Genomic DNA, 230,686 nt, shown 5'->3' with positions numbered 1-230,686 from the left:
TTTAAGCAACGGACCTACGATAAGCTGTGCTTTTTGCGCCAAAGCTTGGTCATAGGCGGCTTGGATAGAGGGTTCTTTCGTTGTATCGATGACGATAATTTGCGGTTTATTTTGATTTGCTTGCGCAGCGGCCAGAAAACCTTGTTTAACCGCTTGGCCAACGCCGCTTAATGGGCCTTGTAATGGAACTAATAAAGAAATAATTTGCGGCGTGCCTAATTGAGTATTACCGTTGGAGATACTCTCTGACAGTGTGCTGCTAGCAACAGGCGAAGGCGCATTGACAGAGTTTTGACCACATCCTATTAAATAGGAACACGTGAATAACAACGTAATTAAAAAGAATATTCGTGAGAATAAGGAAGGCATCTTCGTATCGCTCGTCAAATTTTAACCAATACTACTGATAATAGTAGTTTATTCAGATAGGGTAACGCAATGTTATAGCATTGCATCTTTAGACTTTTTTATAAACCGAGTAAATTTGTGTCGCGCTATTTTCCACCAGATGACGATGATCTCGTTTTTTTTCGCAATGCGATGAAAGACGTTAAGCGTATAAAACAATCGCCAACTTTAAAAAAAACGGCTGCAAAAAAAAAATCGGGTTTAAGTGCCCCTAGTAAGTTTGTCTCTAAAAACGAAAAAGTACATAAAATTGATAAGGATTTACTTCAATCGCTTTCTGATCCTATAGAGCAAAGTATAGCGGCTGAAGATAAGTTATTTTTTAAACGACAAGGTCCGCAAAGTAAAGTGATCAAGCAGTTAATTCGCGGCGAAATAATTCGATCAGCGTGTTTAGATCTACATGGAATGACAATAGAACAAGCACGTTTAGCGGTTATTCATTTCCTGAGCAAATGCCGCGAAGCAAATTTTCGGTGTGTACAAGTTATTCATGGGAAAGGGCAATTAAGCCAAACCGGACCAAAATTAAAAAACCATATTAATTATTGGTTGCCACAAATCCCTTGGGTATTAGCCTTTTCATCGGCACAAGCTAAGGACGGAGGACGAGGTGCTATCTATGTATTACTGGCAAAATCGTCATCTTTTATTTGATTTCAATGCTTAAACGTCTCTCAAATAGACAATATAAATTTAAGTGATACTATAGGCCAACTTTTAACCAAAGGGGCTAATATGTCGCCTGAACTCATCTCAATTATGATTTTAGCGTTTGCTATTCTCGTGCTAGTGTCCCAGAGTTTTTTTACAGTAAGTCAACAATCCGTAGCGGTTATTGAGCGATTTGGGAAATATGCCCGCTGTTCGTATGCAGGCTTAAATTTCAAAATTCCCTTTATTGAACGTAGTGCGGGTGAAATTTCTCTGCGAATCTACCCGCTCGACGTTACTTTAGATACTAAAACTAAAGACAACGTGATTGTTAAAGTTCAAGTTTCTGTTCAATATCGGATTAAAGAAGACCGCGTTTATGATGCTTTTTACAAATTAGAAAATGCAAGAGAGCAGATTACTGCCTATATTTTAGATTTAGTACGTGCCGAAGTACCGACCATGAGATTGGATGATGTCTTTGAAAAGAAAGACAGTATCGCTAATGCCGTTAAAAATGAGTTAACTGGCACCATGCAAGAATTCGGTTACGAGATTGTAAAGGCGCTTGTTACTAACATTGATCCTGATGAGAAGGTCAAGAGCGCGATGAATGAAATTAATGAGCAACAGCGCCTACAGGTAGCCGCACAAGCAAAGGGTGAAGCTGAAAAAATCCTGAAAGTAAAACAAGCTGAAGCCGAAGCCGAAAGCAAGCGCTTGCAAGGTGAGGGTATTGCCAATCAACGAAAAGCTATCATTGCGGGATTACAAGAGTCCGTCAATGAATTTCAACGGGCAATTCCAGGCGTAACCGCCGCCGATACAATGAGTTTGGCGTTGATTACTCAATATTTTGATACACTTAAAGAAATTGGTGCGCATAGCAAAAGTAATACTATCTTGTTACCGCATTCTCCTGGTGGTCTAAAAGATATCGCCGCACAACTTCGAGATAATATTATTACTGGAAATTTAGCGACGAGTTCTGAATAGCTAAAAATCAATAGCAAGTATTTGTGTAAGCTGAGCCTTTTTAACCACGAACGGCCAGCTTAGCAAAGCTGGCGACTAGCCATTTTGTGCCTACTTTATTAAATTTAACCTGTAATCGTGTATGTCCGCCGTGACCGTCAGCGTCAATAATAACACCTTCACCAAAGGTGGGATGCGTTACCTCTTGTCCTAAGCGTAACCCTGTATCGCCAATCGTTGCTTGGCTTTTTTGGCGCGTAGTTTTTATAGAGTGTAATTGAGTAGGTCGTATTATTTGTGTTTTTAGTCGCACTTCATCTAAGAGTTCTTTTGGAATTTCAGAAATAAATCGAGACGGTCGATGCTGACTTTCAGTACCGTGTAAGCGACGTACTTCTGCGTAAGTCAGATAAAGTTTTGACATGGCGCGCGTTATTCCTACATAACATAAGCGACGTTCTTCTTCTAAGCGGCCTGGCTCGTCATGAGACATATGGTGTGGAAACAAACCTTCTTCCATGCCGCACAAAAATACTTGTGGGAACTCAAGCCCTTTAGCTGAATGCAAGGTCATTAGCTGTACACTATTTTCTGCATTATTCGCTTGATGTTCACCGGACTCCAATGCGACGTGTGCTAAAAAGGCGGATAGTATAGAAAGGCTATCATCTTCCGGGGTAAATTGACGCGTGGCGCTCACAAGTTCTTCAAGGTTTTCAATCCGTGCCTGGCCACGTTCACCTTTTTCTTTTTTGTAATGCGCAAACAAACCACTACTGTAAAGGACTTGCGCGGTTTGCTCGGAAAGCGATAATGTTTTTGATTCTTCGTCTATTTGATCAATCAAGTGTAAAAACGCAGTCAACGCATTGGCTGCGCGAGCTGATAGCGTGTTATTAGATAATAATTGCTGCGAAGATTCCCATAAGGAAATACTTTGACTTCGTGCCTCTGTGCGTAGCGTTTGTATGGTTTGATCGCCAATGCCTCGCGTGGGCGTGTTAACGACACGTTCAAATGCTTGATCATCGTTTCGATTAGCAATCAAACGTAGATAAGCCAATGCATCTTTAATTTCAGCACGTTCAAAAAAGCGTAGCCCACCGTAGATGCGATAAGGAATTTGTGCGCGGATTAAGGCTTCTTCTAATACGCGAGACTGTGCATTGGAACGATATAAAATAGCATTCTCATTGTGCTGAAATCCTTTTTTTATGCCTTGCTTGATTTGATCGACGATAAAGCGCGCTTCGTCTAGATCATTAAATGCACCATAAAGGGAGATTAATTCGCCTTGGTCTCCGCTGCTCCATAGTTTTTTACCGAGACGGCCATCGTTATGTGAGATTAACGCATTCGATGCCGCTAAAATGACGCCGGTGGAACGATAGTTTTGTTCGAGCTTAATGACCTGGTTGTTAGGGAAATCTTTTTTGAAGCGATGGATATTCTCTACCTTTGCGCCGCGCCAGCCGTAGATAGATTGATCATCATCGCCCACTATCATTAAATAATTTTTATCACCACAAAGTAATTTTAACCATGCATATTGAACGGTATTCGTATCTTGAAACTCGTCGACTAAAATGTGACGAAATCGTTCTTGATAGTGCGCTAAGATATCAGGATTTTTAGTAAAAAGTTCATAACTTCTTAAAAGAATTTCTGCAAAGTCGATGCCGCCATTACGGGCGCAGATGTCTTCATAGGCTTGATAAATACGGATTAAGGTTTTGTTATAGGGATCATTCGCATTGGCTACTTGATTAGGTCGAATGCCTTCATCTTTTTGTTGGTTAATAAACCATTGGATTTTTTTAGGTACCCAGTGTGCTTCATCTAGATTGAGACTAGCGATAATTCGTTTAATGATGCGGTGTTGATCATCACTGTCTAGAATGTGAAAGCTTTCTGGTAACCCCGCGGCTTGCCAGTGTTGGCGTAGTAGGCGGTGTGCAAGTCCATGGAAAGTACCTACCCACATCATTTTTATCGGCAGGTCGACTAAGGTTTCCAAACGATGGCGCATTTCCCCCGCAGCTTTATTCGTAAAGGTGACGGCAAGGATATTATAGGGAGAAACATTTTCAATATCGATCAGCCAGGCAATGCGATGGACTAATACGCGAGTTTTTCCACTGCCAGCGCCTGCCAGCACGAGCAAATGACCTTCGGGAGCCGATACCACTTTCTGTTGCGCTTCATTCAGAGAAGCTAGTAAACTTTCTTGATTATTCATAGGGTAGAGATTGTAACGGACTTTGATAGAATATTTAAGGGATATGATAGAAAAGCATATTTTTTGTTTTAAGAACGATGAAATGTTACGGTCAAATCTTGGTTGCTTGTATGGCTAACTGATGGGACATCGTTTGGCATACTTGTGTCTGGTGGGGATGATTTCGTTTTAAAAAAAACGGGTGAGCAAGGAAAGCATGTAAATTTTAATGGGGTTTCATCTTCTTTTGCTTTGAGTAATTGAACCTCTTGTTCAATATAAGATAGGTAGAATCCGTTTTCCTCAGCGGGGATTACCGTATATTTTTTTTACGAGCGACCTCTAGATTGTTTTTGGAATCATCAATTAAGATAACCTGCGAATTTTTTCCATGAAAATTCATTATTTTTTTAGCCTGGCGTAAATGTTGGTTTTTATTGGCTGTTTTAGGGTGCTTTGGTAGCCAGGAGACTACTTTTATTTTCTCAACTTCTTCATGAGATAGACCCACTTTTTCTTCAAGAAATCTCGGAATTGTATGCCCATAATTGTTGAATGAGACGATGCAAACGGCATGACCCTCTTTAATCAAAGTCTCAAAAATATGCTTCCATTCATTTTGCTCGCCAATGACTTGAAAGTTTTTTATTTGATCGCATTGACGATCTTTATCGGTCTCTTTGCTAAGCATAATCTTCATGTGTGTTTGCCCATTTACAATAGTGTGATCAAAATCAATGGCAATTAATAACATAAATAATTCCTGTTTTATTTTAGTGGTTGAATTTGTATAGCATAATCCTGAATAGGCATTTTTCTTGAAATGACTTTCTTTTCATAAAGAAAGTCGGAAAAAGATTGATAATTTTCTTGATTAAGTTGCGCAGGATGACGTGCCAAATAAGGCAAAGTGGTTTGCCAAATCTGTTGGTTTAACGCATTATTTAAAACGGGATTATTTTTAGCAAATAATTGCCAGCTTTTTTCAGGGTTTTTTAGCAAATAATCACTCGCTTGTTGAAGCGCGATTAAGAATTTTTTTAAACGTGGATCGGCTATTTCACGGCGATTAGTCACAATAATTAATTCATCATAAGAAGGCATCACTGCTTCGACGGGAAATATATTGACTCGCTGGCCAGCAAACTGCAATTGTAATGGTTCCACATTACGCATTACATTAACAATAGCATCTAAGCGTTTTGAGAGTAGTGCTTGTGTTAAATTATATTGGATGTTGATAGCCTCTACATCCTTGAGCGTTAATGCTGCTTTTTTTAGAAAAGCTTCTAACGCTAAAGTACCTTCTACATTCGAGGTATAACCGATTTTTTTTCCTTTTAGATCAGCAATACTATCAATTCCACTGTCTTTTCTTACGACTAAACAATTTAAAGGTCTATCGATGAGTGTGGCTATACGTACCAGAGGTAAACCTTGTGTTGCTTGTACCACTAATTGTGGTTGATAGGTAATAGCGAGATCAGCACGACCGGCCGCAACGAGTTTAGCACCATCATCCGGATCGGCAGGAACAATAATATTAACGTTGATACCTTGTTGTTGGAAGAATCCTTGTTCTTGTGCAATAAAAATGGCGGCATGATTGGGGTTAATTAACCAATCTAAGATCAATGTTAATGGTTTTGCATTAACATAACGGGGCATTAAGAATAGTAATATAAAAATAAAATAGATTATACTCTTTGCACTAGAATTTTCGGCGGCGTTCCCGCTCAACTCGCCATCCTCATGTAGTGTCTATACACTCCGGTGGCTTCATTTTCGCGGCGCCTTGCCGAAAATCCCATTGCTGTGAGTATACTTTTTTTCATGAATTTTAAGTGCTACTTTGTGGGCTGTATTGTTGTATGACTAACCAAGGCATAGAAAAATATAAAAGTTTATCAACTAAAAAGTAAATAGAAAGGGTTAATAAAATAAGAATCCATAATGTGGCAAACATCAAATCGATTTGCATTTGAGCATTACTGCTGAGTAATAAAAATCCCAATCCTTGATTCGATCCCACCCATTCACCGATGACAGCGCCTAAGGGCGCCATGGCTGTGGCTAATCGTATCCCCGAAGCGAGCTGTGGTAGTGCGGCGGGAATACGGATGTGGTAAAGCATTCGCCAACGGTTAGCACCCATCAATTCTGCGTTATCCAAATAGTGTTGCGATGTTTTTTTTAAACCATCTAAGAAATTATTAGCAATCGGGAAGAATAGCATTAATGTGGTCGTGGCTATCTTTGCAGTAACGCCATAACCAAACCAAATAACGAGTAAGGGGGCAATTGCAAATATCGGTAATGCTTGGCTAATTAATAAAATAGGTAATAGAAGTGAATGAACCGGACGGAATAAGCTCATGCTGAGTGCTAGACTAATGCCAAATAAAATACCAAAGAATAACCCCAGCAGGGTTTCTGTCAGTGTAGGTAGTAGATTTGTCATAATCAGTGCACGGTGTGTGCTTAAACTACTTAGAACTTGTAAAGGTATGGGTAATAGATAGCTCGGCAGTTGTAAAACAACCACAGTACATTGCCAAATTAATAGTAGGGTGACAGTGATTAATATTCCTCTCATCAATAAGCGCATTAATACGTTTCCTTTAAACGATCTAACAATTTGCTTTGCCATTGTAATAATTTAGGATTGCTCAGTGAACGTGGCGGAGGATCTTCTAATAATGCTAGGGTTAGATATTCAATTTGTGCGGGCTGACCTGACATAATTGCGATATGGTGGCCTAAACGCAGTGCTTCTAAAGGATCGTGTGTGATTAATAATACCGTACGACACGTGAATGATTGTGCAGACAGCGTTTGTAGCTGGTAGCGGGTAATGGTATCTAATGAAGAAAAAGGCTCATCCATTAAAATAACCGGTTTGTTTTCTAATAATACTCTTGCTAATGCAACGCGTTGTTGCATGCCGCCAGATAATTGGGCAGGATATTTTTTTAAAACATGAGTGAGTCCGAATTGTTGCAATAGCATTTTTGCTTTTTCAGTTTCAGTCGCATGGTTTTTACCACGTAATCGATAACCGAGTAACGCATTGTTTTCAACACTAAGCCAAGGTAACAGTGCATTTGACTGCGGCATATAGGCGATACGCGATTCTAAGTTTTGTTGGTCGCTGGCAGTGATATCTGCGCGAGCAGATGTGTTTAGTTTGGCAATAAGTTGTAGAAGACTTGTTTTTCCAATGCCACTGGGTCCAAGTAAGCACGTTGTTTGACCAGCCGGTATATGAAAATTGAGTTGGTCAAATAAAATTTGATTTTGATATTGTAAACAAGCATTACTTATTGTAATAGCAGGCGAGCTTTTCATGTGCTTTTCCTACGCAGGCATTACCCCGATCAGGTTATAAAGGGTATTTCTCAGCGAATCCTTAATGATGGATAGGCACCCCTAAGTGAGGCCGATATTAACAAGCTTGTGATGAAAATAAAAGCAGAAACCACGTGATTTTGTATTAACTTTACGCATTTTTTTTGCCTTGGACTTGAGTTATTACAAAAGTTAACGTTTAATCAGTTTAATGACTTGGTTTTTTTGGGGAGTATTATGTCCAGAGCTTTTAAATCGCTTATTTTGGCAGGCATGCTAGCTTTATTTTCTACCGCCGCATTTTCTTCTATTATAGAAAAACCTATTAATTTTTCAGATTATAAAGGCAAGTGGGTTGTTATCAGCTATTGGGCAACCTGGTGTAGTATTTGTATGGGGGAAATACCCGAGTTAAACGCTTTTTATAAAGCACATACTAATGACGTGGTTATGTTCGGGTTTAACTATGATGATGACGGTAATTTAGCTAAACATATTCAACAGAGTGGTGTTGCTTTTCCTACCTTAAGACATGATCCAAAAGGGCATTTTAAACTGGGTAGAATTCGTGGGTTACCCTACATGCTTATAATAGGACCTGATGGTAATTTAAAGCGCGAATTAACAGGCGAACAAAGTAAACAAGACATAGAGAATGCACTGCGATAGACGGCTGACTCAAAGATTAAAATAATGGTTCGCTGCTTGTGTTGTCTTGTATATTAGCGGGTTCTGATTCAGTGCCCGTTTGATTGTCCGTGTTGTCGGGTGATGGGAAGTTTGATAAATCTTCCTCGCTGGGTGTTTTTGGTAAATTATCTTTACGGAAATATTCTAAAATAGAGCCGGGTGTACCTTCTGGAAGTAAATAACCCGTCATCGGATCGATGCTGGCAGTAATGATATCCGGTGGTTGAGGCATTGTTCTTTCAGGTTTGCCGTGTAGTGCGGCGCGCATAAAGTCTATCCACATCGGTAAGGCGGTTTTTGCGCCATACTCAAGCACAGAAGTAGGTTGATCAAAGCCGATCCAAACAGTAGCAACCAAATCACTATTAAAACCAGAAAACCAGGTGTCCACATAATCACTGGTTGTTCCTGTTTTTCCGGCAATATCACTACGACCTAAGCTTCTTGCTTGATAGCCGGTACCGTAGCGAACAACATCTTTTAAAGCGGAGGTTGTTAAAAAAGCAATATCCGCAGGGATAGCTTGTGGTGCATAAGGATTATCTTTGGCATCGGGTGCAGGTGCTTCAATTTTACCGGTCAAACAATCTTCACACGCTATCTTAGGTTCAGCTTGATAAATAACATCCCCTTGTTCATTCGTAATATGATCAATCAAATAAGGCGTAATACGATAACCACCATTAGCAAACACCGCATAAGCACGTGCTAACTCTATAGGCGTCACTTCTCCAGTACCTAATGCGAGCGAAAGATTACGTGGTAATTTTTTTGGATTGAATCCAAAGCGTTTTGCATACGATAAGACATAAGGCACATCAATGGCTTGCAATAAGCGCACTGAAACCAGATTAATAGATTTAGCTAAGGCAACACGTAAACGAGTAGGGCCGCTAAAAATATGATTATCATTTTGTGGGCGCCAAGGCTCATCGCGCCCAGGTATATCAAATACCAAAGGCGCATCGTTAAATACATTAGCGAGCGTATAACCTTTAGCTAAGGCAGCGGCATAAATAAAAGGTTTAAATCCAGAGCCGGGTTGTCGCTCGGCTTGAATGACTCGGTTAAACTTACTTACATTATAATCAAATCCACCTACTAATGCGCTGATGGCGCCATTTTGAGGATTTAAAGCAACCAGTGCGCCTTGTACTTTAGGTATTTGCGCAAGTTGCCAGATATTGTTTTGATTTTGCACACGTATGATATCGCCAATATGGACTTTATCTTTTAAAGCTTCAGGAGGCGAAGTGAGTTGCGTGCTGTCCAATTGAGGTATTGTCCAAGCCAGGCCTGCCCAAGGAATAAGAATAGACTGATGATTCGCTAATAAAGCCATAACGCCTTCATCTGTTATGAGCGTAATAGTGGCCGCTTGTAAGTCATTAACAGTAGGGATGCGATGCAATGTATTTAATGCTAGTGCTAGTTTTTTAGGATCTAAAGGGCCTATATTTTTTTCAGGGCCTCTATAACCATGTCGACGATCATAGGCTAATAACGCATCAGATAAGGCTCTGTTAGCCGCTATTTGTTGAGTGGTATTGAGTGTTGTATAAACATTATATCCTTTCGTATAAATGTTATCGCCAAAACTTTTATACATCATATCGCGAACCATTTCGGCGACATACGGTGCTTTTAACATACCGCTGGTTTCAGTATCAGGGCGTGTTTGCATAGGTGTTTGAATAGCGTTTTCATAAACAGGTTTTGATATGTAACCAAGTTCAAACATGCGAGCTAAGACGTGATCACGACGTTGTCTTGCGGCAATAGGGTTAACAATAGGATTAATCGCCGAGGGTGCTTTAGGTAGACCTGCAATCGTTGCCATTTCAGGCAATGTGAGTTGATTAAGCGCTTTATCAAAATACACTTGTGCAGCAGCAGCAATCCCGTAAGCCCGATTACCTAAGTAAATTTTATTAAGATAAAGTTCTAAGATTTGATCTTTGGTAAATTCACGTTCTATTTTGAGTGATAAAAGAATTTCAGTAAATTTACGTAAAAATGTTTTTTCGCGAGACAGGTAAAAATTACGTGCTACTTGCATGGTGATCGTACTACCACCTTGCACTTTCGTACCCGTTATTAATAATTCGCTAGCGGCACGTAATAGGCCATAAAAATCTACACCATGGTGTTCTAAAAAGCGTTGATCTTCCGTCGCTAAAAAAGCTTTAACCATTAATGTAGGCACTTCATTCAATCTGACCAAGTTTCGATGTAGTTCCCCGAATTCGGCAATTGGTTGACCATCACTGCTGTAAATCCGCATAGGAATAGGTAACTGTACAGATTTTAATTCATCGACATCCGGTAGTTGTTTATCTAGATATAAGTAAACCAAGCTGGCCACTACGATAAACGTAATGAAGAGGCTTATTAGCATCAACAGTAAATTGCGGAGAACAGAAGGGCGTTTTTTCATAGTGAGGGGCATTAATTAGCTTATGTCATGATATCGCATCTTTTTATTAATGTCCTAATTGCGTCAAATATAAGGGCATATAAGTTTAGATTAACAATTGATAGTTCAATGATTTAATTATGTTTTGGTTGATTGACATCAATTTATTTGGATGCATAATAAAGGATAGCGTTTATTTCCATTGCCGAATAATAGACTAAACAATGCGCTTTATTAGGGATAGGTTAAACATAGAAAGGTCAAGAAATGACATCATAGGGTTAGACATAGGGTATTCATCCATTAAATGTGTTGTTTTACGATGGATTGGCGGTACAAGTTTTCCCTATGAGTTAAAAAATTATAGTGTAAAAGCGATTCCGTCCGGTGCTATCGGGAATAACGAGGTTAAGTCCCAAGCGTTATTAACGACATTTATTAAAGAACTGTTAGAAAAAGCGGCTATTTATTCCAGCTATTGTGTAGCAGCGCTCCCCGATACTTTAGTTAATAGTAAGTGGATTCGTCTTGATTGCTCTGCGGCTGAAAATATTGAAGTTGCCATTAATTTAGTCGTAGAAGAACATATTCCTTATCCTTTAGATGCTGTTTATTTTGATTATCAAATTTTTGATAATCAGCAAGAAGACGTTAGTTATCTTAATGTATTATTAGTTGCTTGTCGTAAAGCGCATTTAGATGCTCGTTTAGATATTCTTCATCAAGCCAATTTAACGCCCCTCTTTATTGAAGTAAATTCGCATGCGGTGGAGCGTGCGTATTTGCATTTTTATTCTTCAAGTATGAAAGAATATTTCGTGCTTATTGATGTTGGGATGGCTCAATTAACCCTTCTGTTTTTAGATCAGACTAAGTAATTACGGAGCTATAGTGAAAGGATGCTATTTTCTAATAACGAAACGGTACTACAGCAAACACAACGGTTTATTAATGCAATTTTTTTACGTCATCCTTATGATCAATGGGATAAGATTTTTTTTATAGGTTCTAATCTCCCGCTATTAAAATTTTTAGTAAAAAAAATGAATGGGTTTTTTGGTCTAAAAACGGTAACGGTAGCCTATGAAACATCATTGTTCTCTTTGAATGGTTTAAACACAAAAGAATTTAAAAAACTATTTCCGAGCTTATTTTTAAGTTTTGGTTTAGCTTTGAGAGCTATCTAGTTTAGGAAGTATTCTAATTTTCTAAGTAGTTTGCAATGAAGGAAGTCAATTTATCGCCTTGGAAAGGACCGCCATATAAACAGAAAAAATTTGAATTAAATTTTTTTCTATCTGGGTTTGTATTGCTACTTTTTTTATCGGCCATGCTGTTAGATTTTTTTTAGCCTACCAAATTAAGCAATTAAAGATTAATAAGAATAGATTAAATCATCAGCTTAATTCACTTTCGGGTGCCATTGAAAAATTAAAAAAGGAGAAACAACAGCTTGAACAGCTGCAAATGAATGGAGTGAAGAATAAAAATGCTCAATTTATGGATAAAAATTCTTTAAAAAGCTATTCAATTACACAACTTAAAATGGTTGGTTTTTTGCGCGGAGGTTTTTTTAAAAAAAATGGGCATTGCTAAAATTACCAAATCAATACTTTTATAAAGTTGAAGTTAATGATGAAATTGGGATAGAACGGGCCCATGTTGTTTTTCTTGATGAAAAAAGAATAATTGTTAATGGAATAGATAATAAAAAAATAGAATTAAACCTAAATAACTAGGAAGTTTTAATGTGTGTTATTTCTCTTTTCTGAGCAAACGTATAATAGCTTGTTTGTTTCTTTTTGTATCCTGCCAGGCATTAGCCGCCAACCCAGTTTCAATTCCAGTAGATTCCCAAGTAAATAAGAACATGATAGGGACACACCTATCATTCGATGAGACAGGAAAGCATTGTGAAAGCAATGCGAAGTCGAAGAGCCCGCGATAGGCGTGCGTTGACGGGCGAAGCAGGAAACGCATCACGCCGTAAAGTCATTTGTGGGAGGCACGGGCATGAACTCCGAAGGAGTGAGTGCGTGCCGGACGCAGGACGTATCGCGGCCTAATTTCAGTCGCGTCATGCGAACGAATTTCGGGGACACGATGGCCGAAATTCTTCGGGAGCATAGCGACTCACTTGAAACTTTCAAGATATTAAAATACGTGCTGCGTTACAGTTATTAGCAGAGTTTGGGGAGTTTAACTTAATTGTAGATGATAAGGTGCAAGGTAATTTAAGTTTACATTTAAATGATATTCCTTGGGAGCAGGCATTAGATATTATTTTGAAAGCTAAAGATTTAGTTAAGTATCCTATCAAAAATAGCTGGGTTATAACGCCGCAAAGTGAAATTTTACAGCGTGATAAAGAAAAATTAAAAATAAATATTGAGCGACAAGCATTAAGCCCTATGCTTGGCAAGTTAATACAAATTCGGTATAGCAAAGCAACCATACTAGCAGATTTATTAAAGGATAAAACTAATAATATTTTATCCTCAATGGGTAGCGTTAATGTGGATAAACGGGGAAATAGTTTATGGGTTAAAGATTCACAAGTGAGTCGCTATGCTCCCGAAGAATTTCGGCCATGGTGTCCCCGAAATTCGTTCGCATGACGCGACTGAAATTAGGCCGCGATACGTCCTGCGTCCGGCACGCACTCACTCCTTCGGAGTTCATGCCCGTGCCTCCCACAAATGACTTTACGGCGTGATGCGTTTCCTGCTTCGCCCGTCAACGCACGCCTATCGCGGGCTCTTCGACTTCGCATTGCTTTCACAATGCTTTCCTGTCTCATCGAAGGAAAGACTTATTCAAATAGAAAAGATCATTAGGCAATTTGATAGGCCCATTAAACAAATAGCGATAGAGGCGCGAATTGTAAATGTAGGTAAAATAAAAGCCAGTGAGTTGGGTGCTAAATTTGGGTTTAGGATATTGTCTTCATCAGATATTTCCTCATCTAATTCTAAGTCTTCTTTAAGGAGTTCTACTCCAGACCTAAATATGGATTTGCCTTTCTCAGAAATGAAACGTGGGAAAGTACAACTTAATTTAATGCAGATTGCCAAAAATATCTTTTTAGATTTGGAATTAACGGCATTAGAACAAGTGAGTCGCTATGCTCCCGAAGAATTTCGGCCATCGTGTCCCCGAAATTCGTTCGCATGACGCGACTGAAATTAGGCCGCGATACGTCCTGCGTCCGGCACGCACTCACTCCTTCGGAGTTCATGCCCGTGCCTCCCACAAATGACTTTACGGCGTGATGCGTTTCCTGCTTCGCCCGTCAACGCACGCCTATCGCGGGCTCTTCGACTTCGCATTGCTTTCACAATGCTTTCCTGTCTCATCGAATGAAGGGGAGTTAAAAATTATTTCCACACCCCATCTGATGACGGCCGATCAAATGCCCGCTTTTATACAAGCGGGCGAAGATATTCCTTATCAAAAAAAGGAAGGAGGCGATACTGTTATTCAATTCCAACCAGCCGTATTATCCTTAAGCGTAACACCTCAAATATTGCCTAAGCATCAGTTAATGCTCGATTTGGTGGTAAACCAAGATCAGCCCAGTACTTTTACGGTGTCAGGTACGCCTGCTATTCACAAGCGAGGTATTAAGACGCGAGTTATCATAAATGATGGTGAAACAGTTGTATTGGGAGGGATATATGAGCATATGCAGAATCAATCGATTGAGCGAATCCCCTTTTTAAGTTCCCTGCCTATAATCGGCCGTTTATTTTCTTATAAAGAAACAAGCGAAAAATGTAATGAACTTTTAATATTCTTAACCCCTACTATTTTACCCCTTTAATTATTAGGCTTTTTTAAATGAAATAGGTATATACTCACAGCAATGGGATTTTCAGCAAGGCTCCGCGAAGGAGAGAGCAACCGCAGTGTATATAGATACATGAGGATTGCGAACCGAGCGGGAACACAGCTGAAAACTCAAGTGCGAAGAGTATATTTACCTAAAGCTCGGTATACGGTATTTTCATACTATGAACTGGATTCAATGGTTTCGATTCCCTAAATTAGACAATAATAGGCTGATTCATAGCCTAAAGACCGCTATTGCCTTTTTATTAGGCGTATTTATTGTACGCATATTTCATTTTCCCCAAGATGGACAGTGGGTATTAATTAGTATTTTAGTGGTTATGTGCGCGCAATCTCGTGTGGGCGCCATTATACAAAAATCTTATATGCGCTTTTTAGGTACTGTTTTAGGTGCCTGTATTGCAGCGATCACACTTTGGCTGGCTTATCCTTCCGTTGTTTGGACTACTTTAATATTATGTCTTACGACGGCTTTATTTAGTTACATTGCCGATAGTCCCAGTTATTTGAGTGAAGCTGGACCTTTAGGTGCGGTAACCACGGTGGTTATCTTGGTTGGCCAAAACCCGAGTTATGCCAATGTTTTAAGCCGCTTTTTTGAAATTAGTTTGGGTATCGTGGTTGCCTTGTTAGTCTCACGTTTTATTTGGCCTTTACATTCCAGAACACAATTACGTTATATTGTGTTAAATACCCTAAAAAACCTGAAAGAAATTTCTAAGCAATTAAAAGGATTTTATTCTTTAGAAGCTGAAAAGAACTATGAAGTTTATGAAGATAAAGTAATCAGTCGATTTAGTAGTCAGAGTAAATTACTGGATGAAGTCATGCGCGAATCGTTTGGTCGTTCGCCGCTAGCACACGTGTTTAAGGCTATTCTGCGTTCAGAGCGCGAAATTTTACGTTGGATTAGTTTGATGAAAAACGCATTAATGAGTTTTTCTGAAGAGATGCGTGTGAATATTAATCAACAGGCGCGGGTACAAAAGATTTATGAGCGCAGTGATAAATTGTTTGAAGCACTTATAGAACAGCTTAATGATAAAGAAACTGAATATCCTGCTACTACCTTGGCGAGCATATTAAAATGGAAAAACGAAGTGCAGCAAGAGCTCAGTCCACTTATCACGACAGATTCTGATAAGTTAGCGATTGATTTATTTATTTTTGCAGCAGGAAATTTATTAAACCAATTAACAGAAACGCACCATTTAATAAAAAAAATATAAGCTATGAATAATTCATCTCATCGTTTAATACGTGCTTTTTTTCGGCAGCCCGTGGATCGAACACCAGTTTGGATTATGCGTCAGGCCGGCCGATATTTGCCTGAATACTGTGCAACGCGTAAAAAAGCAGGCGATTTTTTAACGCTCTGTAAAACACCTGAATTAGCGTGTGAAGTTACGTTACAACCTTTAGCACGGTTTGAATTAGATGCGGCTATTCTCTTTTCTGATATTTTAACGATTCCTGATGCCATGGGTTTAGGTCTGTATTTTGTAGAAGGCGAGGGGCCAAAATTCCATAAACCGCTTAAGACATTAGCGGATATTAAAGCATTAAAAATTCCCGACCCGATGCAAGAACTACGTTATGTTTGTGATGCCGTTTCATTATGTAGGCGTGAAATCAATAATAAAGTGCCTTTAATTGGATTTTCAGGTAGTCCATGGACATTAGCGTGTTACATGTTGGAGGGAGGCGGAAGTCGAGAATTTAGACAAGTTAAGACATTGCTTTATCAAGAGCCACAAGCACTGCATTCTTTATTAAATACATTAACAAAAGCCATTACCCAATATCTTAATACACAGATAGAATTGGGTGTGCAAGCCGTAATGATTTTTGATACTTGGGGTGGGTTATTAACACCTTCGGCTTATCAATCTTTTTCATTAGATTATATGACGCAAATTGTTGCGGGTCTTACGCGTGAACATAATCAAGAGAAAATACCGGTGGTATTGTTTACTAAAGGTGGTGGGTTTTGGTTAGAAAAAATAGCTAACTCAACGTGTGATGCGATTGGTTTAGATTGGACGATTGATTTAGCACAGGCTCGGCAACGTGTGGGAGATAAAGTCGCCTTACAAGGTAATATGGATCCTGCTGTGCTTTTTGGTACGGATGAACGCATACGTGAAGAGGTAAGCACGATTCTTAGTGCTTATGGAACCGGAACAGGGCATGTATTTAACCTAGGACATGGTATTTCTCAATTTACTTCGCCTGATAAAGTAAAGGTATTGGTGGGTGCTGTGCATGAGTTGAGTCAGCCTTTTCATAAAGCCTAGCTTAAGATCGTAGCTTGAGCGCTGTTCTCCATTTTACTTTTTGTTTTACTAAAAAATAATACGAAATAACCAAGAATGCCTGATAAAGCAGAGCCACTTAAAACGCCTAGACGTACCAAAGAAGAAGTCTCGCCATCAGAAAAAGCAAGATTAGCAATAAACAAACTCATGGTGAAACCAATACCGCAAATTAAAGCAGTGCCATAGATATGTTGCCAGTTTGCCTTATGGGGTAATTTTGCCCACTTGGCTTTTACTGCTAACCAACTTGCACTAAGAATTCCAAGCTGTTTACCAAGAAATAATCCAGCGATAATGCCTAACGGTAAAGGATGCGCTAATGTTTTCCAATGCAATCCAGTAAACGATAAACCCGCATTAGCAAAGGCAAAAACTGGCAAAATAGCGTAAGCAATCCAAGGGTGTAGTTGACGTTCTAATTTGTTTAATAAGGACGGTTGTTGCTTGCTGTTGCGCAATGGAATAGTGAGGCCAAATAGTACACCCGCAATGGTTGCATGCACGCCAGATTTAAGAATAAACAACCATAAAGGTAGTGCGAATAGCAGATAGGGCAGAAAGCGATTAATATCAAAATAATTTAACGCGATTAAAGCGATGAGGCAGGCAAAAGCAAGGATTAAGTAAAGCCAACCGATCTGTTGTGTATAAAAAATTGCAATAACAAGAATAGCGCCCAGATCGTCGATAATGGCTAAGGCGGTTAAAAAAATCTTTAAGGAATTAGGAATTTTTTTATTAAGTAGTGAGAGCACGCCTAAGGAAAAAGCGATATCGGTTGCCATTGGAATGGCCCAGCCCGGTGTGTTTACAGAGTGTCCATGATTAATGAGTAAATAGAAAAATGCAGGTACTATCATCCCTCCAATAGCTGCCATCGTAGGTAACAGCGCTTTATTGATGCTATTAAGTTCACCTTGTATCAGCTCACGTTTTATTTCTAAACTGACTAAAAAAAAGAAAATAGTCATTAAGCCATCGTTAACGAAGTGCAAAAATGAGAGATGCAAGTTTCCTAAAGTGAGAGTTAGCTGTAATAGGTTTTGGTAATAGCTTTCTAAGGGTGAGTTGGCGAGAAATAAAGCAATCAGTGTAGCAATACCTAAAAGTATTCCGCCGGCTGTTTGTAGTTGTGTAAACTGATTAAATAACTTACGCATTTAATGAAAATCCTTTGAATCACTGTTAAGCCATAGGCAGTGACCTGCTGTTTTATTAATCGTTGATAAACAGCGTTGGTGCTCGCTTAGCTCTTCTGTATTGGCATGAAGGATAGGAAGTTCGTGCATAGTAACGCTCTTTTTATTTTTGGTAGAGGTGAGTGGATGATTAGTGATTTGATTATCGTCAAATAGATTGGTTTGGCCACCGGTCATCGCAAGATAAACGCGCGCTAATAATTCAGCATCGAGTAGCGCGCCGTGTTTATCACGCTTAGAATTATCAATCTCATAACGTTTACATAAGGCGTCTAAACTATTACGTTGTCCGGGATGAAGTTGCCGTGCTAAAGGCAGTGTATCCAATACTTGGCAATAATGAGTTACTTTTTTGTAATTTTTTTTGGTTAATTGTATTTCATTATCGAGAAAAGAAAGATCAAACGGTGCATTATGGATAATTAACTCAGCGCCGTTGATGAATGCTAATAATTCATCAACGATGGATGAAAATAAGGGCTTGTCTTGAAGAAATTCGGTGGTTAAGCCATGCACAGCCAGTGCGCCTGCCTCGCTGTCGCGTCCTGGGTTCAGATAACAATGAAAATGTTGTTTTGTTAATCGACGATCGATTAATTCAAGGCAGCCAATTTCAATCACGCGGTGTCCAGCACTGATTTCTCTACCCGTCGTTTCGGTATCTAAAATAATTTGACGCATAAATAAAAGTTAATAAATGAAGAAACAAAAATGGATAGTACCGCGTATTCATCCTAGCTAATGCGATTATATTTTTTGTAAACTTTGTAATTGTTCGCGTAACTTTAACTGCTGGGCAGTAAAATCACTGAGGCGTTTATTTTCTTGCTCAACAATCTCGGATGGCGCATTGCTTATAAACGCCTTGTTGCTTAATTTAGACTGCGCACGCCCAATTTCTTGTTCGATTTTATTAATTTCTTTTTCTAGGCGCTGTATTTCTGCATTTGTATCGATGAGTCCAGCCATAGGAATTAATATTTCCAATGTACCGACTAAGCCCATAGTACTAGGCCCCGTTGTTTCTGCTGCCTTTTGTTCATTAAGCCAGCTTATATCGCTGAGTTTAGCTAGGTTGATAATATCCGCGGCAAACAGCACACTATTTTCACGATCGTTTTCATTACCTTTGGCTAATAATAAAGGAATTTTCTTTCCAGGTGCTATGCCCATTTCGCTACGAAGTGTACGTATCGTAGTAACCACTTGCTTAATCCATGCTAAAGATTCTTCGGCAGAAGGATCTCTTTCCGCTTCATTAATGCGGGGATACGCTTGTAACATGATTGTTTCGCCGGTTTTTCCAGCCAGTGGCGCAATCGATTGCCAAATTTCTTCGGTAATAAAGGGCATTAAAGGATGCAATAAGCGTAAACAGATTTCTAATATCTCGATTAAATTAGCACGTGTTTCTTGTTGCGCTTCGGGCGCATCGGTTTTGAGTAACATGGGCTTAGCTAATTCTAAATACCAGTCACAAAATTCATTCCAAACGAATTCGTAGATGGTCTGTGCCATTAAATCAAAGCGATAGGTTTGAAAATGGGCATGCATAGCCGCCGTGGTCGATTGTAATTGTGAGCGAAAAGCACGGTTTACTGGCATTGATAAGGTAGTCGGTGTACTGCAAACGGTTTGATTTTCGGTATGCATGAGTACAAAGCGTGCGGCATTCCACAGTTTATTACAAAAATTGCGATAACCTTCCGTGCGATTTAAATCAAAACGAATATCGCGTGTGGGTGAAGCAAGCGCACAATAAGTAAAACGCAATGCATCCATACCAAAAGCAGCAATACCTTTGGGGAATTGTTGACGTGTAGCCTGTTCGATTTTTTTCGCCATTTGGGGTTGCATCAGACCTTGGCAACGTTTCTTGATTAATGCTTCTAAACTAATACCTTGTGTCACATCGAGTGGATCTAAGACATTTCCTTTTGATTTCGACATTTTCTGTCCATCATGATCGCGGATGAGCCCGGTAACATAAACCTGTTTAAAAGGGACTTCACCCATGAAGTGTAAGCCCATCATCAGCATGCGCACCACCCAGAAAAAAATGATATCAAACCCTGTTACTAACACATTGGTTGGATAAAAAGTTTTTAGCTCCTGCGTTGAGGTTGGCCAACCTAGGGTAACAAAAGGCCATAAAGCGGATGAAAACCAAGTGTCTAGCACATCTTCATCTTGTTTAAGTACGATTGAATCAGGAAGTGCATAATATTTTCGAACGCTATCCTCATCCTGCCCTACATAGATTTCGCCTTCTTCATCGTACCAAGCCGGTATTCGATGTCCCCACCAAAGTTGTCGGCTAATACACCAATCTTCGATGTTTTCTAGCCACTGTAAAGAAACTTTTCGCCAGGTTTCAGGGATAAAATCAAGTTCTTCATTATGAATGGCATCGATCGCCGGTTTTGCCAATGGTTTCATAGACATAAACCATTGATCCGTGAGATAGGGTTCTATAATAACGCCAGAACGATCACCGCGCGGAATTTTTAAGGTATGCGCTTCTATTTTTTCTAATAATCCCAGGGCTTCTAAATCTTTGACAATTCTTTGTCGTGCTTCAAAACGTTCCAGTCCTTGATAAGATTTTGGGACCGATTCATTGAGATGTGCGTTAGGCGTAAAAATATTAATACTTTCTAAATGATGGCGTTGTGCTAAGGCATAATCATTAAAGTCATGTGCAGGTGTTATTTTAACGCAGCCGCTACCAAAGGCAGGATCGACACTGTTATCTGCAACAATAGGAATTAATCGATCGCTTAATGGAAGCTGTAATTTTTTTCCAATGAATTTTTGAAAGCGTGGATCGTCAGGGTGGACGGCAACGGCCACATCACCTAATAAGGTTTCTGGCCGCGTTGTAGCAACGGATAAAAATAAATCAGGTGAGTCTGCAAGCGGATAAAGAATAGTCCATAAGCTGCCTTGTTCTTCTTGGTTAATAACTTCAAGATCAGAGACAGCAGTTAATAATTGTGGATCCCAATTGACTAAGCGTTTTCCTTTATAGATCAAGCCCTTTTGGTATAAATCAACGAATACTTTTTCTACAGCCGTTGAAAATTCGGGATCACGCGTAAAACGTTCACGCGACCAATCAATGGATGCTCCCATGCAACGTAATTGCTGAGTGATCATGCCGCCTGATTTGGTTTTCCATTCCCACACAGATTCTAAAAATTTTTCTCGCCCTAAATCGTGGCGTGTTTTTCCTTGTGCCAATAGTTGGCGTTCTACCACCATTTGTGTGGCAATACCGGCATGATCCGTACCGCCTTGCCACAATACATTTTTTCCGCACATGCGCTGATAGCGGATCAAAGCATCCATTAATGTGACTTGAAAGCCATGCCCCATATGTAGACTACCGGTCACATTCGGAGGAGGCAGCACAATACAGTACGCTTCTCCTTTTCCACTCGGTTGAAAATACGTGTTATTTTCCCAACGTTCGCGCCACGTGGCTTCAATCTGTTTTGAGTTATAGGTTTTATCTAGCATGGTAAGCTTATGTTATGTGTTGTTAACGGGCAGTTTTGTTCTTTATAAACCTTATATTTTTTACGAGCTTGTATTTTATGGTCTTTTTCTTCGCATACGACTTCAATGATGCGTGAAAATTGGCTGAAAAAGGGTGGTGCTTCTTGTGTAAGATTAAATAAAATATCCGCCGATTGTTGTTTGGGTTTGTCGGTACCAATCAGTATAGAAGGCGGAAACAAGGCATCGCTTGTCTCACCTATCTGATGTGGGATGAAACTGATATCTCTAAAAGTCCATAATAAGTCATCTAGGCATTGCGCTTCTTCTAAAGAACTGGTGTGGATATAAGCGTGATTTTGCTGCTGGTAGGCTTTTTCTACTAAACGACAGAGAAAACGGTAGCTGTCTTGTTTGCTAGCGGTATTTAATAAATAAAAATCAACATTTGGCATAATGTATTACCACCCATTTTTTATGAAGCCTCACTAGGCGCCGTATTAGCATTCGCTGCTAGCGCAGCGGGTTTGGGTTTTGCGGCAGCGGCTAACATGCCAGGGTCACGTGCTTTTTCAGCTAAAGGAGAAAAAGGGTGATTGTCCGCATAAGCAATCACCGTGTTTGCAAACGGGATTCCAGCTTGTGTATTTCCTGTTTTATACATCGATAGCATACACGTTTGAACGTTGAGTGTGGGATTATGCGCCGCTAAAGTCTGACATTGTAGGCGTAACTTATTCATAATTTGCGTGGCGATGACCATATTTTTACAGGGACGGAATAAATCCGCTGCGTGAGCGCCCACTTCTGGGAGCCATTGGCTGGAAATTTGCATTAAGCCAATATTAACCTTTTTGCCTTGTGCTATTTTTTCTTGGGTATAAGCAATGGCTGCAGATTCTGTTTTAAATTGTTTAGATTGCTTATCCACCGTGACGAACAATGGCTTATTTCCACTTCCTGCTTGTACCATGGCATAGGGGACAGTATTGTCTGCATAGAGACTGCAAGCTAAAATAAGGGTGACTAGATCCATCGCTTTTTCTCTCGTTTTTTCTCTTAGAAATATGAATAAATTATTCTTATACGGAAATATACCTACAGCGCTCTTGGGTTGGCAAGTACTTTAGGCATCCGCTAACCGGGAGGCCAGTGTAGGGCGCGTCCCCCTATGAGGTGTAAGTGCAAATGGAAAACCTCTTGCCCGCCATCCTTATTACAATTGAAAACGGTACGATAGCCTGATTGGGAAATATTTGCTTTTTCGGCTAAGTGACGTGCTGTTTGCACCATAGTTCCAACCAGCTCAGTATCCTCTTCCGTCAAATCGTTTAAGGTAGCGATATGTTTTTTGGGAACAATGAGTTGATGAATAGGTGCACGTGGATGTAGATCGTTGAATGCTAGGATATTTTCATCTTCATAAACTTTATCAGTTGGCAATTCACCCTTAATTATTTTACAAAAAATACAGTCCATAAGCTTCCTATGACCAAGATTGGGATGGTTTAAAGTGTCAATTTTGTTATGATTATGCTTTAAAAGAAACTTTTAGGAAATATAAACAATGAGCGCGCTTGTTAAAATTGGACCAGGTAAAAAAACGCCGGATGAAATCAATGTAGTGATAGAAATTCCTAGTCACAGTGATCCCATTAAATATGAGGTTGATAAAGAGACGGGTGCTTTATGTGTAGACCGATTCTTAGGCACAGCAATGTACTATCCATGCAACTATGGTTATGTACCTCAAACCTTGTCAGAAGATGGGGACCCCGTGGATGTGTTGGTTGTTGCACCATTCCCTTTGTTAATTGGCTGTGTCATTGCCTGTAGACCGGTCGGTATGTTGGAAATGGAAGATGAATCGGGTATTGATGCCAAGATTTTAGCGGTTCCCATTGATAAGCTGTCAACACTTTATCATGGGGTAAAGACCTGGGAAGATTTACCTTCACAATTAACCGATAGTATTAAGCACTTTTTTGAGCATTATAAAGATCTTGAGAAAAATAAATGGGCCAAAGTGAAAGCGTGGAAGGGTGTTAAATATGCCCAAGAAGAAATTTTGACGAGTATTAAACGTTACAAATAATAAAAACGTTGTGTAGCGTCATGCGAGGGCAATAAACCAAATAACAGCCCGTTTGGAAAGGTTTCTCATGGATGTGTACTCACAGCAATTGGATTTTTGGCAAGGCGCCGCGAAAACGAAGCCACCGGAGTGTATACAGATACATGAGGATGGCGAGTTGAGCGGGAACGCAGACAAACATTCAAGTGCGAAGAGTATCTTACGAGACTGGTTGGCAGTTTACACCGTGCCACAATGTGGTTTCGCAACGGTGTTGAAATTACTTGCTGTTTTTTCAACACCTACTGCATTACTCTCAGCATCACCCGAAGCATTATCTGCAGCAGGCATCAGTAACGCTTTAATAGCAGGGTTAAAAAAACCTGATTGGAAACGTGTTGATGCTTGCCTCACTTGGCGAGAAAAACCGGGCCGGCATATTCTGCATTGGCAGAATGATCTTTATCCACCCTTACTACGTGAAGTAGCCTCTCCACCTTTAGTTTTATTTGTTGAAGGTGATGTCTCTGTCCTTAAAGATTATCAATTGGCTATTGTGGGTACGCGTCAACCATCGCCAATAGGTTTAGAAATAGCCCATAGCTTTGCAAGTGAATTAAGCCAGCAAGGGTTTGTTGTTACGAGTGGTTTAGCACGCGGTATTGATGGCGCGAGCCATCAAGGGTGTTTAGCGGCAAGCGGTAAAACAATCGCTGTTTTAGGTTCCGGAATTGGTCAAATTTATCCTCGTTGCCATCGAGGATTAGCGTTGCAGATTGTAGAAAAAGGAGGCGCGCTTATTTCTGAATTTTTTCCCGATGTATCCCCAAGAACAGAACATTTTCCACGCCGCAATCGGATTATTAGTGGATTAAGTGTAGGCGTTGTTGTTATTGAGGCGGCGATGAGAAGTGGTTCCTTAATTACGGCACGTTATGCAGCGGAACAAGGACGTGAGGTTTTTGCTGTGCCGGGCTCTATTGCTAATCCTTTGAGTCGGGGTTGCCATGCGTTGTTAAAGCAAGGCGCTAGCCTTGTTGAAAGTAGTCATGATATTTTGCTTGGATTGTCTTTTGCAACGGGCTTGTTTAATGTGGCAATGGGTCCTATAGAAGGTAGTTTTACAGTAACGGATCGACCCGATTCAAAACCTGGGCTTGATTCTGACGATATAAAGCTTGTAGAGTGCCTGGGATTTGAAACGACGACAATAGATAGTTTAGTCATGCGAACCGGCTTGACGGCAGATAGGCTACTTGCTCGTTTAGCCTTACTTGAGTTACAAGGTTATATTAGTGCGGTCCCCGGGGGCTATGCGAGGAAATAAATATGGCAAAGAATCTATTGATTGTTGAATCGCCTGCAAAGGCTAAAACAATTAAAAAATATTTAGGTAAGGATTTCGAAGTCCTCGCTTCTTATGGGCACGTCCGTGATTTACTCCCTAAAGAAGGGGCTGTGGATCCAGTGCATGACTTCGCGATGACCTATGCGCTTATCGAGAAGAATGCCAAGCATGTGGATATGATCGTTAAGGCCTTCAAAGCAGCCGATGCACTTTATCTAGCAACTGACCCTGATCGAGAGGGTGAGGCTATTGCTTGGCATGTTTATGAAATCCTTAAAGCTAAAAAACTCTTAAACGATAAACCCGTCTATCGCGTTGTGTTTCATGAGATCACCAAGGCCGCTGTTAAAGCGGCCGTTGCGAATCCGCGTGAGATTGCGATGGATTTGGTCAATGCGCAGCAAGCACGCCGCGCTTTAGACTATCTGGTTGGTTTTACACTATCGCCACTACTTTGGAAGAAAGTACGTCGTGGATTGTCTGCGGGGCGTGTACAGAGTCCTGCGCTACGCTTAATTGTTGAGCGTGAAGAAGAAATAGAAGCGTTTAAAACACAGGAATATTGGACACTGACGGCGAATACTCAGGCCGAACAACAGAATTTTTTTGCGCGTTTGATCGAATATAACAATGAGAAACTTGAGCAGTTTAGTATCACAACGCAAACTCAAGCAGAAACAATAAAAAGCACCTTGGAAAAAATAGCACAAGGCCATTTGCTCGTCACAAAAGTTGAAAAGAAACAACGCAAACGTAATCCAACGGCTCCTTTTACAACCTCTACTTTACAACAAGAAGCCGGGCGTAAACTGGGTTTTACGGCACAGCGAACGATGCGTTTGGCGCAACAACTTTATGAAGGAATTGATGTAGGTGAAGGCGCGGTCGGGTTGATTACCTATATGCGTACCGATTCCGTTCATCTTTCTAATGAAGCCTTAGAATCTATTCGTGGATATATTGTACAACGTTATGGCGAGAACGAAGTGCCTGAATCGCCACGTCAGTTTCGTACTAAGAGCCGCAATGCACAAGAAGCGCATGAAGCAATCCGTCCTACCCATGTTGAATATGCACCTGAAGACATAAAAGCACATTTAACACCTGAACAGCGCAAGCTCTACGAATTAATATGGAAGCGTGCCGTTGCTTCGCAGATGATCCATGCGACGATTAATACGGTTGCTGTGGATTTGAGAGCGAAGGATACTTCAGATCATTGTTTTCGTGCGAATGGTTCTACCATCGTTAATCCGGGTTTTATGGCGGTTTATCTTGAAAGCCAAGATGAAAGCAAAGCAAAATCGGATGAAGAAGGCAGTATGTTACCGCCGCTGAAAGAAGGTGATGTTGTTGATTTAATAGACATCAGTGCGGATCAACATTTTACTGAACCGCCGCCACGCTATAGCGAAGCAAGTTTAGTTAAAGCCTTAGAAGAACGGGATATTGGTCGTCCTTCCACGTATGTGCCTATTATTTCAACGTTGCAAAATCGCGAATACGTTATATTGGATCAAAAGCGTTTTAAACCCACCGATGTTGGACGCGTGGTGAATAAGTTTTTAACGCGTTACTTTATGCAATATGTCGATTATGACTTTACTGCACGATTAGAAGATAAGCTGGATCAAATTTCCAGAGGCGAGCTAGAATGGGTGCCTTTGTTGAAGGATTTTTGGATGCCGTTTAAAACATTAGTAGAGACCACAGAAGAAACTGTGCAGCGTAAAGATGTAACACAAGAAGCTTTAGATGAAAACTGTCCTAAATGCGCTAAACCGCTATCAATACGTTTAGGAAAACGCGGCCGCTTTATTGGTTGTTCGGGTTATCCAGATTGTGACTATACACGCAATATGGAAGGGGAAGTGACAACAGCGAGCGAACCTGAAGTCGTAGAAGGGCGCGTTTGTCCCGATTGTGGCCATGCGTTACATATTAAAATAGGTCGTTACGGTAAATTTATTGGTTGTAGTTATTATCCAAAATGTAAACAGATAGAGCCCTTGGAAAAACCAGCGGATACGGGCATTGAATGCCCTGAATGCCATAAAGGCAGCTTACTGAAACGAAAGTCACGTTACGGTAAGATTTTTTATTCGTGTTCTACTTACCCAACCTGTACCTATGCGGTATGGAATGAACCGGTTGAGCAAGCTTGTCCACGTTGCGCGTGGCCAGTGATGACAATTAAGACAACTAAGCGACGGGGCACAGAAAAAGTATGCCCACGTAAAGAATGTGGCTATGCGGAGCCTATGGAGTCTGCGCCAGTAGAGTAAATTATTAATGACAGGGAGAGTAATGGAAAATGGAAACAACATTAGAGAATGAAAATGGAGGTGATCCTAAGGTTGCCGAAAAAGCGTCTAAAAAAAATTCCTTAGATATATTTGCTGGCCGTCATGATGACGGAAACTGTCTATTTTGGGCTGTTGCTTTAGCTTATTTGAATGTTTGTTATGCGGCATCCCCACCCCGCGCAAATTTAATCGCTAGACTTCAGAAACTTATAGAGGAACCTGACCATGTTGGTCAATCTATCAGTTCTTTAGAAGTCCATATGAAAAATTTTTTAAGAACTTCAAATTCTGATTTTATTTTGAATGAAGATTTTGAAAATTTAATTAAACAGCTGCGCAATCATACGGTTAATTTTCTGTCCCAACATAAAGAGGCTTATTCAGATTTCATGACGGGTGATTTTGATCAATATTTAAAAGAAATATCGGTATCTGGAACCTGGGGTGGTGAATTTGAAATAACTGCGTTATGTAGTTTATTGGGTTGTGATATTCATGTTTATGATAAAAGTTCAAACACAACGCTTTTATTTAAGCCAGATATGAAGACAGCAATTTTTCCTACGGAAGATCGAGTTACTTTACTTTTGTCTTTTGAGAATAGTCGTTATCGTTTCAATTTTCCGGAAACCAATGTACAGAGGGAACGTAGGGAAAGCTTTTATGAGCTTCCCTCTGCTAGCCGTTTTTCGGATGGTTTTTTTGCAACAACAACGGATAGAAACGATGAGGTTAATCAAGAAGATCCTCAACCTGACATAAAAGCTTCCCGTTAGCAATTTCGGCAACAACCTGATCGCCAATAGTGACATCGCTGATTTCACGGATGATTTGTTTCGTTTTAACATGTTTAATCACCGCATAACCACGGGCTAGGCTAGCAAGAGGACTAACGGCATGTAGCGTGCGCGATAATCCTGATAGTTTTTGCTGGCGCATTTCTAATTGTGTTTTCATATTTAATGTTAAGCGTTGCGTTAAATCATCTAGGCGCTGCGCGTTGTCTTGTAAACGTTGACGGGGGTGGCGTAAGCGTTTGCCAAGGTTTTCCAGTTGTTGGTGATAACGATTTATAATATGGCGTATGCTGTTAATTAAACGCTGCATGCTTTTAATTAACAGCGGTTGATATTCCTGCATATCTGGACTTGCTAACTGAGCGGCCATGGAAGGTGTTGCTGCCCGATGATCGGCTACAAAATCGGCAATAGTAAAGTCAGTTTCATGGCCTATCGCACTAATAAGTGGTAATTGACTGTTAAAAATGGCTCTGGCGACACTTTCTTCATTGAAACACCAGAGATCTTCTAAGGATCCTCCGCCACGCGCTAAAATTAAAACATCACATTCTTGACGTTGGTTAGCACACTGGATTTGTGCCGCGATTTGTGTAGCAGCTGTTTTTCCTTGAACAAGGCAGGGATAAATAATAATAGCGATAGAAGCAAAGCGTCGTTTTAAGATGACACAGATATCTCGAAGTGCCGCACCGGTTTCTGAGGTAATAACGCCGATAGTTTTAGGAAATTTAGGCAGAGATTTTTTGTGACAATTTTCAAATAAACCTTCCGTGGCTAATTTAGCTTTTAATTGTTCAAAGGCTTTGCGCAGTGCACCTTCACCGGCAAGCTCCATTTGATCAACAATTAATTGGAATTCACCACGTGCTGGATAAAGACTGATTTTGGCACGTACCAGGACTTGCATGCCATCTTTAGGTTGTAAATCTTTATAACGATGGCGTCCCTGAAAGAGGGCGCATCGCACTTGGGCATTTTTATCTTTTAAGGAAAAATACCAATGTCCTGAACTAGGGCAAGCGAAATTAGAAATTTCTCCTTCTATCCAAAGCGGTAAAAAGGCATCTTCTAATAAGTCTTGTACCATTTGATTGAGCTCAGAGATGCTGTAGATCACATCCTCTGAACTTAATGCTGATTTTTTTCTTTCTGATAAGTTAATTGTCATTATTTATTTGTCATTGCAAGTGCATAAAATTATTTTCGTCATTGCGAGCGCGAAGCGCGTGGCAATCCAGTGAAAGACTTTACTTTTTCCTGGATTGCCGCGGCCTTCACTTGGTTTCGGCCTCGCCATGACGAGTTCATGGGTTCGACGTTAATTGACGACTTGCCGCTTCACCCCTATCACATTCGGTATCTGTTTAATGCGGTCTAAGACTTTACTCAGTGATGTTAAACTGGGAATCTCAATCGTTAATTTCATAAAGGCTTTAGGTTCTATTTTATTACTTGATAATGTCAATGCAATCAAATTAATCTTTTCGTTTGCAATTAGTGTCGAAACATCACGTACAAGTCCAGGTCGATCATAGGCTTCTACACAAACATCTACCGGATAGACTTGGCTAACTTCTTTCCCCCAGTCTGCATTTACTAAACGGTCCTGCTTATCTGATTCAAGGTTTAATAAATGGGTGCAATCATCGCGGTGTAAAACAATACCACGACCTTGAGTAATGAATCCTCGTATAGGATCACCATGAACCGGTTTACAACAGCCTGCTGTTTGAGTCAAAAGATCAGTGACTCCGGCAATAGTGATGCCTTCAGGTAAGGTGCTGCGTGGTTTTCCTAGTAAAATATCCGGTTCAATCAGCATTCTTGCTTCAGGCAGATGTTCTTTGGTTTGTATGGCATTCAAAAGTTGTGTAATACGTAGATCGCCACTGCCTAATGCCGCTAATAATTCTTTTTTAGCTTTAAAATGAAGTTTATGCGCTAATTGTTCCTGATCGACGGCAACTAATCCAAGGCGTTGGCATTCTTTATCTAATAAAATTTGTCCGTCAGCAATGTGTTGATCATAATCTTGGCTTTTAAACCAATGGTGTGCTTTAGCTTTTGCTCGGGCTGTAAATAGATAGCCAAGATTAGGATTTAGCCAATCTCGGCTTGGAGCACCTTGCTTTGTGGTCAGAATTTCAACTTGTTCACTTGTTTTTAATTGATAAGTTAGAGGGACGATTGCGCCATTAATTTTTGCTCCGCGACAACGATGTCCGATTTCGCTATGAATATGATAGGCAAAATCGAGTGGTGTTGAGCCCTTGGGTAGATCGACAATATCGCCATTCGGTGTAAAGACATAGATTCTGTCATCTAGAATAGTAGTAAGGCCCGGCACGGTCGCTCTACCTTGCTTGACTAATTCTTTTTGCCATTCAAGCACTTGTCGTAACCAGGCTATTTTAGTTTGATAACCGATTTTTTGTTGAGAGTTTTCTTTATATTGCCAATGCGCTGCCAAGCCGTGTTCTGATTCTTGGTGCATTTGATGCGTGCGAATCTGTATTTCTAGTCTTTTTTGATTGGGACCTAATACCGCTGTATGAATAGAACGATAGCCATTTGATTTTGGCGTAGCGATATAATCATCAAACTGCCCATTAATCGGGGGCCATAGACCATGGATAATACTTAAGGCGTTATAACAATCTTTAACGGTGTTGACTAAAATACGGATAGCATTTAAATCATACAGTTCTTCAAATTCTAATTTTTTCTGTTGCATTTTTCGGTAAATGCTATGGATATGTTTGACTCGACCATGTAGTTGAAAGTTTTGTAAGTGCGCATTTTCCAAGACATTACGCAATTCTGCAATTAAGCCTTGAACATAGGCTTCTCTGTCGACTAAACGTTCCTGTAATAAGCGTGCTATTTTTCCATAAACTTTGGGCTCTAAATAATGTAAAGCAAGATCTTCAAGTTCCCACTGCAATTGGCCTACACCTAAACGGTTGGCCAGAGGCGCATAAATGTCCAGCGTTTCTCTGGCATAAGATTGTCTTGCTTCTTCTTCTAAATTATCGAGTGTACGTATGGTGGCTACGCGTTCGGCTAATTTAATTAAAACAACACGCATGTCTTTTACCATTGCAAGTAACATTTTGCGTGTATTTTCTAGTTGCGTTTGGTAAATAGGTGTAGCCGTGCTAGAAATACGGATGGCATCCATTTGTGTTACGCCTTCGATAAGCTTAGTAACTGCTAGGCCTAAATGCTCGTCAATCGTTTCTAAGCAGAGTTCAGCATAATTGACACCGCTATAGATTAAAGCAGCGGCTATGGTTTCTTTATCGAGGTGCAAGTCCAAAAGAATTTCTGCCATGGTCAACCCTTGTTGCAGGCAAGAGACATTGGTAGGTGTTACTTTTGTTTCGCCAACAATTTGACTTAAAATACAGGCTTGGCGGATAAGCTTGAAATCTTCTGGATTACGTTGCATAGCGGCGTGATGTAACCAGGCTTCTAAATTGATACTGCTATCTTCGTTTAAGTAAAGAGAATTTTTTATTTTAACCATAATGATTATTCCTTATTTTTAACGATTATTTATGGTTTATGCGGCAGTTCTGGCTAAGAACTCACAAATTCGATTTTCAAGCAAACGGTATCCTCCTTGATTGTTTTTACCAGGAATAGGATCATTAATTAAGATAGAAAAAGCTAAAATTTGATTATTTGAAGTCCGGACATAGCCGGCTAAACTACTAATACCATGCATACTGCCTGTTTTTGCATGGACTCTACCTAATACAGGACCACCTAAGCGGTGTTTTAGTGTTCCATCTCGGCCGGAGCTTGGTAATGATTCAAAAAGTAAAGCACTATCCGGCAGTCTTTTATAGGCAAAGTTAAGTAACTTAACAAAGGCATTGGGTGTAACGAGATTATCTCTGGATAAACCAGAACCATCGATTAGCACAACGTGCCTAAAATCTATATCCGTTTTACTAGCAAGAATGGCTTGAACCGCACTGCGTCCTGTCTTCCAGCTTCCTTGCGCAGAAAAATATTTTTCGCCTAATTTTTTTAATAAGCTATCTGCAATTAAATTATCAGATTTTTTTAGCATATTTTTTATTAAAAATGCCAATTCAGGTGAGCTATTTTCAGCTAAGGTTTTAGCCATCGGCGGCGTTTTGCCGTAAACGAGATTAGTATATTGAATAGAATATTTTTTTAGCAGTCCCGCCATAATGTCATAGGTAGCAAGATTTGGATTCTGCAATGCAACGGCGAACGATAAAGGTCCCATTCTTGGGGATAAATAACCCCTTAACGTGTAGTGATTATTTTCATGCGCCTCAGTAGGTTTTAAAGCTAATGAGTAACTGGGTCGTCTTAAATGCTTGGTGACGGCTTGGTTGTCGATGACGATGCCAAGATTACTATTGCTTTTTACGACGGTAGGGTGAGGTAACTTGTTTGGTTTTACACTCACGCTAAAGCAATTACGATTAATAATGGTTGCAGTAACCGGCGCGGCGTAACAAAATACCCTGTCGTCAATAACACGTCCGGGCGGCCAGGTGCTTCGATCGCTGGCAGTATCGTCAATAACAATATTTCCTTGCACTTTTGTGATTTTTTGATCACTCAAACTATCCAACATATCTTTAAGATCTTCTAATGTTAAATAAGGATCACCACTAAATTTAATATAAAGGTTGCCTTTCAAAACACCATCGATGACTTTAGCGGCCGGGTTGGTTAGAAAGCGAGTCTTAAATTGATAATGCGGGCCTAAATAATCCAGTGCAGCAATACCGGTAAATAATTTTAAGGTGCTTGCAGGAACAAAGCCATTATTGGCATGGTATTGATATAATACTTTTCCAGTGCTGAGTGACTGAATAGAAACACCGACGTGGAATCCTTTGAAGCGACTGATAATACTGTTTAAGCTTGCTTGAAGGCTTGGTGAATTTGTTTGATAACCATCCTCATTATAAATAGCAAAACTTTGTGTAGAGGGTACTAAAAGACTCAGCAATAGGAAGACCGACCATATAACGACCAAACGTATTTTCGGGAACATCAGTTTTAGTCTATTCATACTACCTATCTAGTAAATAAACAAATCGCTTCACTATGTTGCGTGTGTGGGAACATATCCATGACACCCGCTTGTTCTAGGGTATAGCCTTGTTTGATTAATTCACCAGCATCACGAGCAAGGCTTGCTGAATTACAGGATACATACACAATACGTTCTATTGGCCAAGATGAAATTTGCTGGATAATCTCAAGAGCACCAGAACGAGGTGGATCTAATAATAGCTTATTAAAGCGTTGTTGTGACCAGCTTTGTTCGCTGATAGGGTTTGATAGATCAGCGGTATAAAATTGGACATTGGAAATCGTATTATGCATGGCATTTTCTCTGGCACACGCTACAAGTTCTGGAGACCCTTCTATACCGATGACAGATTGACACTGTGTCGCAAGAGGTAAGCTAAAATTACCTAATCCGCAAAACAAATCCAATATCCGATCGCTGAAATTAGGTGAGAGCAACTCTATAGCGCGATTTATCATGGATTGATTGATGGCCGCATTGATTTGAATAAAATGGTTAGGCTCAAAGAATAACTCGAGTGGTTTGCTTGGCTGATGCGCTAAATCTATGCGATAACTGAGTGACTTTGGTCTTATTTCGGGCCAGATACAGTGCATTGTACTTTCGTTGCCCGGTTGTAAATAAAGTTGTAGCTGATGTTCCTTTGCAAAAACCTTGAGTTTGGTGTGATCTTCGTTATCCAAGGGAGCTAAGTGCCTAAAAACCAATGCCAAGTCTTCATCGCCTAACGAGGCTTCAATTTGTGGAATAGACTGATAAGCTTTCAATGTACTAATAAGCTGCCGTAATGGCATTATGAGCTGCGCTATTCTAGGCGCTAGGGTTTCACAACCTTTTAATTCAGCGAGATAGCGTCCATTTTTTTCTCGAAAGCCGACGAGTACCGCTTGCTTTTTGACGACGTATTTGACGCCTAAGCGTGCCCGGCGTCGGTAGCCCCAGCTTGAGGCCTGGAGAGGGGATAATAAGGTATTAGGCTGTGTTCCTGCAATATGCGCTAGTTGTTCTAATAGCGTTTTCTCTTTATGTTTTAATTGTGCATCCGTACTTAGGTGTTGCAGGCTACATGCGCCACAGATGCCATAGCGGATGCATTTTGGCGTAACACGGTCTGAAGAGCGTTTTAAAACGGCAGTCGTTTTTGCCTCATCGTATTGACGGTGTTTTTTAACGATTTCAACTAACACACTTTCGCCGGGTAAGGCGTCTTCCACAAAGCTTGTTTTTCCATTGATGTGGGCAATACCACGGCCTTCGTGGGAGAGGCCTGTAATAGAAACAGGTACATTCTTTGTATTTGAACTTTCGGCGATGTTATTTATTTTTTCCATGTTTTTACAAATTCTTCAAAGTGAGGTTTTTTTTCTTGAATAATGCATTCTCGCGCATGCTCACACTCTTTTCGGTAGGCTTCAGGGGTTAATTTCCCACGTATCAGTTCAAACCGAAGATAAATTAAATAGGTGTTGAGCACGTCAGTTTCACAGTAATCTCGAATCGCTTGGAGTTTCCCCTCTAAAAAGTAATCCCATACTTGCGATCCATCCATACCTAGCTTGCCAGGCAAGCCTAACATAAGTGCAATTTCTGTGAGGGGGGCATTTGAACGGCTTTGGTAGCTGGCTAATATATCCATCAAATCGCTGTGGCGATAGTGGTAGCGGCTCAGATAATTATTCCAACGGAAACTCGCATCCCCATCGTCGCCATGATTCCAATAGCTGGGGCTACTAATGCCATGTAGTAGTGCACGGTAATGTAAAACAGGCAGATCAAATCCACTACCATTCCAAGAAACGAGTATAGGTAGGTATTTTTCGAGGCATTTGAAAAAGGATTCGATGAGGTGTTCTTCGCTGGAATTTACATCACCAAAAGAGGCAACTTTGAATTGATCCCGGCTGCGCAAGACACCCGAAATAGCCACAATACGCTGTAGGTGATGGGGTAAAAAGGTTGAGGTAGAGCCGGTTTTTTCCTGGCGTTTTTTTACCATGGTTTCAGCGACTTCTTTGTCACTAGCATTTTCCAGCTGATAAAGAAGGCGGCCGCTGTTTGTGTCAGGAACCGTTTCAATATCAAAAACAAAAATGTTCATAGGGCAATAATAGTTTTAAGATAAGCGATGGGTTTTAATCGGGAGTATATCAAGGGTTCTTGTTTTTATAGTAGAATTCTTTGGAAGTCGGGCCTATGGCTTGGAAAAATCAGTTAGATGACTCCTAGGGAACGATTTTTTAGGAATAAAAACATATTTTTAGCTGCTTGGCTAGTTTCTACCGAATACTGAAGGCATACTATATCCCTTGCGTTTGAAGGTGCGGAACAGCATAGAAATTTATTTTGAGATAAAAATAGCATCATGAGAATTATATTATTAGGTAGTCCTGGCGCAGGAAAAGGTACACAAGCGAAATTCATCACTAACCGTTATCATATTCCGCAGATTTCTACGGGCGATATGCTACGTACGGCTGTCAATCAAGGGACAGCGGTGGGTTTGCAAGCTAAGGCTATGATGGATGCGGGTCAGTTAGTGCCAGATGCGGTTATTATTGCCTTAGTTGAAGATCGAATTAGCAAAGCAGACTGCCAAAATGGTTTTTTGTTTGATGGCTTTCCCCGTACCTTACCTCAAGCTGAAGCGATCCGAAAAAATCATATTTTTATCGATTTTGTGATTGAAATTGCGGTTGATGATGAGGAAATTGTTAAACGTTTAAGTGGTCGCCGGATTCATCCAGGCTCGGGACGTATTTATCACCTTATCTATAATCCGCCTCGTATTCCCAATAAAGATGATGTAACAGGAGAGGATTTGATTCAGCGAGAAGACGACTGTGAAGAAACCGTTCGGGAACGTTTACAGGTCTATCGTAGGCAAACAAAACCATTAATCGATTATTATCAGGATTGGCAGCGTCGCGGTGATGCGGGAGCACCTCGTTTTATCCAAGTGAATGGTCAGGCAGAGGTATTAGCCGTGCGTGATCGAATAGTTGCTGAGTTAGGTAAATTAGCTTCTTAAGCCTTTTTTGCTTTTAATTGCTTTAAGCAATCACTTAAATCATTAGGCAACTCTGCTTTTAATTGAAAACGTTGCTCTATTGAAGGAAGATAAAACTCGAGTTTACTCGCATGCAGAAATAATCGTTTGCAACCTAATTCACGCATTTTTTTATTCGCTGATTTATCACCGTATTTTTCATCGCCAATAATAGGGTGTTTGGCATATTGGGCATGCACGCGAATCTGATGCGTGCGTCCCGTAATAGGCATGGCTTCGATAAGCGTTACATCGTCAAAAGATTGAATAGGATGGAATTCAGTTAAACAGTTTTTTCCTTCTTGATGCACGCGTACGATACGCTCTCCGGATTGCAATTGATTTTTATGGAGAGGCACATCAATTTTTTTCAAAGATGCGGGCCAATGACCCATTACTAACGCCAGGTAGGTCTTTTTGATGCCGCCACCGGTTCTAAGTAATTCATGCAGTTCTTTCAAGATACTGCTTTTTTTCGCAATTAATAAACAACCTGAAGTATCACGATCCAGGCGATGGACTAATTCTAAAAATTTTTCCTTTGGTCGTAAGGCGCGTAACGTTTCAATGACACCGAGCTGTATTCCGCTGCCGCCATGAACGGCTATCCCCGACGGTTTATTAATTGCCAGAAAGTGTTTGTCTTCAAAAATAATGGATTTTTCAAATAAGCCAGCTAGTTTTTCATTGGGGGTGATTTTTTCATTGGGGGCAGAAAGGCGCAAGGGCGGGACGCGTATTACATCATCTATTTCTAAGCGATAGTCGGGCTTTACGCGTTTTTTATTAACGCGCACTTCGCCTTTCCGTATAATTCGGTAAAGACGACTTTTAGGTAACCCTTTTAGTCTAGAGAGTAAATAGTTGTCTAGGCGCTGACCAACCTGGTCTGCAGCCACAGTTAAGTGTTGAATAGTTTGCACAATGTCGTTAATCTAACATAAAAACTGCATGCCTATCTAATTTTTTGATAAAACCTTAAGAAATAAATAAGCTAATTATTTTGTCTCTACGGTATAATCACAGGCGTTTTTAAATAATTAAGCGGCTTTAGGTAGCTACGTGATTAATTTATACTTACAGCAATTGGATTTTTGGCAAGGCGCCACGAACAAGTGCGAAGAGTATATAACTATGAGGCCATTATGACCCAGCTTACGACATTGACTATCAAAAACTTATCTCCTATCGAATTACCGGTTTATAAGGGTACATTAGGGCCGGATGTTATTGATGTAACGCAGTTAGCAAAAAGTAATGTATTTTCATATGACCCCGGATTTTTATCGACGGCGGCATGTACATCAAAGATAACCTTTATCGATGGCGAGAAAGGCCAGCTACTTTACCGAGGCTATCCCATCGCACAACTGGCAGAAAAGTCTGATTTTATTGAAATTGCTTATTTACTACTTTATGGCGAGTTGCCAAGTGCATCAGCAAAAGAAGAGTTTAATAAGCATATTAATAATCATACGATGGTCCATGAACAGCTGCGCCATTTTTTTAATGGATTTCGTAGGGATGCCCACCCAATGGCTATTATGGTCGGTGTGGTAGGTGCTTTATCTGCGTTTTACCATGAGTCCTTGGATATTAACAATGAAGAGCACCGAAAGTTAGCGGCTTTGCGTTTGATTGCTAAAATGCCCACCCTGGCCGCTATGTGTTACAAATATTCTACGGGTTTACCTTTTATGTATCCCGCTAACGATCTAAGCTACGCTGAAAATTTCCTGCACATGATGTTTGGCGTACCGACTGAAAATAAACGTCCTAATCCTGTGTTAGCTCGCGCGTTAGATAGAATTTTTATTCTGCATGCTGATCATGAACAAAATGCTTCAACATCAACGGTGAGACTTGCGGGTTCAACGGGCGCTAATCCGTATGCTTGTATTTCTGCAGGGATTGCTGCGCTGTGGGGGCCTGCTCACGGTGGTGCTAATGAAGCTTGTTTAAACATGCTTCATGAAATAGGCGATATCGCGCATATCAAAAAATATATAGAAAAAGCTAAAGATCCAAACGATTCATTTCGTTTAATGGGCTTTGGGCACCGTGTCTATAAAAATTATGATCCCAGAGCCAAGGTTATGCAAGAAACTTGCCACGAAGTATTAGAAGAAACAGGTCAAAGAGAAGCGCCTTTATTTAAGATTGCGCTCGCTTTAGAAAAAATTGCTTTAGAAGACCCTTACTTTATTGAGAAGAAGCTCTATCCTAACGTTGATTTCTATTCCGGCATCACGTTAAGTGCACTAGGCATCCCAACAAATATGTTTACGGTTATTTTTGCCCTAGCACGTACGGTGGGTTGGGTTTCACATTGGGAAGAAATGATAGCCGATCCTAAACGTCGTATTGCAAGACCACGACAATTATATTGTGGCGAAACGCAGCGCGACTTTATTTCTCTTGAAAATAGAAAATAAATCCCCATAAATAGAATTCCATCGATGAGACAGGAAAGCATTGTGAAAGCAATGCGAAGTCGAAGAGCCCGCGATAGGCGTGCGTTGACGGGCGAAGCAGGAAACGCATCACGCCGTAAAGTCATTTGTGGGAGGCACGGGCATGAACTCCGAAGGAGTGAGTGCGTGCCGGACGCAGGACGTATCGCGGCCTAATTTCAGTCGCGTCATGCGAACGAATTTCGGGGACACGATGGCCGAAATTCTTCGGGAGCATAGCGACTCACTTGAAGCATTACTTAATTTTAATGCGGTAAACTAGCGCGGGTTTGTAAATTAAAAGAGTTTAATTCGCTTAGCCTCCCGAGTATTTCGCAATTCACCTATTGCTGAACTTTATTTAAAGTATATATAATACTGCGCATTAAAGTAGAGAATTATATTCTTAGCTTTAAAATGGAGTGTAAAACCCGGATAATTACTTTTAATTTACAGGAGTACGCTAATTTCTTTCTATTAACTTAACAAAAGGAAATTAAAATTATGGTAACTTTAACGCAAATAAAAAAGAAACGAGGTAGACCACCTCTCAGCGCGGCTAAAAAAATGCAGCGTAATAAAGCAGCTCAGAATGCTCGTGCAGTCCATAAAGCTTTACGTTCTAAAATTGCTTTGCTAAAAGCAGATTTTAAAGAGAGGCTCAAGGTTGCATCGCAAGAAGCTTATCAAAGAGCGCTAGAAAAGGTTGTCAAAATAGAGCGTAAAAAAATGGAAGCCAATTATAAGGCATTGGCCCTCGCCAAGGCTAAGTTTGGAAAAAAGCTTTCCAAAGCTTCGCAGCGAATGATGATGGCAGGTCGACGTACTAAAACCGTTAGCAAACGCACTGGCGTGAGAAAACGTGGCCGACCAAGAAAAACGACCTAAGAGGTATCCTGAGAATAGGGCCTCCAATCCATTAAAATAAATAGATCCAAAATACTTAAGCAGGGGAGAAGAAAATGATTTTTTATTCCCTTTTTTGTATTTCTTACACCTTATGAATATCCTCCAAAAATTCAAATTTAATCAATTACAAAAAAGACTCCATAAATTACATAAGCTTTATGAGTCAGAAGGGTCGGATAGTCGACTTAAGACATTAATTCAGGCCTTTTATTCTATGGCTGAATTCTATGAAAGACATCGCTTTGATAAAGACCTACCTTACTCAGAATTCCGTGCCTTAGAGTGCTATCGAGTCATCGCTAGTTTTGGGGATTCAAAGGCGCAATATTTGCTGGCGGAACGTTTATTGAGCTATGGGAAATTTTGGGAGAATATCGCTGAAAACCCACTCTATAAGACAAATAAGCCCAAAGCCTATGCCCAGTCTTTTTTTGAGGAATCAAAGGTTTATTTACAAGCGGCTGACGAGCAGGGCTATCCTTTAGCGCGTCGCTTATTAGGGATGGCTCATATCCATGGCTGGGGAAGCAGTTCTAACCTGGAAAAAGGCTATCAGCTGGTTTTAGAAAGTATTGATTTAGAGCACGGTTGGGCTAAAGCTACTCAGATTTTCGACACGCTCAAGCTAAATTCCCCCGAGTTTTTTTCTGCTTTAAGGGCCTATAAAGGCTAAAATGTAAGCCTTTTACCCGGATCCGTGGGCCAAAAGTGTTCATTTTTTGTGCGAATTGTGCTATAGTGGCTATTCCTTTGCTTAACAGCGGGGAGGAGGTTGTTATAGTGATTTTAAAGAAAATAACAAGTTTGTTACTCCTAGCCAGCGGTCTTTTTACGATGGCTGTAAGTGCTAGTCCTACAAACGATTTAAACGTCCAGAATGAGATAAATCAGTTTCGCAGTAAAGCCCCAGGACTTAGTCCTAAAGCTTTGCAGGTTGGTTTAGAGGCTTATTCCAAAGCAAGACAACAAGGTTTAGATAAACAACAAGTCTTAACCATTGTCGATTTTACGAAGCCCTCAACGGCTAAAAGGCTTTGGGTTTTAGACTTAAACAACCACACAGTCCTTTTCAACGATTACGTTGCTCACGGACAAAATAGTGGTGCCAACTATGCGAATAACTTCTCAGATAATCCAGGAAGTTTAGCATCAAGTTTAGGTGTGTTTTTAACCGAGTCGACCTATGGTGGTAAACACGGTTATTCATTACGAGTAAAAGGATTAGATAAAGGATTTAACGATAAAGCGGAATCTCGTGATATCGTCTTCCATAGAGCTGATTATGCAACAGCACAATTTGCTCAAGCGCATGGTCGCTTAGGAAGAAGTTGGGGTTGTTTCGCGGTAAGTCCAGCGATTGCCGATTCATTAATCCATACGATTAAGAATGGTTCGCTTGTAGTTGCTTACTATCCTGACCCATCGTGGTTAGCGAAATCTCAGTTCCTTTCATAAACGTTTGAAATAACGTGTAGCAGCCCTAGGGCTGCTTTTTTTTGGCCGAAAAACTGGCTTTTGGCGGATCGCTTTGTTGCTGTCTTTATCTGAGGTGCTCATTTACTTTAAGTAAACTCCGCGCCTCGCGCTCCATCCAAAATCCATCTTTTCGCGTAAGTTCAGTTTATTTTGTGTTTTGGGAATGGGATTGATATTTAGAGTAATATTTTTTTTAAAAGTGATTCATAAATTAAAGCTAATTTTTCTAAATCTGCAATCGAAACACACTCATTAATTTGATGAATACTTCGATTACAAGGGCCAAATTCTAAGACTTCAGTACCTAAAGCAGCAATAAAACGTGCATCTGAAATACCGCCTGTCGTAGAAATAGAAGGCGAATGTCCCGTTATTTCTTTTATAGCGGAAACCGCTGCCATGCGTAATTTACCTTCAGTGCTGCGAAAAGGCTTACCTCCGTGTTGCCAATTCAGTTGATAATCTAATTGTTGCTTGTCTAAACAACGGGTTAACAGCGCTTGTAATTTTTCAGCGCTAGTAACCGGTGAGTAACGGAAATTGAATTTAACATCTAAGGTATCTGGAATGACGTTTTCCGCGCCCGTACCGGCGTTGATATTAGAGAGTTGAAAACTGGTTGCTTGAAAATCTGGATTAATCTGATTGTCATCCCAGGGTATGTTGAGTAATTCAACGAGTACAGATGAAAAGAGATGAATAGGATTTTTAGTTAATTGTGGATAAGCAATATGGCCTTGTTTCCCTTGTATTATTAAGAGACCTGATAGTGATCCACGTCGACCTATTTTTAAGGTATCCCCTAGTTTTTCTTCACAAGTAGGTTCTCCGACTAGGCAATAATCAATTTTTTCTTTTCTGTTTTTTAGGGTTTCAATGACTTTTGCGGTGCCGTTAATGCTAGGGCCTTCTTCATCGCTGGTAATTAACCAAGCGATAGAACCGTGATGCTTAGGATGTTGCGCGATGAACTTTTGGCAAGCGATTAACATGGCGGCGAGACTGCCTTTCATATCCGCACTGCCACGGCCATAAAGAAGGCCATTACGAATATTAGGTTCAAAAGGTGGTGTATCCCACTTCTCTAGCGGACCAGGCGGCACAACGTCTGTATGCCCTGCAAAAACAAATAAAGGTGCTTTTGTTCCACGTCTAGCCCAGAAATTATTGACATCTACAAACGGTAAGTGTTCAATTCGGAAATCTAAATGCTGCAAAGGTTCAGTTAAGAGAGTTTGACAACCTGCATCTTTAGGTGTTACAGAAGGGCATGCAATGAGTTGCTGTGTGAGTTCAATAAGCGATAACATAAATCAGGTCCTATGATTTCTCTGGGTAATTGTACGTTAAAGCAAAGACCCTAGGAAATAATAGAATGTTAAGAGTTAGGATTTTTACAGGATAGAAAAGTAAATGAGTAAAATCCCAAAAGTGATTGTTATTGCGATGCCGCCTCATGATTCCCTATTTTGTTTAAAACAAGCACTCGAGTGCGAAGCTTATAAACGTCGTGTATACTCGGTACCGATTTTAAGTGGATGGAAAGAAACGTTGAATGACTAGCGCCTTTGTATTTATTTATCTTGTTGTCTTTTTAGCGTTTGTATTTGATTTTATCAATGGCTTTCATGACGCTGCCAATTCGGTTGCCATCATGGTGGCAACAAAGGTTTTAAAACCGTTTACGGCCGTTCTGTGGGCCGCTTTCTTTAATTTTATTGCCTTTTTATTTTTTCACCTCAATGTGGCAACAACCATTGGTTCAGGATTAATCGAGCCACACATTGTGACGCCTTACCTTATTCTTGCAGCGCTGATCGGCGCTATTATTTGGAATCTGTTGACTTGGTATTTTGGGTTACCCTCTAGTTCATCACATGGGTTGATAGGGGGGTTAGTGGGTGCGGCGCTTGTTGGGGGTGGTTGGAATGTTTTGAATTGGCATGGTCTACTTCCCGTGTTAATCGCTATTGTTTTATCACCGGTATTAGGTTTATTTATCAGTTGGGTGCTGATAAAAACTTCAAACTTTTTGCTAGAAGATGTGAATTCTATTAAAGCAGAACGATGGGCTAAGCGCGCTCAATTTCTTGCAGCGGCTTTATTAAGTCTAGGTCATGGTGGTAATGACGCTCAAAAAACAATGGGTATTATTGCGGTATTGTTATTTTCAGCAGGGCTTTTGAACGGCCATTTTTATATCCCATTTTGGGTCGTTATTTCTTGTAACTTTGTGATGGGATTAGGAACACTCATGGGCGGATGGCGCATCATTCACACCATGGGTAGCAAATTGACGCAATTAACGCCATTAAGTGGCGCTTGCGCGGCGACAGGTGCAGCCTTAACACTGTTTGCTGCAACGGACCTCGGTATTCCTGTTTCTACAACACATACCGTAACAGGCTCTATTTTGGGTGCTGGTACCAGTAATGGATGGTTAAATACACATTGGCCAACAGTACGCCGTATTGTTTGGGCATGGGTACTCACTATTCCTGCCGCAGGGTTTGTTGCTGCCGCCGTTATGGCGCTCGAGCTTTTCTTTAAGCTGGGTACTTAGTTAAACCCTTACGGTACTTTACGCCAATGTCATTATTAAGATAAAGCTTGAAAGAATAATAATGATTAAAAAAGCTTATGACCCGATGGACGTTAGGGTTTCTCATTGCTGTAATAGGAATTACACATCTTTCCTTTTTGCCTTCGTTACAAGTCGTTGGATTCCTTGTTGTAATAAGTAGTTTTGTACTTATTTTCTTCCGTCGCCGCATTGTTTTTTTGTTTCCATTTTTGATTGTTTTTCTTGTAGGGCTGTTGTGGGTTTTGATAGTTGCGCAGCATAGAATGCAGCATTACTTACCATCAGCACTAGAGGGAAAAACACTGCTGGCAACAGGGACGATTGTATCTATTCCTGAATATCATGCCCATCAACTTCGTTTTGATTTTCTTATTAAAGAAATAGCAACTAAACGCCCTATCCATTACCCCTTACGGGTTCGTTTAAGTGGCTATCGCTATAGTCATTCATATCATCCTCCTCAATTAAAGAAAGGCGAAGTATGGCAATTTGCTATTCGTTTAAAGCGGCCACGTGCATTTTGGAATCCCGGTAGTTTTGATTATCAAGCCCCATTATTTCAACAGGATATACAGGCCACAGGTTATATTTTAGATAGATTTTATCCTCGCTTAATCCAACCGGCAAGGTTTTATTACGGTATTGATCATTTAAGAGAAAAACTGACACGGAATATAAAAACAGCTTTAAATGATTATCCTTTGCTAGGGTTAATTAGCGCATTAACAACGGGCGTTCGCTATGAAATTACGGACGCACAGTGGAAAGTGATGCGTGGAACCGGCACTAATAATTTATTTGCCATTTCAGGACTACATCTCGCTTTTATCGCAGGCATTATTTATTTTATAACACGTTTTGTTTACTGTCGTATTCCTTATGCGACACTTTTTATGCCGGCTTCTCAAGTAGCGGCTGGATTAACAGGTATATTTGCTGTGTTTTACAGTGTGTTGGCTGGATTTGCTTTACCCCTTCAACGTGCTTTGCTGATGCTGCTCGTATTTTTAGCGGCAAATTTAGCTAAACGGAATCTTCCTTCAGCTTATGCTTTTAATTCCGCATTACTGATTATTTTAGTGTGTTCACCTTTTTCAATCTTATCAGCCAGTTTCTGGCTTTCTTTTGTGGCGGTGGCTTTTATTTTTTATGCGGCATTCGGTCGAATTAAATCAACAACGGGTTGGCGATCTTGGGCAAGGACACAATATAGTGTTGGGCTTGGCTTGATTCCTTTATCAGCTTTATTTTTTCAGCAAATCGCTTGGCTGAGTTTTATTGCCAATGCGATAGCGATTCCATCGGTCGGGTTTATCATTTTACCCATGGCACTTATCGGAGTGTTTTCAACACTATTAATCCCTTCTTGGGGAAATGGTTTGTTAATTTTAGCAGAAAGACTGCTTGAACTGTTGTGGCAACTACTTACTTATCTTTCAACGTTAGAATGGCGCAATATACTGCTTTTATAGTGACGCCTTGGATATTGATTTCAAGTTTACTGGGTGTGTTATTGCTCTTAGCGCCAAAAGGATTTCCAGGGCGTTTTTTGAGCGTGATTTATTTATTACCTTTATTTTTCTGGAAACCTGAGGGGCCAAAGCATGGCGAGGTTTGGTTTAATCTTCTCGATGTAGGGCAGGGGTTGGCGACGGTAGTACGAACCCAGCATCATATTTTAGTTTATGATACAGGCCCAAATCGATCGTTTGATGCGGGACGTGCAGTGCTCATTCCGTTTTTACAGCGCAGTGGTATTCATAGGCTCGATATGTTGATGGTGAGTCATGGCGATAATGATCATATAGGGGGTGCAAGAAGCCTATTAAAGCAAATGCCAGTCGCTCAGATAATCAGTAGTGTTCCCCAAAAATTTTTGCCGCAACGCGCTAAGTTTTGTGATGCACGCACCCGTTGGCAATGGGATCACGTCGACTTTGCCGTGTTATACCCTCCTGCTAATACAGCTTATTTGGGGAATAATAGTTCTTGTGTATTGAAGATCAGTAACACGAAAAATAGTATTCTATTAACGGGTGATATTGAAAAAGCGACAGAAGATTATTTGGTTCATCATGCAAACGATCAATTGACTAGTACTATTTTAGTGGTTCCACATCACGGCAGTAAAGCATCTTCTAGTATTGATTTTTTAAATAAAGTTAAACCTAGCGTCGCATTGTTTGCAACCGGTTATCGTAATCAGTTTAAATTTCCGCATGATATTGTGTTACAGCGTTATCAGCGCCTAGGGTCAACGATGTATGACACGGCTAAGGATGGAATGATAATGCTAAAATTAAATCCAAATTCTAATGTTATGCAGGTAGAAACTTACCATCAGAAGAATCAGCATTTTTGGCAAACTTAAATGAAGTTAAACTTTTTATTTTTAACGCGTTAAAAATAAAAAGGGCCGTAAAACGGCCCAAGGGGGTATATCTGTGTTGGTGACATCCCTGTAGCATCCTTGCTAACACCCTATAAACTAGAGTGTGGATATCCTATCCGATCCAGTGCTTTGCTAATTAGATATTCAAGAATAATTAGATTACTATTGAAAGACTAAATTCTTGATCCATCAAGACCATCAGAAACACACAAGACATAGATTAACAAAGTTATTATTTATTACAATGGCTGTTTGGCGGCTTCCGTTATCGCTTACACAAGTTTGCGCCAATACTTACACGACATGTGTATTGATAAAGTACGGGATGATATTTTTTAATCAGTATTTAATTTAATCAAGTGAGTCGCTATGCTCCCGAAGAATTTCGGCCATGGTGTCCCCGAAATTCGTTCGCATGACGCGACTGAAATTAGGCCGCGATACGTCCTGCGTCCGGCACGCACTCACTCCTTCGGAGTTCATGCCCGTGCCTCCCACAAATGACTTTACGGCGTGATGCGTTTCCTGCTTCGCCCGTCAACGCACGCCTATCGCGGGCTCTTCGACTTCGCATTGCTTTCACAATGCTTTCCTGTCTCATCGAATGATCAAGGGCAATGGGTTTGTGCGGCAAGCTTGACCAATAGCCCTTGCGCCGGTTTTTAGTTTTTGGGCTAATTCGCCATAGCGAATGGTTGTGCCTATAGGAAGCGTGCTTAAGGCATTCCATACTCGTTTTTGGAAAGCCGTTCCAACCATTTCATAAGGAATAGTAAATTTAAAATGCGGGTCTTTGAAATAGCTGTTTAATTCGTAAACAACTTGATGTATGAGAGTTGTTTTGGGAGCACATAGAGAGACATCCTCTGTGAGGAATTCAATGCGTGTCAGGTATTCCCCAGCGGATATTCTTATTTTTCCAAAGGGTGTTTTAACAACGGCAATAGAGGGAGAGGTATTATTAGAGAGGATACTCATATATAGAAACCTCTGCCCTGGATTTCTCTAGAGCAGAGGATGACCTATTGGGATTTTTTATTCCGCGGTAGGTGTTTCGACGTTTTCTACTGCTGCGGAAGTAGTAGTTTGTTGCTTAACGCCTTCTAATTTCTCTTTAATACGAGCGGCTTTACCACGAAGATTTCTTAAGTGGTAGAGTTTTCCTTTACGAACATCACCGCGACGCTTTATTTCTATGCCAGCTATTAACGGGCTATAAAGTGCGAAAACACGTTCTACGCCTTCACCATGAGAAATCTTTCTGACGGTAAAAGACGAATTAAATTCACGATTACGGCGTGCGATAACGACGCCTTCAAAAGCCTGTAATCGTTCACGATTACCTTCTTTTACTTTGACCTTTACGATCACAGTGTCACCACCCCGAAATTCGGGAAAGTTCTGTGTTGTCATTTGTTCTTGTTCAATTGCTTGTATGAGATTACTCATCACTAAATCCCCGTCTTATTCGCTGTGCTCATGGATGAATTCGGCCAATAATACCTGCTCTTGCGGACTAAGTATATGTTTTTTTAGTAAATCAGGACGCCTCTGCCAAGTTCGGCCTAGAGCCTGTTTCAAGCGCCAGCGTGAAATGGCCGCATGGTCGCCTTCGAGCAAAATGGCGGGGACAGCCTGGTTGTCTATTTCTGCTGGGCGGGTGTATTGGGGGTACTCTAATAGAGATTGACTGAAAGAATCTTGCAAAGCAGATTCCGAGTCACCCAGGGCACCTTCCTGTAGACGCACGATAGCGTCTATCAGACACATAGCGGCGAGCTCACCACCACTTAAAATAAAGTCCCCGACAGACCATTCTTCATCGACTTCTTGGTCAATAAGGCGTTGATCAACCCCTTCGTAGCGACCGGCTATTAAAATGAGACTTTTACGTTGGCTTAATGTTCGGGCTGCTTCTTGGTCAAACGGCTTTCCCTGGGCTGATAGATAGCTGACAGGACCTTGATGTCGTTGTTTTGCAGCGTGTATGGCCGCCTGTAGTGGTTGGAATTTCATGACCATCCCGGGCCCACCACCATAAGGCTTATCATCAACCGTTTTATGTTTATCGAGGGTGAAATCTCTGGGATTTAAATAAGACAGATGGATAAGTCCTTGTTTTTGGGCACGGCCTGGAATACTTGAGTCCAAGGCCTTAAACATCTCCGGAAATAAACTGATAACTTGGATATCCATTAGAAATCGGGATCCCAATCGACGAGCATTTTTTTCTGTTCTAAATCAATGGATTTGATTGTGTTATTGAGTAAAAAGGGGATGAGGTACCTTTTTTCGCCTTCGACGACGAGAACATCATTGGAGCCTGTCTCAAGGAGTTTTTGAATAATGCCTAAATAAATGTTTTCGCAGGTATAGACCTCTAGGCCTTCTAGGTCATTCCAATAGTATTCTTGGTGGGCAAGGGCAGAAAGCTGCTTACGTTCAACATAGATTTTACGATTAGTAAACAGGCGAGCTTCTTCAGGGGTTTGGCAGTCGGCAAACTGTACGACCACACGCTGGTCTTGCATTTGATGTTGATGTATTTCAACAGCCTGGGGTTCTTTTTCAGAGGCTGATAAATACCAAGGTTGGTAGAGAAGGATATTGCTTAAGGGTTCTGTATAGGAGTTTATTTTTATCCAGCCTTTAATACCATGAGGCCTTCCTACGGAACCCACTAGAACCCACTTCTTTTTTGTCATACTCTTCGCACTTGAATTTTTTTCTGCGTTGCCGCTCAACTCGCCATCCTCATGTATCATTTATACACTCCGGTGGCTTCATTTTCGCGGCGCCTTGCCAAAAATCCCATTGCTGTGAATATATAGTAGCGCTTAAGCAGCTGCTTCGGTTGCTTCGGGCTGGTCTGCGTTTTTGCTAGGTTTAACCGCTTTCGCCGCTTTTTTAATTAGATTTTTGACTTCTTGGGAGGGTTGAGCACCTTGTGAGAGCCAGTATTTAACCCGCTCATCATTAATTTCTAAAGGCACGTCATTACCTGCAGGCATAGGGTTATAATAGCCTAAGCGCTCAATATAGCGTCCGTCACGTGGCTGACGGCTATCTGTTACAACGATATGGTAAAAAGGGTGTTTTTTACTACCGCCTCGTGCTAAACGAATGGTGACCATGGAATAAGTCTTCCTCTCTTTATAAATTTCTAAAACTCAATAGGGTTCAATTAGATTGAATCCGCCGATTCTACTCAAATTTTAACCATTTGGGAAGGGTTATCGAGGGTGCTGATTTTGTAGTCCTTGCAGGAGTTTACTCATACTGCCAGGCTTGGAAAAACGCTTCATCATTTTCTGCATTTGATAAAATTGCTTCAGTAGACGATTAACGTCTTGGATTTGGGTGCCGGAACCCGCCGCAATTCGTCGTTTTCGTGACCCCTGGATGAGATCAGGGAAAAGACGTTCTTTTTTGGTCATAGAACAGAGCATGGCTTTCATTTGCACCGTTAACTTTTCATTCAGCGTATTTTTAGCTGAGGCGAGTAGGGCGGCATTTCCACCGGGAAGCTTATCTAAAAGTTGCGACATTCCGCCCATTTTATCCATTTGTTGTAGCTGGCTTAGGAAGTCCTCTAAATCAAATTTTTTCCCTTTCTGAAGCTTTTGATTAAGCTTTTGCACGGACTTTTGATCGACATGCCGTTGCACTTCTTCAACTAATGAAAGCACGTCACCCATGCCTATAATACGTGAAGCAATTCTGTCGGGGTAAAATGGTTCAAGTGCCGATATTTTTTCTCCGGCCCCTATAAATTTAATCGGTTTTCCTACCGTAAATTTTACAGATAACGCCGCTCCTCCACGCGCATCACCATCTAGTTTCGTCAGAATAATACCGGTGAGTGGGATGGCTTCATCGAAAGCTTTTGCGGTTTTTGCCGCTTCTTGCCCCATCATACTATCGAGAACGAATAAGGTTTCTATAGGCGCACTGACTTTGTGTACCGTTCGAATCTCATCCATCATCGCAGTATCAATATGTAAACGGCCGGCGGTATCGATGATAACCACATCTATCCCTTTGATGCGTGCCGATTGGATAGCGGTTTGTGCGATATGGCTAGGCGTTTGAGAGCTATCACTCGGATGAAAGCTGACATCGATTGATTGGGCTAGATTTTCTAATTGTAAAATAGCCGCAGGGCGATGAATATCGGTACTAACTACCAAAACTGATTTATTTTTTTGTTCTTTTAACCAATGGGCTAGCTTAGCCGTTGTCGTTGTTTTTCCTGAGCCTTGTAGGCCGGCCATCAGGATAACGGCGGGCGGTGTCGTAGCGAGATTTAACTCAGATAGGCTTTCGCCCATTATCTGGGTGAGAGTATTGTTAACGATCTTAATAAAGGCCTGACCGGGCGTTAAGCTAGCCATCACCTCTTGCCCGAGTGCTTGTTGTCGCACTTGCTCAGTAATCGCTTTAACCGCTGGATAAGCAACGTCTGCTTCAATTAAGGCCTTTTTTACTTCGCGTAAACTTTCTCTGATATTATTTTCGCTTAATCGCCCTTGCCCACGAATATTTTTAAAAGAGCGTGTCAAGCGTTCAGTTAAATTTTCAAACATATTTTCCTGCTTCTCGGTACTTTCGCTTCTACCCTTAAATTTGCTTACTACTTTAAGGGGATAATGAATGCGCTAAAAATTCTGTTATTGTATACTTACAGCAATGGGATTTTTGGCAAGGCGCCGTGAAAACGAAGCCACCGGAGTGTATAACAGCATACATGAGGATGGCGAGTTGAACGGCAACGCAGACAAAAATTCAAGTGCGAAGAGTATATCAGCTTAAGCTGAGGTAGGTAAATTTCATTATGGCTTCCGGTGCTGAATCCATTCACTTTTTTTTGTCCACGCTAGTACTCATCGTTTTATGTATGGCAGCACTTCAGGCCTTATTATTAGCGAGCCAAGAGCGGATGCTAAAAGCGAAGCAAACCATCCGTTTTATTCATTATTTTCCGCCTCTTGAGGTAATGGAAACCTATTTATTTCTCTTAATTTCTATTGCCATTATTTTATTAACACTGGTCTTAGTCTCTAGTTTAATTTTATTTTATCCTATCTCGCTAGAGGGGGTATGGCAGAAAACACTTTTGTCGATACTGGCATGGTCCGTGCTTTTAATGCTATTGATCGGTAGAAGCTATTTTGGATGGCGTGGCAAAGTGGCTATTCGTTGGACCCTCATAGGCGTTGGCCTCATTGGGGGAATTTATTTAGGGGCCATTCTACTCATGCCTACACTTTGAAAAGGGAAGATTTTAATACGTGCATTCACTTAAATTTCTTATTAGCTTATTAGTCGTTTTATTGCTGTGCACTGTCTTTTTTTCTTTAGCAGAAGCAGCCATGTTATCGATTAATCGATACCGTCTACGGCACTTAGTTCGACATAATCATTACTTAGCAAAGCGTGTACAAGATTTATTAAAACAACCCGATCGTTTGCTGGGCGTTATTCTCTTGTGCGGAACATTTGCGGATATCTTAGCCGCTGCGGTGGCAACGCTTATCGCTATTCAACATTTTGGGCAAGGGGGCGTTTTTTTTGCAACGCTGGCACTGACTTTTGTGGTATTAATTTTTGGTGAAGTTGCGCCAAAGACTTTAGCAACCTTGTACCCACTGCCGATTGCATTTTTTTCGGTTTGGCCACTGATTATTTTATTACATGTGTTGTATCCATTTGTATGGGTAACCAGTTTAATTGCTAACGCATGTTTGCGTTTATTTGGGGTAAAGGTTCCTAAATTACGCGTTGAGCAGTTGTCTAGGGACGAGTTGGCTAGCTTATTACGGGAAGGCACAGGCCATATGCCGCGTGATTACCAAAGCATGTTATTGAAAGTATTAGAGCTAGAAAAAGTAACGGTAGAAGATATCATGATCCCTAGGCAGGAAATTAGGGGTATCGATATCAATAAGCCCTGGGAGGAGATTTTAAAGGAGTTAATTAAGAGTGAATACACGCGGTTACCTATTTATCGCCGATCTATCGATGACATTATAGGCATTTTGCATTTTCGCAAAGTTTTAAATAGTTTAAGCGAGCAGCAATTAAGCAAAGACGTATTAATTAGTGCAGCTGAAGAAGTTCACTTTATACCGGAAGCGACCGCATTAAGTAGTCAATTGCTCAATTTTCGCCGCGAGAAACACCGTATTGGTTTGGTTGTGAATGAATATGGAGAAATTCAAGGCTTAATTACGTTAGAAGATATTTTAGAAGAAATCGTTGGGGAATTTACAACCGATACCGCCTTAATGCGTAGAGCAATTGCCCTTCAGTCAGATGGTAGTTATTTAGTGGATGGCGGTATCGCTTTACGTGATTTAAATCGACAGTTAAATTGCGATTTGCCCTTACGTGGTCCAAAAACATTAAGTGGGCTTATCATCGAACAGCTCGAAGTCATTCCCAAAATAGGTACTGTTTTACACTTGGAAAACAAAAGAATGGAAGTTGTTGCAGTGAAAAACAATCGAATTAAAACTGTGAAAATATTTCCAAATTTACTTCCACCTCCTCCTTCTAAAAAATAAAAATTCCCTTTTTAAAAAAATTTTTGAAAAAAAATAAATAGTTGCTATACTAAGTAGCAATATTTTATTTAATATTTTAATTTTATTTAAGGCAAGAGAAAATGGGCTACCCAAGACGGATGCAAAATTCTATAAATGGACCTGTAAGAAGAAGTATGTCTGGCGCTTATAGTGGACACTATCGCTACGGTAGCTGTAAGAATGATGAAACACATACAACAGAAGAAATGTTAAATTCTTCTGAAGAGAAAACCGGAATGATTAACCCTGACAATTTGTTAAATAATACAAAAGGATCAAAAGCTAAAATTATTTCTCGTGAAGAGATAGAAAAAGATAAAACTTCAGCGGCTTCAATGGTGGGAGAGTCTGCCTTTTTTAAAGAAGTAGAAGGTGGATTAAAAATAGAAGTTTCGTCCAAGACACTAACGCCCGGCGCTTAATGGGTTAATCCTTTTTTAAATTTATAAACAAGTGAGTCGCTATGCTCCCGAAGAATTTCGGCCATGGTGTCCCCGAAATTCGTTCGCATGACGCGACTGAAATTAGGCCGCGATACGTCCTGCGTCCGGCACGCACTCACTCCTTCGGAGTTCATGCCCGTGCCTCCCACAAATGACTTTACGGCGTGATGCGTTTCCTGCTTCGCCCGTCAACGCACGCCTATCGCGGGCTCTTCGACTTCGCATTGCTTTCACAATGCTTTCCTGTCTCATCGTAAGAATTAAAATAAATAGCGTATCCCTACACCCACTGCATTAGAGCTTAAATTACCTGCACCAAAGAGCCCCCAAGCACCACAGCGGTGATTAACGCGCACAACAAACTGTAAATCGGGATGTTGGGGTGCAGCAAAGCTGGCTTCTAAAACTAAAAAATTGAGTAGATGTTTGGCGTTATTATTGGTTGAATCATGTTCTTCGCGCAGTGGCAGGCCTGTCGCATAGGAAAGCCCATCACCGATAGACATTGTTGTTGCAACAATATTATTCCAAGGAAAATTTTTCCAGCGAAAATTTAAATAAGGATCAAATTCATAAATTAAGCCATTCGGATCACGTCGTTGGGTTATATTGCCAGCCACTTCAACAGTACTAACCAGAGGTTGAAAAAAGCGACGTAATGGATTTTGCTTCGCTAGTTGATAGGATAAATCAACCGAGTTCATCGTCCCATATTTTAAATGCACGTCTTGCCAAGTTAGCACGGCGCCAATATTGTTGCTGGTCATCCAACTGTGATAGACGAGTATTCCCCAGCGTTTATCATCAAAGTTTTCCTTTGGTAGAGGGGCAGCAAAAAGTGATGTAGCAAATAACCCAAATAGGGAAGCTATCAAATAGCGATGTAGAGTAGGCATAGTGTGCGATTATTGTTGTTCTTTTATTGAACGATATTATAGGGAGTTAGGATCTTTTTGTACAACAAAAGAACAATAATAAGCTTCAAAGCAACGGTCTGTTGCTTTGTGTTTCAAGGGGTTACGGGAGGGGCGTGTTCAAGTGCGAAGCGTCTATTGGATCCAAATCAGGCTAGCGAGACGTCCGGTTGTCTTATCGCGACGAAAGGAGAAGAATTGCGCCTTATTGGTGTAAGTACAATGCTGGCCACCATAAATGGCCTCTATGCCTAGCTTATTTAAGTGCTGTCTAGCAAGTTGGTAGAGATTGGCTAACCACTGTTTATTACCTATTTCTTCAAAAGCGACTTTGAACTCGGGGCTTTTTTTTACAAACTGCGAGAAGACTTCTTCCCCTACAACAAAGGCTTGGGGACCGATGGCAGGGCCTAACCAGACTAATAAATCTTCAGCCGGACACGCTAAAGCTTTAATGCTGTTTTCTATTACACCGGCGGCTAAACCTCTCCAACCTGAATGAATTGCCGCGACACAGCGCTGTGTTTTGCTACAAACCAATAGGGGTAGGCAATCAGCGGTTAGTACTGCACACCCGGATTGAGGCTCATTAGTATATATCGCATCAGCGGTTCGATCGGCGGTATGATTAGCTGAAATAACCCTTGTACCATGCACTTGTTTAAGCCAGAGAGGGTCTTGAGTGAATCCGAGTGATTTCTTCAGAAGGGCTTGGTTTTTAAGCACACAGTCAGAGTTATCCCCTACCGTTTGACTTAGATTCAAGCTATCAAAGGGAGGCGCGCTAAAGCCACCCTGACGTGTCGTGGTGGCGGCTTTAATCCAGGGTGGCGCAGGCCAATCAGGAATGAGCAAGTCAAGCATGTTGTTTGTCTTCACGTAGACAATTTATAAGCCAATTCATGTCTTCTGGTAAAGGTGCCTGCCATTCAACCGCTTGCTGCGACAGGGGATGGATCAGTTTTAAATGCTCGGCATGTAGAGCTTGTCGATCGAATTGTCGCAAGCAACTTATCAATTCAGGACTGGCTTTTTTGGGTAATTGAAGACGACCGCGGTAGGTTTTATCCCCGACTAAGGGATGATTAATATGCGCCATATGGACACGGATTTGATGGGTACGACCCGTTTCCAGCTGAACTTTTATGAGCGTATGGTGAGCAAAGCGCTCAATAACACGATAGTGTGAAACTGCTTCTTTGCCGCTGAAGGTATTAACCGCCATTTTTTTTCGCAATTTAGGATGCCTACCAATAGGGGCGTTGACCGTTCCTCCGGAGATTAAGACCCCTTGAACAACCGCATAATAATCTCTTTGAATCGTTCGAGCCTGAAGCTGTTGAACCAATTGGGTATGGGCACTCAATGTTTTAGGAACAACTAATAAGCCTGATGTGTCTTTATCAAGCCGATGAATAATGCCTGCTCTAGGAAGTTGTTTTAATTGTGGGCAATGATGCAATAGTGCGTTAAGCAGTGTCTTATCAGGATTGCCTACGGCGGGATGCGTGACTAAGCCCGCTGGTTTATTAACGACCAGTAGGGTTTCATCTTCATAAACAATATCCAGCGGAATGGATTGAGCTTCCCATTTGGTTTCTTCTGGCAGCGTAGCGGTGATAGTAATCAGAGCGCCGGCTTTAATTTTATCGCGCGGGCGTTTGACTTGTTGGTCGACTAAAATCTGTTGGCTGCGGATCCAGCTTTGTAAACGGGATCGCGAGTAATCAGGAAATAATGCACTCAGAATTTGGTCAAGTCGTTTTTCTGCTAAGTGCTCAGGGACAATAACCTGACAATTAACAGTTTGAGTTGTGTTTTTCATAGAAGTAGAGTTATACCGCCCCTATCTGGAAAAGCTAGCCTTGGTTTTATGAATTCGCAAAATCAAGGGTTATGGGTATATAATGTTGTCGGGAGCGATGCCTTTTTGTTATTACTTAATAGAGGATACTATCTATGTTGAATGTAGCAAGCAATATCCAAGGTAATGAGCGTATTTCACGCTTAGTTATCGGTGTTGTTTTATTGATCGGCGTCTTATTAGGCCTTGGAAAATTATTTGCGTTTTTAGTGGGTGTTATTCTGATCGTAGAGGGAGTAATAGGATGGTGTGGTATTCCCATATTAGCGGAGAAGTTTAAGCTAAATGAGATTTTTCGTAAAAGGGACTAACCAAGCATAAAGTCAAATCGTACAATAATAAATTATTTGACTTTGAATGCATACTTCAAAGTCACTTAATGTTTACTTCCTTAACAATTTATATACCCACAGCAATGGGATTTTCGGCAAGGCGCCGCGAAAGTGAGCGACCGCAGTGTATATAACATACATGAGGAGTGCGAACTGAGCAGGAACACAGCCGATGTCAAGTGCGAAGAGTATAAAAGAAGAATTAGCCAGAGCGTTATTCATATTGTGAAATTATTTAATTTTGTTTTTTTTATTAGTGTAGTTACTGTTTTATTGAGTGCTTGTGCGACTAAGTCAAGTGATCCGCTTGTTGCTTATCAAGGGCAATCCGCGGGACAAATTTATCAAACTGCAAAAGAATCACTTGCTAATCGAAATTATGCGCATGCGATTAAGAACTATGAAGCTTTAGATGTTGTTTATCCTTTTAATCGCTATTCGGAGCACGCACAGCTAGAGCTTATCTATAGTTATTACCAACATGGAGATGCACCTTCGGCCAAAGCAGCGGCAGAACGGTTTATTCATGTTTATCCTAATAGCAAAGCCATTGATTATGCGTACTACATGCGTGCTTTAGCGGATATGGATCAGGATCGAGGTTGGTATTTACGTTATGTGCCTATTGATCTCTCAAAGCGCGATCCAGGTACCATGCGTGTGGCTTATCAAGAGTTTGAGCAATTAATTAATCGCTATCCGAACAGTCGTTATGTCGCGGATGCCAGACAACGTATGATCTACTTACGCAATTTATTTGCAAGCTATGATCTACATATTGCGGATTATTATTTTAGGAAGAAAGCCTATGTCGCTGCCGCGAATCGGGCGAATGAAGTCGTACAGCGGTATCAAGGAGCGCCTGAAGTAGAGCAGGCTTTAATCATTATGGTTAAATCGTATCGGATTTTAGGTCTAGAAGATCTAGCAAATCGGAGTTTAACGCTATTAACACTTAATTTTCCTAGTGCGATTATAAAATAACTCGTCATGGCGAGCGAATGAAATGAGCGTGGCCATCCAGTCGATGAGACAGGAAAGCATTGTGAAAGCAATGCGAAGTCGAAGAGCCCGCGATAGGCGTGCGTTGACGGGCGAAGCAGGAAACGCATCACGCCGTAAAGTCATTTGTGGGAGGCACGGGCATGAACTCCGAAGGAGTGAGTGCGTGCCGGACGCAGGACGTATCGCGGCCTAATTTCAGTCGCGTCATGCGAACGAATTTCGGGGACACGATGGCCGAAATTCTTCGGGAGCATAGCGACTCACTTGAACAATAAATAACTATTTCTCTGGATTGCCGCGTGCCTTCGGCACTCGCAATGACGATCTGGCTAATACCGATGTTATTGAGTGGTGTTAAATCCAGATGTAATGGGATAGCGACGCTCCCGGCCAAAGGCACGTGTTGTTGTACGAGGGCCTACTGCTATTTGACGACGTTTATATTCACTTTTATCAACTAATTTAATAATTCTTTCTACCACTTCTTTTTTAAAACCAGCAGCTACTATATCCGTTAGGCTTTTATCTTGTTCCACATAAAGCGCTAGGATAGGATCTAATTCTGAATAAGGTGGCAGCGAATCTTCATCACATTGATCAGCCGCTAATTCTGCGCTGGGCGCACGAGAAAGCAGTTCTTTAGGAAAAATAGGTGTAATGGTATTGCGATAATGGGCTAGTTTGTAAATCATCGTTTTAGGCACGTCTTTGATGACAGCAAATCCTCCGGCCATATCACCGTATAAAGTGGAATAGCCCACGGCCAATTCACTTTTATTACTCGCATTTAATAATAAATCACCGCTTTGATTTGAAAGTGCCATCAATAACACCGCACGGCACCGCGCTTGAATATTCTCCGTGGTGATGCCTGCAGGAGGATGTTGCGGATCTAAATTTAAGGTTGTTAAAAAAGCGGAAAAACTTGCTTCAATAGAAAGCGTTGTTAATCGTACGGCCAGTGTTTGAGCGAGTGAGGATGCAAGCTGTAGGCTAAGTTCAGAAGTAAATCGAGAAGGTAATGTGACGGCGTGTACACGATCTTTTCCTAGTGCATCCACCGCAATAGCCAGCACAAGTGCTGAATCAATACCACCCGAAAGGCCGAGTAAAACACCTGGGAAATGATTTTTGACTACGTAATCGCGTACCGCTAAGACCAGTGCTTGATAGATGAATGCTTCGATGGATCTATCAGCGGGTAATGCTTGGGGAGTAAACGTATGTTCAGCTTGTTTAAAATCAACCAACCATAATTTTTCGGTAAAAAAATCGGCATGCGCGGTGAGTGTACCCTGTGAGTCAAAAGCAAGAGAACCGCCATCAAACACTAAATCATCTTGACCGCTCACACCGTGTACATAAAGAACAGGAAGGTTTGTTTCCGCAATATTTATTTTCAACGCACGAATACGTTCTTGTGCTTTTGTTTCATCAAAGGGAGACGCATTGATACAGATGATTAATTCAGCACCGGCGTGTTTTGCAGATAAGATAGGGCCAGGGTGCCAAAGATCTTCACAGATTAAGATGCCAATAGAAATATTCTTTACTTTAATTAAGCCAGGTGAATTACCGGGTTTAAAATAACGACGTTCGTCAAAGACACCGTAATTAGGTAGGCACTGCTTATGATAAGTCGCAACGATTTTTTTATCCGCTATTAAACTGGCGGCATTATAAATGCCTAGTTCAGTATAATCAGGATGCCCTAATAAAATAGAAATATCGTTTGTTTGTGCTTGAATTATTTTTAAAGCGTTTTTAATTTGCTGTTTAAAGTCTTCGCGTAATAAAAGACCCTCTGGCGGATAACCGCAGAGTGCAAGCTCAGGAAAAACCAGCAGATCCACGTTTGCTTGTTTAGCTTCTTTCATGACATCAAGAATTTTTTGTGTGTTGGCTTCAATGCCGCCTACTAAAAAATCAAATTGTCCGACTGCAATGTGTAGCATTGATAACCTCGTGATCTATTTTGCCCAATACATTAACAATGCGGCAATGAGCGTAAAAATAATCAATGGCAGCAAAGCCGCTAAGAGAGGGGGCCATTGATAGACAATGGCAAAAGGGCCAAAGAATTCATTTAAAAGATAAAAGCCAAAACCAACCACAACACCAGCAATGGTACGCAAACTGGTTGCCAAACTTCTTAAATGCTTAAAAGTAAAAGGAATGGCTAAAAACATCATCAACCAGATAGCAAAGGGCTGTAGTAATCGTTGCCAAAATGCCAGTGAATATTGACTGGTATTCAGCAGATTTTTTTGCCGGTAGTGAATATATTCATTGAGCTGTTTTAGGGACATTTGTTCCGGCAAAATAATAGAAATATTGAGTAGTTTTGGACTGAAAGAGAATGGCCAAGTTTCATGTTGGGACTGGTTGCTCGTCACTTGTTTAGGGCTAAGATGGCTAGTGACAACATCATAAGCTTGCCAGCTATTATTTTCATAATTAACCAGTTTTGCAAAACTGGCGTTGAGCAAATTATTATGATCATCAAATTGATAACGGCTAACTTGAGTCAGATGGGTTGGGTTTAGAATAGATTGAATGTAAATAAAGTTATGCCCATCGCGGATCCATAATGATCCTTGTTGCGTCATTAAGGTTTGACCACGCGTAGTCAGAAAAGTTTTATGACTTTCGGCAAGATTAGCCGCGCGTGGCGCTATACCCTCACCGATTAAGACGGTAAAAAAAACAATCAGTAATGTCGATTTAAATAAACACCACGCTATTTGATAAAGAGAAACGCCACTGGCGTTTAAAATAGTCAATTCGCTATGTCTTGCTAATAAACCTAAGCCAAGAATGGTCCCTAATAAAATAGCAATCGGTGAGAAAGTATAAAATTGTGAAGGTAATGTGAGCAGAACATAATAGAAAGCACTTAGTAGTGTGTAGTTTCCTGATCCAATATCACGCGTTTCAGCGATTAATTGAATTAAAGCAAAAAGAGCAAGTAAAACGCCGAGTACGGACAAGGTCGTACTAATGATAGTTTTACCGAGGTAGCGCTCTATTATTTTCATCGTCTAAATTTAATTAAGTTGATTAATTGGTATTTGACTCGACTCCAACCTAAGGCATAACACCAGGCAAGGAGTATAATAATGATTAACAGACCATGTATCCACCAAAGACCCCATTGATAAGAAATATCGCTATTTTCAATCCAATTACGTCCAAACAGTAATAGATTAAGATAGAGAATATAAACAGTAATGGCCGGTAATAAATGTATATATTTTCCTTGACGCGGATTAACACGGCTTAAAGGGATGGCAAGAAAGGCTAAGAGTAAGGTAGCAATAGGGGCGGATAGTCGCCATTGTAATTCAGAAAAAAAACTGGGTTTGTTTGGCGTATCGGCGCGCCATAAAGCGAGACTCGATAAAGACTCTTGCGGATTATTGACAGTGCCTACATGCGAATCTATACGGACCCCGTAATTAGCAAATTGGGTAATGTAATATTCTTTTTCCCCCGGTATTCCTTCATACCGTCGGCCGTTTACAGCCACAAAAAAAGCTTCTTTTGTTTTAGGACTTATCATTTGATAACCGCTGTTAGCACTGAGTATGGTCCAAGGTGTGATGGCAGAAACGGGTTGTTGCTTATTAATTTGTGCCATAAAAAGATTTTTGACCGCTTTATGATCGCCAGAAATACTTTCTACGTAAATAATGCGCTGTCCACCATTCGTTTGTTGAAAACTACCGGGTTGTACCGTTTGCAATTCAATCGCTGTTCCTGTTTGAGCCAGTAATTTATTACGGTAGCTCAATAGTTCGGGATTTAACCAAAGATTTAAAATGGCGATGATCACACTAAGGACAATGACCAGTGGTAAGGTCAGTAAGGTGAGTTGACCTAAGCTGAAGCCGCAAGCATTCAGCGTGGTCATTTCATAATCGGCATACAGTCGACCATAGGTGAATAAAATAGCCAGGAATAGGCTAAAAGGAAGCAAAATAGCTAAAAATCGGGGTGATTCCAGGATAATTAACTTCCATAATATCCCGACTGCAAATTTTCCACCGGCAACCTGGTTTAAGTAATGTACAAATTCATTACTCATCAAAATAAAGAGTAGAAGGCTAGTAATGAGCAAAAGGCTGGCTAATACTTCACGAGTTAGATAGCGGAAAAGGATCATTTTTTAGGTCAAGCTCAAGGCCCAAGAAGAGTGGAAATTATTTCATAAAGGGTGGGCTATATCTAGTATAAGGCTAAACCTAGCAAATAACTAAAATTTGAGTAGACTATAGGCTTAGTTTTAATAAAGTAGAATAAAGGGGAATCCCATGCGCTACGCTCTAACATCAGTAGAACCCGTTAAAGAACAGGCCGATTGCTTTATCGTGGGTGTTTTTCAAAATAAAAAGCTTTCTAAGGTTGCGGAACAATTGGATCAAGCGAGCCAAGGGGCTATCCGTAACTTGTTAGCCAAAGGGGATCTGGCTGAAGAACTAGGTAGAAGCTTGCTACTGTATTCTATTCCCGGCGTTTCTAGCACACGTATTCTGTTTGTTTACTGTGGTGAAGAAGGGAACCTTAAAGCATCTGATTTTCGTAAAATAACCTGCTGCATGGCCAGTGTGGTTAAATCTGCAAAATGGGATCGTGTCGTTAACTACTTAACGGATTTAGAAGTAAAAGGTTTAGATGCTTATACTAAAGTTCGACAAAGTATCGAACTAATCGAAGATTGTTTTTATACCTTTGATCAATTTAAAACTAAAAAAGCCGATAAACCTGCTTTTTCTCCACCTAAAGAATTTGTTTTTAACGTGTCTTCAGCCGATTCAGCTAAGGTCGAAGAAGCGATAAAACAGGCAGTAGCCATCACAACCGGCATCAAGCTCACTAAAGATTTAGCAAACTTACCGGCTAATATTTGTACGCCACATTATATGGCTGAACAAGCCAAAGCCTTGGCTAAAGAAGTTGATCTGGATATTCAGGTGTTAAAAAAAGACGCCATAGAAAAAGAAGGCATGGGTGCCTTATTAGCCGTGGCACAAGGTTCAGAGCAGCCACCACACTTTGTGGTGCTAGAATATAATGGCGCTAAAAAAGATCAGAAGCCGGTAGTATTAGTTGGTAAGGGTGTTACCTTTGATTCCGGTGGTATCTGTATAAAGCCAGCTGCCGGTATGGAAGAAATGAAATTTGATATGGCAGGTGCAGCTAGTGTATTAGGTACGCTCAAAGCGATTGCACTGCTCAAACTACCCATTAATGTGGTGGGTATTATGCCGTTGACTGAGAATTTACCGAGTGGATCGGCCGTCAAGCCTGGCGATATTATAAAAAGCCTTTCAGGTCAAACCATTGAAGTGATTAATACCGATGCGGAAGGTCGTTTGATTTTGGCGGATGCATTGACCTATAGCGAACGTTTTGAACCCGATGTGGTAATCGATATGGCAACCTTAACCGGTGCTATTATTGTTGCACTAGGGGCTGCAGCAACCGGATTAATGAGTAATGATGCGACACTAAGTGATGAGCTAGGAAAAGCAGGCGAGCAGAGTCACGATAGAATATGGCCTTTACCTTTATGGGATGATTATCAAGAACAAATCGATAGTAATATCGCAGATATTTCCAACATTGGTATTGGTGCTGGTAAAAGCATTACTGCCGCTTGTTTTCTTTCCCGTTTTACCAAGAAGTTTCGCTGGGCGCATTTAGATATTGCCGGCACCGCTTGGAGAAGTGGTCAAAATAAAACAGCAACCGGTCGACCTGTACCGTTGTTAGTCCAGTTTTTATTGAATCGTATTTCTTAAAAACGTTGTAACGTCGTCATTGCAAGCGCCGTAGGCGCGCGGCAATCTAGAAAATCGGGGTCTATACATGATGTTGCCCCGTTAGGTGTTTTATTCTTTTTATTTGCAACGATATAAACCACAAATTAAAATTTCATCGTATTATTTTTATTATTGAATTGCCGCGCGCCTACGGCGCTTGCAATGACGGTATATTCTTTGTTTCTCTGCTTAGTTTACCATAGAATAATTATTTTATTATTTATATAATAATTTTATTATGTGATAAGGATATTTTTTAAAAAATAACAAGTGAGTCGCTATGCTCCCGAAGAATTTCGGCCATCGTGTCCCCGAAATTCGTTCGCATGACGCGACTGAAATTAGGCCGCGATACGTCCTGCGTCCGGCACGCACTCACTCCTTCGGAGTTCATGCCCGTGCCTCCCACAAATGACTTTACGGCGTGATGCGTTTCCTGCTTCGCCCGTCAACGCACGCCTATCGCGGGCTCTTCGACTTCGCATTGCTTTCACAATGCTTTCCTGTCTCATCGTAGGAATGTTAATTTCAAAGAATAAAAAAGCACAACAAGGATTTAGTTTAATCGAAGTCATGTTGTCGTTATTCATTTTGAGTATTGGGTTACTCAGTTTTACGCAAAGCCAGTTAATGGCGTTGCGTGCCAGTGAACAGGCTTATTTTATCAACTTAGCTGATTTGAAAAATAATGAATTAGCGGAACGTGTGTATAGCTGTAGTGATCAAGCCTGTATTCAAGCGCAATTAATTTTAGTAGAAGAACATATCGCTAACGTTTTTCCTGAAGGCGAAGCGCGGCTAACAAAACAAAGCAATAATTATCAATATAAAATCAGTTGGCGTTCTCTTTATTACCATCCTGAATTTAAACACGCACTGTCATTGCTATTCCGGCTATGAAAAGGGCTATACAACAGCAAGGCCATACCTTACTTGAATTGCTCATTGCGTTAACGCTGGCTTTGTTTCTTAGTGGCGTTCTAATAGAAATTTTTGTGCAGTGTAAGAAGACCTATTTTTTAACACAGCGCTTACAAGTGAGTCGCTATGCTCCCGAAGAATTTCGGCCATCGTGTCCCCGAAATTCGTTCGCATGACGCGACTGAAATTAGGCCGCGATACGTCCTGCGTCCGGCACGCACTCACTCCTTCGGAGTTCATGCCCGTGCCTCCCACAAATGACTTTACGGCGTGATGCGTTTCCTGCTTCGCCCGTCAACGCACGCCTATCGCGGGCTCTTCGACTTCGCATTGCTTTCACAATGCTTTCCTGTCTCATCGAATGCGGTTCAAACTAGTGCGCGAATTGCTTTTAACTGGCTGAGTCGCGATATTCGCATGACAGGTTTAATTGGTTGTGTGCGATTGATTGATTTCTCCCCGCTCAATACGCAATTAACGCCGAATACGAGTTTAGTTGTTTGGCAAGCAGGTTCTGCTACAAGCAATTTGGATCTTCCTTATTTACCTTCAGCTAAACCTCATAGCGATATTATTTTAATTCAGTTCCTTGATCCCAATACTTTTCCCGTGAAATTTGCGCAAGGCAGTACTATTTCTTTAGTAGAAAAATCGCCGTTTCATCTTCAGGATAAGTGCTTAATTAGCGATTGCCGGCATGCAGAGGCTTTTCAGTGGGGACAATTCAATTTACAACATCGTTATCAGCGCGATAGTGAAGTGGGGTTTTTAAATAAAATTGTTTACTATATTGGAAATACAGGGCACCGAAACCATTCAGGCAACACTATTTTTGCTTTATATCGGCGTAATTTAAATAAATCTGTAAATAATCCCATTGAATTAGTAGAAGGCATAGAAAAAATGTCTGTTCGATTGGGTGTAAGAAATACAGCGAATGAGCATCTACTTTATATGTACCCGCATCAGGTAAAAAACTGGCAGGATGTACGTAGTGTTGAAATTACCCTCATTTTGGAGAATAAAAAACCTTTAGGCGGTGAATGGAAACATATTGTAGGCTTACGTGAGCGAGGTATTTAGCCAAAAAATTATAATAGCGGTGGAATATGGACGTTTTTAGTACAAATATTCAACGTGGTTTCATATTAGTCACTGTATTGTTTTTTCTTTTAATGATAGCTTTGATGGTGCTGAGCTTGTTAAATAGCACGCACCTTGAATTACGTATGAGCCAAAATTACGGCCTGGCTTCGCAGCAATTTTGGGCGGCTGAAGCGGGATTGGAAATAGCGGAACGTAGCTTAGCCGAAAACTCAAGTGCGAAGCATGTACATGATGCTTTTAACTATACGGGTTATCACGTGCAGTATGATGCTGAACGTATCGGGTTGCCTTTTTGTAGTGATCAAAAAATAGGTTATTACTACCGTATCACAGCGAGAGCAAAGCAAGCCCAGCAACAAGCACTTGTCTTGCAAACGACTTACGCTAAAAAAATAAACAAAAAATGTGCGGAGAATGAAGAAAAGTCCATAAAAGAAGGTCGTAGTTCGTGGCGAGAGTTAAATCAATATTAAACGGTTTAAAATTCTAACGGATGATTTGAGCGTATGTTGTATTTATTATTTAGTTTAGGCATTGTTATTCTAAGCGTAATAATTATCTTGAGTATTCCTTTATTGCGTCGTTCTTTATTAGTAAAACCGTTATTTCCTTATCTGAAAAAAGCGCTCCCATCTATCAGTAAAACGGAAGAAGTGGTTTTAGAAGCCGGCGATATGTGGTGGGAGAAAGATTTGTTTCGTGGCAAACCGGATTGGCAGGCGTTACATAAGATTCCTTTATCCATATTAACGGCAGAAGAACAAAGTTTTTTAGATAATCAGGTAGAAGCTTTGTGTCATATGTTGAATGACTATGAAATTCTAACTAAATATCACGATTTGCCGCCTTCTGTATGGGATAACATAAAACAGAACAAATTTTTTGGCATGGTTATTCCCAAAAAATATGGCGGATTAGGTTTTTCTGCTTTAGCACATTCGAGTATTGTTTTAAAAATTGCAACGCGTTCTGTCAGTGCCGCCGTCACCGTATTGGTTCCTAACTCCTTAGGTCCTGCAGAGTTATTACTGCATTATGGTACTGAGGATCAGAAAGATTATTATTTGCCTCGCTTAGCGACAGGTCAGGAAATCCCTTGTTTTGCTTTAACCTCTGTAAAAGCCGGTAGCGATGCAACGGCCATTACAGATAGTGGCATTGTATGTAAAGGAAAATACAAAGATAAAGAAGTTTTAGGCATTCGACTTAATTTTAATAAACGTTATATTACTTTAGCGCCTATTGCCACCGTGATCGGTGTTGCTTTTAAATTATTTGATCCGGATCTTTTAATTGGTTCAAATGTGCAGATAGGCATCACAGTGGCTTTAGTACCTTCTAACCTGGAAGGCGTTGAAGCAGGACATCGTCATTCGCCCATGGGGCTTGCCTTTTTGAATGGTCCTATACGCGGCAAAGAGGTTTTTATTCCACTCGATTTTGTCATCGGTGGCGAAAAAATGTTAGGCCAAGGTTGGCGAATGTTAATAGAATGTTTATCGATAGGGCGTGGTATTTCTTTGCCAGCGGTGAGTGCGGCACAAACCCAATTGGCTTATAGAATGACAGGCGCTTATAGCGTTTTAAGAGAGCAGTTTAATCAGCCGCTGGTTAGGTTTGAAGGTGTAGAAGCGGCACTGGCGAGAATGGCTGGGTTAACGTATTTAATGGAAGCAACACGTCGATTCACAGTTACTGCAGTGGATGCTTCACTAAAGCCAGCATTGGCTTCCTCTATCGCAAAATATCACATGACAGAGTTTGCGCGTACTATCGTTAATGGTGCCATGGATATTCATGGCGGACGTGGGATTCAGTTAGGGCCGCGTAATTATTTAGCACAAGGCTATATCGCCATACCGATTTCTATCACGGTGGAAGGGGCTAATATTCTGACACGAAACCTGATTGTATTTGGTCAAGGCGCTGTGCGTTGTCATCCTTTTTTAATGGATGAAGTCAAAGCGATTCAAAAAAATGATATTCGAGTTTTAGACAAGTTGTTAGCGAGTCATGTTTGTTATGTGTTTAAGAACTTAATAAAAACATTCAGTTTTGCGTTTGGGATAGGACGTTTTTTTGTGAAAAGTCCTTTAAAAAAGTTCAGATATTATTATTGTCAATTATCGAGGATGTCTGCCGCCTTGGCGTACGTAACCGATGTCACCTTGTTAGTGCTAGGTGGAAGTATAAAACGTAGGGAACGTCTCTCCGCCCGTTTAGGCGATGTCTTAAGCTATCTTTATCTTGCTTCGAGTGCGCTGCGTTATTACCAGGAATATGCTTCCGCAGAAGATGATTGCTACTTAGAATGGAATTTAAAGTACTGCCTTTATCATATCCAGATCGCTTTTGAGAAGTTCTTTATGAACTTTCCTTCATATTTTTTAGGCCGATTATTACAGGGTATTGTTTTTCCTTTAGGGCGATCCTTTCAACCCGCGAGTGATAAACTGGATGCACAATTGCTTGAACCGATGAAAAAAATTTCTGCATTTCGTGATCGAATGACACAAGATTGTTATCTAAGGCTAGATAAGAATGATATAACAGGACGTATGGAACTTGCTTTTACAGAATGGATGAAGATAGAGACGATTAGAAATAAAATCAGGCAATTAAGAAAACAAGGAATAGATAAATCATGGAATATCGAGCAACAGCTGGAATACGCGGTAAAGCATGGCATGCTTAGCCGTGCTGAAGTAGAACAATTCCTTGCCGCTGAAACGTTGCAACAAGACAGCATGCAGGTCGATGAATTTTAATGTTTATTTATACTATTTACGAGCTTTTTAGATTCAGTTAAGAAAGCAGTAGAGGGATTATGCAGTCAAATGTGAGCTCAAATTTTGCACGGCCAGTTTATATTGTGGATGGCATGCGTACACCTTGGTTAAAAGTGCGTGGTGAACCAGGGAAGTTTTCGGCTTCGGATCTAGCGGTTCAAGCCAGTCGTTATTTGTTGACACGCCAAGCGTTTATCCCAGAACAATTGGATGAAGTGGTGACAGGTTGTGTGATGTCTAGTCCGGATGAAACGAACATTAGTCGTGTGATTGCTTTACGTTTAGGTTGTGGAAAGTCGGTACCTGCTTATACCGTGCAAAGAAATTGTGCGTCGGGACTACAGGCCTTAGATAGTGCTGCCTTAGATATTGCTTGTGGACGTTATGATCTGGTTTTAGCCGGTGGTACCGAAGCGATGAGCCAGGCGCCGTTATTATTTAAGCAACAAATGAGCACTTTTTTAGCGCGTTGGAATTCGGCTAAAAGCTTTGCAGCACGGTTGCGCGTTTTAAGTCAGTTTCGATTAAACTATTTAACACCGATTATTGCTTTATTACGTGGATTAACCGATCCGATTGTAGGTTTATCCATGGGACAAACAGCAGAAATCATTGCCCATCGATTTGGTATTACACGCAAGCAAATGGATGAATGGTCATTACAAAGTCACCACCGTTTGGCTGCTGCACAGGATGCTGGTGTTTTTAAAGATGAGATCAATGCCATTTACGACGAAGATAATCATTATTATTCGTATGATAATGGTTTGCGTAGGGATAGCAGTTTAGAAAAACTTAGCACATTAAAGCCTTTTTTTGATAAACCCTTTGGTTTAGTGACCCCGGGTAATAGTTCTCAGGTAACTGACGGCGCTGCGTTTTTAATTTTAGCCAGCGAAAAAGCCGTGCAGAAATATCGCTTGCCAATATTAGCACGCATTGTAGATGTGGCGTGGGCAGCGGTTGATCCCAGCGAAATGGGTTTGGGTCCTGTACATGCGGTTTCCAGCTTATTAAAAAAGCAGCAACTTGCTTTTAATGCCGTTAATTTTTGGGAAATTAATGAAGCCTTTGCTGGCCAAGTGCTGGCTTGTTTAGCGGCTTGGAACGACAGTGCGTATTGTAAAACAGAGTTAGGGTTATCTCAGGCATTGGGAAAACTTGACCCATCGATTATTAATATTGATGGTGGTGCGATTGCAATGGGTCACCCTGTAGGCGCAAGTGGTGCACGAATTGTGTTACATCTGGCGCATATTTTAAGGCGAAAACAAGCGCGTTTAGGCATAGCAACCTTGTGTATTGGTGGTGGGCAGGGTGGTGCACTTTTACTTAAAAATGTAGCTAGTGCAAAAGGAGCGGCATGATGGAAACAAATACGCAACATTGGCGACTTGAGCAGAAGGAAAATATTGCTTGGCTTTATTTTGATAAAAAAAATAGTGCCGTTAATACCATCGATAAAAGTGTATTAATTGAATTAGCATCATTATTAACAGGCATTGAAAAAGATAAATCTATTCATGGTTTGATTATTACATCGGGTAAAGCGAATAGCTTTATTGTAGGCGCGGATATTCAAACTATCAGTTTTTTAACGAACGAAAAAGAAGTCTTTGATTTTATTCGCCAAGGTCAATTGGTGTTTGATCAGTTGGCCGCCTTAAAAATGCCTACCGTTGCGTTGCTCAAAGGTTTTTGTTTAGGCGGTGGCTTGGAGCTAGCGCTTGCTTGTCATTATCGAATTGCTATTGATAATCCGCAGACACGTTTGGGGTTACCCGAAGTTCTATTAGGTATTCATCCAGGTTGGGGTGGTACAGTTCGTTTGCCGCGTTTATTGGGCGCTGTTAATGCATTGCAGCTAATGTTAACCGGAAAAATGCTATCCGCTCAAGCCGCTGCTAAAGTGGGTTTAGTTAATTGTGTTGTTCCCGAACGACATGCTGAAACAGCCGCTTTATATTATGCCCATTTGCAAAAACGATCGGCGGGATTTAGTTGGAAAAGTTTAAGTAATCTTGCATGGATAAGAAATGGTATTGCTGCACTTTTTCATCGTCGTCTAGTGGCGAAGGTAAATCCACAACATTATCCAGCGCCTTATCAAATGTTAGCGCATTGGCGACAAGTTGGTGTATCCGATAAAGCCTTTTTGGATGAAGCAGAATCCTTAAGCCAATTAGCGATGACGCCCACTGCACGTCACTTAATTCATATTTATTTTCTACGAGAACGTTTAAGCCAGCTTGGTAAAAAATATACTGGGACTTTTAAACATGTGCATGTAGTGGGGGCTGGTACGATGGGCGGTGATATTGCCGCTTGGTGTGCTTTGCAAGGTATGGTCGTCACTTTACAGGATAGAGAACCTAAATATTTAGCGCCGGCTATAAGGCGCGCTTATGCTTTATTTAAAAAACGTTTAAAAAAACCGCGTGCTATTCAAATGGCAATGGATAGGTTGTTACCCGATGTGGCGGGTTATAGCATCCGTCGTGCCGACTTAGTGATTGAAGCTATATTTGAAGATTTAACGGTAAAACAGAATTTATTTCGTCAATTGGAAGCACAAGTTAAGCCTGATACGATTTTAGCAACGAATACCTCCAGTATTGTATTAGAAGAAATTCAACAAGGTTTAAAACAGCCCGAACGTTTAATTGGGTTACATTTTTTTAATCCAGTTGCAAAAATGCCTCTGGTTGAGGTAGTGCAAGCTAAAATAAATTCACCCGAGGTGATTGAAAAAGCATTGGCATTTGTTCATCAAATCAATCGATTACCATTACCCGTAAAAAGTTCACCAGGATTTTTAGTCAATCGTTTATTAATGCCTTATTTATTGCATGCGGTATTGTTGTTGGAAAAAGGAATCCCTGCGCCAGTGATTGATAAGGCCGCACTGGATTTTGGTATGCCAATGGGACCTTTAGAATTAGCGGATACAGTAGGTTTAGATATTTGTTTAGCCGTGGCGAAAATTTTACATCAAGCTTTACAATCCCCGCCTCCGCTCCCAGAAGGTTTAGAAAAAATGGTGGCGAGTAAACGTTTAGGGAAAAAAACCAAACAAGGTTTTTATCGTTATGATAAAAAAGGGCAAGCGATTAAAGAAAAAATTCCGGATGATTACAAAGTGCCAAACGATTTAATTGATCGTTTAATTGATCCAATGATAGAGGAAGCGAAGAAATGTTTACACGAAAAAGTAGTTGAGGATACTGATTTACTAGATGCCGGGATGGTTTTTGGTACCGGTTTTGCACCGTTTAGAGGTGGATTGATGCAATACGCTAAAGAGAATAAAAAAATATAATAGTTGAATAAAAATTTATTTTGCTTCTTGCAAACGCGCAATACGTAATTCAAGCGGTGGATGACTGGAAAATAATGCACGAAACCCAACGCTTTTATGGGAAATTTTTAAAGTAGATAAGGAAGGGGCTCGCGTATCTTCGGGTTGCATATTGCGTTGTAAAGCTTGTAAGGCAGAAATCATTCTTTCACGTCCCGATAAATTAGCACCGCCTCTATCTGCACGATATTCTCTATAACGCGAGAAGGCGGCGACTAAAATACTACCTAATAAGGTAAATAAAACATCAAATACCATGGTGAGCATAAAAAACATCGGTCCTGGTCCTACAGCAGATGCTTGATCATCATTGCGGGTTGCGCCGCCTGCAGAAAGTGCATAGGCAAAAATACGCGATAAGAAGAGAGCAAAGGCATTAATGGTACCCTGAAGCAATGTCATCGTGACCATATCGCCATTCGTTACGTGTGAGATCTCGTGGCCTAATACACCCTCAATTTCATCTCGATTCATTTTTTGTAATAAACCACTCGAAACCGCTACTAATGAATTATTTTTTGTGGGTCCTGTAGCAAAAGCATTGAGCTCAGGCGATTGATAAATGCCAACTTCAGGTAAGATTTTTAAGCCTGCTTTACGCGCTAAGCCATGCACAATATCCAAAATGTTTCGTTCTTCTTCAGTTTTTGTTGCGTTAGGATCGATGATCTTGACCCCCATACTTTTTTTAGCGATGAATTTAGACATTAAAAGTGAAATAAAGGCGCCGGCCGTTCCCCAAAGCGCACAAAAAATAGCAAGTGATTGATAATTAATGCCATGTGAGGTGAGATAAGTGTTAAGCCCAAGTAAAGTCGTTACGATAGAAATAGTGGCAATAATTAAAACGTTGGTTGCTAAAAAGAGTAACACGCGTGAAAACATATAAGGTGCTCCCGAAGTTTTTGTATGCGAAATCTGTTGATTAAATTGTAGGATAATTATCGGTTGAAAAAAAGAAAGGAAATTTTTTGTTTATAAATTATACAAAAATAGCGTGCTAGATTGCTGTGCATAATGACGAGCAATAAAAAACCCCGCATGAAGCGGGGTTTTTTTAGGTAGTTGAGTAAGAATGTTTCTTACATCATTCCGCCCATACCACCCATTCCGCCCATGCCACCCATGCCATCAGCCGGCATACCGCTGCCTTCTTCCTTCTTAGGAAGTTCGGCAACCATACATTCGGTTGTGATCATCAGGCTAGCAATAGAAGCTGCATTTTGTAGTGCAGTGCGGGTTACTTTAGTTGGATCTAAGATACCCATTTCTATCATGTCGCCGTATTCACCTGTGGCTGCATTGTAACCAAAGTTACCTTTGCCAGAACTGATTTTGTCGACAATAACAGCAGGTTCAGAACCAGCGTTAGTTACAATCTGACGTAAAGGCGCTTCAAGTGCATTGCGTACAATACGAATACCCATGTCTTGATCGGTATTACTACCTTTTAAATTAACAAGGGTGCTGAGTGTGCGGATTAAAGCAACACCACCGCCAGGAACCACACCTTCTTCAACCGCTGCACGTGTTGCATGCAGTGCATCTTCTACACGCGCTTTCTTTTCTTTCATTTCGGTTTCAGTTGCTGCACCTACTTTAATCACTGCAACACCGCCCGATAATTTAGCTAAACGCTCTTGTAGCTTTTCACGGTCGTAATCAGAACTGGTTTTTTCGATTTGTGTTTTGATTTCGGCAATACGACCTTCAATTTTGTCTTTTTCACCTTGACCATCAATGATAGTAGTATTGTCTTTGGTGATGACAACGCGTTTTGCAGAACCTAAGTCTTCTAAAGAAGCTTTTTCAAGATTTAATCCTACTTCTTCAGCAATAACGTTTGCTTTGCTGAGGATAGCAATATCTTGTAGCATTTCTTTACGACGGTCACCGAAACCAGGTGCTTTAACAGCACAAACCTTAACAATACCGCGAATGGTATTTACCACTAAAGTCGCTAAGGCTTCGCCTTCTACATCTTCAGCAATAATTAATAAGGAACGACCTGCTTTTGCAACACCTTCAAGAATACCTAACATTTCACGGATGTTAGAAATCTTCTTATCAACTAATAAGATGTAAGGATTTTCTAATTCACAACCCATGCTTTGTTGGTTGTTAATGAAGTACGGAGATAAGTAACCACGATCGAATTGCATACCTTCAACCGTATCCAGTTCATTTTCTAAACCGGAGCCATCTTCTACGGTGATAACGCCTTCTTTACCTACTTTTTCCATTGCTTTTGCAATGATAGAACCGATAGCGATATCGTTATTGGCTGATACGGCACCGACTTGGGTAATGGATTTGATTTCGTGACAAGGTGTAGAGAGTTTTTTAAGTTCAGCAACAACCGTAGTAACAGCGGTATCAATACCTCGTTTCAGATCCATAGGGTTCATGCCAGCGGCAACCGCTTTCATACCTTCGCGTAAAATAGCTTGTGCTAAAACAGTTGCTGTCGTTGTGCCATCACCGGCTTCATCAGACGTATGGGAAGCAACTTCTTTAACCATTTGCGCGCCCATGTTTTCAAATTTGTCTTTCAGTTCGATTTCTTTTGCGACTGAAACACCGTCTTTTGTAATGGTAGGTGCACCAAAGCTTTTGTCTAAAATAACGTTGCGACCTTTAGGACCCAAGGTTACTTTAACCGCTTCAGATAATATGTCGACACCACGTAGAATAGAAGCACGTGCTTCTACACCAAATTGTAAAACTTTTGCAGCCATTTATTAGTTCCTCTGAAAATTAAAATTGATTATTTCTTCATGATTGCCATGACGTCATCTTCACGCATCACAATGTAGTCTTGATTTTCAAGTTTGACTTCGGTACCTGCATACTTGCCAAATAGAATTTCATCTCCGAGTTTAACGGATAAAGGCTGAATTTCGCCTGATTCAAGACGTTTACCTGGACCTACAGCAACAACGATGCCTCTAACAGGTTTTTCTTTGGCTGTATCGGGAATAACGATTCCGCCTTTGGACTTTTCCTCTTCAACAGCTCGTTTAACGATAAGACGATCTTGTAACGGTGTAATCATTTCGACTAATGGTTTTTCTAATACTTCACTCATTCAGATTCTCCTTAAGAATTATTACTATCACAACGGAGGATATACAACTAACCCATATTAAATAAGAGGCTAATCATAATGATGTTTGGTAAAGAGCACAACTGCCCCCCAACATCCTTTATATGGGGAGCAAAGGGTTGGAATTCAAGTCATTTCTTTAGGCACAGTGCCTTAATTAGTGGCTAAAGCGAAGGTGGGGGTCTTCTGTTATCATTGTTTTACTGGATTGCCACGCGCTTCGCGCTCGCAATGACGAGTAGGTATTATAGAAATTTGAAGGTATTGTCATGAATAATAAGCAAATTATACAGACGAACGAGGCCCCTCAGCCCATCGGTGCATATTCCCAAGCGGTTCGAGTTGGTGATACCGTTTATTTGTCCGGTCAAATCGCATTAGACGCAACAGGTAATTTCCTTGAAGGCGGCATTGAGGTACAAACCAGGCAGGTATTTAAGAATTTAGCGGCGGTTGCTTTAGCGGCGGGCGGACAGCTAAATCAATGTGTAAAGCTAACTATTTTTCTAAGCGATTTAACGGATTTTCCTGTTGTTAATAGCATCATGGCGGAACACTTCACAGCACCTTATCCAGCAAGAAGTACGATTGAAGTTTCAGCGTTACCCAAAGGGGCTCGTGTAGAGATAGAGGCTATCATAGTATTTTAAGATGCGTTTTCTGCCGATGTAGCATGATTATTGCTAACGCTATTGCGCAAGTACCAGAGTAGACCTAATCCGGGTAAACAGGCGGCTAACGATAAGATAAAAAATACCGGCCAGCTAAAGTAGGTCACAATCAAGCCCGCAACAGGGCCAATAAAAACACGTCCAACGCTTGCTAAAGCTGAAAATAATGCAAACTGTGTGGCCGTATAACGATGGTCACATAAGCTCATAATAAAAGCGAGGAAAGCGATACCCGCCATGGCATTGCAGAAGTTATCGGTAAAAATAGCAAACACCAAAAAGCCATAATGATGACCGACTAAAGCGAGTTGTAATAACGCTAAAATAGCGCCAGCCTGTAAAATGCCAAAATAAAATAACGCCGTAAATAGGCGTATACGTGTCATTAATAGTCCACCCGCTAAAAGTCCTAGCATGGTGGCAACGAAGCCAATTCCTTTATTAACAAAGGCAACAGTGGTTAATGAAAAACCCAAGCCACGAATTAAAAAAGGCGTTGTTAATGATACGCTGAGCGCATCGCCTAATTTATAAAGCACAATGAATAGCAAAACGAGCCAAGCCGATTTTCTACTTAGAAATTCTTTAAAAGGTTCAACCACAGCCGCATGTAAACTAGAAGGAGGCGTGTTTTGTTGCTGATCGGTAGGGTTTTCACCAAACCAGCTGGCAAAAAGACCAATGGTCATAAGGCCGGCCATGATTAAATACATGGGGCGCCACCCAAATTTATCCGCTAATACCAATGCCAATGCACTGGAAACCAGCATACCTATTCTATAGCCCCAGCTTGTCAGCGTGGCCCCTAAGCCACGTTCATAAGGCTTAAGTACATCGGTTCTATAGGCGTCAACCGCAATATCTTGTGAGGCAGAAAGAAAGGCAACTAGAAAGGCGAGGCTGACTAATAATGAGGGACTGGTTTGAGGATCCGCTAAGGTCATAGCGGCAATGGCAAGTAATAACGTAAATTGCGTGATAATCAGCCATCCGCGTCTACGTCCTAATAGAGGGGGTATCCAGCGATCCAGCAAAGGTGCCCACAGAAATTTATACACATACGGTTGTCCAATCAAACCAAGGCTGCCAATGGCCAGAATACTGGCGCCAGTTACTGTAAACCATGCTTGTAAGGTGCTTGCGGTTAAGGCGAGCGGTAAACCGGATGAAAACCCTAATAATAACGTAGCAAATAAATTCCGTTTGTTAAGCGGGGTTGGCATTAATCGGGTTCTCCTAATATACTCTTCGCACTTGAACTTTCGGCGGCGTTCCCGCTCGATTCGCAATCCTCATGTATGTTGTATACATTCCGGTTGCTTCATTCTCGCGGCGCCTTGCCGAAAATCCCATTGCTGTGAGTCTAAAAAAGGAGGCTTTGCTCCCTTTTTTAATTAAATGCAACTATTAATTAGCATAATAATCTGAATCAGCTGTGACACGTGAAGGGCCGCCCACGCCATATTGTATGAGTACACGTTGGCCGCGATGAAAGCGGGGTCTCTGTCCTTGTACAATAGAGATTAAAGATTTGTTATGTAATCTAATAACATATTCAATACCGTTTTGGCGGGTTAACCCTTGTTGAACGTGGCCGCCGGCTATCCCGCCTAAAAGAGCGCCGCCAATACCAGCCGCTAAACTGCCGTTTCCTTGACCTATTTGTGAAGCAGCAATGGCACCTAAGGCACCGCCTGTGACGGTACCGACACCCACGCCTGTTCCACTATCAGAGACTCGAACGATACGGCTACTGATGACAACACCTTGAGCCACACGCTGTATTTGTCCTGCATTGGCGGCGTTATAAGTATTGGGTGACAAAGAGGGTGCGCAACCCGGCAATGTCATAAGGCTGAGTAATGATAATAAAAAATAATGTGTAACTTTCATAATAGACCCTTAATTATAAGCCCCATTTTAAGATAAAACATAGAGCTACTTATATTCAGGCTAATATAAGCATCCACCCTTTTTCCGTCAATGCTCGCCTATTCATATTAGAAGGAAAATAGAGGCTAATAAAATGAATACTTAAGCAGAATTGAAAAGTAATTCACGGCTTCGAATGCTTTTTCCTTCTAGCAAATGGTGTAATGCAAGCCTAAACAAACGTTTGGCATCGAATAATTGATCCGGTGTAGTCCACTGTTCATGATAAATAGCTAACAGGGATGCGCCAGAGAAGAGAAACATTTTGTTAGTCACCGATGTGTTTAAGCAAATAAATAATCCCTGGCTAGGAATAAATTGATAATGTTGATCCGCTAAAATGGGTTGTTGAGTTTGATTATCTTGATTTAAATGTAGCGCATAGCCTAACTCGGCTAATAATTGTTTTTCAAATAAACGTAATACGACGTTGGGATTTTGTGGCAGCGTTGTTAATGCGGTTTGATAGGCTTGAAAAAGTGCAGGGTGCGGATCGTAACGATAAAGTAAACGCATTAATAATTCATTAAGATAAAGTCCACAAATTAAAAGTTTGCCGCTTAACTGTGGTAAAAAAAGTCCACTGGGCTCTGCATTTAATAAATTGAGTAGTTCTGTTTTTCCTCGCCAAGAGAGCGATAAAGGAACAAATGCTTGTAATAAACCTTTAAAGCGCGAATTTTTACTGCGTATGCCGCGTGCTGCTTTTGCAACAAGACTGATGCGTCCTTGTGATACTGTAAATGCATCGACTAATAAACTGGAATCACGATAAGGTTTTGTGTGTAAAATATAAGCAGGTTCAAATTGTGCGGTGTTTAACATAAGCGCTAAATAAATGAGATGTTCTGTACAAAAAATAAACTTATCTTTTTAATAGTTAATAACTTCCCCTTCGCATGGAAATCCAGTAATATCCACTATATAGGGCCATTTTTTTGTCGCCTATCAATATATAGGGTGAATGTCTGCTAGACAATATCAAAAATTCCTACTACAAATCTGAATAAAAGTTCGTTTATTATTTTACTTAACTTGCTATTGTAGCAAGGGGAGCAATTGCATTGGCTGAAATTATTGTTATTACATCTGGAAAAGGTGGCGTGGGTAAAACGACAAGTAGTGCCGCTATCGCTGCAGGTCTTGCGTTTCGTGGATTTAAAACGGTGGTGATTGATTTTGATATTGGATTACGAAATCTAGATTTGATTATGGGATGTGAACGCCGCGTCGTTTTTGACTTTGTTAATGTGATTCGTGGCGAAGCCAATATTAAACAAGCATTGATTAAAGATAAACGACTTGAAAATCTTTTTGTGTTACCGGCTTCGCAGACACGTGATAAAGATGCGCTAAGCAAAGAAGGTGTAGAAAATATATTAGAAGAACTGAAGAAGGACTTTGATTATATTATTTGTGATTCTCCAGCCGGCATAGAACGTGGCGCAACCTTAGCGATGTATTTTGCGGATAGAGCCATTGTAGTCAGTAATCCTGAAATTTCCTCCGTGCGTGATTCGGATAGGATGTTAGGCATCCTAGATAGTAAATCACGACGTGCTGAGTTAGGTTTAGAACCTATTAAACAGCATTTATTATTGACACGTTATTCATTAACACGCGTTGAAAACGGCGATATGTTAAGTGTAGATGATGTATTAGATATTCTTTCTATTCCTTTGTTAAGTGTTATTCCTGAATCGCAAGCGGTGTTGCGCGCATCAAACTCCGGTGTGCCAGTGACTTTAAATGGCGAGAGCGATGCGTATCAAGCCTATGTCGATGCGGTTTCCCGTTTATTGGGCGAAGAAGTACCTTTTAAATTTGTTAAAGCACAAAAGAAAGGTTTGCTACGTCGTCTCTTTGGCCGTGAGGAGGTAGCGACATGACTTTATTAGACCGACTATTCCGTAATCGAACCAAAAATACTGCATCACTGGCGAAGGAACGCTTACAAATTATTGTTTCGCATGAGCGTAGAACCGGAACAGATAATGATGCTGATTTTTTGCCCAAGCTACAGCGTGAGTTAGTAGAAGTGATTGCTAAATATGTAGATATTGATCAAGACCAAGTTAAAGTCGAGCTAGAGCGTGCTGGAAATTGCTCTATTTTAGAGTTAAATATTACACTGCCTAATGCAGCAGAGATAGCAGCGGGCCAGGGCGAACTCACTTAACTTTTTGGGATTAAACGTTTTTCTCCTGGTTTTGAAACGGCGACATAAACCAGGATAGCGTCCGATACTTTTATCTCAGCGAGCTCCGTTTCACCTTCTCTATAACGTTCCGCGTAGACTTCAACCTTAACCGTCATGGATGTGTTACCGACTTGTATGACTTCGGTGTAAAAACTGGCGATGTCATAAATAAATAAAGGTTGTAAAAAGTTTAATTCTTTCACAGAACGGGTAACCACAGGGCCTTTAGAACGGCGAGCCGCCGCAATAGCGCCCGCGATATCGATTTGTGACATTAACCAACCGCCAAAAATATCGCCCGATTTATTCGCATCATTCGGTCGGGTTTTAACACGTAAGGTAGGATCTAAGTGATGGGTAGGTTTCACAGTGCGGCCTTCTTGACAAAAGAAGCTTTGAGTATAGCAGATGCAAAATGATACTACTGTTTTACAGGCTTATTTTAACCAGTCAATCAGTTCAAGAGGCGTGTTAAGCATAGCGCTCGCGTTCCATGACTTAAGTTCGTTTTTGTTAGGAATATAGCCATATAAAGCAATTAAACTGTGCATGCCGGCTGCATTGGCCGCATCAATGTCTCGTTTTGCATCACCGATATAAACACAATTTTTGGGTGTAGACTTAACACACTCACAGGCATGTAATAAAGGTTTAGGGTGGGGTTTGCTATAGTTAAGGGTGTCACCAGCAACAATACATTTTGCTTTTTTGAGCAAAGAAAAATGCTCGATTAAGGGCATGGTTAATGCCATTGATTTATTAGTAACAATTCCCCAGGCAACGTGGTTTGTTTCTAAGTGATGAATGAGTTTATCCACACCAGAGAATAATTGGGTTTGTTCACAACTGTGTTGGCTATAGTGTTCTATAAATTGCTGGCGTAAATCAGGAAACTCAGGGTCTTTTTCGCTGATATTAAATCCTAATTTTAATAAACCCGCTGCGCCTTCCGAAATAACAGGGCGAATGACAGATAATGGTAGTGATGGATGTTGTTGCGCTAATAACAGCGCATTGAGTGTCGCGGCTAAATCGGGGGCCGTATCTAGTAAAGTGCCATCTAAATCAAATAATACAGCCTCAATTTTTTCGGAGCGGTGTGGTTTTACAGACATGTTAAATTTGCTTTTGAAAAGCGGCAATATAATTGACACGTATATCATGACTTAGCGTAACGCGAGGGATGAGTGGATTATAATGAATACCCTGTAACTTTTTTAAGCTTAGGCCGGCTTTGCGTGCTGCCATGGCAAGCTCTGAAGGGCGAATAAATTTTTTGTATTGATGCGTTCCTTTAGGTAAAAGGTTTAACACATATTCAGCACCCAGGATCGCGGTTAAATAAGCATAAGGATTGCGGTTAATGGTAGAAAAAAATAACCAACCATTGGGTTTGACCAGATCGCTACAGGCTTGAATCAGCGAAAGGGGATCGGGTACGTGTTCGAGTAATTCCATGCAGCAAGCGCTGTCGAAATAACCCTTTTGCCGAGTTGCTAAGCTTTCTACATCGTCGACTAGATAGTCAATGTTGAGTGCATTTTCTTTGGCGTGTTGATTTGCAATCGCTATGAGCGCTTCACTTTTATCGATTCCGGTGGCCTGAGCGCCCTTATGGGCCAGCCCTTCCGTTAATAGCCCGCCACCACAGCCAATATCGATTATTTTCTGTTCCTGTAGCGGGGCATAGCTTTCTATAAACTGTAAGCGTATAGGATTAATCGCATGTAAGGGCTTGCAAGGGCCTGCAGGATTCCACCATTCTTCAGCTATTGTAGAGAATTTATCGATTTCTACTGGATCACTATTCGACATAAAAAAGGAACTCACGCATTGGTTTTTCATAGAGGGCGTATTACAATAGTCTACATATACCCCCCATCGTGTGTCTATTGGTTATTACAGGAGTAGTAGGAGTTAGGATAACCCCACCCAGTGACTATGGGGTCTGACTCATGCGAAGAGTATATTTATTTTAGATCCATATGAATAACCTTACCGACCATGCTTATCGTGACGTACTGAAAAAAATTTCAACACTGGCTAAACAAAAAATAGCAGAAGAGCAGATCCCGCTTTTTACCGCCTTTATACAACAATATTACGCGCACACTGATCTAGAGACGCTACAAAGTCGCTCTATAGAAAGTTTAGCCGCCGCTGTCGTAGCGCATTGGAAATTGGCTTATAAGCGGTTACCCGGCCAAGATAAAATTCATGTTTGTAATCCCAGCGTAGAAAAAGAAAATTGGGAAACCAAGCATACTGTTGTGCAATTAATTACAGGCGATAAACCGTTTTTGGTCGATTCGACCCGAATGGAGATTAATAGACAGGGCTTCACGGTATTTTTTACCATCAATATAGGCGACATAAAGTTACGACGTAATGCTCAGGGAGAGATTTTTGAGATTTTAGCGAATGATGCCGCTTTGCCTGATATGCAAGTTGAAGCATTAATTTATATGGAAATTGACAAAATCTCTGATCAGGATGTTCTGGAAAAACTTGCTCATAAGCTTGAAAAAGTGCTTGCACAGGTTAATCGGGTTGTAACCGATTGGCCGGCCATGTGTACCAAAATGGATGAATGTTTACAGGAGTTAGAGAAAAATTCTTCTCTTTCCGATCGGGAAGATGTCGCTGAATCAAAAGACTTCCTAGCCTGGTTATTAAAAGATCATTTTACCTTTTTAGGCTGCCGTGATTATGAATTAAGTAAAGATCAGAAAGCATTGCGTATGATCAAATCATCCGGTTTGGGTGTGTTGCGGGATGAAAGCCAAAGCAAAGAAGAAAAACCACTGACAGAGTTACCACCGGAAGCACGACGCTTAGCTTTTTCTCCACAAGTGCTGGTTATTTCTAAAACAAATACTAAAGCGAGAGTTCATCGACCTGTTTACGCGGATTATATTGGTGTAAAGCGATTTAACGAGAAGGGCGAGTTAATTGGCGAACGTCGTTTTATCGGTCTTTATACGTCTACGGTTTATCATAGTGATCCACGTTATATCCCTTTGCTACGCAGAAAAATCCAAGTCGTTTTGCAAAACTCTAATCTCCCGTTAAAAGGGCATGCCGGTAAAGCCTTACTGGATATTTTATCGAGTTTACCACGAGATGACTTATTCCAAGCGAGTACAGATGAGTTGACTCGATTGGCTTTGGGTATTTTGCATATACAAGAACAACGCGCGGTACGTTTATTTGTACGTCAAGATACGTATAGGCGTTTTATTTCTTGTTTAGTTTATATGCCAAAGGAAAAATTAAATACCGAACTCCAGAAAGAAATGGAAAAAATTCTGGTGCGTGAGTTTTCTGGGATAGAAATTGGTTTTTCTACGTTGTTTGGTGATTCAAACCTAGCCCGGGTACATTTCTTAATTAGAACGGATCCTAAAAAAGAATTAACATATGACGTCAAAAAAATAGAAACGCAACTCATCGAAGTGGCTCGCTCTTGGCGAGAAGAATTACGACAAGCCTTAATTGAGTATTACGGTGAAGATCATGGTCTACATTTAATTCAGAAATATAGCTATGCCTTTCCCAGTGGTTATAGGGATACATTTCCGCCCAGCACGGCCGTGCATGACATTGAACATATAGAAAGGATTTCACCGGAACGTCCCTTAGAGATGAATTTTTATCATCCTAAGGATACAACGGCAGCGCCTTTACGCTTTAAGCTGTTTCAAGTCGGTAAACCGATTATTTTATCGGATGCGCTACCTGTTTTAGAAAATATGGGTCTGCGGGTTATGGATGAATGGCCCCAAGAAATTACGCTAGAAGATGGCCAACGTGTTTGGATTAATGATTTTGGTGTCAAGCCTGTTCAGATTGATTCAGTCAATGTTTCGCAAGTCAAAGAAATTTTCCAAGAGGCGTTCCGTAGAATTTGGTTTGGTGAGGTAGAAAATGATGGATTTAATCGTTTAATCCTAGCCGGCCAATTAACTTGGCGTGAAGTTTCCATCTTAAGAGCTTACACTAAATATTTACGTCAAATTGGTGTACCGTTTAGCCAAAGCTATGTGGAAAGCGTGGTATCACGCAATGCAGATATTGCTAGAATTTTAGTTAAATTATTTAAATATTATTTTGATCCTAGACGTCAAGGCGAAAGCGATGCTGGGAGCTTTATTGCAAGTTTAGAAAAGAGCTTGCAAACAGCATTAGATGCTGTGGTGAGTTTGGATGAAGATCGTATTTTGCGTCATTTATTTGAAGTGATGCGAGCAACTTTACGTACTAATTATTTCCAAAGAGAGCCGAATGGTAAACCTAAAAGCTGGCTTGCATTTAAATTAGATCCGGCTCGAATTAGTGAGCTTCCATTACCACGGCCGATGTATGAAGTGTTTGTTTATTCACCGCGTGTGGAAGCCGTGCATTTACGCGCAGCCAAAGTCGCCCGTGGTGGTATACGTTGGTCGGATCGTCGTGAAGATTTTCGTACCGAAGTATTAGGCCTTATGAAAGCACAGCAGGTTAAGAACGCCGTGATCGTTCCAGCTGGCGCTAAAGGTGGATTTGTTTGCAAGCGATTACCTGAGAGTGGTGATCGCGAAGCCGTTATGAACGAAGTGATTGTTTGTTACCAAACATTTATGCGCGGTTTATTAGATTTAACTGATAATTTGCAAAATGGCGTGCTGATTCCTCCTCAGGATGTGGTGCGTTATGACGAAGAGGATACCTATTTAGTCGTGGCTGCCGATAAAGGAACCGCTAGTTTTTCAGATATTGCGAATGCCATTGCAGCTGAATATAACTTTTGGTTAGGTGATGCATTTGCTTCCGGTGGTAGCGTAGGTTACGACCATAAGAAAATGGGTATTACGGCGCGTGGTGCTTGGGAATCTGTTAAACGTCACTGTAGAGCATTGGGTTTAAATCCAGATAAAGATGATTTTACGGTGGTTGGTATTGGTGATATGTCAGGCGACGTATTTGGGAATGGGATGTTGTTGTCGCGGCATATTAAACTCGTGGCGGCATTTAACCATATGCATATCTTCATTGATCCCAATCCAAATCCAGAAAAAAGTTTTGTAGAACGTCAACGTTTATTCAATTTACCGCGTTCTAGTTGGCAAGATTATAAGCCGGCTTTAATTTCAAAGGGAGGCGGGGTTTTTAGTCGTTCACAAAAATCTATTCCTTTATCAGCTGAAATAAAGCAGTTATTAGATATTAATAGAGACTTTATAACACCGGATAGCTTGATTCGAGCTATCTTAAAAGCCAAAGTAGATTTATTGTGGAATGGTGGTATTGGTACGTATGTTAAGGCATCGACTGAACGCAATGTCGATGTTGGCGATCGAACCAACGATAACTTACGTCTCAATGGTAATGAATTGCGTTGTCGTATTGTTGCTGAAGGTGGAAATCTTGGTTTAACCCAATTAGGGCGGATTGAGTACGCGTTAATTGGTGGCTTGATCTATTCCGATTTTATTGATAATTCAGCGGGGGTAGATTGTTCTGATCATGAAGTCAATTGTAAGATCTTATTAAATGCCGTTGTGACAGCCGGTGAGATGACCGTCGCGCAGCGTAATCATTTACTCGGTGAAATGACGGATGAGATTGCTAAACTGGTTCTTTACGATAATTTTTGTCAAACACGAACGATTAGTCTGGCTGTCGCACATGCGCCACAAGATTTAGAATTACAGCGACGTTATATAGAAGAGCTAGAACGTGATGGTAAGTTAGATAGAAGCTTAGAGTTTTTACCGGATGAAAAAGGATTAATAGAACGTAAAGCCTTAGGTAAAGGATTAACTAGCCCTGAAATTGCTGTCTTATTAGCTTATACCAAAATATTGGTTAAAGCGGAGCTATTAGAGCAGCATACTTTAGATGAAGATTATTTAACTCGAATACTGGAGTCCGCTTTTCCAAAACCATTACGCGGTCGTTTTTCTAAATTTATGCAACAGCATAGCCTACGTCGCGAGATCATTGCGACTAAAATTAGTAATACCATGGTCAATGACATGGGTGTTACCTTTGTCTTTCGTTTGAAGGCAGAAAGTGGTGCAGATATTGCTTCCATTGCACGTGCTTATGCCATTGCACATCAAGTATTTTCTTATGCAGAGCTGGTTAACCTGGTAGAAAATTTAGATGATGTCGTCGCACTTGAAATACGCTATACGATTATGCGACAAATCAATCGCTTAATGCGACGTGCGACCCGTTGGTTTATCTATAATTATAAAGATCAGCTCAGCGATATTTTAGGTATGGTTAGCCGATTTAGTGCACCGATTGTTTCTTTGCAAGAAAAATTACCTCAATTGTTGATTGGTGAAGAAAAAGAACAATGGGAAAAAAGTGTACAAGGGTTACAGAATACGGGTGTGCCTGAGGCAGCAGCAAAACGTCTCGCGAGTGTTGATCATGAATATGCCTTGTTGGATATTATTGAAGCCGCGCAAAAAAATAATTTGCCGCTGACGAATGTTTCTGAACTTTACTTTATGATAAACGAGAGCTTTGAGTTTACTTGGCTGCGAGCACAAATTGTGAAGCAATCCATCGAAACGTTGTGGGATACCTTGGGTAGGGTTGCGTTACTAGATGACTTAGATGTGCAACAGCGTCGTTTAACCGTGGCTATTTTGCAATGTGTGGTAGATAAACAAGGCAGCAATAGTGTTTCTCTAGAACAATGGGAGAATGATAATCCCCTATTTTTGAGTCGTTGGAAGCGTCTGTTAGCAGATTTGCGTAGTACCAGTGAACTTAAACTCATGATGTTTTCTGTTGTTGTGCGTGAGTTAGTGAGTATGGTGGGAAGCTCGAATAGCGCTTTATCGCAAACGGAACAGAAGTAAGTCGTTATCTGAATGTTGGTTGACAATGGCTGCAATAAACCGTGCTACGTTGTGCAATAGTAATAAGCTGTAAAATGGATTGGCACCGTAAACAGGGTAAATCTGCTCTACCATACACTTGTAGTTCTTGACTGAAATAGCCTGGTTTTCCCAGGCTATTTAAAAAATCTTTTATACTGCTACCGCCTTTTTTAATAGCACGTCGTAAAATGCTTTTAATGGCAACCACGAGTTGTTTTAATTGCATGGGCGATACGTTTTTTGCAGGTATGGTGGGGTGTATGCCCGCAACAAATAATGCTTCCGTTATATAAATATTACCCACACCTACGACGATATGTTGATCCATCAATGCGGCTTTAATCGCGATCTGTTTGTTTTTCAGCTGTGTTTGTAAATATTGATGATTAAAATGACGCGTTAGTGGTTCTACACCTAATTTTTTAAGTAAAGGATGGCATTGTGGATTATCATCTGTCCACAACAGTGCACCGAAACGACGCGGATCAGTAAAACGCAACAGATAATCGTTGTCGAAGACGATATCGACATGGTCATGTTTATCTGCTTTTACCGGCTTATTAAGTACCTGTAATCGTCCCGACATGCCAAGATGTAAAATCACGGTGCCTAAATCGGTGCATAATAAAAGATATTTGCCACGTCGCTGGAGTTGGTTGATCCTATAGCCTATTAACTGCTGCAAACTAGCTTTAGGAATCGGCCAGCGTAAGCTAGGCCGACGAATAATAACCTTTTGGATAGTTTGGTTTTCAATAAAAGGTTGTATTCCGCGTAGTGTGGTTTCTACTTCAGGTAATTCAGGCATTAGCGATTTTTTGTTAATGGTAATAATCGAGGATTATACTCTTTTATAACCGCTATTAAAGGATAGGTGCCATTGCGAGCGCTTGTGGCACTCCAATGACGATAAATTTTCCTTTACGAAATAGTCGTCCTATTCAATTGGCTCGATGTAACTTGATTTTCAGCACGGCTATCAAAGTCAGAAATAGAGATAGCTTCGAAAGTCCTATTAATTTGATCGAACGATTCTCTAAAAAACGTGGACTTAGTGGCTGTTTTATCTAAATAGCCTAGGTTCTTTTTTTCTGCTGCAGAAGTTGTATCTTCTAATTTACAAGTGAGTCGCTATGCTCCCGAAGAATTTCGGCCATCGTGTCCCCGAAATTCGTTCGCATGACGCGACTGAAATTAGGCCGCGATACGTCCTGCGTCCGGCACGCACTCACTCCTTCGGAGTTCATGCCCGTGCCTCCCACAAATGACTTTACGGCGTGATGCGTTTCCTGCTTCGCCCGTCAACGCACGCCTATCGCGGGCTCTTCGACTTCGCATTGCTTTCACAATGCTTTCCTGTCTCATCGATTGATGCCCAGGCATTAGCGGGCCATAAAACGAGAGCGATGACGGATAAATATAAAGAAGGACATGAGCCAAAATGGACAGAGGTAGAAGCCGGATTAAAACTAAATTTCGTTACTACGGAGAAGCAAGCTTAAGATATTTTTTAAATAGTTTTGACAAAATATTGACAAAATTTTGACAAAGAAACTTAAAGAGATATTCAGTAATGGTATAAGTATTTGATTTTAAAGGATTTTATTGGTGGGCCGTGATGGGTTCGAACCATCGACCAATAAATTAAGAGTCTAATATCTTTACCTTAAGTTATTGAAAAAACAGCACTATTATAAACAGGGCGACCCTTACAAATGTATAATAATGGCGATGTGTGTCATGTTCAGTCGCGCAAAAGTCGCGCAAGGATTTTTAAGGATAAGTTAGAAAGAAAAGAAATATGATTAATGTATGGTTGCTGCCAACATTTCTACATCACAACCCGTAATGCGTTTAATCTTCTCAGGGGGCAAACCTTCTTCTAGCAGGTTTTTGGCTATACGGAGACATACTTTATCGGAGAAAGCTAAAGCGGCTCGATCCATTAAGTCTAAAAGTGCTTCTTGCTCTTCTGTAGGATAACCCATTTCATCAAGAGCTTCTTTTAGTCTGGTATCAAACTCGGGGTTAAGGGAATAACGCATAAAACTTCCTTGTTATTTTATCGATATTAATTTTCTAGCTCAAGGGGAGAAAATTAGGCTTTCTCTAGCTCAGTTAAAGCGAGGTCGGGTAATTTAGTTACTTTCTTTATTACATCTAAAGCGATGCCTTCAGCTAAAAGGCCTTTAGCCATCTCATAGCGCTCTAATTCACGCCCCTGTTGTAGACCTTTTTTAAGACCCTTCTCAAGACCATCACGTTCAAAACTTGTCGTATAAGCCATGTTTTTTTCCTCCTCTAATGCATGGAGTTTCTGTTTATATTCTAATTCAAGATTCTCTGGTATGACTAATGCCCAGTCTATCACCTTGAGCAAATTTATTACATTATCCCGCCCACAGCCCCTATCATATAATCGGCGGGTCAGGTGAAATTTCATGAGGGATCGGGTTTTCGGGTCTTTTTTAGTGTTTAAGAAAACTAAATGAACCAAAACTACCATTGCAAAGGGGTTAGTAGAAATCTCCAACTCTTGTCGTTTATGATCATAATCAAGAAGTTTATGTGTCCAAAAATTAAAGCTTATGACTGGAAAGCCAAAAACTTCCCTTTCATAATTTTCAGGGTGCCAATTTTTATTGCTATCGGTCAGAATAGCCAAGGTTAAAATGGACTGGTCATACTTTGAAAACAATTTGCAATAATATTGAAATAAACGTTTAGGAAATTCCTCTTCTTTTTGGCTTTGCACTTCAATATGGATTAGTACAACTTCCTCTTTTCCATCTAAAGATTTAACTTTGACCAATTTATCAACAAACGTTTTTCCAATCATTGCATCAGTCGTAATAGACTGTAATTCACTATCTAATGCTTCATAACCAGATAGCCAGTCAATTTTTTTAGCAATAACAGGATAGAAAAACTCTATAAACTCTTTGAAATAGGCATCTAAAATGTCTTTCCATGCTGAATCTTGTTCTGATCTTACCAGCTTTTTCTTTTTAAGAGACATGATTATTCCTTGTTCTTATTTGAGTAAGTAAAGTGTATCTAGGAATGTAAAAAAGGTAATATTTGATTTATATTTTGAATAACATATTATTTTTTATATATATTTTTTTGATAAAAAATGACTGTTGAATAAATTATATATTGACGCTAGTATAAAAATTCATAAAGAAGGTGCGTCCCCCAAGGTGAACTAGACCCTGAGGACAAACACAACCAACAACCTTAGATTAGTAAGGAGTCAGTTATGACCGCACACGTCATTAGTTTAAATCAATTTCCCGACCTAGAACAGCCTGCCCGTAATTATCAATTTCAAATTAAAGGTTTGATTCGGCAATTAAAAGAACTTATAGATGAAGCAACTAAGCTTTTATTTCCCATACAAGTTAAATACAACTCTAGCGATAATCTATTAAAAAGTGGCAATATCGCGCTAATGGATATTAAGGAGTTGCATAAACTTTATTCTAAAAGGTTGCTTGGAGTAGAAGCGATGGTGACCGCGCTAATTATTCGTAAAAGAAAATTAAATGAACTCTATCAAGATTCTTTCAGTCCATTGCTAGAAGAGAGGGATTAAATATAAGACCCCTCAACTTAGCATTGAGGTGTCTATTTAAATCCTTATTGATTTCCTAACCGCCAACCCCGTTGGGGTGACAGCGACGAGTGCGCAAACACTGTCGCTGTCTGGCACTTATCTCAACAACCTATAGTAGTAGGAGAGTCGAGCATCATGCCTGTATCAAGCTTATCTCGATCGAATGATCGAATCAAATTTAATATCACATATGTGAGCATAAAAACTTATCTATTTTTAAAGTTTTTTCATATCACATCAGTGAATATTTTAAATAATCCTATTTTGATTAGAATAAATCCAATACAAAAGAAAAAAGCGCAGAAAATCGCGCTTACCGTGTTAAGAAAATTAACACTCACCAATGATCAACTATTCAGGAGTTGAGAATGGCTAATAGCACATCAAAACTAAAAAAAGCTAAATTCAAATTAGCCGCGATAGAAGAGCCTTATTATGAGGCAGCCGCCTACGTTATGTTACTTACCGAAGGCATCCATAATCCAACTGTTGAAGATGTTTTAAAAGCTAGAAATTATCTTTCAAATACCTATTTGGGTCTGTCAATTCTTTTAGCACCCGCCATATCAGAGAGGGATATCCGGCTACTCTATGATGCAGCTTGTGGAATAGAAACAAAAGCCTCTGCACGATCATTAAATAGTAATTCAGCGAATCTTCGGCAAAAAAGGTCACACTTATTTAAAACATTGAATGTAAAAAATGCTGACCACGCTGTTTATAGATTAACTCATATGGGTTATTTTCCCCCGAAACAGTTATTTACTCGGTCTATTAATTTAGAGGAGACAGATGATATCCCCTCTAAGTAAACCCATGTTCCATAAAAGAATGATAAGAGAAATATTTATGCCACAAGCCAGATTTAAAGACTCGATCCGACTCATTGTGAAGACAAGCAACCTGACTTTATAAAAAAACTACTACTCTGGTATCAATCAGGAGGAATTATGGCTAAGGATATCGGTAAAGATGGTGAGGGTTTACAAGAAGTAAGAAAAGATGATTTTTTAAACAGGATGCCAAATCATAACTATTTTGCTAAAGACCTTAATCTTAGATATATCGCTTCAGAGTGTAGTGATTCAACGGCCATGTATGCTGGTGTTGATTCGCCTAAACAACTACAAGGGAAATCCGATTATGATTTAATTTGGGCTACCTCAGCAGAGTCATTTGTTATAACGGATAGGCAGGCATTGGCAAATCAACCACAAATTAATCATAAAGAAACAGTGCTAGTCCAAAATGGATTTCATGATTTCCTAATAACAAAAGTAAAAATGTATAACCGTAGAGAGGAGGTAGTCGGAGTTGTAGGGCTTAATATTTGTGTAGATAATTTTACTATTTCTGAAAGAAAAGGGAAATTAGATATTGAGCAAAAAAGATTAAATTTAGGAAAGGCTTTTCATAACCAAAATTTAACACGAAGACAAACTCAAGTATTTATAGGGATAATAAAAGGACATAGTGCACTAGAAATAGCCTATACTTTAAAGCTTAGGCTTAGAACAATAACAACAATTATAACGGAACTACAAAGTATACTTCAATGTACAAGTAGAGCTGAAATAGTATTAGTCGCTGTTAAGAACGGTTGGCATTTTTTAATAAGCGATAACCTAATTTATAAAAAAAATTAATCAATTTATCTTTACATTATTTTTTAAAAAAATTTTATAAATAGTACTATTCCACACTATACATTCTACCAATAAAATAATAATAGCGCTATATAACGGTGTTTTTTATGTTTTATACGTTTCATAATCCTTTTTCTAATAACTTTTAGTCAAAGGACATGAAAATGGAGCAACAAGAACAGCAAGAACAACAAGAAGTAATAGAAAATCACCAAGTAATAAAAGAAGCCTTAGTGGTAGAAGACGATAATATTTGCGAGTATTTACTATGTAATTATTTATCTAATCTAGGCTATCGAGTTGAAGTAGCTAACAAAGCTAGCACAGCCATTCAGCTTATACAGAGTAAATCATATACGCTAATTATAACCGATTTGGGTTTGCCCGATCAGTCGGGCGAAGCAGTTATACAGGCGGCGCGTACGTGTGAACTTAACCAAGCAACACCATTGATTGTTTGTAGCGCGCACGGTGATTTACAAACGAAAAAATATTTAGACTTAGGTGCAGATAAGGTGTTAGCCAAACCTATTTTGGGAGAAAATTTTGCAGGGACTGTTGAAGAATGTTTTTTAATCCCAGGATACCAAAGAAAATTTTATTACCAAATTAAAATTTTATTAAAACAGTTAAAAAAACTTTTACAAGAGAAAGAGCAGCTATTTTTTTCAGGGTTTGAAATAGATGATTTCATCCAATCTCTGCGGCATATTACACAAAAGTCAGCTCAAGTCAGGGATGAGTATCAACAATGGGCAAAAAAACTAGGTTCTAAATTAGTATAAACGAACGCTATTAAATTTATTTCCGGTTAGGAGGCACTCTATGGGCAGAGTGCCTTATCACTTATTAAGGTTATAAAAATAAATTTATTTAATACAAAAACTATAGATAGTTTGGTTTGGGAAATGGGGACCTACATCGTAGATAGTTTGAGAGAGAACAGGTTTAGAAATACTATTAGTAATAGTGAAGTAATCCTTTGACGTAAGATAACGAATAAAAAAATTAGCTTCAGTTTTTGATTCTGTTTGCATAAGATAATTTGGTCTTAGCCCAATGTTAGCAATAATATCAAAAGTGGCATTCAGTAGCTCATAAAGTTTTTCTTTATTCGGGGACAATTTTTTATGTAAGGTACCATGTTCTACAAATAGAATATGAGCGCTAGAGCTACAATGATTTATACACTGAATTAGATTTTTCCATCTATTTTGAAGCGCCACATGATGTAAAGACCAGCGAGCAATAATAAGATCAAAGTTTAAATTTTTTTGAACAAAAAGCTGTTCAGGGGTCAAATAGTGAACAGCTTCGCTCTTGTTAGCATAAGGGTCTAATCCATATAAAATAACATTTTGACATAAATTATTGTCTATCAAAAATTGTGCTAATTCTTTTTCATAGGTGCCTTCGTCTAAGCCGAAGCCAAGTAAGTTAACTGTTTTTCTTCTAGGTATTTTCATTAAATGCTGTTTTACAGCATCATCGGACAATTTGTTATGAGCTTTAAAGGAATTTAACGTCTTTTCTTTGTCCATGATGATTTTGTTATAAAAACAGAATTTAATGAAATCTAAACAAATAAAATCTAAGCTTTCTTTTCCAAGAAAAAATGAAAGTAAAGTATGCTTTTTCGTTTGAGCATAATGGCCTAGCCAGGAAATAAAGTAATTGTAAAGATAATTATCTGCCAAAGTACCATCAAGTTTATAGAAGGCATCTTTTAGGGGTTCTATATCTATTAGTGCTTCTAAAATACTATCGATATTTTCCAGATCAATAGAGGAAGAAAGGCCGTTAAAAAAATTATTAATGTACATCTTATTTTTATATGCTTGGATAAAAAAAACATAATATACTATAATCTGCCAACTTAATTTCAGTTGAATTATATAAATTCACTCAAAAATAAGAATAAATAATTTATGTAGCTTAACATTAAAAATGACTTTATCTAATTGTGTAGATTCTCAGCACCAGTACTTTTCTTTCAGATTTACTCCACTTGAAATTTTAGAAAAAATTCTTGACAAGGCGGTGAAAAAATCTGATTTTTCCCTAAAGAATGTAGGAATTGTATATATTCATCATGCTTTAGCGACGTCAATTAATGTAATTGACGCCATGATTCGTTTAGGCGCATTGCCTCAAAATATTTTTGTACTAGGGAAAAAATATTCTGAATGTAACGCCGTTGTGGAGAATATAAAAAAATATGGGGTGTATTACCAAACTTGTTCTGAGCAATTAGGATTAGGTCAATTTGGATACAGTTTTACGCGTGATATTAATTGGCTTTGGAAACAAGTTCATGATTCATCACCCGAAGTGGAAAATATACTGATACTCGATCACGGCGGTTATGCCACTAGCTTTGTTCCAGCACCAATTCTGAGGCGATACAAAGTAGTAGGTGTAGAAAAAACGACAGCCGGATTAATAAAGTTGAGTGAATATGGATTACCTCCTTTTCCATTGATTAGTATGGCTACTAGTGCAACAAAAAAAATACTCGAATCACCTTTAATTGCGGACGCTATTACTGACAAGCTTTTGTCCTTAATTTCTAAAAAAATAGATATGGTATGTGGTGTCATTGGGTATGGGGCTATTGGCAAGGCACTTTCTGAAAAGTTACTTGCAATGGGGTACCAGGTGATAGTGTACGATTGCAATGCAGTGTCATCGATTGCGCTAGGGGTTAACTATACTCATAATTTATCACATCTAATAGATGTTTCTGATTATATTTTTGGCTGTACAGGGCAAAATATTATTAAAGACTTAGACCCTATCCTTTATTCCGAAAAAGACAAAACAATGATAAGTTGCTCTTCTGAAGATAAAGAGTTTTTATCTTTACTTAGGGCAATCCAAAAAGAGGGCAATACAAGCGTAGTTAATGTATTAGACGAAGTGCGGTATACCACAAGAAAAGGGGGGGTTATTCGCATTCTAAAAGGCGGTTTTCCAGTTAACTTTGATAATTCAGGCGAATCTGTTCCGAGAGAAGATATTCAATTAACGCGAGCCTTAGTACTGTGTAGTATTTTGCAAGCTACTCAATTTTTTATTAAAGGCGAATTATTGGGTAAAGCAGGCATCTATGCGCTGGATCCAAGTTTACAGGCTTTTGTGGCTACTCAGTGGTTAAAGAAGCAGCCAAATGGTCGTTTTTCAATGCAGACTATTAATAACTTTCAACTTCCGGATTGGATATTAAAGAATTCAGGGGGGGAATGTAAGCCTTGTGGCGCCTTACAGCACTACATTAGTGAATATAACTCTGTATAATTCAAGGTCAGTTTTTGTGCTCAAGGGATTAAAAAATGAAGAAAATTCTTAATAATGAAACATCCTCTTTAAAGAAGCTTATTGAGGAGCAAAAAAATGAAATCTCTCAGCTAAAAGCTATTATTGATGATCTGCCAGGAGATGTTTATTGGAAGCATTTTTCTAATGGAGAACTAGTGTATTCGGGGATGAATCACGCAGGTGTTGAAAGTTTGCAGAAAATGGGTTTTAAATGGAAAAAAGAAGATATTTTAGGAAAGTCAGATGACAATTTATTTGATAAAGAAACGGCTAAAATCTTTCGATGAGACAGGAAAGCATTGTGAAAGCAATGCGAAGTCGAAGAGCCCGCGATAGGCGTGCGTTGACGGGCGAAGCAGGAAACGCATCACGCCGTAAAGTCATTTGTGGGAGGCACGGGCATGAACTCCGAAGGAGTGAGTGCGTGCCGGACGCAGGACGTATCGCGGCCTAATTTCAGTCGCGTCATGCGAACGAATTTCGGGGGCACGATGGCCGAAATTCTTCGGGAGCATAGCGACTCACTTGTCAAAAAACGATTTGGAAGTTACCCATAGTAATATTTCACGAACGAGTGAAGAAATAGCCATTTTACCTTCCGGTAAAAAACGTACACAACTTTCCACTAAACGTCCTTTATTTGATGAAAAAGGGAATATTGTCGGTATTTCAGGAGTTTCTATTGATATTAGCGAGCTCAAAGATACTCAGACCGCTCTTCAAGTTGCCTTAGTAAAATCTGAAGCTGCCAATCAAGCAAAAACTGCATTCCTAGAAAACATGCGGCATGACATTCGAACGCCGTTATCAGGAATTGTTGGCTGTGCACATCTGATTCAAATGCAACAAGGTCTTCCAAAAAAAGTGACTGCATTTGCCGATGATTTAGTGCTATCAAGTGACGCTTTATTAGGATTTTTGAATAAGATCATGGAAAGTATTTCCGTGTCTAGTGGTGAAGTTCCCCTGTTGAGAAAGCAATTTAATTTAAAAGAAGATTTAGAACAAATTGTACGGCTGAATAAACCACAAGCCGTCGTAAAAGGTTTGGAATTAAGCTTAGATTATGATGAGACAATTCCATCTTATTTGCGTGGTGATGGCATCCGTGTGCAACGGATTATATTAGAGCTGTTGACTAACGCTTTAAAATATACCAATAAAGGTTCGATTAAAGTCAGAGCTTGTTTAATAAAAAATAAAAACCATGAAGTCACGATTGAATTACGCGTCAGTGATACAGGTATGGGTATCCCTGAAGATAAGCATAAAGAGGTTTTTGACCGCTTTACCCGCTTAATACCTTCGTACAAGGGTCTTTATCCAGGAACAGGCTTAGGGTTATCGGTTGTTAAACAATTTATCGAAGACATGGGTGGTGAAATTCATATTGAGAGTGATGTAGGGAAGGGTACAACGTTTATTTGTGTCATTCCTTTTCAAGAATCGTTATCCAAGGATGAAACCCCTGCAGGGGCATCGAAAGCATTAAAAGAAAATGGTATTTTACCGAAAAAAAGTGAAGCTGATAAATCATTAGTGGCTGAAGCTGTTAATGCTAATGGAAGCCATGTGTTAGTGGTTGAAGATAATGCGATAGCGGTCATGGTAGCACAAAACGTGCTATCAGAACTTGGTTGTCGAACAGATACAGCGCCCGATGGAAAAACGGCGTTAGAAAAAATAGAAAAGAATCACTATGATCTAATTTTAATGGATATGGGTTTACCGGATGATGATGGTTGTGAAGTAACCCGGCGTATTCGATTAAAGCAATGGCAAAAAAACCCATCCGTACCGATTATTGGGTTAACAGCGCACGTTGAGAATGAAAAGAAACAGCAATGCCTAGCCGATGGAATGAATGCGGTATTTAATAAACCGCTGACACCTGGAAAAGCCGCTGAGATATTAAGTGCTTTTATATCACATAAAGACCAGTCCCAAAGAGTAATCCCTAAAGCAGCGGATTCTCTACAATCTAGTTCTCTTTTAAACATTGAACAAGCTGTTAAGCTGATAGGTAAAAAAGAAGTTGTTAAAGAATGTTTAGATTTACTGGCAAGTAGTCTTAACGAAGATTTAGAAGTTATCAAACAAGAGCATGAAAAGAATGATTGGATAGCGATTAGAAATATGGCACATAAGTGGAAGGGCGGAGCAAGTTATTGTGGTGCAAGTCGTTTAGAGCAAGCTTGTGAACAGCTAGCGGCAGCATTAAGAAAAGAATCGCCTGAAGGAGAGGCTGAAATGCTTTATCAGCAGTTAATTCAAGTCGCAGAAGAAACTAAAGAAGCCGCTATGAAAGCTATGGGTTCCATCTAGCTTTTAGGCAATAATTAGATGATAAAACGTATTATATGTTAAAAGCAAAGGAGTTAAATAGTGGAACAAAAAAATTTTATACGGGTATTTCCTACTTTAAGGGTATTATCTTTTCTTTATAATATATTCCTTTCCATTTTTTTCATTTCATTTGTTTATCTAGTTTTGAGTACATAAGAAATTTATAAAAAAACGAAGGAGAATTTTTTGTGAAAAGCCTATGTGTATTTCTTGGTGCAACCATTCCTCAAAATCCAAAATTTTTAGAAGCTACATTGGCTCTAGGGAAGATTTTGGCAGAACGAAAAGTTCAGCTTGTCTATGGTGGTGCAAAAATTGGGTTAATGGGGCAATTAGCTGATGCCGTTCTAGCGAATGGTGGCAGAGTAGTAGGTGTAATGGCTACTGTGCTGGAAGGAGAAATAACCCATGACGGATTAACTCATTTACATGTGACTAATAGCTTACAAGAACGAAAGGCGATGATGGCAGATTTATCTGATGGATTTATTGCTATGCCTGGTGGTTTAGGCACCTTTGAAGAGATGTTTGAAATTTGGAATGCCCGCAAGATTGGGGCAAGCAAAAAACCGCTAGGTCTTTTAAATATTGATGGGTATTTCGATTTTACTTTTGCTCAACTTGAACGAGGTGTTAAAGAGGGATTTGTTAGTACCTCACATTTGGCATTAATTAAATGTTGTGATGATCCGGTAACTTTGCTGGATTTGATTTTAAGTGATAGGGTTGCGTTTACAGAAGAGGCGAGCGTAGTGCCAAGGATGAAAGTTAGTTAGTAAAAAACCTCAAGCCTAAAGAATTCAGAAATCGGAAGACTTTATGAAAGGGATGGATTTACAAAATCATTATGCACTTAAATCGGCTGATGAGGTCAATCAGATTTGCACACCGTTGCAAGACATTGGAGTTAGCTATTTCAATTATCTCAAAATTTATAAAGATGGCTCGCGTGAATTATTGACTAATGATGCGCCTTGGATTGATCATTTTTATCAAAATGCACTCTATTTGACAGCGGGGGCAGTGGATGTTGAGCATCTTTTGCCTAAAGGCTATTTCTTGTGGTCTGAACTTGATTCAGCGGATCCGGCCTATAGTCAAGGAAGGGAGTCGTTTAACATCGATAATGGGGTTAGTTTTGTCATCAAGCGTGATGATGTAACCTATCTTTACATTTTTGCATCAACTAAAGATAACGTTCATATTAATAACTACTATGTTAGGAATATCGATCTTTTTAAACGATTTATTCAACACTTTCAAGACAGGGGTGCTGATTTAATTAAGCAGTCAGCAAAAAATAGAATATTTTTACCTGAACGACAAATTGTAAATCCTAATCGTTTTAAGGATATTGAGGTATCCCTCGAAACTAGAACAGCTTTTTATAAAAAAACAGAGATGGATAAGTTCTATCTTTTAAGTGCATCAGATGATTTATATCTTACGCCTAAGCAAGCTGAAGTTGCTGTTTATCTTGTTGCTGGGGCTACCGCTAAGCAATGTGCGCGTTACCTTGGTATTTCGTATCGTACTGTTGAGACATATATCGAAGAAATGAAACAAAAAATTTTCAAAGTTTTAGGTATTAATTTGAGTAAAGATGAGTTGGCAATATTTTTGAAAAAAACAGGAATTCAAGATGTCGTATTCCCACACAAATTCAACCAGCATGCTGAAGAGTAACTTAGGACTGAAAGGTTGGATTGTTTGTTTTGTTGCTTCTCTTTTCTTTTTATTTGAATTTCTTCAGGTCAATATGTTTAGTTCAATTGATCCTGAGGTGATGAAAGCTTATGGTCTTGATTCAACCCAATTAGGTTTTTTATCATCTATTTATTTTTATTCGACTGTCGTTTTTTTGCTACCTGCAGGCTATCTTTTAGATCGTTTTTCTCCAAAGAAAATCATTTTGGTTACGTTAATTTTGAGTATTATTGGGATTATTGGATTCGCTCTTTCATATGAATTATGGCTGGCAGCTGTTTATCGGTGTATTGAAGGGATTGCAAGCGCATTTTGTTTTTTAGGGTGTTTTAAGATTTCAACAAATTGGGTTCCGAAGTCTCGATTAGCATTGGCTACCGGATTAATTATGACTATCGCGATGTTAGGAGGGGTGTTAGCACAAACTCCCTTAATGTTGCTTGTTGAAACATATGGTTGGCGAAATGCGCTTCTTATTGATGCTATGGTGGGTGCTGTGGTGGGTATTGCTATTTTATCAGTCGTGAAAGATTCACCTGATAACAAGAGATATATGCCAAATTTAGTTGAAACAATCAATTACTGGCATGCTTTTAAAAATGCTGCTTCAAAAGTCAGTAACTGGTCATGCGGTATTTACACGTGTCTTATGAATTTACCCATGATGTTATTAGGGGCAATTTGGGGAAGTTTATTTTTAATGCAAGCTCATTCATTTGCTAGAGCTGATGCAGCTACTATTGTTAGCATGATTTTTATTGGAACCATCGTTGGTGCTCCTATTGCTGGTTGGGCATCTGATTTTTTATGCAAAAGAAAAGCTGTAATGTGGTTCGCAGCGTTACTATCTTTGATTTTGACAGTTTTTATTACCTATCAGCCACATTTAAGCAAGAATGCTGAATTACTTGTTTTCTTTTTAGTTGGATTTATTTCAAGCGCTCAAATATTAGGATACCCAACGGCCGCTCAGAATGATCGAATAGGAATTCCTGCTATGTCAGCAAGTATTGTCTCATTTACGACGATGAGTGGATATATTGTGTTTATGCCACTTTTTGGATGGGTAATGAATATTGCTGCACCGCATACTACTATAAATGGAGTAGCGATTTATACTTTATTTAGCTATCAGAATGCTTTGTGGATTATTAGCGTTGGCTTATTCCTGGCTTTTGTTTCAGTTTTCTTTATACGTAACCCTGAGTTTTCTCCTAAGTCTATCTCTTTTCAATACCCCGTAGTCAATACGGGTGCCAAGTCTTAATTTTAATCTATACAATTTATATAGATTAAATATTAATTGATCTTAGAAACACCCCATAAAATTTTGTTTTAAGCTGTTGTTTTTTATCATCAACAATAATTTTTAAATAAAGTTTAATAATACGGAGATAAAAAGGTGCAGTTATATAAACAACAAGAAAAGGAAAAACACCACTTTTTACCTGCTTTATTAGTTGAAGATGATGTTGTTTGCCAGATGGCAATTCATTCTCAGTTAACTCATCTAGGTTACCAGGTATATGTGGTTAAAACGGCAGAAGAGGCTATTAACCTAGTTAGTAATAAACTTTATGCTTTAATTTTAATTAACTTAGGCTTACCTGATCAACCTGGTCAAGCGGTTATTCAAGCAGCTCGTGACTGTAATTTAAATAAATCAACACTCTTGATTGCTTGTTCAACACATATTGATAAGAAAAAGGAAGAAACATGTCTAGCATTAGGGGCAGATAAGGTACTAACAAAACCTATTCTAACTAAATTGTTGATAGAAGCTATTGAAAGGAGTTTATTAAAGGAAGGCTCCTAAATAAATTTCGGCTATTTCCACAAATCTTGCTGGGTTAGTGCTACGTTTTAGCTGGATAACAATAGGAATAATGGATTGAATGTAGGTGCGTAGGTTTTCTTCAGTTGAAGATGAACGCGCTTGCTGCATCATAAAAACGAGCTGATCAAAACAACCTTGCGGCGTATCGGCATGTACTGTGCTGATACTGCCTGGATGGCCACTGTTCGCTGCACGGAGAAACGACCATGCCTCTGTACCGCGTAACTCAGATAATAAAATACGATCGGGTCTTAGGCGTAAACAGGCTTTAAATAGCTTTTTTGCTGTAATGGTTTCATCATCTTCATTAAACAATAAATGAACGGTATTAGGCTGATTAATCTTAACCTCGCGCGTATCTTCTAGCGTGATCAACCGTTCTGTGTCCGGAATCAATTTTAAACACGCATTCAGAAAGGTGGTTTTACCTGTGCCGGTTCCACCGCTAATGATCATATTTTTTTTGGCTTTTATTGCTACTTTTAGAAAACCAAAAACGTCTTTCTTGGCATGTAATGTTTTGAGTAAATCTGTTGTTTGTGCATACGTGCTTTCATTTGCAGCGGCATATTGGTCAAAAACTCCACTGGCTTGATAATCCTCTAAGCTCATATCACGCCGTGAATGACAACGAATCGAAAAGATAATCTTATTTTTTTCACAGGCAGGCGACATCACACATTGTATTCGTTCGCCGGTAGGTAAATAACCGGAAAGCAAAGGATGAGGAAACTGCTTATGATTAAATTCTGCAATCAGATTTGCTAAGGTTTCAAGAAACCCGAATTCGAGTGGTTCACTGGTATATCGAGTAAACTTGCCGTTTTCTTCAACGAATACCGCGCCTGGTTGATTAATGCACACTTCGGTGACACCATTAGTTTGCAAATAGGGTTGTAACGGCGCTAAGTATTTTTCTAGGGCTTTAGTCGACATTGGTTTTTTTTAGTTAAAAAATATTCATTTTAGAATGTGTAGTTTGACTAACCGCACTAAAATCAAGGTCGTGTGCAACAAATACTTGGATCGGGCTACCTTGATTAACCCATAGGGTTGGTGGAATCATACCGGCTTGTAGCGTTTGCTGGGCTGTTTGGTTGAAACTATTGGTTATCGCCATACGATAAGCCTGTGAAGCGTTATAAGACGCATTACTATCTACACCGACATTCGATGTACCGACACCCAAGATTGAAAGCAATGCCGTTGTACCAAACTGTTGCCAGAAATGATGATTAATGGTGTCGGCTGACATTCCTGCCATACCCAGTGAATCCACACCAGGCGAAGCCAGATTTAAACTCACACCATCCGGTGTCATTAAACGTGTCCACACTATAAAAACCCGTGATTGGCCTTGTAGCATGCCACTTTTATACTGACCCATTAATCGACTGCCTGGCGGTATTAATACTTGTGATCCATCCTCTGAATAAATCGGCTGATCAATCATTGCTCTTAAATTACCTGGTAGATCAGAATTAATCGCCGTTTCTAAAATGGCATGGATCATGTGTCCTTCTGCAATCAATTGATTTAAAGCGCCCATCTTTGTGGCTTGAACAGTTTGATTGGAATTGGAAGCGGTACTGGCTTGTTGCAAAAATTGGCGGTTAGCATCCACTTCACCGGCATGCACTGTTTTATCGGATTTTACGGTAGGGCTGTTATTATTTTCTTGATTGAATACCATCATGGGTGCGGCTAAGCGTTGCTGTAGTTCTTTTTGTTTTTCTCCTAATAAAGCGAGTTGTTGTTCTGATAAAGGTTTTGTTTCGACTGAATCTGATTTTTCTTTTGATTTTTTTGGCTGGGTATTGGGTGTGGTATAACTTTCTTCGACGGGAAATTCGCTTTTGATTGTTTCTTTTTTAGCATTAAAATAAAAGTGCGTCACTAATAACAATAACAGTCCGCCGAGAATAACGAGTAGCACGCGCTTTTTATTAGTTGACTCTGCAATCTCGGGTAATCCTTCAGAGGAGGGTGTTTGTGAGGTTGGCTTTTCCATTTGATTACCTCGCATTAACCACGTCTTGCCAATCACCGATAAGCGCATTGTTGTAAATACTGGTGACACTCGACCCATGACGTAACGTAAACCTCGGGGCAGTGGTATTAACCACCACATACTTTCCTGTTACGTGATAATTAACCAGTGTCTCCTTTCGCTTTTTATCCACCACAAAAATGGCTGGCAAGTTACCTTTGAAACGGAAATAAGTAAACTGACCGTTGCAATCAAATACCTCCATAGGTGCTAAGCGCGGGTCGCCGGTGAAACTATATTTCCAGTTAATTTTTGTCGGATCACATACACCTACCGCATTACTTTGTCCCTGAGGATCATAACCGGCTACCGGATAATTAAATTTTAATTGGTAAGTGGGGGAAGCCTTGATATCGTTAGAATCTAATTGAAAGGTATAGCTATTGGCATTGGTGAGTATTGTCATATTCGTTTTGGAGGCAGCAGTTGGTTTGAGTATCAAATTATTTTTAACCGGTTTCGCTTGCCAGGCTAAGCTATCACCAATGGCTATAGTTTGTACTTCCTCATCGGGTGCAAAGACAATATGTGTTTCGTAACCATAAGCACCTTGGATCATGACCACATTATTCGGATCATAATTCACGATTTTAATATGCCGATCTGCCGCGACAGGCCGAGGCACTAAAGCGGCGCTTGCTTCATGAAGCGGGAGAATGATCATGAGGATGCAAACAAAGAAACTGAGTTTTTTATTCATTTTGTTTTCCTTCTTCAGTGCTTAAACTCACGGGCGTTACTTGGTAATACGTCACGGTAAATCCGAGTGGATTTCTATCTAGTTGCGTTTGCGTGGCTTTAACGGATTGATATTGCCACTTCACAATAGCTTGTTCATACGCGATTTGTTGTGTATTAGTGCGTTTATCACGTAACTGCTTTTCAAATCGAATAACGGCTGTGTGGTCATTTAAACGAGAAGGCCATACTTTACTTACTCTAATCGTTTTATCTTTACCGTGTTTTTGATACGGTGACGTGGGTGCATTGCTATCGACTTCCGCATCATATTGTTGACGAATCGTTGGACTGGATTGCGCCCAGGCTAATTGATACGGACGCTCTAAATCATCACGATCATAATTTTCACGATTCATCACATAGTGAATCAGAAAATAACGTGTCAATTGCCAATTGGCCGTTAAGTGTGTGGGTTCTAATTCACCTAGCTTGGTTATTTCGCCGGTCGCATGATTAAACGTATACAGATAAGGTACTTTTTGTTTGAGTGGTACTAAACAAACCAGCGTGAGGAGTGCCAGTAACAAAGTCAGTAATAATCCGGCATTACCGATGAGTGAATAACGTAACCAAACACTTTTATTTTGATAGATATCGTAACGCCAATCCGTTGCCGTTTGGTAATACGCTTGTTTCAGATCACTGTTAATTTCTTTTGTATCATGCATCGTTTTTTACTATTTTTTGTTATTTAAAAAGCAACCCGATTTAATGATTTTTTCCTTGTTGTACTGCTTCATTAATCGAGGCGTGTTTTTGGGCGGCAGCACGATTTGAGAATGCACGGCGCGCAGTGTTAAAACCTTGACCGGCTAAATTGGCGGCGGCATGAATACCACTATTCTTTAGAGCTGATTTGACCATACCGCCGACTTGGCTTAAGGCGGCTAAGGTAAGCCCTGCGCTTAAAGTGCCAGCGATGGATAAGCTTTGTTTTAATAGAAACGCAGTGACTAACGATAATCCGCCAAAAATTCCCATGGTAAAAAGATTCGGTTTACCGACACTGGCTTCATAAATTAAATCCGGTAACACCAGATGGATAACAGATAGCATCAACGCCAGGATGCCGGTGGTGATGATAGGTACCAGTGAAAAATTAAATAGTTTTCCTAACCAACTTACAAACCAACCGCGTGTGGATTCAAATAATACAAAGGTTAAAAAAAGTGGCGCTAGCGCCAAGGCAATGGCCATCGCTAATTTGGCGTAAACTAAAAGTCCTAACGCACAGATACAACATAAAAAAGTAAAGACAAAGACAGCCGCCGCACAGAAAAAAAGACGAATGCTTTTGTTAAACATCATTTTTGCAGCGCCCATACCCGTGCTAAAGATTTGATTTAATCCTTGTGCAACGGAGTCATGAGAGGTGGCATGGCCTGGGGCTTGTCCGATCATTTGTGCGATATAATTGGGTTCGTTAGTGAACACGTCATAGATCAATAAATGATAAAGCGACCAATTGGTACATAAACTACAAACAATCGATAAAACGATCAGATGCCGACAAATAGTCATTAAATCGGCATCCAAGGTACGTATGAGAAAACGATAGCCGAGTAACATAATATAAAGGGTGCTCAATGCGACTAAGGTGTTGCTATAGTGTTGTACCCATTGTTCATAGGTCGTATGCACAAAGTAGCCAATGACCTCATCAACCGCCGCTAACGTATCCGTAATAAAGCTTTCGGCAAAAAGCATTACCATGTATTAATTTTTGTTTTAGCCAGCACCATCGCATCACACGGTGCCCGTAGGGGTTCTGCGGCACAGCTCACAAGACAAATGCCTAAAAATAAAATTAAGGTGATATACGGCGTTAGTTTTGACATAGTGGATATTCCTTCATGTGTTACCTCATCGCATCAACAAAACGTGCATTCTCTAATTCATCATTGATCTCAGCTTGTGCATCAATCGCATGCTGTTGATTCATAAGCGCTAATTGACGCAATACTTCAATCTGAATCAAATTATTTTCGATGGTTAGACGGCTTGAGAGATCAACCGCTTCTTTTAAGGTAGAGGTGGTACCAATTTGTTGGCGCAACTGGTTCGTATAGTTAATTTGTTCTTGAATTTTATCGTAGCTCAATTGGCTGGCGGCTCTTGCTACTAACGCAGTTTTTGCTTTTAAGCTATAGAATTTTTGATCGGATTTGTTCGGATTAACACGATTGTAAAGTTCCACGGCTAATGGAAACTCTCGCGATAATAAACGCAGCATTGATCCTAATTGACTATTAGTATCGCCATTGACCGTACTATTTAAAAGCGAACTCCAACGATCCGCATTAAGTCCCCAAGAGTTAAAATCGTTAAATTGCCAATTTCCCCATTCCGAGTGACCAGATACTGCCTGTTGTATCTGACTATCTAAGCGTTGAATTGTCGATTGGATATCGGCCATTTGCATTTGATAATCTTTGATTTGTGACGCAATTTGCAACACGCTGCTAATGAAAGGGTCTGCATAACTCTTTAAGGGGCAAAGTATCAATAAGCTTAAGAGGATAAATTTGACCACGTTACGCCGCATGAGATTTTCTCTGCTGATGAAAAATCGGTAGCCATACAGCGGGATCATTACCCACTTCAACACGAATCCGATCCAGCAATGCCACCGTTTCTGTACGTCCTGAAATAATGGCAATCTCGTCTTCTAAACCGAGTAGGTTTGCTCTGAGTACCACAGATTCTTTACCGCGACCGTAATTGAGTAAAAAATAATGACTGTCATCGGGTAATGTTTTAATCAATTCAAATTCGCGTTCACTTAAACCAAAGCCATCAATATAAGTTTTTTGATCGGCGCTGGGATTAGGGAAAAATATCTTACAGGCCGCCGCTTCGTTAATAACCTGGTAACTTTTGATGCGGTCGTATCGTAAGCGGCCTGTGTGGCTAAACCAAAGCAATTGTTTTTCTTGCGCGGTGTACGAGATAAATCGCTGATAATATTTTTAAAATACCCGTCTTGTAAGGCTAACCAGCCTTCATCAAGAAAGAACATGCCACGTTGACCTTCCAGTTGCTGACCAAAACGATGTAATAAATACATTAAAGTCGGTGTTTTGCAGCTTTCATCCTTTAGGATATGACTTAAATCCAAGCCAATGACATCGGAATCATAATGCTGCTGTTCAAAACAATCCTGTGCATTATCAAATAACCAACTATTTTCACGGCCACTGTGCCATGACTCAAACCGTGCGCGCAGTGATCCTTTACTATTTTTACCGAAAAACGGTGCTACATGACAAAATTGTCTTTCACTTGAATCCAAACGATACAAGCCGGTAATGGCTTCTTCTATCACTTTGATATCGGATTCGTCCAATGGGTTAGTCGGTGATTTTAAAAGTTGTTTAAAGAGTTGTAATAGAAAAGTGCGGTTTTCTGACGTATCCGCCAATTGACAAGGATTAAAGCCAGTGTCCATACCTGGCTTTAACACTTCATAGATGCCCCCTAAGGCTCTAACTAAGATTTCCAATCCGCGATCTTTATCAAAGATCACACGTTTGCCGCCAAATTTCATACTCTGGGCAATCAGAAATCCAACAAGGACAGTTTTTCCACTACCCGTGGCACCCACCACCATAAAATTGCCAACGTCCTTATAGTGAAAATTAAAATAATACGGACTACCGGATAAGGTTTCTAATACCGTGACCGCATCACCCCAGAAATTATGATCACGTTGACCCAAAGGCGAATCATGTAAGCTCGCAAAGGCGGCGATATTTTTAGTCGAGATATCGGATTCTCGTACGATGTAATCAAAATTCCCTGGTAGTTGTGCCCAAAAACTAGACTCACACGCCACATCTTCTCGAACACAGACGATATCGCGATCGGATAATAAGGCGGTAATTTCGCTCACGTATTGGTTTAATTGTTCTAAGGTGTCAGCATAGCAAACCAAGCTAAAATGATGTTTACCGTAATTGACTTCGCCACTAGCCGTATCATCAAACGAGTCATCAAGTTGTTCGGTTTGTCGTATCGATTCCTCTTTGGTTTGCCGCATATCGTATTGCTGATCACGTAAACGTTTTTTAGAAAGGTAACGATCATAAAACCGGAACGATTGGGTGAGTGTATAGTCTATGCGTAGTGAATTAAGGCCATCTAATATCCCTTGGTAGGTCATGGCGGGATACGCCTTAATCGAAATGACAGCGGCAAATTGTTTTAATTGATCATTAGCACGCAGTTCAAGGCTGCCGCTATGCCGATTAAAAAATAATCGTTTTCGAGGTAGATAACAGGAAGCATCCTGTTTGAGTAAGGGGATAGATAGCTTATCCCCATTGATCAGTTGACCGATAAACGTTAAAGGCGCAGAAAATGTAATGCCGTCTTTTTGATAAACACTCAATAACTGAGGTTGATAATCCGATAAGGTTTGTAATATTTTTTGGGTTGCTGCTGTTAAGGCTTCATGTGTTTTAAGTGTTTGTTGTTGCTGTGCAGCACGATCAGCTTGGTGGTTTAGTTTTTTAAACCAATCAAACCCTTGATTTAAAATTCCTTCCGCCGGCTTAGTAACAATTCCTAAATAAATTTCATTTTGAAACATTGGCCGTTGCTGAATTTGCTGGCGATACTTTGTATTTAATTGCTGTGCAAAGCCTGGTTTAAATTCACCCTCGGTAAAATCAGTCGTCTGGCGACGTATTATCCAAAAATAAATAGCATATTCAGAGGAAAAGCTTTTTAATAAACTATTACGACGATTTTTATAGGCATCTAATGTTGCTTCACCTTGCGCGAGTCCATCAATACCCGATAATTTAATAATTTGAATGAGTTTCCCGCTTTTGTCGATCAAGGTATTATCGTCATAGTGTCCTACGATATTAATGTGCCGTGACGCATTGGCTTCTACTCGCAGCAATCGCTCTGAGGGCTTAAATTTACGCTTTTTTAGTTTTTTCATTCTAGAAAGCCTATTTTATCCTGGCGAATAACTATTCGTTCCACCCCAAAAGCCACAGTTTAAGACCGGCGGCGTTTGGGTGATGTATTTGTGCCAGACTCGAAAAAATTGTAAATCTTTCATCGTTAGTCGAAATAAAATTAGATGTATGACACCAAACAAGGGGATACCGATTAAAGAATGCAGATTAAGACAAATAATTATGTTTCCCCCTAGATTAGCGAAAAATAGACGCATCGGTATGCCCATAAATAGGGCAGGTCGTGTTAAGGCGAGTGCTAAAGAATCAATTTCGATCGGATATTCTTTCATGCTACTCCTTATTATCGTTTTTAATGCAAAAGGCTATGTATCACTCTTACTGCACCGTCGGCACCAAACATAACGGATATGCCGAGTAACGTTTGCCAAAATATTGCCCACTCAAAATAATGGTATGCACATGCTATTCCCACGCTAAAAATAGAAACGGTCGCAAGCGCTATTCCTGTGGTGCCAAAAATAGCATCAATAATATAACTAAGGCCTTGACTAACGGGTGTTTCGCCGCCAAAAGCCCATGACAGGGAAGGGAAAAACAAGAAAAGACTTAGTGCTAAATAGATTAATTTGAATCTTCTTTTTTTCCCTTTTCGTAATGACATTTTTTAATAAAAAGGATAGTATTTGATTCACTTATTTTAACTTAATTTTTATAAAAAATCACTATAAAAATAGTGTTTTTTTAATTATTTTGTAAAAATAATCTTTACTTTTTTATGCTGAAATTGATTCACTTTGCTAATGTAAAAGGCTTCGCCTGATTGTAATTCTTGCTTAATAGAGTCAGGATGAATAATGAATGACTTATTGCGTTTGGCTGTACCCATCCCCGTTGATTTATCCTCACTAATCTGGGCAGTAACAACAAATCCATCTTGTGTGCCGATCCAACTGGCTACGCTTTCAGCGCTTTCATGATCATTCAACCGATGACAAATGAGTGTATTCACGCAATTTAATAATTGATTACCAAAATTGTCATCAACACGCTTTAAATCCGCTAAGCCTTGCGTACCAAAAATCGCATGAATGCCTTTACCGCGCCCCATATTCACGAGGTTTAATACTTGCTCACCAGCAAAGACAGAGAACTCATCAAATACCGTAAAAATGCGTTGTTTGGTTTCTAAACGATCAATCACCGCTTTAATATCATTAATAATTAACTTGCCTAAAACCTTGGCAAAACTCGGAAAACGTAAGGCGGGTAGGGCAAAATACACCACACTGTTGGTTTGAATGATTTCTTCTAAATTAAAGGTATTATCTGTTTTCTCAAAAAAAGCGCCGAGCTCAGAATGGATTAATAAGTTCAAATGCGCCTGTAGTCCCGTAATATCTTTCGCGTCATACTGTTGTAAACGCAGTACACGGTTTTTCAGTTTTTCATCATCAATGGAACGTGCTTTAAGTGCCAATTCTCGAAAATCTAAACAATTAACGACGGTCTTTAAATCAAAGGGTTCGTTCAAATATAACAGCACTTCAAACGTAGTTTGCAAATAATCTTCAGCAATCGAGCGATAATAATCGTTTTCCCATTGATCTTTTAAACTAATCAGCTTGTCTTTAAGTTCCGTATAACCACCGTGGGCGAGGGGATCATAATGGTGTTTATCCGCGCAGTTAAAACCATAGAAGGTGCGGCCGTGATCCTGTGCTTTTTTCTGTAACCAAGCGACGTTTTCTTCGGTGGGCTTTCCATCAATAATAATCAGGGGATACGCTTGCTGCACAGCCCGTTGATAAAAGCGCCGTAAAGTCACTGTCTTACCACCGCCCGTCGTACCCAATACCAAGAGCATCTGATTGATAGCATGATCAGGGATAACCACCGCTTCTCGTTTAGCAGAGAAGCCTAATAGCGTTCCTTCTTGCAATCGTTTATGTGGATTAGTAATGTATTTTTTCCAATTAAATTCTGATTGATTCGACAAGGAGGCTTTGCCTCGTCGTATCGCTTTGAGTTCAAATTCATGCGTTGCATTCGGAATCCATTCGGTCATGCCTAAAATACCAGCAAATACTAATGGAAAGCCAAGCACATAGTAAAATACCTGCTGATAAACAAATAAATAGGCGGTACCAAAGCCATATGAAAACAACACTTTCCAAAAATACTGTGTTGCAAAGCCGGCGTGAATAAAATCCAAAAAAGATAAGGTGAAGTGTGATTGCCATTCGATCAATAAAATACTGGCAAGTGCCAACACCATACCCACTAAAAATATCGACCAAACGGAATAACGAAGTCCACGAATTAAGATAAGAAAAAGCAAAGCACCCAGCAAACCGACGATACTTTGCCATAAAACAACAAAGTCCAATCAGCACGCATTGTATAATTTCTCGTGGTTGTTCGATAAAACACTATCCTGTAAGCGCAGGCACGTGAGTGGGCTGTTTTTCTAAAAATGTTTTTAGCGCATAAATTTTGACAAAAGGCATCGCTTTTGCCGCTTCTTTTAATCGTGGCACCATCGATTCATGACAAAAATACCAAACTTCTTGTAAAGCAAATTGGGTGGCATAGGTTTTTAAAATATCCTCTAAACGCTGTCTGCTTTTAGAGGTAAGTTCTACTTCAATAGCCGCCTGGATTCCATTGGGAAACACTAATATCCCATCCGGTAAGTGGCCTTCTTTACCCACGCCTAGTTTACATTTCTCATGCTTTAGCTTTCGTTCGCTAATCCAGGTGGCATCTGGATAAGTTGCCATTAACTTAATATGAAGATTTATTACCATGCGATCATGGTGATAATTTGCAAAGGTGATTCGGCGCATGGGAGGTAATGTCGTGAAACGTGCGCCGGCTTGAGTTAAACGAAATATGCCATGCTCTTTATACAAAATTCGCTCATGCTGTAACAGATTATGACGAACTAGTTTACTGAGTAATTGGTAATTACGGGGTTTTCGCAAGGAAAAGCGTTGGTTGATCTGTGGCATTTCACAGAAGCCAAATTCATTGATAAATTTTAAAATCTCTACATCACGGGATGTTAATTTCAAAAGGATTATCCATATTATTCTTGTATATAAAGTTCACTCTATTTTTAATCAGTAGTCAAGTTCATTAGTGCGCTTTAAGTAACAAAATAAGAGATAATCCCTTGGTTTTAATATCCTGTTACTAACAACAAGCATTATTTATGGTAATTTTATCAATTGTGTACTGAAAATAGTTTTTAAACCACAACCATTTATCTAAAATTCTCTTATGGTGTTCATCTTTTATTGGATCATTCATTAATGCAGCTATTTTTGCTTGAATAATTTTCCGATAAACATCAATTTGAGCTGGATCCGTGAAAGCGGCCGGTAAATAATCCAAATAATAACGCCCATCAATATCATCTTTCAGAAAGTATTCTTTTGTTCCCCATTTTTTGTCTGAATTAAAGCAGTCCACCACCTCTTGGGAAGCTAGTATTCTCGGGTAAACTGCCTCTTTGGATTCTAACATATAAGCATCATTGTAAGCTTTTCCAAAAGGAATACAGTCATCATATAAAAAATATCCGATTGATATTCCACCACGGATAAGAAAGCCTTTTTGTATTGCAAAATTTGATAATTGTTGAATGATATTTAATATTTCTACTATCGCATGTCGCAAAGATAGAATTCCATTAAATAATTCTTCTAAAATAGCTATAAGTATAAAATCTGAAAATGTCGATACTATGGGTTCTATTTGTATTTCAGTAATTGATTCGGTTGTATTAATACGCGCAGTGCAATTATTATTTTTTCCGCACCTTATTTGTTTAAGGAGTTCAAATATTACTTTTTTGTTTTCCTCCGTGCCGGAGTCTACGGCCTGTTTAAAACCCAATAAATCTACAAACGCTACAATATTTTTTTTTTGAAAGTTCAGACATAACTTATCAATCCTTAAAAATTATATAGATCAAAACAAAACTCATTTACTACTGTTTTGTTTATACCAGCTTCATATTATAGGAAAATTATAAAATAGTTAAAAAAATTATCCACAAAGTAGGGCTGTTCATAAAAGCCCAAGCGACCGTGGTTAAGTTTTTTAACTATTTTATGATATATTTTATCCTCTTCTCTTTCTTTACTTCCTACTACTTCTACTTTGATTTATTTTATGCCCGCCCAACAGCCAAGACCTCAGTTTTACAAGTATCGTAGAGACGATGGAAAAGTGAGGTCTTGGCTGGTTTTCACATCGTGAAATGGGCGGGCAGTCTTTATAAATCAAGCTTAGAAGCATTTACAGTCTACTAGACTCCAAATAGCTTGCTCAATATAGTGGGTAATGGCTTACTTATTTTCTGAAAAAATAAAAATATAAATTACTTTTCGATGTGGATTATTATCATATAAAAAACAAATATAATATTACCTTTATTTTATTCAAAATATAACTATGGGTAGATTTAGTAAATAAAATAAGGATAAGATGCGGACTTTATAATGTTGATATGCTCAATTTAAAATAAAAAGGAGGCGTGAATGAGATTGTCTGATTCGCTTAATATTTTGAAATGTACTGGCAATTTTTCATTAGAAAATACATCTTCAATATTTAATCATCTACTTTATTTATTTCATTATCTTAGAACTAACCAATTATTCCTTATGAAGCGGGGATGGTCATGGTTTTGTTTTGCACAATATAAAGTTAGCTTTAGCTCATGAAAAACTTATCATCTGATAAGTTAGGAATCCCATTTAACTTAAAGTGTACTGAGCGAAAGAAAAAGCAGAAATCAAACATAACAGGGGATAGCAATGATTATTGAAAAAATAACAGCGATTGCGGTGCTTGGAATCACATGGGAGCTACTTGAAGTTGTACATATAATTCATATGGGGTATGTGACTGGCCACGTCAGTTATGAAGGGGGGAGTGCTGCTAAAAAAGCTATAGAAAAGTACTTTATCGAAAGGGGCGATCGAAAAAATCTATCTCGAAAACTAGAGCGAGAAGCAGAAACAGTTTACGATTTCGAGGCAGCCGAGGCTGCTGACAAGGAGGCGGTTAAGGATCTAGCGGAAAAATATCTAACTAAACTAGGTACTAGTGTTAATAATTTACGGCTAGCACAATCCAGTTTTTTAGAATTCAATAAAGTTTTAAAAGATCTCGTTAAGACCTTGACTTCTAATAATAATGACGAGCAGTTCCCAGATGATTTATTAGAACTTAAGACTAAATTTACAGACTTTGAAGGTACATTCACTCAATTTTTACTTACGGCTGCACCACCACCTCGTCAAATATTATATCTTGCCGATTCATTAAGTGGAACAACAGTAATTGACACGTATAATGCCCAGTTAATACAAATTAATAAATACATGGAGCTACTGAAAGGAACAGGACAAGCGATTGCTGGTCGATTTGCGCAAGTCTTTGAGTCTATCCGTGAAGCCCTACCTGAAACAAGAGAGAATGCGCCTGACTTTTTTGAACAATTACAGCAAGAGATCGAACAGTGTATGCATTCCCCTCGGGAGCTTATATTGAAAAAAATGAAAGAGATCTTGCCCCAAAATAAAACACTTGCCAAGAACTGTACTAATATCATTGAAGTATTCGCAGCATTTCAACAAAGCACCAAAACAAGGCAGACTAACCTATTGGAGGATAATCCAGGCGGGTTTTTTTCTTGGCCGCCTAAAGCTAAACAGAATGAAGTCAGACAGGGTATTTTTCGAGTAGCAACATTTCAACAAAGTCACGAAACAAAGCAGACTAATCTATTGGACAATCCAGCCTGGAGTCCCTTGCTAGTTAAATCTGATCAGATAGCAGTTGGAGAGCATATTCTCCAACATGCGATAGAACATTCCAAACAAAAATTACAGATTTCCGAAATTTTCTTACGTAAACCTATTTCTGAATGTTCAATGGAACAAATTCCTAAACGTCCGATGAAACAAATTGAAATTGATCGGTTGGCTTATGCAATGGCCAACATTTTACGTGACTGGCAAATCGTAAGGTGTGAACAGCTTATTCAGATTCTCAGCACACTGGATGCATCATGTTATTGGTTGCCGAAAAACCAAGTTCTCGATGGAATGCTAGAGTTGATCAAAGCGGAAAAAGGAAATAAGGATCCTATCGAGTTGTTTGAAAAATTCTTAGTTTCACCCTGCTTTTTTAGCCAATGTAGCCCTAGATCAGCACTTACTAAGATAAAAAGCTTATCGATTGTTGAAGATCCAGATAAAATTATTCAAGAACATCTGGATAGTTATTGCCACGCTATCTGGGAAAAAAGTGATACGTTGATCCAATTGCCAGAATCATTTCATACGATTATTTCTCGGAAGGATATCATTGAAATGGGGCGGGATTTCCAAGTACGAATAAATGTCTACGGTTGGATGACGCAAGAATTGGTTAAAGTGTTTATAAAAGATCTTCGACGGTTAAAAACTAAATTGCAGGACAATCTGAATAATAAAGATGGTTATTTAGTGAAACATGCTCTCTATTGCACAGAGCAAGAAAAAGCCTCCAAAGCACAAAAAGATCAAGAACATAACACGGGTGTGGCACGTATCAAGAAAGCCAAAACTAATACCTTTAGTGTTACCACTCAGACTGGCAACTTATTTCCTTATCTGTATAAGACCAAAAGGATAAATGTGGAAAAGTGGCAAGTGCCAACTGAAGATGATTTATTACAAGTGATTTATATAGGGGTAGATCCGAAAAGGGTTTGTCACTACTGGAGTGCCATTCCTAATCCACTCACTCATTGTCTTCTTCCGAATAAGCAAGATGACTCCATAGTGCAAGCTTGGTTTTATGCTTACCGCACCTGTCAAGTCGATATGTTGCCCTTATTCTCTAATTTATCTTCTGCTTTTGAAAAAGACACATCTAAAAAAGGTTCATCTGAAAAAGATTTGTCTGAGTCACAGGAGGCTATTAAAAATAGGCTTTTGCTTTTAATACAAGCTATTTTCAAAGACCCAAAAGACCCAAAAGACCCTAGTAAAGCACTGTCTATCGCTTACAATAAGGTATTGAATGGTCTGCCATCGAAAACTTCGGAAGAAATAGAGACTCTTTTTCAGGACTTGAAAGATTACTTTGTTACAGCTTCAGTGCGAGTGTATCCAGAGCTCCGCAAAGAATTACCGTTCATAGAACAATTGTGGGTATGCGGACGTAAAAATTTATTTAAATTTGGTAAGGAAATTGCAAAAGAGCGATTGATGACCGTACAAGAAATTATCGGTGATTTATCTGTTATGTTATTAGCAGAGAAAGAAGAGGATCTTGCCAAGGCTTTAGATATCTTCCAAGCTAAGTATCATGACATGCATGAAACAATGGCCAAAAGTGGCGAGAACAGTGCTTTATATACAATATTGGGTAATATACTAAATTTTCTTATTCCAGCTCTCAGAAAACAGTTAACAGAAGATCCTGAACAAACCACTTCAAGTTTAGCTGAAAAAAAACAACTGATTACACCGCAACCTACTGTAGCAAAAAGATTATGGGTTAGTCTATTTCGCCTCCCAATTACATCCCGAGTATTGAGTACAGTCAATACCATACCGGAGACGGTAGTAGGTCTATTTCACGCTACAACTGAAGATCAAAAGACGGGGCAAAATAAAAGCACTGCGAAAGCATTATGCAGTCCAGGAGCGCGTTGACGGGCAAAGCAAGAAAAATTCCCGCGCCGTAAAGTCATTTGAGGGAGGCGCGGGCGTGAACATAGGATGTATCGCGGATTAATTTCAGTCGCATCAGTCGTAGCAAAATATCTTTAAAGAATGTCACCCCCAAACGAGTGTAGAGAGGCGTGTGGCTTCTCTATCATATTACTCAACTTATCAATGTATTTTGCTGAATCTGTCTTAAAAAAGCGCTGAGAGAATAGAAAATTACCATTACAAGCTTTATTAACTAACTGTCCTGCACCTAATGTGGCAATGAATATCAATAAATTGCCTAAGATTTGTTTATAACCCCGATGTTTATCTAATTCAGGTCGTTGTTGGTTAATGATTTCGAATGATTTTTTTTTATAAGTATTATAGTTAATTTTTTCATCTATAAAATAATCACGATTTAAATCACGCAATATAAGAACGATATTGTTCGCTTTGCAATAGGCGAGGATATGATCACGATCGCGTAAATTATTAGCTTTGTTTTCCAGTTTATCTAGTTGTAGATTAATCTGGGTATAGATTAATGTTTTTTCTGGATTTGTAATATTTTGTTTCTGCGCTTTTGAGCCATCAGATCCATGCTTACTAAGGTAATTTTTTTGTACTTGCTCTTGAAATGTGCTTAAGTCTTCTAATTTCGCGTATTTTCCAGCTTCAACTAGCGCTGTAAAATTAGGATCGATTCTATCTCGATAGAGGCTGCCAAAGTCATCAAACATACGCGTAGTGATATTGTTTTTAATGTGATCCCAAATCACTTTCACGCCTTCTTCTTTTATTTGCGCCATTAAGCGCGTAAATGCAAGTAGTGCTTTAGACGTATTAGGATTAGCGAAGGTTGCTAAATATCGCATTGCTTCTTCACGAACAATGATAGGTAATTTAAATGAAGCCGTTTCTTCTGTAAGATATAGAATCTTACAATCAGGATGAATGCCTTGTAATTTCTCGATGAGCTTGTTAAATGCTCCTGGAGGACAAATGTATTGGTCTGTACCACCTTCATCGACGCCTGAGTCTGATAAGTTATATCCCCGTTGTATTTCATAGAGCGCTTCGACAAATTGCATTTCTGCATCTTCAAGACTACCGAACCTGTTCTCGCCATCATGTATTGCTAAAAACGCTAACGCTAATAATTTTCTTGTTGAGACTTGGGAGCTAGGGTCAGTAAAAGTGTAATCAGGTGCTAGGATCCTTGAAAAACCTCGTTGAGCTGCTTTATTTTTTTCAGAGTCATCTGGTAGGCTATTGATATAGGCTTGCGCCTTTCCAATAGTATTTTCTAAACCAGCACCGTCAATTCTTAATTTATAAAGCTTGGCCAATCGAGTCGCGGATTTAGCAACAGACTCATGCACACTAGCGGTATGAGTACTTTGCACGTCGTTAAAAATGGGTGTAACGGCAATATCGTCAGCGTGATGACGACGAGAGTTGATGCCTATAATGGTTTCAATAGTAATCTGGCGATTTATTATTCTTCGCCGCGTATGGGGATCTTGTAATGCAATCATTACATTTTGGCGGCCAGCCCTTGGGACTTGTAGATATTGCTCGAGTGTAATAGCACCTTCAGCAACGGCTCGTCTCCCGTCAGGTGAAAAAAGATATTGCATACTATCGCGTTCGTGGCATGGAATTTGTAGATATTGCTCGAGTGTAATAGCACCTGCTGCAACTGCTTGTCGTCCGTCAGGTGAAAAAAGAGAGTACATGCTCGCGCGTTCATGTGCTGCAAAGCGTGGGATTTTTCGGTATTGTTCGAGTGTAATAACACCTTCAGCAATCGCTTGTTGCCAGTTGGGTGGAAGAAGGCGAAGGGGGTCGATGCCTAGAATGTTTTCAATAGTAATTTGGCCGTTTATTATTCTTTGTCGTGTATAGGGATCTTGTAATGCAATTATTGCATTTCGGCATTTAACCCTTGGGAGTTCTTGATATTGCTCGAGTGTAATAGCACCTGCTGCAACTGCTTGTCGTCCGTCAGGTGAAAAAAGACACTTCATCATATCGCGTGCATAGAATGGGATTTGTAGATACTGCTCGAGCGTAATAACACCGTCAGCAACCGCTTGACGCCCATCGGGTGAAAAAAGATATTTCATGCTATAGCGATCATCCCATGGGATTTTTCGATATTGCTCAAGTGTAATAACATCTGCTGCAACCGCTTGACGCCCATCGGGTGAAAAAAGATATTTCATACTCTCGCGTTCACCTGATGGAATTTGTAGATATTGCTCAAGTGTAATAACACCGTTAGCAACCGCTTGACGCCCATCGGATGAAAAAAGATATTTCATGCTCTCGCGTTCATCTGATGGGATTTGTAGATACCGCTCGAGTGTAATAATACCGTCAGCAATAGCTTGTCGTCTGTCAGATGAAAAAAGAAATAATAATTTTTGAGATATTGGGGGCATAGTAAATGTCCATTAAAAAGCACTATATTATTTTAATATACCATAAAATTTTTTATGATATTTGAGGTTATAAGTAAAGATAATTAAAATAAATATATATAGTTAATTTCTAATGACGGGTGTTATTTTATATTATTTATGTTGATAACAGAGCAATATGACTAAAATCATCAATAAAATGATTGATTTGAAGCATCATATTATTTTTTAAATCGAGTAAAATATTCTCATTGAAAATATTTTTGTCGAATTTTTTCAATTTTAACGCTATTAATCTACGTTTAATGGCGCGTCTACCATAAGAGAAACGCCAAGATTGTAAGTTTATTTGACCTGCATAATAAGCTAATTCAATCATACTCATGGCTTGTTTTGGAATTAATGGATTAATATAACCTCCTCCATTACCCCCACCAATAAAGGGTTTTGTTTGAACCGTTGCAAAACCAAAGGTATTGACCACGATACAAGGAACATTTTTTATTAGCTCGCTTTCGTCTAAAAGACTGACATATTTCACCACACCATTATTTAATTTTGTACTCGAGACAAAAGGAATTTCCCCCGCTGAGTAATCATATAAATTACTAGACTTACACCGTTGTATTTCAAAATAAAAATCTATTGTTTGCATAAATAATAAGGAATAAGGTTTTTTACGACGATTTTGGTTTGTAATGCCAATTCTGTATCTGAAAATTGTTCATCTTCTAAATAGCTTTCTGGAGCGTATTCAAGATAGCTATCATAATTGATTGGTTTTTGTATAAATTCACGCTGGCTAGCGTCTAACTTAACGTTATTAAGATGTGAAGTAAGCGCATGCTTTATAACTTCTATATTATTTTTCTGTGAAGGAGCGCTAACCATAATCCCTTTCCTTTTTACAAGTCCATCTTTTAACCAAGCCCACATAACACTAGAATCCTTATGGGGAACTCCTTTTTGAATAATAATGGCATAAGTACATACATTTACGGGGTAAAACAGGTCACCTGGCAACGTTATCACGGCTTTTAAAGTGTTTTCCTCTAATAGCTTAGCTCGCCATTTTTTAGCGTTAGATAGCAACATGACTGAGTTAGGAATGATGGCAAATAAATAACCTCTTTTTTCCATCTTATTTAAAGCAAAGTCTATAAATTTATATTCTTTTTCATCAGGATTTTTAAGCGAAAAAGGAGGGTTCATGAGGACTTTTGATACTTTTAAGTCCATAAATTTCTTGGTTGTAAAGCAATTTCCACCTTCAAGATTAACGCGGCTACTTCCTCTAAATATCATATTTACAAGTGCTAGGGCAGCAATCTCGGGATCTTGCTCTATACCATAAATTCCTTCGGACTTAAATTTTTCAAATTCTTCTTGGCCAACTTCATTTTTTACCTTATCAAGCGCAGAAATTAAAAACCCGCCTGTTCCACAGGCGGGGTCTAAAACTTTATCTTTGTTGGTAATATTTAATACCTCAACGGCAAAACGAGTGATGTGTTTAGGTGTGAAAACAATCCCCATTTCTTTTGCGGCATTGCCGTATTTTAAAAATTTCTCATAAAATATACCTAAAATATCTGTACCTGAATTCATTGAGGAACAAATATTGATACTCTCAAGCACTTGCAGGGTCTCTAGTAATGCTTTTTTAAATTTAATGTGATTATCAAAGATAGGGGGAACCGATATTTTTATATAATGTATAAATTCTCGTTTGTCTTTTTCGTGTAATACCTCTTCAGCCTTATTATTTAACTCATTTATCATGGAAAGGCAGTCATTTTCACGATTTATATCACTATCTTTTAATAAAGCTAGAATGGTTGTTGCAACGACCCGCACCCGATTGCTTTTGTTGATTGAGCCATCATGTAATATTTGGTTAATCTTGATTGCTTTTTGGTAATAGACGTCATCTGTAACTCTCTGTCCTTTTATAGTGAGGCTGTTTTTTTGTTTATCGCTCATTTTTTCTCCTCGTCAGAAATGCTTTTAAAATTTATTTATGCGGTAGCACGAACTGTAAAAGTGTTTGACGGTTGCTCAGTGAATTTAAAAGAGTTTCTAAAAAAAGAAGGGGAATTTTCAGGATTGTTTATTAATGATTGAGCTTGTGTTGGTAGCGGTTCAATTTCTTTCCATGAACTGTGAGAAGATAGGCTATCACAAAACGAATAGGAGTCAGATAAATCATCGGTTTCCTGTTGAGGCTGCGCGGCCAATTTTAACTGTTCCATGCTGTATTTTGGATTATCAAGCACCGTTTTTAAATGACGACGCAACGTGTTGAAATCCAATGCAGACATCCATTTAAACAAAATAGGTTGTCGATAGCGTTGTGTAAGTTCCTCCCCAAATTTCACAATATCAGTGGATTTTATGAGTATATCTGATAAATAGTTAATCTCTGGGAAGATTTTTTCTGGAATAGGAATGCCTTGATCCTGATAATATTTCATATAATTGGCTAAAACAGCCGATAAATCGGTTTTAAAACTCTGTAGCAAAGTATCCGAAGCAGAAAATGCTTGTCTGTTATTTTTCTCCTCTTGTTCTTTTAGTAAGGTAGACAAACGTTCAAGTGTCGATGTTAATAATGTATCTTGATGTTCAGGCGGATCGTTGTCGATTAATGTTTGGATAACTTGAATAGTCGTTTGTACTTTCTCACGATATATCGTTTCATTTAGCCGCTCTTTATGGCTTTGTATGTGCTGGGAAAAAGCGGCTAAGCAATCTGATAAACAGTCTTGATTGTTATGAATTTGTTCGATAAGCCAGGCTTTCCATGCTTTATGCCAGTATTTTTGTTGCCATTGCCACCAGTGATTAGGCTGTTGTTTAATAAGTAATTGAAGTGACTGTTGTAACAATTCATGGCGTGTTATGACTATCTGTAATGCCGGATCAGATAAGGTCAGTGCTTCAGAGGATTGGACATCAAAAACCATAGGAAAAGAAAGTTGTGCTAATAACGCTTGCTGTGCCTCTAAGAATTGTAAGCGATGATGATTAAAAAATAATCCAACCCATTTCTTTATAGGCGTTGGAATTAATAAACGGTGTGATGCTAGAGTAATAAAACCATATTCTTTAAGTTGATACCTTTTTAATTGATACAACCATTTTTTTTGATTTACATCGCCATACTTTTCGATAGCACGCTGAATTTGATTAAATGTAGCGTTATCAAGCTTCAATTGATAGTGAGGCAACGGAATAGTGGGCAACCCTAACGATGGGATACATTTTGCAAAAATAGAGCCAGCATCATCACAAGTTACTTGCCCTTGAGATTCGATGGCTTTTAAGCGTAATAACAACGCTTCAATCACTTGTTCTCTTAATAGGTGAAGTTTATTTGACTGTAACAGCAAAAAATACTCATAATTTTCAGCAATAGCCGTGGGAAGACGCACAGAGCTCATCCATGCTTTTTGTTTTGCCCCTAGTTCTTTTTGTGCTTCTGAAAAATGATCTTGATATCGGGTAATAACATCCAATAAAAATAATAAACCTTGGCTTGAATGATATTGAAAAGGCTCATGTATTTTCCATTGTTTATAGGTTTGATTAATCATTTGTTGAGTCTTAGTATCATTTTCTACTTTTGCCTCGTTAAAACGTTGCTCTAAAATAGGGTAACTGAATGAACGTGCAAGCGATTCTTCCCAAGTTAATCGATCTAAAATGGATTGATCCGTTTTTAATTGTTGAATGATATTTTTAAAAACCGGCCATGCTTCATGAGGCGACTGGTGTTTTGCTCTGGCTAATGCCATGTGTAAGGCTTTACGATCGGTAACAAAGTGTGAGGCATGGTAAACGGATTTTTCAGTGAGTTGTTCACCGTTATTTAAAACAGCCAAGCCTTCTGGCTGTAGATAAGCAAGACCCCAGGTTTTATTTGATTTTATGTTTGAGTGATGCGCTTGATTATACTGCGAGATGGTTTCAACTAAATTAAACATAATTTGTTCCTATTTATTTTTATTTTTCGGATTCAAATTGCTGAGTGGCTTTTGAAAGAGACAATGGAAAATTTACCTCCAATGGGCTACTACCGTTTTTATAAACCAATAAGGCGCGCTTAGGATCACCGACTAGCATCGGATCGGGTTGACTATTAGCAAAGCCATTAGCCTCGTTATCGTGTTCTAAACTGCCTCTCAATACACGGGGATAATTAATGCTAGGATTAGCGTGGTACTTTTGGTAGCGGGTTATAAAATCTTGGCGTAAAAATGATAATGTCTTTTCGGATTGCTGGCATAAGTAAATCCATCCGCCCACGTCACGTATGACACAATGTATAATCGGATTATCAAATACCACACTGTTATAACGACCAATCGTCCGTATGGTATGGATAACTTGTGCCCACGCATTCTGTGCAAACTGACGACTATTGCCTTGGATCAATTCAATTAATTCGGCTGCTATGGGCATGCCCCATACTTCGCGATCGGGGTTTCTCAGGATATCCAATATAGCGGCTTTCACTTTGGCGAAAGGATAGGCACGGAGACATTGCCAGTACGTCTCTAGCAATAAATTAGACATTTTTCGGTTAAAAGATTCTGCTAACAGGGTTAGCCATTGCAAAAATAATTCTTTGTCGTTGTCATGCATGTTGTTTTCTCCTGGTTATTCTTTGGTCATTGCAGAACAATTGAGCCATTTTTTACCCACGGTAAGGTTATGATCTAGCGTAGGGCTTAACCCACGCTCAGCTAAGCTATTAACGCGTTTTACGGGCGATGATTGTTGACGGTGTAACGATTCTCGTTGTTCTTTAGCTAGCCAAGTATTGATATGTCGAGGAATCGTCAGTGTTGTTTTACGTTCGGCGGGATTTGCTTCATTCCAGGATTGTATTTGGCGTAGTTCTTGTAAAACGTTGATATTTGGATACGTTTTTTGCCAATTTTCTAGCTGTGTAGGCGTTACCAAAAAATGATGGTTATTTTTTAGCGGTATGGCAATGTCGATAGCGAGTGGCGTTTTTACTAAACATAAGGATTTATTAACAAGAATTTTTAATGGGCTGCTGCTGGGCGCGACATCTGTCGCGCCAACATCACCATCCTGTTTCTGAAATGGTTTCTGATCCTGATTCTGTTTCTGATTCTGATCCTGTTTCTGTTCCTGGCTTCGGAGGGGCTTAGAAGGGTCTAAATAAAATAAGTCACGGTATCTTTCATAAAAGGCGTTTCTAAGGGGTATATTAGCGAGTTTTTTATAGATTTTATGAATATGTATAACACGCTTATCGCCTTTTTTAAGTGAGCCTAATTCATCCGCCGCCATGTCATGTACCCAAACGTGATCCGTATCAGCGTCATAGGAACAAAATTTTATTTCTATAAGATCGTTGATCCCTTTTGAAACGCCCTCTAAGGGGATTCCTGTTTCATGAGCGATAAAATAGAGGGGTAAATAATAAAAATGAATCATGTTAGCGTGACTACAGGTCATTAAATACAACGCAAGGACTTTTGCTTCTAGCCCACAATCTTTTATTTTTTTACCCATTGGGCTTATCCAAAATTTGGATGAGATTTGTGCATAATCACGCATGATATTTTTCCATTAGTTAATATTTAATTTATTTTTCTGTTCTTGATGGGTTAATTTCGATAAATGTGCGGCTTTCGATATTGATATTTTTTTATGATCAATTTGTTCGATCAATTCAGAACAACCGTGCTGTAATATCTTTTGGATACGCCTGAAGGTTCTTTCACAGGAAAAACCTAATATCTTAGCGGTAATGTCTCGGGTCTTTACGCCTTTAATTGTGGGCAATTTGCCCACATTATTTCTACCGCGACGCTCTCCAATGTATCTTTTTAGCGCAATTCCTATGGCTGCTCGCTCGCTGCTTAAAAATGTTTGAACTAATACACTGGGTTCATATTTTTTTTCTAGTAGAGCGGATAAAGAAATCCGCCAAGAAAGTACCGTTTTCTTTTCATGTTTCTTGCTGGTTTCGATGGATTCTAAGCCATAAATGAGCTGATTATTTTCATCTACGCAGATAGCGCGGTGTTCATGCAGCGATAGGTTTTTTTGATCAGTAAAATAAGGAATTTCTTCTGGGATAACGATGTACTTTAATGGTAAGTGCATGAGGGTTGATGGAAACGTATCAAGCTCTAAGTTGTATTTAACTTTCCAAGGAATTAACGCCTTATAGTTAAATTTTCCTTTGCTTTTAGTTTCAATACGAAAGGCAATGTCCGGTGGAATGGAACTCCCATCAAGATAACGATAAATAGTTGCTCGGCTAACCCCAATTTTATTGGCCATTTTAGTAATGCTTCCAAAGTAACGAATTATTTTTCTTAGAGTTGTTTCGTGCATAAAAAAACTCCTTATTATTTTTTTGGTTACCGGCGTAGTTTATGTAAAAAAAATGTACGCATGCATACATTTTTATTTAGTAATCTAAATTAAGTTTCAGTTAATCAATTTGGATAAATTGAAATGGGGGGAATAAATATGCAACCAAGGCTTATTCGCTTGCGGGATGCACCAACTTATTTAGGGATGGATCGTCATCGGTTCAATGAAGAAGTAAGACCTTATTTAACAGTAGTGCCTATTGGAGAAATAGGGATTGCTTTTGATCGACTTGATTTAGATGCGTGGGTGGATGATTATAAGCAGTGTAAGGGTCGTCCTCCATTAAAGAGGAAACCATTATGGGAAGAAAAAAAATGCCAGGACTCGTTAAACGCGGGAACATTTGGCACATTAACAAAAAAGTCAACGGACGTCGCATTTCAGAAAGCACTGGATCAGGTTCTCTCGAAGAAGCCGAGCGCTATTTAGTTCGTCGTCTTGAGCAGATTCGGCAAGCCAGTATTTATGGAGTTAGACCGAAACGGATTTTTAGAGAAGCAGCTACGAAATATTTAGCAGAAAAGGACAAGGCAAGTTTGCGTGTTGATGCTATTCATCTAAAAAAGCTAGATAAATACATTGGTGGTTTAGCGCTCGATTCAATTCATATGGATAGTTTAAAGCGTTATATCAAAGAGCGAGCACTTGAAGGTGTTAAAAGGCGAACGATTAATTGTGGTTTACAAGTGATAAGACATATTTTGAATCTTGCTGAACACGAGTGGAAGGATGAGTATAATTTAAGTTGGGTACACAAAGCGCCCAGGATTAAATTGCTACGTGAAACGGATAAAAGAGAACCTTATCCTCTTCAAATTACTGAACAAGCGAGATTGTTAAATGAACTACCTTTGCACTTGAAACGCATGGCTTTGTTTGCGGTAAATACAGGTTGCCGTGACCATGAAATTTGTTGTTTAAAATGGAAATGGGAAATCAAAATACCAGAAGGTTCTGTTTTTATCATTCCTTCAACGGAAGTTAAAAATCGTGAAAAGCGCTTAGTTGTTTTAAACAGAAATGCTTTACGTGTTATTGAGGAAGCAAGAGGTGAACATTCTGAATATGTTTTTACTTTTCGCGGTAAGCCTATAACACGGATGTTAAATTCAGCTTGGAAGAAAGCACGTGTACGAGCAGGTCTATCTCAAGTGAGAGTACATGATTTAAAGCATACTTTTGGCTATCGATTACGTTCAGCCGAAGTAAGTTTTGAAGATAGACAAGTCTTGCTAGGACACAAAACAAGGAGTGTTACTACTCATTATTCAGCAGCTGAATTAGGTAATCTTATTCGTGCGGCTAATAAAGTATGTGAATCAGGAAGACACTTGATGGTTTTAAGAAAAAGTAGCTTAGTTGATGAGAGTCGCGCAAAAGTCGCGCAAGGGAATTTGAAAGAGAAAACGATAAATTTAAACGTAGTATAAGTATTTGATTTTTAAGGGTTTTTTTGGTGGGCCGTGATGGGTTCGAACCATCGACCAATAGATTAAGAGTCTACTGCTCTACCAACTGAGCTAACGGCCCTGTGAAAATGGGGTGAACGACGGGGATCGAACCCGCGACAACTGGAATCACAATCCAGGGCTCTACCAACTGAGCTACGTCCACCATTAAACACCTCTACTTGATGGTGCGCCTGGCAGGACTCGAACCTACTACCCTCGGCTTAGAAGGCCGATGCTCTATCCAGATGAGCTACAGGCGCTTTCTGCTAGGCGATTACACCCTAAAATTAACGTTAGAGGGCCAAAAGAGGCCGTTCTATTGTTGGGAAATTCAATTTTTAAATTGGATACCCTAAAATTTGGTCGGGGCAGAGGGATTCGAACCCCCGACCCTCTGCTCCCAAAGCAGATGCGCTACCAGACTGCGCTATACCCCGATATTTTTAATAATACGTAAAAACAGCGGAGGATTCTAACAGTTTATTTTCCATTCAGCTAGCCTGTAATAGATGCTGTTTTGGGAATTGTAATAAATTTGTAGTAACTATCCTTTTTGAACGCTCTTTGAAGCTCTCCTGCCAAGTGAGTGAAAAAGTGAAATTCCCTCATATGCTATACTAAAAATTTTTAGATAAGACAGAACGATTTTCCATTCGTCTTATTATTCGTTTGTTTTGACTATAAATAGGGGATTTCATGCCCGCACTTCCACAGTTTTCTTTATTAAAAAGCCAACGTTTTTTGCCTTTGTTTATTATACAATTCTTTGGGGCATTTAACGATAATGTTTTTAAAAATGCATTAATTGTTCTTATTACTTATCAATTTGTTTTGCAATCGAAATTGTGGCAAGAATTGTCTGTGACCTTAGCGGCAGGGTTGTTTATTTTACCTTTCTTTTTGTTCTCAGCGCTTGCAGGTCAATTAGCCGATAAATTAAGTAAACGAAGTTTGATTATTATTATTAAGTGCTTGGAATTGGCTTTTATGGCCTTAGCTTCGCTTGGATTTTATCTGCACGCATTAGACTTGTTAATGCTAACGCTATTTCTGATGGGTGTACACTCTACTTTTTTTGGTCCGATTAAATATGCGATTTTGCCTGATCTTTTACAAAAAAATGAATTACTGGGCGGAAATGCATTAATTGAAGCAAGTACTTTTATAGCCATTTTATTAGGAACTTTATTAGGTGGATTTTTAATTGTTTCTCAATCAGGTATTACATGGGTTTCAATTAGCATGCTTTCTGCATCGGTAATAGGCCTGTTGGCAAGTTTTTATGTACCTACTACACCTAAAGCGAATTCTAATTTAAAAATTAATCCACGTTTTATTCAAGCTACCTTTGACATCATTAAGCAAGTCAAAGCTGAAAAAAAGGTTTTTTGGGCTATTTTAGCTATTTCGTGGTTTTGGTTAATCGGGGCTACTTTTTTAACACAATTTCCAATTTTTACTAAAAATTTTCTACAAGCCAATGCGAGTGTGGTGACACTTTTTCTTGCCATTTTTACAGTAGGGGTTGCTTTAGGATCATTGGTTTGTAATCGCTTATTAAAGCAGAAGATAGGTATGCAGTGGATTCCTCTCAGTCTTTGGCTGATGAGTTTTTTTATGGTTGATCTGTATTTTGCTTCACGTCATTTGCCCCTATTAGCGAAAGAATCGCACAGTTTGATTGGTCTGCATGACTTTTTTTATTCGCTAAGTCATTGGCGGATTTGTTTGGATTTGTTAGGTTTATCCATGAGTGCAGGCGTTTATATTGTTCCGCTGTATACGCTTATTCAAACCGATACAGCGATAGAACATCGTGCAAGAAGTATTGCGGCTAATAACATTATTAATTCCCTATTTATCGTGGTAGGGAGTTTAGTGGTTTTATTTTTGTTTAAAATTGATTTAAGCGTGATTCAGATTTTTTTATTGCTAGGTATCGTTAATTTATTGATAGCTATTTTTGCTATTTTTTTTATACCTGAAGGATTTACGAAGCCGGTATTACGCTGGGTGCTTAAACATCTTTATGAGGTAAAATTAACCGGTTTTGAGCATTATAAATCAGCAGGTGATAGTGTAGTTATTGTAGCGAATCACACTTCCTTTCTTGATGTGGTATTACTCTATGCTTTTTTACCGGATGATCTTTTATTCGCTATTAATCGATTTACGGCTCGAATTTGGTGGGTTCGTCCCTTTTTATATTTTGCAAAAGTATTTGAACTCGATCCATTAAATCCTTTAGCAATCAAAACATTAATCCATGAAGTAAAAAAGCCAGGGAAATGTGTTATTTTTCCTGAAGGTCGTATTACAACGACGGGTGCTTTGATGAAGCTTTATGAGGGTCCAGGATTAATTGCGGATCATGCAAAAGCCAATCTATTACCTATTCGTTTGCAAGGCGCGCAATATACACACTTTTCTCGACTGCGGGGAAAAGTTCAGATTCGTTGGTTTCCTAAGATTTCTATTTCAATCTTGCCTCCTCGAAGATTTGTGGTTGATCCGACGATGAGTAGTCGAAAACGTCGGCAACTCATCGGTATACAGCTGTACGAGATTATGGTTGAAATGTTATTTCGTAGTACTGACTACAAGAAGACATTATTTCAATCTTTTCTGGAAGCAAAGGCTATTCACAAAGGACCCACTAAAGTGTTGGAAGATATTACGCGGGTTCCTCTTAACTATAATCAATTGCTAACACGTTGTTTTATTTTGGGACCAGCGATTGATCGCCTAACCGATTATCAGGAAACAGTAGGGCTATTATTGCCGAATATGATAGGTGCAGTCGTTACTTTTTTTACCTTACAAGCGTATGGGCGTGTGCCGGCCTTACTCAATTATTCTGCAGGATCTGCTCAAATAGAAGCAGCATGCCGTGTCGCAAAGATTCGTTGTGTATTAACGTCAAGAAAATTTATTGAATTGGCTAATTTATTTAATATCATTCGTGCTTTGAGTGAAAAAGCGATTCAAATTGTTTATCTAGAAGATATCAAGGCAGAGATTTCTTGGAAAGATAAGTTGCGTGCTGCATTGTTGAGCCGCTTTCCGCATTACTATTACTATAAAAAACTTAAAAAAATAACGAATACCAGTGATCCGGCTGTTGTTTTATTTACATCAGGTTCCGAAGGGGAGCCTAAGGGCGTTGTATTAAGCCATGAAAATATTCAGGCTAATCTAGCGCAAATGACCACACAAATTGATTTTAACCAGAAAGATATTTTCTTTAGTGCATTGCCTTTATTCCACGCATTTGGATTGACAGCGTGCGTGATTTTGCCGATTTACCATGGCATTAAAACATTTATTTATCCGTCGCCGTTACACTATCGTAAAGTGCCAAATATTATTTATGAATGTAATGCAACCATTACCTTTGGAACAGATACTTTTCTTTCCGGGTATGGTCGTTATGCTCACCCTTATGATTTTTATAGTATTCGTTATGTTTTTGCCGGTGCAGAGAAACTGAAAGAGAAAACAAGAAAGTTATGGATGGAAAAATTTGGTATTCGAATTTTTGAAGGATATGGTGTGACGGAAGCGTCGCCAGTTATTAGCGTGAATACGCCTATGCAAAATAAGCCTGGAACCGTGGGAAATTTTTTACCGGGTATTCGCTATGAAATTGAGCCTGTGGCTCATATTAAGGGTGGTGGCCGTTTATTAGTATCGGGCCCTAATATCATGTTGGGTTATTTAAGCGCTGAACAGCCAGGGGAAATTATTCCACCTAGCCATGGGTGGTATGATACCGGTGACATTGTTGAAGTAGATGGTGATGGTTACCTCAGTATAAAAGATCGGGCTAAACGATTTGCAAAAATTAGTGGCGAAATGGTTTCATTAACAGCCGTAGAAAATGCAATTTATGATTTATGGCCGGATAAACACCATGCAGTACTTACGGTTGCTGATGCAAGGAAAGGCGAACAATTAGTTTTAGTAACGGAATATAAATTGGCTACGAAAAATGATTTGCTTAAATTTTATCAAGAGAAGGGATTATCCGAATTAAATTTACCACGTCGTTTATATTTTATTGATGTTATGCCCTTACTAGGCAGTGGTAAAGTGAATTATATGGAAGTAAAAAAATGGTTAGAAGCTCAGCATTGATATAGCCATAACGATTTATATTTTTTGTGGTTTTTTTAATCCTGCCAATTTTTCAGCTATTTTTAGTTCTAAACCTCGAGAAACAGGAAAATAATACTGTTTATTGGCTAACTCTTCAGGAAAATAACATTCTCCGTGTACATAGGCATCGGCTTCATTATGTGCATAGCGGTAGTCTTTACCATAATTTAAGTTACGCATGAGCTTAGTAGGCGCATTACGCAGGTGTAGTGGGACTTCGAGTGAACCATGTTCTTTGGCATCTGCCCTGGCGGCATTAAAAGCGGTATAGACAGCATTACTTTTTGCAGTGCAGGCGAGATACACAATCGCTTGTGCTAAAGCAAGTTCACCTTCAGGGCTACCTAAACGTTCTTGAACTTCCCAGGCATCGAGTGCAAGTTGTAAACCACGTGGATCAGCATTGCCAATATCTTCACTCGCCATGCGTACGATGCGTCTAGCAATATAGAGTGGGTCGCAACCACCATCGAGCATACGCGCTAACCAATAAAGCGCGGCATCGGGATCAGTGCCACGTACTGATTTATGCAAGGCGGAAATTTGGTCGTAAAAAAATTCGCCTTTTTTATCAAAGCGACGTAGGTTTGTTTGTGTAATGAGTTGTAATGTTTTCTCATCAATACAATTATTTTCAGCTAAATCAGCAGCAATTTCTAAAAGGTTTAATGCTTGGCGAGCATCGCCGTCAGCTATCATAGCAAGCTGTTTTTTTATAGGTTCAGCCATGGTTAATGGTTGATTACCTAAACCAAGTTCCTGATGGCTTAAAGCACGATTGATAATATCAATGATGTCTTCTGAATTTAGTTTTTTTAATACATAAACGCGAGTGCGTGATAATAACGCGTTATTCAGTTCAAAAGAAGGGTTTTCAGTCGTAGCGCCGATAAGGATAAATAATCCCGATTCTATATAGGGTAATAATGCATCTTGTTGGCTTTTATTAAAGCGATGGATTTCGTCAATAAAAACTAAGGTGTTTTGTGGGACTTCTGTATTAAGTGCAGACTGTGCGCGCTCAGCAATGTTTCGAATTTCTTTGACACCCACAAGTAGCGCAGAGAGTGATTCAAATCGGGCTCTGGCATGATTCGCCATGATTTTTGCTAAGGTGGTTTTTCCTGTTCCAGGCGGTCCCCATAAAATCATTGAGTGTAATTGTCCCTGTACAAGGGCATAACGCAGTGATTTCCCAGGACCAAGCAAATGGGTTTGACCAAAAAAGTCATCGATACAGGTGGGTCTTAAGCGATCGGCAAGTGGTCTAGTGAGGTGTTGAGTACTCATGCATAGATTTATACGATGCAAAAATGGTGTAGTCAATATGAACGCGATGCCTTTCCTATTAAATCAAGCGATGTTTGCCGGCTTTTTTCTCAATAAACTTAATGATGATTTCGGCTACATTTTTTTTTGTCGCTTTTTCTATCCCTTCTAAGCCAGGAGAGGAGTTTACCTCCATAATTAAGGGGCCTCTGTTAGAGCGTAATAAATCAACACCCGCAATATTCAACCCAATGACTTTAGCGGCGTGGACCGCAGCGGTACGTTCTTCTTCGGTCAGTTTAGCGAGGCGTATCGTTCCACCACGATGAATATTAGAGCGAAATTCGCCAATTTTTGCTTGGCGTTCCATGGCGGCGATAACTTTACCGTTAACAACAAAACAGCGAATATCCGCGGCTTTTGCTTCTTTAATATATTCTTGAACCATAATATGCGCTTGTAGATCTAAAAAAGCTTCAATAACACTGGTAGCCGCTTGTTGAGTCTCTGCTAAAACAACACCTATTCCTTGGGTACCTTCTAAAATTTTAATCACAAGAGGAGGGCCACCGACCATACTGATAAGGTCTTGGATATCATCGGGTGAATAAGCAAATCCTGTAATGGGTAATCCTACACCTTTACGGGATAATAATTGCAGTGAACGTAGTTTGTCTTGTGCACGCGTGATGGCGATAGAATCGTTAGCAACGAAAGTTCCCATCATTTCAAATTGTCTTACCAGTGCAGCGCCATAAAAAGTAATGGATGCACCAATACGGGGAATGATGGCATCAAACTTATCAAGAATTTTCCCTTTATAATGAATAGAAGGGTTTTTGCTAGTTATATTCATGTAACAACGCAAGGTATCAATTATTTTGACATCATGTCCTCGCTTCGTCGCTTCTTCTGCTAAACGATGAGTAGAGTAAAGCTGTGAGCGACGAGAAAGAATAGCAATTTTCATGGTGTTTTTTATACGATTAAATAAGAGCGGCAAGGATCGACAATAAAACCTTTTAAGGCAGTACGGCCTAATAACATTTTAAAACGCATGCTATCCCGGCTTGTTAATGTAATTTCAATAGACCAACTGTGCTTACCGATAACAATCGGCGTTCTAATGACGCAACGTTGTTCTTTATGCCCACCTGAATCGGTTATTTGTCGGATGTCAATTAATTCAGCGACACATTTTATCGTTTTTTTGGGGGAATGGCGCGAGTGGGGGCGCATGATAAAACAAACCTTTTTTTTCTTCGAAGTTCCTTCTAATATTTTTACACTAGAAGCATGTAAGGCAGAAGTACGCGCACCCGTATCAACTTTTGCTTTGAGATGACGTATACCTAACTCAGGCAAAGATACCCATTCTCGCCAACCGATAGGGGTGGGTGCTGCCATGTTATTTGACGATTCTTAGGTCCGGTCGCTTTCCATCTCTTACTCTTGGTGGTGGAGTAGGAGGTGTGCCATCACCTTGCTGGCTTTCTTCTTCCTCTTCTGAAAATACCATGCCTTGGCCATTTTCACGGGCATAGATGGCTAAGACAGCTTTAATAGGCGCATAAACTAACATGGATTGACCATTAAAGCTGGCTTCAAATTGAATGGCTTTAGTATCTATTTTTAGATTTAAAACAGCATCCAATGAAATATTGAGTGTTATTTTACCGTCTTTGACATATTGCGTAGGTACTTCTACATGAGGGAATTCCGCATCAAGTAAAATATAAGGCGTTAGCTGACTGTCTGTGATCCAATCATATAATGCACGCAATAAATAAGAACGATTTGAAATCATCATGTTAAGTTTTTACTCCAAATTCAACTTCATTTAAAGTGGCCTTAAATGAAGGACGTGTAAACACCCGTTCTTCGTAAAGTCGAATGGGTTGTTCCAATGCAGAAGGCTTATTCTTTTGTGCGTTTAAAGAACGCAAACGCCATAGTAAGGGTGCTAGACAACAATCGACTAAAGTAAATTCGTCGCTCATAAAATACTCTTTGCCCGCAAATACAGGTGCGATGCCATTTAAGCTGTTTTCTAATGCTTCTTGGGCAAGTTTAACTTTTCCTAATTCAGCTACTTTATCATTTTTTAGCGCATTTTCAATCTGTTGTAAGAGCGGATACCAATCGCGTTCTATGCGATAGATCATCTGACGACTTTTAGCGCGCGCTACCGGATAAACAGGTAATAAAGGGGGGTGTGGAAAACGTTCATCGAGGTATTCAGTAATAATATTCGGCTCATAAAGAACTAAATCTCGATCAATGATGGTAGGGACGCTACCATAAGGATTGTTTTCTAAAAAATTTGATGGAAATTCTGTTGAAGACATATCAAACATCTCTGCAGTAATTCCTTTTTCTGCTAACACTATGCGTACCCTATGACTATAGGGATCATCGTGCCTCATATATAAACTCATGGTTGAGCGTTTACCGGCAGGTTGTGCCATATATAGGGTTCTCCATAAATAGATATCGGTTTTATGTATTTCTCAGCAAATTTACCTTATACTCTTCTAAATCTGTTTTTTAATAAACCGAATATAAAAAACAGCAAGAAACCGCATACTTTTATTCCTAATGATTACTGATGAGCTTTAATCAGCCCAGTCACATAAGCTAAAAAACCTACTAAATCAGCATTTCTTCTAATTTAAGTGTTTTATAATTTGAATTAGTTAATAATTGATTATTAGGGAGTGTGTTTTTCGTAATATTGCTAAGGGCTCAGATACCGCCATATTTTTACTAAATTATTATGGACTCTTAAGGGCTTCGTTTTATCTAGATAAAACCTAAGTAGACAATTATACACCTAATCACTAATTCTTGCCCGATATACTCAACTTGAATAAAAATCAGGCTATCGTGAAGCGGTTGGTTCGCAGTTGAATTGTTTACTTTATCGATAATTTTTAAATCAGACAGCTAAGTGATTATAACGCATAAACAGCAAGGAATGACAGTCTATGTGTACATTAAATAAATCGAAGGTAAATAGGAAATCAATTTAGAACTCACATAAAATACAATATTTTGTATGAGTCCTACTTTTGATGATAGATAATAGGCTGGGTTCGTAATACCAGAATATTAACGTTTAGAGTATTGGGTGCCTTTACGGGCTTTGTGACGTCCAACTTTCTTACGTTCAACTTTTCTTGCATCGCGTGTTACTAAACCGGCACGGCGTAGTAGACGGCGAAAAGAATTATCGTTCTCTGAACCATCGGTAGAAACATCAGTTTTTTCATCATAAGTCATAAGCGCACGGCTTATACCATGTCGAACGGCGCCGGCCTGACCACTACTACCACCGCCTGTAACGGTGACATTGATATCGAATTTGCCAAGTTGGTCTACTACTTCCAACGGTTGGCGTACCACCATACGTGCTGTTTCACGGCCAAAGTAGTTTTCTAAGGTGCGACCATTGACATTAATAAGGCCTGTGCCGCCTTTTTTCATAAATACTCGAGCGGTCGCTGTTTTACGACGGCCTGTTCCATAATGTTGTTTTAGTGGCGTTGCCATAATAATAATTAACCTATTTTAACTGTCGATTGCGGTTGCAGAAGGATTCTGAGCGCTATGTGGATGCGATGAACCTGCATAAACCTTAAGTTTGGTAATCGTAGCATAACCTAAAGGATTTTTAGGTAACATCCCTTTTACTGCTTTTTCGATAATGCGTGCAGGAAAGCTTTTTTGTAGCTTATCAAAAGTAATCGCCTTTAATCCACCCGGATAGCCTGTGTAGCGTTCATACTGTTTATCGGTAGTTTTTCTACCGGTAACAGCCACTTTTTCAGCATTGATAACGACCACGTAATCGCCAGTATCCACATGTGGAGTGAATTCTGGTTTATGCTTGCCCCGTAATAGATGGGCTATTTGAGTGGCAAGTCGACCTAAGGTTTTACCTGAAGCATCGATAAGGTGCCATTTACGTTCTATCTGGCCGGTTTTGGCCATTAATGTTTTCATGTCTTTGAAGCTCCAATGCGCTCGTATGACGGTTGAGAATAAGTTCTCTAAGTTCAGAGGGCGCCAATTCTAACAAAAACAGTGAAGGTAATACAAGTACATTTTACCCTCATTTACCCTGAACCTTGGCTTTTGTTAAGGTGATGCTTGAATATAGAATTTTATCAGGTAAAGTGGCTCCCCTATAGAGAATATAATAATATGGATAAGAATGGGTCATTATGCGTAGCTTCCCCTATACGCGCTTACGTCGTTTAAGACAGAGCGATTTTAGTCGGCGTTTAGTGCGCGAAACTCGATTGAGTTGCGATGATTTGATTTGCCCTTTATTCCTTTTGCCGGGTGAAAATAGAAGGCAAGCTATAGATAGTATGCCTGGCATTGAGCGGCTTAGCCTTGATTTGTTGTTGGAAGAGGTCGCTGTTTTGCAAGGGCTAAAGATTCCTGCGATTGCTTTATTCCCCGTTATCCCGATCCAAGACAAGACGCTTAATGCGGAACAGGCGTATGACCCCGAGGGTCTCATACCTAAGGCCATTAGGGCTTTAAAGAAAAACTTCCCTGGGATGGGGGTTATTACCGATATTGCTTTGGACCCCTATACTTCTCATGGTCACGACGGTGTGATGAATGAGCAAGGGCATATTTTGAATGATGAGACCATAGCGCTTTTAGTTAAACAGGCACTTTGCTATGCAGAAGCGGGTGTTGATGCGGTTGCGCCTTCCGATATGATGGATGGCAGAATTGGTAGGGTACGCCAAGCCCTGGAGTCAAAAGGCTATACCAATACTCAAATAATTGCCTATTCGGCGAAATATGCTTCACATTTTTATGGCCCTTTTCGTGACGCAGTAGGTTCTGCTGGGCATTTAAAGAACGCTGATAAAAAGACCTATCAGATGGACCCGGCAAATGGTGATGAGGCTTTGCATGAGGTAGCACTTGACCTGGCTGAGGGAGCTGATATTGTCATGGTGAAGCCAGGTATGCCGTATTTGGACGTGGTTTATCGCATTAAGCAGCAATTTGCCGTCCCGACCTTTGTTTATCAAGTCAGTGGTGAATATGCGATGCAAAAAGCCGCCATTGCACAAGGGTTTCTTAAGGAGTATGAGAGCGTGATGGAGGGCCTTGTAGGATTCAAGCGGGCAGGGGCAGATGCTATTTTGACCTATTTTGCCAAACAAGTAGCCGGATGGCTTACAAATCCATCAGAGTGATTTTTTTCGTGATAAGATACCTGTATAATTAACGACCTTGCGAATGTGGCGGAATTGGTAGACGCGCTGGATTTAGGTTCCAGTGGGGTAACCCGTGAGAGTTCGAGTCTCTCCTTTCGCACCAGCCTACTGGTGGAATCAATAAGCACACCTTGAGCTGCAGATTTAATCCGCAGCCAAGCTGTAAATGTATATAACGATAAGAGCCTTAATTTTTATGAATGATATGCAAGTTTCTGTGGAAAATGTAGGGCGTTTAAACCGACGTTTAAGCGTTATTGTGCCGAGCAATCAACTTGAGCAACATAAAAAAAATCGTCTTGCCGAATTAGCGAAAAAAACACGTTTAGACGGTTTCCGGCCTGGAAAAGTGCCTACGCATGTTGTAGAAAAACTTTATGGCGACAGCGTGTGGGGCGATGTTATTCAGGAATCTTTGCAAACAAGTTTATCGGCAGCATTGCAGAAGAATGCTTTAAATCCTGCTGGGCAACCCCATATTGATTCGATAAAGGCAGAGCCTGGAAATGACCTTGAATATACAGCAAGCTTTGAGGTTTACCCTCAGGTTTCAGCACCTGAATTAAAAAGCGTAAGCTTAGAAAAGCTAAAAGTAGATATTACTGATGCGGATATTGTAGAAGTTTTAGAAAAAATGCGCCATCAACATGCGGATTGGATTGAAACACAACGCAAGGCACAACAGGGCGATAAAGTTACCTTTGATCTTACTCTTTCAGATGGCACTGAGCCGCGCAAAGATTTAGAGTGGGTGCTTGAAGAAGGCAAAATGCCCGAGGGGTTTGCCGGTCTTTTTGGTAGTACGGCAGGCGAAACATTAAATGTTTCATTAGCTGGTGGCAATAAAGAACAACAAGCAGAAAAAACAAATTCAGCAACAGTACAGGTTCAAAAAGTTTCTGAACCTAAATTAGCGGAATTAGATGATGCTTTTGCACAGCGTTTAGGCATTCACGAAGGCGGCATGGAAACTTTGCGTACTCAAATACGCCAACATATGCAGAATGAACTTGATCGGGTTTTGCGTGAAAAATTAAAGACCCAAGTCATTGATAAATTAATTGAACTTTATGCGATTGAAGAATTACCGCAAGTATTGTTGGATCAAGAATTCCAACGCTTAGAAGCGGAATTAAAAGGACAGCAAAAACAGCAAGGAAAGAGCTCAGATGAGCCTTTATCAGAAGAAGCTAAGAATGATTTACAGCTTGCGGCTAATCGGCGTGTTACCTTGGGCTTGCTATTTAGTGCAGTGATTGAAACACACCAGTTGCAAGCGGATGAAGCACGCGTTTTACAAGAGGTTGAACGTTTAGCCAGTGCTTTTCAATTTGCACAGTCGATACGGGAACGCTTGTATAAAGATAAAAATATGATGCTGAATATTCGTTCTTCTGTTTTAGAAGAACAAGTCATTGATAAGTTATTAGAAGAAGCAGAATACACTGAAAAAACAGTGCAATATAATGAAATGATGAATCTGTCAGCAAAAACACAGGAAGAAGGCGCAGAGAAATAACCACTTAGTTTTTAAGTCAATATTTAGTTTGAGGATTTTAAAACTATAGGGTGCTGTTTTGAAAATTTAATTTTTTCTATTTTAGAGAGTAACTATGCATATCACTAATTTTTCTAAGGAAGTATCTAATTCATTGTTAGTTCCGATGGTAGTGGAACAATCGGGTCGTGGTGAAAGAGCGTATGATATTTATTCTCGCTTATTAAAAGATCGGATTATTTTTGTTGTAGGTCCTATTGAAGACCATATGGCTAATTTAATTATTGCACAAATGCTTTTTTTGGAATCTGAAAACCCTGATAAAGATATTTTTCTTTATATCAACTCACCCGGTGGTGTGGTGACTTCAGGTTTGGCGATTTACGATACTATGCAGTTTATTAAGCCGGATGTAAGCACCATGTGTATTGGTCAAGCAGCCAGCGCAGCTGCGTTGCTTCTCTGTGGTGGTGCAAAAGGTAAACGCCATTGCTTACCCCATGCTCGCATGATGATTCATCAGCCTTTAGGGGGATATCAGGGGCAGGCAACCGATATTGAAATCCATACGCGTGAAATGTTATTAGTCAGGGAACGAATCAACAGCATTATGGCTAAACATACAGGGAAAGACACCCAGCAGATTCTGCGCGATACCGATCGCGATAATTTTATGGGCGCGCAGCAAGCCATTGATTATGGACTGATTGACTCGCTGTTATCAGCAAGGGCAGAAGCAAGTCAAGCTAAAGAAGCGTTAGAGACTTCTTCTATAGAATAATAATAAGGATGAGTATTTCCGTTATGGTATTGGATTTAATATTTTTTTGGGTGTTTGGTTTGAATATGAATAATAGTTTACTGGGGTATAAATTATGAGTGGATCAATAAACGATAAAACCTCGGAGCCTTGTTACTGCTCATTTTGCGGCAAGAGCCAAAATGAGGTGTATAAATTAATTACAGGGCCTTCTATTTTTATTTGTAACGAATGTGTAACCCTTTGTAGCGAGATTTTAAAAGAAGAATTCCAAGAGGAAACGCCCCGACAAGAAGGGGGAGCATTGCCTATTCCTAAGCCAGTAGAAATTCATGCTGTGTTCAATGAGTTTGTGATAGGTCAGGAATTCGCAAAAAAAATATTATCCGTTGCCGCGTATAATCATTACAAACGCTTGGATTTAATTAAAAAGGCTTGTCTTCACCCTTTAAATGTAAAAGATGATACAGAATTAAGTAAAAGTAACGTGTTACTGATAGGTCCTACCGGTAGTGGTAAAACCTTACTTGCAAAAACCTTGGCGCGTTTATTTAACTTACCTTTTGCTATTGCGGATGCAACAACGTTAACCGAAGCAGGTTACGTGGGTGATGATGTTGAAAACATCTTACAGAAATTACTGCAAGCGGCGAATGGGAATGTTGAACGCGCGCAATTGGGAATAGTCTATATCGATGAAATCGATAAAATTAGTCGACGTGCTGAAAGTCCTTCTATTACTCGAGACGTTTCGGGTGAAGGGGTTCAACAAGGGTTGCTTAAATTACTTGAAGGCACGGTTGCTTCTGTTCCTTTACAAGGTGGGCGCAAACACCCCAATCAGGAAACAGTGCAAATCGATACCACCAATATTCTATTTATTTGTGGTGGTACTTTCTCAGGTTTAGAGAAAATCATTCGAGAACGTACAGAGCGGACCGGCATTGGCTTTGCGGCTGATGTGCGTAGTAAAGAAGATAAAAGCCGTTCAGCCGCTTTATTTGCTAAGCTTGAATCAGAAGACTTGGTTAAATATGGCATTATCCCTGAGCTAATAGGCCGGTTACCGGTCATTGCTACACTGGATGAGCTTGACGAAAAGGTTCTAATCCAGATTTTAAAAGAACCTAAAAATGCGCTAATTAAGCAGTATCTTAAGTTATTTAAAATGGATAACGCCGAATTGGAATTTCGTGAGGATGCGTTACAAGTCATTGCTCGTAAAGCATTAGAGCGAAAAACGGGTGCGAGAGGGCTACGTTCTATTTTAGAACATGTATTGCTAGACATTATGTATGAATTACCTTCTATGCAGAATGTTAGTAAAGTAGTGATTGAAGCTGCTACTATTAATAAAGGTGCTAAACCCTTAGTAATCTACAAAAGAGAAACAGATAATGACGTAGATAATATGGGTAGTAGGGAAATAGCAGCGGGTAGTGAGTAAATTTTAAAAGCTTAAGGCGTCCCTGTAAATTCTAGATGGGGGCTTGTATTCTATAAGAACGCCCTTACCTTAAGAAGGTAACCGTGTTAGCTTTTAACAATGAACTAAAATCCGCGTGATGTTGTCTGAAAACAACTTACTTGAATTATGGGAATAGCAACTTATGAGCATAGAGACTAAATCCTCAGAAACGCTTCCATTGCTTCCGTTAAGGGATGTTGTTGTTTATCCCCATATGGTTATTCCACTTTTTGTTGGGCGGAAGCAGTCGATAAAAGCCTTAGAAGCTGCAATGGCCTCTAAATTGGCAGACAAGAAAATTTTACTGATTGCCCAAAAAAATCCTGCCGAAGATAATCCTAATACCGAAGGTTTTTATGAAGTCGGAACGATAGCGACTATTTTACAGCTGTTGAAGTTGCCTGATGGAACTGTAAAGGTTCTGGTTGAAGGCTTTCAGCGCGGTCACATCAAAGAATTTTTTGATGAAAAGGATTATATCAGTGCAAAAATTGAGGTGGTTGAGATACCGGCGGTTGAGCTCGATCAAGAGATCGAAGTTTTAACGGGTACGGTTCTTGCCCAATTTGAACAATACGTTAAGCTAAACAAAAAAATTCCTTTAGAAATCTTAAGTACCTTATCGAGTATTGATAATCCAGGTCGTTTGACCGATATGATTGCCGCGCATCTCACGCTTAAGATACAAGAGAAGCAAGAAATTCTAGAAATATTTCCATTAAAAGCACGTTTAGAGAAATTACTCGCTTTTCTTGAAAGCGAAATCGATTTATTGCAGATGCAAAAACGAATTCGTGGGCGCGTTAAAAAGCAAATGGAAAAAAGCCAACGTGAATACTATTTGAATGAGCAAGTTAAAGCCATTCAAAAAGAACTGGGTGAATCACAAGGCGTTGGCAATGAATTGGATGACATCGCAAAACGTATAGAGAAGGCAAAAATGCCCAAAGAGGCTAAAGAGAAAGCCTTAGCAGAGTTTAATAAACTAAAGTCCATGTCGCCTATGGCAGCCGAGGCGACAGTTAGTCGAAATTATTTAGATTGGGTTTTGTCTATTCCTTGGAGTAAACGCAGTAAAGTTCTTTTTGACTTAGATAAAGCGCAAAAAGTACTGCAAGAAGCTCACTATGGCTTAGATAAAGTCAAAGAGCGTGTGATTGAGTTTTTAGCAGTACATCAGCGTGTTAAAAAATTAAAAGGTCCTATTCTATGCTTAGTTGGCCCACCTGGCGTGGGCAAAACATCGTTAGGGCAATCGATTGCCAAGGCAATAGGGCGTGAGTTTAGCCGTATGTCTTTGGGCGGTGTGCGTGATGAAGCCGAAATTCGAGGGCATCGCCGTACGTATATAGGGTCCATGCCAGGCCGTATCATGCAAAAGATGGCGAAAGTAGGCGTCAAAAATCCACTTTTTATGTTGGATGAAATTGACAAAATGGCGATGGATTTTCGTGGCGATCCCGCTTCTGCATTACTTGAAGTATTAGATCCAGAACAAAATCATGCTTTTGATGATCATTATTTAGAAGTTAGTTACGATTTATCAGAAGTTTTGTTTATCGCAACGGCTAATACCTTAAATATACCCCCCGCGTTGTTGGATCGTATGGAAGTGATCCGTATTCCAGGTTATACAGAAGATGAAAAGATTAATATTGCTAAACAACATTTAGTGCCTAAACAACTTAAGCAAAATGGGTTGAAAGTAGCGACAAAAAATAAAGAATTAGTCTTATCTGAAAGTGCATTGCAAGATATTATCCGTTACTACACGCGAGAAGCAGGCGTACGTAGTCTGGAACGAGAGATCGCAAAAATTTGCCGTAAGGTAGTGACAGAAATAGCGCGTAAACCGAGTTTGAAAGCGGTTAAGGTGACAGATCAGAATTTAGGAAAATATTTGGGTGTGCGACGTTTCCGTTATGGCTTAGTTGAGGATCATGACCAAGTAGGCCAAGTCAGTGGTTTAGCTTGGACAGAAGTAGGCGGCGAATTATTGACGATTGAAGCGACGGTTATACCCGGAAAGGGCAAAACAACCTACACGGGCCATTTAGGCGAGGTGATGCAGGAATCGATTCAGGCTGCATTGACCGTCGTGCGAAGTCGGGCGGAAATTTTGGGTATTCCGATTAATTTTTATGAAAAAAAGGATATCCATGTACACGTCCCCGAAGGTGCTACACCTAAAGATGGTCCTAGCGCAGGGATTGGTATGTGTACGGCATTAGTTTCCGCCATTACGAAAAATCCTGTACGTGCTGATGTGGCTATGACAGGAGAAATAACCTTACGCGGTGAAGTATTGCCTATTGGTGGTTTAAAAGAAAAATTACTAGCAGCTCACCGTGGTGGGATCCGAAAAGTTATTATTCCAGAAGAAAACAAGCGCGATCTCAAAGAAATCCCTGCAAATATCCAAGAGGGATTAACCATTTATCCGGTGCGTTGGATAGATCAAGTGCTAGATATTGCCTTGCTACACCCAACAAAACCGCTTTCTCGTTCAAAATCTAAACAAAAGCGAAATAAGAAAAATATGCTGCCCGGGAAACTAATGAGTAAGAAAATCCAACAAAAAGATAATCCTACAACCAATGCTCATTAAATAAGTTGATATTTTCTTGACAGACGATTCTTGCAATTGATATAAACGTTTCACTTATAATCAAGAGCAAGACGCTGAAAGCAAAGTAAAGGTATGAAGCTTAATTTTTACCGATGTGAGGGTATATGAACAAATCAGATTTAGTTGACGTTATTGTAGAGTCCGCAGGTATTTCAAAAAATATTGCTGGGAAAACATTAGATAAGATTTTAGAATCGATTACGCATGCATTAAAAAAAGGCGAAGATGTAGCTTTAATCGGTTTTGGTACTTTTAAAGTGAGCGAACGCAAAGCGCGCACAGGCCGTAACCCTAAAACAGGCGAAGCGTTACAGATTCCAGCAAGTAACGTCGCTTCTTTTAAAGTTGGAAAAGGGCTCAAGGATGCAGTACAAAGTTTAGGACAAAAAGAGTAGTAATCTATTCTAATTCGGTTTAGAATGGCGTCCTTTTTGAGCGGGTGCTTAGCTCAGTTGGTAGAGCATCGCCCTTACAAGGCGAGGGTCGTAGGTTCGATCCCTACAGCACCCACCATCTATTGCAGGAGTGGTAGTTCAGTTGGTTAGAATACCGGCCTGTCACGCCGGGGGTCGCGGGTTCGAGTCCCGTCCACTCCGCCAAGTTTTTTAAACCCTTCTTTTTAACCCACAACGGGCCATATGCTACAGTCAATTCGTGATAAAACCCATGGTTGGTTAACCTCAGTCGTTATTGGGCTATTCATCATTATGGTTGCATTATGGGGTGTTCACGGTTATTTAGAATTGCAGAATGAAGGTGGTGATAAGGTAGTTGCTAAGGTAGCGGGTCAAAAACTCTCGCAACGTGAGTTTGATGCCGCTTATCAGCGGGTTTATCAGCAGGCAAAGGCGCAATTAAAAACAGAGTCTTTGAATAAGGAATTGGTTGAGCAGTCGATGAGACAGGAAAGCATTGTGAAAGCAATGCGAAGTCGAAGAGCCCGCGATAGGCGTGCGTTGACGGGCGAAGCAGGAAACGCATCACGCCGTAAAGTCATTTGTGGGAGGCACGGGCATGAACTCCGAAGGAGTGAGTGCGTGCCGGACGCAGGACGTATCGCGGCCTAATTTCAGTCGCGTCATGCGAACGAATTTCGGGGACACGATGGCCGAAATTCTTCGGGAGCATAGCGACTCACTTGTAAAAAAACAAACAATTGCACAATGGACTTTGACTCAGGTATTAGCGCATGCTGCTTACAAAGACCATTATCGTTTAAGCCAGTCAAGCATAGATTCCGCTTTATTACATATCCCATTTTTTCAATCGGCAGGTCGTTTTTCTAGTACACGCTTTTATACAGTACTGGATGCGATGGGCTATACAGAACTTGGTTTTTTAAGTGACTTAAAAAAAACATTATTGATTAATCAAGTGCAGCAAGGTTTAACCGAAACAGCATTTGTTTTACCAGGCGAAGTTAAGCAGGCAATGACTCTGGTTCACCAAAAAAGAGATTTTGCGTACATTATTATTCCCAGCAGTCAATTTTATGCCAATCAATTACCTGTCTCTGAAGCAGAAGCATTCGCTTATTATCAAAACAATAAAAACCATTTTATTCAGCCTGAACAGGTGAGTGTTGATTATATTAAGCTTTCACTGACTACACTAAAAGACGATAAAACATTCGTAGAAAAGCGAGATAAATTAGCCAATTTAAGTTATACCCATCCCGATTCTTTGCAACAAGCGGCTAAAGAACTTAATTTACCCATTCAATCAACGCCATTATTTGAGCAAATAGGTGGCCACGAAGTATTGACAAAAAACCCAAAAATTATTGCAGCGGCATTTAGTCAAGATAGTTTGCAGGGAAATAATAGTCCGGTTATTGATTTAGATGCCGATACGGCCATTGTGTTACGCGTTAAACAGCATAAAGCGTCAGCGGTTCAAGCCTTTTCTGAAGTGAAAGCGCAGATCATAGACGTATTAAGGAAACAAAATGCCGTAGAAAAAAATTATGTTCTAGGGCAGGAATTGCTGAAGGAACTAAAAGAAAAAGGTTCATTTTCTGACTCTGAAAAAAATAAGCTGAGTTTACGTTGGCAGTCGCTTAATCAGGTTGAGCGCAATGCAGATAAACCATTACCTGAGATAGCGAAGGCCGTATTTAATTTGCCTGTTACATCAGGTGAAATACCCTCAGTAGAAGGATTTACTTTACCGAATGGTGATTATGTATTGATTAAGCTAATCGCTGTCCATGAAGCCGATAGTAAGCAATTTTCGTCTGATCAAAAGAATATCTCTACTCAAGAGCTAGCGCATGGGTTTGCTAGCCGAGATTACGATTTGTATGTGCAGGGTTTAATGCAGAAAGCACATGGCTTGTCATAAGCTATGAGATATAGATGATTCAATGTTCTCTTCTTGCCTTTGTTCTTCAGCCTGAGTAACCAATGGCTTTAAAAACGCTGAAGCATTACCCGAACTCATTCTTTGCAAATCATCTATGTCTAAGTAGTCATAACCTCTGAGCGTATCATCAGCCTTTATTGAAGCATCGTTATTTCTCACGTTCTCTTGTTGTGTATTCAGTGTACACGGTGTTGGGATGAGGGTGAGGCTTGTATGTATTATCAAACTTAACCCTTTTGAATTCCATAAAATAGGTAATTTGTTAGCAATAAACTCGTACGTAAATATTGTAAGGCAGTTGAGGTGGGTGCCCATAAAAAGAGTTGATTTTTGATATGATCAACAGAATGCTTCAATATTTGGATGGGGAGCTCAATCGATAGTTTGAGTGTATTGATCAAAGGGTAAAATAAAAAACCGAGCAGCGTGGTATAAAGCATTTTTTTCCAAGCAGCGTTCTCAGTAGGCCAGCCTAAAAAATAGTGTTTAAAGGTAGTCGCCGCACTTTCTCGTTGATTAAGCCTTGCCAGAAAAGTATCTCGCCAAGCCTGTTGCATAAATGCAACATAATTTATTTTTAAGGGAATATCTGAATTTTTTAGTAATGGAACAGTAAAGTTATTCAAATTGTTTTTTTAAGGGCCTTAAGTAAAGAAGCGGTATTAACTTTTTTACCATCTTGAATCAGCGATACGATATTAGCGGTATTAATGAGTGTATGATAACCGCAGGTCACGGAGTCAAAAAAAGATTGTGTACCTAAATTACAGTAACTAATGTTAGGAGCCACGCTATTTTTTTTGACATTAAAAAAACCTGCTAGATTGCCGGTTTTGGAATCGAATATCATGGGGATTGATTCAGCGCCGGGTGCTTTATAATAGCTAACAATGTGTCTTTCTGTTATTCCTTTACCGATAAGGGGAATAACAACATGGTAGTCATCTAGATTTTCTAACGCTAAATGCTTTATTAATATATCCAAATAGGCTGAGAGATTTGCTGTATCAACAGGTGTTGCCAATACGATGGCTTTGTCCTTTTGGTTAACAAAGTAGTGTAAAGGATTCATTCCCGTTTGTTGTGCATTTAGATATTGGGATTGATAGTTTTCTAGGGGTTGAAAATGCTTAGATAAAGCTTTGTCTTGTTTTGTTGTATCTAAACCAAAGAGACCTAAGTTTGTTTCTTGAGTCATTTGAGGTTCATCCGGGTATAGCTGTATTTTTATCCATGGATTATTTTATTTTTGGTGAGGCTAGGGCCTCGTTTTTTGCTACCCAAAAAAAGCACGACTCCATTATGCTTCTTTTCTCTTAAAGTAATCTTAAATCCATTCTCGAAACTTTCTTTTAATCTAGTTAATTTACCGTTTTTTCAGAAACTTAACAAATCCTGTCGTGTATGGAGGCAATAGTCAAAGAAAGCCAAATCATAGCTATCAGTAATTTTTATATTATCCGAACGACCCTCAATGATTTTTGGATGCTTTCCTAATAACTCAATAGCATTACTTTCATCTGTGATAGTTTGTTGTTTTTCGACTGCAGAATTCAGTGCTTTAAAAAGCCAATGGTAGCGGAACATTTGTGGTGTTAATGCTTGCCATAATTTTTGTCGATCCAGTGTTTCAAGACAATGTTTATCCTCAATACGTTTAATGGTGTTTTTTAAGGGCGATCCTAACAAGCCACCTAGTGGATCATCGCCTATTTCACTAATAAGCTTATCAATGTCGCTGGAATGCAAAAAAGGGCGAACGGCATCATGGACGAGCACCCAATCGTTTTCCTTAATAAAAGGTTTGAGCGCGACTAATCCGTTAAATACAGAATTAGCACGTTCGTTGCCTCCCGTGGTTGTTATTAATTTAGGGTGATTAAGCTTTATAGAAGGCCAATTCTTATCACGCGCATTGATAACGACCACGCATTTTTCGAATGCTGAATAGTTAAGCAGGGTGTTTAAGGTATATTCAAGAATGCACTTACCTTTTACGCTTAGATATTGTTTAGGGATATCGCTTTTCATGCGAGTACCGACGCCTGCGGCTGGAACGATGACGAAATAATTGCTAGGTGATTGTTTCATAAAAATATCAATATATACTTATTACATGAATTCTTTACTTTCTAATGTTGTTTCTCTCGCTAAACAAGCGGGGAAGCAGATACTTAGCATTTATCATAGTGATTTTACAGTAGAATATAAAGCCGATAAGTCGCCCGTCACAGCGGCGGATATGGCCGCACATCAGACAATTTCCCAAGGGTTAAAACAGTTAACACCTGAAATACCTATTCTTTCAGAGGAATTAACGACTACTGATTTTGCAGAGCGCCAGCATTGGCAGCGATACTGGCTTATTGATCCACTGGACGGCACTAAAGAATTCCTAGAAAAAAACGGCGAGTTTACGATAAATATCGCTTTGATTGAGAATCATGTACCTACACTCGGCGTTGTTTATGCACCCGCATTTGATTTCTGTTATTTTGCGGGAGCGGATCAAGGCGCGTTTAAACAAATAGCAGCACAAGAGGCCGAGTTACTGCAGACTGCCGCATGGAAAAAAGACTCTCCCCTTATTATTACGGTTAGTCGTCGGCATGGAGCGGATTCACTACAGAATTTTTTTGCCCAGTTCCCCGCACTAAGTCTGATACGTTGTGGGAGCGCTTTAAAATTTTGTTGGTTAGCGGAAGGCTTTGCAGATGTTTATCCGCGCTTTAGTCCCACCAGTGAGTGGGATACGGCGGCGGGCCAATGTATTCTTAAGGAAGCGGGTGGTACCCTTATTGATTCCCAAGGCCGGATATTACGTTATAATACCAAGCCTTCGTTACGTAATGCCGCATTTTTAGCGGTGGGTGATAAATCCCATTCCTGGGCCAATTATTTCGTTTAAAACAACACGACTAAGTAAGGAGCTTGTATGCTAAAAAAATCAATCACGGTTGCAGTGACCGGCGCGGCAGGACAAATTGGTTATGCTTTATTGTTTCGCATTGCTTCAGGACAGATGTTTGGTCCGGATCAGCCCGTTAAGCTTCATCTATTAGAGCTAGAGAAAAGTCTACCGGCATTGCATGGTATTGCAATGGAATTAGATGATTGCGCTTTTCCATTACTAGAAAAAATTGTTTGTACTAGCCAACTTAATGAAGCGATGCAAGGCGCTAATTGGGCTATTTTAGTCGGGTCTATGCCACGTAGAGAGGGTATGGAGCGTGCGGACTTACTGAAAATAAATGGAAGCATTTTTGCGCCACAAGGTAAGGCTATTAATGATTATGCGGCCGATGATGTGAGAACATTCGTTGTGGGTAATCCTTGTAATACGAATTGTTTGATTGCTATGCATCATGCGCCGGATGTGCCTAAAGATCGTTTTTTTTCGATGACTTTGTTAGATGAAAATCGTGCACGATCGCAGCTGGCTAAAAAGGCAGGTGTATCAGTACAAGAAGTTAGTCAATTGGCTATTTGGGGTAACCATTCTTCAACACAATACCCTGATTTTTATAATGCGAAAATTAGTGGTAAGCCCGTTATTGAAACTATTTCAGACGAAAATTGGCTACAAAATGATTTTATTTCCTTAGTGCAAAAGCGTGGTGCAGCGGTTATAAAAGCGCGCGGTGCATCGTCTGCGGCATCAGCGGCTAATGCGGTGGTTGGAAGTGTTTATCATTTGACACACGAAACTAAACAGGATGATTATTTTTCAATCGCGTTTTGTTCTAAAGGCGAATACGGCATTGATGAGGATTTGATATTTTCTTTCCCTAGCCAGGTGGATGCTAAAGGCCAATTAAGTATAGTGAAAAATATTCAGCATAATGCGTTTGGAAAAGAAAAGTTACTATTAACATTAAACGAGTTACGTGCTGAAAGGGATGAAATAAAGAAATTAGGATTAATTGAATATAAGTTAGGTGTTAGTTAAAAAGTGATATTAAGCGGAACAACCTATTTGCTACGTTGTTCCGCTTAAGTTTTTATTCATTAAGCCTATCAGGTACTAAAATCTCCCGGTTGCCATTATTCTCCATGGCGCTAACAAGTCCTGCTCTTTCCATATCTTCCATTAAACGAGCGGCGCGGTTATAACCAATTTTCAGTCGTCGTTGTACACTAGAAATAGAAGCGCGTCGTGTTTCTAATACGATTTGTACGGCTTGATCGTATAAAGCATCTTTTTCTCCCCCATGATTATCTGCAAACTCTGCGTAAGGATCAGATGCTTCAAGCGCCGCTTGTGTTAGATCCAACATGTATTCGGGCGTGCCAGATTGTTTCAGGGCGTTTACCACATCATGTACTTCCTGGTCAGCAACAAAAGCACCATGCACACGAATAGGCACACCAGTACCCGGCGCTAAATACAACATATCTCCGTGACCGAGTAATTGATCAGCGCCTTGTTGATCGAGAATAGTGCGTGAATCAATTTTAGAAGAAACTTGAAAAGCGATTCGAGTAGGAATATTTGCTTTGATTAATCCCGTAATGACATCAACAGAAGGTCTTTGTGTGGCTAAGATTAAATGGATACCCGCCGCTCGTGCTTTTTGCGCAATTCTAGCAATCAATTCTTCCACTTTCTTGCCTACAACCATCATCATATCGGCAAATTCGTCAATTAAGACAATAATATAAGGGAGTTGCATTAAGGGTTCAGCTTGTCCGCCTTGCTCCGGTGTCCAAAAGGGATCATGGATAGGACGGCCTTTAGCCTGTGCTTCTTGTATCTTTTGGTTAAAACCCGCTAAGTTTCGCACGCCAAGATTCGCCATGAGTTTATAACGGCGTTCCATTTCAGCGACACACCAACGTAAAGCATTGGCGGCTTCTTTCATATCGGTAACAACAGGCGCTAAAAGATGGGGAATGCCTTCATAGATAGCAAGTTCCAACATTTTAGGATCTATCATGATCAATCGGACTTCTTGCGGCATTGCTTTATATAAAATACTTAGTAGCATCGCATTTAGACCGACAGATTTTCCAGAGCCTGTCGTACCAGCGACTAATAAGTGTGGCATTTTTCCTAGATCAACAATAACGGGATGGCCAGCAATATCTTTTCCTAGCGCAAGTGAAAGAGGAGAGCGGGCTTGTTGGTAGGGGTTAGAGGTTAATATCTCACTTAAACGAACGATTTCTCTGTGTTTATTGGGGACTTCTAAACCTACCACGGATTTCCCAGGAATAACTTCCACGATTCTAACGCTGACAACGGATAAGGAGCGCGCAAGATCTTTGGCAAGACCTGTAATACGGCTTACTTTAATACCTGCAGCAAGTTCCATTTCAAAACGTGTGACAACAGGCCCTGGATGTACAGCAACCACGTGTACTTGTATGCCGAAATCTTTTAAGCGCAGCTCAACATCACGTGACAGGCGCTCTAATTCTTCACGTGAGTAACCTTCTTTACTAGAAGCCTCTGCTGGATCTAATAAGTTTAATGAAGGAAGCGCCGCGCTAGTGCTTACCTTTTTACTCGGAATGATCGTTACCGGAGGGGAATAGGGCTTAATAGGGATAGAAGGTGAGGAGCTAGGAAGATCAGCGTCTTGGAAAGGTGAGATTGTGATTGAATTTGAGTGGGGCGCTAACGGCTTATTATTGATATTTAGTTTTGGCTTCTGCATGCTATCAATAGGCGTTTTTTCTTTTTTGGCTAAACTTTTTTTTAGGTGGTTGAAAAGTCGTTTTATTGTTTCATAGCCTTGTGACAATAATGCAGTGGCTTGTTGGCTTAGTTTATGCAAGCTATTCAGCCAGGAAAAGCCTGTGGCAAGGGTTGTACTGGCCAATAATAAAGCCAATAAGAATACTGTACTACCAACTACATTGAATTGTGCAATAAAATTTTTTGTGACAATTGCGCCTAAGAGACCGCCGGGTGTATAGCCATGAACAGCGTGTGTACTATGAAGGCTAGCGAGTCCACAAGCAGCGATGAAAACAACAATAAATCCGAATAACCGTAATGTTAAAAATGAATAGCTTATATTGGTATTGAATCGTCCTTTAAAGCCTTGCCATCCGCTATACAGTAGCAATACCGGGAAAAGGTAAGCTAATGAACCGACGCCATTAAAAAATAAATGGGCCAATGTATCACCTAAGCGGCCCGCAATATTCATGGATGCTTTGTTATGAATACCGGGATGATACGTCCATAAAGCCAGCACTAAAAAAAGCGCCATGGCAATACTGGCAATTAATAGTCCTTCACGCAAGCGTTGCATGAGAGTGAGATGCGAAGCTTCTTCAGCTTTGGTTCGTCGTTTCAAGGGTGCTCCTTAATAATACATACCTGCAGAAGGTGCACAAGATGCGCTAGCCTGGCAAGAGGTGATGGATACTATTTATAGTAAGGTATTGTTATACTTTGCTTAGATATTTTGATTATATACTCTTAGCACTTGAATTTTTGGCTGCGTTCCCACTAGTCTCGCAATCCTTATGTACGTTGTAGAAACGAAGGTTGCGTTGTTCTCGTGGCACCTTGTCAAAAATCCCATTGCTGTGATTATAACAATATTTTTATTATCTTGGGTTTTGCCCTAAAGTGAATAGGTATGAATAAAGTTCAAAAACATCGTTTAATTATTTTAGGTTCTGGGCCTGCGGGCTATACAGCTGCTATTTATGCGGCGCGTGCTAATTTAAATCCCCTTGTTATTACAGGTATGCAACAAGGCGGACAGTTAATGACCACTACGGATGTTGATAATTGGCCGGGCGATGTAGAAGGTCTGCAAGGGCCAGCACTCATGGAGCGTATGTTAAAGCATGCTGAGCGGTTTGAAAGCCAAATGGTGTTTGATCAAATTAATGCGGTTGATCTTTCCAAAAAGCCTTTTACCTTAAAAGGGGATCAAGCCACTTATCAGTGCGATGCTTTGATCGTTGCTACGGGTGCTTCAGCTAGATATTTAGGTTTAGATTCAGAAACAGAGTTTATGGGCAAAGGTGTTTCAGCTTGCGCTACCTGCGATGGTTTTTTTTACAAAGGTCAAAAAGTAGCGGTTGTTGGTGGCGGTAATACAGCGGTTGAAGAAGCACTCTATATGGCAAATATTGCAGACCATGTGATGCTCATCCATAGAAGAGATACGTTTCGTTCTGAAAAGATTTTAATTGATAAATTGATGGCTAAAGTAAAAGCGGGAAAGATCACCTTAGTTTTAGACAGTGTCGTAGAAACTATTTTGGGTGATGAGCAAGGTGTTAATGGCGTAAAGATAAAAAATGTCAAAACACAGGACTTAAGCGAATTAGCCGTACATGGTGTTTTTATTGCGATTGGGCACACACCGAATACGGGTTTATTCCAAGATCAATTAAAAATGGAAAATGGTTATATTCTTGTTAAAGGAGGTAGCCAAGGGGCTGCAACGCTAACAAACATACCAGGTGTTTTTGCTGCAGGTGATGTGGCGGATTCTGTTTACCGCCAAGCGGTGACTTCTGCAGGTACAGGCTGTATGGCCGCATTGGATGCAGAAAAATATTTAGATGAGTGCGTTAATTAAAATTATAAATAGACTCATAGCAATGGAATTTTCAGCAACGCTGCCGAAAATTCAAGTGTGAAGAGTATGCGAAAGAGGCGAGTGCAGGTTATGGCTAACAAACGGTTAGGATTATGCTTACTATTATTAGTCGCTTTGCCGGCGTTTGCAGAAGATGCAGGTAACGATCCGTATGAAAACTACAATCGCCATGCTTTCAAATTGAATCAGACGCTAGACACTATTTTTTTAAAGCCGGTTGCTACGGTATATAAAACTGTTTTGCCGTGGCCGGTAACGAAGGGAATTAGTAACTTTTTTAATAATTTAGGACAAGTTCCTGCTATTATTAATGACTTATTACAAGCTGATTTTTATACGGCAACGGCAGATACGTGGCGATTAGTGATTAATACAACTGTAGGCATAGGTGGGCTTGTTGATGTAGCGAGCCACATGAATTTGCCTGCTCATTCCCAGGATTTTGGTTTGACCCTGGCAAAATGGGGTTACCGATCATCTGCTTATTTTGTGGTGCCGATTTTAGGCCCGAGTACCGTGCGCGATGCGGTTTCATGGCCCATAAATTACGGCGTTTTTTCTGTCTACCCTTATATTAAGGATACGTCGTGGCGTAATGGATTAGCGGCCGGAGGCTTTATTAATACGAGGGCGCAACTGTTAGATTTTGACCAAACCATTAAGCAAGTATCGTTTGATCCTTATATTTTTCAACGTAATGCGTATTTACAGCGAAGAAATTATTTGATTAGGCAGAATAGTAATTTAGCTAATGCTGCTGATGACAAGGACGACGATGATGATGACGATGGTGATATTGAATAGACATTTAATACGAATTCAACGCTAAAGGTTTAGTTTTGGATTCGTAGTTTAGACTTTAAATGATTAGGAGGTTCTAATATGAAAGAAACGCTCAATATCGGACTTACTGAGACAAAAAGGAAAAAAACCGCCGATGGGCTAATCAAATTATTGGCTAATAATTATGTGTTGTATTTAAAAACACATAACTTTCATTGGAACGTAGTAGGGCCTATGTTTCAACCATTACATAGCTTATTTGAAGCGCAATACATAGACCTTTGGAATGCTGCCGATAAAATCGCTGAACGTATACGTGCACTCGATTTTTTTGTACCCGCAAGTTATGAGGATTTTGCCAAATTAAGTAAGATTAAAGAATCCGTTGGGGCGCGATCCGTAAAGGCCAAGTTAATGATCAGTCAGCTGGTGGGTGACCACGAAATTATTGTTCGCCTTGCACGCGAATTATTACCCCAGATAGAAGAAACAGAAGACCAAGTGACCGTCGATTTGCTTTCCGAACGTATGGAAGTCCATGAGAAGAATGCTTGGATGCTACGCAGCTTTTTGGAGTAGAAAGTCGGGCTAAATGAGACCTTGCCTAGAGGGGCTTTTAGGCCCTCCCCAGCTTGCCAGGCGGGGCGACGAAAAGCCTTTTTGCTCCAATAGGAGTCGTTCAAGTTTTATCATCCGCTATATACCCTAGCGGGCGCTATTGTGTTAGGATGAGGACGTTTAGTTTATCTATGCCACGAGCTAGTTAGAAACGTGTGAACGATGCTAGCTTATAGGTGGCCTTTTTTAGCCTTTTGGAGGTTTTGCGTGAATAAAAGATTGTATGTAGGTGGTTTAAGCTATAGCGTCGATGACGATAGCTTAAGAGCGCTTTTTGAACCACACGGTGAAGTAAAGTTTGTTAAGGTCATTCGGGACTTCCATAGCGGACGTAGTAAAGGCTTTGGTTTTGTTGAGATGAATACGCCGGAAGAGGCAAAAAGTGCCATTGATGCTTTAAATGGCAGCGTGCATGAAGGACGTTCAATTACTGTTTCAGAAGCAAACCCACCTGATTCCAGTGGCGGCGGCAATCGTGGCGGCGGCGCTCGCGCAGGCGGCGGCGGCGGCGGTTCAGGCGGCGGCTACCAACGACGTCGTTCAGGCGGCGGTATGGGTGGTTCAGGCGGCGGAAATGGCGGCGGTCATCGTCACCGGGAACGCGAAGAGTATTAAAGTAGTACTTTAATCTAGAGCTAGAGTAGGTTTAAAAACTGTCTAAATAAGTGCGTGCACAACACCATACATCTATTCTTTTTACACCTGCATCATATAAAATGCGACTTAGCTCGGTGAGCGTGTGACCTGTGGTCATCACATCATCGAGCAACGCAATATGTTGGTTTAATAGGTTTTTGTGTATTTGTAGTGCAAACGCATTTTTTACGTTAGTACGGCGTTGGTTAGCAGGTAATTCACTTTGTGCCAGCGTATTACGTACGCGCAGACAGCTTTTATAATCGATCGATGAGACAGGAAAGCATTGTGAAAGCAATGCGAAGTCGAAGAGCCCGCGATAGGCGTGCGTTGACGGGCGAAGCAGGAAACGCATCACGCCGTAAAGTCATTTGTGGGAGGCACGGGCATGAACTCCGAAGGAGTGAGTGCGTGCCGGACGCAGGACGTATCGCGGCCTAATTTCAGTCGCGTCATGCGAACGAATTTCGGGGACACGATGGCCGAAATTCTTCGGGAGCATAGCGACTCACTTGAGAAATATTTAATTTTTTATTGATGGATCTCGCAATTTCCATGACTTGATTAAACCCCCTTTGACGAAGACGTTTTTTGTGTAAGGGAACAGGGATAATTAAGTGTGGAAAGTGCTCTTTTTGATAGCTTAAACGGATCTGTTCGGCTAGTAAATTTCCTAAAATTGTTGCATAGAGTAAGCGTTGTTGGAATTTCAATCCAGTGATGAGGTTTCTTATTGCCCCCGTGTAGGAGAAGGGAATGCAGGTTTTATAAAAAGGGAAAGGCTTCTTTAAACAGGCTCCACAAGTAGTGTTTGTTTCAATGCTCAATGGAGCGGCGCAGTGAATACAAACATGGCTAAGCCAGGGTAAATCTTTTTCACAATCAATACATAAATCAATGGCTTGTTTTGTTTCTTAACTACATAAAATGCAAGTGAAGGGAAGAATCCTATAGATTAGTTCTTTTTTTGTTATCCTTATCCAAGTATTTATATCCATCTTTAGAGTGTAACTGAAGTCTCATTGCTTAAAAACTAGCTTGAAATCTAAGATTAACTCATAATATTGATGGGTGTAGCATTTATGCAATGCCTAAAGAGCAACATTCAATTTCAATAAAGAGGTTTACTATGTGTGGGATCGTAGCAGCTACAGCACAACGGAATGTGGTACCTATCCTTATCGAGGGTTTAAAACGGCTCGAATATCGAGGCTATGATTCAGCTGGTATTGCACTACTTGATTCCCATCAGCAACTACAGCGCCGTCGTACTGTAGGTAAAGTAGAGAGCTTAGAAAAAGCAATAACACCGGAAGCCTTATCAGGAAAGATCGGTATTGCGCATACACGTTGGGCTACCCATGGTAAGCCTAGCAAAGCGAATGCACACCCTCATATGTCAGGCTCCGATATTGCATTGGTTCATAATGGCATTATTGAAAACTATTTATCCTTACGTCAGGATTTAAAAAAAGCGGGCTATCAGTTTGAATCAGAAACAGATACTGAGATTATTGCCCATTTATTGGATCAACAGCTTAAAAAAACTAAGGATTTTTTATCCGCTGTTCTGCAAACAATACAGCGATTAGAAGGCGCTTTTGCGCTGGTTTTTCTCTATAGACAAGTACCCGACAGCTTGATTGCTGTGCGTAAAGGGAGTCCTTTAGTCGTTGGTCTAGGGAAGGGTGAAAATTTTATTGCTTCTGATCATTTAGCCTTACTACCTGTTACACAGCAATTTATTTATTTACAGGAAGGGGATATCGCACAGATTTCTTCTGATAAGCTGACATTTTATGACAGTAAAGGTCAAATGGTGCAGCGCTCGCCTTATCAATCAAGTTTACAGCATGATGTGACAGATAAAGGTAAATATAGCCATTTCATGGAAAAGGAGATTTTTGAACAGCCTGAAGCGGTCAGTGCTGCGTTAGAAGGGCGAATTTCTCAAAGTCAGGTTTTAGATGGAATGTGTGGTTTTCAGGCAGTTGATAAACTTAGCAGTATTCGTCGAGTACAAATAGTAGCTTGCGGTACCAGTTATCATGCAGGTTTGATTGCAAGGTATTGGCTAGAAAGTTGGGTAGGACTTCCCTGCCAAGTTGAGATTGCAAGCGAGTTTCGTTATCACCCGACCTTAGTTGAGCCAGATACTTTATTTATTACCTTGTCACAATCAGGAGAAACGGCGGATACCTTGGAAGCATTGCGACAAGCAAAAACTAAAAACTATGCGGCAACATTAACGATTTGTAATGCGCCTGAAAGTGCGATGGTACATGAATCTGATTTTGTACTATTGACACGAGCAGGACCCGAAATTGGAGTTGCTTCTACAAAGGCTTTTACGACACAACTGACTGTTTTGCTTTTACTAACAGCACTGTTGGGGCGGCACCATGGTTGGGATAAAAAGCGAGAACAAGAATGGGTTTCACAATTACGTACATTACCCAAGCTTCTAGAAGAGACTTTAACCTTAGAGGCACCCATTAAACAACTGGCTAAACTATTTATAAATAAACCACACACCTTATTTATTGCGCGCGGTGTTTATTTCCCCGTTGCTTTAGAGGGTGCACTTAAGCTAAAAGAACTCTCTTATATCCATGCAGAGGCTTATCCAGCAGGCGAACTGAAACATGGGCCGCTTGCTTTAGTAGACAGCGATATGCCAGTTATCGCATTGTTACCGTCCAATGCTTTAATTGATAAATTAAAATCGACTATTCAAGAAGTACGTGCGCGGGGCGGAGAAGTTATTTTATTTGTGCAAGATCCTTTAGAAAAAGAAAAAGCGGAGGGTTGTGAAACGATTGTATTACCAAAGACAAAGGGTGATGTCATTGGTCCGTTAATTTTTACTATCCCATTACAGCTATTAGCTTATCACGTGGCTGTTCTAAAAGGGACCGACGTCGATCAACCGCGTAATCTTGCAAAGTCAGTTACTGTGGAATAACAGGCGTTTCTAATTTTTATCATTCAAAACAATATGAAATATCATGCTGTTTTAACGATTTCAGCTAATTGTTCCGCAATGCCTTGGACTTGTTGAGCATCTTCGCCTTCTACCATGATACGAACAACTGGTTCTGTGCCTGATGGACGTAAAAGAACACGTCCTCGAGTGGATAACTTATTCTCTGCTTCTGCGACGGCTTTTTTTACCGTAGCAGATTCAGCAGTTAATAAGGGTTTTTTTACTGGGATGTTGATTAATTTTTGCGGAAATTTTTGCATGCCTTTTTTAGCGGCGTGAAGTGATTGTTTTGCTGCTTGAAGTGCTACTAATATTTGCAAAGCAATAATAATGCCATCACCTGTTTTTATCAGGTTTCGAGAGATAATATGACCCGATGCTTCTCCACCCAACTGCCAACCCGTTGCTTGTAAATGTTCATTAACATAACGGTCACCCACGGGCGCACGAACAAAAGCGAGACCTAATTTTTGTAACGCTTGTTCTAAACCTAGGTTACTCATCGCTGTGCCTACAATACCGCCTTGAACCGTATTGCTGTGAACGCCATGCTGAGCAAGTAGAAAGAGTAGTTCATCGCCATCCACTATTTCGCCACAATGGTCTACCATTAATACCCGATCGCCATCGCCATCAAATGCAATGCCTATATCTGCTTTTTTTTCTAAGACAGTTTTTTGTAACATACCTAGGTGAGTAGAACCACAATCCATATTAATATTCAATCCGTTTGGGGTTACACCTAAAACGGTTATATCAGCACCTAACTCAGAAAATAAGGCTGGCGCGATATGATAGGTAGCACCATTCGCGCAATCCAACACAATCTTGAACGAATTGAATCTAGTATTTTTTGGTAAGGTTGATTTACAAAAGTTAACGTAGCGGGATTTTGCATCTTCTATGCGATGTGCTCTACCTAATTTGGCCGGTTCAACGGTAGTGAGAGGGTTGTCGAGTTGTGCTTCAATAGCACATTCAATGCTATCGGGTAATTTAGTTCCCGCATACGAAAAAAATTTAATACCATTATCATCATAAGGATTATGTGAGGCACTGATAACAATACCTGCTTGAGCGCCTAAGTCAGCGGTTAAGTAGGCAATGGCAGGTGTTGGCATAGGCCCTAAAAGATATATATCGGCGCCAGCGGCAGATAAACCCGCTTCTAAAGCGGATTCAAACATGTAGCCGGAAATACGCGTATCTTTGCCAATGAGGATTTTATTATCTCCATTTGCTAAGACTCGACCAATTGCCCAGCCAAGTTTTAAGACAAATTCCGGAGTAATAGGATAATCACCCACTTTGCCACGTATTCCGTCGGTTCCAAAGTACTTCCGGGCTGGACTTGTCATAGAGAGTTAAACCATTAACTAACTTATAGCGCCATCAACAGCGTCTGGTCCCGACGCTATTTTTGTATCCGTTTCAGAAGTTTTTGATCTAACTACTTTTTTTGCTTTATTCCCGTTATCACTCCAACCTTGTGGTTCACGAGGCGGCTTTCCTTCCATAATGTCATCGATTTGAACAGAATCAATCGTTTCATATTTGATGAGCGCTTCCGCCATCATATGTAATTTGTTCTCGTTTTCTTGTAAAATTGCTTTAGCTAACTTGTAATTGCGATCGATGATGGTTCGGCTTTCTTCATCAATTAAATGTGCTGTGTCATCCGAGAATTTATTGTTTTTAGTAATTTGATGACCTAAAAAGACTTCGTCATTATCTTGGTGATAAGTCAATGGACCAAGACGTTCAGAAAGACCCCATTTCGTAATCATGTTGCGTGCAATCTCAGTCGCACGTTGAATATCGTTTGAGGCGCCGGTAGTTACTTGCTCGGGGCCAAAAATTAACGCTTCAGCGATTCGGCCACCAAATAAGCTAGCGATTTGGCTTTCTAAGCGTTGCTTGGTATAGCTATATCGATCCTCTTCAGGAAGAAACATGGTAACACCGAGGGCTTTACCACGAGGAATAATAGTGACTTTGTAGACAGGGTCATGCTCAGGGACTAATCGACCTACAATGGCATGGCCAGCCTCATGATAGGCGGTGAGCTCTTTTTCTTTTTCATTCATCACCATGGAACGTCTTTCGGCGCCCATCATTACTTTATCTTTAGCCTTTTCTAAATCGATCATATCGACCGTCGCTTTATTTTCACGTGCAGCAAATAAAGCGGCTTCATTGACCAAGTTAGCTAAATCGGCTCCTGAGAATCCTGGTGTTCCTCGGGCGATAATATCGGGGTTCACATCCTGTCCATAAGGGACTTTTTTCAGGTGAACTTTAAGGATTTGTTCTCGGCCACGGATATCGGGAAGTCCAACAATAACTTGCCGGTCGAAACGACCTGGTCTTAATAAGGCAGGGTCTAAAACGTCTGGACGATTAGTGGCTGCCATGACGATAACACCTTCATTTCCTTCAAACCCATCCATTTCTACCAGAAGTTGGTTAAGTGTTTGTTCACGCTCATCATGCCCACCGCCTAGACCAGCGCCTCGATGACGACCTACCGCATCGATTTCATCGATGAAGATGATGCAAGGCGCTTGTTTCTTAGCTTGCTCAAACATATCGCGTACACGGGATGCACCGACCCCCACAAACATTTCAACAAAGTCTGAGCCTGAAATGGTGAAGAAAGGCACTTTTGCTTCGCCCGCGACAGCGCGCGCTAACAAGGTTTTACCGGTTCCCGGAGGACCCATCAATAAAACCCCACGAGGTATCTTTCCGCCTAATTTTTGAAATTTAGCGGGATCTTTTAGAAACTCAACCAGCTCACTGACTTCTTCTTTGGCTTCTTCAGCGCCTGCTACATCGGCAAAGGTGACTTTGACTTGATCTTCACCCAGCAATCGAGCGCGGCTTCGGCCAAACGACATAGCCCCTTTTCCGCCTGCGCCACCCATCTGGCGCATAAAAAATATCCAGACACCAATCAATAACAGCATTGGGAACCAGTTAATAAAAATGCGCATCAAAAAGCTTTCTTGTTGCGGTGGTTCGCCTTTTACGTTGACGCCTTTTTTGATCAGCTCAGGTAGTAAATATTGGTCAGTAATAGGCATATAGCTGGTGAATGCTTTGTCACTCAGTAGTTGACCTTTAATGACCTGATTGCTTTGGATAGTGACGGATTGTACATTTCCCTGCTGAACGTTGTGTAGAAATTCAGAATAGGTCAAACGCTCTCCGGCATTATGACGCGGCTCTAGATTGTTAAAGACAGAGATGAGGATGACAGCAATGATCAACCAAAGAAATAGATTTTTTAGCATGTCGTTCAAGCTACACTACCTCGTAATTCTAAACAAAGAGGGCATTATATACCGCTCGTACTTCAAGATGCGAATTTTTTACAAAAACAGATGATAAAATTACTTGGAATTTTGCCGTTTTTAGGACTCTCATTTATTATAATGCTCTTAAATAAGTATAGAGAAGGGTGCAATAGGCTTATGTTACAGCAATCTCTCAGGAGTTTAGTCCATTATTTTGTAAATGGTAACCGGTAGCGACTAAATAAACTTCCGCTGATGCGCCTCTAGAAGAGGCTGGCTTACGAATAGAAACGGTTTTAAATAGCTGCCGCAACAATCGTAAATAAGCTTCAAAGCCTTCACCTTGAAAGGTTTTAATAATAAACCCACCTTTTGGCTTTAATACGCGTTGGGCAAAATCCAGCGCCAATTCAGCAAGGCACATCGCCCGGGGTTGATCAACAGTTCGCATACCACTTAAATTGGGGGCCATATCTGAAATAACAAGATCCACCGGTATAGGTTGCAGGTGATCTAGCAGTTGTTGTAGAACGGCTTCGTCACGAAAATCACCCTGTATGAAGTCCACTTCGGGTAAAGGTGGCATGGGTAAAATATCGAGTGCATAGACTTTGCCTTTTTCACCTACTAACTTAGCGGCTACTTGAGACCATCCCCCAGGTGCTGCGCCCAGATCGACGATCACCATGCCTGGTTTAATCAGTTTATTTTTTTCTTGTATTTCTAATAGCTTGTAGGCTGATCTTGAACGTAGACCTTCCTGATGCGCGCGTTTTACGTAAGGGTCACTAAAGTGTTGTTTAAGCCAACGCTGGCTACTTTTACTACGGGCCATCGTTGTGTTGCGGTTGACAATGGGTTTCTAGTATCAAGAATTTCCCAATTAAAAAAGCAAAGAAATAACAAAGCGGTAACACTATAAATGCTTTACGGTAATCTGCAGCATCATAAAAAGGTATGCCATTGTGCGTCGCGCCGTTCCAATAGAGATGTAGAAATAAGCCAATGACTGGCTGGAATAGCGCACCGCCGGCGACAGTTGCCATATTGTTTATGCCAATGGCTGTGCCAGCCACATTCGCATGATTATTATCTTTGACGACCCCAAAAGCGAGTGATTGCCCAGAGGCGGCTAGACCAAATAAAAATAAACAAAAATAAAGCCAAAATGAAGGAAGATGGGGAATGTAGATAACCGGTATTAGACCAATAATACCAAGACATGCCGCAAATTTTAAAGGCATACCTCGCAAACCTACTTTATCTGACCACCAACCTAGAATGGGACAACCAATCCCAATCGCAAGCCAGATCATGGTACAAGCGGTTGAGGCGGCCTGTGTACTAATACCATAGGCAGCAACAAGAAAAGGAACTCCCCATAAAGCAGCAAAAGCAGTAATAGGCGCCCATACCATAAAAGAATAAAGTGCAATAAACCAGGTTTGATTATTGCGGCCCACTTGCCTTAAGCTTTGTATAAAGGTTTTGTCTGAAGTTGATTGAAATTTCTTACCTTTAGATACGACCTCTGGACTATCGCGCACTATAAGCCAAATAAGGGCAGCTAATACCATCCCTATCATAGATAAGGTGATGATGGTATGCCGCCATCCCCAATGACCTACCGCAATGGCTAAAGGTGTTTCACCAACAATGGCGCCTATACAACTCATTAATTCGACTAATCCGGTTAGAAAAGCAAAGTAACGAGCAGGGAACCAACGAGAAACAAGTACTAAGGTACCTATAAATGAGAAAGCTGAACCCATGCCCATCATAAAGCGACCTGCCGAAGCAATAGCAATACTATGGGTTGTTCCAAAAATTAAAGCACCGACTGCACAGGTAAACGTTGCGGCTGTTATTAAACGTCGTGGCCCAAAACGATCGAATAAAAAACCTGCGGGCAGTTGCATGGGTGTGTAAGCATAATAGTAAAAGGCAGCCATCGTGCCCAAACCGACAGCATTGAGCCCTAAATCGTGAATGAGCTCTCGAGTCATTACGCCGGGTGAAATTTGCAGTATGAACTCATACATGTAGAACGAAGACGCAAGGATACAGATAATAGCTGCAAGCAAGGTAGGTTTTTGTGTGGCTAAAGGTTTTGTCATTAAATTATTATTTTTCTTAAGCCTAGTATTTTAAATACTAGGCTTTTAAAGGGATGTTTAGAGTGTAGCAGCGGTTTCATTAGGAAACTGTTGTTTGCAATGGGTTTCTCGAAGTAAAAAGCGACTGACAATCAGTGCTAAAATATAACACAAAGGTAAAATAATAAGTGCTTTTTGGTAATCAGCTGCGCCATAGAATGGTCTGCCGTCCTGCATAGCACCACCCCAATTATAATATAATAAAATACCTATAAGCGGTTGGAATAACGCGCCACCCGCTACGACCGCCATATTATTTAAACCAATGGCTGTCCCCACAACGGAGGGAGGGTTATTATCTTTGACAACACCAAACGATAACGCTTGACCGGACGCCCCCAAACCGAAAATAAATAAAGTAATGTATAGCCAGGTGATGGGTAGATGAGGGCCATAAATAACGATACTAAGGCTAATAATCCCAAGTAATGCAGAGAGGCTGAGCGGGATAGAACGAGATTTTATTTTATCTGAAACCCAACCGAATAAAGGACTGCCTATTCCTATGCCTAGCCAAATCATAGCACTTGCTTTTGAGGCTGCTTCTGTCGTAATGCCATAGTTTGCAACAAGAAAAGGAATGCCCCATAGCGCAGCAAATGCAGTAATAGGTGCCCATATAGCAAAAGAATACAGTGCAATGAACCAGGTTTGCCGATTATTACAAACTTGTTTCAAGCGTTTCAATTCATTTGTTTTAGGCGAACGTTGAAACTTTTGACGTTGTGAAACGGTTTCAGGGCTATCACGAACAATTGTCCAAATAAGTAATGCTAAAAAAGCACCGATAAGCGATAAAGTCATAATGGTTGAACGCCATCCCCAATGATTAATCGCAGAGGCTAAAGGAACTTGACCTGCAATAGCACCTACTGAACTCATTAACTGCACAAGTCCTGTCAGTAAGGCGAAATAATGTGGGGGAAACCAACGGGAAACAAGAAGCAAAGCGCCAATAAATGAAAACGCAGAACCAATTCCCATAAAAAACCGGCCTATTGATGCTGTGAAAACACTATGTGTTGAGCCGAATAATAAAGCGCCGATGGCGCAGATTAAAACTGCAAGTGTGATCAAGCGTCTAGGTCCAAAACGATCATAGAGTAACCCGGCAGGTAATTGCATTGGGGTATAGGAATAGTAGTAGAATGCAGCCATGGTGCCTAAACTAGCGGCATTCAGATTTAAGTCACGCATCAATTCGTTTGTCATCACTGCCGGAGAAACTTGTAAGATAAATTCATACATGTAAAACATGGCGGCGAGGGTGCAAATAATGGAGGCGAGAAGAAGTTGCTTTTTCCTTGTTAAAGTATAGGGAACACTGTCTGTTAAAACTGCGTCATTGTTGTACATTGTTTACCCCTTAGATCATGTTTCCCCATGACCTTATTGTTGATAGCTTTCTTGAAAAGATCAAGTTAGCGTTATAACAGATGATTTTATATTATTTCAGATTGAGTCCACAGAAAACAATAAGGGATTAAGATTTTGATTGCAAGTTTAGAAATGGATTAGCTTATTAATTTATCTAATCAATTTTTGTTTTAATTTTAGACAAATCCCAGCTGCATTTTTTACCCAAGTCGCGTGATTGGCTTTTAATTGAGCAGTTGTTCGCTTCTCCATTAATTAAAGAAATCGAGTCTAGATCTGTGATTTAGCATAGGCTTTGGTTATACTGTGCGCCCCTTGCCGGGATGGCGGAATGGTAGACGCGCCGGATTCAAAATCCGGTGATGGTGACATCGTGTGGGTTCGAGTCCCACTCTCGGTACCAATATTAGTTGTTGGCTTGTTTCTGTATAAGTACGATAGCCGTAGCGGCTATCCCTTCCTTGCGTCCAATAAAGCCCAGCTTTTCTGTGGTGGTAGCTTTAATATTGACTTGATTGAGGGCAATTGACATATCGTCGGCTAGATTGGCTCTTATTGCTTCTCGGTATTGACTGAGTTTGGGGGCTTCTGCCAAAACGGTGATATCGACATTAGCGATAGAAAAATTTCTTTCTTGCAACATCCTGACAGACTCTTTTAAAAAAATCCGGCTGCTACAGCCTTTCCAGCGACTCTCCGTATCGGGGAAATGTTGGCCTATATCACCTAAGGCACAGGCGCCTAATAAGGCGTCGACTAAAGCATGAATGACCACATCACCATCAGAATGGGCGCGCAGACCCACGTGGTAGGGGATAGTGACTCCGCCTAAGGTGATGTGATCACCACTTGCAAAGGCATGAACATCAACACCATAACCTATGCGTAAGTTGCTATCGTTAGTCATTTTTAAAGTTTCGCATTTTAAATATACATGCTAAGTACAAACTGTACTGCTTTAAACAGCATGTATGCAAGTTTTATACGGTTTGTACTTGAACATTTGATTAACGTCTATTAAAAATGTTATCCAATTGCAGGATGGGTCTAAGCAAGCATTGGATCGCCACCATACATGCACGGGTATAGCCTTAGACTAGGTTTGATAAGGAGTCTAATGCTATGATTACTAACCGGATTTTAAGCTAGAGGCTTTAATGATAGAGACGAGTCATTCTTTAACAAACCATTTTTTGGTGGCAATGCCGATTTTAACGGATCCTTACTTTAATCGATCCGTAGTATATATCTGCGAACATAATGAAAAAGGTGCTGTTGGAATTATCGTTAATCAGCCATTACAGTCTTTTAGGGTTAATCTTTCAGAAATATTGCAGGCAATTGTAGGAAGTAAATCGGAATCACCTTCAACAGCTGATTTTCCCATACTCTGTGGGGGACCTATTCATCCCGAACGTGGCTTTGTGATTCATGTGCCGGGTGGTGAGTGGCAATCTAGCCTTAAGATGAATAGCGAAATCTGTGTAACGACGTCTAAAGATATTTTACAAGCCATTGCAAAACAACAAGGGCCCGAGAAATTTATTTTTTCTTTAGGTTATGCAAATTGGGTAGCGGGACAAATAGAACAGGAAATTATTAATAATTTCTGGCTAACAGTACCAGCAGATCCAGCTATTTTATTTGATGTTCCTTTTAATAAGCGTTGGCTAAAAGCGATCAATAGTTTAGGCATAGAGATTGATAAATTGGTTTATAGCGGTGGTCATGCGTGATTAAAACCGTTTTGGGCTTTGATTTTGGCACCAAATATATCGGTGTAGCAGTAGGCTATACATCACCCTTAATGGCACAGCCATTAACAAGTTTAATTGCACAAAAAGGGGAGCCGCCTTGGAAAGAAATTGATACCTTAATAAAAACATGGTCCCCTGATGCGCTCATTGTAGGAATGCCTTTGAACATGGACGGATCAGAACAGCCTATGACACAATCGGCACGTTTTTTTTCAGAAAACTTAAAACAACGAACCCAGTTGCCCGTTTTTACCGTAGACGAACGGTTGACGACGGTTGAAGCGCGCGCGCGTTTATTTTCATCAGGCGGATATAAAGCCCTGCAAAAAAAGGCGATTGATAGTATTTCGGCCCAATTAATTGTAGAAATGTGGTTAGAAAGCACGCATTATGAGTAAAGCGCTCTTTAAATCAACATCCGTTGTTGCCTCGATGACTTTACTATCGCGGATTCTAGGTTTTGTTCGGGATATTATTGCGGCGAGAACGTTTGGTGCAACCGCGGCGGTGGATGCTTTTTATATTGCATTTAAAATCCCTAACTTTATGCGAGGTTTATTTGCAGAAGGTTCTTTCTCAACGGCTTTTATTCCCACTTTAGCAGAGTATAAGCAAACAAAAACTCAAAAAGAGGTTGAGACTTTTATTGCTCATATTACTGGTGTATTAGGTTTCATTTTATTGGTGGTTAGTATTGCCGGTATTTTAGGTAGCAAAGGGTTAGTAACGCTTTTTGCACCGGGTTTAGATCCTTATCGATTTCAATTAGCCAGTGAGATGTTAAGAGTAACATTTCCCTATTTAATGTTAATTTCTCTTACGGCATTAGTTGGCGCTATTTTAAATTGTTATGGTTTATTTTGGGTGCCTGCTTTTACGCCAGCTTTATTAAATGTTTGTTTGATTGCCACGGCATTTGGCATAACACATTATTTTAAAGTGCCGGTAGAGGCACAGGCATGGGGTGTGCTGCTAGCAGGGTTTTTGCAGCTTGGCTTTCAGTTACCTTTTTTAAAACAACTTAATTTATTGCGTAGACCGCTTTTCAACTGGCGTGATCCAGGTGTGCAAAAAGTTTTAAAGTTGATGTTGCCCGCTTTGTTTGGCTCGTCTATTGGACAGATTAGTTTATTGCTCAATACCATTTTTGCCTCCTTTTTAGTGGCCGGTAGTGTCACTTGGCTTTATTATTCAGATAGATTAGCTTATTTTCCTTTAGGCGTTTTTGGCGTCGCTTTGCTTACTGTTATTTTGCCGCACCTTTCTCGCCAACATGCTGCAAAAACACCGGGAGCTTTTTCTAGTACATTGAACTGGGGGCTGAGGTGCAATTTACTGATTGGTATCCCTGCTTCACTGACGATGCTGATTTTATCAGGTCCCTTGATTATTAGTTTATTCCATTACGGAAAGTTTACTGACCATGATGTATTCATGACGCAGCGCAGTGTGATAGCTTATTCCGTTGGGCTGCAAGCATTTATGCTGATAAAAGTACTGGCAGCTGCTTTTTATGCGCAACAAAATATTCGTACGCCGGTACGTATAGGGATTACTGCGCTAGTCGTGAATATGTTGTTAAACATTCTTTTGATTATGCCGCTTAAACATGCTGGGTTAGCGTTAGCCAGTTCCTTATCCGCTTGGTTAAATGCAGGATTATTGCTGCAGGGGCTTAGAACGCGCGGTATGTTTCAATGGCAATCGGGTTGGCTGATGTTTATATTACGCTTGGTATTTGCTAATAGCGCGTTAGCTTTATTTCTTTATTGGGCTGCAGCCGCGTTGCCTGTATGGTTAAGTTGGAATTGGCAGCAACGGTTTTTACATATTTTATTTCTCGGTGTGATTTCTATTATTATTTATATCAGTTGTTTATGGATAAGCGGCTTGCGTTTTCGTGACTTAAAAGCAAAGCCATGACCGAGTTGATTTTTGGATTACATAATTTAAAAGCAAAACATCGAGATTGTGTTTTAACGATTGGAAACTTTGATGGCCTGCATCAAGGACATCAAGTTGTTATTCAAGCATTACAGCAGCAAGCAAAACAATTGCATTTGCCTAGCTGCGTGATGTTATTCGAACCTCACCCACAAGAATTTTTTTTGGCAGACAAAGCGCCGGCACGGTTGATGCGTTTGCGCGAAAAAATAAAAATGCTTAAAGATTTATCCGTCGATAGGATAGTTTGTTTGCGCTTTAATAAACATTTAGCGGCTATGCCAGCGGAAATTTTTGTTAAAGAAGTTTTAGTCGATAAATTAGGTGTTCATTCTTTAATAGTAGGTGATGATTTTAGATTTGGAAAAGGACGTCAAGGTGATTTTGCAAGTTTAGAAAAATTAGGCCAACAGTATAATTTTGCGGTCCATGCAACGCCGACGGTATTGTTTGAGGGTGAACGTATAGGAAGCTCGCGTGTGCGCAATGCTTTAAAAGAAGGTGATTTTTCCTTAGCGAAGCAGTTGCTAACACGACCATTTTCCTTAAGTGGTCGCGTTATTCACGGTGATCAACGCGGTCGTTTATTAGGGTTTCCCACGGCAAATATTGCCTTGCACCGTTTCGTTCCGCCTGTAACCGGTGTTTTTATGGTGCGTGTATACGGTTTAGGAGAAAATCCTTTAAATGCAGTGGCTAATTGTGGAAGACGGCCTACCGTCGATGGCGTGAAAGATTTATTAGAAGTCCATTTATTGGACTTTAATAAGGATATTTATGGCGCTTGTTTGCAAATAGAGTTTTTAAAAAAAATTCGAGATGAGAAAAAGTTTTCTTCCCTAGATGAGTTAAAAAAGCAGATTGCTGCCGATATTACTGCTGCTAAAAAGCATTTTACTGAAGCTGGCTTAATGAGCAGATAGCTAACCTGCAGCAGAGTCGCTATTTTTTCGAATAGGAGTTAAATGCCTATTTTTACCCTGCTGGCTAATAAAGCCTTAATATTCTTGCTGTTTAATAACGTTAAAAGGTAATTGAAATAAACAGTAAAATATTATGGCTGGCGTTTTTCGTGATTTAGCTGCAAAAGCTTCTGTTCCACTTTTTCCTCAGAGACGGGGAGTAAGCACTTATGCGGCTGCGGCTCCTCTTCACCCAGAAAAAACCGAAGTAAATGGGACTATCAATATCATTGGTGATAGTTTAAGTGATGAGGGTAAAAAAAGGGGCAAATATAAACAAAAAATATTTGGGTTGATACCTTATCGTTGGTTTTTACATCGATCGCCTGAGGATCAGTTTACCAACGGCCATGTCTGGACCTATCCTCTTCAAATAAGAATACAGCATCAGCTACAAAAATTATCAAAGAGGGTTCCATTTTATAAGAGTCATAGTCGTTCGATGGGCGAAAATTTGGCTGGGAAAAATATGGCTGAGGGCGGATCAACTGCTTATAATTATGGCTGGTTTCTTAATTTTTTCAGATATATTAAAGGGTTTATATTAAGCTTTTTTCTCAATAATATAGAAAAACAGAGTCATGATTTAAAGAAGGAAGATAAAGGTATTAAGCCCGATGACTTAAATCTTATTTTTGCAGGTGCGAATGATTTTGTAACCGTAGGCTATTGTAATGAAGGTGGGGTTTCTCGAGCTATAAAAGGTATTCAAACCGCAATAGACTTATTAACAACAACCCAAAAAAAAGCGGGTAGTTCAAATTATTCAAAAAATGTTGTGTTGTTTACACTGCCAGATTTTAGTAAGACACCCCGATTTCAGGGGGAGACAGCAAAGAAGAGAGCGCAAGCACAAAACATGTGTTTTAAATTCAATGAAGAATTAAAAGATTTAGCACGAAGTTATCGATATATTGATTTTAGGTTGTGTGCCATCTATCAGGTTGAAAATAAGAAAGACATTAACTTTTTATCTGAAATCAACCGACAAGGAATAATCATGGTTGGGAAGGGAAGCCATAGAGCTGTCTATTTTGTAGAAAAGGGCGGGTTTATATTGCAACCCTCAAAAGATAAACCTGTGGTAGTTAAGGTGAAGCTGTCGAAAGAGCAAAAAAGAGTGTTGGGCTTAGAGCGAGGAAAAGTTGAAAGAAATGCAGGTAATACGATGTTCCTGGATGAGTTGGGTTGTCAGCTAGCGAGTCATGCAAAATTAGATACTGATGTGGAAGTATTTGATGCGGCGTCTGTTTTTAATGAAGTAAATGAAAATCCTGAAATGTATGGATTTACTAGCGGATGTGCTATTTATTATCGGTTTAATAAATGTGAATCGCACATAAAAGGTAATGCGATCGTTTTAACTAAAACTGAAAAGGGTAAAATTGAAGCTTTATTTTTTCAGCAGGGAGAATTAGTAAAAAATGACGATGGAAAAGCCAGGAGCATAGTCTTAGACCTACCTGTAGAAGTTCGAAAACAATTAGACTTGAGTGTGGGGAATCAAGCAACGGGTATGCTTGAATTGGTAGGCGACGAACAAAAGCATACATCATGGCACACTCAAATCATTCAAGCGGCAGTCAAGGGATATCAAAACGGTTTTAATAAAAAGATAAAACTAACGAATATCTACACATCGATTTTATTACAGATGAAGAAATGTTTGCCTAATCAAGACCGGGTATTTTGGGACGATTTACATCCAACTATCTTAATACATTCGATGTTAGAGACAGTTTTTAGCATATATTTTGACAATCATTATAAGCTGCACTCGCCGCGGCAGTGGTTGGATGATATGGCAATTACTCAAAAAAATGAAGATACTGCGAAATTACTCTTTAAGTGCCACGAAGATCCTGAGATTCTTACATCAGGGCGCAATAACAAAAAAGTGCAGCGAGCTACATTCAGACAGTCAAAAATGGTAGCAGGCAGCGACTTAGTAAAGAAAAATGGCGGTGGGAGCTCGGCCCGGTTGTTGTCAGCAGATAAAGGGTTTTATCGTGCTTCATGCTTAATGCCCTACGTCTCTCGAGATACCTTTTTCAAAGCGACCTCCAATACGGAAGAGAAAGTAAGCGATGGACCTAAAAAGGTGCACTTTAGTTGCTAATCCTTTGACGAAATGATGTTAGCTGATTAGACTACGCGGTCTATGACTAAAAAAGAATTTACACTTACTTTGCAGGATAGCCGGCAGATAGCGCCTGCCGTTAAACACTTCACCTTTCATCGCGAGGATGGTGAGGCGTGTAGCTTTATTCCAGGCCAGTTTATTACCTTACATATTCCTACGCCCGAAAAAATATTGCGTCGTAGTTATAGCATCGCTAATAGTACGCATGAGGCGAGTGATAAAATAGAGTTTGCTGCATCCTATGTTCCTGAAGGAACAGCAAGCGACCTCTTATTCACGATGCAAGTGGGTGATAAGGTAACGGCAACCGGTCCTTTCGGTCGTTTGGTCTTGAGAGATGATCAGCCTGGCCGTTATATTTTTGTAGCGACGGGGACGGGTATTACGCCCTATCGAACCATGTTATCTGAACTTGCAGACCGTTTTAAACAACGCCCTGGGTTTAAAGTTGTTTTATTATTTGGTGTGCGTAAGCCTGAGGATTTGTTATATCGTGATGAATTTACCGCATTTGCACAAAAAAATTCTTGGTTTGAATTTCGTGCCTACTACAGCCGTATTAAACTAGAACAACGTTTACCTTATGAATACGAAGGCCGTGTGCTTAATGCTTTTAATGAGATTGAGCCGAACCCTAAGCAGGACATCGTTTATTTATGCGGCAATCCGAATATGGTAGACGAAGTATTTTCTCTTTTAATCAATACCCATAGTTTCCCTTCGGAAATAATCCGACGCGAAAAATATATTTCATCTAATTAAACTACGCTGCCATAAAAATACTTTTCTAAAGCGAGTATTTTTAGGCAGTGGTTTCTTCAGCAGCAATTTCTTCAATTTGATCTAGTAGAGATACCATCTCCATGGCTGCATCGACCGCTTCAGCCCCTTTATTAATACGTGCCAAGGCTTGTTCTTCATCGTCGGTGGTTAATACGCCAAATATCACAGGGATATTTTCTTCTAATGCTACTTTTTGGCAGGCATAACTGACTTGTTGACAGACATAGTCATAATGATTGGTTTCACCGCGAATGACAGCACCTAAACAAATGATTGCCAGGTAGTTGGCGTCGGAAAGCGCAAATTGTTGTGCGGCAAGACCGAGCTCTATAGCACCCGGTACTCTAACCACAGTGATATGTTCTTCGGGAAAATTAAGCATTTGTAAGCGAGCTAATGCGCTTTCTAGTAACGCTTCTGTAATTTCTTCATTAAAGCGGCTGACGACAATGGCTAGTTTAAATGCTTGTTCAGGATGAGAAAAATGAAAAGGTTTTGCAGTGATTTCTTGTATTTTTTTCATAAGTAATTGTCCTTTTTATATTATAGATTAAGAAGATGGCCTAATTTGCTTTGTTTCGTTTTTAAGTAGGCCTGATTTGTTTTGTTGGGTTTAGCAATTAATGGAATACGTTCTGTTACGGTGATCCCTTGTTGTTCTAAATCAGTTATTTTTCGTGGATTGTTAGTGAGCACTTTTACGGTAAGTTGTTTAAGCTGGCGAAGAATTTGTGCGCCTATCCAATAATCACGTTCATCACTACCAAAACCTAATTTCTGGTTAGCTTCCACGGTATCAAAGCCTTGGTCTTGTAACGCGTAGGCTTTAAGTTTATTGAGTAAACCAATGCCGCGTCCTTCTTGACGAAGGTACAATAATGTTCCGCCTTGTTGGCTGATCTGACGCAATGATTCATGTAACTGCCAACCACAATCGCAACGCGCAGAACCAAAAATATCACCGGTAAAACATTCGGAATGGATACGTACCAGGGTGGATGGATCAGTTTGGTGAGGGTTGTCTTTTATGATGGCTAAATGGTGATGTTGGTCAAGACAACTTTCAAATAATTTGATGGTTAAATCACCATAGTCTTCAGTGGGTAACCCAATAGAAGCAATTTCTTTGACTAGGGACTCTGTTTGTAATCGATAGTCTATCAATTCGCGGATTGATAAGAGGGTGAGTTGATGCTGTTCTGCAAATTTTTGCAAATCAGGGAAACGGGCCATACTGCCATCAGCATTCATGATTTCACAAATAACCGCTGCGGGTGTTAAGCCGGCTAAACGCATCAGATCAGTACCACCTTCAGTTTGTCCCATACGCTCTAAAACGCCGCCTTTGCGTGCACGTAAAGGAAAAATATGGCCGGGCATGACGATATTTTTCGCGGTACTTTGAGGGTCGACCGCTACTTTAATGGTATGTGCTCTATCGGCCGCTGAGATGCCTGTTGTAACACCTTCAGCGGCTTCTATAGAAGCGGTAAAGGCGGTATTGAAAGGGTTTGTTGAGTGTTCCACCATCATAGGGAGTTGTAAGCGCTGAATATCCGCGTCCTGCAAGGCGAGGCAAATTAAGCCCCGTGCATGTTGGGCCATAAAATTAATTGCTTCAGGTGTCACCTGGTCAGCCGCAAGGATTAAATCGCCTTCATTTTCGCGATTCTCATGGTCAAACAGGATAACCATCTTGCCTTGGCGTAAATCGTCTAAAGCACGATGGATAGTGGAAAAAGAGGTAGTATTCATAGCAGCGCTTATTTTATTAGTTATCGAGTGTCTTGAGGCTGATTATACTCCTATTCTTAGGGCCAATTGAATATAAAACAACTATCTGGGCCTAAAAGGATAGGGGCGGCAGGTTTTGCCTTGGAGAATACCTGGGGGTCAGTAAAGGCATTTTGGGCATCCTGCCCTAACCAGAGAGGGGCAACATAAATAAAAGCACGTTGTAATAGCTGATTTTGCGCAAACGATTGAAAGCAATGGCCTCCGGCCTCTACCCACAGGTCATGATGCCTATCTTGCCCAATATGTTTAAGAACATCATCTAAATTAAGGCTTGCCAGATTGGTTTTAATGCCAACCAGCTGAACATTATCGCGATGATATTCAATTTGTTTTTTACTACTTAAATCCATTTTGTGAAAAAGCGTAATTTTTTTTGCGGTATTAAAAACATGTGCTGATAATGGCGTATTTAATTCACTATCTAAGATGTAAAGCGGTTTTGAAATAGTCGCGTTATCTATTCGTACATTCAATAAGGGATTATCGTTAGAAATTGTTTTTGCCGTGCTTAAGATGGCATCAGCACGCTGACGTTGCTGATGCGTAAATCGTTGTGCCGCTTCGCCGGTTAGTTGTATGCGTTGCCCATGCTGTCCGGCTACTTTTCCATCTAAGCTAATGGCCAGTTTTGCAGTGACAAAAGGTTGTTGATGTTTCCACCAAAATTGATAGCTCGCATAAAAATCGTCGATTTCTGGTAAAGATTGTTGAGTGCAAACAATGCCGGCTTGTTGCAATTGCTGATCAGAATGATCGCTGACAGCCGGGTTAGGATCTCTAAACGCATAAACCACCTTAGCAATTTTTTTGGCAATCAAGAGCTGGGTGCAAGGGGGTGTTTTCTTTGCGGTATGGCAACAGGGTTGCAAAGTAACATACAGTGTGGCGCCTTTCGCAACAGAGGCATCAATTTTATTTAAGGCCTCTACTTCAGCATGTGCAGACCCGCTAGCCAAATGATAGCCGCTGGCTATCACCTTTCCATCTTTAACCAGTACAGCACCCACACAGGGATTTGGCGCACAAAAACCACGGCGCAGTTTAGCAAGTTCGAGTGCTTGTTGGAGATATGTTATGTCTAGATTATTCACAAGTGGGATAAAGCATTAACTAATTTTTCATGGAAGGTATCCGCGCCACGGTTGCTCATGATAACAATGTGATCATGGGGCTTGGTTTCCTTACTTACACTTTCTACCACTGTTGCTATGGAATCACAAATTTGCATGGGGACAGCGGGATTTTGTTCAACACACCAATCCTGGTCAGGCGTTATTAACCATACTTTATCGGCCTCTTTTAAGGAGGGACCTAAGGTCTTACTATGTACACCCGAGCGCATCGTATGCGTACCACACTGTAAAATCACTAAAATCCGTGCTTTGCCTACACGTTGACGTAAACCGGCGAGTGTGGAGGCAATAGCGGTAGGATGATGGGCAAAATCATCATAAAGCGTTATTTCATTAATTTGCTTATAAATTTCTAAACGGCGCTTAATACCTTGAAATTGGTTTAGTGCTTCAATGGCTTGGCTAGGTTTTATGCCAATATGATTTGCAGCGGCAATCGCATTAAGGGCATTTGCAACGTTGTGTTTACCTAAGAGATTCCACTTAACGTCGTCTTGCTCTTTATGATTGAAAGCTACGGTAAATTGACTTCCATCAGGTTTTATAAGCGTTGCATGCCAACTTGAATCCGTTCCTGTGTACGCAACCGGTGTCCAACAGGCTTGTGATAGTACCGCTTGTAAATTTTTATCTTCTTTTGGGCTAATAATTAAGCCTTCACTGGGGATAGTGCGTAGTAAATAGGAGAATTGTAATTTAATGGCATTTAAATCAGGGAAAATATCCGCATGATCAAACTCAAGATTATTTAAAATGAGTGTGCGCGGATGATAATGAATAAATTTAGATCGTTTATCAAAAAAAGCCGTGTCGTATTCATCGGCTTCGATGATGAAAAAAGGATCGCTGCCTAATCGCGCGGATGTTTTAAAGTTTTTTGCAACACCACCTATTAAAAATCCAGGGTTTAAGCCTGCGTAATCGCTTATCCAGCTGAGTAAACTGGTTACCGTTGTTTTACCGTGCGTACCCGCGACAGCTAAAACATGCCGACCTTGTAGCACATTCTCTGCTAACCATTGCGGGCCTGAAATATAGGGAATTCCTTTATTGAGAACATATTCTACACAAGGATTCCCGCGTTTCATGCTATTGCCCATAATCACGATATCAGGCGACGTAGAGAATTGATTGAGATCCTCGTAGCCTTCAAAAATAGAGATGCCTTGTTCTTGCAAATGCGTGCTCATAGGCGGATAGATGTTGGCATCGGAACCCGTGACGGTGAATCCCTTTTCTTTTGCCAATAGGGCAATGCCTGCCATGAAGGTGCCGCAGATACCTAAAATGTGAAGTCGCATGTGAATACCTAGAAGATCAAGCGTGTTTTAGCTGTGTTTTGAAAGAAGTCTAATTTACGATTTCGCAAATTCAAGCACAATGGTTATATTACATGTCTTTTAATCTTTTAAGTTAACTGGAGAGTGAGCGAGATGTCAAAGAAAAATGCTTTTTATGCGCAGTCAGGTGGGGTTACCGCGGTTATTAATGCGACAGCGTGGGGCCTGATTGAAACGGCTAGGCAACATAAAAGTAAAATAGGCAAAGTATATGCGGGTTCTAATGGAATAATCGGTGCTTTAACAGAAGATTTGATTGATACCAGCAAAGAAACGGCTAAAGCGATTGCTGGATTGCGCTATACACCAGGCGGTGCATTTGGTTCTTGTCGTTATAAGTTAAAGGGTTTAGAAGAAAATCGTGCTGAATATGAGCGTTTATTAGCCGTATTTTCAGCGCATAATATTGGTTATTTTTTTTATAATGGTGGTGGGGACTCTCAGGATACGGCACATAAACTTTCTTTGTTAAGTAAAGAGCTAGCTTATCCTTTAACGTGCATTGGTATTCCTAAAACTGTCGATAATGATTTACCATTTACCGATAATTCACCGGGTTTTGGCTCGGTTGCAAAATATATTGCTATTTCTACGCGTGAGGCAGGTTTAGACGTAGCCTCTATGTGCGCGACTTCAACAAAAGTTTTTATTATGGAAGTCATGGGGCGTCATACAGGATGGATAGCGGCTGCCAGCGGTTTAGCAGCGGAAAACCAAGGTGAGCCACCACATATTATTTTATTTCCTGAAATCGCGTTCAATGAAGCTAAGTTTTTAGATCGCGTCAATAAAACCGTGAAACGTTATGGTTATTGCGTCATTGTGTTGGCTGAAGGGGTGCGCGATGCAAATAATGAGTTTTTAGTTGAATCTAAAAGTACCGATGCCTTTGGTCATAAGCAGCTAGGTGGTGCAGCACCCACCATAGCCGAATTAATTAAGTCTAAATTAGGATTTAAGTACCATTGGGCATTACCCGATTATTTACAGCGTTCAGCTCGGCATATTGCTTCTGAAGTGGATGTAACGCAAGCCTATGCCTTAGGTAAAGCGGCGGTTGAGTTCGCTATTAAAGGGAAAAATGCTGTGATGCCAATTATTGTAAGAAAATCGGGGAAACGTTATCAGTGGACTATTGGCGAAGCCAAGCTGGCTGATGTGGCAAACCAAGAGAAAAAAATGCCACGAAATTTTATTAGCGCCGATGGTTTTCATATTACACCCCGTTGCCGAGAATATCTCTTACCCTTGATTCAGGGTGAAAATTACCCTCCGTATAAACAAGGCTTGCCTGATTATATGCACCTAAAAAACCAAAAAATAGCGAAAAAGCTAAAAAAATACCTCGTTAAATAATAAATTCATTTTTTTTTCTTATCTAAAAAGGTAATATATATTACCTTTTATATTACTTTTCTTGACATTTATAGGAGGTCACGCAGGGTATAAGTTTACTTGGCGGGTCATAACAATAACTTTAATAAAAGCTATGGCATGAATGTAAAAGATATTAGACGGAAGAATTTACGGAGATTGGCACGTTCGGTAGGTGGAATTACGGATTTATCGGAACGTTTGGATCGTTCGCAAAGCCAAATAAGTCATTTAATTGGGAATAGCCCGATTAAAAATATTGGAGATAGATTGGCGAGCCATATTGAAAGTGTATTTAATAAACCCCACGGTTGGTTAGATCATGAACATAGCGTAGAAGAGGAAGAGGGCCTATATAGCGGTTCTAAGAATAATCAGCCTAGCTATCAAGTCCCTCTATTAAGTGCACAGGAAGCAAAGGATCGATTTGTACAATTATCTAAACTACCTCTCAAAGTTTACTCAAATTATATCAGCACTAATATTCCTTTGAGTTCGGATGCGTTTGCTATTCGAGTAGAAAACGATTGTATGGAAACGGCACAAGGTCCCAGTTTCCCAAAGAACTGTATTATCGTTTTAGATACCAATTGTGTTCCGCATGGTGGCGCTTTTGTGCTGGCGCGCTTAAAACAAGGCACAGGGGCTACTTTGCTTTTTAGGCAATTAGTGGTTGATGGTAATCAACGCTATTTAAAGGCATTGAATCTTCACTACCCTTTAACGGAAATGCAAGCGGATGACGCAATCTGTGGTGTGGTGCGTTTTATGCTAATGGAATTTAATAAATAAACGGTGTGTGTTGGTTGAGAAGGCCGCATTCATGTCATTGAATCATACGTTCTTATTAGCAAGGGTTTGTTTTCGCCTTTTATAGCTAATGCGGCGGCAAAATCAGCCTGCAACGTTAAAGAAAGGATAGTGCATGATTCCTTATCTTTAGTTATATCTATTTGCTTTTTGTTAGCCTTATATTTAGACAAAGGATGTGTTCCTAAGCGCCGTCCCACTGCCTTTAGGAAGGCTTCATTACGTACCCAGAGGTCGAAAAAAGTATTTAATTTTTCTTCGCCCTGTAAATTTTTTAGTTGTTCATAATCCTGCGCAGTGAAAAATCGATAGGCGATTTTATCCAGATGTTTTCTTGGTGTTTTATATTCGATATCAATACCAATAGGCGTATCCCATGCAAAAGCGAAAGCGACTCTATTTTGTGAATGAGATAGATTAAATTCTATTTGCCGAGGTGAATGATTAACAAAAACAGGTTTGCCAGATTGAGTATATGAAAAAATTATTTTTTCGGGAGATTGCCCACTATAGGCAGATAGTAGCTTGCGTAAAATGCCCCGGCTTAATATAAAACGTTGACGAAGCGCCAACGCTAAACTTTCTGCTCGTATCATCTCCTCTGCAGAAAGCCAAGTTTGGAAAAGCGTATAGTGTTTGATGTGCTGTTCGAGCGTAGTATGCCAAACATGAACATCTTTATCTAATCCTGTTTCTATAGTGCACCTGTGTTTCTAAAAAATCTATTAAACCCTAATACTACTCGTACTTGAAAATACGAACAATTAAAAAATTACTCTTCATTTATGCGTTAATACATTGCCATTAAATTTGCGTTATACTAGATGTGGTAAAGGAAATAAAAAAAATGGAAAATCAAGCCAGTCATCATTTTTCTCAGTATTTAATAACAGAAGGAATCGCCACTAAGGAGCAGCTTGCGTTTGTTTTGAAAGAAGCGAGGCATCAGCAGGTATCATTTATTAGTTGTTTAATTAATGATAAAACAATCGATTCTTCGCGGTTGTTAACCGGATTAGCCCATGCATTTTGCTTAGCTAGCGTTGATTTAGATACCATTGATCCGTTGCAACTGCCTGGCGATGTTATTGAAGAAAGCTTACTACAAAAATATCAAGTATTACCTTTATGGCAAGAGAAAGAAAAATTGGGTTTGGCTATCGCGGATCCAACACAGCAAGTAGCAATCGATGATATTAGCTTTCATACTGGATTAAGCATTGAAAAAATATTAGTAGAGCCAGAAAAGTTAAAACGGTTACGAGAGAAGGTAACAAAAAAATCGAGCACTTTTATTCTAGAGAAACAGGAGGCGATTTTAACGTTTTCTGATAGTAATAAGCCGCTAGATAAAAACACGGATAGTGAAATAGCGATTATTCAGACAGTTTCCCAATTATTGCAGTCTGCCATTGAACGCGGCGCCTCGGATGTACATGTAGAGCCTTATCACGATCATTTACAGATTCGATTTAGAATAGATGGCTTATTGTATTTAGCGGCTAAATTTCCTGTTGCTTTGACACAACGCATTATTACGCGGTTTAAAATCATGTCGCAGCTCGACATTGCTGAGCGACGTATTCCTCAAGATGGGCGTTTTCAAGTAGCGGATATTAATCATCGAAATATTGATTGTCGTATTAGTACGTGCCCAACGCTGTATGGAGAAAAGTTAGTCATAAGGATTTTAGATAGTAATAAAATGCTGCTGGAAGTCGATAAACTTGGGATGACGATAGAGCAAAAAAACTGTTTTTTGCAAGCATTACAATGTCCACACGGCATGGTGTTAGTGACAGGTCCTACGGGTAGCGGAAAAACCATTACGCTGTATACCGCCTTAAATTTTTTAAATACTTCACAACACAATATTTCTTCTGTAGAGAATCCTATAGAAATAGTTTTGCCCGGGATTAATCAAGTCAATATCAACCCAAAAATAGGCTTAGATTTTGCAAAAGTATTAAGAGCATTTTTACGCCAAGACCCCGATATCATGATGGTAGGCGAAATGCGCGATCAAGAAACAGCAGAAATTGGGATTAAAGCCGCACAAACGGGCCATTTAGTTTTATCAAGTTTACATACCAATAGCGCGGCAGAAAGTTTAGTACGTTTACTTAATATGGGCATTCCTGCTTATAACGTGGCTTCCTCTCTCAATTTGATTATTGCGCAACGTCTAGAAGACGTTTATGTGTGCACTGTAAAATAAAAGATGAATTACCCGAAAATGTTTTATTAGCATTGGGTTTAAGTCATGAAGAAATAAAATCGAATCTACTTTTTTCCGCACAAGGATGTGCAGAATGTACGGAGGGTTATCGCGGACGTACAGGTATTTTCGAAATGTTATTGATCACGGATGAAATAAAAAGTTTAATTTTAAAAGGTTGTAACGCTCAGGAAATTGCACGGTATGCGCAGACTACAGGGATGCAAACCCTCTATGATTCAGCACTTGAAAAAGTTAAACAAGGCGAAATCAGTTTACTAGAAATGAAACGGATTATTAAAGATTAGATTAAAAGTTTTTTATGTTTAATATCGTGAAAATATATGTATGGGACGGGATAACACAAGCAGGGAAAGCTTGTAAGGGTAAAACCTTACTGTCGGATATTCGATTATTGCGAGTAAAATTACGACAGGAAGGCATTATTCTTAAGCATAGCAAATGCAAATATAACGTCATTATCAGCAAAGGTGTTAAGGAAAAAGAGCTATTTATTTTTACGCGCCAAATAGCGCGATTGCTCCAAGCAGGTCTTCCCTTAGTGCAAATACTTGAGATATTAGAAGGTAATATCAATAATCTACTGCTTAAGGAATTTGTTAATCAGTTAAATTTCTGTATAAAAAATGGTTATTCCCTGACAGAAGCCTTACAAAAAAATCACCCTTATTTTAGTGAATTCCATTGTCGCTTGATTGCATTGAGAGAAAGGACATCTAATTTAGATCTCATGTTATCGCGTATTGCTGAGCATATGCAAAAAAATTTAAAGCTAAAGGCAGCGTTAATCAATGCGCTTATTTATCCTTGCATTGTTATAGGCGTTGCTAGTTTTGTTTTTTTAGCTTTGTTAATGGGTGTTGTGCCACAGTTTGAACAAATTTTTTCCGAAGTAGGCGCACAATTACCTTTTCTAACGAGAATAGTGATTTATTTATCCCAGTTTGTAGGATCAATTGCTGTTTTTGCAGCATTATTTTTTTTAATAGTGACGGTATTATTTATTTTTTTAAAGAAAAATTATCCTATCGTTGCAATTAATCAGGATCAGTTTTTAATAAAAATACCCTTGCTTAAAACTGTTTTATCAGAAGTAATAACGGCTCGTTTAAGTAGAGCCTTAGCAACGGCATTACTTTCTGGATTGCCTTTACTTGATGCGTTACAGGCTATTGCGGGCATGACAAAAAATTATGTGTATAAAAACGCTATTTTATCAAGCTGCGAATTGATACAGAATGGTGAAAGCTTTTATCAAGCATTATTTCTGCAAAAGATCCTAGCGCCCGACGTATTACAACTCATTAAATTAGGCGAAGTTTCAGCGAGTTTAGCTGAGATGTTGAATAACGTTGCGGATATTTATGAGGAAAAAATTGACTATTTTGTGAATAATTTGTCTAAACTTGCGGAACCTTTATTAATTATTATTTTAGGCGTCATGATAGGCGGCTTAATGATAGCCATGTATTTGCCAATTTTTAAACTGGGGAGTGTTATTTAAATGGATTGGATTATGTGGATCAGTATTGGATTTTTTAACTTATTAATTGGTGGTTTTCTTACTGTGTTAGTATACCGATTGCCTTTAATGTTACATCTTCAATGGCAAAGGGAGGAGTCAGTCTTCGTTATGGATAGAAATAAATTAGCCACACCTTTTAATTTTATATTACCTTCATCACACTGCCCAGAATGTAAACGGCCATTAAATTTTTTTTATAGGTTACCCTTATGTGCCTATCTATTTTTAAAAGGGAAATGCGCTTATTGTAGGAGAAAAATCCATCTTCGTTATCCCCTGATTGAAATGCTGACTTTAATATGTTCTGTCGTGGTGGCGTATCGATTTAATTGGAGTATACAAATGTTCGGGGCACTCATTTTGACATGGGGGCTTATTGCACTGAGTGGAATCGATTTTGAGCACGGGCTATTGCCTGATATTTTAGTATTGCCTTTATTGTGGTTGGGTCTTAGTTTAAATGCATTTCATGTGTTTGTTGCGCCAGCAGCGGCTATTTTAGGTGCCAGTGTTGCTTATCTCAGTTTGTGGATAGTGGCAAAGAGTTATCAATACCTCACTAAAAGAGAAGGGATGGGGCAGGGTGATTTTAAGTGTTTCGCATTACTGGGTGCTTGGTTGGGGATTCATGCGCTGATTAAGATTTTGTTAATTGCCTCTCTTTTAGGGTCGCTCATCGGTTTTGTTTTATTAATGAAGCAAAAAAACAATAACTTTCAAAAAGCGATACCTTTTGGACCATTTTTAGCCATTGCAGGATGGTTTAGCTTACTTTTATAGACTCACGCGTATAGACTCACGCGCTCTAATACTCAAACTTCACTGGCCGTGTCATCAATCTTTTTATCCTGATGATTTCATCGTATGATGTTCATTTAGTCATTTAGTCATTTTATTGCTATAAATAATCAGGAACCCATAGATGTCAGATTCAGTCAATTCTTTTTCTCCTATCGCCGTATTAGGCGCAGGTGCGTGGGGAACCGCATTAGCTCTTCATTTGGCACGTAATGGTCAAGCCGTTAAGTTATGGGCGTATGAAAAAGAACAGGTCGAGCAAATAAACACAACGCGTTATAACACACGCTATTTGCCTGAGCAGAAACTCCCGCCATCGATTGTTTTTTCCCACGATTACGAAACGGTTCTTGCGGATGTAAGGGATATTTTAATCGTTGTTCCCAGTACAGCCTTTCGAGCGACCTTACTGGCTATCAAACCGTTGTTAAAATCAACGCAGCGTTTGCTATGGGCAACAAAAGGTTTGGATGAAGATAAACATCAATTGTTGCATGAAGTGGCCAGTGAAATACTGGGTGACATGGATATGGCGGTTCTCTCAGGTCCTAGTTTTGCTAAAGAAGTGGCGATGGGGTTACCAACTGCCGTAACCATTGCCTCGAAGCAACAGGCGTTTGCTAATGATCTACAGCAGCGATTTAGAAGCGACAAATTTCATGTAGAGTTAACAAAAGACGTGGCAGGTGTTGAGTTAGGCGGGGCAGTAAAAAATATATTGGCGATTGCGGTAGGGATGACAGAAGGTTTGGGTTTTGGTGCAAATGCAAAAGCGGCTTTGATGACACAAGGGTTATCAGAAATGATTGCATTAGGTATTAAATTAGGCGCAGAACAAGAAACCTTTTTAGGGTTGTCTGGCTTAGGCGATTTAATATTAACATGCACGGATAATCAATCGCGCAATCGTCGCTTAGGTTTAGCCTTAGGGCAAGGCAAAAGGTTGCAACAAGTACAAAAAGAGATTGGTACCACTGAAGGAACAGTTACCGCTAAAAATGTCTTTTATTTACTGGGAAAATATAAAGTTAAGCTGCCAATTTGTGAATCCGTTTATCGTGTTTTATACGAAGAGAAAAAACCACAATTTCTTTTCGATACGTTTTTTAATCAATAAATAGTATTTATTTTTGCTTTACCCAATTAATAAGGCCTCCAACGAGTAATACTTCTAGCTCGCGGGGACTTAAGCTGTGGTGCAGTGTGTAGGTTTTATCCTTGGTTTTATTATTCACTTTAATGGATTGTGTTTTTTGAATAGTTTGCTGAACGTTAGCTAATTCTAAAATATCATTTTGATCGATATCGTCATAATCGGCGGGATTTTCAAAAACAAGTGGTAAAATTCCAAAGTTGATGAGGTTTTGTCGATGAATTCGTGCAAAACTTTTTGTAATCACAGTCTGCACACCTAAAAAACGTGGCGCAATTGCCGCATGTTCTCGACTTGAACCCTGACCATAATTATCACCACCTACAATAATTGATCCCGTTTTTTGATATTTCAATGCACGTTTGGGATAGTCAGGATCAATTTGATCAAATACAAATTGGCTAATACCTGGAATATTGCTACGGAAAGGTAATATTTTAGCGCCAGCCGGTAAAATAGTATCGGTAGAGATATCATCACCTAGCTTAATTAAAACTGGGCCTTCAATCGTTTGTGATAAAGCACTAACTTCGGGTAACGGTTGAATATTGGGACCTTTAACTAATTTCGTGGAAGCATTAATGTCCTGGGGTGTAAGTAACATGCCTGTATTAATAATAATTTGTCCAGGTTCTTTAAAACGTATAATTGCCTTTCTCCCTAAAGTGCTTGGATCCGTGATGACACCTGTGAGAGCCGAAGCAGCGGCTGTTTCGGGGCTGCAAAGATAGACTTGATCGTCTTTTGTGCCTGGTCGACCCGGAAAATTTCTTGGCACTGTGCGTAAACTAATTTTTCCTGTGGCGGGTGCTTGGCCCATACCAATACAACCATTACAACCGACTTGATGAATACGACCACCCGCATGAATGAGTTTTTCTAAGATGCCTAATTTCACCATGTTCTCTAAAATTTGTCGGGAAGCCGGATTAATATCCAAAGAAACACCAGGGAATATTTGTTTTCCTGCAATAATTTCCGCAGCAATCGCAAAATCCCGTAAGCCAGGATTAGCAGATGAATCAATCATCGCTTGGTAAATAGGTCGTCCTGCAACCGATGAGACAGGAAAGCATTGTGAAAGCAATGCGAAGTCGAAGAGCCCGCGATAGGCGTGCGTTGACGGGCGAAGCAGGAAACGCATCACGCCGTAAAGTCATTTGTGGGAGGCACGGGCATGAACTCCGAAGGAGTGAGTGCGTGCCGGACGCAGGACGTATCGCGGCCTAATTTCAGTCGCGTCATGCGAACGAATTTCGGGGACACGATGGCCGAAATTCTTCGGGAGCATAGCGACTCACTTGATCCTTAACAGGCACTACTTTTCCTGGGCTAGATGGCAATGCAATCATCGGTACTAATTCAGATAAGTTAATTTCCTCATGCTCATCATAGCTTGCGTTCGAATCGGCGATGATTTCTTGCCAATCATCCCCACGTTGTTGTGCTTGAAGAAACTCACGTGTTATTTCATCGGATGGAAATACAGAAGTAGTGGCGCCTAATTCAGCGCCCATATTAGCGATAACGTGTCTATCCATGGCGGATAAGTATTGTATCCCTGGACCATAATACTCAATAATTTTCCCTACCCCACCGTCTACATCATGTCGTCGCAAAAACTCCAAGATAATATCTTTAGCGCTAACCCAAGCAGGTAATTCTCCGGTTAATTTTACGCCCCAAATTTTAGGCATCTTGACATGAAAGGGCTGCCCGGCAATAGCCATGGCTACTTCAAGTCCACCCGCACCGATCGCTAACATGCCCATAGAGCCGGCGGCACAGGTATGGCTATCTGAACCAAGTAACGTTTTCCCTAGTTTACCAAAACGCTCCATATGTACGGGGTGACTAACGCCATTACCGGGACCGCTGTAATGTAAACCAAATTTTTTACACGCACTCAGTAAAAATAAATGGTCGTCGGCATTTTTAAAGTCAGTTTGTAATAAGTTATGGTCAACATACTGTACCGAGACTTCGGCTTTAGTGCGATCTAACTGCATGGCTTCGCATTCCAGCATTACCATCGTTCCTGTGGCATCTTGGCATAAGGTTTGATCGATCTTAAGGCCAATTTCATTACCGGGGATCATTTCGCCCGCAACCTTATGTGCGCTAATCAGTTTTTGAGTCACATTTTGAGCCATAATATTCCCCTAATGAAAACAAACTTAATATAGCTTTTATCCTTGAAGTTACAAAGAGTGACTGTCCTCGCTTTTGCAGGGACAGCGGTTCTAATACAAGCAAATATTCAAATAATCGATGATTAAAGCTTATATTGGCTGATTAGAAAATCTTATGCAAGAAGCTTCAAAAGACGTATGGAAAGACTTAAGTGGAAAATAAAACAATCTATAGTAAACTAAATTATTAAACTTAATGCCAGGGTTTCATTATGAATTTACCCGTTACGCGCTGGACGGACTTAATCGTTTTTTTTATATGCGTTTTATTTTTGGGAATAGCAAGCTATTTACAATATAGAGTAGGGCTTATTCCTTGTCCATTATGCATCATTCAGCGCTTTTTAATAACGCTCTTAGGGCTGTTATTTTTAATGGGGGCACTGTTTAATTTTTCAGCAATTACACGTTGCTGTTTGCATACACTCACTTTTCTATTGTCTGTTTTGGGTGCCGTGGTGGCGAGTCGCCAGCTTTGGATAGAGCATTTTCCTTCAGACCAATTAACAAGCTGCCAAGCGACGCTTGCACAATATAGTAGTTCTATCTATTTCCAAAAGATAATTGATTTATTTTTCCAAGGATCCAGTAATTGCGGAAATGGTAATTGGCATTTTTTAAATTTAAGTATGCCTATGTGGACATTACTATTTTTTGTGTTTTTAGCTGCGGTCGCTTTACGACAAGTTTATATTAACCGTCGTACGCATAAACAAAAATTATTTTTTTAAGCTTTTGCATTAATCGTTAGCAAATCAGTACTAAAATTAGTTTGTTTAAGGAGTGGTTTTTACATGAACATTCGTACTCTGCTAATCATCTTATTATTAATCCTTCCTAGCTTAGCCTCGGCACACCTTATCGGGGGTATTCGCAGAGCATTGCCCCCCGAATATTTGCGTGTACCACAATGGCAGCAGTGTGCAGGGAGCATCACGTGTGGTAGCGCACAATTCGTGTGTTTACCAAAATTAAAACCCTCGTTTTGCCCCTATCTATCTTGGCGACGATTAAAGAGCAAACATCGGATATCCGATTGTAGCGAAGGCTGTCAAGGTCTTGGCTTTGCTAGAACAGCAAAACCAAAACCTTGTAAGTAGGTAAATTATCAGGGTATAGGGATAACTAATTACCCAGACTTCCCAATGCTAAGCTTGAACCGATTTGTGCCAGTGGTTGTACTAAGAGAATTGTTAATAATTTTAAACCAATAATCAGAACCAGTGGTGAAAAGTCAAAACCTGAAAAATTGGGTAACATGCCTCGAATAGGTCTTATTAAAGGTTCACTAATACGTACCAATATTTCAATCAAAGGACCCTGTGCTAAGGGACTTACCCAACTTAAAATAGTTAAAGCTAAAATAGAATAGAAGAAGATATTAATCAGCTGGTTTAAAAGTTCTGCAAATGCAAGGATAAGTAATCCGCCCAAATGAGGTGTTGCACTAACTTGCAGCCAGACAAGAAAAGCAATTTTAATGGCTTCTAGACCTAATAAAAGTAGAATTGCGGCTAAATCCACGCCATAAAGATTAGGAATAATGCGACAAATAGGTTTAAGTGGCGGATTGGTGAGCTTGGCCACTAATACAAACAGTGGATTACGTGGATCAGTATGCACCCATTGTAATACAACACGTAAAAGCAAAATAAAAATATACAAATCAAAAAGGGATTGAAAAAGGAATAGACCCGCATGATTGAAGGGGTTTAGCATGATTATTTAACCTATTGTTATAGTTAGTTGTTTCTTATCTAAGTTTAATTCAGTATTAGCGCCTAAGGGTAGGCTACGGTTTGTTTCTCCGTGGCCAATACCAGGAATATGTAATACAGGAACACGTTGTTCATTTGCAAAACGTGCGAGTACAGCCTGTATAAGCGTTGCATCCTTGCTGTCCTGAGGTGCAATGAAATCACCCAGTAAAATAGCTTTTACGTGTTGTAAAATTCCAGAGTGTTGTAAATGCTGCAACATTCTATCAATGCGATAAGCAGATTCGTTTACTTCTTCTAAAAATAAGATTTTATCTTTTGTATCGATTTGCCAAGGTGTGCTAAGGCTGGTTTGTATGAGTGTCAGTGTGCCACCCGTTATCGGTGCTTTAATCAGCGTCGCGTGGTTCTGTTTTGGGTTGAGTGGAACCAGTGAAAATACGAGCTGGCTTAGTTCTCCAAAAATAAGTTTTTTAAATTCCTGAATACTGGCAGTATCAATGCGATCATGTGCCACTTGATTGGCAGAAGGCCCATGCAATGTTTGCCAATGCCATTGTTGTTGGAGGAATAAATGCAGTGTTGTGATATCGCTAAAACCAATAAATAATTTGTTGGTTTTAGGTGTTTTCAGCTTAAATAGCTCAGGAATTAAGCGCGTACAACCATAGCCGCCACGTACACACCAAACAGCACTGGATTCAGCATTGAATAAGGCTTCTTGCAGGTGTTTAAAACGATTTTCATCTGTATTGGCGCAAAGCAAATCCTCGCCTAATAGTTCAGGTGAAATACGAGGTGTGAGTTGCCAGTTTTTTAATAAGGTTTTTATTTGTGCCAGTGATTCAGGGGCACAACCACCCGCAGGTGCAATGATATCAACGGTTGCGCCAGGTGTTAAAAGTTTATAAGCTAAAGGTTGCATGGTTTAGTCGACTAAAAAGGAAATCGGCTTTCTCCGCCATCAACAGTGATGGTTGATTCTGTTATAAAGTTAGCACCAGCTGAGCTAAGAAATACAATCGGTGCAGCAATTTCTTCTGGTTTACCCATTCTACCTAAGGGAATAACGGATTCTCTTTTTGCTATAACTTCTTCTGCGCTCACTTTTGCATTTTTTGCCATGGTTTCTAAAATGTGATTCGTCTGCTCAGTACGGGTCCAACCGGTTAATATACTATTAACTAGAATATTATCTTTGGCTAACTCATCCGCTTGTGTTTTTGATAGCGCAACGACTGCAGAGCGAATTGAATTAGATAGCCCTAAATTTGCAATGGGATTACGAACAGAGGAAGAGCAAAGATGAATAATCCGACCCCATTTTTGTTCTTTCATGGTGGGGATGACCGCGCGTGATAAACGCACAGCGCTCATTAATGTTAGCTCAAAGGCTTCCTGCCATTTTTTATCGTCTAGATCAACGAAAGCACCTTTGGGTGGCCCACCTACATTGGTAATACAAATGTGTATGGTTTTAAACTGTTTAAGAACCGAATCAACCCAATGTTGAATAGCTTCTGCTTGAGTAAGGTCAACGGCTGTTGCTGAAATATCCGCATTAGTTTCATCCTGAATTTTTTTTGCTGCTTGTTCAATGGTCGCTTTATCACGAGCACAAATAGCAACGCGTGCATCTTCACGAGCAAACGCTAAGGCGGTTGCATAACCAATACCTTGACTTGCGCCAGCGATTAAAACAACTTTATTTTTAAGTTCTAAATTCATGGATAAACCTCGGACAATAATCTAAATATCTAAATTGTTAGCATCTATCGCGTTTTGTTGGATGAAATCACGACGTGGTTCAACTTGATCGCCCATTAAGGTGGTAAAGATTTGATCCGCTGTAATGGCATCTTCAATGGCAACACGTAATAGTCGACGTGTATTCGGATCCATGGTTGTTTCCCATAGCTGACTTGGGTTCATTTCCCCTAAACCTTTATAACGTTGTATGCCTTGTCCTCGTCTTGCTTCAGCGAGTAACCATTCATAGACTTCTTTGAAGTGACTGACGGATTGTTTCTTTTCGCCGCGTTGAACATAAGCCCCAGAATCAATTAAACCATTAAGCTGACTAGCCATCGTCAATAAACATTGATATTCGGGCGACTCAAAAAACTCATATGCAAATTTGTAGTTTGTGGCTACACCATGCGAACTACTAGTGATACACGGTAAAAAGACATGTCGTTCTGTGCTTTCATAGACGCTGATCTGGTACTGAACCGCTTCATTATTGGTTGTTTGCTGTAATTGAGTTTCCCATTGTTTGGTCCAATTCAATACAAGCTGTGAGTCTTTGAGTTGTTCAGTGGATAAAGCAGGCAGATCAAGCAATCTTTGTAGCGCATCGCTGGGATAACGTCGCGATAAATGCTGTACCACCGTTTGTGCTTTACGATAATCCGTGACGAGCTTTTCTAAACCCATACTTTGTATAGGCAAGCCATCGACGCTTGGATATAAAGCGGCATCATGTAATGCGGTTTGTATCAGATAATTTTGTAAGGCCGCATCATCTTTTAAATATTGTTCCTGCTTACCTTTTTTGATTTTGTATAAAGGTGGTTGGGCAATATAAATATTTCCACGCTGCAATAGCTCAGGCATTTGCCTATAAAAAAGCGTTAATAATAAGGTACGTATATGTGAGCCGTCGACATCCGCGTCGGTCATTATGATGATACGGTGATAGCGTAATTTGTCGGGGTTGTAATCATCTTTTCCGATGCCACATCCAAGCGCGGTGATTAAAGTGCCTACTTCTTCGGAAGATATCATTTTGTCAAAGCGCGCTTTTTCTACGTTTAGAATTTTACCTTTAAGCGGCAAAATAGCTTGATAACGACGATTTCGCCCTTGCTTAGCGGAACCACCGGCAGAATCTCCTTCGACGATAAATAACTCACAAAGTGCCGGATCGGTTTCTTGGCAATCAGCCAATTTCCCTGGTAAGTCAGCAATATCTAGCGCTGTTTTTCTACGTGTCATTTCACGTGCTTTACGGGCTGCTTCACGCGCACGTGCAGCATCAATTATTTTTGCGACAATGGCTTTGGCATCTTGGGGTGTTTCTAATAAAAACTCCTCAAGTTTTTCAGACATTAAGGCTTCAACTACACCTTTGACTTCAGAAGACACTAACTTGTCTTTGGTTTGCGAGGAAAACTTGGGATCAGGCACTTTGACTGATAGAACAGCAGTGAGTCCTTCACGTGTATCATCCCCGCTGGTGGTAATTTTTAATTTTTTATTCGTTGCTTCGCGATCGATGTACGTATTCAGAGTACGTGTTAATGCAGAGCGGAAACCAGCAAGGTGGGTACCGCCATCACGTTGAGAAATATTATTGGTAAAACATAGAATATTCTCTTGGAAGCTGTCATTCCATTGTAATGCTACTTCCACGGTCATGTCGTCACGTTCAGCGGTAAAGTAAAAGGGCTGTTTGTGTACCAGGGTTTTATTCTGATTTAGGTATTCAACGAATGCTTTTATACCGCCTACATATTTAAGTTCTATGCCTTCATTGCTACGTTCATCGTTGAGATTAATGGCAACGCCGGAATTTAGGAATGAGAGTTCACGTAAGCGTTTGAGTAGAATGTCATAGTGAAATTCATTATTGTGCTGAAAGATGGCTTTGCTTGGATAAAAGCGGATTTCAGTGCCTCTTTCTTGTGTTTCACCGGTGACGGCCAGCGGTGCAGTCGGTTCGCCTAACAAGTACGTTTGTTCATAAACTTTATTGTTACGGCGTATAGTTAATTTCAGTTTTTCTGATAAGGCATTTACCACCGAAACACCTACCCCATGCAAACCACCCGATACTTTATAGGAATTACTGTCAAATTTACCGCCCGCATGTAAAACGGTCATGATGACTTCAGCGGCCGATCGGCCTTCTTCCATGTGAATATCCACAGGGATACCTCGTCCATTATCTTTGACGGTCACGGAGTTATCACTGTGGAGGATTACATCGATTTGGGTGCAGTGACCGGCCAAGGATTCATCGATGGAGTTATCGACCACCTCAAAAACCATGTGATGCAGACCCGTTCCATCATCTGTATCGCCGATATACATCCCCGGTCGTTTTCGGACCGCGTCGAGGCCTTTAAGGACTTTAATGTTGGAAGAATCATAGGTAGGTTTTGGCATGCTTGATCCACCCGCTGGGGTTAAATTTTCTGCATTAGCATCTAACCCGGGTTCTATCGGGTTATTTAGGGTAGAGACGTTTTCAAACTCTGTACTAGACAAGGTATTTTCCCCGGAAATCTGATTTTTAATCGACATATGCGATAGGTTAAAAACGGGGAATTATACCATAAATTACCTTAATTTGACCGTTTTTATTTGAACGGAAGGCTTGGGCTAGGCGGCTGCTTTTGGCCCCCCAAAGCGATTTTTTGCAAAATGCCTTACCCGTTAATTTATTGACAGGAAAATCACTTGCCGCGATACTCTTGGCTTTTGTTTTGACGAGCCTGGTATGAATAGCAATGCGCTGCGTGAACTCTTCCTTAATTATTTTGCAGGGCAAGGCCATACGATAGTCCCTTCCGCCTCATTAATTCCAGCGCGTGACCCCAGCCTCTTGTTCACTAATGCGGGTATGGTACCTTTTAAAGACGTTTTTTTAGGCCTTGAAAAAAGGGCATATTCTCGTGCAACGAGCAGTCAGCGTTGTATGCGGGCAGGCGGTAAGCATAATGATCTTGAAAACGTGGGTTATACCGCAAGGCACCATACCTTTTTTGAGATGCTGGGGAACTTTAGTTTTGGCGATTATTTTAAGCGTGAAGCCATACAATATAGCTGGAAGTTTTTGACCGAAGTCTTAAAACTTCCGCCCGAGAAGTTATGGATTACCGTTTTTGAGGAAGACGATGAGGCAGCCGCTATTTGGCTGAATGAGATAAAAATCGACCCCGCACGTTTTTCCCGTTGTGGCAGCGACGATAACTTTTGGTCAATGGGCGATACGGGTCCTTGCGGACCTTGCTCTGAAATTTTTTATGACCATGGCCCGAGTATTGCTGGGGGTCCCCCTGGTTCTCCTACAGCAGATGGCGATCGCTACGTGGAAATTTGGAACCTGGTCTTTATGCAGTTTCAACGTGCGGCAGATGGTGCATTGAGCCCATTACCTAAGCTTTCTGTGGACACCGGTATGGGTTTAGAGCGCTTAGCCGCCGTGATGCAAGGCGTGACCAATAATTATGATACGGACTTATTCCAGCCGCTTATTAAGGCAGTCGCCGAGGAAGCGGGAATCAGTGATTTTGCAAATACTTCACTACGTGTGATAGCGGATCACATCCGTTCTTGTGCTTTCCTCATTTCTGATGGGGTTTTGCCTGGAAACGAAGGCCGTTCTTATGTTTTACGTAGAATTATGCGTCGAGCTATTCGGCATGGGCATAAGGTGGGTTTGGATAAGCCTTTCTTTTATCGTCTGGTTAAACCCTTGGCGGAGCAGATGAGCCAGGCTTATCCTGAATTAGAGAGAAAACAGCGATCCATTGAAAAAATCATCGTCCAAGAAGAACAGCAGTTTGCACGGACTTTAACGCACGGTATGAAATTATTTGAACAAGAAGTTGCTAAGCTGAAAGGTAAGAAACAGCTGCCAGGTAACGTTCTTTTCCGTTTGTATGATACCTATGGATTTCCAGTTGATTTAACGGCTGATGTCGCCAGGGAGCGTGGTTTAACAATCGATATGCCTGGCTTTGAATCTGAAATGCAACGGCAACGTAGTCAGTCGAAATCAGCGAGTCAATTTGCGGCAACACCTACTTTTTCCTTAAGTGGAAATTCGCCGACTGAATTTACCGGTTATAAAAAGTTATCACAAACTAAAGTTGCTATTGTGGAATTGCTAAAAGGCAATGAATTAGTTGAATCCTTATCGGAAGGCGATGAGGGGCATGTTGTGCTGCAAAAGACGCCTTTTTATGCAGAAAGTGGTGGCCAAGTAGGCGATGCAGGACAACTTGTTACTGAAAGCGCTGAGTTTTTAGTAACCGGCACTATAAAAAAGGGAGACATTGTTTTACATGTAGGACGATTAACGAAAGGTGCTTTAAAGAAGGGTGATAAAGTCAATGCAAACGTTGATATGGCTAAACGCCGTGCAATTACTTTAAATCATTCCGCAACGCATTTACTTCACGCCGCATTACGGCAAATTTTGGGTGAACATGTAATACAAAAAGGGTCGTTAGTAGAAGCCGAACGTCTACGCTTTGATTTTTCTCATACAAAACCGATCAGTTCAGAAACCTTAAAAGAAATCGAAGATCTGGTGAATCAGCAAATTCGTGCTAATTTTCCCGTCCAAACGGAAGTGATGTCACCCGAAGAAGCAAAACGTGGCGGCGCGATGGCAATTTTTGGTGAAAAATATGGCGATTCAGTGCGTGTATTGACGATGGGTGATTTTTCAAAAGAATTGTGTGGTGGAACCCACGTTTCACGTACCGGGGATATCGGTTTATTTAAAATTATTGGTGAAACAGGTATTGCTGCTGGTATACGCCGACTTCAAGCGGTGACGGGTCAAGCCGCCTTAAATTGGATTACATCCTTAGAAGAACAAACGAAACAATTAGCTAAACTTTTTAAAGCCTCTAACGATAATTTGCTCGAAAAAGCACAAAATGAGATTCAATCTAAGCAATCTTTGCAAAAGCAGATCGAAGAATTGCAGCGTTCTGTTGTGGGTATGATGGGTGATGAATTGGTTTCTCAGGCAGTAGAAATACGTGGTATTCAATTATTAATGAGCGAAATCAATGGTGTTGATATAACAGGATTACGTTATTTACTGGATCAGCTTAAAAACAAATTAAACCGTGCGGTGATTATTTTGGCGAGCACTGATCAAGGGCGTACACAGTTTCTTATCAGTGTGACTAAAGAGCTCACCGATCAAATTAAAGCCAATGAATTAGCTAATGAAATGGCAAAATTGATAGGTGGTAAAGGGGGGGGGCGAGCGGATTTTGCACAAGCGGGTGGTGATAACAGTGAAGGTTTGGAAATGGCTTTCAAAAGTGCGAAAAATTGGGTTGAGGCACATCTAAATGGCAACTATGCTTAGAATTGAATAAACACTTTATAGATAGATTTCAATGGCTTTAATCGTACAAAAATTTGGTGGTAGTTCAGTTGGTAATATCGACAGAATTCAACACGTCGCCAATAAAATTATCGAGACACGGGCGCAAGGTCATTCATTGGCTGTAGTCGTTTCAGCGATGGAAGGAGAGACTAATCGACTCATTTCACTGGCTAAAACCTTGAATGATCAGCCTGATGCAAGGGAATATGATTTATTATTGGCAACCGGTGAGCAGGCCGCAACGGCTTTGCTAGCGATGGCGTTGCTGGCACAAGGCTGTCCCGCACGTTCCTATAATGGGTTTCATGTTCCAATTTATACCGATAATCATCATAAAAAGGCGCGCATTTTAAATATAGACGAAAGCGTATTACGAGATGATATTGCGGCAGGTAGAGTGCCTATCATTGCCGGCTTCCAGGGAATTTCTGCAGAAGGCAATATGACCACGTTAGGTCGCGGCGGATCAGATACGACGGCAGCCGCTTTAGCAGCAATTCTAAAAGCCGATGAGTGCCAGATTTATACCGATGTGGATGGTATTTATACCGCGGATCCGCATGTGGTCTCACAAGCAAAACGTTTAGATAAGATTGGCTTTATTGAGATGACGGAATTTGCACGGGCTGGTGCAAAAGTAGTGCAACATCGTGCCGTAGAATTGGCGAGTAAATACCGCGTGCCACTACGTGTGTTGTCAAGTTTTCGTAAAGGTGCTGGCACCTTAATTCATCCCAATGAAGAGGATGTTGCCGTTGAAAAAGCAACCGTGACGGGTGTAACAGCAAGTCGTCAGGAAGCTAAGATGACCATACAGGGGTTGTCTTGTCAGAAAGAAGCTTTAACACGGTTTTTTTCCTTATTAAATGACGCGCGTATAGAAATTGATATGCTAACACAGCAACTGACTTCCGATGCGCGTATGGATATCACGTTTACTTTATCCAGGGCAGACTATCAGCAAGCAGAACACGCACTGCAAACCTTAGTTAAAGACGGATATGCACAAGCCGTGGTAGGGGATCGAAAGGTAGCGAAGCTCTCGATTGTGGGTGCGGGGTTGCATTCGCATCCGGGGATTATGCATACCCTATTTCATGCCTTAGGCGCTGAAGGGATCGCTATCATTTTAGCCTTATCTACCGCATTAAGAGTTTCGCTGATAGTGGATGAATCTCAGGTAGTTCGTGGCATACAAGTATTGCATCATGCGTTTAATTTAGGGAAAGAATAGTGTTTTTATCGGGGTGGATTTGTTTGATTTTCAAAAAATCAAACAAATGACGGTATTTTCAAGCAATTTAGTTAGGAGGCAGGCTTACTTTTTTAAAAAATATCGATAATTTTTGTAGTTTATTAAGTTTTCCTTAAGGTTTGGTTAGTAGACTGGCTAAGCGAATATCTATATGTAGGTACGATGCCCTTTTTGTTAACTAAAAAACGGATTAGGTAGTACATATAGGTCAATTAAATGAGTCAACTAAAGGAGAATCATAAAGATGCTTATTTTGACACGGCGTATCGGAGAAACACTTATCATTGGTGATGATGTGACAGTGACTGTACTGGGCATTAAAGGCCATCAAGTAAGATTAGGAATTAACGCACCTAAAGAAGTTTCTGTTCATCGCGAAGAAATCTATCACCGTATTCAAGAAGAAAAACAAAAATCTGATGGAAACGTTGTTGAAGAAGATCTAGGCGAAGAAGATAAACTCTAAAAAAATGGACAGAACTATTTTATAAAATAGTTGGTAGTGCTATACTCGCCACCCTCAATCTAGGAGAGATGGCCGAGAGGCTGAAGGCGCTCCCCTGCTAAGGGAGTATGGGCTTTAAACCCCATCGAGGGTTCGAATCCCTCTCTCTCCGCCAGGTAAAAAGCGCCCGTAGCTCAGCTGGATAGAGTACTAGACTACGAATCTAGTGGTCGGGAGTTCGAATCTCTCCGGGCGCACCAGCATCCTTTATTTTTCAATAACTTACCTACCTAAAAGTCATCAATCCTAAAATTTGAACTAAATAATAGTTTGTACCCATAATAATTTAGCGCTTATTAACAGCGCGGTAGTAATGATTTTTAATAGCGAGTCGCCGTAGTGTATCGCTTGATTTAGGGAGCCTAGGGACTTTGCGAAAAATTGAATTTGAAGGTGTGATACAAAGTCTGCTTAAATTAATGCTTAGCGGTTTTTTAGCAGCGCTTAAAATAGATTAAAATGCCCCATAATTAAATAGCCCGCCTGCTCGCGTCTTTTTATCAAGTAATAGTTGGCAATGTTGGTTAAAGTCTTTTTTGCTAACCGGTTGATTGATGCGCTGGATCATTTTTTGATAAAAATCAGTTAGTTTTACAATAAAGATTTCTGGTTCCGTTGCGATTAAATCAAATATATTGGTATGAAGCAGCCACGCTATATCGTCAATCGTGATGGGTCGAGTGAAAGTAAATTTTAAATAATGTAACTCTCGAAAATATTTTTCAAAAAAACTTTTTGGCAGGTTTTCATATTGTTCGCCAAATTCAGCAACTTCTTTTAAATCTTGTTTTAAATTAGCTAATAGTTTAAGTACGCTAAGTTGCTCATTAAGGACATTTTTTTCCTCAAGAGAAAAGCTTATTTCTGAGGGTATATTTAAAAGGGCTGCAATTATTTTTTGATCGGCTATTTTAGTAATAACGGTTTTAAATAATGTTGGATCTGTGTAGAGGTTAAAGGTTTTATGAACTTGATTTGGGTTTAATTCTTTAATAGATTTTGGAAAAGAATAGGGGATTAAGCCAGAATCAAGTAATGCTACCAATTTTTTATGTTCTTCACTTAATAACGCTTGTTTTGGGTGATCACTTGATTGAATTATTTTTAATAAATAAAAAAGTTTTTTTGTTATTATCATATTTAATTTTATTATAAAACGACGGCAAGTCTTATGCCTTGGGGCATAAGAGTGTATTATGAAGGATAAATTGTCAATATAAGGAAATTGTGTTGGTAATTTTTTGTTTGATATTAATATTTATTTTTTATGAGTAAATAATAAATACATTCTATACCAGTGTTTTTAAGACAGATTGATAGGATTGTGTGCGTTTATCGGCATCTTGAGCACCGCCTTCAATATGCTTAGTAATAGCATGCATATCGTCTTTATCGGCTAAAGCATTTAGATTATTCTGCTTCCAGAATTCACACGCAATTTGACAGGCAATGGCTGGTTTGGACGCTTTATCTGGATCATTAACGAGATCTATGCCAAGCAATTCACTGTAATGTTTATAGTTTGCGCGGCCCGTTAATTGGAATACGCCTCTGCCTCGGTATTTGTAACCATCACCTGATTCAGTATTACCTAGCTGTTTGCCTAATGGCGTATGAGGTTCATATTTATCAAAATAACTTTTATTGCCTTGCTCCGTGAACCATTTAAACCCACCCGTTTCATGAGAAGCTTGCGCAAGGAAAGCAGCAATGCGCTTTTCATTCGTAATATCATATTTAGGGAAAAGCGTATAAAAACTATGTAAAACTTCTTCGCTATGCTCGGGTGCCTTTACTAAAGGATCGAGTGCTTTTTTTAAGTTATCCTTACTTATATTCATGGACATAAAATAACCTTTTAAATCATTAACTTGGTAAAGATAGTCATTAAATAGCTATAATTCAATTATATTTATAAAGGTTAAGGTATTTAAATAATGACTAAACCCACTGAACGTTTTACAGAAACCGTGCAAGATTACGTGAAATATAGGCCTTCCTATCCTAAAGCAGTGTTAGATATATTGGTTGATGAGTGCGGACTGAGCAGAGATAAGGTGATCGCGGATATAGGTTCAGGGACAGGATTATTAGCGCAATTATTTCTAGATAATGGTAATAGTGTTTATGGCGTGGAGCCTAATCAAGCCATGCGAGAGGCGGGCGAAGCCTATTTACAGCGCTATCCGCATTTTCACAGTATTGTCGGCAGTGCTGAGGCGACTAGTCTATCGAATAAAAGCATCGATTTTATAACGGTGGGTACGGCTTTTCATTGGTTTGATCCTGAAAAAACTAAACAGGAATTTCAGCGTATTGCTAAATCTAATGCGTGGGTACTTTTGGTTTGGAATGTAAGAAGCACTGAAAAATCTGCCCTCGTCAGCGATTATGAGGATTTGATACGCCAATATGGTAAAGACTACAGCACCTCGAATGCTAAAAAGATGGATAAAGTCGCTATGGATAGATTTTTTCAGCCTCAAGCAATGAGAACCGCTTCTTTTGAAAATACCCAACAATTTGATTGGCAAGGTTTTAAAGGTAGGCTGTTATCGACTTCTTATAGCTTAAGAGCAGGTGATTTAGGCTATGCAGCGATGCTAGCAGAGTTAAAAACGATTTTTGAGCGCTATCAAAAAGGGGGAATGGTCACGTTTTTATATGATACGAAACTATACTATTCTCCTATTTAAGTTAAAATGACGCGTAAAAATACCAAAAAATCGAGCTGATTTTCTTTATGTTGAAGACGCCCCCACTATCGCTTTATATCCACTTTCCGTGGTGTGTGCGTAAATGTCCTTATTGTGATTTTAATTCCCATGCCTTGCGCGCTGAATTGCCAGAAAAAGCTTATATTGACGCTTTAATTGAAGATTTAGACCAACAATTGCCTAAAGTGCTAGCTCGTCCGCTCATCAGTATTTTTATGGGCGGGGGAACGCCCAGTTTGTTTTCACCCGACGCTATTAAGTATTTGTTAGATGAAGTAAGAAAGCGTTTAGCCTTTTATACGGATATTGAAATTACCTTAGAAGCTAATCCAGGCACGGTGGAATACCAGCGTTTTGCAGGTTATCGTGCAGCAGGTATTAATCGACTTTCTATTGGTATACAAAGCTTCCAAGATCAGCAATTGAAAGCTTTGGGACGTATTCATAATGGAAGCGAAGCGGGTAACGCGGTTATTGCTGCTAAAGCGGCAGGCTTTAGCAATATTAATATAGATTTAATGCATGGATTGCCTGGTCAAAGTTTAAAAGAAGGTTTAGATGATCTAAATAGAGCGTTTGAACTCGATCCTAGTCATCTTTCATGGTATCAGTTGACCATAGAGCCGAATACTGAATTTGCGGTAAGACCACCCATATTACCTGTTGATGATGCGATTTGGGAGCTACAAGAACAAGCTAAACGTCACCTAACAAAAAACGCGTATCAACAATATGAGATTTCTGCTTATAGCCGAGAACCTTATATATGCAAACACAATCGGAATTATTGGGAGTTTGGTGATTACTTAGGCATTGGTGCGGGTGCACACAGCAAGCTAAGCGATGCTGAAAATCAAACGATTATGCGTGCCTGGAAACATAAAAACCCTAAAGATTACTTGGGAAGAAAGACTAGTTTTTTAGCGGAGGGGAAATTTATTGCGCAGGAAGAGTTAGCATTTGAATTTATGTTAAATGCCTTACGGCTTCATTATCCTATTTCTATCGCGTTATTTGAGCAGCGCACGGGGCTTGCTTTTTCTACGCTGGCAGCGCCATTGCTTGAGGCGGAAAAATTGGAACTGCTGGCAGTGACTAAAACAGACATTCATCTTAGCGATAGAGGAAAACGTTTTTACAACGACCTGGTTACTTTGTTTTTGCCGCGTTAAAATTTTATTCTATAGAATAAAAGACTAAATCCCAGATTTGATGACCTAATTGTTGACCGCGTTTTTCAAATTTAGTCAGCGCTCGTTGCGATAATCGCGGTGAGAATTGATTTTTTTCTGCACGGTTTTTTAGGCCAGATGTATTTTCTAAAACAACGAGCATATGTTCTGCATAGTCCTGCCAATCCGTCGCCAGTTGTAATTCACCGCCTAATTTTAGTTTTTTTTGCAGTAATTGAGCCGATTGTAGTTGAATGAGTCGACGTTTATGATGTCTTCTTTTCGGCCAGGGATCGGGAAAGAAAATTTGGATGGCATGCAAACTTTTATCTGCAATACAGTTGTCTAGGATTTCCATCGCATCCGTATGGCATATTTTTAGATTATGTAGTTGCAGTGCTTCGATACCTAGCAGCACAGCCGCAATACCTGGGCGATGGACTTCTATGCCTAGAAAGTTTTGTTCGGGATAGCGTTGTGCCTGTTCAAGTAAATGGTGCCCCATACCGAAACCAATTTCTAAGGTAGTGGGTGCTACGCGCTGAAAAATTTGTTCTAGATTTAATAATTCTTTCTTTGTAGCCAGGCCATAATCGCTTAAGAGTGTGCTTAAGGCACGTTTCCTTTCCTTACTTAAGGTGTTTTGCCGATGTACAAAGCTACGTATAGGTTTGAGAGCGGGGCTATCTGTATTTAAGTTAATCTGATTCATTGTCCGAGTAAGTGTAAAAGTTCTTTAACTAAACATTCAATACCGGTGGCTGCTTGTTTGATTGAATGTGCTAGCATATAAGCAGGCGTGCTGACCACTTTATGCTTTTCGTCCACAACACAGTCGGTTGCGATACATGTCACATGCTCAACGCCCATTTTTGTTAAAATGGCGGCGGTTTCTTTATCATCGCCAATCGTTAATTTTATGCCAGGTGGGTAAAGCTTTGCTGCTATAACAGGCGCAATACAAATAAAACCAGCCGGTTTTTTAGTATCGATCATCGCTTTAGAGAATTTTAATACATCCGCTTGAACGGAATAGTCTTCTTTATTAAGACCAAAGCTACATAAATTGAGTGCAGCGCCAAAGCCGCCGGGAAATATAACTGCCGCATAATCAGTTGGGTTCACGGTAGCAATATCTTTAATTTTGCATCGTGCTATACGAGCAGATTCCTCTAATACATTACGCTGGGCCTGGGTTGAATTTTCTTTAGTTAGCATGTTGCTAACCTGCGTTTGAGGGATATTCGGTGCCAAACATTGGTAGCGGACGCCCGCGCGGTCTAAAGCCAATAGGGTCAAGGTGGCTTCGTGGATTTCGCTGCCATCTAAAGCACCGCAGCCGGATAAAATAACGGCGATTGTCTGATCTTGCATTGCTTTTCCCTTTCAGAAACGTTATAAATTTGACCTATTATACCTATCGCATTTGAAGATGCGAGATGGGGTCCATGTATTTTTAACTTTACTTTCTCCACCCCCTTTAGAATAGGGCTATATCAATGTCAATGCTGCAACAACAATGTAAGCGGGGAACTTGGTGCTTTGATTTATTAGCACTAACCGCCTTTATCGTTTTGTTATTTGGATTGTTTTTGGGATCTAGGCCGTTGAGCACACCGGATGAAGCACGCTATTCGGAAGTTCCAAGGGAGATGTTGGTATTGCATGATTTTGTTACCCCGCATCTTAACGGCGTTAAATATTTCGAAAAACCGCCGCTGTTTTATTGGGTACAAGCCGCTTCTATTAAATTATTTCATCCTGACCTGGATCAACAAAGTCATTCGCAGCAGCTTGCTAAGCGAGATAAAATCTTAGCTACAAAGTCCATTAGTGAGTGGATCGTGCGAGTGCCTAATGCCTTGATTGCCTTGTTAGGTTGTTTATTGCTTTATGCAGCGGGACGACAGCTCTTTGATCGTCAGACGGGTTTAATCAGTGCGGTGATTTTGGCTAGCAGTTTTTTGTATTTTACTTTGGCGCGTATGGTAACACTGGATATGAGTTTATCCGTGTTTCTATCCGGTAGCTTGCTGGCTTTTTTAGTGGCGGTCAATACGTTGCCCGGTGGTAGACGTCGCTATATATTCTATTTAGCGTATAGTTTTGCTGCCTTAGCGGTGTTAACCAAAGGATTAATTGGTATCGTATTTCCAGCGATGATCGTAGGCAGTTGGATTTTGTTGACGCAGCAATGGCGTTTGCTCAAGCAGATGTTCCTACCTAGCGGAATCTTATTGTTTTTAGCGATCGTTTTGCCTTGGCATATTCTGGTGCAGCTAAAAAATCCTGAGTTTTTTCAATTTTATTTTATTGATCAGCAATTTCTACGCTATTCAACATTGATTGCACAGCGATATCAACCCGTTTGGTTTTTTGTGCCTATTTTTTTGGCAGGCTTTTTACCCTGGGTTGTTTTTTTATTCCAAGCTATCGCGGCCAGTTTGCCTAAAACATGGCAGCAAATCGCAGAGAAGCGTAAGCAAGTATTTTTACTGCTTTGGATCAGCATCGTTTTTATTTTCTTTTCTCTTTCTCATTCAAAATTAATTCCCTATATTTTACCGATCTTCCCCGCAGTGGCGTTGTTAACAGGGCGTTATTTAGTGACGCATGCTCAGCAAGCCGGTGTTAAGTGGGGTACTATTTTGTTGCCTTGCCTTTGGGCTACCTTGGGTGTATTCAGTGCGTTATGGTTATGGCATCATCCTGCTGTCGATTTGCCAAAGCCTGGTATTCCTTTTTTAGTTGCGGGTTATAGTGTTTTTCTGTTAGCTAGTTTATTGGCGGCATTTTCTTATATAAGACATCGCGTAAAAACAGCGTTTGTTTTATTAACGCTAGGAAGCGCTATTAGTTTTATTATTTTTTCAACCGGTATTCCTCGAGTCGATACACGTTCAATTAAACCTTTAGTGCAGATATTAAAACCTTTATTACACTCTCAAGATAAAATAGTTTCCTTTGGCAATTATTATCAAGATTTGCCTTTTTATCTAAACCAGCAAGTGATGACGGTTAATGTAGAAGGTGAGTTGGGTTTTGGTATGCAACATCAAAATACCAGTGCGTGGATGCTGAAAGAAGATAAATTTTGGCCGTTATGGGGCAGTGATCAGCGAGTTTTTATGTTAGCTGATAAGGTGCTCTATCAATCTTTTAAGAACAACAAAAAATCGATTTATTTCGTTGCCGCAACACCACAGGATGTTTTATTAACTAATCATCCTATACTGAAAAATTCAATCGGTTTTGCTCAAGAGGACAAACAATGACATCGCCCTATTTAAGTATCGTTATTCCTGTTTACAATGAATCAGACAATTTAGAGCAACTCTATCAACGTTTAATAACAAGTTTGGATAAGCAGGGTAAGTCTTATGAGATTCTGTTTATAAATGATGGCAGTAAAGATAATTCTTATGAAAAATTAAATGAATTACAGCAACGACGTTCAGAGCAAATTCGTATTATTCATTTTAATGGTAATTTTGGCCAACATATGGCCGTAATGGCTGGTTTTGAGCGCGTGCGAGGTGAAGTAGTTATTACTTTGGATGCGGATTTGCAGAATCCACCGGAAGAAATTCCTGCGTTGGTTCAAGCCATAGAAAAAGGGCATGATTACGTGGGCGGTGTTCGACAAAAGCGTCAAGATTCTTTTTTTCGTCGCTACGCATCAAAGCTCAATAATTGGTTGCGTTATAAAATGACAAAGATTCGCTTAACCGATCAAGGTTGTATGTTAAGGGCCTATAGTCGGCCCCTGATTGATCGCATGGTAGCCAGTAAAGAGACCTCGCTGTTTATTCCGGCGCAGGCTTATAGCCTTTCTAACAGTCCCACCGAAATTGCTGTAGCACATGATGCACGTGAGGCGGGTGAATCTAAATATAATTTATATCGTTTATTACGGCTTAACTTTGATCTTATGACCGGGTTTTCTTTATTACCCTTACAAGTTTTTACCATGATAGGTATTTTGATTTCAGGCTTAAGTGGTTTGTTTGTCGTGTATATGTTGTTACGCCGTTTGTTTGTTGGCCCCGAAGCCGAAGGCGTGTTTACGCTTTTTGCTATCTTATTCTTTTTAATGGGTATTTGTTTGATGAGTTTAGGCATTATGGGCGAATATATTGGCCGTATTTATCAGGAAGTGCGGCAACGCCCTCGTTATGTGATTAAAGAAATTGTTGAAAATCCGTTACAGGATAAACAATAAAATGTCACATACTAAAATATACGTACAGCAATGGGATTTTCGGCAAGGCGCCGCGAAAATGAAGCAACCGGAGTGTATATATGATACATGAGGATGGCGAATTGAGCGGGAACGCCGCCGAAAATTCTAGTGCGAAGCGTATAATTGCTATTAAGATTGATGTGGATACCGAACGAGGCACCCGAATTGGCGTTCCTAACCTCATCCAATTATTTAAACAGTTAGATATTCCCGCTACTTTTTTATTTTCTTTGGGGCCCGATAATACCGGGCGAGCCATTAAACGGATTTTTCGTCCTGGATTTCTTAAAAAAGTTTCACGTAGTAATGTGGTAGGTGTTTATGGGTTTCGCACACTACTGAATGGCGTGCTATGGCCAGGACCGCATATCGGTCGACGTTGTGAAGATATTATGCGTCAGACTGAAAAAGCAGGACATGAAGTCGGTATTCATTGCTATGACCATATTCGTTGGCAGGATAATTTGCATCGTTGGTCTAGCTCAGAAGTCTTTAAAGAATTCAGAAAAGCCTGTGATGAATTTCAGCGAATATTTTTGCATGCGCCTTTAACGGCAGGTGCGGCGGGTTGGCAGGCAAATGCTGATAGTTTAGCGGCGTATGATGCGGCGAATTTATACTACGCCAGTGATGCACGTGGTATTTATCCTTGTTTTCCAAAAGTCGGCGCAACACAGTTTAAAACATTACAGATTCCAAGCAATTTACCGACCTTAGATGAGTTACTCGGTCGTGCAGAATTTCCGTTAGCTTCGCTGGATGATTATTATCTTAGTTTATTGCGGGATGATGTGGTTAATGTCTTCACTATTCATGCCGAAATAGAGGGCATGGCTTATCTGAGTTTTTTTGAAACATTTCTAAAGAAAGCGCAGCAACAGGGTGTAGAGTTTCAAACATTACAAACTGTTGCGCAATGTTGTTTGGAACATCGGGACAGGATTCCTGTTTGTGAGTTAATACAAGGAACCGTGGATGGCCGTTCAGGCACATTAGCTGTTTTAGAAAATGAAAAGGGTGTCACTCCAGACGCTTATAGCCAAAAATGATAGAAATATTCCATTTTTTCTAATTGGTAACCACAACTTTCATATAAACGACATGCCTTAGGGTTTGTTTTTTGTGTTACCACTTGGCTAATGAAATAACCGTGCTCAAGGCACCAATGTTGTGCGGCATGTACTAAACGTTTCCCTAAGCCTTGCCCCTGATAAGCCGGTGTAACACCGACTAAACTTAAGTCACCACGCGCTTGTTTTTCATCAATAACCACCATGCCGGCAATGGAGGATTGTTCTTTGATGACTAATACCGCTTTAGCAACGATTTTTCGGCAGGCATTGTTTATCCACGCTTTATAGAGCTTGCTAACTTGTTCGGCACTTAACTTAGGGTCATGAGCAAAGCGAGAAAATTGACTGATTTCTATAGCAATGGCTTCCAATTCTGCATTTGCCGTATATTCAGAATAAACCTCCACACCTTTATCGGGTGGTAAAGGAGCTAGAGTCATCAAATCTAAGCAATAGCTGAGTTTTTCATCCGCTAAAAAGCCTGCGCAGTCTTGGGCGGCTTGTTGAGATAGCGCATCGGTACTGTCGATTAGCCAATAAACCAGTTTTACACCCTGGGCTTTAAGCGTTTGTAACAACGTTTCAAGTTCTTGTGTGGTTAGGGGTGTTGTTAGGATTTTTGCAACCGATAAACCCAGGATATGGCTATCCCAATCAAGCAGTTGAGTGTTATGCATAAATTAAGTAGAGTAGGCCCCATTAGATGGGGCTTATCATTAAAGTAGTAAAATATGAGTTTAAAAGTATTAATTCTCGGTATCAATGGTTTTATTGGCAGTAGCTTGCTTGAGCAGGCATTGGCGACTAAAAATGATTGGCACTTTATTGGTTTAGACCTCGGCGACAATAAAATCACTGATTTTTTGGATAATCCACGTCTGCAGTTTAAGCGTGGTGATATCAATCAAGAAACTGCCTGGATAGAACAACAGGTTCAGGCGTGTGATGTTGTTTTACCACTGGTGGCGATCGCAACGCCAGCGACCTATGTTAACAATCCCTTAGCTGTTTTTGAGTTGGATTTTGAAGCTAATTTGCGCATCATTCGGCTTTGCGTCAAACATAAAAAACGTGTTGTTTTTCCTTCTACTTCCGAAGTGTATGGCATGTGTACGGATGAAGAGTTTGATGAACAAACGAGTAATTTTGTATTAGGCCCTATCAACAAACCACGCTGGATTTACTCGTGTAGTAAGCAAATGTTGGATAGAGTAATTCATGCTTATGGCTTGCAGGATAAATTATCTTATACCTTATTCCGACCGTTTAATTGGATGGGGGCAAAATTGGATGATCCACATAACCCAAAGCCAGGTAGTTCACGTGTTGTGAGTCAGTTTATGGGTAATATTTTACGTGGTGAAGCGATTCAACTAGTGAATGGGGGACAACAACGGCGTACTTTTATCGACATAGAAGATGGTATTGAAGCGTTAATCAAGATTATTGCGAATGAAAATGAGGCCGCTTCACAACGTATCTTTAATATTGGTAATCCAAAGAATGATATTTCGATTCGAGAATTAGCCGAATTATTAATTGAACAAGTCAAAAGCTATCCAAAATATGCCGATGCAGCCAAGAACACGCAATTACAAACGGTAGCGGCCGATAATTATTATGGAAAAGGTTATCAAGATGTAGACCGTCGGGTGCCATCGATTAAAAATGCGCAAAATTATTTGGGGTGGCAACCAAAAACCGATATTAAGACTAGCGTGAAGAAGATTTTGGATTATTATTTATCTGAGTAATACGATTCAGCAAGCTATTAAAAAAGGCTTCGTCTAGTGAGGCCTTTGCTTTTAGGCACCAGAGTCGAGCATCCACTAATCCCGCACACTTAACCGCATCTTTTTCTGTCATTAAGATGATGGCGTCTTTGCCATAATTAAGATCGCGCGGTTTGAAAAAGTGATGATCAGGAAAAGGGTGTTCAATAATCGTTAAACCTAATGCGCGTAGGCTATTAAAAAATTGTTCAGGGTTGCCTATGCCGGCAACTGCATGTAGTTTTTTTCCATAAAAATAATCAGGGTTCTGTTTTACTTCAGGATGGATAAGCTGGTAAAAATATTCAGGCACTAGTGACATGCTGAACTCATTAGGGCCTGCTGTTCCTTTGCCTTTTGTTACAATGAAATCTACCGTTTTTAATCGCGAAATAGGTTCACGTAACGGCCCGGCAGGTAGACAAAAGCCATTACCAAAACGGCGTTGCCCATCAACCACTGCAATCTCAATATTCCGGCCTAAGGCTAAATGTTGTAGTCCATCATCACTCACAACAATATTACAATTCTTTTTTCCGAGTAAGGTATTTACGCCTCGACTACGATCGGGATCAATGATAGTAGGGCAACCGGTATTCCGCACGATAAGCAAAGGTTCATCACCTACTTCGCGTGGATTACTCTGCGCATGTACTTGGCAGGGATAATGTTTTGCTTTTCCACCATAACCGCGACTAATAACCCCCGGACGCCAGCCTTTTTTTTGTAAAAATTGAACGACTTCAATAACGAGCGGTGTTTTTCCTGTACCGCCCACGGTGATATTACCAATGACTATAATGGGAACTGGGAACTTGTTTACTTTTTTTATGTGAAGTTGATAGAGTTTATGGCGAAAAAAAACGAATACACGGTACAGTAGAGAGAAAGGCCATAATAAATAGGCAATATACTTTTTATCCCATAATGCTAACATGGCTTTTTAATATAACGGGAAAAAATCAGATAGGTCGTCCATAAGTACAAGCGGTGAGGCTTCATTTAAAACTTCCTTATTGTTTGAGTGGCTCTAGTGTAATCGCGTTAGGGGATGGATCGCAATAGTTATTAATAATTTTTAATTCGCGTTGCTTTGCGTTTGCCGTGTCGGCAATTATTTTATGTGTGGTATTCAAGGCGCGTTCGAATGCGAGCAAGGGATCTTTAGTTAATAAAAAATGACCTAAATAGAGTGCGGAGAAAAGATCGCCGGATCCATTAATCGGATGACTTAATTTTAACGCAGGGGCGATGGCCAAGCATTGCTGAGCATTTTTAACGGAAAGAAAATCAGAATATTTTTCTAAGTCGGGCTGTTTTTTTAGTTGTAACCGAGTGATAACAACGATCTTAACGCCTTTACTATGAAAAAAAGAACAGGCTTGCTGCAATTGCTCAAGGGTGCTGATTTCTTTCTGGCATAGAATTTCTGCTTCGAAATGATTGGGTGTGATAATGTCGGCAACATCTAAACATTTTTCACGAAAAAAAGGCGGAATGTCTTCTTTTACAAAACAACCTTTTCCACCGGGATCGCCCATGACGGGATCACAAAGATAAAGTAATTTGGGATTAGCCTTTTTAAAACGTTGCACTGTTTCAATGATGACTTCACCGATAGCTTTATCACCTATATAGCCAGACAACACCGCATCGCATTGCCCTGCAAGCCCTAAAGATTCTAAGCCTTTGACGAGGGAGCGAATATGTTCAGGCGAAAATATATCGCCTTGCCAGGCCCCGTAGCCGGTGTGATTAGAAAATTGAACAGTATTAATAGGCCAGACATCAAAGCCAAGTGATTGTAATGGGAAAGTCGCTGCTTTATTGCCGACATAACCATAACTGACATGTGACTGTATCGATAAAATATTCATCATTAATCTCTGATATTCCAGCGGATTCGAACCGGGAACTTACCATTAAACCTTTCTATGGCGCCCCAGGCCGGATTCGAACCGGCGACCTGTCCCTTAGGAGGGGACCGCGCTATCCATCTGTGCCACCGGGGCTTATAAGCCTAAAAGGGCGGTATTATACCGTTCGCCTATCAAGATGCGAATTTTTAAAGATGATTCTTTCACGCCTACGCTATTAAACTTTAATAGGTAGTCTATATTGCATGACTCTCAGTCGTGCGAAATGGATAAAGTAATGTCATAATGGCGAAAAATTGTCCTCCTGGCCGGATAACTTACCCGTTTAAATTTAATTTGCTTTTTAAGGTTTAGTTTTTGTATGTCTGTTTCAAATAAGCATTTCACTACCCATCGTTTTTATCCGTGGCTGGTTATCGCATTAGCATCCTCATTTTTATTTTATAAATATATTCTTCAAGTTTCGCCTAGCATTATGACCGATGAACTGATGCATGAATTTCACATTGAAGGTGTTGGTTTAGGAAATTTGGCGGCTAGTTTTTTCTATTCTTTTTTGGTCGCACAGCTTTTTGTGGGCATGTTATTAGATAGATATAGCCCACGTATATTAACGACCGTGGCGTTATTGCTTTGTGCTTTAGGTGCTTATAGCTTTTCTAAGGCCGATAGTTTGGTGTTTGCTACATTGGCACGTACTTTAATGGGTGTAGGTGCTGCTTTTGCAACAGTTAGCTATATGAAAATGACCAGCTTATGGTTTAAGCCCAGCCAGTTTGCTTTCGTAGGCGGGTTATTGGCATCGGCAGCGATGCTAGGTGCGGTTGCTGGGCAAGTGCCACTGTCTTTAATGGTTAATGGGATAGGTTGGCGAAGTAGCTTAGCGTTATGTGCCATTTTAGGTGTTATTTTAGCTGTTTTATTTTATGTAATAGTTCGCGATAAACCTCAAACACAAAACCAATCAACCGAAGTTAATGCAGCCGCTCCTCCATTTTCTTTGCGTGATGTGTGGGCAGTTTTAAGAAATAAACAAAATTGGTTAATCACACTCTATAGCGGCTTAGCTTTTTCACCGATTGATGCTTTTGCGGGTCTTTGGTGTATTCCTTTTCTAAAAGAACGCTATCAATTAACACATACTCATGCGGCTTTTTTTGTATCATTTATTTTTTTTGGTTTAGCTTTAGGCAGTCCCTTATTAGGATTACTATCGGATCGTTTAGGTCAACGGCGAAATGTGATGCTAGGAAGTGGCTGCGTTGCCTTAGTAACGATTACATGGGTTATTTATGCCGCACATTTACCACTTTGGTTATTAGGTAGTTTATTGTTTCTATTTGGTTTTAGTACCGGTGCTTTTATGTTGGGTTTTGCGCTGGGCAGAGAGCTTAATAAAATCACGGTTGCAGCGACGATCATTGCGTTAATTAATACGGGAGATATCGTTTTTAGTGCGGTGACAGAACCGTTGATTGGAAAGTTGCTGGATAGTGGTTGGAGTGGAAAAATAATAGGCCATATCCATTATTTTTCAGCAGGCGAATATAGGCGCGCACTGTTGTTATTACCAATTTATATTTTGTCATCTATCATTTTATTATTTTTTATTCGCGAATCGAATACGCGGCAAAAAACAGTTTAGATGATGTTAAGGCTTAGCAGCGTTTAATTGTGCAATAACCTTTTCTTTATAATCCGCTTGCATGATAGGCAAATTAGCATAGTCTTCTAACGCCTTAGTGCAAGGAATAGTTTGCGTTTTTTGTTCGTTCGCTTGTGCCTCGCGCGCTATTTGTTGATAAACAAGCATAGCACCGGCTTTATCAGCAGGATTAGTGGTGAGTTGATTGATTGCCTCGACGATTCTTTGGTTAAACTCTGAAACGTTTTGACCACACGCTTGAGTAACACCGGCAATACTGCCCGCTTGGCGCGCAAATTCAATAGCGTTATTTTGTGTATTGGTCGTTTGAGGGGAAGCATTGGTGCTAGTAGAGTCAGCGGCCCATGCTGGGCTACTAAGTCCTAGTACAAGCAGTAAATTGAAGCTTATTTTTTTTATCATTGAATAGCTCATCATTTTTATTATTCCTGCAGAATAGTCGGCAATTCTAAAAGCCGTAAGGCCGGGCCTTGAGGGCTTTCTACGTGGATAGTATGTGAAATGGCTTGGCTTTGCAAACAAACCAAGGCTTGATAACAGCCCTTTTCTTCATTAGCACTCATTATTACAGTACCCTGACGAACATCTTGTTCATTTTGTATGGCTGTACCTGGAGGAAATTGATGATCGGCTTGAAAAGTAACCCTATAAAGACGGGTTTTTGACTGTCCTAAATAGTGGGTTCTAGCAATAATCTCTTGCCCAATATAACAACCCTTATTAAAGCTAACGCCACCGATAGCTGGGTAATTTAGCTGATGTGGCGTAAATTGTGCCATCGTTTCCGGATAAATGCTTGGAATTCCAGTCATGATATCCAGTAAATACCAATCATTCAGAGGCAATTCTTCTAGCGCGTTGATGAAAAAAGCCGATTTTTCATCCGGTGTTAATAAGATAAAACGTGGCGTAGGACCAGGTATAGATAAACTGAGGAGGGAAGCGGAAGAGCTCAGCCCATTGGGTTGTTCGGCAAATAAAGTGTGCTGTCTGAGTATATCGGCGCTTGAATCGCCGATATAGCCTGTTATTTTCCAGTTTTGAGTGACGTCGGTCAAATTAACCGCTGAAAACACAGCGTATTTTTGTAAGCACTGTAATAGATGCGAGAGCATAGTGCGCGGTAATAGGAAATAATAGGCATCTTGATAAAAAAATAAACGAAAGGTCGCCTGAATGCGTCCTTTTGCATCGCAATGAGCACCTAAGCGGGTTTGTTTTTCATCAACTTCTTCTACGTTGCAAGTCAGTTGGCCTTGTAAAAACGATTTAGCCTTTTTGCCGCTTACCTGGATGAGGCCAAAATCTACCAGATCGATTTTGCCATTTTTTGCTATTGTTTTGACCATCATGAGTGCAGTCCTTATTCGTTAAATTAGCGATTGTTCACTAGAATAAATGAGTAGAATTATAAAATATGACGTGTGTTTATATAAGAGACCTAAGTACCTTAATACAGCAAAAAAAGCTAGCACACACAGCAAAATTATAACGTTTTAGATCTTTTCTAGGGGGGGGGTATGCTTTATTTAGTCAGAATTTTGGCAGGTCTATTTTTGGTCTTTATTTGTCAAAGTGCAGTCAGTGCAACCGCAACAGGCGCACTGGCGGTTACGGCCAACGTTGGGGGAGCGGAAAACTGTGTTTTAGGTATGGTAAATAATATGGTTTTTCCTAATTATAGTCCGTTCGATGGCAAGCCGGATGATGCGACGGGATCACTCACTGTCAATTGCATCGCTAATCTGCCCTATGATGTCGGTATAAATAAAGGCCAGGGGAATGGTGCAACCGAAGATCAGCGAAAGGCGACGATACTGGGAGGAAGTCAGGAATTAAATTATAACCTTTTCCAAGATGCTAATCATGTGCATAAGTATGGAACTATCATAGGGCAAAATACTTTGCATCAATTAGGGACAGGTGTGCCACAATTAATTACTATTTATGGAGAGATTGCGATGAATCAAGCAGTAGAAGTGGGACCTTATAGCGATAGGGTGACTATTTTTGTTACTTTTTAAGTTTTAGTTTGTGCAGTGACTGATTTTTTAATGATTAAATAGTTTATTTAACAGATTATGGATGCATCATTAATATTGATAAGTGATATAAAGCGTTCTACTATAGTTTAAGAGTGTCATAAAGGATGTTTTGTAGCCTTTAGATTATTTGGTAAGGATATCAATTATGTTCAGAGCACGGAATGTTCTAATCGGATTAGTACCTTTATTTATTTCTCAGCTTGCATTTGCCGCAACGGCAACGGGGGCCTTATCAGTCACTGCAAATGTTGCAGCAAATTGCTCAGTTGGGGTCGCAACTAACTTGCTCCCCTTTGGCACCTGGGTGTCAACCTTGACGTCAATGGTTCTTTGCAAGTCACGTGTACGGCTACAGCAAACTATAATATTGCGCTTGATGCAGGTGCAGGCGTAGGCGCAACGATACCGGTGCGTATATTGACTAATCCAGCACCAGCAGGAACACTGCAATATACTATTTACACAGATACTACACGCACCACCGTTTGGGGAGATGGTATTACGGGTTCTACCGTACCAGGAGTGGGTACAGGTGCTGCACAAATAGTCACTGTTCCAGGTCGAATTTTTGCTGCACAAGCGGGAACCGTATCGCCTGGTAATTATACCGATACAGTGAATATAACGGTTAATTTTTAGTGCTTAGGTGTATTTAACTCAATATTAAGTAAAAGTGTTTGATTCCGAATTGCGCTATTAAGCTTATTTTTTATTTCTTCTCACCTAGATAACTTGAAAAATTGGATAAATATTTTGCTTCGGCATTATTTTATAATGCCGAATTGGTTATATTAAACTTATAAATTATCTTGATTGGCTTGAAGTGCTAGCATACTATACATAGTACCCTCTTATATTGACTTTTAATAAGGAAGTTATAGCAATGTTATTTAGAGTAAAGATTTTACTTATTTTATTTGCTTTATTTATCAGCCCGTTTACTTGGGCGGCCACGGCAACTGGAACTTTACCGGTGAGTGCAACGGTGGTTGCTGCCTGTTTAGTAGGAACAGTAACGCCAGTCGCGTTTGGTAGTTATGACCCAACCAGTCCTACGGATAATATTGCGGGACAAGGTGTTATACCGGTAACCTGTACCAATGGCACTTCTTACACCATAGGGCTTAATGCTGGAACATTTTCTGGGGCAACCGTAACAACCCGTAGGATGACAGGTACTTCGCCTGCTGGGCTTGCTTATGGTCTTTTCCAAAACGTTGGTCGTACCACCAATTGGGGAAATACGCCCGGTACGGATACCCCGGCAGCCGTTATCGCGACTGGTACCTCTCAATCGGTTAATGTCTACGGTAAAATTACGGCATTACAGGCTGTTGCAGCAGGTGGTTATACCGATTCAGTCATAATAACCGTAACCTTTTAATATTTTCAATAGAAAGTAATTTGGATAGGTAGAGTAATACGTAATAATAAGGTATTTAAACATGGATGTATGGCGCCGGTTGTGTTTTCTGTTTTTAGGGTTTTTATTAGCGCCACCCGTTTTTGCGAATGTTTATGGTGTCACACCAGTACAGCTTTTCTTATCTTCAAAACAAATGATCGGTGTTGTCAGTGTTACTAATGAGAGTAATGAAAGTGGTTTATTACAATTAAGTTTAGTCGATTGGCAGCAAAATCAAGGCAAGAATATCTATAAAAAATCCCATGATATTTTGATGACGCCACCTTTGTTTAAGTTACCGCCACATAAAACCCAAGTGATTCGTTTTGCATTGAAACATCCTACTTTTAATGCCTCACAACAGACGTATCGTTTACATATCAAGGAGCTAGAGCAACCTAGACAGAAGAAATTAGGGCAAACACTTTATTTTCTGATGGATATTTCCTTACCATTATTTGTGCAGCCACAACATATTGTTGAACAATTTGTTTGGTCTACACAACGTTTAAACCAACAACACATCAAGTTGAAATTATACAACGATGGGAATGTCACTTTATTTGTCAAGGAATGGCAATTATTGTCTAACGAACAGCAAGGCGTGATGGCTCAAAAAAAATCAACCTTTGCCTATATTTTACCTCACCAATCACATAGCTGGGTAGTTACGGTTAATTCCAGTACTAAATATACGGATATTAAGTCAAATATTAATGGACAAAGCAAAAAATCAGTTCTACATCTGCTTTAAATATTCATTAGTTGTTTGCTTCATAATTTTTTGTTTATTAAATAGCATTGCTACTGAAGCCAAGCAGAGAACGGGATTTTTAGCGACATCACCAGTGACGGAAAAAGAGAAATTTTACTTAATTCCTTTGCTGCTTGAAATAAAATTAAATGAATCCTTATTGTCAGAGGTTACACAGGCTTATAAGGACTCATTAGGCCATGTTTGGGTTGATGGAAGTGCGTTTCGTCGCTGGCGTATGCATTTACCACACCATAGGCCTGTTTTATATGAAGGACGGAAACTTTATCAACTTAATTGGTATCCAGGATTAACGTACCGGCTTGATCAATATGCCATGCAGTTATCATTACAGGTACCCGCCACATTATTTACCGGCCAAACCTTTGATCCACTCAGCAAACGCTTAGGTGCGCTACGCCCTAAAGATCCAGGTGCCTTCTTAAATTACGATATGGTTGGTTTACGAAATAATAGTCCAGAGATTAATCAAACCAATCTTTCTGCATTGATGGGCTTAGGTTTATTTAATCGCTTAGGTGTGGGAACAGCCGATGTATTGGCTTATAACAAATATGCTAACGACATCACTTTATTGACGAATCAATCCAATAAGCTGGTGCGTTTAAATACCACCTGGACATTAGATGAGCCAGAAAAAATAGCGCGTTGGCGATTCGGAGACGCGATAACGGGATCCACCTATTGGAGTGGTGCAGCACGTTTTGCAGGCGTTCAATATGCCACTAATTTTAATACACAGCCAAATTTAGTTACTTTTCCTTTGCCTGGTTATGAAGGCGAAGCGGCTATACCTAGCACCGTGGATGTTTTTGTTAATAGTGTTTTGAATCAACAACAAATCGTTAATAACGGACCATATATTTTTAACAATATACCGGTTATTTCTGGAGCGGGTACGGTAAATATTGTGACACAAGATCTCTTGGGTCGTAGCCAAGTTGTTAGTTTCCCTTATTATGCAAGCCCTTTATTACTAAAACCTAATTTAGTTAACTTCTCTTATGAAGTAGGTTTTATACGTGATAATTATGGCGTCGATAGCAATGGTTACGGACGTTTTTTAGGCGTGGCAACTTATCAGCGCGGTATTACGGATCATCTGACTTTAGGTGGTCACGCCGAAGTGTTGTTTGATCAACAAACACTCGGTTTTTCAGCGGATTATTTATTAAATCAATATGGGGTAGCGTCTTTAGCAGTTGCAGGGGGACATAATTCTTTAGGTGAGGGCGGATTATTGGCGTTAGGCTTTGTACATCAAGGCACACAATTTAGTTATGGTTTTAACACGAGTTTAACCTCTTTAAATTATTTGCAGCTAGGTGACCAACCCAATACATCACCACCTAGTGTGATTAATCAACTATTTCTTGGTTATAGTCTTGCAGACTATGGATCGCTAAGTACCAGTTATACCATGATTAATAGTCGAAATTTCAATACCGCAAATGGGTTTTCTAATACACCGACCGCGCGTTTATTAACCGCAAGCTATAGTCATAATTTATTTAAAAATATTTCATTAACGGTTGGTTTTGTGGGTGATTTGCGTAATTCACAAACTAATCAGGCTTTTCTTACGCTAGTTTTTGCCCCTGATATTAATCATACGATTAGTAACTCTAGCAATTGGCAAAATCATCAGTTTCAAGATGCCTTGCAATTCAGCAAACCTGTGCCTTTGGGTAAAGGTTATGGTTATAACTTGTTTGCTAGTAATAATAGCAGTCGGTATGCAGGCGTAGACATGACCATGCAAAATGAAATAGGTGCCTACACAGCCCGTCTAGGACAAGGACGCGGATTGGCTAGTTACGAACTAGATGCGAGTGGTAGTGTTATTTATTTTGCCGGTAATGGTTTCTTAGCACGTAAACTAACTAATAGTTTTGCATTAGTACAAGTGCCCGATTTCCCCGGCGTCGATGTATTTTATGAAAATCAACTCATGGGGCATACCGATAAAGCGGGTAATTTATTAATAACGCAGTTATTACCTTATCAAGAAAATAGTATAGCAATAGAGCCAACTACATTACCGTTAGATGCGCAAATAGGGATGACAACTCAAACGGCTATCCCCTATTTTTCGAGTGGTGTTTTAGTCAAGTTCCCGGTCAAGCATATGCAAGGTGCAGTGATGCACTTGTTAACACCTAGTGGGAAATTTGTGCCTGTAGGTGCAGAGTTGGTACTAAACACAGACCACGCTTGTATGACTTATCCGGTTGGTTACGATGGCGAAGTCTATATTCCGGATATTAGCGATTCCACACTGATTGGTTCAGTGCATTGGGATAAGCATGACTATTATTTTTCTGTCAATCTACCGCAGACGGATGATCCGATTATTGAATTGGGAGAAGTTCCATGTTACTAAAAAAAATTAATGGAGTAGGGTGGCGTTATTTTATTGGCGTGTTTATTTATTTTTTTTGCAGTCAAGCCGCTTATGCTACTTGCAGTGGATTGGGTTGTAGTTGCTCAGTTGGAACAACGGCAGTGGCTTTTGGGAATTATAATCCAACTTCAGGTACAGCAAAGACGGCAAATGGCAACATAGCCGTGACTTGTTCAGCATTGGTAATATTTACCGCGTCCTATGTTATTAGCCTGAGTAAAGGTGCGAGTGCTACCTACACGCCTCGTTTTATGAATTTATTAGGTGTGCATTTAAATTATAATTTATATACGACAGCGGGATTTACTTCAATTTGGGGTGATGCCACAGGGAGAACCGTCACCGTCAGAGATTCTTATACCGCTGTAGGATTATCAGATACAAGAAATTACACAGTCTTTGGTCAAGTTCCTGCTTTACAGACCGTTGGTGTAGGAACCTATACGGATAGTATTACTGTCACCGTCACTTATTAAGTTTCTAAAAATCTTCTCTATAAAGCCCGACTGGATAATAAGGCAGCCATCTATTAGGCTTAAGGTAGGAAGCGGCTTACTGGATTTATGTATACTCTTCGCACTTGAATTTTCGGCTGTGTTGCCCCTCGGTTCGCAATCCTCATGTATGTTATATACACTCCGGTTGCTCTCCTTCGTGGCGCCTTGCCGAAAATCCCATTGCTTTGAGTATAACGGTTCAGTTGAAAAAAGGGATTAATTTTCTAGCCAGGGTGGTTATCCATTGGACAGAAGGGGGTTAATCGTGGGTTTTTTCTTTAAGTGGATTGCTTTATTATTTTTTTTATTGCTCAATATTAGTCCAGCGTTTGCAGCAATAAATACTTCATCGATGGTGATCGGTGTCGATGTAGTCGGTGATTGTACTATTAGTGCGACACCGTTGATCTTTGGTCTATATAATCCAAATGCTTGCGCCGCTACCAAATCAACTGCACGTCTGAGAGTTCTTTGTACATTAAATACACCTTATCATGTCGCGCTTGACCAAGGTGCAGGGAATGCGGCGACAACCCGATTACGTAGTATGTCAGGACCAGAGGATTCATCGATTCGATATATGCTATCGCAAAATCCAACACATACGATTAACTGGGGTAATATTATTGGTGTAGATACCAAGCTCAGAATAGGGAATGGGTTGCAACAGATTCTAGTGGTGTATGGACAAATACCGCCTAAACAAAATGTGGGTATCGGATCATATCGGGATATTGTGAATGTGAGTATTATTTTTTAAATAGAATTTACTTTTCTTATCGTTCTATGCAATTTTAATAATCGGTATGGGTTGCAAGATATCGCAGTGGCATTGCGAAGCCGTTAACAGGATGTTTATTTAGCGTGTATAAAAAAACCGAATACCCTGGTAATTAAAGAGGGTATTCGTCTACCAAGTGGTAACCATCTATTTAGAGGAGTATCCCTGTTGATATAAAGCGATAATTAAAAATAAGTGGATTTACGGCAGATAAGCAGGGATGGGCTTAGAAATTTTTGCCAAATTGGACCCATACTTGGTTATCATCAATAAGACTTACGATATTAGGTGGTGGTGGAGCCCCAATACGATGAGCAAAACGGCCGCTCAAATTCCAGTCTTTCCAGCTTACATCGAGACCAACACCAGTACTGTAAAGATTGAATAGATTAGAATCATTGATGAATTGATCTTTGTTGATCTGTATGCGGCCAGCATCAATAAAGATCAGTGGTCTCCAGGTGCCAGGAATAGTAGGCATATTTAGTATATGCCGAAGTTCGGCAGTTGCGGTGTAACCCTGAGCGCCGCTGATGGTTCCTACGTCATAGGAACGAACAATGAATGGGCCGCCGAGTACCAGTTGTTCCGATGAATCTAGGTTCTTGCTAGCTAACTGCACATCGCCGCCTACATATAATGAAGTGTTCTCGGTAAATTGTTGTAGGCGAGATAGATGCAAATTAGCTTTAGTAAAGCTACCTGCTGTTCTGGCAGAGATTGAGTCGATTCCACCTCCATCGAATGCATTATTGAAAGTTAGAATTCCCTGAGTAAGTGCCATATAGACATTCGTGGTGCCATAGGGGTCACGAAATTCGGCTGTATTTTCTAATTTGAACGAATTCGAGTGACGCATCTTATAAATATCTACCGCCTTCAAATTATCATGCATATTTTTGTAGACATATCTTAGTATGCTATTGAAATTAACATGTACACGTCGAACCCAGTCGTAGGAGAGCCACAAATCAGCAATATTCAAATTACCTTCTGCATGTAACGGATCTAAATTGTCTTGTAACCTATAGGTCATTCCATAGTAATTTGTCCCAATATTGAAGGCAGGATAAAGAGGGAAGTCATAGCCAAAGTGCCCGTACAGGAGATTTCGGCCGGAGCTGAGACCATCAATAACGATTTGGTCGCCTTGTCCTGTTGGGTTATTAAATTGTAAGGAACCACTATAACGAGTCCTCCCAGTATAAGGACTGCCATAATTATCTATTCCCACGAATCCATTAATAGAATTACCCGGTTCAATTAAAACTTCTAAGTCTGAGCTACCCACAGTTTTACCTGGGCCAATCGTACTGCGAGTCACGATACCTGATAGGTCATTGAGCAGCAGCAAGCTGCGGTTCAGTTTAGAGGTTTGTATAATATTGTTGATATGCAATGGACTGAGAAATTGATTCGCCTTATAGGGGGAGAGTCGACTGGAATTTTTTATCTGAATGGCGCTGGAGCGGGCTTCTAGAATATTAAATTGGACCACGCCATTTTTAATAGTTTGAGCTGGAATATAAGCCCGTGAAAAGGGATAGCCATGTTGCTGATAATAATGGGAAATACGGGCGGCCAGTTTATTGAGTTGGTTAAGGTTCTGTGTTTTTTTCTCACCATCTGCTACCAGAGCATGTAGGGTATAGGGATCAAACACGGTGTTACCGAAAATTTTAATCTTAGAAACATATAAAGTTGCCGTACTGATATTTTCTGCAGATTTAGGCTGTTCGACTTGTAACTGGGTATTACTTGGGAAAGTCGGCACAAGTTCACGCGGGTTCTGTGGCAGAAGCTGCGAACCTTGTGGCGCTCGAAGAGGCTGGGCTGCTTGAGCGTAGGGTAAAAAAACGTAATAACAAACGGCAAGTTTAATAAGTAGTAAACTAAATTTATAATACGGTGTAGTGTGTTTTCCTTTCATATTTTTTGACTACATTCTTAATAATCATAGGACTAACGTTTATTGGCATTTTAAAAAAGAGAAAGGGTAGGGATTTAACTTGCCAAACGAGTTGCTATGCTCATGAAAATTTTTGGTCGTCCTCCTCCCTGAGTTAATTTGTATCGTGCGACTGAAATTAAATAGAATTGTACAAGTGGTTTTTATTATGGATTAAAGTAATCATCTGTCCTTGATTTTATTGGTGGGCCCACTAGGACTTGAACCTAGGACCAAAGGATTATGAGTCCTCTGCTCTAACCAACTGAGCTATGGGCCCTTACTACATTAACTTCTTTCGAATCTGCGCTGCTCCTTCCTGCGCTACGCAATCCTGCTTCGTTTGGAAGCCGGCCCCTACGCTCCTGCTTCGGGCGTTCGCAGGGGAAAAGCGTTGCTTTTTCTTGATCCTGCTCACCCAACTGAGCGTATGGGCCTCAATAAAAGGGGCTTAAATTGTAATCAATTTAAGCCCCTTTAGCAATTTACTATTTCTTACTGTTCTTGTGGAAGAAAACTGCGTAGAGGTTCCGCACGTGTAGGGTGGCGCAGTTTACGCAATGCTTTTGCTTCAATTTGTCGAATACGTTCGCGTGTTACATCGAATTGTTTGCCCACTTCTTCTAACGTATGGTCGGTATTCATATCGATACCAAAGCGCATACGTAATACTTTTGCTTCACGTGGCGTGAGTGTGGCAAGTACTTCGTTCACATTTTCGCGTAGGCCTTCAATAGTCGCTGCATCGATGGGTGATAGTGCCGTTGTATCTTCAATAAAGTCGCCTAAATGCGAATCACCATCATCATCACCAATTGGTGTTTCCATAGAAATAGGTTCTTTAGCAATTTTAAGAATTTTACGGATTTTTTCTTCGGGTAATTCCATTTTTTTACTGAGTTCTTCAGGAGAAGGTTCTTTACCTGTGGCCTGAAGTATTTGACGTGCAATACGATTGAGCTTGTTGATTGTTTCAATCATATGTACAGGAATACGAATCGTACGCGCTTGATCGGCAATGGAACGTGTAATAGCTTGTCGTATCCACCAAGTGGCGTAGGTTGAAAATTTATAACCGCGTCGGTATTCAAACTTATCAACGGCCTTCATTAAACCAATGTTGCCTTCTTGTATTAAATCAAGAAATTGTAAGCCGCGATTGGTATATTTTTTGGCAATAGAAATAACTAAACGAAGATTAGCTTCAACCATTTCTTTTTTGGCACGTCGTGCTTTTGCTTCGCCTGCCGACATTTGACGATTGATTTCTTTGATTTCTCCGATGGACATGCCAACCGATTTTTCTAAATCTCTTAGCTTGTCTTGCGCAGACACAATCGACATTTGTAATTTTTTTAGTGCAGGTGCATAGCTTTGTTTAGAGAGAAGATGTTTTTTAAGCCATTTCTCGCTGGTTTCATTTTTTGGGAAAGATTCAATAAAAATTTGCCGAGGCATTTTAGCGCCATTAATACACAAACGCATGATGTTGCGTTCTTGGGTTCGAATCTCTTCTAAGAGAGAACGCATCTTTCGGGTTAATTTATCGAGTTGGCGTGGAATGAGTTTAAATTTAGTAAACGCATCGGAAACTAATAATGCTTGCTTTAGGCTTTTTTTATCATGACGGCCATATTTTTTTTGAGCCGCTAAAAAAGTTTGATAAAGTGATAGTAACTCAGCAAAGCGTGCATGAGCGAGTTCTGGATCAGGTCCTCCATCAAGCTCACTAAATCCTTCATCGTCACTGGTTGCCGTTTTAGATTTTAACTCTTCACCTTCATCGTCAGATTCCTTGTCTTCTTTTTTGCTTGATGAAGCAAACTTACTTTCCCCTTCATCATCATCGCCACCGATGCTTTCATCGATGGTTTCATCTTCTTTGGTAGCAATTTCCAAAGGAATAGAAAGTTCCTCAAGATCAAGAAATCCACTGATAATATCGTTTAAACGAATTTCTTGGCGTTCATAACGCGCGTAATCATCCAGTACATCGGTAATATTTTCTGGGTATTGTGCAAGCGCAACCAGGATAGCCTGAAGACCTTCTTCAATGCGTTTTGCAAGCTTGATTTCGCCTTCTCGGGTCAACAATTCAACGGTACCCATTTCACGCATATACATACGGACCGGATCCGTGGTACGGCCTAGTTCAGCACCTATATTTCCTAAAGTAGGGGTACTATCTGAGCCGGAGTCCTCTTCAGAGAGGTTGGTGGGTATCAGCTGGGTTTCTATATCCGGTGGGACTTCGTAGACTGAAATATTCAATTCATTCAGCATTGAGATGATTTCTTCAAGCTGCGATTGATCATGCTCAGGTTCAGAAGCACTGCTTCCAAGAGGCTGGCTGCTGGTTCCCGTTTCAACGTCAGAGTCATTCTCTTCAACGAGACAATCGTTTATCTCCGCATAGGTAACAAAGCCTAATTTTCTGCCATGGGCTATTAGTTTTCGTAAACGGGTTTGTTGTTGTTCGAAATCCATAACTCTGCTTGACCTCTTAGAGAAAGTAATGCTTTTATTATACCTTATAAGAGAAAGCTATAAACCTTTCACTAAAAAAAGGCAAGCCCATATCCCCAAAAAAATATGTTGATACTCGGATTAGGTAGTAATTTAGGCGATAGTGTAAATAATTTACGCCTTGCAGTACAGTTATTGCAAAAATCGCATGCGATAACCGTGGTGAAAATTTCACCTATTTATAGTTCATCGGCGCTTTTGCCGGCCTATGCGCCACTGGCTTGGGATAAGCCCTACTTAAACCTAGCGCTTAGCTGCCAATCGTTTTTAACGCCCATGGCGCTCTTAGCCGTCGTTAAACAGATTGAAAAGCAGCTTGGTCGGAAGGAAGACCAACGCTGGGCGCCCAGGGTGATTGATATTGATATTCTAGCTTGGGGGGATTATCAGATTGATCAAGCGATGTTACAGATACCGCACCCTGAATTAGAAAAAAGACCTTTTGCTTTATGGCCTTTGCTTGATCTTCTTCCAGAATGGAAGCATCCACAACGTGATTTATCAGATTTACTCAATCGATGGGGTTCACGATTTTCAGGTCAAGCACCTTTTAATACAAGACAATTACCTCATCGCTTATTAGGAACTCAATTAGTAGGAATTTTGAACGTCACACCGGATTCTTTTTCCGATGGAGGTCAATTTCTTGATGTGCCTGATGCGCTTGCCCAAGCAGAAAAATTGGTTTTAGAAGGTGTTGAGATCCTGGATATAGGTGCAGAATCAACGCGCCCTGGGGCACAACCTGTTTCGCCCGAGGATGAATGGCGACGACTGGCACCTATTTTAAGCGCATTAAAGAATAGTTCAGCGCGTTGGCCGATAAAACCGAAGTTAAGTATTGATACGCGTCATTATCAGGTCGCTGAAAAAGCCTTGGAATTAGGGATGGATTGGATTAACGACGTCAGTGGTTTTGCTGATAGTAGAATGGGTGAGCTGGCGGTAAAAAATTCTGTAAAGTGTGTGGTGATGCATAATTTAGGTGTTCCAGCCGATAAAAATAAGGTGCTATCCACTGAACCTAATATTTGTCAGCAAGTTTTAGAATGGGCTAAACAGAGATTCAAACAGTTAATTGCAGCCGGTGTTGCACCAGAACAACTTGTTTTTGATGTCGGTGTTGGCTTTGGAAAAACAGCCCAGCAATCGGCATTTTTATTAAAAAATATAAATTATTTTCGTCGACTAGACTGTCAGTTATTGGTGGGACATTCAAGAAAATCCTTTTTAAATTTAGTTACCGATAAGTTAGGTGTAGAAAGAGATATTGAAACGGCACTTTTATCTTATCAATTGGCTACCCAGCACGTTGATTATTTACGCGTACATAATGTTGCACTGAATGCTAGAGCTGTGAATATGGCAGCACAATGGATTAAAGAACCGATTACCGCCGATGTATACCCTTAGGACTAGAATTTTCGGCAGCGTTCCCGCTCAACTTCGCGGCGCCTTGCCGAAAATCCCATTGCTGTGAGTATATTCGTTTAGTTCCAAGTTAGATTTAATTCTTTTGCGGCTTTAACGTCATCTAAGCGTTGTACCGGTAGATGATGCGGTGCATTTTGCAGTGTGGCTGGATTTTCTTTTGCTTCGCACAGTATTTTTTCCATCGCCGTAATAAAAGCATCTAATTCTTGTTTTGATTCTGTTTCAGTCGGTTCAATCAATAAACATTCTGGAACAAGTAAAGGAAAATATGTCGTTGGTGCATGAAAGCCAAAGTCGAGTAAACGCTTTCCTATATCCATGGCGGTGACATGACACTCTTCCTTCAGTTTTTTTAAGGTCAGAATAAATTCATGACTTGCACGACGTTGTGAGAATGCTGCCGTGTAACCAATGGCTTTAAGTCGAGTTAGTAAATAATTAGAATTCAGTGTGGCAAACTTTGAAACGCGTGTTAAGCCATTACAACCCAGTAACCGCGCATAGATATAAGCACGTAGCAGGATACCGGCATTACCCATAAAAGTAGATAGTCGACCAATGCTTTGTGGTCTATCTTTTAAATTCAACCAGCGATATTGTTTATTTTCATAAGCAACCGTAGGAACAGGTAAAAAGGGTAGTAGCCGTTCTCCAACTGCAACTGGACCTGCGCCCGGTCCGCCACCACCATGGGGTGTAGCAAATGTTTTATGTAAATTCAGATGCATCACGTCAAATCCCATATCACCGGGTCTGACTTTACCTAAAATGGCATTGAGATTGGCGCCATCATAGTAAAGTAAACCGCCGGCCTCATGAATGGTTTTAGCAATTTCTTCAATTTGTCTTTCGAATACGCCCAAGGTAGAGGGATTCGTTAACATAATTCCCGCTGTTTGAGGACCTACCGCTGCTTTTAATGCCGCTAAGTCCACATCGCCGGTTTCTTTGTTGGTTGGAATTTCACGTACGGTATAACCACACATGACAGCAGAAGCGGGGTTAGTACCGTGTGCTGCATCAGGCACAAGAAATTCGGTACGTGCTGTATCACTACGTGATTCGTGATAGGCCTTAATCATGGCAACGCCTGCAAATTCACCTTGCGCGCCGGCCATCGGTGATAAAGAAACACCGCGCATGCCGGTCACTTCTTTTAAAGTTTCTTGAAACTCATACAAGCAGTGTAGGGTGCCCTGACAGTTTTCTGCGGGTGTTAAAGGATGTTGGTTTAAAAACGCTGGCAAGGAGGCTAAACGGTGTACACCACGCGGATTATATTTCATGGTGCATGAACCCAATGGATAAAAATGGGTATCAATAGAAAAGTTTTTTTGCGATAAGCGCGTGAAATGGCGTACTACTTGTAGTTCTGAAACTTGTGGTAGTAAGGGTTCTGTTTTACGTAATAAACCCTCAGGAATAGACGAAAAAAAATCGCTAGTATTATCGTTAACGGGGATTTGTGCTTTGGCAATACGACCCGACTGGCTAAGTTCAAAAGTAAGCATAGTTTTTATGAGTGTGAGGTTAATAGATGTGAGAGTTGTTGCTGATAAAAATCAAGTTCCGCTTGGTTTTTTGTTTCAGTAACACAGACTAATAAAGTGTTTCCTAATTCAGGATAGAGTGCAGACAGATCAAATCCACCTTGTATGCCAATTTTTGCTAAATCATTTAATACCGTATTAACAGGTTTTGATAAACGAATGACAAACTCGTGGAAAAAGGGTGAGTGAAAGAGCAATGCTACGCCAGCAATTTGTGTTAATTGTTTAGCTAATTTTTGTGCATTATGGTGTGCTGCTTGCGCCACTTTTTTTAAGCCGCTGGGGCCTAATAAACTCATATAAATGGTTGCCGCGGTAACGAGCAATCCTTGATTAGTGCAGATATTAGAGGTGGCTTTTGCGCGACGGATATGTTGTTCGCGTGCTTGTAAGGTCAGTGTAAATCCGGTCTTACCCGTTTTGTCTACGGTACGTCCAACAATTCGACCCGGCATTTGTCTGACCCATTCTTTTTTGCAACACATAAAGCCAAAGTAGGGTCCTCCGCCGGCCAGTGGTATGCCCAGCGGTTGGCCTTCACCACACACAATATCAGCACCTTTTTGTCCCCATTGTCCTGGTTCTTTGATTAATCCTAAAGCGATGGGATTTGTTACGGCAATGACAAAACTATTATTTTCATGTGCCCAATCGGTTAATTGATCGACGGCTTCAAATGAACCAAAAAAATTAGGTTGTTGAATGACTAAGGCACAGATATCTTGCTGATTCCACGGTTCTAGCGCGGTTAATGGCGTATTGCCGTGATCACCATAAGAAATTTCAATGAGTTCAATTTTTTGTTGTGTGACGATGGATTGTATTGTTTGACGATAAAAAGGGTGCAAAGTTTTAGGAATTAAAATGCGGGCTGATTTGCTTTGTTTGTTGGCTCTAACCGCCATTAAAATGGCTTCAGCAAGCGCAGACGCGCCGTCATACAGTGATGCATTGGAGTAATCCATACCCGTCAAGCTGGTCATCATGGTTTGATATTCATAGATGAGTTGCAAGGTGCCTTGGCTCGCTTCTGCTTGGTAGGGTGTATAAGCCGTCATGAATTCACCACGACTGGTCAAATCCCAAACCGCCGCAGGAATATGATGTTCATAAGCACCGGCACCGATAAAACAAAGTCCTTTTTTGTTTTCTTGTGCACGTTCTTGTAGAAGACGCGCCGTTTCCATTTCGTTTAATCCGGCAGGGATATGCTTAAGTTCAGTATTTTTTAGGTGTGCAGGAATTTCATCAAAAAGATCATCTATGCTATGCACACCAATGGTAGCTAGCATTTCTTGTACTTCAAGGTCGGTATGAGGGATAAATGGCATGTTAGTGCGTCTCAACAGTAATTTTTTCTTCGTAGTTTTTTGCGCTTAAAAGTTTTTCTAATTCCTTTGGGTCAGAAAATTTAATGCGAAATAACCAGCCTTTACCATAAGAATCTGAGTTAACCAAATCAGGCGCATCGCTTAATGTAGGGTTTGCTTCAATGATTTCACCGGAAAGTGGCGAATAAACATCGGCGGCGGCTTTTACCGATTCTAATACACAAATTTCTTCACCTTGTTTCGTCTGTTTTGCTAGGGCAGGTAATTCAACAAAGACAATGTCACCTAATAAGGCTTGTGCGTGATCGGTAATGCCAACACGGGCAATATTTTCTTCTTCTAATTTAATCCATTCATGCGTGGCAGTATATTTCAATTCTTCAGGTAATTTTTTCATAAATTTAAAGTCTCTTTTATCAGTGAATTTTTTTATTCAAACGCTTTTTTTCCTTTGCGTATAAAAGGCGGTTTAATAATCTTTGCCCGGTAGTTTTTATCACGAATCGTAACATGACAATAATCACCACTTGCCAGTGGTAATCGTGCCAGTGCGATAGAGCAGGCCAAACTCGGTGCATAACTGGCGCTGGTAATATGTCCTGTATCGCCTTTTTCTGTGGTTAATACGCAATCTTTACGTAGTATAGCCCGTTCTTCTAGCACTAAACCATACAATTCACGTTGCAGTTGATTGCGTTGTTGTGTGAGTGCTTCGCGTCCTATAAAGTCACGATCGCTTGGCTCCCAATCAATTGTCCAGGCTAGATTAGACTCTAATGGTGTCGTACTGATATCCATATCCGAGCCATGCAGATTAAAGCCGGCTTCTAAGCGCAAAGTATCACGCGCCCCGAGCCCACAGGGTGGAATACCTAAAGCCAATAAACGTTGCCAAAAGGTTTTTGCTTCATTTTGTGGAAGCATCACCTCAAAACCATCTTCGCCGGTATAACCGGTTCTAGCCACACACCAGTTGTTTTGTTCTACGCAGTGAAAAGGTTTTAGGTTTTCAATCAGTGCGTGTTGCGTTTCATTAAAAGCGGGCAAGGATTTTTGTCTGGCATTCGGACCTTGAATAGCCAGGATGGAAAGATCGTGTCGTTCCTCAATCCGCAGATCACTAAAGCGTTCCGCTTGTTGATTGAACCAATTCAGATCTTGTTCACGGTTTCCTGCATTAACGACGATTCGATAACGTTGTTCCGATAATTGATAAACAATTAAATCATCGAGAATGCCGGCTTCATCATTTAATAAGCAACTATACAGTGCTTTGCCAGGCTTAAGTTTTTGTGGATTATTGGCTAATAAATAGCTGAGATACGCTAAGCTATTTTTACCCGAAATATCGATGGCCAACATGTGGGAAACGTCGAATAGACCACTATCTTGCCTGACTGCATGATGCTCTTGTATTTGTGAGCGATAATGTAGCGGCATATCCCAACCTGCAAAATCGACAAGCTTGGCACCAGCCGTTTCGTGTTGTGCATAAAGGACTGTTCTTTTTCCCATGGTAATTCCATTATTTTAATGTCATTGGTCCTGATTATAACGCGATTAAGACGACGTTAGTATACTTAAAATAGCTTGTGATGGGGTGGTAATACTGTAAGTGTGGCTTAAGCAGTAAATGATTTTACTAAACGAGATTTTAATAGTTTGAGTTCAAAACGACGGAATACATCCCATATTTTAGGATAGTGCCAGCATTTTTTGAGGATACTACGAACCAGTTTTCTCGCCAAACGCTTTTCCCCAATACGATAGTAATTCGCGGCAAGACTGGTGTAGTAGTACAGCCAGAGTGCTAACTGTTGATTGAGGAACTTATCATTCGTATATAAGAAATATTGCATCGCATTAA

General features: G+C 40.1%; 225 protein-coding genes, 13 tRNA genes and 3 pseudogenes (2 of these 241 cut by a window edge). 113 read left to right on the top strand and 128 right to left on the bottom strand.

What is annotated here, in order from left to right:
- Positions 1-369: the start of a penicillin-binding protein activator gene (locus tag KX723_RS08365; RefSeq protein WP_218813895.1), read on the bottom strand. The gene continues 798 nt to the left of window position 1, outside the view; the window shows 369 of its 1,167 coding nt (coding positions 1-369); it begins with the start codon at positions 367-369; its stop codon lies off the left edge, out of view.
- Between the two features lie 117 nt (positions 370-486).
- On the opposite strand from KX723_RS08365, the gene KX723_RS08360 reads away from it, so the two are divergent.
- Positions 487-1,065: a Smr/MutS family protein gene (locus KX723_RS08360; protein ID WP_218813894.1), complete on the top strand. Its 579-nt coding sequence runs from the start codon at positions 487-489 to the stop codon at positions 1,063-1,065.
- Positions 1,066-1,146: 81 nt separating this feature from the next.
- Positions 1,147-2,058: an SPFH domain-containing protein gene (locus tag KX723_RS08355; protein WP_218813893.1), complete on the top strand. Its 912-nt coding sequence runs from the start codon at positions 1,147-1,149 to the stop codon at positions 2,056-2,058.
- A 40-nt stretch (positions 2,059-2,098) separates the two neighbouring features.
- On the opposite strand, the gene uvrD is transcribed toward KX723_RS08355, so the two are convergent.
- The 5 genes from uvrD to KX723_RS08330 all read right to left on the bottom strand — a co-directional run bounded on the left by uvrD (position 2,099) and on the right by KX723_RS08330 (position 7,603).
- Positions 2,099-4,276, bottom strand: a complete 2,178-nt coding sequence (gene uvrD / locus KX723_RS08350; RefSeq protein WP_218813892.1) for a DNA helicase II — start codon at positions 4,274-4,276, stop codon at positions 2,099-2,101.
- A 292-nt stretch (positions 4,277-4,568) separates the two neighbouring features.
- A complete protein-coding gene (locus tag KX723_RS08345; RefSeq protein ID WP_218813891.1) occupies positions 4,569-5,009 on the bottom strand; it encodes a hypothetical protein in 441 nt (146 codons plus the stop codon).
- A gap of 14 nt (positions 5,010-5,023) precedes the next feature.
- Complete coding sequence (locus tag KX723_RS08340) at positions 5,024-5,923, bottom strand: ABC transporter substrate-binding protein (RefSeq protein ID WP_218813890.1); 900 nt, start codon at positions 5,921-5,923, stop codon at positions 5,024-5,026.
- 172 nt (positions 5,924-6,095) lie between these two features.
- A complete protein-coding gene (locus KX723_RS08335) occupies positions 6,096-6,863 on the bottom strand; it encodes an ABC transporter permease (RefSeq protein ID WP_218813889.1) in 768 nt (255 codons plus the stop codon).
- Positions 6,863-7,603, bottom strand: a complete 741-nt coding sequence (locus KX723_RS08330) for an ABC transporter ATP-binding protein (RefSeq protein WP_218813888.1) — start codon at positions 7,601-7,603, stop codon at positions 6,863-6,865. The genes KX723_RS08335 and KX723_RS08330 overlap by 1 nt, the downstream gene beginning before the upstream one ends.
- A 237-nt stretch (positions 7,604-7,840) precedes the next feature.
- On the opposite strand from KX723_RS08330, the gene KX723_RS08325 reads away from it, so the two are divergent.
- The gene (locus KX723_RS08325; RefSeq protein WP_218813887.1) at positions 7,841-8,272 is read left to right on the top strand and encodes a TlpA family protein disulfide reductase; all 432 of its coding nucleotides are present in this window, start codon (positions 7,841-7,843) and stop codon (positions 8,270-8,272) included.
- Between the two features lie 16 nt (positions 8,273-8,288).
- Here the strand turns inward: KX723_RS08325 and KX723_RS08320 are convergent, their stop codons facing one another.
- Positions 8,289-10,691 carry a penicillin-binding protein 1A gene (locus tag KX723_RS08320; protein WP_218814993.1) on the bottom strand — a complete coding sequence of 801 codons (2,403 nt, stop codon included), beginning with the start codon at positions 10,689-10,691 and terminating at the stop codon, positions 8,289-8,291.
- 242 nt (positions 10,692-10,933) lie between these two features.
- Here KX723_RS08320 and pilM point away from each other — a divergent pair, with 242 nt between their 5' ends.
- From pilM to KX723_RS08300, 4 genes are all read left to right on the top strand, one after another.
- Entirely contained in the window at positions 10,934-11,587 is a 654-nt protein-coding gene (gene pilM, locus KX723_RS08315; RefSeq protein WP_218813886.1) for a type IV pilus biogenesis protein PilM, read from the top strand.
- A gap of 21 nt (positions 11,588-11,608) precedes the next feature.
- Positions 11,609-11,896, top strand: coding sequence for a hypothetical protein (locus KX723_RS08310; RefSeq protein ID WP_218813885.1), 288 nt, complete (start codon positions 11,609-11,611; stop codon positions 11,894-11,896).
- A gap of 708 nt (positions 11,897-12,604) precedes the next feature.
- Positions 12,605-12,775, top strand: a complete 171-nt coding sequence (locus KX723_RS08305) for a hypothetical protein (protein ID WP_218813323.1) — start codon at positions 12,605-12,607, stop codon at positions 12,773-12,775.
- 87 nt (positions 12,776-12,862) lie between these two features.
- Complete coding sequence (locus KX723_RS08300; RefSeq protein WP_343230287.1) at positions 12,863-13,327, top strand: secretin and TonB N-terminal domain-containing protein; 465 nt, start codon at positions 12,863-12,865, stop codon at positions 13,325-13,327.
- Positions 13,328-13,338: 11 nt separating this feature from the next.
- Here KX723_RS08300 and KX723_RS08295 read toward each other — a convergent pair whose 3' ends face one another.
- Entirely contained in the window at positions 13,339-13,509 is a 171-nt protein-coding gene (locus KX723_RS08295) for a hypothetical protein (protein ID WP_218813323.1), read from the bottom strand.
- Between KX723_RS08295 and KX723_RS08290 the strand changes: the two genes are divergently transcribed.
- On the top strand, positions 13,482-13,883 hold the full coding sequence (locus KX723_RS08290) for a hypothetical protein (RefSeq protein WP_218813883.1): 402 nt from the start codon (positions 13,482-13,484) through the stop codon (positions 13,881-13,883). The genes KX723_RS08295 and KX723_RS08290 overlap by 28 nt on opposite strands.
- Before the next feature lie 11 nt (positions 13,884-13,894).
- On the opposite strand, the gene KX723_RS08285 is transcribed toward KX723_RS08290, so the two are convergent.
- Positions 13,895-14,065, bottom strand: a complete 171-nt coding sequence (locus KX723_RS08285) for a hypothetical protein (RefSeq protein ID WP_218813323.1) — start codon at positions 14,063-14,065, stop codon at positions 13,895-13,897.
- On the opposite strand from KX723_RS08285, the gene KX723_RS08280 reads away from it, so the two are divergent.
- The 3 genes from KX723_RS08280 (at position 14,038) to hemE (ending at position 16,858) form a co-directional block, all read left to right on the top strand.
- A complete protein-coding gene (locus tag KX723_RS08280) occupies positions 14,038-14,532 on the top strand; it encodes a type IV pilus secretin PilQ (RefSeq protein WP_218813882.1) in 495 nt (164 codons plus the stop codon). The two genes, KX723_RS08285 and KX723_RS08280, sit on opposite strands and share 28 nt — an antisense overlap.
- A gap of 190 nt (positions 14,533-14,722) precedes the next feature.
- Entirely contained in the window at positions 14,723-15,790 is a 1,068-nt protein-coding gene (locus KX723_RS08275; protein WP_218813881.1) for an FUSC family protein, read from the top strand.
- A gap of 3 nt (positions 15,791-15,793) precedes the next feature.
- Positions 15,794-16,858, top strand: a complete 1,065-nt coding sequence (hemE, locus tag KX723_RS08270; RefSeq protein WP_218813880.1) for a uroporphyrinogen decarboxylase — start codon at positions 15,794-15,796, stop codon at positions 16,856-16,858.
- On the opposite strand, the gene nhaA is transcribed toward hemE, so the two are convergent.
- The 6 genes from nhaA to KX723_RS08240 all read right to left on the bottom strand — a co-directional run bounded on the left by nhaA (position 16,855) and on the right by KX723_RS08240 (position 23,058).
- Positions 16,855-18,039 (bottom strand): Na+/H+ antiporter NhaA, encoded by a 1,185-nt coding sequence (nhaA, locus tag KX723_RS08265; RefSeq protein ID WP_218813879.1) that lies wholly within the window; start codon positions 18,037-18,039, stop codon positions 16,855-16,857. The two genes, hemE and nhaA, sit on opposite strands and share 4 nt — an antisense overlap.
- Entirely contained in the window at positions 18,040-18,759 is a 720-nt protein-coding gene (gene dnaQ / locus KX723_RS08260; RefSeq protein ID WP_218813878.1) for a DNA polymerase III subunit epsilon, read from the bottom strand. It abuts the gene before it with no gap.
- A gap of 66 nt (positions 18,760-18,825) precedes the next feature.
- On the bottom strand, positions 18,826-21,600 hold the full coding sequence (locus KX723_RS08255; protein ID WP_218813877.1) for a valine--tRNA ligase: 2,775 nt from the start codon (positions 21,598-21,600) through the stop codon (positions 18,826-18,828).
- Entirely contained in the window at positions 21,594-22,034 is a 441-nt protein-coding gene (locus tag KX723_RS08250; protein WP_218813876.1) for a DNA polymerase III subunit chi, read from the bottom strand. The genes KX723_RS08255 and KX723_RS08250 overlap by 7 nt, the downstream gene beginning before the upstream one ends.
- A gap of 20 nt (positions 22,035-22,054) precedes the next feature.
- Positions 22,055-22,615, bottom strand: coding sequence for a transglycosylase SLT domain-containing protein (locus tag KX723_RS08245; protein WP_218813875.1), 561 nt, complete (start codon positions 22,613-22,615; stop codon positions 22,055-22,057).
- Between the two features lie 101 nt (positions 22,616-22,716).
- A complete protein-coding gene (locus KX723_RS08240; RefSeq protein WP_218813874.1) occupies positions 22,717-23,058 on the bottom strand; it encodes a histidine triad nucleotide-binding protein in 342 nt (113 codons plus the stop codon).
- A gap of 88 nt (positions 23,059-23,146) precedes the next feature.
- Between KX723_RS08240 and ppa the strand changes: the two genes are divergently transcribed.
- The 4 genes from ppa to KX723_RS08220 all read left to right on the top strand — a co-directional run bounded on the left by ppa (position 23,147) and on the right by KX723_RS08220 (position 28,083).
- Positions 23,147-23,674 carry an inorganic diphosphatase gene (gene ppa, locus KX723_RS08235; RefSeq protein ID WP_218813873.1) on the top strand — a complete coding sequence of 176 codons (528 nt, stop codon included), beginning with the start codon at positions 23,147-23,149 and terminating at the stop codon, positions 23,672-23,674.
- Between the two features lie 157 nt (positions 23,675-23,831).
- The gene (gene dprA / locus KX723_RS08230; protein ID WP_218813872.1) at positions 23,832-24,980 is read left to right on the top strand and encodes a DNA-processing protein DprA; all 1,149 of its coding nucleotides are present in this window, start codon (positions 23,832-23,834) and stop codon (positions 24,978-24,980) included.
- 2 nt (positions 24,981-24,982) lie between these two features.
- Positions 24,983-27,286, top strand: coding sequence for a type I DNA topoisomerase (topA, locus tag KX723_RS08225; RefSeq protein WP_218813871.1), 2,304 nt, complete (start codon positions 24,983-24,985; stop codon positions 27,284-27,286).
- A gap of 29 nt (positions 27,287-27,315) precedes the next feature.
- On the top strand, positions 27,316-28,083 hold the full coding sequence (locus KX723_RS08220) for an OTU domain-containing protein (RefSeq protein ID WP_218813870.1): 768 nt from the start codon (positions 27,316-27,318) through the stop codon (positions 28,081-28,083).
- Here KX723_RS08220 and xseA read toward each other — a convergent pair.
- From xseA to KX723_RS08195, 5 genes are all read right to left on the bottom strand, one after another.
- A complete protein-coding gene (gene xseA, locus KX723_RS08215) occupies positions 28,040-29,275 on the bottom strand; it encodes an exodeoxyribonuclease VII large subunit (RefSeq protein WP_218813869.1) in 1,236 nt (411 codons plus the stop codon). The two genes, KX723_RS08220 and xseA, sit on opposite strands and share 44 nt — an antisense overlap.
- Before the next feature lie 150 nt (positions 29,276-29,425).
- Positions 29,426-31,636 (bottom strand): GTP diphosphokinase, encoded by a 2,211-nt coding sequence (relA, locus tag KX723_RS08210; protein WP_218813868.1) that lies wholly within the window; start codon positions 31,634-31,636, stop codon positions 29,426-29,428.
- 36 nt (positions 31,637-31,672) lie between these two features.
- Positions 31,673-33,172, bottom strand: a complete 1,500-nt coding sequence (gene dacB / locus KX723_RS08205) for a D-alanyl-D-alanine carboxypeptidase/D-alanyl-D-alanine endopeptidase (protein ID WP_218813867.1) — start codon at positions 33,170-33,172, stop codon at positions 31,673-31,675.
- A 5-nt stretch (positions 33,173-33,177) separates the two neighbouring features.
- On the bottom strand, positions 33,178-34,527 hold the full coding sequence (gene rlmD, locus KX723_RS08200) for a 23S rRNA (uracil(1939)-C(5))-methyltransferase RlmD (RefSeq protein WP_218813866.1): 1,350 nt from the start codon (positions 34,525-34,527) through the stop codon (positions 33,178-33,180).
- The gene (locus KX723_RS08195; RefSeq protein WP_218813865.1) at positions 34,515-35,294 is read right to left on the bottom strand and encodes a 3'-5' exonuclease; all 780 of its coding nucleotides are present in this window, start codon (positions 35,292-35,294) and stop codon (positions 34,515-34,517) included. The genes rlmD and KX723_RS08195 overlap by 13 nt, the downstream gene beginning before the upstream one ends.
- A 264-nt stretch (positions 35,295-35,558) precedes the next feature.
- Between KX723_RS08195 and adk the strand changes: the two genes are divergently transcribed.
- Positions 35,559-36,224 (top strand): adenylate kinase, encoded by a 666-nt coding sequence (adk, locus tag KX723_RS08190; RefSeq protein WP_218813864.1) that lies wholly within the window; start codon positions 35,559-35,561, stop codon positions 36,222-36,224.
- Here the strand turns inward: adk and rluC are convergent.
- A complete protein-coding gene (gene rluC, locus KX723_RS08185) occupies positions 36,221-37,165 on the bottom strand; it encodes a 23S rRNA pseudouridine(955/2504/2580) synthase RluC (protein ID WP_218813863.1) in 945 nt (314 codons plus the stop codon). The genes adk and rluC overlap by 4 nt on opposite strands.
- Positions 37,166-37,384: 219 nt before the next feature.
- Here rluC and gltA point away from each other — a divergent pair, with 219 nt between their 5' ends.
- The 5 genes from gltA (at position 37,385) to KX723_RS08160 (ending at position 41,059) form a co-directional block, all read left to right on the top strand.
- Positions 37,385-38,677: a citrate synthase gene (gene gltA / locus KX723_RS08180; protein ID WP_425516602.1), complete on the top strand. Its 1,293-nt coding sequence runs from the start codon at positions 37,385-37,387 to the stop codon at positions 38,675-38,677.
- A gap of 24 nt (positions 38,678-38,701) precedes the next feature.
- The gene (locus KX723_RS08175; protein WP_218813323.1) at positions 38,702-38,872 is read left to right on the top strand and encodes a hypothetical protein; all 171 of its coding nucleotides are present in this window, start codon (positions 38,702-38,704) and stop codon (positions 38,870-38,872) included.
- 390 nt (positions 38,873-39,262) lie between these two features.
- Positions 39,263-39,583: a hypothetical protein gene (locus KX723_RS08170; protein ID WP_246562446.1), complete on the top strand. Its 321-nt coding sequence runs from the start codon at positions 39,263-39,265 to the stop codon at positions 39,581-39,583.
- Positions 39,584-39,695: 112 nt separating this feature from the next.
- Positions 39,696-40,277, top strand: a complete 582-nt coding sequence (locus KX723_RS08165; protein ID WP_218813860.1) for an SEL1-like repeat protein — start codon at positions 39,696-39,698, stop codon at positions 40,275-40,277.
- Positions 40,278-40,438: 161 nt separating this feature from the next.
- Positions 40,439-41,059 (top strand): murein L,D-transpeptidase catalytic domain family protein, encoded by a 621-nt coding sequence (locus tag KX723_RS08160; RefSeq protein ID WP_246562445.1) that lies wholly within the window; start codon positions 40,439-40,441, stop codon positions 41,057-41,059.
- 197 nt (positions 41,060-41,256) lie between these two features.
- Here KX723_RS08160 and dapE read toward each other — a convergent pair whose 3' ends face one another.
- Positions 41,257-42,390 carry a succinyl-diaminopimelate desuccinylase gene (dapE, locus tag KX723_RS08155; protein WP_218813859.1) on the bottom strand — a complete coding sequence of 378 codons (1,134 nt, stop codon included), beginning with the start codon at positions 42,388-42,390 and terminating at the stop codon, positions 41,257-41,259.
- 103 nt (positions 42,391-42,493) lie between these two features.
- Between dapE and KX723_RS08150 the strand changes: the two genes are divergently transcribed.
- The 4 genes from KX723_RS08150 (at position 42,494) to KX723_RS08135 (ending at position 46,035) form a co-directional block, all read left to right on the top strand.
- On the top strand, positions 42,494-42,643 hold the full coding sequence (locus KX723_RS08150) for a hypothetical protein (RefSeq protein WP_218813858.1): 150 nt from the start codon (positions 42,494-42,496) through the stop codon (positions 42,641-42,643).
- On the top strand, positions 42,636-43,643 hold the full coding sequence (locus KX723_RS08145; protein WP_218813857.1) for an inorganic phosphate transporter: 1,008 nt from the start codon (positions 42,636-42,638) through the stop codon (positions 43,641-43,643). Before KX723_RS08150 ends, KX723_RS08145 begins: the two co-directional genes overlap by 8 nt.
- Positions 43,644-43,720: 77 nt before the next feature.
- Entirely contained in the window at positions 43,721-45,136 is a 1,416-nt protein-coding gene (locus KX723_RS08140) for a ComEC/Rec2 family competence protein (protein ID WP_218813856.1), read from the top strand.
- The gene (locus KX723_RS08135) at positions 45,112-46,035 is read left to right on the top strand and encodes a DNA internalization-related competence protein ComEC/Rec2 (RefSeq protein ID WP_218813855.1); all 924 of its coding nucleotides are present in this window, start codon (positions 45,112-45,114) and stop codon (positions 46,033-46,035) included. The genes KX723_RS08140 and KX723_RS08135 overlap by 25 nt, the downstream gene beginning before the upstream one ends.
- A gap of 451 nt (positions 46,036-46,486) precedes the next feature.
- Here KX723_RS08135 and KX723_RS08130 read toward each other — a convergent pair whose 3' ends face one another.
- The 7 genes from KX723_RS08130 to ffh form a co-directional block, all read right to left on the bottom strand.
- Positions 46,487-46,657 carry a hypothetical protein gene (locus KX723_RS08130; protein ID WP_218813323.1) on the bottom strand — a complete coding sequence of 57 codons (171 nt, stop codon included), beginning with the start codon at positions 46,655-46,657 and terminating at the stop codon, positions 46,487-46,489.
- Entirely contained in the window at positions 46,654-47,034 is a 381-nt protein-coding gene (locus KX723_RS08125) for a methylated-DNA--[protein]-cysteine S-methyltransferase (RefSeq protein ID WP_218813854.1), read from the bottom strand. Before KX723_RS08125 ends, KX723_RS08130 begins: the two co-directional genes overlap by 4 nt.
- A 57-nt stretch (positions 47,035-47,091) precedes the next feature.
- Positions 47,092-47,505, bottom strand: coding sequence for a 50S ribosomal protein L19 (gene rplS / locus KX723_RS08120; RefSeq protein WP_218813853.1), 414 nt, complete (start codon positions 47,503-47,505; stop codon positions 47,092-47,094).
- A 15-nt stretch (positions 47,506-47,520) separates the two neighbouring features.
- Positions 47,521-48,252, bottom strand: a complete 732-nt coding sequence (trmD, locus tag KX723_RS08115; RefSeq protein WP_218813852.1) for a tRNA (guanosine(37)-N1)-methyltransferase TrmD — start codon at positions 48,250-48,252, stop codon at positions 47,521-47,523.
- Positions 48,252-48,821 (bottom strand): ribosome maturation factor RimM, encoded by a 570-nt coding sequence (gene rimM, locus KX723_RS08110; protein WP_218813851.1) that lies wholly within the window; start codon positions 48,819-48,821, stop codon positions 48,252-48,254. Before rimM ends, trmD begins: the two co-directional genes overlap by 1 nt.
- A gap of 72 nt (positions 48,822-48,893) precedes the next feature.
- On the bottom strand, positions 48,894-49,190 hold the full coding sequence (gene rpsP / locus KX723_RS08105; protein ID WP_218813850.1) for a 30S ribosomal protein S16: 297 nt from the start codon (positions 49,188-49,190) through the stop codon (positions 48,894-48,896).
- Positions 49,191-49,289: 99 nt separating this feature from the next.
- The gene (gene ffh / locus KX723_RS08100) at positions 49,290-50,642 is read right to left on the bottom strand and encodes a signal recognition particle protein (protein WP_218813849.1); all 1,353 of its coding nucleotides are present in this window, start codon (positions 50,640-50,642) and stop codon (positions 49,290-49,292) included.
- A 248-nt stretch (positions 50,643-50,890) separates the two neighbouring features.
- On the opposite strand from ffh, the gene KX723_RS08095 reads away from it, so the two are divergent.
- From KX723_RS08095 to KX723_RS08085, 3 genes are all read left to right on the top strand, one after another.
- Positions 50,891-51,328, top strand: coding sequence for a cytochrome c biogenesis protein CcsA (locus KX723_RS08095; RefSeq protein ID WP_218813848.1), 438 nt, complete (start codon positions 50,891-50,893; stop codon positions 51,326-51,328).
- Positions 51,329-51,347: 19 nt separating this feature from the next.
- Complete coding sequence (locus tag KX723_RS08090) at positions 51,348-52,622, top strand: HlyC/CorC family transporter (RefSeq protein ID WP_218813847.1); 1,275 nt, start codon at positions 51,348-51,350, stop codon at positions 52,620-52,622.
- Between the two features lie 101 nt (positions 52,623-52,723).
- The gene (locus KX723_RS08085; RefSeq protein WP_218813846.1) at positions 52,724-53,065 is read left to right on the top strand and encodes a hypothetical protein; all 342 of its coding nucleotides are present in this window, start codon (positions 52,724-52,726) and stop codon (positions 53,063-53,065) included.
- Between the two features lie 102 nt (positions 53,066-53,167).
- On the opposite strand, the gene KX723_RS08080 is transcribed toward KX723_RS08085, so the two are convergent.
- From KX723_RS08080 to rluD, 4 genes are all read right to left on the bottom strand, one after another.
- Positions 53,168-53,338 carry a hypothetical protein gene (locus KX723_RS08080; RefSeq protein WP_218813323.1) on the bottom strand — a complete coding sequence of 57 codons (171 nt, stop codon included), beginning with the start codon at positions 53,336-53,338 and terminating at the stop codon, positions 53,168-53,170.
- A gap of 8 nt (positions 53,339-53,346) precedes the next feature.
- Positions 53,347-53,982, bottom strand: coding sequence for a hypothetical protein (locus KX723_RS08075; protein WP_218813845.1), 636 nt, complete (start codon positions 53,980-53,982; stop codon positions 53,347-53,349).
- A 153-nt stretch (positions 53,983-54,135) separates the two neighbouring features.
- Entirely contained in the window at positions 54,136-54,864 is a 729-nt protein-coding gene (gene pgeF, locus KX723_RS08070; RefSeq protein ID WP_246562444.1) for a peptidoglycan editing factor PgeF, read from the bottom strand.
- Entirely contained in the window at positions 54,857-55,825 is a 969-nt protein-coding gene (rluD, locus tag KX723_RS08065; protein ID WP_218813844.1) for a 23S rRNA pseudouridine(1911/1915/1917) synthase RluD, read from the bottom strand. The genes pgeF and rluD overlap by 8 nt, the downstream gene beginning before the upstream one ends.
- Positions 55,826-55,959: 134 nt before the next feature.
- On the opposite strand from rluD, the gene KX723_RS08060 reads away from it, so the two are divergent.
- The 3 genes from KX723_RS08060 to KX723_RS08050 all read left to right on the top strand — a co-directional run bounded on the left by KX723_RS08060 (position 55,960) and on the right by KX723_RS08050 (position 57,394).
- Positions 55,960-56,175, top strand: a complete 216-nt coding sequence (locus tag KX723_RS08060) for a YgaP-like transmembrane domain (protein WP_218813843.1) — start codon at positions 55,960-55,962, stop codon at positions 56,173-56,175.
- Between the two features lie 246 nt (positions 56,176-56,421).
- Complete coding sequence (locus KX723_RS08055; protein WP_218813842.1) at positions 56,422-57,180, top strand: outer membrane protein assembly factor BamD; 759 nt, start codon at positions 56,422-56,424, stop codon at positions 57,178-57,180.
- 43 nt (positions 57,181-57,223) lie between these two features.
- Complete coding sequence (locus KX723_RS08050) at positions 57,224-57,394, top strand: hypothetical protein (protein WP_218813323.1); 171 nt, start codon at positions 57,224-57,226, stop codon at positions 57,392-57,394.
- Positions 57,395-57,542: 148 nt separating this feature from the next.
- On the opposite strand, the gene KX723_RS08045 is transcribed toward KX723_RS08050, so the two are convergent.
- The 3 genes from KX723_RS08045 to lptF are packed head-to-tail and all read right to left on the bottom strand — an operon-like array spanning position 57,543 to position 61,366.
- Complete coding sequence (locus tag KX723_RS08045) at positions 57,543-59,156, bottom strand: NAD+ synthase (RefSeq protein ID WP_218813841.1); 1,614 nt, start codon at positions 59,154-59,156, stop codon at positions 57,543-57,545.
- Between the two features lie 15 nt (positions 59,157-59,171).
- Positions 59,172-60,239, bottom strand: coding sequence for an LPS export ABC transporter permease LptG (gene lptG, locus KX723_RS08040; protein ID WP_218813840.1), 1,068 nt, complete (start codon positions 60,237-60,239; stop codon positions 59,172-59,174).
- Positions 60,236-61,366 (bottom strand): LPS export ABC transporter permease LptF, encoded by a 1,131-nt coding sequence (lptF, locus tag KX723_RS08035; RefSeq protein WP_218813839.1) that lies wholly within the window; start codon positions 61,364-61,366, stop codon positions 60,236-60,238. The genes lptG and lptF overlap by 4 nt, the downstream gene beginning before the upstream one ends.
- Positions 61,367-61,514: 148 nt before the next feature.
- On the opposite strand from lptF, the gene KX723_RS08030 reads away from it, so the two are divergent.
- Positions 61,515-63,005: a leucyl aminopeptidase gene (locus KX723_RS08030; protein WP_218813838.1), complete on the top strand. Its 1,491-nt coding sequence runs from the start codon at positions 61,515-61,517 to the stop codon at positions 63,003-63,005.
- Between the two features lie 362 nt (positions 63,006-63,367).
- Here the strand turns inward: KX723_RS08030 and KX723_RS08025 are convergent, their stop codons facing one another.
- Entirely contained in the window at positions 63,368-63,538 is a 171-nt protein-coding gene (locus KX723_RS08025; protein WP_218813323.1) for a hypothetical protein, read from the bottom strand.
- Between the two features lie 7 nt (positions 63,539-63,545).
- Between KX723_RS08025 and KX723_RS08020 the strand changes: the two genes are divergently transcribed.
- Both KX723_RS08020 and KX723_RS08015 read left to right on the top strand, forming a co-directional pair.
- Positions 63,546-63,926, top strand: a complete 381-nt coding sequence (locus tag KX723_RS08020; RefSeq protein ID WP_218813837.1) for a type IV pilus modification PilV family protein — start codon at positions 63,546-63,548, stop codon at positions 63,924-63,926.
- Positions 63,923-64,123: a prepilin-type N-terminal cleavage/methylation domain-containing protein gene (locus KX723_RS08015; RefSeq protein WP_218813836.1), complete on the top strand. Its 201-nt coding sequence runs from the start codon at positions 63,923-63,925 to the stop codon at positions 64,121-64,123. Before KX723_RS08020 ends, KX723_RS08015 begins: the two co-directional genes overlap by 4 nt.
- Positions 64,124-64,134: 11 nt before the next feature.
- Here KX723_RS08015 and KX723_RS08010 read toward each other — a convergent pair whose 3' ends face one another.
- On the bottom strand, positions 64,135-64,305 hold the full coding sequence (locus KX723_RS08010; RefSeq protein WP_218813323.1) for a hypothetical protein: 171 nt from the start codon (positions 64,303-64,305) through the stop codon (positions 64,135-64,137).
- Between the two features lie 59 nt (positions 64,306-64,364).
- Here KX723_RS08010 and KX723_RS08005 point away from each other — a divergent pair, with 59 nt between their 5' ends.
- The 5 genes from KX723_RS08005 to KX723_RS07985 are packed head-to-tail and all read left to right on the top strand — an operon-like array spanning position 64,365 to position 71,162.
- Positions 64,365-65,030: a PilW family protein gene (locus tag KX723_RS08005; protein WP_218813835.1), complete on the top strand. Its 666-nt coding sequence runs from the start codon at positions 64,365-64,367 to the stop codon at positions 65,028-65,030.
- A 26-nt stretch (positions 65,031-65,056) separates the two neighbouring features.
- Complete coding sequence (locus KX723_RS08000) at positions 65,057-65,527, top strand: pilus assembly PilX family protein (RefSeq protein ID WP_218813834.1); 471 nt, start codon at positions 65,057-65,059, stop codon at positions 65,525-65,527.
- Between the two features lie 33 nt (positions 65,528-65,560).
- On the top strand, positions 65,561-67,822 hold the full coding sequence (locus KX723_RS07995; RefSeq protein WP_218813833.1) for an acyl-CoA dehydrogenase: 2,262 nt from the start codon (positions 65,561-65,563) through the stop codon (positions 67,820-67,822).
- Positions 67,823-67,881: 59 nt separating this feature from the next.
- Complete coding sequence (locus KX723_RS07990; RefSeq protein ID WP_218813832.1) at positions 67,882-69,210, top strand: acetyl-CoA C-acetyltransferase; 1,329 nt, start codon at positions 67,882-67,884, stop codon at positions 69,208-69,210.
- Positions 69,207-71,162 carry a 3-hydroxyacyl-CoA dehydrogenase NAD-binding domain-containing protein gene (locus KX723_RS07985; protein WP_218813831.1) on the top strand — a complete coding sequence of 652 codons (1,956 nt, stop codon included), beginning with the start codon at positions 69,207-69,209 and terminating at the stop codon, positions 71,160-71,162. Before KX723_RS07990 ends, KX723_RS07985 begins: the two co-directional genes overlap by 4 nt.
- Positions 71,163-71,177: 15 nt before the next feature.
- Here the strand turns inward: KX723_RS07985 and htpX are convergent, their stop codons facing one another.
- The 3 genes from htpX to groES form a co-directional block, all read right to left on the bottom strand.
- Complete coding sequence (gene htpX, locus KX723_RS07980; RefSeq protein WP_218813830.1) at positions 71,178-72,086, bottom strand: protease HtpX; 909 nt, start codon at positions 72,084-72,086, stop codon at positions 71,178-71,180.
- A gap of 197 nt (positions 72,087-72,283) precedes the next feature.
- The gene (gene groL / locus KX723_RS07975) at positions 72,284-73,939 is read right to left on the bottom strand and encodes a chaperonin GroEL (RefSeq protein ID WP_218813829.1); all 1,656 of its coding nucleotides are present in this window, start codon (positions 73,937-73,939) and stop codon (positions 72,284-72,286) included.
- A 29-nt stretch (positions 73,940-73,968) separates the two neighbouring features.
- Entirely contained in the window at positions 73,969-74,289 is a 321-nt protein-coding gene (gene groES, locus KX723_RS07970; RefSeq protein WP_343230279.1) for a co-chaperone GroES, read from the bottom strand.
- A gap of 287 nt (positions 74,290-74,576) precedes the next feature.
- Between groES and KX723_RS07965 the strand changes: the two genes are divergently transcribed.
- The gene (locus KX723_RS07965) at positions 74,577-74,957 is read left to right on the top strand and encodes a Rid family detoxifying hydrolase (RefSeq protein WP_218813828.1); all 381 of its coding nucleotides are present in this window, start codon (positions 74,577-74,579) and stop codon (positions 74,955-74,957) included.
- Here KX723_RS07965 and KX723_RS07960 read toward each other — a convergent pair.
- The 3 genes from KX723_RS07960 to recO form a co-directional block, all read right to left on the bottom strand.
- Positions 74,954-76,201 (bottom strand): AmpG family muropeptide MFS transporter, encoded by a 1,248-nt coding sequence (locus KX723_RS07960; RefSeq protein ID WP_218813827.1) that lies wholly within the window; start codon positions 76,199-76,201, stop codon positions 74,954-74,956. The genes KX723_RS07965 and KX723_RS07960 overlap by 4 nt on opposite strands.
- A gap of 184 nt (positions 76,202-76,385) precedes the next feature.
- The gene (locus KX723_RS07955; protein ID WP_218813826.1) at positions 76,386-76,871 is read right to left on the bottom strand and encodes an outer membrane lipoprotein; all 486 of its coding nucleotides are present in this window, start codon (positions 76,869-76,871) and stop codon (positions 76,386-76,388) included.
- Positions 76,872-77,012: 141 nt separating this feature from the next.
- A complete protein-coding gene (gene recO / locus KX723_RS07950) occupies positions 77,013-77,735 on the bottom strand; it encodes a DNA repair protein RecO (RefSeq protein ID WP_218813825.1) in 723 nt (240 codons plus the stop codon).
- Positions 77,736-77,974: 239 nt separating this feature from the next.
- On the opposite strand from recO, the gene minD reads away from it, so the two are divergent.
- Positions 77,975-78,799, top strand: coding sequence for a septum site-determining protein MinD (gene minD / locus KX723_RS07945; RefSeq protein WP_218813824.1), 825 nt, complete (start codon positions 77,975-77,977; stop codon positions 78,797-78,799).
- Positions 78,796-79,089, top strand: a complete 294-nt coding sequence (gene minE, locus KX723_RS07940; protein ID WP_218813823.1) for a cell division topological specificity factor MinE — start codon at positions 78,796-78,798, stop codon at positions 79,087-79,089. The genes minD and minE overlap by 4 nt, the downstream gene beginning before the upstream one ends.
- Here the strand turns inward: minE and KX723_RS07935 are convergent.
- From KX723_RS07935 to ubiG, 3 genes are all read right to left on the bottom strand, one after another.
- Positions 79,086-79,478, bottom strand: coding sequence for an acyl-CoA thioesterase (locus KX723_RS07935; protein ID WP_246562442.1), 393 nt, complete (start codon positions 79,476-79,478; stop codon positions 79,086-79,088). The two genes, minE and KX723_RS07935, sit on opposite strands and share 4 nt — an antisense overlap.
- 69 nt (positions 79,479-79,547) lie before the next feature.
- Positions 79,548-80,225: a phosphoglycolate phosphatase gene (gene gph / locus KX723_RS07930; protein ID WP_218813822.1), complete on the bottom strand. Its 678-nt coding sequence runs from the start codon at positions 80,223-80,225 to the stop codon at positions 79,548-79,550.
- A 1-nt stretch (position 80,226) separates the two neighbouring features.
- On the bottom strand, positions 80,227-80,955 hold the full coding sequence (ubiG, locus tag KX723_RS07925) for a bifunctional 2-polyprenyl-6-hydroxyphenol methylase/3-demethylubiquinol 3-O-methyltransferase UbiG (RefSeq protein ID WP_425516583.1): 729 nt from the start codon (positions 80,953-80,955) through the stop codon (positions 80,227-80,229).
- Positions 80,956-81,095: 140 nt separating this feature from the next.
- Between ubiG and KX723_RS07920 the strand changes: the two genes are divergently transcribed.
- The gene (locus KX723_RS07920; RefSeq protein WP_218813821.1) at positions 81,096-85,970 is read left to right on the top strand and encodes an NAD-glutamate dehydrogenase; all 4,875 of its coding nucleotides are present in this window, start codon (positions 81,096-81,098) and stop codon (positions 85,968-85,970) included.
- A gap of 4 nt (positions 85,971-85,974) precedes the next feature.
- Here the strand turns inward: KX723_RS07920 and mutM are convergent, their stop codons facing one another.
- From mutM to KX723_RS07895, 5 genes are all read right to left on the bottom strand, one after another.
- Entirely contained in the window at positions 85,975-86,799 is an 825-nt protein-coding gene (gene mutM / locus KX723_RS07915; RefSeq protein ID WP_218813820.1) for a bifunctional DNA-formamidopyrimidine glycosylase/DNA-(apurinic or apyrimidinic site) lyase, read from the bottom strand.
- 386 nt (positions 86,800-87,185) lie between these two features.
- Complete coding sequence (locus tag KX723_RS07910) at positions 87,186-87,356, bottom strand: hypothetical protein (RefSeq protein WP_218813323.1); 171 nt, start codon at positions 87,354-87,356, stop codon at positions 87,186-87,188.
- A 241-nt stretch (positions 87,357-87,597) separates the two neighbouring features.
- Positions 87,598-87,680 (bottom strand) — tRNA-Lys (locus KX723_RS07905).
- A gap of 116 nt (positions 87,681-87,796) precedes the next feature.
- Complete coding sequence (locus KX723_RS07900; RefSeq protein ID WP_218813819.1) at positions 87,797-88,036, bottom strand: hypothetical protein; 240 nt, start codon at positions 88,034-88,036, stop codon at positions 87,797-87,799.
- A 53-nt stretch (positions 88,037-88,089) separates the two neighbouring features.
- Complete coding sequence (locus KX723_RS07895; RefSeq protein WP_218813818.1) at positions 88,090-89,010, bottom strand: RpnC/YadD family protein; 921 nt, start codon at positions 89,008-89,010, stop codon at positions 88,090-88,092.
- Positions 89,011-89,253: 243 nt separating this feature from the next.
- Between KX723_RS07895 and KX723_RS07890 the strand changes: the two genes are divergently transcribed.
- The 4 genes from KX723_RS07890 to KX723_RS07875 all read left to right on the top strand — a co-directional run bounded on the left by KX723_RS07890 (position 89,254) and on the right by KX723_RS07875 (position 92,041).
- Positions 89,254-89,589 (top strand): hypothetical protein, encoded by a 336-nt coding sequence (locus tag KX723_RS07890; protein WP_218813817.1) that lies wholly within the window; start codon positions 89,254-89,256, stop codon positions 89,587-89,589.
- A gap of 389 nt (positions 89,590-89,978) precedes the next feature.
- A complete protein-coding gene (locus KX723_RS07885) occupies positions 89,979-90,422 on the top strand; it encodes a hypothetical protein (protein ID WP_218813816.1) in 444 nt (147 codons plus the stop codon).
- A 138-nt stretch (positions 90,423-90,560) separates the two neighbouring features.
- On the top strand, positions 90,561-91,256 hold the full coding sequence (locus KX723_RS07880) for a LuxR C-terminal-related transcriptional regulator (RefSeq protein WP_218813815.1): 696 nt from the start codon (positions 90,561-90,563) through the stop codon (positions 91,254-91,256).
- A 164-nt stretch (positions 91,257-91,420) separates the two neighbouring features.
- Positions 91,421-92,041, top strand: coding sequence for a response regulator transcription factor (locus KX723_RS07875; protein WP_218813814.1), 621 nt, complete (start codon positions 91,421-91,423; stop codon positions 92,039-92,041).
- An 84-nt stretch (positions 92,042-92,125) separates the two neighbouring features.
- Here the strand turns inward: KX723_RS07875 and KX723_RS07870 are convergent, their stop codons facing one another.
- Positions 92,126-93,079 (bottom strand): class I SAM-dependent methyltransferase, encoded by a 954-nt coding sequence (locus KX723_RS07870; RefSeq protein ID WP_218813813.1) that lies wholly within the window; start codon positions 93,077-93,079, stop codon positions 92,126-92,128.
- Between the two features lie 124 nt (positions 93,080-93,203).
- On the opposite strand from KX723_RS07870, the gene KX723_RS07865 reads away from it, so the two are divergent.
- The 8 genes from KX723_RS07865 to KX723_RS07830 all read left to right on the top strand — a co-directional run bounded on the left by KX723_RS07865 (position 93,204) and on the right by KX723_RS07830 (position 100,443).
- Positions 93,204-94,553 (top strand): NAD(P)-dependent oxidoreductase, encoded by a 1,350-nt coding sequence (locus tag KX723_RS07865; RefSeq protein ID WP_218813812.1) that lies wholly within the window; start codon positions 93,204-93,206, stop codon positions 94,551-94,553.
- A 35-nt stretch (positions 94,554-94,588) separates the two neighbouring features.
- Positions 94,589-94,861 (top strand): hypothetical protein, encoded by a 273-nt coding sequence (locus KX723_RS07860; RefSeq protein ID WP_218813811.1) that lies wholly within the window; start codon positions 94,589-94,591, stop codon positions 94,859-94,861.
- Positions 94,858-95,028: a hypothetical protein gene (locus KX723_RS07855; protein WP_218813323.1), complete on the top strand. Its 171-nt coding sequence runs from the start codon at positions 94,858-94,860 to the stop codon at positions 95,026-95,028. Before KX723_RS07860 ends, KX723_RS07855 begins: the two co-directional genes overlap by 4 nt.
- A 71-nt stretch (positions 95,029-95,099) precedes the next feature.
- The gene (locus tag KX723_RS07850) at positions 95,100-96,899 is read left to right on the top strand and encodes an ATP-binding protein (RefSeq protein ID WP_218813810.1); all 1,800 of its coding nucleotides are present in this window, start codon (positions 95,100-95,102) and stop codon (positions 96,897-96,899) included.
- 209 nt (positions 96,900-97,108) lie between these two features.
- Positions 97,109-97,696 carry an LOG family protein gene (locus KX723_RS07845; RefSeq protein ID WP_218813809.1) on the top strand — a complete coding sequence of 196 codons (588 nt, stop codon included), beginning with the start codon at positions 97,109-97,111 and terminating at the stop codon, positions 97,694-97,696.
- 43 nt (positions 97,697-97,739) lie between these two features.
- Positions 97,740-98,606 carry a helix-turn-helix transcriptional regulator gene (locus KX723_RS07840; RefSeq protein WP_218813808.1) on the top strand — a complete coding sequence of 289 codons (867 nt, stop codon included), beginning with the start codon at positions 97,740-97,742 and terminating at the stop codon, positions 98,604-98,606.
- Positions 98,563-99,894 (top strand): MFS transporter, encoded by a 1,332-nt coding sequence (locus KX723_RS07835; protein WP_218813807.1) that lies wholly within the window; start codon positions 98,563-98,565, stop codon positions 99,892-99,894. The genes KX723_RS07840 and KX723_RS07835 overlap by 44 nt, the downstream gene beginning before the upstream one ends.
- Positions 99,895-100,029: 135 nt before the next feature.
- Complete coding sequence (locus KX723_RS07830) at positions 100,030-100,443, top strand: response regulator (RefSeq protein WP_218813806.1); 414 nt, start codon at positions 100,030-100,032, stop codon at positions 100,441-100,443.
- Here KX723_RS07830 and virB11 read toward each other — a convergent pair.
- The 14 genes from virB11 to KX723_RS07765 form a co-directional block, all read right to left on the bottom strand.
- The gene (virB11, locus tag KX723_RS07825; RefSeq protein WP_218813805.1) at positions 100,426-101,400 is read right to left on the bottom strand and encodes a P-type DNA transfer ATPase VirB11; all 975 of its coding nucleotides are present in this window, start codon (positions 101,398-101,400) and stop codon (positions 100,426-100,428) included. The genes KX723_RS07830 and virB11 overlap by 18 nt on opposite strands.
- Positions 101,401-101,413: 13 nt before the next feature.
- Positions 101,414-102,475: a TraB/TrbI/VirB10 family type IV secretion system protein gene (locus tag KX723_RS07820; RefSeq protein WP_218813804.1), complete on the bottom strand. Its 1,062-nt coding sequence runs from the start codon at positions 102,473-102,475 to the stop codon at positions 101,414-101,416.
- A 4-nt stretch (positions 102,476-102,479) separates the two neighbouring features.
- Complete coding sequence (locus tag KX723_RS07815) at positions 102,480-103,214, bottom strand: TrbG/VirB9 family P-type conjugative transfer protein (RefSeq protein ID WP_218813803.1); 735 nt, start codon at positions 103,212-103,214, stop codon at positions 102,480-102,482.
- Positions 103,207-103,923 (bottom strand): VirB8 family type IV secretion system protein, encoded by a 717-nt coding sequence (locus tag KX723_RS07810; RefSeq protein ID WP_218813802.1) that lies wholly within the window; start codon positions 103,921-103,923, stop codon positions 103,207-103,209. The genes KX723_RS07815 and KX723_RS07810 overlap by 8 nt, the downstream gene beginning before the upstream one ends.
- Before the next feature lie 40 nt (positions 103,924-103,963).
- Entirely contained in the window at positions 103,964-104,962 is a 999-nt protein-coding gene (locus KX723_RS07805; RefSeq protein WP_218813801.1) for a TrbL/VirB6 family protein, read from the bottom strand.
- The gene (locus tag KX723_RS09780; protein WP_281421148.1) at positions 104,962-105,093 is read right to left on the bottom strand and encodes a hypothetical protein; all 132 of its coding nucleotides are present in this window, start codon (positions 105,091-105,093) and stop codon (positions 104,962-104,964) included. Before KX723_RS09780 ends, KX723_RS07805 begins: the two co-directional genes overlap by 1 nt.
- Positions 105,094-105,113: 20 nt before the next feature.
- Complete coding sequence (locus tag KX723_RS07800) at positions 105,114-105,800, bottom strand: type IV secretion system protein (protein ID WP_218813800.1); 687 nt, start codon at positions 105,798-105,800, stop codon at positions 105,114-105,116.
- Complete coding sequence (locus KX723_RS07795) at positions 105,790-106,020, bottom strand: hypothetical protein (protein WP_218813799.1); 231 nt, start codon at positions 106,018-106,020, stop codon at positions 105,790-105,792. Before KX723_RS07795 ends, KX723_RS07800 begins: the two co-directional genes overlap by 11 nt.
- Before the next feature lie 17 nt (positions 106,021-106,037).
- Positions 106,038-108,206: a VirB4 family type IV secretion/conjugal transfer ATPase gene (locus KX723_RS07790; RefSeq protein ID WP_218813798.1), complete on the bottom strand. Its 2,169-nt coding sequence runs from the start codon at positions 108,204-108,206 to the stop codon at positions 106,038-106,040.
- A 15-nt stretch (positions 108,207-108,221) separates the two neighbouring features.
- Positions 108,222-108,518: a VirB3 family type IV secretion system protein gene (locus KX723_RS07785; protein WP_218813797.1), complete on the bottom strand. Its 297-nt coding sequence runs from the start codon at positions 108,516-108,518 to the stop codon at positions 108,222-108,224.
- A gap of 20 nt (positions 108,519-108,538) precedes the next feature.
- Entirely contained in the window at positions 108,539-108,850 is a 312-nt protein-coding gene (locus KX723_RS07780) for a TrbC/VirB2 family protein (RefSeq protein ID WP_218813796.1), read from the bottom strand.
- Positions 108,851-108,934: 84 nt separating this feature from the next.
- A complete protein-coding gene (locus tag KX723_RS07775) occupies positions 108,935-110,575 on the bottom strand; it encodes a type IV secretory system conjugative DNA transfer family protein (protein ID WP_218813795.1) in 1,641 nt (546 codons plus the stop codon).
- Positions 110,576-110,618: 43 nt separating this feature from the next.
- Entirely contained in the window at positions 110,619-111,263 is a 645-nt protein-coding gene (locus tag KX723_RS07770) for a hypothetical protein (protein WP_218813794.1), read from the bottom strand.
- Positions 111,264-111,384: 121 nt separating this feature from the next.
- Positions 111,385-112,089: a hypothetical protein gene (locus tag KX723_RS07765; protein ID WP_218813793.1), complete on the bottom strand. Its 705-nt coding sequence runs from the start codon at positions 112,087-112,089 to the stop codon at positions 111,385-111,387.
- A gap of 926 nt (positions 112,090-113,015) precedes the next feature.
- Here KX723_RS07765 and KX723_RS07760 point away from each other — a divergent pair.
- The gene (locus KX723_RS07760) at positions 113,016-115,910 is read left to right on the top strand and encodes a hypothetical protein (protein WP_218813792.1); all 2,895 of its coding nucleotides are present in this window, start codon (positions 113,016-113,018) and stop codon (positions 115,908-115,910) included.
- 113 nt (positions 115,911-116,023) lie between these two features.
- Here the strand turns inward: KX723_RS07760 and KX723_RS07755 are convergent, their stop codons facing one another.
- The 7 genes from KX723_RS07755 to KX723_RS07725 all read right to left on the bottom strand — a co-directional run bounded on the left by KX723_RS07755 (position 116,024) and on the right by KX723_RS07725 (position 124,717).
- Positions 116,024-118,357 carry a WD40 repeat domain-containing protein gene (locus tag KX723_RS07755; RefSeq protein WP_218813791.1) on the bottom strand — a complete coding sequence of 778 codons (2,334 nt, stop codon included), beginning with the start codon at positions 118,355-118,357 and terminating at the stop codon, positions 116,024-116,026.
- 136 nt (positions 118,358-118,493) lie between these two features.
- Positions 118,494-118,991: a hypothetical protein gene (locus KX723_RS07750; RefSeq protein ID WP_218813790.1), complete on the bottom strand. Its 498-nt coding sequence runs from the start codon at positions 118,989-118,991 to the stop codon at positions 118,494-118,496.
- Positions 118,979-120,319 (bottom strand): HsdM family class I SAM-dependent methyltransferase, encoded by a 1,341-nt coding sequence (locus KX723_RS07745; RefSeq protein WP_218813789.1) that lies wholly within the window; start codon positions 120,317-120,319, stop codon positions 118,979-118,981. The genes KX723_RS07750 and KX723_RS07745 overlap by 13 nt, the downstream gene beginning before the upstream one ends.
- Positions 120,320-120,354: 35 nt before the next feature.
- Entirely contained in the window at positions 120,355-122,322 is a 1,968-nt protein-coding gene (locus KX723_RS07740; RefSeq protein ID WP_218813788.1) for a hypothetical protein, read from the bottom strand.
- Positions 122,323-122,341: 19 nt separating this feature from the next.
- Positions 122,342-122,983, bottom strand: a complete 642-nt coding sequence (locus KX723_RS07735) for a DUF6475 domain-containing protein (protein ID WP_218813329.1) — start codon at positions 122,981-122,983, stop codon at positions 122,342-122,344.
- Between the two features lie 15 nt (positions 122,984-122,998).
- On the bottom strand, positions 122,999-123,931 hold the full coding sequence (locus tag KX723_RS07730) for a hypothetical protein (protein WP_218813787.1): 933 nt from the start codon (positions 123,929-123,931) through the stop codon (positions 122,999-123,001).
- Positions 123,932-123,943: 12 nt separating this feature from the next.
- On the bottom strand, positions 123,944-124,717 hold the full coding sequence (locus tag KX723_RS07725) for a Cro/CI family transcriptional regulator (protein WP_218813327.1): 774 nt from the start codon (positions 124,715-124,717) through the stop codon (positions 123,944-123,946).
- A gap of 341 nt (positions 124,718-125,058) precedes the next feature.
- Here KX723_RS07725 and KX723_RS07720 point away from each other — a divergent pair, with 341 nt between their 5' ends.
- Positions 125,059-126,189, top strand: a complete 1,131-nt coding sequence (locus KX723_RS07720) for a tyrosine-type recombinase/integrase (RefSeq protein WP_218813786.1) — start codon at positions 125,059-125,061, stop codon at positions 126,187-126,189.
- Between the two features lie 24 nt (positions 126,190-126,213).
- Here KX723_RS07720 and KX723_RS07715 read toward each other — a convergent pair.
- The 4 genes from KX723_RS07715 to KX723_RS07700 form a co-directional block, all read right to left on the bottom strand.
- A tRNA-Lys gene (locus KX723_RS07715) sits at positions 126,214-126,289 on the bottom strand.
- 8 nt (positions 126,290-126,297) lie between these two features.
- Positions 126,298-126,373 (bottom strand) — tRNA-His (locus tag KX723_RS07710).
- A gap of 20 nt (positions 126,374-126,393) precedes the next feature.
- A tRNA-Arg gene (locus KX723_RS07705) sits at positions 126,394-126,470 on the bottom strand.
- Between the two features lie 100 nt (positions 126,471-126,570).
- A tRNA-Pro gene (locus KX723_RS07700) sits at positions 126,571-126,647 on the bottom strand.
- Between the two features lie 259 nt (positions 126,648-126,906).
- Between KX723_RS07700 and KX723_RS07695 the strand changes: the two genes are divergently transcribed.
- The gene (locus KX723_RS07695) at positions 126,907-130,347 is read left to right on the top strand and encodes an acyl-[ACP]--phospholipid O-acyltransferase (RefSeq protein ID WP_246562441.1); all 3,441 of its coding nucleotides are present in this window, start codon (positions 126,907-126,909) and stop codon (positions 130,345-130,347) included.
- Between the two features lie 15 nt (positions 130,348-130,362).
- Here KX723_RS07695 and KX723_RS07690 read toward each other — a convergent pair whose 3' ends face one another.
- The 7 genes from KX723_RS07690 to rplM all read right to left on the bottom strand — a co-directional run bounded on the left by KX723_RS07690 (position 130,363) and on the right by rplM (position 135,642).
- Positions 130,363-131,658 carry a replication-associated recombination protein A gene (locus tag KX723_RS07690; protein WP_218813785.1) on the bottom strand — a complete coding sequence of 432 codons (1,296 nt, stop codon included), beginning with the start codon at positions 131,656-131,658 and terminating at the stop codon, positions 130,363-130,365.
- Positions 131,659-131,716: 58 nt separating this feature from the next.
- Entirely contained in the window at positions 131,717-132,607 is an 891-nt protein-coding gene (gene rimK, locus KX723_RS07685) for a 30S ribosomal protein S6--L-glutamate ligase (protein ID WP_218813784.1), read from the bottom strand.
- An 8-nt stretch (positions 132,608-132,615) separates the two neighbouring features.
- The gene (locus KX723_RS07680) at positions 132,616-133,044 is read right to left on the bottom strand and encodes an ATP-dependent zinc protease family protein (RefSeq protein ID WP_218813783.1); all 429 of its coding nucleotides are present in this window, start codon (positions 133,042-133,044) and stop codon (positions 132,616-132,618) included.
- A 1-nt stretch (position 133,045) separates the two neighbouring features.
- The gene (locus KX723_RS07675) at positions 133,046-133,447 is read right to left on the bottom strand and encodes a ClpXP protease specificity-enhancing factor (protein ID WP_218813782.1); all 402 of its coding nucleotides are present in this window, start codon (positions 133,445-133,447) and stop codon (positions 133,046-133,048) included.
- A 1-nt stretch (position 133,448) separates the two neighbouring features.
- Entirely contained in the window at positions 133,449-134,105 is a 657-nt protein-coding gene (locus KX723_RS07670) for a glutathione S-transferase N-terminal domain-containing protein (protein WP_218813781.1), read from the bottom strand.
- A 643-nt stretch (positions 134,106-134,748) separates the two neighbouring features.
- Complete coding sequence (rpsI, locus tag KX723_RS07665) at positions 134,749-135,189, bottom strand: 30S ribosomal protein S9 (RefSeq protein WP_218813780.1); 441 nt, start codon at positions 135,187-135,189, stop codon at positions 134,749-134,751.
- 18 nt (positions 135,190-135,207) lie between these two features.
- Positions 135,208-135,642, bottom strand: coding sequence for a 50S ribosomal protein L13 (gene rplM, locus KX723_RS07660; protein ID WP_218813779.1), 435 nt, complete (start codon positions 135,640-135,642; stop codon positions 135,208-135,210).
- Positions 135,643-135,863: 221 nt separating this feature from the next.
- Between rplM and hemB the strand changes: the two genes are divergently transcribed.
- From hemB to KX723_RS07605, 11 genes are all read left to right on the top strand, one after another.
- Positions 135,864-136,865 carry a porphobilinogen synthase gene (gene hemB / locus KX723_RS07655; protein WP_218813778.1) on the top strand — a complete coding sequence of 334 codons (1,002 nt, stop codon included), beginning with the start codon at positions 135,864-135,866 and terminating at the stop codon, positions 136,863-136,865.
- A 39-nt stretch (positions 136,866-136,904) separates the two neighbouring features.
- A tRNA-Leu gene (locus KX723_RS07650) sits at positions 136,905-136,989 on the top strand.
- 93 nt (positions 136,990-137,082) lie between these two features.
- Positions 137,083-138,405 (top strand): trigger factor, encoded by a 1,323-nt coding sequence (gene tig, locus KX723_RS07645; RefSeq protein ID WP_218813777.1) that lies wholly within the window; start codon positions 137,083-137,085, stop codon positions 138,403-138,405.
- A gap of 94 nt (positions 138,406-138,499) precedes the next feature.
- The gene (gene clpP / locus KX723_RS07640; RefSeq protein ID WP_218813776.1) at positions 138,500-139,165 is read left to right on the top strand and encodes an ATP-dependent Clp endopeptidase proteolytic subunit ClpP; all 666 of its coding nucleotides are present in this window, start codon (positions 138,500-138,502) and stop codon (positions 139,163-139,165) included.
- A gap of 94 nt (positions 139,166-139,259) precedes the next feature.
- Entirely contained in the window at positions 139,260-140,591 is a 1,332-nt protein-coding gene (gene clpX, locus KX723_RS07635) for an ATP-dependent Clp protease ATP-binding subunit ClpX (protein ID WP_218813775.1), read from the top strand.
- 163 nt (positions 140,592-140,754) lie between these two features.
- Entirely contained in the window at positions 140,755-143,220 is a 2,466-nt protein-coding gene (gene lon / locus KX723_RS07630; RefSeq protein WP_218813774.1) for an endopeptidase La, read from the top strand.
- A 125-nt stretch (positions 143,221-143,345) separates the two neighbouring features.
- Positions 143,346-143,636 carry an HU family DNA-binding protein gene (locus KX723_RS07625; protein WP_218813773.1) on the top strand — a complete coding sequence of 97 codons (291 nt, stop codon included), beginning with the start codon at positions 143,346-143,348 and terminating at the stop codon, positions 143,634-143,636.
- Positions 143,637-143,678: 42 nt separating this feature from the next.
- Positions 143,679-143,754: transfer RNA gene (locus KX723_RS07620), tRNA-Val, on the top strand.
- Positions 143,755-143,763: 9 nt separating this feature from the next.
- Positions 143,764-143,840: transfer RNA gene (locus KX723_RS07615), tRNA-Asp, on the top strand.
- 39 nt (positions 143,841-143,879) lie between these two features.
- Positions 143,880-144,308, top strand: a complete 429-nt coding sequence (locus KX723_RS07610) for a SurA N-terminal domain-containing protein (RefSeq protein WP_218813772.1) — start codon at positions 143,880-143,882, stop codon at positions 144,306-144,308.
- A gap of 37 nt (positions 144,309-144,345) precedes the next feature.
- Positions 144,346-145,584, top strand: a complete 1,239-nt coding sequence (locus KX723_RS07605; RefSeq protein ID WP_343230278.1) for a peptidyl-prolyl cis-trans isomerase — start codon at positions 144,346-144,348, stop codon at positions 145,582-145,584.
- Here KX723_RS07605 and KX723_RS07600 read toward each other — a convergent pair.
- From KX723_RS07600 to ispD, 4 genes are all read right to left on the bottom strand, one after another.
- A complete protein-coding gene (locus KX723_RS07600; protein WP_218813770.1) occupies positions 145,579-145,830 on the bottom strand; it encodes a hypothetical protein in 252 nt (83 codons plus the stop codon). The genes KX723_RS07605 and KX723_RS07600 overlap by 6 nt on opposite strands.
- A gap of 2 nt (positions 145,831-145,832) precedes the next feature.
- Complete coding sequence (locus KX723_RS07595) at positions 145,833-146,231, bottom strand: hypothetical protein (RefSeq protein ID WP_218813769.1); 399 nt, start codon at positions 146,229-146,231, stop codon at positions 145,833-145,835.
- Positions 146,228-146,803, bottom strand: a complete 576-nt coding sequence (locus KX723_RS07590; protein ID WP_218813768.1) for a hypothetical protein — start codon at positions 146,801-146,803, stop codon at positions 146,228-146,230. The genes KX723_RS07595 and KX723_RS07590 overlap by 4 nt, the downstream gene beginning before the upstream one ends.
- A 179-nt stretch (positions 146,804-146,982) precedes the next feature.
- The gene (gene ispD, locus KX723_RS07585; protein WP_218813767.1) at positions 146,983-147,696 is read right to left on the bottom strand and encodes a 2-C-methyl-D-erythritol 4-phosphate cytidylyltransferase; all 714 of its coding nucleotides are present in this window, start codon (positions 147,694-147,696) and stop codon (positions 146,983-146,985) included.
- Positions 147,697-147,721: 25 nt separating this feature from the next.
- Between ispD and cysQ the strand changes: the two genes are divergently transcribed.
- Together cysQ and KX723_RS07575 are read left to right on the top strand one after the other, a co-directional pair.
- Positions 147,722-148,513, top strand: a complete 792-nt coding sequence (gene cysQ, locus KX723_RS07580) for a 3'(2'),5'-bisphosphate nucleotidase CysQ (protein ID WP_218813766.1) — start codon at positions 147,722-147,724, stop codon at positions 148,511-148,513.
- A 27-nt stretch (positions 148,514-148,540) separates the two neighbouring features.
- Positions 148,541-149,554 (top strand): malate dehydrogenase, encoded by a 1,014-nt coding sequence (locus KX723_RS07575; RefSeq protein ID WP_218813765.1) that lies wholly within the window; start codon positions 148,541-148,543, stop codon positions 149,552-149,554.
- 52 nt (positions 149,555-149,606) lie between these two features.
- Here KX723_RS07575 and KX723_RS09900 read toward each other — a convergent pair.
- Together KX723_RS09900 and KX723_RS09895 are read right to left on the bottom strand one after the other, a co-directional pair.
- Positions 149,607-151,097: pseudogene (locus KX723_RS09900) on the bottom strand (DNA translocase FtsK); the annotation flags it as partial.
- A gap of 339 nt (positions 151,098-151,436) precedes the next feature.
- Positions 151,437-151,826: pseudogene (locus KX723_RS09895) on the bottom strand (DNA translocase FtsK 4TM domain-containing protein); the annotation flags it as partial.
- A gap of 375 nt (positions 151,827-152,201) precedes the next feature.
- On the opposite strand from KX723_RS09895, the gene trxB reads away from it, so the two are divergent.
- The 4 genes from trxB (at position 152,202) to KX723_RS09775 (ending at position 155,195) form a co-directional block, all read left to right on the top strand.
- Positions 152,202-153,158, top strand: a complete 957-nt coding sequence (gene trxB, locus KX723_RS07565; protein WP_218813764.1) for a thioredoxin-disulfide reductase — start codon at positions 152,202-152,204, stop codon at positions 153,156-153,158.
- A gap of 90 nt (positions 153,159-153,248) precedes the next feature.
- Positions 153,249-153,983, top strand: a complete 735-nt coding sequence (locus tag KX723_RS07560) for an MlaA family lipoprotein (RefSeq protein WP_218813763.1) — start codon at positions 153,249-153,251, stop codon at positions 153,981-153,983.
- Between the two features lie 78 nt (positions 153,984-154,061).
- A complete protein-coding gene (locus KX723_RS07555) occupies positions 154,062-154,541 on the top strand; it encodes a Dps family protein (protein WP_218813762.1) in 480 nt (159 codons plus the stop codon).
- Between the two features lie 246 nt (positions 154,542-154,787).
- A complete protein-coding gene (locus KX723_RS09775; RefSeq protein WP_281421140.1) occupies positions 154,788-155,195 on the top strand; it encodes an RNA recognition motif domain-containing protein in 408 nt (135 codons plus the stop codon).
- Between the two features lie 31 nt (positions 155,196-155,226).
- Here KX723_RS09775 and KX723_RS07545 read toward each other — a convergent pair whose 3' ends face one another.
- Complete coding sequence (locus KX723_RS07545) at positions 155,227-155,514, bottom strand: ComF family protein (RefSeq protein WP_218813761.1); 288 nt, start codon at positions 155,512-155,514, stop codon at positions 155,227-155,229.
- Between KX723_RS07545 and KX723_RS07540 the strand changes: the two genes are divergently transcribed.
- Complete coding sequence (locus KX723_RS07540) at positions 155,487-155,657, top strand: hypothetical protein (protein WP_218813323.1); 171 nt, start codon at positions 155,487-155,489, stop codon at positions 155,655-155,657. The two genes, KX723_RS07545 and KX723_RS07540, sit on opposite strands and share 28 nt — an antisense overlap.
- Positions 155,658-155,668: 11 nt before the next feature.
- Here KX723_RS07540 and KX723_RS07535 read toward each other — a convergent pair whose 3' ends face one another.
- Positions 155,669-155,929 carry a ComF family protein gene (locus KX723_RS07535; protein ID WP_218813760.1) on the bottom strand — a complete coding sequence of 87 codons (261 nt, stop codon included), beginning with the start codon at positions 155,927-155,929 and terminating at the stop codon, positions 155,669-155,671.
- Positions 155,930-156,345: 416 nt separating this feature from the next.
- On the opposite strand from KX723_RS07535, the gene glmS reads away from it, so the two are divergent.
- A complete protein-coding gene (glmS, locus tag KX723_RS07530; protein WP_218814984.1) occupies positions 156,346-158,181 on the top strand; it encodes a glutamine--fructose-6-phosphate transaminase (isomerizing) in 1,836 nt (611 codons plus the stop codon).
- Positions 158,182-158,222: 41 nt separating this feature from the next.
- On the opposite strand, the gene glmM is transcribed toward glmS, so the two are convergent.
- The 5 genes from glmM to KX723_RS07505 all read right to left on the bottom strand — a co-directional run bounded on the left by glmM (position 158,223) and on the right by KX723_RS07505 (position 165,013).
- Positions 158,223-159,560, bottom strand: coding sequence for a phosphoglucosamine mutase (gene glmM / locus KX723_RS07525; RefSeq protein ID WP_218813759.1), 1,338 nt, complete (start codon positions 159,558-159,560; stop codon positions 158,223-158,225).
- Positions 159,561-159,578: 18 nt separating this feature from the next.
- Positions 159,579-161,507 (bottom strand): ATP-dependent zinc metalloprotease FtsH, encoded by a 1,929-nt coding sequence (ftsH, locus tag KX723_RS07520; RefSeq protein WP_218813758.1) that lies wholly within the window; start codon positions 161,505-161,507, stop codon positions 159,579-159,581.
- Positions 161,508-161,694: 187 nt separating this feature from the next.
- Positions 161,695-162,336 carry a 23S rRNA (uridine(2552)-2'-O)-methyltransferase RlmE gene (gene rlmE, locus KX723_RS07515; RefSeq protein ID WP_218813757.1) on the bottom strand — a complete coding sequence of 214 codons (642 nt, stop codon included), beginning with the start codon at positions 162,334-162,336 and terminating at the stop codon, positions 161,695-161,697.
- Positions 162,326-163,618 carry an MFS transporter gene (locus tag KX723_RS07510; RefSeq protein WP_218813756.1) on the bottom strand — a complete coding sequence of 431 codons (1,293 nt, stop codon included), beginning with the start codon at positions 163,616-163,618 and terminating at the stop codon, positions 162,326-162,328. The genes rlmE and KX723_RS07510 overlap by 11 nt, the downstream gene beginning before the upstream one ends.
- A 57-nt stretch (positions 163,619-163,675) precedes the next feature.
- Positions 163,676-165,013: an MFS transporter gene (locus KX723_RS07505; protein WP_218813755.1), complete on the bottom strand. Its 1,338-nt coding sequence runs from the start codon at positions 165,011-165,013 to the stop codon at positions 163,676-163,678.
- Between the two features lie 338 nt (positions 165,014-165,351).
- Here KX723_RS07505 and KX723_RS07500 point away from each other — a divergent pair.
- A tRNA-Leu gene (locus KX723_RS07500) sits at positions 165,352-165,437 on the top strand.
- 3 nt (positions 165,438-165,440) lie between these two features.
- Here KX723_RS07500 and ispF read toward each other — a convergent pair.
- On the bottom strand, positions 165,441-165,941 hold the full coding sequence (gene ispF, locus KX723_RS07495; protein WP_218813754.1) for a 2-C-methyl-D-erythritol 2,4-cyclodiphosphate synthase: 501 nt from the start codon (positions 165,939-165,941) through the stop codon (positions 165,441-165,443).
- A gap of 250 nt (positions 165,942-166,191) precedes the next feature.
- On the opposite strand from ispF, the gene KX723_RS07490 reads away from it, so the two are divergent.
- The 6 genes from KX723_RS07490 (at position 166,192) to KX723_RS07465 (ending at position 172,602) form a co-directional block, all read left to right on the top strand.
- The gene (locus tag KX723_RS07490; RefSeq protein WP_218813753.1) at positions 166,192-166,770 is read left to right on the top strand and encodes a YqgE/AlgH family protein; all 579 of its coding nucleotides are present in this window, start codon (positions 166,192-166,194) and stop codon (positions 166,768-166,770) included.
- Positions 166,767-167,189, top strand: coding sequence for a Holliday junction resolvase RuvX (ruvX, locus tag KX723_RS07485; RefSeq protein ID WP_218813752.1), 423 nt, complete (start codon positions 166,767-166,769; stop codon positions 167,187-167,189). Before KX723_RS07490 ends, ruvX begins: the two co-directional genes overlap by 4 nt.
- Positions 167,182-168,714 (top strand): murein biosynthesis integral membrane protein MurJ, encoded by a 1,533-nt coding sequence (gene murJ, locus KX723_RS07480; RefSeq protein WP_218813751.1) that lies wholly within the window; start codon positions 167,182-167,184, stop codon positions 168,712-168,714. The genes ruvX and murJ overlap by 8 nt, the downstream gene beginning before the upstream one ends.
- Complete coding sequence (gene ribF, locus KX723_RS07475) at positions 168,711-169,658, top strand: bifunctional riboflavin kinase/FAD synthetase (protein ID WP_218813750.1); 948 nt, start codon at positions 168,711-168,713, stop codon at positions 169,656-169,658. Before murJ ends, ribF begins: the two co-directional genes overlap by 4 nt.
- A gap of 133 nt (positions 169,659-169,791) precedes the next feature.
- Positions 169,792-171,816, top strand: coding sequence for an SGNH/GDSL hydrolase family protein (locus tag KX723_RS07470; RefSeq protein WP_218813749.1), 2,025 nt, complete (start codon positions 169,792-169,794; stop codon positions 171,814-171,816).
- Positions 171,817-171,858: 42 nt separating this feature from the next.
- Positions 171,859-172,602: a ferredoxin--NADP reductase gene (locus KX723_RS07465; RefSeq protein ID WP_218813748.1), complete on the top strand. Its 744-nt coding sequence runs from the start codon at positions 171,859-171,861 to the stop codon at positions 172,600-172,602.
- Positions 172,603-172,642: 40 nt separating this feature from the next.
- On the opposite strand, the gene ribH is transcribed toward KX723_RS07465, so the two are convergent.
- The 4 genes from ribH to mpl are packed head-to-tail and all read right to left on the bottom strand — an operon-like array spanning position 172,643 to position 176,854.
- The gene (gene ribH, locus KX723_RS07460; protein WP_218813747.1) at positions 172,643-173,146 is read right to left on the bottom strand and encodes a 6,7-dimethyl-8-ribityllumazine synthase; all 504 of its coding nucleotides are present in this window, start codon (positions 173,144-173,146) and stop codon (positions 172,643-172,645) included.
- Positions 173,147-173,166: 20 nt separating this feature from the next.
- Entirely contained in the window at positions 173,167-174,378 is a 1,212-nt protein-coding gene (gene ribB / locus KX723_RS07455) for a 3,4-dihydroxy-2-butanone-4-phosphate synthase (protein WP_218813746.1), read from the bottom strand.
- A 56-nt stretch (positions 174,379-174,434) separates the two neighbouring features.
- Positions 174,435-175,511 (bottom strand): bifunctional diaminohydroxyphosphoribosylaminopyrimidine deaminase/5-amino-6-(5-phosphoribosylamino)uracil reductase RibD, encoded by a 1,077-nt coding sequence (gene ribD, locus KX723_RS07450; protein WP_218813745.1) that lies wholly within the window; start codon positions 175,509-175,511, stop codon positions 174,435-174,437.
- Positions 175,508-176,854, bottom strand: a complete 1,347-nt coding sequence (mpl, locus tag KX723_RS07445; RefSeq protein WP_218813744.1) for a UDP-N-acetylmuramate:L-alanyl-gamma-D-glutamyl-meso-diaminopimelate ligase — start codon at positions 176,852-176,854, stop codon at positions 175,508-175,510. Before mpl ends, ribD begins: the two co-directional genes overlap by 4 nt.
- A 132-nt stretch (positions 176,855-176,986) precedes the next feature.
- Between mpl and KX723_RS07440 the strand changes: the two genes are divergently transcribed.
- Positions 176,987-178,249 (top strand): 6-phosphofructokinase, encoded by a 1,263-nt coding sequence (locus KX723_RS07440; RefSeq protein ID WP_218813743.1) that lies wholly within the window; start codon positions 176,987-176,989, stop codon positions 178,247-178,249.
- A gap of 99 nt (positions 178,250-178,348) precedes the next feature.
- Positions 178,349-179,059 carry a LexA family protein gene (locus KX723_RS07435; RefSeq protein WP_246562439.1) on the top strand — a complete coding sequence of 237 codons (711 nt, stop codon included), beginning with the start codon at positions 178,349-178,351 and terminating at the stop codon, positions 179,057-179,059.
- Between the two features lie 29 nt (positions 179,060-179,088).
- Here KX723_RS07435 and KX723_RS07430 read toward each other — a convergent pair whose 3' ends face one another.
- On the bottom strand, positions 179,089-179,673 hold the full coding sequence (locus KX723_RS07430) for a 4'-phosphopantetheinyl transferase family protein (RefSeq protein ID WP_218813742.1): 585 nt from the start codon (positions 179,671-179,673) through the stop codon (positions 179,089-179,091).
- 251 nt (positions 179,674-179,924) lie between these two features.
- Here KX723_RS07430 and KX723_RS07425 point away from each other — a divergent pair.
- From KX723_RS07425 to KX723_RS07405, 4 genes and pseudogenes are all read left to right on the top strand, one after another.
- Positions 179,925-181,603, top strand: a pseudogene (locus KX723_RS07425) (GspE/PulE family protein).
- A gap of 14 nt (positions 181,604-181,617) precedes the next feature.
- Complete coding sequence (locus KX723_RS07415) at positions 181,618-182,820, top strand: type II secretion system F family protein (RefSeq protein ID WP_218813739.1); 1,203 nt, start codon at positions 181,618-181,620, stop codon at positions 182,818-182,820.
- Positions 182,821-183,621, top strand: a complete 801-nt coding sequence (locus tag KX723_RS07410; protein ID WP_218813738.1) for a prepilin peptidase — start codon at positions 182,821-182,823, stop codon at positions 183,619-183,621.
- A 142-nt stretch (positions 183,622-183,763) separates the two neighbouring features.
- Entirely contained in the window at positions 183,764-184,756 is a 993-nt protein-coding gene (locus KX723_RS07405) for an NAD(P)H-dependent glycerol-3-phosphate dehydrogenase (protein ID WP_218813737.1), read from the top strand.
- Between the two features lie 7 nt (positions 184,757-184,763).
- On the opposite strand, the gene KX723_RS07400 is transcribed toward KX723_RS07405, so the two are convergent.
- Entirely contained in the window at positions 184,764-185,879 is a 1,116-nt protein-coding gene (locus KX723_RS07400) for an aconitase family protein (RefSeq protein WP_246562438.1), read from the bottom strand.
- Between KX723_RS07400 and KX723_RS07395 the strand changes: the two genes are divergently transcribed.
- Positions 185,852-186,022: a hypothetical protein gene (locus tag KX723_RS07395; protein WP_218813323.1), complete on the top strand. Its 171-nt coding sequence runs from the start codon at positions 185,852-185,854 to the stop codon at positions 186,020-186,022. The two genes, KX723_RS07400 and KX723_RS07395, sit on opposite strands and share 28 nt — an antisense overlap.
- Positions 186,023-186,033: 11 nt before the next feature.
- Here KX723_RS07395 and KX723_RS07390 read toward each other — a convergent pair whose 3' ends face one another.
- Positions 186,034-186,945, bottom strand: a complete 912-nt coding sequence (locus tag KX723_RS07390) for an aconitase family protein (RefSeq protein ID WP_246562437.1) — start codon at positions 186,943-186,945, stop codon at positions 186,034-186,036.
- A gap of 251 nt (positions 186,946-187,196) precedes the next feature.
- Here KX723_RS07390 and KX723_RS07385 point away from each other — a divergent pair, with 251 nt between their 5' ends.
- On the top strand, positions 187,197-187,715 hold the full coding sequence (locus tag KX723_RS07385; protein ID WP_218813735.1) for a disulfide bond formation protein B: 519 nt from the start codon (positions 187,197-187,199) through the stop codon (positions 187,713-187,715).
- 63 nt (positions 187,716-187,778) lie between these two features.
- Positions 187,779-188,084, top strand: a complete 306-nt coding sequence (locus KX723_RS07380) for a hypothetical protein (protein WP_218813734.1) — start codon at positions 187,779-187,781, stop codon at positions 188,082-188,084.
- Between the two features lie 25 nt (positions 188,085-188,109).
- Here KX723_RS07380 and KX723_RS07375 read toward each other — a convergent pair whose 3' ends face one another.
- The 4 genes from KX723_RS07375 to gyrB are packed head-to-tail and all read right to left on the bottom strand — an operon-like array spanning position 188,110 to position 192,872.
- Positions 188,110-188,703, bottom strand: coding sequence for a YggT family protein (locus KX723_RS07375; RefSeq protein ID WP_218813733.1), 594 nt, complete (start codon positions 188,701-188,703; stop codon positions 188,110-188,112).
- 6 nt (positions 188,704-188,709) lie between these two features.
- On the bottom strand, positions 188,710-189,627 hold the full coding sequence (locus KX723_RS07370; protein WP_218813732.1) for a S66 peptidase family protein: 918 nt from the start codon (positions 189,625-189,627) through the stop codon (positions 188,710-188,712).
- Positions 189,628-189,638: 11 nt separating this feature from the next.
- Complete coding sequence (locus KX723_RS07365) at positions 189,639-190,430, bottom strand: SDR family oxidoreductase (RefSeq protein ID WP_218813731.1); 792 nt, start codon at positions 190,428-190,430, stop codon at positions 189,639-189,641.
- Positions 190,431-190,451: 21 nt separating this feature from the next.
- Positions 190,452-192,872: a DNA topoisomerase (ATP-hydrolyzing) subunit B gene (gene gyrB / locus KX723_RS07360; RefSeq protein WP_246562598.1), complete on the bottom strand. Its 2,421-nt coding sequence runs from the start codon at positions 192,870-192,872 to the stop codon at positions 190,452-190,454.
- Between the two features lie 334 nt (positions 192,873-193,206).
- Between gyrB and alaS the strand changes: the two genes are divergently transcribed.
- From alaS to KX723_RS07335, 5 genes are all read left to right on the top strand, one after another.
- Positions 193,207-195,822 (top strand): alanine--tRNA ligase, encoded by a 2,616-nt coding sequence (gene alaS / locus KX723_RS07355; RefSeq protein ID WP_218813729.1) that lies wholly within the window; start codon positions 193,207-193,209, stop codon positions 195,820-195,822.
- Between the two features lie 31 nt (positions 195,823-195,853).
- The gene (locus tag KX723_RS07350; RefSeq protein WP_218813728.1) at positions 195,854-197,077 is read left to right on the top strand and encodes an aspartate kinase; all 1,224 of its coding nucleotides are present in this window, start codon (positions 195,854-195,856) and stop codon (positions 197,075-197,077) included.
- A gap of 265 nt (positions 197,078-197,342) precedes the next feature.
- Complete coding sequence (gene csrA, locus KX723_RS07345) at positions 197,343-197,564, top strand: carbon storage regulator CsrA (RefSeq protein ID WP_218813727.1); 222 nt, start codon at positions 197,343-197,345, stop codon at positions 197,562-197,564.
- Positions 197,565-197,626: 62 nt separating this feature from the next.
- Positions 197,627-197,718 (top strand) — tRNA-Ser (locus KX723_RS07340).
- Between the two features lie 8 nt (positions 197,719-197,726).
- A tRNA-Arg gene (locus tag KX723_RS07335) sits at positions 197,727-197,803 on the top strand.
- A 254-nt stretch (positions 197,804-198,057) separates the two neighbouring features.
- Here KX723_RS07335 and KX723_RS07330 read toward each other — a convergent pair.
- Both KX723_RS07330 and KX723_RS07325 read right to left on the bottom strand, forming a co-directional pair.
- Positions 198,058-198,741 (bottom strand): hypothetical protein, encoded by a 684-nt coding sequence (locus tag KX723_RS07330; protein WP_218813726.1) that lies wholly within the window; start codon positions 198,739-198,741, stop codon positions 198,058-198,060.
- A gap of 151 nt (positions 198,742-198,892) precedes the next feature.
- Complete coding sequence (locus tag KX723_RS07325; protein WP_218813725.1) at positions 198,893-199,450, bottom strand: glycoside hydrolase family 19 protein; 558 nt, start codon at positions 199,448-199,450, stop codon at positions 198,893-198,895.
- Between the two features lie 90 nt (positions 199,451-199,540).
- Here KX723_RS07325 and KX723_RS07320 point away from each other — a divergent pair, with 90 nt between their 5' ends.
- Entirely contained in the window at positions 199,541-200,299 is a 759-nt protein-coding gene (locus KX723_RS07320) for a class I SAM-dependent methyltransferase (protein ID WP_218813724.1), read from the top strand.
- 47 nt (positions 200,300-200,346) lie between these two features.
- Positions 200,347-201,492 (top strand): radical SAM family heme chaperone HemW, encoded by a 1,146-nt coding sequence (gene hemW, locus KX723_RS07315; RefSeq protein ID WP_218813723.1) that lies wholly within the window; start codon positions 200,347-200,349, stop codon positions 201,490-201,492.
- A gap of 4 nt (positions 201,493-201,496) precedes the next feature.
- On the opposite strand, the gene trmB is transcribed toward hemW, so the two are convergent.
- Together trmB and elbB are read right to left on the bottom strand one after the other, a co-directional pair.
- Positions 201,497-202,204, bottom strand: a complete 708-nt coding sequence (gene trmB, locus KX723_RS07310; RefSeq protein ID WP_218813722.1) for a tRNA (guanosine(46)-N7)-methyltransferase TrmB — start codon at positions 202,202-202,204, stop codon at positions 201,497-201,499.
- Positions 202,201-202,866 carry an isoprenoid biosynthesis glyoxalase ElbB gene (gene elbB / locus KX723_RS07305; protein ID WP_218813721.1) on the bottom strand — a complete coding sequence of 222 codons (666 nt, stop codon included), beginning with the start codon at positions 202,864-202,866 and terminating at the stop codon, positions 202,201-202,203. Before elbB ends, trmB begins: the two co-directional genes overlap by 4 nt.
- Positions 202,867-202,991: 125 nt before the next feature.
- Between elbB and KX723_RS07300 the strand changes: the two genes are divergently transcribed.
- The 3 genes from KX723_RS07300 to KX723_RS07290 all read left to right on the top strand — a co-directional run bounded on the left by KX723_RS07300 (position 202,992) and on the right by KX723_RS07290 (position 206,784).
- A complete protein-coding gene (locus tag KX723_RS07300) occupies positions 202,992-204,767 on the top strand; it encodes a glycosyltransferase family 39 protein (RefSeq protein ID WP_218813720.1) in 1,776 nt (591 codons plus the stop codon).
- Positions 204,764-205,714 carry a glycosyltransferase gene (locus KX723_RS07295; protein ID WP_218813719.1) on the top strand — a complete coding sequence of 317 codons (951 nt, stop codon included), beginning with the start codon at positions 204,764-204,766 and terminating at the stop codon, positions 205,712-205,714. Before KX723_RS07300 ends, KX723_RS07295 begins: the two co-directional genes overlap by 4 nt.
- Positions 205,715-205,794: 80 nt before the next feature.
- Positions 205,795-206,784, top strand: coding sequence for a 4-deoxy-4-formamido-L-arabinose-phosphoundecaprenol deformylase (locus tag KX723_RS07290; RefSeq protein ID WP_218813718.1), 990 nt, complete (start codon positions 205,795-205,797; stop codon positions 206,782-206,784).
- Here the strand turns inward: KX723_RS07290 and KX723_RS07285 are convergent.
- Complete coding sequence (locus KX723_RS07285) at positions 206,769-207,485, bottom strand: GNAT family N-acetyltransferase (RefSeq protein ID WP_218813717.1); 717 nt, start codon at positions 207,483-207,485, stop codon at positions 206,769-206,771. The two genes, KX723_RS07290 and KX723_RS07285, sit on opposite strands and share 16 nt — an antisense overlap.
- A 54-nt stretch (positions 207,486-207,539) precedes the next feature.
- Between KX723_RS07285 and KX723_RS07280 the strand changes: the two genes are divergently transcribed.
- The gene (locus tag KX723_RS07280; protein ID WP_218813716.1) at positions 207,540-208,562 is read left to right on the top strand and encodes a bifunctional UDP-4-keto-pentose/UDP-xylose synthase; all 1,023 of its coding nucleotides are present in this window, start codon (positions 207,540-207,542) and stop codon (positions 208,560-208,562) included.
- On the opposite strand, the gene lpxK is transcribed toward KX723_RS07280, so the two are convergent.
- From lpxK to KX723_RS07265, 3 genes are all read right to left on the bottom strand, one after another.
- Positions 208,522-209,517 carry a tetraacyldisaccharide 4'-kinase gene (lpxK, locus tag KX723_RS07275; protein ID WP_218813715.1) on the bottom strand — a complete coding sequence of 332 codons (996 nt, stop codon included), beginning with the start codon at positions 209,515-209,517 and terminating at the stop codon, positions 208,522-208,524. The two genes, KX723_RS07280 and lpxK, sit on opposite strands and share 41 nt — an antisense overlap.
- A gap of 76 nt (positions 209,518-209,593) precedes the next feature.
- Positions 209,594-210,460 carry a pyridoxal kinase PdxY gene (pdxY, locus tag KX723_RS07270; protein ID WP_218813714.1) on the bottom strand — a complete coding sequence of 289 codons (867 nt, stop codon included), beginning with the start codon at positions 210,458-210,460 and terminating at the stop codon, positions 209,594-209,596.
- Positions 210,461-210,515: 55 nt separating this feature from the next.
- Positions 210,516-210,592 (bottom strand) — tRNA-Arg (locus KX723_RS07265).
- A gap of 226 nt (positions 210,593-210,818) precedes the next feature.
- Between KX723_RS07265 and KX723_RS07260 the strand changes: the two genes are divergently transcribed.
- Positions 210,819-212,102, top strand: a complete 1,284-nt coding sequence (locus KX723_RS07260; protein WP_218813713.1) for an MFS transporter — start codon at positions 210,819-210,821, stop codon at positions 212,100-212,102.
- A 6-nt stretch (positions 212,103-212,108) separates the two neighbouring features.
- On the opposite strand, the gene KX723_RS07255 is transcribed toward KX723_RS07260, so the two are convergent.
- On the bottom strand, positions 212,109-212,525 hold the full coding sequence (locus tag KX723_RS07255; protein WP_218813712.1) for a hypothetical protein: 417 nt from the start codon (positions 212,523-212,525) through the stop codon (positions 212,109-212,111).
- Positions 212,526-212,545: 20 nt separating this feature from the next.
- Positions 212,546-213,475, bottom strand: a complete 930-nt coding sequence (ygfZ, locus tag KX723_RS07250; protein ID WP_218813711.1) for a CAF17-like 4Fe-4S cluster assembly/insertion protein YgfZ — start codon at positions 213,473-213,475, stop codon at positions 212,546-212,548.
- A gap of 168 nt (positions 213,476-213,643) precedes the next feature.
- On the opposite strand from ygfZ, the gene KX723_RS07245 reads away from it, so the two are divergent.
- From KX723_RS07245 to KX723_RS07215, 7 genes are all read left to right on the top strand, one after another.
- Positions 213,644-214,147 carry a Csu type fimbrial protein gene (locus KX723_RS07245; RefSeq protein WP_218813710.1) on the top strand — a complete coding sequence of 168 codons (504 nt, stop codon included), beginning with the start codon at positions 213,644-213,646 and terminating at the stop codon, positions 214,145-214,147.
- 321 nt (positions 214,148-214,468) lie between these two features.
- A complete protein-coding gene (locus tag KX723_RS07240; RefSeq protein ID WP_281421188.1) occupies positions 214,469-214,807 on the top strand; it encodes a spore coat protein U domain-containing protein in 339 nt (112 codons plus the stop codon).
- 244 nt (positions 214,808-215,051) lie between these two features.
- Positions 215,052-215,552, top strand: coding sequence for a Csu type fimbrial protein (locus KX723_RS07235; protein ID WP_218813708.1), 501 nt, complete (start codon positions 215,052-215,054; stop codon positions 215,550-215,552).
- Between the two features lie 61 nt (positions 215,553-215,613).
- Complete coding sequence (locus tag KX723_RS07230) at positions 215,614-216,327, top strand: fimbrial biogenesis chaperone (protein WP_218813707.1); 714 nt, start codon at positions 215,614-215,616, stop codon at positions 216,325-216,327.
- Positions 216,290-218,731, top strand: a complete 2,442-nt coding sequence (locus KX723_RS07225) for a fimbria/pilus outer membrane usher protein (RefSeq protein WP_218813706.1) — start codon at positions 216,290-216,292, stop codon at positions 218,729-218,731. The genes KX723_RS07230 and KX723_RS07225 overlap by 38 nt, the downstream gene beginning before the upstream one ends.
- On the top strand, positions 218,722-219,228 hold the full coding sequence (locus tag KX723_RS07220) for a Csu type fimbrial protein (RefSeq protein ID WP_218813705.1): 507 nt from the start codon (positions 218,722-218,724) through the stop codon (positions 219,226-219,228). Before KX723_RS07225 ends, KX723_RS07220 begins: the two co-directional genes overlap by 10 nt.
- A gap of 286 nt (positions 219,229-219,514) precedes the next feature.
- Positions 219,515-220,009, top strand: a complete 495-nt coding sequence (locus KX723_RS07215) for a Csu type fimbrial protein (RefSeq protein ID WP_218813704.1) — start codon at positions 219,515-219,517, stop codon at positions 220,007-220,009.
- Between the two features lie 247 nt (positions 220,010-220,256).
- Here the strand turns inward: KX723_RS07215 and KX723_RS07210 are convergent, their stop codons facing one another.
- The 3 genes from KX723_RS07210 to rpoD all read right to left on the bottom strand — a co-directional run bounded on the left by KX723_RS07210 (position 220,257) and on the right by rpoD (position 224,465).
- The gene (locus KX723_RS07210; RefSeq protein ID WP_218813703.1) at positions 220,257-221,960 is read right to left on the bottom strand and encodes a ShlB/FhaC/HecB family hemolysin secretion/activation protein; all 1,704 of its coding nucleotides are present in this window, start codon (positions 221,958-221,960) and stop codon (positions 220,257-220,259) included.
- A 221-nt stretch (positions 221,961-222,181) separates the two neighbouring features.
- Positions 222,182-222,258: transfer RNA gene (locus KX723_RS07205), tRNA-Ile, on the bottom strand.
- Between the two features lie 215 nt (positions 222,259-222,473).
- Positions 222,474-224,465 carry an RNA polymerase sigma factor RpoD gene (gene rpoD, locus KX723_RS07200; RefSeq protein ID WP_218813702.1) on the bottom strand — a complete coding sequence of 664 codons (1,992 nt, stop codon included), beginning with the start codon at positions 224,463-224,465 and terminating at the stop codon, positions 222,474-222,476.
- 105 nt (positions 224,466-224,570) lie between these two features.
- On the opposite strand from rpoD, the gene folP reads away from it, so the two are divergent.
- On the top strand, positions 224,571-225,917 hold the full coding sequence (gene folP / locus KX723_RS07195; protein WP_218813701.1) for a dihydropteroate synthase: 1,347 nt from the start codon (positions 224,571-224,573) through the stop codon (positions 225,915-225,917).
- Between the two features lie 77 nt (positions 225,918-225,994).
- Here the strand turns inward: folP and gcvPB are convergent, their stop codons facing one another.
- The 5 genes from gcvPB to KX723_RS07170 all read right to left on the bottom strand — a co-directional run.
- A complete protein-coding gene (gene gcvPB, locus KX723_RS07190; protein ID WP_218813700.1) occupies positions 225,995-227,449 on the bottom strand; it encodes an aminomethyl-transferring glycine dehydrogenase subunit GcvPB in 1,455 nt (484 codons plus the stop codon).
- Between the two features lie 5 nt (positions 227,450-227,454).
- Entirely contained in the window at positions 227,455-228,819 is a 1,365-nt protein-coding gene (gene gcvPA / locus KX723_RS07185; protein WP_218813699.1) for an aminomethyl-transferring glycine dehydrogenase subunit GcvPA, read from the bottom strand.
- Position 228,820: 1 nt separating this feature from the next.
- Positions 228,821-229,216 (bottom strand): glycine cleavage system protein GcvH, encoded by a 396-nt coding sequence (gene gcvH, locus KX723_RS07180; protein ID WP_218813698.1) that lies wholly within the window; start codon positions 229,214-229,216, stop codon positions 228,821-228,823.
- A gap of 32 nt (positions 229,217-229,248) precedes the next feature.
- Positions 229,249-230,334, bottom strand: coding sequence for a glycine cleavage system aminomethyltransferase GcvT (gene gcvT, locus KX723_RS07175; RefSeq protein WP_218813697.1), 1,086 nt, complete (start codon positions 230,332-230,334; stop codon positions 229,249-229,251).
- A 107-nt stretch (positions 230,335-230,441) separates the two neighbouring features.
- On the bottom strand, positions 230,442-230,686 hold the final stretch of the coding sequence (locus tag KX723_RS07170; RefSeq protein WP_218813696.1) for a glycosyltransferase family 2 protein. The gene runs 673 nt beyond the window's last position; 245 of the gene's 918 nt are visible here — the last part of the coding sequence; its start codon lies beyond the right edge, outside the window; the stop codon is at positions 230,442-230,444.

This window comes from Rickettsiella endosymbiont of Dermanyssus gallinae (assembly GCF_019285595.1).
In the GTDB taxonomy this organism is placed as follows: domain Bacteria; phylum Pseudomonadota; class Gammaproteobacteria; order Diplorickettsiales; family Diplorickettsiaceae; genus Rickettsiella_B.
The sequence above is the reverse complement of the archived record's forward strand: the minus strand, read 5'-3'. Positions and strand labels throughout refer to the sequence as shown.

Excerpts from the sequence above, each read along its gene's own strand:
- KX723_RS07470 (WP_218813749.1), top strand. The coding sequence starts at position 169,792 with ATGGCTGGCGTTTTTCGTGATTTAGCTGCAAAAGCTTCTGTTCCACTT.
- KX723_RS08335 (WP_218813889.1), bottom strand. The coding sequence starts at position 6,863 with ATGCGCTTATTGATGAGAGGAATATTAATCACTGTCACCCTACTATTA.
- glmM (WP_218813759.1), bottom strand. The coding sequence starts at position 159,560 with ATGACAAGTCCAGCCCGGAAGTACTTTGGAACCGACGGAATACGTGGC.
- KX723_RS08060 (WP_218813843.1), top strand. The coding sequence starts at position 55,960 with ATGTTGAATGTAGCAAGCAATATCCAAGGTAATGAGCGTATTTCACGC.
- trxB (WP_218813764.1), top strand. The coding sequence starts at position 152,202 with ATGAATAAAGTTCAAAAACATCGTTTAATTATTTTAGGTTCTGGGCCT.
- rlmD (WP_218813866.1), bottom strand. The coding sequence starts at position 34,527 with ATGGAAAAAATAAATAACATCGCCGAAAGTTCAAATACAAAGAATGTA.
- KX723_RS07560 (WP_218813763.1), top strand. The coding sequence starts at position 153,249 with ATGGCTAACAAACGGTTAGGATTATGCTTACTATTATTAGTCGCTTTG.
- rpoD (WP_218813702.1), bottom strand. The coding sequence starts at position 224,465 with ATGGATTTCGAACAACAACAAACCCGTTTACGAAAACTAATAGCCCAT.
- KX723_RS08050 (WP_218813323.1), top strand. The coding sequence starts at position 57,224 with ATGAGACAGGAAAGCATTGTGAAAGCAATGCGAAGTCGAAGAGCCCGC.
- KX723_RS07375 (WP_218813733.1), bottom strand. The coding sequence starts at position 188,703 with ATGCTAAACCCCTTCAATCATGCGGGTCTATTCCTTTTTCAATCCCTT.
- KX723_RS07575 (WP_218813765.1), top strand. The coding sequence starts at position 148,541 with ATGCTAAAAAAATCAATCACGGTTGCAGTGACCGGCGCGGCAGGACAA.
- KX723_RS07730 (WP_218813787.1), bottom strand. The coding sequence starts at position 123,931 with ATGCGTGATTATGCACAAATCTCATCCAAATTTTGGATAAGCCCAATG.
- KX723_RS07875 (WP_218813814.1), top strand. The coding sequence starts at position 91,421 with ATGGAGCAACAAGAACAGCAAGAACAACAAGAAGTAATAGAAAATCAC.
- KX723_RS08075 (WP_218813845.1), bottom strand. The coding sequence starts at position 53,982 with ATGCCTACTCTACATCGCTATTTGATAGCTTCCCTATTTGGGTTATTT.
- recO (WP_218813825.1), bottom strand. The coding sequence starts at position 77,735 with ATGTTAAACACCGCACAATTTGAACCTGCTTATATTTTACACACAAAA.
- rlmE (WP_218813757.1), bottom strand. The coding sequence starts at position 162,336 with ATGGCCCGTAGTAAAAGTAGCCAGCGTTGGCTTAAACAACACTTTAGT.
- KX723_RS07900 (WP_218813819.1), bottom strand. The coding sequence starts at position 88,036 with ATGCGTTATTCCCTTAACCCCGAGTTTGATACCAGACTAAAAGAAGCT.
- gcvT (WP_218813697.1), bottom strand. The coding sequence starts at position 230,334 with ATGGGAAAAAGAACAGTCCTTTATGCACAACACGAAACGGCTGGTGCC.
- groES (WP_343230279.1), bottom strand. The coding sequence starts at position 74,289 with ATGAGTGAAGTATTAGAAAAACCATTAGTCGAAATGATTACACCGTTA.
- KX723_RS07505 (WP_218813755.1), bottom strand. The coding sequence starts at position 165,013 with ATGTACAACAATGACGCAGTTTTAACAGACAGTGTTCCCTATACTTTA.
- lon (WP_218813774.1), top strand. The coding sequence starts at position 140,755 with ATGAGCATAGAGACTAAATCCTCAGAAACGCTTCCATTGCTTCCGTTA.
- tig (WP_218813777.1), top strand. The coding sequence starts at position 137,083 with ATGAATGATATGCAAGTTTCTGTGGAAAATGTAGGGCGTTTAAACCGA.
- hemE (WP_218813880.1), top strand. The coding sequence starts at position 15,794 with ATGAATAATTCATCTCATCGTTTAATACGTGCTTTTTTTCGGCAGCCC.
- KX723_RS07835 (WP_218813807.1), top strand. The coding sequence starts at position 98,563 with ATGTCGTATTCCCACACAAATTCAACCAGCATGCTGAAGAGTAACTTA.
- KX723_RS07300 (WP_218813720.1), top strand. The coding sequence starts at position 202,992 with ATGTCAATGCTGCAACAACAATGTAAGCGGGGAACTTGGTGCTTTGAT.
- KX723_RS07235 (WP_218813708.1), top strand. The coding sequence starts at position 215,052 with ATGTTATTTAGAGTAAAGATTTTACTTATTTTATTTGCTTTATTTATC.
- KX723_RS07320 (WP_218813724.1), top strand. The coding sequence starts at position 199,541 with ATGACTAAACCCACTGAACGTTTTACAGAAACCGTGCAAGATTACGTG.
- rimM (WP_218813851.1), bottom strand. The coding sequence starts at position 48,821 with ATGATACATGAGGATGGCGAGTTGAGCGGCAACGCAGAAAAAAATTCA.
- elbB (WP_218813721.1), bottom strand. The coding sequence starts at position 202,866 with ATGCAAGATCAGACAATCGCCGTTATTTTATCCGGCTGCGGTGCTTTA.
- gyrB (WP_246562598.1), bottom strand. The coding sequence starts at position 192,872 with ATGCCAAAACCTACCTATGATTCTTCCAACATTAAAGTCCTTAAAGGC.
- KX723_RS08255 (WP_218813877.1), bottom strand. The coding sequence starts at position 21,600 with ATGCTAGATAAAACCTATAACTCAAAACAGATTGAAGCCACGTGGCGC.
- KX723_RS08330 (WP_218813888.1), bottom strand. The coding sequence starts at position 7,603 with ATGAAAAGCTCGCCTGCTATTACAATAAGTAATGCTTGTTTACAATAT.
- KX723_RS07415 (WP_218813739.1), top strand. The coding sequence starts at position 181,618 with ATGTTTAATATCGTGAAAATATATGTATGGGACGGGATAACACAAGCA.
- KX723_RS07410 (WP_218813738.1), top strand. The coding sequence starts at position 182,821 with ATGGATTGGATTATGTGGATCAGTATTGGATTTTTTAACTTATTAATT.
- KX723_RS07690 (WP_218813785.1), bottom strand. The coding sequence starts at position 131,658 with ATGAGTACTCAACACCTCACTAGACCACTTGCCGATCGCTTAAGACCC.
- KX723_RS08150 (WP_218813858.1), top strand. The coding sequence starts at position 42,494 with ATGAGTAAAATCCCAAAAGTGATTGTTATTGCGATGCCGCCTCATGAT.
- rplM (WP_218813779.1), bottom strand. The coding sequence starts at position 135,642 with ATGAAAACATTAATGGCCAAAACCGGCCAGATAGAACGTAAATGGCAC.
- ribB (WP_218813746.1), bottom strand. The coding sequence starts at position 174,378 with ATGAATACTACCTCTTTTTCCACTATCCATCGTGCTTTAGACGATTTA.
- KX723_RS07800 (WP_218813800.1), bottom strand. The coding sequence starts at position 105,800 with ATGCGGCGTAACGTGGTCAAATTTATCCTCTTAAGCTTATTGATACTT.
- folP (WP_218813701.1), top strand. The coding sequence starts at position 224,571 with ATGTTGATACTCGGATTAGGTAGTAATTTAGGCGATAGTGTAAATAAT.
- KX723_RS08135 (WP_218813855.1), top strand. The coding sequence starts at position 45,112 with ATGGCGCAATATACTGCTTTTATAGTGACGCCTTGGATATTGATTTCA.
- cysQ (WP_218813766.1), top strand. The coding sequence starts at position 147,722 with ATGAATTCTTTACTTTCTAATGTTGTTTCTCTCGCTAAACAAGCGGGG.
- KX723_RS07370 (WP_218813732.1), bottom strand. The coding sequence starts at position 189,627 with ATGCAACCTTTAGCTTATAAACTTTTAACACCTGGCGCAACCGTTGAT.
- KX723_RS07910 (WP_218813323.1), bottom strand. The coding sequence starts at position 87,356 with ATGAGACAGGAAAGCATTGTGAAAGCAATGCGAAGTCGAAGAGCCCGC.
- KX723_RS07540 (WP_218813323.1), top strand. The coding sequence starts at position 155,487 with ATGAGACAGGAAAGCATTGTGAAAGCAATGCGAAGTCGAAGAGCCCGC.
- KX723_RS08355 (WP_218813893.1), top strand. The coding sequence starts at position 1,147 with ATGTCGCCTGAACTCATCTCAATTATGATTTTAGCGTTTGCTATTCTC.
- KX723_RS08085 (WP_218813846.1), top strand. The coding sequence starts at position 52,724 with ATGGGCTACCCAAGACGGATGCAAAATTCTATAAATGGACCTGTAAGA.
- KX723_RS07865 (WP_218813812.1), top strand. The coding sequence starts at position 93,204 with ATGACTTTATCTAATTGTGTAGATTCTCAGCACCAGTACTTTTCTTTC.
- dnaQ (WP_218813878.1), bottom strand. The coding sequence starts at position 18,759 with ATGCGTCAAATTATTTTAGATACCGAAACGACGGGTAGAGAAATCAGT.
- ribF (WP_218813750.1), top strand. The coding sequence starts at position 168,711 with ATGACCGAGTTGATTTTTGGATTACATAATTTAAAAGCAAAACATCGA.
- minE (WP_218813823.1), top strand. The coding sequence starts at position 78,796 with ATGACTTTATTAGACCGACTATTCCGTAATCGAACCAAAAATACTGCA.
- KX723_RS07750 (WP_218813790.1), bottom strand. The coding sequence starts at position 118,991 with ATGCAAACAATAGATTTTTATTTTGAAATACAACGGTGTAAGTCTAGT.
- KX723_RS07465 (WP_218813748.1), top strand. The coding sequence starts at position 171,859 with ATGACTAAAAAAGAATTTACACTTACTTTGCAGGATAGCCGGCAGATA.
- KX723_RS08175 (WP_218813323.1), top strand. The coding sequence starts at position 38,702 with ATGAGACAGGAAAGCATTGTGAAAGCAATGCGAAGTCGAAGAGCCCGC.
- KX723_RS07810 (WP_218813802.1), bottom strand. The coding sequence starts at position 103,923 with ATGCATGATACAAAAGAAATTAACAGTGATCTGAAACAAGCGTATTAC.
- pgeF (WP_246562444.1), bottom strand. The coding sequence starts at position 54,864 with ATGCTTGACTTGCTCATTCCTGATTGGCCTGCGCCACCCTGGATTAAA.
- virB11 (WP_218813805.1), bottom strand. The coding sequence starts at position 101,400 with ATGTCGACTAAAGCCCTAGAAAAATACTTAGCGCCGTTACAACCCTAT.
- KX723_RS07625 (WP_218813773.1), top strand. The coding sequence starts at position 143,346 with ATGAACAAATCAGATTTAGTTGACGTTATTGTAGAGTCCGCAGGTATT.
- KX723_RS07755 (WP_218813791.1), bottom strand. The coding sequence starts at position 118,357 with ATGCCCCCAATATCTCAAAAATTATTATTTCTTTTTTCATCTGACAGA.
- KX723_RS08170 (WP_246562446.1), top strand. The coding sequence starts at position 39,263 with ATGCAGCGTAATAAAGCAGCTCAGAATGCTCGTGCAGTCCATAAAGCT.
- clpX (WP_218813775.1), top strand. The coding sequence starts at position 139,260 with ATGAGTGGATCAATAAACGATAAAACCTCGGAGCCTTGTTACTGCTCA.
- csrA (WP_218813727.1), top strand. The coding sequence starts at position 197,343 with ATGCTTATTTTGACACGGCGTATCGGAGAAACACTTATCATTGGTGAT.
- KX723_RS07840 (WP_218813808.1), top strand. The coding sequence starts at position 97,740 with ATGAAAGGGATGGATTTACAAAATCATTATGCACTTAAATCGGCTGAT.
- uvrD (WP_218813892.1), bottom strand. The coding sequence starts at position 4,276 with ATGAATAATCAAGAAAGTTTACTAGCTTCTCTGAATGAAGCGCAACAG.
- mutM (WP_218813820.1), bottom strand. The coding sequence starts at position 86,799 with ATGCCTGAATTACCTGAAGTAGAAACCACACTACGCGGAATACAACCT.
- KX723_RS07960 (WP_218813827.1), bottom strand. The coding sequence starts at position 76,201 with ATGCCAACCCCGCTTAACAAACGGAATTTATTTGCTACGTTATTATTA.
- KX723_RS07895 (WP_218813818.1), bottom strand. The coding sequence starts at position 89,010 with ATGTCTCTTAAAAAGAAAAAGCTGGTAAGATCAGAACAAGATTCAGCA.
- hemW (WP_218813723.1), top strand. The coding sequence starts at position 200,347 with ATGTTGAAGACGCCCCCACTATCGCTTTATATCCACTTTCCGTGGTGT.
- dapE (WP_218813859.1), bottom strand. The coding sequence starts at position 42,390 with ATGTTATCGCTTATTGAACTCACACAGCAACTCATTGCATGCCCTTCT.
- KX723_RS07440 (WP_218813743.1), top strand. The coding sequence starts at position 176,987 with ATGTCAAAGAAAAATGCTTTTTATGCGCAGTCAGGTGGGGTTACCGCG.
- KX723_RS07285 (WP_218813717.1), bottom strand. The coding sequence starts at position 207,485 with ATGCATAACACTCAACTGCTTGATTGGGATAGCCATATCCTGGGTTTA.
- KX723_RS07805 (WP_218813801.1), bottom strand. The coding sequence starts at position 104,962 with ATGCTTTTTGCCGAAAGCTTTATTACGGATACGTTAGCGGCGGTTGAT.
- KX723_RS08285 (WP_218813323.1), bottom strand. The coding sequence starts at position 14,065 with ATGAGACAGGAAAGCATTGTGAAAGCAATGCGAAGTCGAAGAGCCCGC.
- KX723_RS07820 (WP_218813804.1), bottom strand. The coding sequence starts at position 102,475 with ATGGAAAAGCCAACCTCACAAACACCCTCCTCTGAAGGATTACCCGAG.
- relA (WP_218813868.1), bottom strand. The coding sequence starts at position 31,636 with ATGGTTAAAATAAAAAATTCTCTTTACTTAAACGAAGATAGCAGTATC.
- ygfZ (WP_218813711.1), bottom strand. The coding sequence starts at position 213,475 with ATGATGGTCAAAACAATAGCAAAAAATGGCAAAATCGATCTGGTAGAT.
- KX723_RS08195 (WP_218813865.1), bottom strand. The coding sequence starts at position 35,294 with ATGAACATTTTTGTTTTTGATATTGAAACGGTTCCTGACACAAACAGC.
- pilM (WP_218813886.1), top strand. The coding sequence starts at position 10,934 with ATGCGCTTTATTAGGGATAGGTTAAACATAGAAAGGTCAAGAAATGAC.
- KX723_RS07955 (WP_218813826.1), bottom strand. The coding sequence starts at position 76,871 with ATGAAAGTTACACATTATTTTTTATTATCATTACTCAGCCTTATGACA.
- trmD (WP_218813852.1), bottom strand. The coding sequence starts at position 48,252 with ATGGATATCCAAGTTATCAGTTTATTTCCGGAGATGTTTAAGGCCTTG.
- KX723_RS07290 (WP_218813718.1), top strand. The coding sequence starts at position 205,795 with ATGATACATGAGGATGGCGAATTGAGCGGGAACGCCGCCGAAAATTCT.
- KX723_RS07210 (WP_218813703.1), bottom strand. The coding sequence starts at position 221,960 with ATGAAAGGAAAACACACTACACCGTATTATAAATTTAGTTTACTACTT.
- trmB (WP_218813722.1), bottom strand. The coding sequence starts at position 202,204 with ATGAATCAGATTAACTTAAATACAGATAGCCCCGCTCTCAAACCTATA.
- KX723_RS07555 (WP_218813762.1), top strand. The coding sequence starts at position 154,062 with ATGAAAGAAACGCTCAATATCGGACTTACTGAGACAAAAAGGAAAAAA.
- KX723_RS08310 (WP_218813885.1), top strand. The coding sequence starts at position 11,609 with ATGCTATTTTCTAATAACGAAACGGTACTACAGCAAACACAACGGTTT.
- glmS (WP_218814984.1), top strand. The coding sequence starts at position 156,346 with ATGTGTGGGATCGTAGCAGCTACAGCACAACGGAATGTGGTACCTATC.
- ffh (WP_218813849.1), bottom strand. The coding sequence starts at position 50,642 with ATGTTTGAAAATTTAACTGAACGCTTGACACGCTCTTTTAAAAATATT.
- pdxY (WP_218813714.1), bottom strand. The coding sequence starts at position 210,460 with ATGATGAATATTTTATCGATACAGTCACATGTCAGTTATGGTTATGTC.
- rpsI (WP_218813780.1), bottom strand. The coding sequence starts at position 135,189 with ATGGCAACGCCACTAAAACAACATTATGGAACAGGCCGTCGTAAAACA.
- KX723_RS08000 (WP_218813834.1), top strand. The coding sequence starts at position 65,057 with ATGGACGTTTTTAGTACAAATATTCAACGTGGTTTCATATTAGTCACT.
- KX723_RS07490 (WP_218813753.1), top strand. The coding sequence starts at position 166,192 with ATGATAGAGACGAGTCATTCTTTAACAAACCATTTTTTGGTGGCAATG.
- ispD (WP_218813767.1), bottom strand. The coding sequence starts at position 147,696 with ATGAAACAATCACCTAGCAATTATTTCGTCATCGTTCCAGCCGCAGGC.
- rimK (WP_218813784.1), bottom strand. The coding sequence starts at position 132,607 with ATGAAAATTGCTATTCTTTCTCGTCGCTCACAGCTTTACTCTACTCAT.
- KX723_RS08325 (WP_218813887.1), top strand. The coding sequence starts at position 7,841 with ATGTCCAGAGCTTTTAAATCGCTTATTTTGGCAGGCATGCTAGCTTTA.
- KX723_RS07330 (WP_218813726.1), bottom strand. The coding sequence starts at position 198,741 with ATGATAATAACAAAAAAACTTTTTTATTTATTAAAAATAATTCAATCA.
- KX723_RS07760 (WP_218813792.1), top strand. The coding sequence starts at position 113,016 with ATGATTATTGAAAAAATAACAGCGATTGCGGTGCTTGGAATCACATGG.
- KX723_RS07985 (WP_218813831.1), top strand. The coding sequence starts at position 69,207 with ATGATGGAAACAAATACGCAACATTGGCGACTTGAGCAGAAGGAAAAT.
- KX723_RS07295 (WP_218813719.1), top strand. The coding sequence starts at position 204,764 with ATGACATCGCCCTATTTAAGTATCGTTATTCCTGTTTACAATGAATCA.
- gph (WP_218813822.1), bottom strand. The coding sequence starts at position 80,225 with ATGTCTGTAAAACCACACCGCTCCGAAAAAATTGAGGCTGTATTATTT.
- KX723_RS07735 (WP_218813329.1), bottom strand. The coding sequence starts at position 122,983 with ATGCATGACAACGACAAAGAATTATTTTTGCAATGGCTAACCCTGTTA.
- clpP (WP_218813776.1), top strand. The coding sequence starts at position 138,500 with ATGCATATCACTAATTTTTCTAAGGAAGTATCTAATTCATTGTTAGTT.
- lpxK (WP_218813715.1), bottom strand. The coding sequence starts at position 209,517 with ATGTTAGCATTATGGGATAAAAAGTATATTGCCTATTTATTATGGCCT.
- KX723_RS07510 (WP_218813756.1), bottom strand. The coding sequence starts at position 163,618 with ATGACAAAACCTTTAGCCACACAAAAACCTACCTTGCTTGCAGCTATT.
- KX723_RS07605 (WP_343230278.1), top strand. The coding sequence starts at position 144,346 with ATGGCCGAAATTCTTCGGGAGCATAGCGACTCACTTGTAAAAAAACAA.
- lptF (WP_218813839.1), bottom strand. The coding sequence starts at position 61,366 with ATGATCCTTTTCCGCTATCTAACTCGTGAAGTATTAGCCAGCCTTTTG.
- KX723_RS07385 (WP_218813735.1), top strand. The coding sequence starts at position 187,197 with ATGAATTTACCCGTTACGCGCTGGACGGACTTAATCGTTTTTTTTATA.
- ispF (WP_218813754.1), bottom strand. The coding sequence starts at position 165,941 with ATGACTAACGATAGCAACTTACGCATAGGTTATGGTGTTGATGTTCAT.
- KX723_RS07350 (WP_218813728.1), top strand. The coding sequence starts at position 195,854 with ATGGCTTTAATCGTACAAAAATTTGGTGGTAGTTCAGTTGGTAATATC.
- hemB (WP_218813778.1), top strand. The coding sequence starts at position 135,864 with ATGCGTAGCTTCCCCTATACGCGCTTACGTCGTTTAAGACAGAGCGAT.
- KX723_RS07395 (WP_218813323.1), top strand. The coding sequence starts at position 185,852 with ATGAGACAGGAAAGCATTGTGAAAGCAATGCGAAGTCGAAGAGCCCGC.
- KX723_RS08160 (WP_246562445.1), top strand. The coding sequence starts at position 40,439 with ATGGCTGTAAGTGCTAGTCCTACAAACGATTTAAACGTCCAGAATGAG.
- KX723_RS07245 (WP_218813710.1), top strand. The coding sequence starts at position 213,644 with ATGCTTTATTTAGTCAGAATTTTGGCAGGTCTATTTTTGGTCTTTATT.
- KX723_RS08345 (WP_218813891.1), bottom strand. The coding sequence starts at position 5,009 with ATGTTATTAATTGCCATTGATTTTGATCACACTATTGTAAATGGGCAA.
- KX723_RS07785 (WP_218813797.1), bottom strand. The coding sequence starts at position 108,518 with ATGAAAGAATATCCGATCGAAATTGATTCTTTAGCACTCGCCTTAACA.
- KX723_RS07590 (WP_218813768.1), bottom strand. The coding sequence starts at position 146,803 with ATGACTCAAGAAACAAACTTAGGTCTCTTTGGTTTAGATACAACAAAA.
- KX723_RS07745 (WP_218813789.1), bottom strand. The coding sequence starts at position 120,319 with ATGAGCGATAAACAAAAAAACAGCCTCACTATAAAAGGACAGAGAGTT.
- KX723_RS08245 (WP_218813875.1), bottom strand. The coding sequence starts at position 22,615 with ATGGATCTAGTCACCCTTATTTTAGCTTGCAGTCTCTATGCAGACAAT.
- gcvPA (WP_218813699.1), bottom strand. The coding sequence starts at position 228,819 with ATGCCATTTATCCCTCATACCGACCTTGAAGTACAAGAAATGCTAGCT.
- mpl (WP_218813744.1), bottom strand. The coding sequence starts at position 176,854 with ATGCGACTTCACATTTTAGGTATCTGCGGCACCTTCATGGCAGGCATT.
- KX723_RS07790 (WP_218813798.1), bottom strand. The coding sequence starts at position 108,206 with ATGAAAAAACTAAAAAAGCGTAAATTTAAGCCCTCAGAGCGATTGCTG.
- KX723_RS08250 (WP_218813876.1), bottom strand. The coding sequence starts at position 22,034 with ATGCCAAATGTTGATTTTTATTTATTAAATACCGCTAGCAAACAAGAC.
- KX723_RS07780 (WP_218813796.1), bottom strand. The coding sequence starts at position 108,850 with ATGTCATTACGAAAAGGGAAAAAAAGAAGATTCAAATTAATCTATTTA.
- gcvPB (WP_218813700.1), bottom strand. The coding sequence starts at position 227,449 with ATGCTTACTTTTGAACTTAGCCAGTCGGGTCGTATTGCCAAAGCACAA.
- xseA (WP_218813869.1), bottom strand. The coding sequence starts at position 29,275 with ATGACAATTAACTTATCAGAAAGAAAAAAATCAGCATTAAGTTCAGAG.
- KX723_RS07365 (WP_218813731.1), bottom strand. The coding sequence starts at position 190,430 with ATGAATTTAGAACTTAAAAATAAAGTTGTTTTAATCGCTGGCGCAAGT.
- KX723_RS07680 (WP_218813783.1), bottom strand. The coding sequence starts at position 133,044 with ATGGCAGCACCCACCCCTATCGGTTGGCGAGAATGGGTATCTTTGCCT.
- KX723_RS08295 (WP_218813323.1), bottom strand. The coding sequence starts at position 13,509 with ATGAGACAGGAAAGCATTGTGAAAGCAATGCGAAGTCGAAGAGCCCGC.
- KX723_RS08340 (WP_218813890.1), bottom strand. The coding sequence starts at position 5,923 with ATGCCCCGTTATGTTAATGCAAAACCATTAACATTGATCTTAGATTGG.
- dacB (WP_218813867.1), bottom strand. The coding sequence starts at position 33,172 with ATGAATAGACTAAAACTGATGTTCCCGAAAATACGTTTGGTCGTTATA.
- KX723_RS07390 (WP_246562437.1), bottom strand. The coding sequence starts at position 186,945 with ATGGCTCAAAATGTGACTCAAAAACTGATTAGCGCACATAAGGTTGCG.
- KX723_RS09780 (WP_281421148.1), bottom strand. The coding sequence starts at position 105,093 with ATGTCAAAACTAACGCCGTATATCACCTTAATTTTATTTTTAGGCATT.
- KX723_RS07995 (WP_218813833.1), top strand. The coding sequence starts at position 65,561 with ATGTTGTATTTATTATTTAGTTTAGGCATTGTTATTCTAAGCGTAATA.
- KX723_RS08145 (WP_218813857.1), top strand. The coding sequence starts at position 42,636 with ATGACTAGCGCCTTTGTATTTATTTATCTTGTTGTCTTTTTAGCGTTT.
- KX723_RS07740 (WP_218813788.1), bottom strand. The coding sequence starts at position 122,322 with ATGTTTAATTTAGTTGAAACCATCTCGCAGTATAATCAAGCGCATCAC.
- KX723_RS08305 (WP_218813323.1), top strand. The coding sequence starts at position 12,605 with ATGAGACAGGAAAGCATTGTGAAAGCAATGCGAAGTCGAAGAGCCCGC.
- KX723_RS07695 (WP_246562441.1), top strand. The coding sequence starts at position 126,907 with ATGCCCGCACTTCCACAGTTTTCTTTATTAAAAAGCCAACGTTTTTTG.
- KX723_RS07230 (WP_218813707.1), top strand. The coding sequence starts at position 215,614 with ATGGATGTATGGCGCCGGTTGTGTTTTCTGTTTTTAGGGTTTTTATTA.
- KX723_RS08125 (WP_218813854.1), bottom strand. The coding sequence starts at position 47,034 with ATGAGTATCCTCTCTAATAATACCTCTCCCTCTATTGCCGTTGTTAAA.
- KX723_RS07220 (WP_218813705.1), top strand. The coding sequence starts at position 218,722 with ATGTTACTAAAAAAAATTAATGGAGTAGGGTGGCGTTATTTTATTGGC.
- KX723_RS08015 (WP_218813836.1), top strand. The coding sequence starts at position 63,923 with ATGAAAAGGGCTATACAACAGCAAGGCCATACCTTACTTGAATTGCTC.
- KX723_RS08010 (WP_218813323.1), bottom strand. The coding sequence starts at position 64,305 with ATGAGACAGGAAAGCATTGTGAAAGCAATGCGAAGTCGAAGAGCCCGC.
- KX723_RS08045 (WP_218813841.1), bottom strand. The coding sequence starts at position 59,156 with ATGCTACACATTGCAGTCGGACAATTTGATTTTTTAGTAGGCGGCATT.
- KX723_RS07860 (WP_218813811.1), top strand. The coding sequence starts at position 94,589 with ATGAAGAAAATTCTTAATAATGAAACATCCTCTTTAAAGAAGCTTATT.
- KX723_RS08165 (WP_218813860.1), top strand. The coding sequence starts at position 39,696 with ATGAATATCCTCCAAAAATTCAAATTTAATCAATTACAAAAAAGACTC.
- KX723_RS07610 (WP_218813772.1), top strand. The coding sequence starts at position 143,880 with ATGCTACAGTCAATTCGTGATAAAACCCATGGTTGGTTAACCTCAGTC.
- KX723_RS07675 (WP_218813782.1), bottom strand. The coding sequence starts at position 133,447 with ATGATGATTTCAAATCGTTCTTATTTATTGCGTGCATTATATGATTGG.
- KX723_RS08005 (WP_218813835.1), top strand. The coding sequence starts at position 64,365 with ATGACAGGTTTAATTGGTTGTGTGCGATTGATTGATTTCTCCCCGCTC.
- KX723_RS07870 (WP_218813813.1), bottom strand. The coding sequence starts at position 93,079 with ATGTACATTAATAATTTTTTTAACGGCCTTTCTTCCTCTATTGATCTG.
- KX723_RS07725 (WP_218813327.1), bottom strand. The coding sequence starts at position 124,717 with ATGCACGAAACAACTCTAAGAAAAATAATTCGTTACTTTGGAAGCATT.
- nhaA (WP_218813879.1), bottom strand. The coding sequence starts at position 18,039 with ATGCGTAAGTTATTTAATCAGTTTACACAACTACAAACAGCCGGCGGA.
- groL (WP_218813829.1), bottom strand. The coding sequence starts at position 73,939 with ATGGCTGCAAAAGTTTTACAATTTGGTGTAGAAGCACGTGCTTCTATT.
- KX723_RS07405 (WP_218813737.1), top strand. The coding sequence starts at position 183,764 with ATGTCAGATTCAGTCAATTCTTTTTCTCCTATCGCCGTATTAGGCGCA.
- KX723_RS08275 (WP_218813881.1), top strand. The coding sequence starts at position 14,723 with ATGAACTGGATTCAATGGTTTCGATTCCCTAAATTAGACAATAATAGG.
- murJ (WP_218813751.1), top strand. The coding sequence starts at position 167,182 with ATGAGTAAAGCGCTCTTTAAATCAACATCCGTTGTTGCCTCGATGACT.
- rplS (WP_218813853.1), bottom strand. The coding sequence starts at position 47,505 with ATGAGTAATCTCATACAAGCAATTGAACAAGAACAAATGACAACACAG.
- KX723_RS08320 (WP_218814993.1), bottom strand. The coding sequence starts at position 10,691 with ATGCTAATAAGCCTCTTCATTACGTTTATCGTAGTGGCCAGCTTGGTT.
- KX723_RS08130 (WP_218813323.1), bottom strand. The coding sequence starts at position 46,657 with ATGAGACAGGAAAGCATTGTGAAAGCAATGCGAAGTCGAAGAGCCCGC.
- KX723_RS08140 (WP_218813856.1), top strand. The coding sequence starts at position 43,721 with ATGACCCGATGGACGTTAGGGTTTCTCATTGCTGTAATAGGAATTACA.
- alaS (WP_218813729.1), top strand. The coding sequence starts at position 193,207 with ATGAATAGCAATGCGCTGCGTGAACTCTTCCTTAATTATTTTGCAGGG.
- lptG (WP_218813840.1), bottom strand. The coding sequence starts at position 60,239 with ATGAAAATAATAGAGCGCTACCTCGGTAAAACTATCATTAGTACGACC.
- KX723_RS08080 (WP_218813323.1), bottom strand. The coding sequence starts at position 53,338 with ATGAGACAGGAAAGCATTGTGAAAGCAATGCGAAGTCGAAGAGCCCGC.
- gcvH (WP_218813698.1), bottom strand. The coding sequence starts at position 229,216 with ATGAAAAAATTACCTGAAGAATTGAAATATACTGCCACGCATGAATGG.
- KX723_RS07225 (WP_218813706.1), top strand. The coding sequence starts at position 216,290 with ATGGACAAAGCAAAAAATCAGTTCTACATCTGCTTTAAATATTCATTA.
- KX723_RS08240 (WP_218813874.1), bottom strand. The coding sequence starts at position 23,058 with ATGGACTGTATTTTTTGTAAAATAATTAAGGGTGAATTGCCAACTGAT.
- KX723_RS08095 (WP_218813848.1), top strand. The coding sequence starts at position 50,891 with ATGGCTTCCGGTGCTGAATCCATTCACTTTTTTTTGTCCACGCTAGTA.
- ribH (WP_218813747.1), bottom strand. The coding sequence starts at position 173,146 with ATGAAAAAAATACAAGAAATCACTGCAAAACCTTTTCATTTTTCTCAT.
- KX723_RS07260 (WP_218813713.1), top strand. The coding sequence starts at position 210,819 with ATGTCTGTTTCAAATAAGCATTTCACTACCCATCGTTTTTATCCGTGG.
- KX723_RS08020 (WP_218813837.1), top strand. The coding sequence starts at position 63,546 with ATGTTAATTTCAAAGAATAAAAAAGCACAACAAGGATTTAGTTTAATC.
- KX723_RS07965 (WP_218813828.1), top strand. The coding sequence starts at position 74,577 with ATGAATAATAAGCAAATTATACAGACGAACGAGGCCCCTCAGCCCATC.
- KX723_RS07670 (WP_218813781.1), bottom strand. The coding sequence starts at position 134,105 with ATGGCACAACCTGCCGGTAAACGCTCAACCATGAGTTTATATATGAGG.
- KX723_RS07325 (WP_218813725.1), bottom strand. The coding sequence starts at position 199,450 with ATGTCCATGAATATAAGTAAGGATAACTTAAAAAAAGCACTCGATCCT.
- KX723_RS07855 (WP_218813323.1), top strand. The coding sequence starts at position 94,858 with ATGAGACAGGAAAGCATTGTGAAAGCAATGCGAAGTCGAAGAGCCCGC.
- KX723_RS07380 (WP_218813734.1), top strand. The coding sequence starts at position 187,779 with ATGAACATTCGTACTCTGCTAATCATCTTATTATTAATCCTTCCTAGC.
- KX723_RS07885 (WP_218813816.1), top strand. The coding sequence starts at position 89,979 with ATGGCTAATAGCACATCAAAACTAAAAAAAGCTAAATTCAAATTAGCC.
- rluD (WP_218813844.1), bottom strand. The coding sequence starts at position 55,825 with ATGAAAAACACAACTCAAACTGTTAATTGTCAGGTTATTGTCCCTGAG.
- KX723_RS07720 (WP_218813786.1), top strand. The coding sequence starts at position 125,059 with ATGGGAAGAAAAAAAATGCCAGGACTCGTTAAACGCGGGAACATTTGG.
- ppa (WP_218813873.1), top strand. The coding sequence starts at position 23,147 with ATGAGCGCGCTTGTTAAAATTGGACCAGGTAAAAAAACGCCGGATGAA.
- KX723_RS08220 (WP_218813870.1), top strand. The coding sequence starts at position 27,316 with ATGGAAACAACATTAGAGAATGAAAATGGAGGTGATCCTAAGGTTGCC.
- adk (WP_218813864.1), top strand. The coding sequence starts at position 35,559 with ATGAGAATTATATTATTAGGTAGTCCTGGCGCAGGAAAAGGTACACAA.
- KX723_RS07815 (WP_218813803.1), bottom strand. The coding sequence starts at position 103,214 with ATGAATAAAAAACTCAGTTTCTTTGTTTGCATCCTCATGATCATTCTC.
- htpX (WP_218813830.1), bottom strand. The coding sequence starts at position 72,086 with ATGTTTTCACGCGTGTTACTCTTTTTAGCAACCAACGTTTTAATTATT.
- KX723_RS07890 (WP_218813817.1), top strand. The coding sequence starts at position 89,254 with ATGACCGCACACGTCATTAGTTTAAATCAATTTCCCGACCTAGAACAG.
- KX723_RS07990 (WP_218813832.1), top strand. The coding sequence starts at position 67,882 with ATGCAGTCAAATGTGAGCTCAAATTTTGCACGGCCAGTTTATATTGTG.
- KX723_RS07920 (WP_218813821.1), top strand. The coding sequence starts at position 81,096 with ATGAATAACCTTACCGACCATGCTTATCGTGACGTACTGAAAAAAATT.
- topA (WP_218813871.1), top strand. The coding sequence starts at position 24,983 with ATGGCAAAGAATCTATTGATTGTTGAATCGCCTGCAAAGGCTAAAACA.
- KX723_RS07280 (WP_218813716.1), top strand. The coding sequence starts at position 207,540 with ATGAGTTTAAAAGTATTAATTCTCGGTATCAATGGTTTTATTGGCAGT.
- rpsP (WP_218813850.1), bottom strand. The coding sequence starts at position 49,190 with ATGGTCACCATTCGTTTAGCACGAGGCGGTAGTAAAAAACACCCTTTT.
- KX723_RS07880 (WP_218813815.1), top strand. The coding sequence starts at position 90,561 with ATGGCTAAGGATATCGGTAAAGATGGTGAGGGTTTACAAGAAGTAAGA.
- ubiG (WP_425516583.1), bottom strand. The coding sequence starts at position 80,955 with ATGAAAAACCAATGCGTGAGTTCCTTTTTTATGTCGAATAGTGATCCA.
- KX723_RS08025 (WP_218813323.1), bottom strand. The coding sequence starts at position 63,538 with ATGAGACAGGAAAGCATTGTGAAAGCAATGCGAAGTCGAAGAGCCCGC.
- KX723_RS07430 (WP_218813742.1), bottom strand. The coding sequence starts at position 179,673 with ATGATACGAGCAGAAAGTTTAGCGTTGGCGCTTCGTCAACGTTTTATA.
- KX723_RS08030 (WP_218813838.1), top strand. The coding sequence starts at position 61,515 with ATGCGCTACGCTCTAACATCAGTAGAACCCGTTAAAGAACAGGCCGAT.
- KX723_RS07255 (WP_218813712.1), bottom strand. The coding sequence starts at position 212,525 with ATGATAAAAAAAATAAGCTTCAATTTACTGCTTGTACTAGGACTTAGT.